We start from the raw sequence: 230,686 nt of genomic DNA on the forward strand, positions 1-230,686 counted from the left end.
TTATTTGGTATCAGCATGAAAGCCAGTCAACACAGTTTTTGGGGGATGAAAACTTTGTTGTGGGTATGTTTGATTTCGCTGATTACAAGCAAGACTCAATTACTCTCGGACCTAATGACGAGATATGGCTTTATACCGACGGTATTACCGAAGCCAGATATGAAGATGATTTTTATACCGAAGAAAGGTTGAAACTGTTAATTGATAACAGTCGCGATCTTGAATTAGAAGATAAACCAGACGCTGTCGTTTCAGCGGTCAGGAAGTGGCAGCATAATGATGAGTTTGACGATGATATCAGTATGTTGGTCTGCAAATGGACACCGAACCAATAGGAAGACGATATGAAGTATGAAGTAAAGAACAACGACCTATTTACCGTTGTTGAAGTTCAAGAAGCGAGATTCGATGCGAAGCTGGCACCAATGTTTCGTCAATCGATCGAAGACATTCAAGTTGATATTAAGCCTAACCTGCTTCTCGACTTATCGTCGGTAACCTTTATGGATAGTAGCGGTCTGGGAGCGGTAATGGCGGTTTATAAACTGCTACGAGATCGTCAAATAGCGATTGTCGGTGCACGCCAACCAGTAAGAGAGTTGCTCAAACTGACTCGAATGGACCGTTTGGTTAAAACCTTCGATACGGTTGAAGATGCGATGACAGCGTCAGCTTAACAAACAAGAAAGGCTAGGGAGGACAGCTATGAAGGGAATGATATTAGCAGCAGGTAAAGGGACACGAGTTCGTCCAATTACACAGCAAATACCCAAACCTATGATTCCAATACTAGGTAAGCCGGTAATGGAGTCCATGATTGAGCTGTTCGCCCAACACAACATCACTAAGATTGTGATAAATACTAGTCATTTATCTGAGGTGATTGAGGACTACTTTGGCGATGGCCATCATTTTGATGTCCAGTTGTCTTACTCTTGTGAAGGCGAGTTAAAAGATGGCAAGTTTGAAAGCCAAGCACTTGGTTCTGCTGGTGGGATGAAAAAGATACAGGAGTTCTCAGGCTTCTTTGATGAAACGTTCGTTGTCGTTTGCGGAGATGCTTGGATTGACCTCGACCTCAAGGAGGCAGTGCGTAAGCACAAAAAAAATGGCGGTATAGCCACCATTATTACTAAGCAGGTACTGGATGATGAGGTTGAGAAGTATGGCGTTGTGGTCACTGGCGACAAAGGCATAGTTCGTAGCTTCCAAGAAAAGCCCTCCAAGGAAGAAGCCCTATCGAATCAGGCGAATACGGGTATTTATATCTTTGAACCTGCGATCTTCGACTATATCCCAGTTGACCAAGAGTTTGATATCGGTAGTGAACTATTCCCTAAGTTGGTGGAGCAGCACGTTCCTTTTTACGCTGTGGAAATGAACTTCCAATGGCTCGATGTCGGTAACATTAAGGATATCTGGGGGGTAACGGAGGACGTTTTAAACGGCAAGGTACCTGGTTATCGAGTCCCTGGAACACAGATCAAAGCGGGTGTTTGGCTTGGGATCAATACCAGTATCGATTTGAAAAACTGCATGATTGTTCCACCCGTTGTCATCGGTAGTGGCTGCCACATAGAGGATGGTGCAACCATAATTGGTCCTGCGCTCATTGGCGCGAACTGCCAAGTTGAGTCGGGTGCAACCGTTAAGCACTCACTTATCTTCGATTACACTAAGATCCTCAAAGATGTTGAAGTCTCCGAGCAAACCATTTTTGGCGATTTTAGTATCGGTCACGATGGTAATACCGAATCTTCCGCAACGTGGACAAACCTGAAACCGCATCCTGCGCTTAACCGTTTATCCGATGCGATTAACAAAATGTGAGGACTGTGATTTTATGACTACGGATAACCACACATTTTCAAATACTTACATGAGCTCAATAGCCACATCTCGAGATGTGGCTGACGACCTGAAACGATTTTGGTCTGCTTGGGATATTCAGGGTAGTACGATCGATGAGCTAGAACTGTGTGTGGTTGAGTTAGTAAACAACGCTTATGAACATGCCTATAACGAGGCTGAGGGAAAGCCGATTGAAATAGTAAGTCACTGCCAGAATTCAAAAATCATTGTTGATATTGCCAATTTTGGTGAAGGTATGTCGCAAGATGAATTCGCTTCGGCGCTTGAAGCTGACTTTATTGAGCCTGATGCAGATGACCCCGATACATGGACGACCTCTGGAAGAGGGTTCATTATTTTAGCAGCACTGGTTGATAGCGTTGAGCTAGAGCATGAGGGGGAAAAGAATACCTTTCGACTCATCAAATCTTGTAAGTCTAGTGCGTAGGCGATGAGTTATGAGAGCTTTTGCGTCGCTCAGTTTCGTTCTGATTCTCACTGCCTGTGTCAGTGAGCCCAATCCTGCCTATCTCCTAGAAAGGTATTCACTCAACGGTCAATGGAACGTTGAGTTTTTAGATTCTGAAAAACCGATGGAGGCTTCAATCAAGGTTCCATCTAACTGGTATTCGCAGGGTGTTGAATATTCAGGTAGAGCGCTATATCAGAAATCCTTCACTCTAGATGCCGCTCCAGAAAAACGATACTGGCTCAATTTCGATGCGGTGGACTATCAAGCGGATGTTGCTTTAAATAACGTGCCTTTAGGAAGTCACACAGGGTACTTCGGCGCGTTTGAGTTCGAGGTAACCTCTCACTTGCTGTCAGGTGCTAATCAGTTAGCCGTAATAGTGACCAGCGAAGATGATCCAAAAGTAAAAGACTGGTCCCTGAACAAAAAAGAGCTCAAGGGAGTGCTTAACCATCACGACACTCGCCCTGGTGGCGCCTGGTCTGATCGTGGCCAAGATGCTAACTCAGGCGGTATTTGGGGCGATGTTTTTATTGAATCCACGGGTTCGATAGCGATAAAGCAAGCGCACTTTTTACCAGAGTTAAGGGAGGACAATCAAACGAGTGCGCGTTTGGAGCTCCAACTAGACAGTGCAGTTAATGAAAGTGCAACGATCAATATTTCGTTGGCTACCGCTACAAATGATGTCAGTGATGTTAGAGAGTCTTATACGATCAGCACGGATTTAACTGCCGGTGCTAACACTATTCAGTGGTCGCTTCCAACGATGAAAAGAGCTCTGTGGTGGCCTTACGATTGGGGAACACCGACGCTCTACGATCTCTCTATCGAGGTGAGGACGCCAGATGGAGAATTGTCACATCAAACTAGCCAACAAGTCGGATTTCGCAGCTTTAAGTACTCTGAAAGTGAAAAACAGTTCTACGTCAATCATCAAAAATATTTTGTACGAGGCACCAACTATATTGCAAGTCAGTGGCTTGGTGAGGTGTCAGAGCAAGACTATCGCCAAGATCTCGAACTGATGATATCGGCAAATATTAATAGCGTACGCGTTCACGCTCATGTCGCAGGCAAGTCTTTCTATCAAATGGCAGACCAGCTTGGCGTGATCGTTTGGCAAGATTTCCCTTTGCAGTGGGGATACGATAATTCGGTATCGACGGCCGCAGAAGCAGGTAAGCAGGCCAAAGAGATGACGAATCAATTATTTAATCATCCATCTATTGCATTTTGGAGTGGGCATAATGAACCGCCATGGGATGCCACTTGGATGCAATACAAGTATCCGTCCTACGACAAAAATCACAATCAATTGCTCACACAAACAGTTTTTGAAGCGCTAAATGAAGCTGAAGATGGACGAGTTGTGAGAGAGGCATCTTACACGTATGAACACCCTTGGTTTGGCTGGTACTCGGGGCACTATAAAGACTATCGAAACATTCAGGGTCCGCCTATCATCAGCGAATTTGGTGCACAGGCCTTCCCTGAATTAGCTCTTAGTGAGGAAATATTGGGTGGTGAAACTCAGTGGCCACCCAATCAAGAGCAACTATCTGCACTCGCTTACAGAAACTACCAACATCATGAGACCCAAAACCTCGCTAAAGTGAATTTAGGTGCATCTCTTACTGAGTATATTGACAATACTCAGCAATATCAGAGAAGAGTAAATAAATACGCGGCAGAGCAGTTAAGACTTAAGAAAAATAAAGGTATCGCTGTTATTTACCAATTTATGTTTGTTGATAGCTGGCCTTCAATCACTTGGTCGGTTTTGGATGATTCGCGAAACCCGAAACCGGCTTACTTCGCACTAAAGGAGTCTTTTCAGCCAATTTTAGGTATTGCGAGTGTAAATCCAGATTCTTCGTCTAAGCTTATAAATGTCAGTGTAATCAATGACTCAAGAGATGAATTGTCAAACGTGACCCTTGCTGTCAAATGTGCGGATAGGGCTGAGAACATATCTACGTGCTGGCGACAAGAAGGAATAAACCTGGCAGCAAACAATGTATCGTTCGTTGCCAATATCGAACAAAACCGTTTAGGTAAAAAATTCACGATTGAGTTAATCGATGAGTCGGGAAAAATCATTTCTAGTAATCACTATCAACCAGGAGATTACTAGAGGGCTAGTGAGTTAGGCTTTATTTTCTACTAGCCATTTACGAGCGAATAAAAGCTTTTCAATAGGGAAGTTGGGTAAATGGACAATTATTTTCAAAAGTATGAGCACAGAGTGCCACCCGAGCCAGTGCCACATAGCATACCGCGTGAGTTGCTATATCAGTATCTAGCAACATGTAATCTCACCCTCGGTATCTGGTATTTGTGGTGGCGATGGACCTATGCCCTCAATATGGATGCGCTGTGGTTTTCGTTACCGCTGGCTTTCGCGGAGTCATGCGCGTTCATTGGTTCGATTCTATTTACCATCAACCTGTGGAAAACCAAGGACGAACCTCGCCGCGAGCCACCTTCGAACATTAACCAATGTGTTAATCAGACCGACGAAGACAGACCTTTGTCGGTTGATGTGTTTTTCCCCAGCTACGATGAAGAACCAGAACTGGTTCGACTCAGTATTGAAGATGCGCAGAAGATAACTTATCCGCACGAAATCGACATGAAGATATTCATACTCGATGATGGTAAGCGTGATTCAATGAAAGCGTTAGCCGAAGAAATGGGGGTTGGCTATATCACTCGTGAGGGTAATGTTGGCTTCAAGGCAGGTAACCTTCGAAATGCAATGGAGCAGACATACGGTGATTTCGTCGTTATTTGTGATGCTGATACTCGTCCATTCCCATCGATTCTGGAAAATACATTAGGCTACTTCCGTGACCCAAATGTGGCATGGGTTCAAACGCCGCAGTGGTTCTTTGATCTTCCAGAAGGAGTAAGGCTACCGGAATGGTTGAAGCGAAAGTTTGGTAATACAGCTGCGAGACTAGGGAAGGGTATTGAAAAATTCTACGGACCCGTTACCTTCGGTCAAGACCCGTTTGTAAACGATCCACAGATGTTCTATGACGTGATTCAGCGTAGAAGAAATTGGGTAAATGCGTCTTTCTGCTGTGGAGCTGGCTCTATTCATAGACGTGAAGCGGTAATGGAAGCGGCGCTTCGAGCGTATGCGGAGCAAATTACCAAAGAGCAGCAAGACGTTGAGAAACAGATTCGCAAGCTGACAAAAGAGAAAACGGTTGATCAATCTATTTCTGACAACCTTAGAAATGAAATCCTGTTTGACACCGAGTTTACACCCTACAAATTCCACGTGTCGGAAGACCTTTACACGTCCATTGTGCTGCATTCCGACTCAGAGCGTAATTGGCGCTCGGTAATGCATCCCAAAGTCGAAAGCAAAATGCTGTCACCGCAAGACTTGCAGACCTGGACCGTTCAGAGATTTAAGTATTCAGGTGGTTCGATTGACATCTTTATGAATGATAATCCTATCTTTCGTAAGGGTCTGAAGTTAAAGCAGAAGCTCATGTATGGTGCAAGCTTTTGGTCTAACCTTTCTGCTGTTTGGAATATTATCTTCTTGGCGTGTCCAATCATTTACTTCCTCACCGCTATTGCGCCTGTTAGTGCTTACGATGTGACCTTCTATCTGCACTTTCTTCCTTACATTCTAACCGCAGAGTTGGCCATGATGGTGGGTACATGGGGCGTGGCCGGCTACAAAGGAAAAACGAACTTCTTGTCTTTCTTCCCCGTCAACCTCAAGGCGTTATGGACGGTGTTAAGAGGTCAAAGAATCAGTTTCCCAACAACACCGAAAGAGCGGCAGACAGGTAACTTTGCCAAGTTGGTTTGGCCTCAAATTGCAGTGTTTGTTCTGAGCCTTTTCTCCATTCTCTACGCGTGGACGGGTTACTACACAGGTAACTGGGGTGAGTATTCAGGTGGTGGTTTAGTGTTTAACACATTTTGGATTCTAAACAATATGTTAGCTATGTGGGGAATGATTGCTGCAGCATTCTGGGAACCTCCAAAAGAAGAGCAATTGAAAGAAGAAGTGACCGGTACGGAGGATTTGAAATATGAAGTTTAAAGATGCGCTGCTAGCAGCCAGACACCATGTTGTATTCATTTTGGGTCTTCTGACCGCACTTGTAATTGCTTTCAATATTGAAACGCGAGACTACGGGCGCGTGCTCGGCAATATCACCTTTGAAGCGCATGAGGAGATTCCTCTAAAAGAGAAACGTGTTTTGTCTCAAGAAGAGTTTACGTGGGCGAACACGGCGTGGCGCTATTTTGAAAATAACTATCAAGAGAATACCGGTTTAGTTAACTCGGTAGATGGTTATCCTTCTACGACCATGTGGGATACAGCTTCTTACTTAATGGGGCTGATTGCTGCGGAGAAAATCAATGTCATTCCAGATGACACCTTTAAGATTCGTATGCAAAAAGCGCTTCGTTCTTTGGCAAGACTGCCTCTTGTAGAAGGCAAACTTCCTAATAAGGCATACAACACTCAAACGCTTGCTATGGTGGATTATCAAAATAATCCAGTACCGGATGGCATCGGTTGGTCTGCCATTGATATTGGAAGGATCTTGGTGCCGCTCAACATTCTGATTTGGCAGTACCCTGAGTTCAACGCTGACGTGAACAACATTCTGAATCATTGGAAGATTAATGAAATGCTGATTGACGGCTACCTCTATGGTTCTCGCCCTAACACTGAGGGTGGGTTTGAACTTGTACAAGAGGGACGTATTGGTTACGAAGAATATGCGTCTAAGTCTTTGTTCTTGATGGGGCGAGACGTCTTTAACTCCATGAAGTACATCGATTATCTTGAGCTAATTGACATTTACGGTATCGAGATCCCAACCGATAAGCGTGACCCTGCAAAATTCCATGCGCATAACTATGTGGTGAGTGAATCTTACATCCTGGATGGCATTGAGTTTGGTTCAGACAGTGTGTCGCGTATTTTTGCTCATCGAGTCTTTAGTGCACAAGAAAGACGCTATGAAGATACGGGTACTGTGACGGCGGTGAGTGAGGATAACGTCGATGAAGCGCCTTACTTTGTCTATAACACTGTTTTCTCAGACGGCAAAGAGTGGAATGCCATCTCAGATGATGGCACCGATCAGTCGCATCTGAAGACCCTCTCAACCAAGGCTGCGTTCGGATGGTACGCATTGTATGAAAATGATTATACCGACTTGCTGATCAACGAAGTATCACCGTTGTTCTCGGAGACCAAAGGCTGGTATTCAGGTAGATACGAAGACGATGGCCGACCAAACCGCGCTATCACGGCCAACACTAACGGAATTGTGTTGGAATCACTGGCATATATAGAAAACGGACCACTGCTTCGAGTAGGTGCAGAGTAATAGACCGAGCTGTTTTAGGGAGAAGAACATGCGCTTATTGACAACTTTATGCGTCGCTTTAGCAGTGGCTGGCTGTGGAAACAAATACAACCAGTTTTCAGATGATATCGTTGAGCGAAAAAATCATTGGAGTATACCTCAAGCAAGACAAGGCGAGTTGACCGAGAAAGAAATGGATATGGCTCGCATTGCTTGGAAGTATTTTGAAAATAACTACCAAGAATCTACAGGTTTAGTTAATGCGGTAAATAACTATCCATCGGTGACTTGGTGGGATGCTGCTTCTTACCTTGCAGGTATGACTAGTGCCTACGAGCTAGGTATTATCGAAAAAGAAGAGATGGATAAAAGACTGATTGCTTTTATCGGAACGTTAAACCGTCTTGATCTTTTCCGCGGTGAACTACCCAATAAAGCCTATAACACACAGTCAGCGGCAAAAGTAGATTATGGTAACCAGCCCGGCGAGATTGGTTACTCAGCACTTGATCTAGGGCGTTTGCTGATTTGGCTTTATATTGTGAAACATCGTTATCCAGAATATGCGACGGGAATTGACCAAGCGGTTTTACGTTGGAATTTCTGTAATGTTGTGGACGAAAATGGAACCATGTTTGGTGCCCTGCTTGAGAAAGACAAGCCGGTTCAGTACCTACAAGAAGGGCGCCTAGGTTATGAAGAGTATGCTGCGAAGGGTTTCCAACTGTGGGGCTTTGATACCAGTCAGGCTTCAGATCCTGAACCTTACGCCACTATCAATCTCTATGGATATGACATTCCTTACGATACCCGTGACCCTCGTAAATTGAAGGCTCACAGTTATGTTGTAACCGAGAGCTACGTTCTCGATGGAATTGAGCTGGGTTGGGATCTTACTGAGGATAGAACAGGGCACGATTATAAGTATTCAAATGAATGGATGGCAGAGTTCGCTTTGCAAATCTATCGAGTACAAGAAGAACGCTATAAGCAAACGGGTATCATCACGGCAAGAACTGAGCACCAGTTAGCCGGCCCTCCTTATTTCGTTTATGACACCATTTATACCGACGGCTTTGCTTGGAATACAATCTCAGAAAATGGTGAGTATCTGCCACAATTTTCAGCTGTTGCCGTGAAAGGTGCGATGGGGATGTGGGTGTTGTGGGATACCGAGTACACCGATCTGTTGTTTGATCATATCTCACACCTCTATGACCGTGATAAAGGATTCTATGAAGGGATCTTTGAAAACGGTACAGGGAAAATTAATACGTTCACTTCAAACAACAACGGTATCACGCTCGAGATTTTACTTTATAAACAACAAGGCAAGCTACTTCGATATCACGATGATGTAGCCCCAAGTCTTTGGGAGAAAGCTCTGGAAACACCGTTTGGCTACGAGGGGCAATGCTTACCACGCGAAAACTTTAAAAAGAAAAAAGACGAAGCGTAGGAGCTGACTGAATGCAAAGGCTAGTAGTTTTGCTTTTAGCAATGCCGCTTCTATTTTCTTGTGGCACTATCGTACAGGGCGTGGGCTCTGGGGTAGATGCTATCAACTCGTCACAGACCTTTAGGCAGGGCCGATATGGTGAGCTGACTGAGCAGGAAATGGCGTGGGCGAGTACGGCGTGGAAGTACGTGGAGAATAATACTCAGCTTCAAACGGGTCTTGTCAACGGAATTGATAATTATCCGTCGACTAATATGTCTGGTATTGCCGATTATCTATTTGCCCTTTTGGCAGCGAAGGAATTCGAGTTCATTTCGAATAAGCAATACGATGAACGTTTGACGCTCGTACTTGCATTTCTTAACGACATGAACCTCAGTATGGGGCAAATACCCCACAAGGTGTATCACACACAAACTGGGCAAATGACCGACTATGGTCTTCAGCCTAGAGACATCGGCTGGTCGTCGCTTGATACAGGGCGGTTACTCATCGCCCTCGCCATCGTCAAACAGTACTCTCCAGAATTTACTGAATACATAGACAAAGCCGTACTTCGCTGGAACTTCTGTGAGCTCATAAACGAGGAAGGAGAACTGTTTGGCGGCGCTATCTTCGATGGTAACGTTACGCGTTATAAAGAAGGTCGTTTAGGTGTTGAAGAGTACACCTCTTATGGCTATCTAGATTGGCAGGTCGTCCCATATAAAGCGATGCGAATCGATCCCTATGATGTAGCGACTATTTACAACATAGATTTACTCTTTGATGGCAGAGACCCACGAGACTTCGATGTGCTTAGACCGGTTTACAGCACACCTTATCTATGGATGGGGTTAGAGTTCAACTGGGATAAAGTGAGTGATTCGAGCTCTAGCGACGCTAACCACACCGATCCCGTTATGTCAGCCATGGCCGACTCCCTTTATTTAGTGCAACAAGCTAGATGGGATGTGGACCGAATTTATACCGCTCGCGGTGATCATGTCGTGGCAGGAGAGCCATACTTTGTGTATGACGCGGTCTATGCGTTGGGAACGCCTTGGATAACGCTAGCTGAGGATGGCAGTTCACACGATCATTTAGCCTTAGTGTCAACGCGAGTTGCGTTTCAGATGTGGGCACTGTGGAAAACCGACTATACAGACAGACTCATGGTACTTGTCAAAGAGCTTTATGATCCCCAACGCGGTTGGTACGAAGGGCGTTATGAAAGAAACAGTAAATACGAAAAGAGTATTACGCTAAAAACCAATGCGGGTGTACTAGAAGCGTTGCTGTATAAGACCAAAGGAAAACTGTACCAGCCTTCAGGCTCGAGAGAGTACCGTGATGTTCAGTTTGATTCTCGTTTTTATCATCCAGGTAAATGCCTAATTAAGACGTTTGATGCCTATGATTAGACTATTGATTCTAATGCTAGTGGTAGCATTTGCACCTGCATCACTAGCCAATGTTCAAAATGTTGAGCTTAGATTGTTCTCCCAACCAACCTTGTTGGCGGGTAATGGTCGCTACAAGCAAGCAGCAGAGCAATACCATAGATTAAGTATTCAGATATTGGCATCAGAGTCTAAGTTGGGTACGGACAAGATGTGGCAGTATGCAGGGCTTGCAGAAGCGCTCGCGACAGTTTGTGCAAACCTAGATAATGACGCAAAAGCCTATGAGTATTGGGCTAACAGTGTGCGGTATTTACTCACGGGCGGTACTGACTGGAGCCAGATGAGGCAACACTTGCATCAGCGAAATGAGCAGGCGAATACTCAACTACTTACGCAGATGCAAACATTTGATGTAGCTGGGGGTTATGACCAATCTTGGGAAAATGACGCAGCTGTGTTACAAGTCTGGCAAGAGAAGTTGAATTTGTTTACGTTCAACGGACCGCGAACAGGAATGAGATCATCAGTTCCCAGTGTTAATACGATCCCTGAGCCGGTAGTGCCTGTCGCAGTTCCATCTGTAGGCGCTGGCGTTCCCGGACAAAAAAAACTTAAAGGGATTGAGTCTAACTTTTCACAGGCTCCTTCTTTTGCTCCAGTACCGGAATCGACAACACCTAAAGCAAGTGAAAGGGCAAGTGAACCCCCTTCACAGACCACTCCCAATGTCCCGAAAACTAATCGCCACCTCATTCAGACTCAGTCTGAGTCCACAGCGACAGGGGGCGTCGTAGCAACCCCTATTGAAGAGTTTGACTATGAATCGATGGAGCGAGACTCAGTCACTGAGTTTTTAGAAACTAGTGACACAAGTGCTCCCAGTGAAACTCAGATAGAAAGATCTGTCCCAAGGGCTAATATTGATGCCGAAAGTACCTCTGGTGTCGAAGCAGTTCAAAGGCGTTCGTTTGCTCCCGTGCCCGCTCAAGAAGATTAGCCAAAATGGTTCTTACCAAAGGTTCCATCAAATAGAGCCGTAAACGCCAATTTCTGTGCTGCTATATGTTTTTATTTTGTAATAAAATTGAAGTTTTTCTGTTAATTCCTAGTTTGCTTATACCTACAGCAAAAAGGAATATGTCTTATGGCAAGAGAAACGGATTTGCTCAAAGCGTACGAACTATCTCAGCAAGCAAATGAGCACTTTGATCTAACCGATAATAAACAGCAAAGAACGTTGTTACAGCTCGCCGAGCAGCTAGATGCTCTCGACGCATTATCGGTTGGTGATCTAAAACAGCTGGCGATTGAAGAGCAAGCTCCTCTTGAGTTTCGTTTGGCTGTGAAACTTGTCGATTCAAAACGGTTTGTGAGAACCATAGAGCAACCGATTAAAGTTGGTGTCGTGTTTGCGATGTGGGGTGAGCATAACCGGCTAAATCCAAAGCAAGCACAAAACCCTAATGGTGAGGACTCGTTGAGAGTTAAAGCTGACCAGCTAGCTTGGATTACTAAAGACAGTCAAGTGAGTTGGCAACTCTATCCCGTTGATGACGGATGTCCTCATGATAGTGCGGGCATCGCTTCTGGTATCGTTAAAACGCTCGAACACCCCGAACGGGTTTCTGTGGTTCGTTTAGAAGACTATGTACATACGACTGAAGGTCCCTTAGCCAATTTAACGAGTGTCGATGACTCTCGCAAAGGGGGCGCGATAGTATTGGGTTGCCAAAAAGCCCTGGAAGACGATGCGGAAGTCGTGGTGTATACCGACGCAGATAACTCAGTACACTTAGGTCAACTTGGATTGCTTCTTAAGCCTTACCTGACTGAAAACAAGCAAGTTGCTCTAGGCAATCGCAAACATCCAGAATCGATTCTCGTGAAGCAAGAAGAGAGATGGGGTGTAGGTATTAAGACCCTGCGTCACATGCAGCGCATGATTGGTGAGCAAATCTTTACTCAGGGCATTAAAGACACTCAAGCTGCGTTTAAACTTTACTCGCGCGATGCCCTAGAGGTCATCTTAAGAAATCCGACTGTCTATGACTTTTCATTTGATACAGACTGGATTTTAGCCGCGATGGAGTACAACAAGAGTATTACTACGGTCCCGTTCGCCTTTATTGACTCAGCTGCAGAGTCAGCTTCTATCGTACAAGGCCCAATGACGACGTGGTACACGTTATTAGAAGGGCTGGTCAAAGCGGTTAGGGCGAGACATGCCTCATACAGTCGTGATATGGCCAGAGTCTTCGACGAAGAAATTCACTCACACAAAGATTTGGAGCTTCTCATCGATAAACTGCCTACCGAGTTAGCGAATGTCGATGATAAGTCGCTAGGTGATCCTTCTATTATGTCGCCTAATCAGATGAAAGCTTGGATCAAGCAAGCGCGACTGGATGCGGTTCAGAGCTAAATCTATTTTGAGTTATTGGAGTGAATAAAAATCGGCGATGGTCGTTACCATCGCCGATTCAATATCTGATAGGGTATGTCCGAGCGACTAGTTCACGACTTTCACACCTTCGAGGAGTTTTCCACTTGCGAGCATGACAATAGCGGTATCCTGGGGATGTTCTTGTAGTTTTTGGTCGTGATGCTCGACTTCAACCACTTCGCTGCCTAGTACAATGTGACCATTTCTATAGACACTTGAGTGTCCATTCGCGTTGAGTTTAACGTAATAGTTTGAGCTATCCATAGAGACTCCTTTTCCATGCCCTTGAATATAATTTAGTCGTAATAAAGACGAAATCAAACCTTCATTTTAACCAGCATCGACTTATGTGAAGGCGAAGGGAAGGTCATTTAAAATGACAGGACTTGAAGCGATTCTTCGTTTTCGATTGTTATTTTATACACTTTGGTTAAAATGACCGCTTGCTCTGGATGAGGCATCCGTATTTGCTTCAAAAAGAACAGTTAATGATATTACATCGCGGCAATTTGTTTTCTATAAAGTTGCCAGACATTAATGCATGTCTTGCTTGGTGTGCAAGACCACTGTAAATAGGACTATACATGCCTGTAATTACTCTTCCTGACGGTAGCCAACGTCAATTTGATAACCCAGTATCCACTATGGATGTCGCTCTATCTATCGGCCCTGGTCTTGCGAAAGCAACCATCGCTGGTCGTGTAGATGGTGAGCGCGTTGATGCGTGTGATCTGATTGAAAACGACGCAAGCCTAGAAATCATCACGGCGAAAGACGATGACGGTCTTGAGATTGTTCGCCACTCTTGCGCTCACTTGCTTGGTCATGCGATTAAGCAGCTTTACCCAGACGTTAAAATGGCTATCGGTCCAACGATCGACAGCGGTTTCTATTATGACGTTGATTTAGACCACTCTTTGACAATGGAAGACGTGGAAAAAATCGAAAAGCGCATGAAAGAGCTAGCGAAAACCAAGTATCAAGTTATCAAGAAAAAGGTTAGCTGGCAGGAAGCTCGCGACACATTTGAAAGTCGCGGCGAAACGTACAAGATGGAAATCCTAGACGAGAACGTATCTAAAGACGATCGTCCAGGTCTTTACCATCACGAAGAATACATCGATATGTGTCGTGGCCCTCACGTGCCAAACATGAGCTTCTGTCAGCACTTTAAACTGCTGAACGTAGCGGGCGCATATTGGCGTGGTAACAGTGACAACAAGATGCTTCAACGTATCTACGGTACTGCATTCCACGATAAGAAAGCTCTTAAGGCGCACCTAACTCGCCTAGAAGAAGCGGCAAAGCGTGACCACCGTAAAATTGGTAAGCAGCTGGATCTATTCCACATGCAGCAAGAAGCACCGGGTATGGTGTTCTGGCACCACAACGGTTGGTCAGTATTCCGTGACCTAGAAGTATTCATCCGTGAAAAACTGACTGAATACGGTTACCAAGAAGTAAAAGGTCCACTAATGATGGACCGCGTTCTATGGGAACGTTCTGGTCACTGGGACAAATACGCAGATGCGATGTTCACGACGTCTTCAGAGAACCGTGAGTACGCTATCAAGCCAATGAACTGTCCAGGTCACGTTCAGATCTTTAACCAAGGTCTTAAGTCTTACCGTGATCTACCACTACGTATGGCAGAGTTCGGTTCTTGTCACCGTAACGAGCCATCAGGTGCACTTCACGGCATTATGCGTGTTCGTGGCTTTACTCAAGATGACGCTCACGTGTTCTGTACTGAGAGCCAAATTCAAGACGAAGTAACGTCTTGCATCAAGATGGTTTACGATACGTACAACACGTTCGGATTTGATAACATCGTAGTGAAACTATCGACTCGTCCAGAAAAGCGTGTTGGTAGTGATGAAATTTGGGATCGCTCTGAAGAAGCACTAAAACAATCTCTTGAAGCAATGGGCATCGCTTATGAAATTCAAGAAGGTGAGGGTGCGTTCTACGGTCCTAAGATCGAATTCACACTATATGACTGCCTAGATCGTGCATGGCAATGTGGTACAGTTCAGCTAGACTTCAACCTACCGGGTCGTCTAGGTGCAACTTACGTGGATGAAAACAACGAACGTCAAGTTCCTGTTATGATTCACCGTGCAATCCTAGGTTCTCTTGAGCGTTTCATCGGTATTCTTATCGAAGAATACGCTGGCTTCTTCCCAACGTGGTTGTCGCCAGAACAGGCTGTTATCATGAATATCACTGACAAACAGTCGGATTATGTCCAAGAAGTAACACAAAAACTGCAAAAAAGTGGAATTAGAGCCAAAGCGGACTTGAGAAATGAGAAGATTGGCTTTAAAATCCGCGAACATACTTTGAAGCGTATCCCGTACATGCTTGTTTGTGGCGACCAAGAAATGGAAGCTGGCGAAATCGCAGTACGTACACGCAAAGGTAAAGACCTCGGCAAATTTAAAGTGGATGACCTCATTTCATACATCCAAGACGAGGTTTCAAGCCGTAAGCTCAATCTGGAGGAATAAGCTATTAAAGGCGGAAGACGTGGCCAACAACCGGCCAAACAAAACCAGCATCGTTTAAACGGTGAAATTCGTGGCGTTCGTGAAGTTCGTCTAACAGGTGCAGATGGTGAATCTGTTGGTGTTGTTTCTATTCAAGAAGCACTAGATGCAGCTGCAGAAGCTGGTATGGATCTCGTAGAGATCAGCCCTAACGCCGAGCCACCAGTTTGTCGTGTGATGGACTATGGCAAGTTCCTCTTCGAGAAGAGCAAAGCTGCGAAAGAGCAGAAGAAGAAGCAAAAGCAGATCCAGATTAAGGAAGTAAAATTCCGTCCTGGAACTGATATTGGAGACTATCAGGTAAAACTACGCAACCTGACTCGTTTCCTAGAAGACGGCAACAAAGTGAAGGTAACAATTCGCTTCCGTGGCCGTGAAATGGCTCACCAAGACATTGGTGTCGACGTTCTTAACCGTCTGAAAGAAGATACTGTAGATTTAGCTGTAGTAGAATCTTTCCCGACTAAGATCGAAGGCCGCCAAATGATCATGGTATTGGCCCCTAAGAAGAAGTAATTAACGGCTTTACAAGTAAGAAAACCTAGCCGTTCTCGAATGGCTAGGTTTTGTTCGCCCTAATTACTATTGTTTAACAACTCAACAATGCGGAGTTATTCATCATGCCTAAGATGAAAACCAACAAAGGTGCTGCTAAGCGTTTTAAGAAAACTGCTGGTGGTATTAAATTTAAGCACGCTACAAAACGTCACATTCTGACTAAGCGTACTACTAAGAACAAGCGTCAGCTTCGTCCAAATGCAATCCTTCCTAAGTGTGAAGTGGCTGCAGTTGTTCGTATGATGCCATACGCTTAATTCTTTTTAGTTTATCAATCGTTTAGTTTAGGAGAGACATAATGCCTCGCGTAAAACGTGGTGTACAAGCTCGTGCACGTCATAAGAAAGTTCTAAAACAAGCTAAAGGTTACTACGGTGCACGTTCACGTGTTTACCGCGTAGCTTTCCAAGCAGTTACTAAAGCTGGTCAATACGCTTACCGTGACCGTCGCAACAAGAAACGTCAATTCCGTCAACTGTGGATTGCACGTATCAACGCGGCATCTCGTCAAAATGGTCTATCTTACAGCCGTTTCATCAACGGTCTTAAGAAAGCATCTATCGAGATCGATCGTAAGATCCTTGCTGATATCGCGGTATTCGACAAAGCTGCATTCGCAGTTCTAGTTGAAAAAGCGAAAGCTGCTCTTTAATTAGCAGTTTAGGTCTATGTAAAAGGGGAGCGTAAGCTCTCCTTTTTTGTATCTAAAGAATGTTCGACAACGGGCTTTTTACGCCACTTGCACCTCGATTAATGAGGACAGCAACTCTCTTCCTACACCATCCCCCAGTTCTTATTGCCTTTCGCTCTCCAAATTCTTAGAGCACCATAATCAAAGTCGATATCGTGATAACGAAGCCGTAAGCATTCCATCAACCGTAAGCCAGACCCATACATCAGCTGAGCAGGTAACAGGAAATGCGGCAGCATATTGGAAAGCAAATTTGTTACCTCCTTGACGGTGAGTACTGTTGGCAACTTTTTGTTCTTGTTTGACTTCTTAAAGCGCATGTTTACATCGATAGGTTTGTGTATCACGTGCTTGTACGGAAACACCAGCGCATTAAGCGCTTGGTTTTGAGAGCGCATAGCCAGGTTTCGATCAGTCACTAAATGTGAGAGAAACTCTTCTACTTCTCTAGTACCCATCTCACTGGGATGGCGCTTATTGTGATAAACAATGTATTGAAGTATCCAAGATAGGTACGCCTCAATAGTTTTCTTAGCGTAATGCCTAGTCTGCATAAACTCACGAATGTAGCTCAAAAATGGCGATTTCATACCTAACCTTAATGCTGTTTTTATGTACAGTGTCTAAAGCCTAACGACAGAACTCCAACTTATACGGAATAAATCCGCTTTTTGTGATATGCAACAAATTTAAACGTTACTAAATGTATGATTTTCATCATGTAATCATCTAACATGGTTGGATTCTATAGATTTAGAAGGCGGTAGCGTGGAAGGAAGTACGGAAAAAGTCCGTCTATAAAGCGTTATGTGTTAGGAGATAGAATGAGTGTATCGCTAAATGATATTTCAGATGTTGCGACGACTACTGCTGCAGTAATTGCAGCGATCAGTCTTGGGGTCAGTGCATTCCAGACTCGACTCTCGCGTCGAATAGCAGAAACAGCTTTTGAAGATAGTATTGATCAACAATATAGAGACTTGGCAAAAGAAATCCCCGTTGATGTCTTAATTGATAAATGTACAGATTTGAGCAATGACACAAGGGAAGTGATTTTTAACTATTTGGATCTTTGCAATCAGCAAATATACCTACGCGCTAAAGGCAGAGTTAGTGAAGAACGCTGGATAGATTGGCGCGATGGAATACAAGAGAATTTAAGCAAGCACGGCTTCAATTTGATTTGGACTGAAGTCAAAGGCAAAGCTTCATTTTCATATTTAGAACGACTTGAAAACGAGACATTTACAAGCGATCCAATGCGCTGGAAATAAACACATAACAAACTGTTTAAGAGTGATTCGCAACGCGTGGCATTTTTACTATGCGTTGCGCTTAGTGATTAAGGTGTTATGCGGGAGCTTCGGTATTGCGTTGCTCACACCTTAACAGGGCGTTATGTGCTACGAGGAATAAATGAAAGAAAATTCTGTTAATGAAATGGCTGCAACCTTGTTAAATAAGCCAGCGTGGTCTGATTTAGAATATTATGTAGTTGTCATATTGCTAGTGCTGATACTAGGCTCTCTCTTAGCTTTCTTTAAAGCATTGTACTCAGAGAAGGCTAAATTTTCAGCAATTAAATCTAGCTTGGATACCATTAAATTACAGACTGAGTTAACAGCCAACGTAACTGAAACGATAAAGAATGACTTGGAATATAAGTCATGGAATCGAAAAGAAATACTACAAGTTCGAAGGACTAAACTGGAAGAGTATTTTCTTCTCATGTCTGCACTGAATAATGCATTAAATAGCGAACTGCTACACAAGTTATTTGGTGCGGAAGCTAATTATGACCCGCAATGTTATGATAAAGCTAATATGATTCAAGCTTTGTATCTGCCTGAGTTGGCTAGTGAGCATCATGAGGTGTCTAAAGCTGTTCATGATTTTACATCTTGGATAGCTGAGGGGTTATTTATTAAAGCAGAACTAGCATCTAAAGGGGTTCAGAATCCAATGCCAACGAAAGAGTATATGGAAAAGCAGCCAGAGTTAATTGCAGCTCTAGTCAAGCCTATTGCAAACGTTTTGCTTAAGTCTCGGGAGTTAGCGAAAGAGTTAAACACATAACAAAAACATCAAGTTGACGCGTTTTGCTCGGCGTTTTTGGTTTGAAGTGCGGTGCGCTTGGTGAGTTAATCATGGCGCAACTTATGTTGGCGTTAGTTGCACTTAGAAATTTACTGGTCACATCACTATCTCGTTAGCTACGCAGCGATAAGCCCCACTGCTTAACTTTCTTTCCGGTGGCAGCGTGAAAGCGTAATTCGCTTTGGCAATCGAGGTTTCGCGGCACTGCTTTTTGTGTCCGTCCGTGAGCAACAGAAGTGACATCTTCCTTAACCTGTTTTTCAGTGACTTCGGTGGTTTCTTTTTTGCGCCAACTCGCATTAATCGAAATATGTCAGTTCTGTCAGCTATCAAGCACGGCATGGTGATAGTAATTTAGATTGCGGTAAGCAATGAGTATCTTGGCGTAAGTAAGGGAATAGGGGCGTAGGCAACTAACAAATTACTCAAACGGACGCTATACGTGTGTCGCTTTTGGTTTGAAGTTTAGAGTGTTTGGTAAGGTTAGTCGTACGCGCTGTTTAGCAAAGCGTTATATTTACAATCAAGGTCAGGTGAAATATGGTCAAAGAGAAAGATGGCGTATTCGTATATGCCGATGAATCTGGTCACTCAGGTAAAGACATTTTCAACGAAGGATCACCCCTTTACTATCAAGGGTCTGTGATCTCTGTTGGTGATATTGAACCTATAGTATCTCCAATAGTCGCAAAGTATTGCGATGAGAACGGTTTAGAACGATTACATGGTTTTGAGCTTGGTGAGCAAAAGGTTAATGCTCTATGTATAGAATTGCTTGATGCATTAAAAGAAATAGATTGGCAGCTCCATTATACCTTAATAGAAAAACGCTACATTGCTCCGACAAAGTTCGTAGATACTATTTTTGACTCATACGACAATCCAGCTGTACATCCGTTGTGGTATTTAACAGATCTGTTTAGGCATACGCTGTGCGTATTGATCGACGACATGATGGAAGAAGGTGAGCTTAATAAAAAGTTTTGGAGTTGTTACTTAGCTGATGATATCGATGGTTTAATCGAAATATCTAAGGTTCTTTTGGAGCGAGCTCCGTTTATCTTCGATGCTCGAGCTTGTGAAGTGGTCACGGATGGTTTGACTTATGCGATTGATAATCCGGAAATATTCACATTAACAGCAGCCAAAGGAAAAAGCGCATACAAAAAAGAAACGCCAAACATTGTTGCTTTTTCAAGCCTTCTTACTGCTATTCACCGTTTTTGCAAACCAAGAGGTTTAAGTGTCTCTGCTTTGGTTCACGACCAAAGTGATGAATTTAAAGGAACAATGCGTGAGTACCACAAAATATTCTTCGGTGTAGACTATGAGGAAGATAAGTTTGGAGGTGTCCCGCAATTTGAAAGAGTTGAATATGGTCTAGGTGAGTTCAAGTTAGAGTCATCTAAAAACTCTTCAGGTTTGCAAGTTGTAGATTTATTCTTGTGGCTGATTCAAAGGGATATTAAAGACCAAAACTTGTTGCTAACGAAGAGTCAAATTCTTGAAAAAGCTGAAGACTTCCGTATATCACGAGGAATGTCCTTAGCTATAATCAAAGCTCGACAATTTCAGCTTATGCAACAAGAACTGTCGCCTGAACAATTAGAAGCTGGAAAAAGACTGAATAAAAAAATTCTAGCTAATCAGTCAGCTAAGATGAAAAAGTAAATATAACAATCTGTTTAAGAGTGATTCGCAACGCTTGGCATTTTTGCTATGCGTTGCGTTTAGTGTTTAAGGTGGTATGCGGGAGATTCGGTATAGCGTTGCTCATCACCTTAACACGGCGTTATGTAGTAAAGCGTACAACATATACTGATAGAGTAGATTATGACTGAATCAACAACAACATTCTTAAAGATAGTATCGTCACTTGTATCGCCCAAAACTTCCATTAAGTTTATTTCAATCGCTGCCGTACTAATTTTATCGTGGAATAATTTATCGTTGGTAGTTGAAGGCTCTAAGATTCCAGAAGAACATAAGAGCTTAATGGTCTTATTTTTGTCACTTGGTCTTGGTTCACTAATGGGTGATGCTGTCTATTCAATATATCGTCATATATATAATGTTACTATAAAAAGATACACCTCGACATATGAAGAAAAGCAATCAAGAAAAAGAAGTGAAGAAGCATTAAAAGAAAGAGTTAACTCATTTAAACATATGTATCCTTATTTGTCTTATGAGACCAAGCAATTAATTTGGGATTTGTCTGAAAAGCCAAAGTCTATTTATGACTGGGGAGATTCTGATGTTCAGTTTGAGGCTATATTAAATAATGGGTATGCATATAAAATATCTAGCTTAACCGACACCACTGGATTGTATGGATTGTCTCCAGAAATATCAGATTATATATCTTCTATTTTAAGCGAAGAAGTTGAAAGTTTAATTAGAAGTATTGAGAGCGACAAAAGATTGGGTTATCAAGAAGTATGGAAAACTATTACGAGTAAAGATTTTGTACCTACAATAAAATTCGAGGATTTAAAGTCAATACTAAATGATTGTTATCCTGTTCTTTCTGTGCAGTATCAATATGAAAATGATGACTGTTTTTCTAAAATTATAGGTATTGATATTTCATTTGGTAAGCGGTTTGAGGAGATACTTTATAAGATGACGCATGGTTCATTGTACAAACGGTCGTTTTCGGTAAAAAATAGTGAAATACTACATAACAAAGCGTTTAAGGCCGATTCTCAACGCTTGGCATTTTCAGTTCAAGATTGAGTTTAGTGTTTACGGTGGCAAGATTAAGTTTCGTGATAGCGTTGCTCACTACTTAACGCGGCGTTAGATGCCTTATTGATTTCGGAGAATAAATGGAAGTAATCATCGAACAAGAAATTGCGTTGCACCAATTCGAAGTCAGACAAAATATAGTAGAAATTGAGCGACTTATCCATCCTGACTTTAGAGAAGTTGGTAGATCAGGTAATAGCTACGACTTCAAATCAATTGTTCGAATGATGGAAGCGGAGAAACCATCAAACGTGCAGGTACACTCCCAGAACTATGAATGTGTCGCATTAGAACCAACGGTTCAACTGTTGACCTATGAAACCGCGTTAATCGATGATAGTGGTCAAGTCAGCAACTTTACAAAGCGCAGCTCCATTTGGGTTCTTGTCGGAGAGCTTTGGCAGCTTAAATATCATCAAGGTACACCATGTGACATATTTGAAATAAAGGTATCGCGCAAGGGCACCTAACAAGTTACTCAAGTGGACGCGTAACGTTCGGCGGTTTTGGTTTGAAGTTACGGGAACTTGGTAAAGTAAGTCGTATGCGCCACTTAGTAAGGCGTTATGTCTAAGTTCTGAATCTTGCGTACATAATCTACAAGAATGGTTGCTAATTTCATGGAGGCTTTATGGGTGAACTGTTCCAAAAGTTACTAGACCTAGTATTACCGAAAGTTAAAGGTGTTATTGAAACGACTTTTAATCTGTGGATTTCCCCAGTTTCAACTTTGAGCGAAAAGTTGAGAGAGGGACAACAAATTAGTTTTAGTCTCTTGTTTTTCCTCGTAATGAGCACGCTAGCATACTCTATATTGCTGTTCGGCCTTCTATCTGGAAAAATAGAACTAGATCCATATAAGCTTGGCTTTGGGTTCGTACTAAGCCAATTCATAATGCTTGTTTTCTATTCGCTGGCTGCGTTACTTGCCTTAAAGATTTCTCGTGTAAAAGCAACATGGAGAAAAGTCTTGATGTCGACGGCGTATCTGTATGGTCAAGTGACTATAGCTGCAGCCACATTATGTTCGATTGTTATCTATGCGGTACTCAATGGAGTGTGTGATGTACAGTCTGGTATATGGTTATCTTTGATAGTTGGCTTTTTTCTATTATGTTTTGGTTGGCGTTTAATGTGTAAGGTACTTGACGCTACTCGTACTCAAACGGTCGTGTCTTTTGTCATAGTCTCTATTTTAATAATTCCAATCGCCCCCGCTTTAGGAGTGATTAGTAGACCTCTGGTGCATTTTTAGACATAACAAACTGCTCAAGAGGGATTCGCAACGCGTGGCATTTTTACTATGCGTTGAATTTAGTGATTAAGGTGGTTTGCGGCGGCTTCGGTATTGCGTTGCTCACCCCTTAGCAAGGCGTTATGTTTTAAGGAGAACACTTGGTATCTTCAATTAGTATCAGTTTGCCTCAAGCTCCAGTATTCAAAGAGGATATTGCTGCAAATATCCATCAACACCTTGTCGCTATAGAAGCGTCTGCATCGCTTGGTGCAGATTTGGTAGTGTTTCCCGAATTGTCATTGACGGGCTACGAGTTAAAATCTCTAGCAAAGTTAGCTCAAGGAAAAAACCTTCGAATTTCTCACAACTATCTCAAGCTGCGATTAAACATAACATTTCGGTTATCGTAGGTTGTCCGCTTGATTCTGGTCACACCCTAAAACCATCTATTGGCGCTGTGATTTGCCATCCTGATGGACACGTCGAATTTTACGAAAAACAGTATCTACATGACGGTGAACATGAGTATTGCTCATCGGGCTCTGAAGATTATTTTCTCACCATCAAAGGGTATAAAATTGCGTTGGCAATTTGTGCTGATTTCTCTTGCCCTGAACATGTTACAAGAGCTAAACAGTCGGGTGCTGACGTTTATCTAGCGAGTGCATTGATTTCGAACGCAGGCTATTCTACAGATGCTAGGTTGCTCGCCGATATTGCTGCTAGTAATGGTATGCCTGTTCTGCTAAGTAATCACATTTCACCAACGGGTGGTTGGTTAGTTTGTGGCAATAACTCTATATGGGATAGTGAAGGCAAATTGGTTACGAGTTCAGAGTCCGTAGAGGAGTGCTTTGTATTTTGTACTATCATGGGTAGTACGGTGGGCGCTTCCAAACATAACAAATTGCTTAAGAGTGACGGCTAACTTTTGGCATTTTTGGTTCTATTGGGTTTAGTTATTACATTGGCTTTGCTTGGGTTTCGTGGTTTTACCCGCATCTTAGCAAGGCATTAAGTTATTTAGGAGTTCTATTCGTAAATGGAAGTAAATTGTTCAAGCTGTAAAGCAAAAATAAATTCTGAAAATATAAATATTTCAAGAGATATAGCATACTGTGTAAGTTGCGAGAGTCTTACATCTCTGTCTTCATTATTAGAATCTATACCGAGTAGTAACTTTGATGCCACTCAATCTATTAAAGGAGTTCGAGTTTCAGACAATGGCTACAAATGGTCTATTGAAGCTTCAAATCGAAGTTTAATGGCTCTTTTTCTAGTTCCTTTTACGCTTGTTTGGGCTGGAGGTTCGCTGTCTGGTATTTATGGTACTCAATTGGAAAATGGAGAATTTGACCCGAGTTTATCTCTCTGGGGGCTACCTTTCCTTATCGGTAGCATCGTTTTAATAAGTATTACGCTAATGAGCCTTTTTGGTAGAACATATGTTTCTAATGAAAATGGAAAGGCTCTTATTTTTATTGGAATAGGTTCTGCTGGCTGGTATAGAAGGTTTGACTGGGAAAATATAGATAGAGTAAAAGAGAGCGAATCAAGACAACACACACTTGTATCATTGGAAGGCAATAAGAGGCTAAGTTTAGGCTGGGGATTAAGTAGTGAAAAGCTCTACTATATGTCTAACTTCTTAAAAACCAAGTTGAAAAATTAACTCACAAAATTGCTCAAGTCGACAGCTAACGCTCGGCACTTTTGGTTTGGTTGAGTTCGGTGATTAAGGGGCTTAGCTTGAGTGTTGCGTTCGTTAGCTGCAACTTAACAAAGCGTTAGTCGCAAAGAGGAAAGCATGGATTTCGAGTTAGATTTAGCTCCTTCAGATGAGAGCATTAATGATATTAGAAATGGATTGGTTGAGCACAACACTCCTTATTTGGGTGAAGTAAGTCATCATAGCGTAGCCTTCTTTGTAAAACAGGATGGAAAGAAAGTTGGTGGTATCACGGCAGAAATTCTTGGTGATTGGCTCCTCATTAAATATTTATGGGTTGATAAATCGCTTCGAAGTGTGGGTGTAGGTAGCAAGCTATTAAATAAGCTGGAAGTGCACGCCAAGGAGCAAGGTTGTCATTCGTCGATGGTTGATACATTTAGCTTTCAAGCTAAATCATTTTATGAAAAGCGGGGCTATGTATGTCACATGACGCTAGAAAATTACCCTGTTGAGCATGCACGGCACTTTTTCACAAAGAAGTTGAGTTGAGCGGCTAATAAACCGTTCAAGAGTGATTTGCTACGCTTAGCACTTTTACTATGCGTTGGGGCTCGTGTTCAAGGTAGTGTGCGGCGACTTCAGTATTGCGTTGCCCACACCTCAACAGAGCGTTCTGCGACCTAAAGGAAATTGAGATTTATGGATAAATTTTCAATGCTTCAGAAAATGGGTGCAGGAGACTTTCAGCACCTAAACGGTTCATTGGAGGCGCACCTAAAAGGCACTGAACAAGTTTTAATTGATTGGGGTAGTAGCGAGTTACTTCAAATCGCTGGTCTTTTCCATGCTGCTTATGGAACCGCGGGGTTCGATGAAAGTATGGTGTCGCTGAGCCAGCGTCAAGAGATAGCAAGAATTATTGGCACTGATGAAGAAGCATTGGTTTACTTGTATTGCTCATGTGACAGAGACTATGTGTTCCCTCAATTTGGCAAAGTGCTAGAAATCCAATTTAAAGACAGATTTACTGGCTCAACATTCAAACTCGACGGTGTAACTGTGAAGTTGTTTTGCGAATTAACTGTCGCCAATGAGCTAGAGCTTGTTTATGGCAGTGAAGAGTTCAAGCTCAAATATGGTGCAGAGCTATTTGAGCTGTTCCAAGGTATGGACAGCTATTTAAGTACCGAGGCTAGGAAGGCGTACAAATCAGCATTGTCGAATTTCGCATAATAAATTGCTAAGGCTGACAGCTAACACTCTGCACTTGAGAGTAGGTAGAGTTTGTTGATTAAGCTGGCTTCGCTTGAGTTCCGTGGTCGTTAGCGGCTTTTTAACAAGACGTTATGCACTAGGAGGTAAAATTGTTCGATTTGCTTAAGAAAGTGGTTCTTATTAATCTCTCAGCGGCTCTTGTGGTTATAGTTCTAGCCCAGTTTGTTCCATTCTTTGCTACAACTCAGTTGGTCGACTTTCTTTTCTTTGTTGTCATTGTTATATGGGGTTTGGCGAAGCTTATGTGGGAAGGTGGTATCCATAGTAAGACGACTCGGTTAGATGACCCCAGAACAGACAAGGTCTACAAAATGGTAGAAGGGCATGATTTCGAAAAAGATGATCGCAAGCACTATCGAATGAACTATCAAACAGGTTTAGTCTTCTTTATAGCAGGGCTGCCAGCGTTTATTGCTTGTTTAGTCCTTCAATTTCTTTGAATACGAGTAGAATAATTAACCTAAGTAGATTCTCAACGTTTGGCGTTATGAACCAATACATCATGGAGATATAAATGCTAGATCAGGTAAGGGATATACTGGTACTTAACGATATTCCATTTGATGATCACAAAGACGTAGTTTACTGCAAGTTTCGTCGCGCTGGTTCAAAGGTGAAAATCTCTTACGACAGTTCAAGTAGCAGCTATATGGTATCTGCTAACGAACTTATTCAAACTATCAACACAGCCTTTTCTTTTGCTTTCGCTTTTGCCGTTCCGCATATTTTTGTTGGTCTTGAGTGGAACTGGGTAATCTCTGTGCTATCAATCTTTACGGGTACAATTGCTTTCACGCAGTTAATTTTCACTCAGTTCAAACTGTTGGATTTAAAACAGCAACTGAGACAGTCTGGCGTTTACTTGCGCTAGGGTCATAACAGTGTGTTGTTTACTTTTAGAGAAAATCAGAAGCTTATGGATGATAATTCTGAAATTTGGCGCCAGTACTACGCAAAAGCACTTTCTCGTCCGCATTCAAAACGTACTGCGTTTGCCGTCCAACTCAATGAATCAAAGCTCAAAGTAGCCACTGACTGCGGTTGTGGAACAGGTAGTGATATCGAGTATCTAGAGCAGCAAGGCTTTAACGTTCATGGCTTCGATATCAACCCTGACTCGGTCGCTATTTGTAGAGACAGGTTTGGGTCAAAGTCATTAGTGGATATTACTGAGTCTTCGTTTGAGACATTCGACTACCCAAAATCTGGAGTAGTAATCGCAAACTCAAGTTTGTTCTTTGCAGACCCAAAACAATTTGAAGCGACATGGAACAAGATTAAATCTTCAATCGAAATCGGCGGAGTGTTTGCTGGCGACTTCATGGGTTTCAAAGACAGTTGGGCTAACAACTATCTCAGCCCGATAACACCTTTATCTGAGTCAGAGGTAAAGGCTTTGTTTTCAGATTTTGAAATTGTCAGGTTCTTTGAACGTGATGAGGAAGCGAAAACTTCATTGGGGAGAATGAAGCATTGGCATACATTTTCCGTGGTCGCGGTGAAGCGGACATAGTAAGCAGTTCAAGTTTGGTGGCTAGTTCTCTACTCATGCATTAGACAATAGCTTTATGGTTCTCATAGGCTTCTTGACAAAGTAAGCTAACAAGACGTTACAAAGATGCTTCTCTTGCTCGACTATTTTCATTCAAAATAGGCTCAGTGTTTAGGGTACAAGTGAACTTGTAGTGGTTTGAAGTTGACGCTAGGTAGAGAGAATAGTTTTTGCCTATCGGCAGTGTGCTATGTGCTTGCAAGGAAATGGGAATGGAAATTACAACGGGAAAGTCTATTGAACTCATCGAAAAAGCTCAGGCTATTCGTTATCAGGTATTCACGGTGGAGCAAAACATTCCGAATGAATTGGACTTTGATGGCTTAGATTGTGTTGCGGAACATGTTCTTGTTACAGAAACGAATCAAGCTGTGGCGACAGCTCGTCTAGTTATCAATGCTGATGGCTCTTCAGTTATGGCTAGAGTCGCTGTCCTTGAAGCTTATCGAGGTCGTGGCATTGCCTCCATTGTTGTTAACAAGTTAATTGAGTATGCCAAAGAGCAAGGAGTGAGCTCTATAGAAATTCATGCCCACAGCTATTTGCGTGATTACTATGAAATATTTGGATTTGAGTTTATCCAAGAAGTAGAGATAGTTGGAGAGCATCAACTCATCGAAATGCGCTATCAATTAGCACTCACGTAAACGGCAGTACAGGGTTGGAGAGTCCAATGCACCTAAAGTACAAAATTACCGACCCCGGATGTAAAGAGTTTTCAGCGCTGGTGCAAGAGCTAAATGCCACTCTAAAAGCGATCACGACCGACACTGGTGAAAGTTCATTTGTTCGTGACGAGTTCTGTCCAAGTACGGATGGATGTATAGTGATTTATGACCAAGATATAGCGGTAGCTTGTGGGCTATTCAGGAAACATCAAAATGGCTCATGTGAACTAAAGCGTATGTTTTCCAAAGAAAAAGGCGCAGGTAGTTATCTGATTTCACAGCTTGAATCCTATGCTCTCCAAAAAGGTTATGAGCGTGCGGTGCTATCGACACGGAGAGTAAATAAGCTAGCAATCAACTTCTACAAACGACATGGTTACAGTGAGATCGAGGCATATGGAAAGTATGTGCATACAGATAGATCGATCTGTTTAGGCAAGGCCTTATGTAACTAGGAGACAATATGGATATAGCGGTTGTAACATTTGATGGATTTAATGAATTAGATTCTTTTATTGCATCGGCAATTTTAAATCGCATGAAAGACCAAGGCTGGAATGTTCAGATAACCTGCCCGACAAAGTCGGTGACGTCAATGAATGGTCTTGAGATTGTTGCTCAGCAACCATTAGAGTTTGCTAACAAAGCTGACGCAGTACTTTTTGGTAGTGGAATGCTAACAAGACAAATAGCTCGGGATGAAGCTATTTTATCGCGATTTTCCTTAGATTCGTCAAAGCAGGTGATAGGGGCGCAGTGTTCAGGAACTCTACTCTTATCTGCGTTAGGTCTGCTAAACGATGTTCCCGCTTGCACCGACTTAACGACGAAACCTTGGGTGCAGGAGTTAGGGATCGACGTTCTTGACCAACCATTGTATGCCAGCGGGAATATCGCGACATCGGGTGGTTGTTTATCGTCAACGTACTTAGCTGCGTGGATTATCTGTAAGTTGGCCAGCAAAGAAGATGCAATGGCAGCCATGCACTATGTTGCACCGGTAGGTGAAAAAGAAGCGTCACTCGATCATTGTATGTCTGTGATATCAGCTTACATTTAGAACACCGTCTAGCACAGCACTATATGCATTCAGAGTTTTACCAACGGAAGGGAATCGATGAAGTTAGCACAATTAAACATAGCATTGTCCAAATACCCATTGGACGCGCCGGAAATCAGAGATTTTGTTGATAATTTAGATTTGGTCAATGGCATAGCGGAAGAAAGTGAAGGCTTTATTTGGCGCTTAAAAGATGAAAGTGGCGATGCGACCAGTATCCAGCTATTCGATGACCCAAATATGATTGTCAACATGTCCGTTTGGGAGTCCGTCGATACGTTGAAAAACTTTATGTTTAGAACGCATCATAGAGACTTTATGCGACGCAAGAGCGAATGGTTCTATCGTCTTGATGAAGACAGTTACGTTCTTTGGTGGGTCAGTGATAACCATATTCCTACCACTGAAGAGGCTCTAGAGCGATTAGAGCATCTGCGTAAGAATGGTGATAGCCCTTATGCTTTTACTTTTAAAAGTAACTACACACCTGATGATGTATAAGTGAGCTTTCTATGGTACGAATTCGCATATGCAATACAACTTGGATTAAAAGCTAATGGAAGAGGCGATATCATCAATTTTTAGAGTTCTGGGTTCTGCTTTGAGGTCCATCGTTCAGTCAATCATTGTTGAGCGTATTGGCTACAGTATAGGTTGGATGGTCTCTAAGATTTCTACATTTGGACGTTTTCCTTCTGATAAACCTTCGAACTCAGAGCGCTCCAAAGTCAGTTATATTGGTCTCATAAGTATCGTGCTGATTCTGTTAGCCATTGCCTGTTTTAATGGTGGCTAGTCAGGTTAATAGACTAGGGCAGGCTGTTAGTGCTCATATCTTTATATGTGCCCTTATGAGTCTGGAGTGTGTATTGCTATTCATTCCGTGCATTAGACAATGTGAACAGACTCGCATCGTGATTGAGTGACAGATTTCAATTTTAGCCTTCTGTAGAACAATAAAACAGGAGGTTCTATGAAGCGTAAAATTGAGTTCGTGAAGCATCCCCACGCACTAGATGCCTGTAAGTCTTCAGTGATTGTGGGAATAGCAGTACTACTAGCATTGCAGTTTGTTTTTTCTTTGGAGCAAAGTGCGTTCACTTATGGTGGTGTGATCGTCGGCGCTGTATTTCAATACATAGCCATTATGCGCAAAAGTGAAAGTAACCTTACTGTCGATACGACCGATGTGTATTTGTTTAGTATTCCTGCGGCATTAAGATGTCAAAAGTCGATTCTTGGTAAACCGTATATCCGTGTTACCTCTTTAACGCGTTATGGCTACCATAGAGTAAAGGTTTACGAGGACTGGGTAACTGAGTGTGACTGGCAGTTTATGTTGACTAAGTGCTCATAAGATGGCGATGAAGCATAGAGTATTAATGGTTCAGTACATTTATGTGTAATTCGGATGACAAGTTTGGTGAAATCTATGATTAGCTGTGAACAATATGATTACATTGAAATAGTTTGCTTATATCACTATCCAATAGAATTAACGATGAAATCTGGAGAGCGAATTAACGGTGTTGCCTTGGATACTAAGCGCAACGACCAAAAGCAAGAGTGTATCGAGATGAAGATCGACGAAACTAAGCAGTTAGTTATTCTAGAGGACATCTCTAAACTTACAGTTAGTGTGAAAAATCCACATTTTAGTGAGGTTACGTTTCAGTAGCGCTAACACGTAGCGCCTTGCCGGGAAGGGTTTAAGAGGACTATGATAGTCGATAAAACCACCACAAAGGATTTAAATAGTATTGTTTCTTTAGTGAAACAAGTGGCAAGCTGTGATGTTTTGCCATTGTTAAGCATACAAGGACAAACTGAGTTTACTACAAGAGTACTTAGCGATATTGAGACCACGTTGTATACGACAGCTTTCTGTACACTCAAAGTTGTCATTGATAAGGAAATTGTCGGTTACGGAGCGCTTCGTAACGGTAACTATCTTACTCACCTTTTCATATCTAAACATTGCCAAGGTAAAGGTATAGGCAAAGCCTTGCTTACTCGTCTTCTAGAGACTTCAACAGAGTCTGAAATTGATCTGCGCTCTTCAATCAATGCAGCAAGCTTCTACGAAAACTATGGTTTTATCCGAATAGGCGAAGAGACTGAGTTTAATGGTATTCGATTTGTGCCAATGCGTTTGGTTCGATTTTAGACACCTCACCAGTCATAGAGGATGACATGACATTTAGCGAGATAAAAGCTGGAGACACACAGCTTCAAAAAGAACTGCTTCTTACTGCATTATGGACACCAGACGACGAAGCAGACCATAGTCCAGAGGTATTAGAGCTTCCGCATATCAAAGCATATTATGAAAACTGGGGTAGGGAGGGTGATATTGGTTTCTTTGCAATGTCTCCAGACTCAGCGCCAATGGGCATCGTGCAGGCACGCTACAAGTCCAGTCAAACGAAAGCCTACTCTGATTACCCGGAAGTCGCGATAGCGGTTCATCCGAACTATCGAGGACGAGGGATTGCGTCTGCGTTAATGGAGCAACTTATCAAATCTGTTCCGTCGGGTCTGAGACTCGGTGTTCACCCAAAAAATACGTCTGCAATCAAGTTGTATGAGAAATATGGTTTTAGAACGTATGAAATTGCCGAAAATGGCTATGCACAGATGGTTCGTGAAATTTAATATCTTAGTGCAGACTTACTGGCGTTGACGCAGTTACTCTGCGCGAAATAGAGACAAGTTATCGAATGTAATGAGAAGGGAAAGACGATGCCTATGACTATCAAAGGTAGATGCTTATGTGGCTCTGTTGAGTTTGAATTAGAAGATAGATTCGAGAACTTCTATTTTTGCTACTGCGAGCAATGTAGAAAAGTGACGGGGTCGTCTCTTGCCTCCAACGCGATTACGGATAAGCATAACTTAACTTGGTTAAAGGGAGACGATTTAGTTGTACGTTTCGACCACCCAGAAGGAAGTTTTTCCAAGGCGTTCTGTTCTCGTTGTGGTTCAGGTTTACCCCATGAATCTCAGAATGGTACCGATCTTGTGGTGCCAGTGGGGAGCCTTGATAGCGCACCCTCATTATCGCCAACTGCCCAAATCTTTAGTGCAGAGAAGACTAAGTGGTTCAAAGAAGGTATTTCAGCCCCGGAGTATAAAGGGTTTAAGGTTTCCAATTAGGACAGTGCGTAGGTAGCTTGTTCTCTTAAAAGCATAGTTTGCGACGCAGGTAATAGAGCGTCTTATTTAGTCAGCTCAATGCCATTCAAGAATGAGATTTAAGAATACAAAGGAATGTCGATGAATCTAAATCAAGTGACTTTAGCGGTACACGATATCGATGCTGCTGTAGAGTTTTATAGTAAGTTAGGATTAAAGCAGATTGTCGCAGACTCACATTACGCGCGTTTCTCCTTTCCAGATGGTGATGCGACGTTTTCTATCTACCTTGATAGAGATAAGCAGGGGTTAGAATGTCGAGGAGTGGTTTATTTTGAGCATGAAGAGTTAGACGATTTGGTTGGCAATATAAAAGATAAAGGCATAGCGTTTATCAAGGAGCCGACTATGCAGCCGTATCTGTGGAGAGAAGCAATGCTACAGGACCCCTCAGGAAATTTGATCAAACTGTACTGGGCTGGTGAGAATCGATTGAATCCACCTTGGAAGCTGAATGACACCGAATCAAAGTAGTTTGGGTGTGAACCAGTGAATCGATTGATACAACTAATTGGAAATGATAGCGCCAGGCTAGAAGCTATCCATCAGGTCTATCTTCTTGCGCTACCACAGTGTTATTTAGCGGCGGGGTTTGTTCGAAATCTGGTTTGGGACCATCTGCATAACAAGAAAGTCTCAACACCATTGAATGACATCGATGTTGTGTATTTTGATCCAAATGAAACCGATGATTCCACATATCTTGTTTACGAAAACATGCTGAGCAAGGTAATGCCTCAGTATCATTGGCAAGTTCGAAATCAAGCCATTATGCATTACCGAAATGGAGATATGCCTTATACAAGCACGTTAGACGCTATGAGTTACTGGCCAGAGAAAGAAACAGCGGTGGGGATCCGTCAAGTCGCTTTTGGACAGTTTGAATGTATATCTGCATTTGGTTTCGATTCGTTGTTCCAAGCTAAGCTATCACCCAATCCGAAAAGACCATTGAGTGTTTTCCATAAGCGAGTAGAGTCAAAGCAGTGGTTGCGACAGTGGCCTTTACTGACTGTTGTAGAGCCAAGCTAAAAGTAGTCACTATATGCCCATCCACTATAAACATTTAAAAGTGAAATGAATTTTCTGTTGACCTCAACTTAACATGAGGTTTTAAGCTTACTCTGAGCAGTCAACGGAGGATAAGCTATGCAGAATAATTATGAACCTTTGCTATGGAAGAAAACGTTTCAAGAGGAAGTGGCGAGAGAGGTGGTACAAGCACAAAGGCGAGGGTTGCATTGGCCGAGCTTTTCTTTTGGCGTGGTGTTCGCCGTGTTAATGACGAATCTGATGTGGTGACCCTTTTTGGAACTTGACCACACCAGATTCTAGGTATCACGAGTCTCGGTTATAGTGCAGCTAGAATGGCTTCTGCAGTACTGACCTCAAATTGACTTGGCGCTTCTACATTGAGCTGAGTAACCACGCCATTATCGATAATCATGGCGTAGCGTTGAGAGCGCACGCCACCAAAAGATGCGGTGTCCATATCCAGTCCGATCGCTTTGGTAAACGCCGCATCGCCGTCACCTAACATGAGCAGTTCGCTGGCGTTGTGTACCTCACCCCAAGCTTTCATTACGAACGCATCGTTCACTGACACGCAGCAAATAAGGTCTACACCTTTTGCCTTGATCGTATCAGCATTGACGACAAACCCTGGTAGGTGAGCCTCTGAGCATGTCGGTGTGAATGCGCCGGGAACCGCAAATAACACTACTTTTTTATCAGCAAAAAGTTCAGCCACATTGTGATTTACCATGCCGTCTGCAGTGAGTTGGCTAAGGGTTACATTAGGTAGAGCTTGCCCTTGTTGAATCATGTTTCTTCCTTATTAATTAGCTAATTGACTTACCTACTCAAAGATAGACTATCTGATCGAAGCTTGGCACTAAGGTCGACAGATTTCACGCTTTGGTGCAAAATAGCCCTCAATATTAATAGAAAATTGATGAAGTTATGTCACTCCCTCCTTGCCCAAATTGTCAATCTGAATACGTTTATCAAGACCAGTCTCAATTAATCTGCCCAGAGTGTGCCTATGAATGGAATCCTGTTGAGGCGGAAGAAAATAGTACGCCGAACATCAAGGATGCCAATGGGACTCGCCTTGAAGAAGGCGATCGTATTACATTGGCAAAAGACCTTAAAGTTAAGGGCAGCTCAATGGTTATGAAGATCGGGACCAAAGCAGTGATCAGAAGAATAGTTGATGGAAAGGACCATCAACTAGACTGCAAGGTCGATGGCGCCGGTGAAATGATGATCACCGCAAAGTTCGTTAAAAAAGCGAACGTATAAATCTTGTCAGGCAAGGGGAGAAGTATGAAGTTAGAAAGCCTTGCCCCTTGTCATTTCGACATGCTGTTCGAGTTTGAACGCGATAACAAAGCTTGGTTCGAACAGTATGTTCCTGCTAGACCCGCGAGTTACTCCCAAAACGCGTCTTTTGTCACCGCTCAACACGCTTTGCTCGAAGAGCAGTGTTGTGAAACTAGCCTTTTTTTCGTTCTAATCGATGAAAATCGTATTGCCGCACGTGTTAACTTCACCAACATTGAAGAAGCTGAATGTGAGTTGGGGTATAGAGTCGGGCATGCTTACGTGAATAGCGGAATTGCGACTCAAGCCGTTCATGATTCGTTATTACTCGCACAGCAAAAGCTCGATCTTCGTTTAGTCTACGCAAAAGCCGCTACTAATAATCCAGCATCGATTCGTGTTCTTGAAAAATCGGGATTTTCCCGCGCTAAGCAGCGACCTGAATTGATGCGCCTCAATGAGGATGTATTAAAACTGGCCCATTTTGAACTTTCCCTTAAGTGATAATCAACTATGCCTGCATCTAGCCACTCTTACTTGTTCTCTCTTTACTCTGTCCTCAAAAGCTCCCGTTATGAAGAACAGCTGGTGGCTTTGTTTCAACAAGAATGGTCCGATTTCACTCATGAGTCACTCAATATGGCGAATACTCCTGAAGCGATTGTTGTGGAGCGTAACAATGAGGTCGTGGCAGGTATTGCTTTTACTCGTTATCCAGCACCCGATGACCCGAATGTACAGGCACTATGGTTAAACGCGGTGTATGTAAAGTCAAAATACAGAGGATTGGGGCTGGCAAGGCGGCTAGTGTTGGCAGCTATACAAGAAGCGTACAAAATCAGTGAGCCTGCTTTGTATGCTTATACCAACGTGGGCGGCATGTATGAAAGGTTGAGTTGGGAAAAAGTCGCAAAGGAAGAGGAAAATGAAGTAGGGCACAGCGTTTATCGTTATAAGCTCGACGCTATGCCCAGTTCTGTGCCCTAAGTTCTAAACTGTGTGTTATTTACTCGCCGATTGCGACACCTTCACGGCGAGGGTCAGCGGCACCTTCTAAGCCACTTTCCGTAAAACGAATAGCATGCAGCCCTGAGTTCAACTCACGGCTGTTAACTTTATAGCCCATCTTCTCGAACTGCTGTGCATAGCCTTCCAATGGCGTATCTACCTCAATATCCATCTCCCCAAAACGGTTGATCATACGTGGTTGATCGATGGCTTCTTGAATGTTCATTCCCCAATCTAGATGAGCGACGAGCGTTTGTGCGACGTAGCCGATAATACGACTACCACCTGGCGAGCCAATTGCCATATAAGGCTTGTCTTCTTTCATCACAATCGTTGGTGACATAGAGGAACGAGGACGTTTGTTTGCTTCTATACGGTTGGCAACAAGTTTATCTCCTTGCTTGGGAACGAATGAGAAGTCAGTAAGCTCATTATTGAGGAGGAATCCGCTTGCCATTACGCGTGAACCAAACACGTTTTCAATAGAGGATGTCATGGAGATGACATTGCCTTTGCCATCGACAACGTTGAAATGCGTCGTTGAAGGAAGCTCAATGGCTTGATCTTTCGCGAGGCGAGCGCTGTTACTTGAAGGAGGACTACCTGCTGACACTTCAGTTAACGCTTTGTTAGGTGTGATGAGTTGGCTACGCTCACGCATATAACTAGAGTCGAGTAGACCATCCGTCGGGACGTTATAGAAATCGCTGTCTGCCATGTAGAGCCCACGGTCGGCAAAGGCTAATCTTGATGCGTCCGCTAACACTTGCCAACTAACAGGGTTGTCCTTACCAAGTTTATCGAGCTCAAAGGGTTCAGAAAGCATCATGATCTGACCGAGAGTCAGAGCACCACTGCTCGGTGGACCCATTCCGCATACCTCATACTGCTTGTATGGGGCGCAAACCGCCTCTCGCTCAACGACTTGATAGCGAGTGAGATCCTCTAGTGACAGCTTACCTGGGTTAGTCTTGGATTCATTACGTACCGCATCGACAATAGATTGAGCCACTGCACCTTTATAGAAGCCATCGCTGCCTTTTTCTGCCATCAGCCTCAGTGTTGCTGCGTACTCTGGGTTTTTCAGCAGTGTTCCTTGTGTTTTGGGTGAGCCATCTGCTTGCAGCAAATAGCTTGCGGTGGTTGGGTGCTTTGCTAGAAATTTAGTGTCGTTGGCAATCAGTTTGGCAAGGCGCGCGCTTATCACAAATCCAGATTCGGCTTTCGCTGCTATCGGCTCAACGATCTTAGCCCAATCAAGCTGTCCGTATTTTTGGTGGACATCCCAAAGCAGCTTGACTGTTCCCGGTGTGCCAACAGAACGACCGCCGACGACTGCGTCATAAAACTTCATAGCCTTGCCGTCTTTACCAATAAAGAGATTTTCATCGGCTGCAGAAGGTGCCGTTTCACGCCCGTCAAAGGTGGTCAGTTTTTTGGTTTCATTGTCCCAATAAACTAGGAAGGAGCCGCCTCCAATGCCGCTTGATTGCGGTTCTACCAAGCCAAGCATTAATTGCACAGCGACCATGGCGTCGACGGCGTTACCACCTTGTTTAAGAACATCTGCGCCTGCTTGAGTGGCGGTTGGGTTGGCGGCGGTAACCATCCAGTTTTCCGCTGTGACTAGCGGTTTTGAGGTAAAGCCTGTGGCAATTTCGGGCGCAAAAGCGTCGGTGGCTTGTTGATTCGCTAAGACCGGTACTGAACTGATTAGGGAGATAAGTGGGATAAGCCGAAGCAACGGTGTTGTCATGGGGGTTCCTTATTATTTTTCTGCTTTTTTAATATGAGAGGCTAGGCTGATTATCTATACATGGACATCTATTTGCCAACTAAATGCAACACATATGTAACATATCATCCTCATTATTAGGAGCGAAATATGACAAGCAATGTGTCAATTGCGAAGTTTAGTATAAAAGGAAGTCAAGGTGAGCAATTTCAATAATACCGATGATCAGCGTCCACTTGATCACGAACCAGAGTTCAACAAATTTGTCGACGCAGCGATGTCACGTCGTCGTTTCCTGAAAGGTACGGGAGCGGCAGCGACCGTTGGCTTCTTTGCTGCGACGCCGGTCAGTCAAGCGGTAGCCAACGTAAAGGCGGCGAAATCTGACTTGATGGGCTTCAATGCGATACCTATTTCAACGGCAGATACTGTTCAAGTTCCAGATGGCTATCAGGCGGACGTGCTTATTTCTTGGGGCGACGCAATCAAAAAAGGCGCGCCTGCGTTTAGTCAAAGTAACGATTCTAAAGCGCAAGAGATGCAGTTTGGCGATAACAACGACGGCATGACTTTCTTCTTGATTGAAGATGATCGCGCTGTCTTAGTGGTGAACAACGAATACACTAACAACGAATACCTGTACACGCACCAAGGCAAAAACATATCAGCAGATGACGTTCGTAAAGCACAAGCAGCGCATGGCGTATCTGTGGTTGAACTGAAAAAGAACTTTGGGCAATGGCAGGTAAATCTAGATGGGCGTCTCAATCGACGCGTTACGGCTTTTACTGAGATGGAAATGACGGGTGTTGCTGCTGGGCATGATTTGCTAAAAACAGCGGCTGACAAGTCTGGTAGTAAGATCCTCGGTACCTTTAACAACTGTGCAAATGGTCAGACACCCTGGGGTACATATCTTACTTGTGAAGAGAACTTTAACGGCTACTTTGCCGATACCTCTGGTTCAGAACTGCCAGAAAGTTACGCACGTTATGGTCTAAATAAAAAGGACCGCGGATACGACTGGTACAAGCACGATGCTCGTTTTGATATGGCGAAAGATCCGAACGAACCACATCGTCACGGTTGGGTTGTTGAAATCGATCCGATGAACCCTAACTCGACCCCGAAAAAACGCAGTGCGCTTGGACGCTTCAAGCACGAAAATGCAGCACTCACTATCAATGGTGATGGTCATGTCGTGGTGTATCTTGGTGATGATGAGCGTGGCGAGCACCTCTACAAATTTGTGTCTAAGAACAAGTATGTCGAGGGTGCAGACTCTAACCGAGATCTCCTAGAAGAGGGCACGCTTTACGTTGCCAAATTCGATGGGGTACAGGGTGAGCTAAAAGGCAAAGGTGAATGGCTTGAGCTCACTTGGGGCAAGAATGGACTGACACCAGAAAATGGCTTCCCTGATGCGGCATCAGTGATGATTTTTGCTCGTATGGCGGCAACTCAAGTCGGTGCGACCACCATGGACCGTCCTGAGTGGGTTGCAGTGCATCCAGACAACAAATCGGTATTCTGCACGCTAACAAACAACAAGTATCGTGGTGTCAGAGAGAATCAGCCAATCAACGCGGTCAATCCACGTGAGAAAAACCCTTATGGGCATATCGTTCGTTGGAATCCAGCAGGTGGTAACCACACATCAGACACTTTCGAATGGGATATCTTTGTTATCGCAGGTAACCCTGAAGTGCATGAATCTGGTTTGATGGCGGGTACTGAGAACATCAATAAAGATAATATGTTCAACAGCCCAGATGGCATCGGCTTTGATATCGCAGGTCGCTTGTGGATTCAAACCGATGGTAAATACTCAAACAAAGGCGATTTTGCCGGTATGGGTAATAACCAAATGCTGTGTAGTGACCCAGAGACTGGAGAGATACGTCGATTCCTCACCGGTCCTATCGCATGTGAAATCACTGGCCTTACATTCTCGCCAGACCAAAAGACAATGTTTGTCGGCGTTCAGCACCCAGGTGAAGACCTTGCACCTTCCCACTTCCCTGAAGGTGGTGATGCGGTGCCTCGCTCATCGGTTATCATGATCAGTCGTAAAGATGGCGGTGTGATCGGCGCTTAGTGGCTGAATCACCAAAACTGAAAAGGGAGACCGCTTGGTCTCCCTTTTGTCATCTGAGCATCGAGTGATTACGCGTTTTGAAAACGAGCATCGAGCTTTTCCATCAAGATATCACGCTTGAAAGGTTTAGGTAGGTAGTCATCCATACCACTGTCATAACATTTCTTAATATCGTCATCGAGTACAGACGCTGTTAGAGCAATGATATGGGTCTGCTTTATTTCCTGCGACTTTTCAAACTCACGGATTGCTTTGGTCGCCTCAAATCCATCAAGAACCGGCATCATGCAGTCCATAAGCACCAATCCAATGGAGTTATGTTGCTGCTGATAGATGTCGACGGCTTCTTGTCCATTGTTGGCTATGACAAAGTCGATGGAGAGCTTTTTCAAGTTTAAGCTCACAATCTGCTGGTTTACTTTATTGTCCTCGACTACGAGGATTTTAAAGTGCTTACGATCAGCGTTATCTTCCACTTTGATATCAGCAGTTTGCTCGCTCTGCTCAACGTTGCTTTGTTTCAGGGTATTGATGAGTCGATTACCAAACAGTGGACTGGTAATAAAAGCGGAAACATCGATATTGCTGCAATCGAGTGCTGCTTTGTTGTCTCGCAGTAACACGTGAGGTAAATGGTTAGCACATCGTCTTAGTGATGGCAGTATGCTTGCGTCATCGAAAACCACAATCGTATTTTCGTTGAACTCGTTAAAGCTCTCATCGACATCATGTCGAGTGAATACCTCTAATTTGTATCGCTTGAACTCATCCATTAGAAGCGGGTTAGGGGAGTGAGTGACGTAGCAGATAGATTTATTGATTTCTTTTTTAACCGAATGGCTATCGCGCTCAAAAGTGAGTTCAAAGCTAAATGTCGATCCTTTCCCTTTAGCAGAAGTCAGCGCTATTTTGCCGCCCATCATTTCTACCATCTTAGAACAGATAGCAAGTCCCAGGCCAGTGCCTCCATAATCCTTGGAGGTATCGGAATTCTCTTGTTTAAACTCCTCAAATACGCGCTTTTGTTTTTCTTGGTCAATGCCGATACCAGTATCAGCTACTATAAAACCGAGAGTGACTGTATCTTGGTTTGTATTACTGGCTTTCAGTTTAAAGGCAATATGACCTACCTCAGTGAACTTAATGGCGTTAGACGCCAAGTTCATAAGTGTCTGGCGCACCTTCTGCTCATCGGCTTGCACGTAATCAGGCACATCGGGGTCAATTTCAATCAGAATATCTAATGACTTTTGTTGAGCTTTTGGCGCGATTAACGCTGCGGTATCGTAGATAGTCTCTTTAATAGCAGTCGTATGTGGGCAAATCTCAAGGTGACCCGATTCTATTTTTGATAGGTCGAGAATGTCATTAATGAGCATCAACAAAGTCTGGGAAGAGGCATTAATCGTTGCAAGGTGGTCCTTTTGACTCGCAGTTAGACGCGTGTCGCCGAGGATCTCTGTCATGCCCAAGATGCCGTTAAGCGGTGTGCGGATTTCGTGGGACATATTCGCAAGGAATGCACTTTTCGCTCTATTGGCTTGGATTTCGTGTTCTCTTGCGTTGATAAGCTGTTTCTCAAGCGCAGATATCTGACGAATGATGTATAGCAGAACGAGCAACACGGCAGCGACGAACGCAATGGTTGCTAAAACGCGATTGTTCTCAACGTCACTCAATTTCTGGGCGATGAGAGGCGGCAGTTCATTGAATAGAGTGTTTAGTGCACCTTCAAGTTGATGAATGGTTGCTCGAAGTTCACCAAGCTCCCCTTGGTTGTGGGAGTAACCAAACTCTTCATAAGCGCCTTGAAGTCCATAAAACGCCAAGCGAAACTCTTGAAAACGACTAAACATCTCAAAGCTGAGTTGTTGGTCCGTAATCTCTTGTTCTAGCTGAGATAGATTACGTTCGATTCTTGGTAGGATTTCTGGGTCGAAGGTTGAGAAGAACTGGTACATAAGATCTTTTGTCGATAATGCGACAAAATCCATGCTTCTTGAGTTGGCGTCGATAAGCGCGCGCTCAAAAGCCAGTGCTTTGTTTTTGAAGTGTTCAATCAAGCCTTCTTGCTGGTTATCACCATGAATTAATAGCACCAGTTCAGAGAGTTTAAAAAAGCGCTGTGTGTAGTCGTCTACGCGAGAGAGGGCTGTTTGACCGTCGTAATCAATTTCAATGCCCGATGTTGCGACGCCAATATTAATCTGACCTATTTGGGACAATATGCTCAGGTATTCGTCTTCCATTCTTTCTAGATATTTGGTGTCGACACGAGCAATAAAGTCTTTCTCATGACGTCGCATCATTAGCATGGTGTTTGCCGACGCCAATATGTCTTTTTGCAACCCAATCAGTTGTTCTTTGGTGTTATCTACGGCTCGCTCGGTATAGAAGAATACGGCGAGCAAGCCTAGTATCGTGCATGCACCTATTAAGAGTATCTTTCGAATGGTGCGAGAGTGATTTGATTGGGTCGAAGGCATAGCTCAACATCCTGTTTTTACGGCTAATGGTGTCAAGTTTAACGCATAAAGCTCTGTAACCAAAATGAAACATTATTGTAATGTGGGGATAGGGGAACTGTAGGAAAGTAGGGGGTGTTTTAGGGTCTGGGTGGTTATTTTTAGATCGAGCCTTTACCCCCTCTAGCTCCCCCTATATAGGGGGAGAACTACGGGCTAGCTCCTATCGTCGCATCGCATTGTAGAATAGGCTACGCGAGAGCGAGCCTGAGGCTCCTCCCCTTACTAAGGGGAGGCTGGGAGGGGTCAGCCGCAGTCAACAAAAGCACCATCACTTTCAAGCTTTCACTAAACTACCAACTCAAACCCACCATCAACCACACGAACTACTGCACCCATCGGCGCATCCACATACCCATCCGCCTTAGGCAGTTCTTCTTTCTTAGCATGACTTAGCACCGCAACCGTCATACAGCCGGCTGCTATCCCCGAGTTCAAACCAGCGACAGCATCTTCAAAACAAACACACTCTTTGGCTTCTAAACCAAGCTCTTTGGCTCCGCGAAGGTAAGGCTCAGGATGTGGCTTACCTTGGGAGAGAGCTTCAGGTGTGATCAGCACTTTTGGCTTAGGTAAATTTGCAGCTTTGATACGCGCCGTGGCAACTGGCAAAGTGCCTGATGTTACGATCGCCCAAGGAATATTCAGCTCATCCAGTCCATTTAGAAGCTCGACAGCGCCTGCAAGCGCGACAGTGCCCTCAGTGTTGGTTGCTTCATAGTGTTCGAGATAATCGAACTCCGCTTTGACTACGTCGGAGGTTATCGGGGCGTTCATGAGCTCAGCAATAGAGTCAATAGCAGGTCTGCCATGAATGCGAGACATCACGTAGTCGGGGTCGAGTCCTTTAGATTCTGCCCATTTTGACCATGCGCGAGTAACACAGGGAATAGAGTCGACTAAGGTACCATCAAGGTCGAAGAGTAATCCTTTAAAAGAAAGCGTAGTCACAATGAGTGTTCCTATTTTAAATACTGAGAAAGTACATCCACGATTAGCTGGTGGTCCTCGTGTTGAGGCAGACCTGAAACAGTAATCGTACCAATCATACCGGTGTTGATGACACGAATCGGGAATGAGCCGCCGAAAGGGCTGTAATCCTTGGCATCGACGAAAGAGGCTTGGTCAATGGTTTTCCCTTTCATCTCTAGGTAATGTTTCATGTACCAAGAGCTGCGCTGAAATCGCTGAACCACATTGGATTTACGTCGAACCCACTCTTGATTATCCAAAGTCGCGCCATCTAACACAGTGTAAAATAGACATTGGTTACCGACTGTGATGTCGATAGCGACTTTAGCTTGCTTATCTACCGCGAGAGCGCGAAGTGCAGTACCAATCTGCCAAGCGGTCTCTTTGTTAAAGTGGGGGAACTGCAGCTTCTCTTCTTGAGAAATTAATGAGGCTAAAAGATCTTGAAGTTCAGATGAGGTAGAGGTTGTCATTATCCGGTCCTTATAGACGAAAAAGGGCGAAGTAACACTGGACACGAATGAAGGTTACTTCGCCAAAACTTGGAACCGAACTAGAGCATCAGTCCAAGCCCGAGGTGAGAAGGTTTTAGTTCCTTCCTACTTCCATTTAGAGTGATGGACTAGAGTTCTAACTCTGCCATCAGTTTTTGTTCAATCTCACTGCTGGATTTGGCATTGAAGAGCGCATCACGGAAGTCGGCATGCATGATTTTGCGTGCGAGCTTCGAGAAAATCTTCATATGCTGGTCGCCGGCAGCGTGCTTATTTAACGTCAGCATGATGACGAATTGTGCTTCTTCATCGCCCCATTGAATCGGCTTAGCGAGACGACACACGCTCACCGCTGACTGCTCGATGTGTTCACTCTTGGTATGTGGAATCGCAAAACCAAACCCAAGCCCAGTAGAGAACACATCTTCGCGCGCCCACAAATCATCCGCCAGTTTATTCGGATAACGGCAACGACCTGTAAGGAAGAGGTTATCTGACAGTGTTTTAATCACTTCTTCTTTGCTGCGAAGGTCTAAGTCGAGCTTGATGCAATCCTCTGAAATAAGCGGCGCTTCAGTTTGGGCCATTCGGAACTGCGCAAGCAGATGCTCTACTTCAAGAGGTGTGCGGCATTGCATCGCTTTATTGAGTAGCTGACGGCATTCGCGACTATCTAGGTTTGAGATACGCTCTTTAGTCGCAGCAATGCTTGGCGCACTCATGCTGATTTCATCCAGACCAAGACCGACCAACAGTGGTAGCACTGAGCCTTTCGCACCTAGCTCGCCACACAGACCAACCCACTTACCATGACGATGTACTTCGCTCACTACGTGATCCAGTGTTCTTAGGAACGCCGGATTTAAGCTGTTGTAGTGTTTGGTGACTTTGGCATTGTCACGGTCAACCGCCATCAGATACTGGGTTAGGTCATTAGAGCCAATAGAGAAGAAGTCGACTTCTTCACAGCATTGATCGATGATGAACGCGACAGAAGGGACTTCCATCATGATGCCGAGTGGGATCTTCTCATCAAACGGCACTTGCTCTTTGCGAAGGTCTTGGCGAACTTCTGCGAGTATGTCTTTAACCCATAGGATCTCTTCCATTGATGAAATCATCGGGATCATGATTTTTAATGGACCATGCGCCGAGGCTCTTAGAATCGCTCTCAGCTGTGTTTTGAACAGTTCAATAAATTCTTCGTAGATTCGAACCGCGCGGTAGCCAAGGAATGGGTTGTTCTCTTTCGGAATGTTGAGGTAATCAACGGGCTTGTCGCCACCGATATCAATAGTGCGGACGATGATAGCTCGGCCCGCCGCAGCATCGAGAGCTTGGCAGAAGATGTTGTATAGCTCATCTTCTTTAGGTGCACTCTTACGATCCATATACAGCATTTCTGTACGGAATAAGCCAATGGCTTCAGCACCAGATTCAAAGGCAGATTTGGCTTCTACTGAGTGAGCGATGTTGGCTGCCACTTCAAGCTTTTTGCCATCTTCTGTCATGCCTTGCGTGTCTTTAAATGCTGCTTGTCGCTCTCGAACCGTGTTAATAACACGCTGCTCTTGCTCGTAATAGCGAACGACGGGCTCACTTAAGTCTGTCACAATGGCGCCAAGGTTAGCGTCTAGGTAGACCTCACTGCCAATGTTGGCATCCAATGACCCGTCTTTAACGCCGACGACCGTAGGAATGCCGAACGAGCGAGCGAGAATAACGGTATGAGAGGTGCTGCCGCCATGGGTCAAAACAAGACCTTTTAGAAGCGCTTTGTCTAGCTCAAGAAACTGGCTAGGGGTGAGGTCTTCAGCCATGCAAATCGAGGCTTCAGTCAGTGCAAGTTGGCTGGTGTAGTGCTCATCACCATAGATAGTTTGTAGCAGTTGGAAACATACGTCGCGGATGTCGAGTTCGCGCTCGCGCAGATATTGGCTTGATGATTTTTGCAATTGTTCCGCGTAGTGTTTAGCAGTGGCAATTACAGACTGAGCGCTGCTTCGACCTTCAACTAGGTTAGTGTTTAGCTGCTTGGAAAATTCTTCATCGTTTAGAATAGAAAGGTGCGCCGCGAGGACTTCACTTTCGGTATCGACCGAGGTTTTCGCTTGTACCTCGATTGACTTCGCCAAGTGGGCAACGCCTGATTTCAATGCTGATTGCTCTTGCGCTAGTGGCTTTGCTTCCGGCATGTAAGGGAGCTGATCAAAATTAATTGCGCCAACTTTTACCACCACACCGCGTCCGACACCAGAACTGACGGAAGTCGCTCTAACCACACCTGAGGTTAGGTTTGCCAGGTTACGAGGCAGTGGTTGCTGTTCTTCATCGGCCTGCGTTTGTTCTAGAGGCGCATCGCAGTGCGGGAACTCATTAGCAATAAAGCTTTGTAGTGCCTCTAATGCTGTTTCTTCGTCCTCACCCTCAATAGTGATCACACATTTGTCGCCAAGCAACGTGTCGGTACCGATAAGAGATAAAACGCTTTTCGCATTTCCAGAAAGCCCGGTACGCTCGTTCTGCCATTCAATGCTCGATTGATATTGATTACAAAGGGTTTCTACATGACCCGCTGGTCTCGCGTGAACACCATTCGGCAGTTCACAAGAAAACGTAAAACTTCTCATAGGGGCTCATTCCTTAGGTTCGAAATTGTTATTGGTTGTTTATGACTACAACTTTAACAGTTCCAAAAATCGGGGCTATTGGATAAAAGTGCTAAAAACTGGATATTTGTTAGATGCTGGATTAACTGTGATAGCGCTCAAAAATACAGTTAATCTTGTGACTTCTGTCATGTTGATCGTTGTGTTAATAGTGGTTGATATTACGACAAATCATTCTAAAACAATGTCTTATAAATAAGTTGCGTCCTCTCTATCTTGCTGTTACTCAAAGTGTGCTCAAGATCAACATTCATCTCACGCCTAACAAATATCCAGTAAAAAGCAGTTTTGTCCTCTAACTGGATAGCACAAATGCTCACTATTATAACCCTGTGCGATAGAGATGGAGTTTCTCTGAAGCTTAATCAAAAACGTGAGCCAATAAATATAAAAGAAGTACTTCCTTTAATAAAAAATTTTAATACTTATGTACTCTAAGGAGAGGTCAATGAATGACTTAATCTCAATTCTTAAAAACACAAGACAACATCTAATGACGGGTGTGTCTCATATGATTCCTTTCGTGGTTGCGGGCGGTATCTTACTTGCGGCTTCGGTCATGCTTTATGGTGAGGGTGCAGTACCAGAAGAGGGAACCTGGCTGCATGATCTGTTCTTCATCGGTGTTGCTGGCTTCCAACTTATGGTTCCCATTCTTGCTGCTTACATCGGTTACTCCATTGCGGACCGTTCGGCGCTCGCTCCTTCTGCTATTGCAGCTTTCATCGGCGCTAATATGTACAACACGGGCTTCTTTGGCGCGATTTTCGCGGGTCTCCTAGGTGGTATCGTTGTCTTCTACCTCAAAAAGATCAAAGTACCAGCATTTGCTCGCTCTATCATGCCAATCTTTGTCATTCCTATCATAGGTACGTTTATCACTGCAGGCGCCATTGTATGGGGTATCGGTGAGCCAATTGGCGCGGCAACTGAAGGTCTAACTAGCTTCCTTAAAGGCATGCAAGACTCAAGCATTGTGGTACTCGCTATCATCATGGGTCTAATGATTGCCTTCGATATGGGTGGTCCGGTCAACAAAGTGGCTTATGCATTCGTCATTCTTTGTGTCGGCGAAGGTATCTACAACGTTGCCGGTATCAGTGCAGTAGCGGTTGCTACGCCATCAGTAGGCATGGGTCTTGCGACTTTCCTAAACAAAAAACTATACGGCTCTGACGAACAAGAAGCAGGCCGCGCATCAATCCTAATGGGCACCATGGGTATCACTGAGGGTGCGATTCCTTTCGCAGCTGCAGACCCACTTCGTGTTCTACCGTCAATCATGATTGGTACGGCAACAGGCGCCGCAACGGCAGCTGTCTTGGGTGTTGAGTGTTTCGCAGCATGGGGTGGCTTGATTGTACTGCCAGTGGTTGAGGGACGATTTGGCTTCCTGATTGCACTCGCTGTGGGAGCTCTTGTTACCGCACTAATGGTTAACTTCTTGAAAGCGCGTCGCAAGGTAGAAGAGCCAAAGAAAGAAGAATCCGATGATTTAGACCTAGATATCACTATCGGTTAGTTAGAGATTTCACGGTTAGTTCGAGATATCACGGTTAACTCTTAAAATTTGAAAGATATATCCAATAAAAACAGAACGTTAAAAATAAAAGGTGAGAATTATGACTAGTATCGTAGCAGTAACAGCATGCCCATCTGGCGTAGCACATACCTACATGGCAGCAGAAGCGGTTGAAGCAGCAGCAAAAGCAAAAGGCTGGAACTGTAAAGTTGAAACCCAAGGCTCTATCGGTATCGAGAATGAGCTGAGTGCAGAAGACATTGCCGGCGCTGACATCGTTATCTTAACCAAGGACATTGGTATTAAGAATGAAGATCGATTCCAAGGTAAGACGATTGTTCGTATCGGTGTCAGTGACGCAGTTAAGCGCTCTGAAGCAGTAATGGACAAGATTGCCGCGCATCTAGAGAAAGCGACGGCATAAATAATGACGGCATAAATATGGCTCCTTCATTCGGAGGAGCCTTCATACCACAGTCACTTGTTCTGCCAGGTTAGCAAAGGTGACTCTGATATGAACTCAATCAGTACCCACATATAAAAATAATGGAGCCTATTGTGAGCACCGAAAGAATAACTCGATTAAAGTCTGCCCTGTTTGAAGCCCAACGAGAAATTTCCCTAGAGCGCGCTCTTCTGTATACCGAGAGTCATCAGCAAACGGAAGGCGAGCACACCTTGATCCGCCGTGCTAAGGCCACCGCTCATGTTATGGACAATGTTGCGATATCTATTCGTGATGATGAGCTCATTGCAGGTAACCGAACCGTGAAACCTCGCGCTGGTATTGTGTCCCCAGAAATGGACCCGTACTGGATTGAGAAAGAGCTCGATATTTTCGAGTCACGTCCGCAGGATAAATTCTTTATCTCTGAGGATGATAAGGCGGTCTACAAGGAGACGTTATTACCTTATTGGTCTGAACGTTCGATGAAAGATTTCATCAATGGGCAGATCCCTGACAAAGTCAAAGAGGCTGTTGCTGAGAAAGTCTTTAGTGTTAACCAGACTGATAAAGGCCAAGGGCACATCATCATAGATTTTGACCGATTGCTAGAAAAAGGTCTTGGTGCGTTAACCGATGAAATGTCGACACTGGCAACGGTCAATGCTGATAACGAGTTTTATCAATCGGTTCTGATCCTTTTAGAGGCGTCCACACGTCACATTCGCCGATATGAGACCCTTGCTAATCAAATGGCAGCAGAGTGTGAGTGCCCAGTACGTGCCGCTGAACTAACCCGTATTGCCAGCATTTCGGCAAACATCGCGACCCAAAAGCCGCAAGGCTTCTATGAAGCGTGCCAGCTGTTCTGGTACATGAACATTATTTTGCAATATGAATCTAATGCGAGCTCGCTTTCACTGGGGCGCTTTGATCAATACATGATGCCGTTCTACCAAGCGTCTATTGAACAAGGTGAATCACCTACATTTTTACAAGAACTACTTGAGAGCTTGTGGGTTAAGACCAATGACATCGTTCTGCTGCGCTCATCTAGCAGTGCTAAGTTCTTTGCGGGCTTCCCAACGGGATACACCATTTTGCTTGGCGGCTTGACCGAGAATGGACGCAGCGCTGTAAACACCTTGTCTTCCCTCTGTCTGGATGCATATCAAAGCGTTCAACTGCCGCAGCCTAACCTTGGTGTGCGCGTGAATGAGTTTATCGATAGAGCGTTCTTGAATAAAACTGCAGAGACGATTCGCCTCGGAATGGGTATTCCACAGATCTTCAACGATGAAGTCGTGGTGCCGGCGTTTCTAAACCGTGGCGTGTCGTTAGAAGATGCTCGTGATTACTCCGTTGTCGGCTGCGTCGAATTGTCTATTCCAGGCAAAACCTATGGATTGCACGATATTGCGATGTTTAACCTGCTCAAAGTGATGGAGCTGGTTCTAAAACGCAATAAAGACAATCAAGAAGTCTCTTTTGACGCTTTAATGTCTGAGATCCGCAGTGATATCTGTGACTACGTTAAGTTAATGGTCGAAGGCTCGAATATTTGCGATGTGGGTCATCGTGATTGGGCTCCGGTACCGCTTCTATCTTCGTTCATCAATGATTGCATCGAGAATGGCAAAGACATCACTTACGGTGGTGGACGCTATAACTTCTCTGGTGTGCAAGGCATTGGTATTGCCAACCTGTCTGACTCTCTTATGGCGCTCAAACGTTTCGTGTTTGAAGAGAAGCGCATGAGCTTTGCCGAGTTTATAGAGGTGTTGGAATCTAACTTCGAAGGCAAAGAAGGTGAGCGCGTTAGAGCTCGCTTGATGAACAGATACGAGAAGTATGGCAACGATATCGATGAGGTCGATGCTATGGGGGCAGACTTACTTCGTTTGTTCTGCAAAGAAGTCGAGACTTACGAAAACCCTCGCGGTGGCTACTTTACACCAGGATCTTACACAGTGTCAGCACACGTGCCACTCGGAGCGGTTGTTGGTGCAACGCCTGATGGTCGTCTGGCAGGTGAGCAGTTGGCTGATGGTGGTCTATCGCCGATGTTAGGTAAAGATCAACAGGGCCCAACCGCCGTGCTTAAGTCAGTCAGCAAATTGGATAATTACTTGCTTTCGAATGGCAGCTTGTTGAATGTGAAGTTTACCCCTTCAACGCTTGAGGGCGAACAAGGCATTACTAAACTGGGCGACTTTTTGCGTGCTTTTATGAAGCTCAAACTGCAGCACATCCAGTTCAACGTGCTTAATGCAGAAACCCTTCGCAAAGCACAGGAAAAACCAGAGGACTATGCTGGGTTGGTAGTTCGAGTAGCGGGTTACAGTGCGTTTTTCGTCGAGCTGTCTAAAGAGATTCAAGACGACATCATTCGAAGAACTGCCCATGAGCTGTGAGTGCAACACTAGCGGTTCACGCTGCGGAGAACATAAAGGAGAGCTGGGCTCTCCTTCACCAACCGCTCGAGTGTTCAATATTCAACGCTACTCGCTCAATGATGGTGAGGGGATACGTACTGTCGTGTTTTTTAAAGGGTGTCCATTGAAGTGCCCGTGGTGTGCTAACCCCGAATCTCGCTCTATTGAACAAGTCAACATTCGTAGGGAGTCAAAATGTCTTCACTGTGATGTGTGTGAACAGGATGTTGACGAATGTCCTAGCGGAGCTTTTGAACAAGTCGGTTATGACGTCACGGTAGAAGAGCTAATTGCAGAAATCGCCAAGGATGATGTGTTTTATCAAACCTCTGGAGGCGGGGTGACATTATCCGGTGGCGAGGTTTTGGTTCACGGTAAGTTCTGTATTGAACTCCTTAAACAACTCAAAAAGCTTGGTTACAAAACGGCGATCGAGACCTCTGGGCATGGGAACAGCAACCACCTTGTTGAGATGGCGAAATACTGTGACGAGATTTTATTTGATTTCAAAATGATGAACAGAGAGCAAGCCAAAGACGTCATTGGTATTAACTTGGATAAAGTACTTAAGAGTTTTGATGCTCTAAAGTTGGCATCTTGTAAGTTGATCCCAAGGTTGCCGCTGATTCCAGGCTACACACTCGACCTGATCAATGTCGATAAGGTGCTTCATTTTTTAGCACCTTATTCGTTAGAAGAATTACACCTGCTGCCGTTCCATCAATTTGGTTCCAGCAAATACGAAACACTAGGGATGACGTATTCGATGAAGGATACCCCGGTACCTACAAAACAAGAAGTTGATGCTATTCAGCGCCATGTCGAAGCACATGGATACAAAGTAGTCATAGGAGGCTAGACATGAGCAAGAAGCGAATTTTAATTACTGGTGCGGGTGGTTTCTTCGGAACGCGATTTATTAACCGCTATCAAGGTGAGTTCGAGGTTCGAGGCACTGACGTTGCCCAATTAGACATCACAGACGCTGATGCAGTGAACCGCATCTTAGGTGAGTTCAAGCCTGATTTTGTCATCCATGCCGCTGCTATCGCCGTCACTGATTTTTGCAACAAGCATCCAGATGTGGCGCATAAAGTGAACGTTCAAGGAGCGATTAATGTCGCTAAAGCTTGTAAAGATGTAGGGGCGAAGCTGGTGTTTATATCCACTGAGCAAGTGTTCAATGGCAATCCAGAAGCAGGACCATACACAGAAGAATCAACACCAGTGCCGGATACGGTCTACGGTCAAAATAAACTGGAGGCCGAGCGTGAGCTAGCGACGATTTTGCCTGAGATGTGGGTGCTGAGATTCACCTGGTTGTTTGGTCTTCCTGAGCGCAATACAACGATCAATCCGAATGTGGTTTGGAATGCGGCTCAAGCGTTATTTAACGGTGAGACCATGCACGAACGAGGCAATGAGTTCCGTGGTTTAACGTATGTTCATGAGCTTATTGAGCAGTTTCCAAAGATATTCGAAATTCCTTATGGAACTTATCACACTGGCGCGCACAACGACGCAAGTCGCTATGAGATAGCACAACATATTTTAACTGAGCTTAAGCTCGGAGAACGCACCCAAGAGGTTCTGGTGCAAAGTGACGCACCAAAGATACGTGATGTGAGACTTGATACCAGCAAGCTTGCTGCTCAGGGCATTCAGTTTACTGAGAGCAAACAAGCGATTACTAAGTGTTTGAAAGAATTCGGCTACTAAACATTTGTCTTTAAAAAACCGGCCACACAGTAGCGACCCATATTACCATTGGAGATGTACCCATGATTTATATGCTTGATACCGCCAACCTAGATGCAATTAAAAAAGCGGTAGACTTGTACCCAATAGTCGGTGTCACAACCAACCCGACCATCATAGCTAAAGAGAATCGTCCTTTACGCGATATCATTTTAGATATCCGTGAGATTATTGGTCCAGATCGCATGTTACATGCACAAGTCGTTAGCGATAACGCGGATGTCATGTTGGAAGAAGCGAAAGCGTTGCGTAAGCTTGATTCAGAAATCATCGTTAAGGTACCCGTGACACCTCAAGGTATTAAAGCTATGAAACTCATTAGTGCCGAAGGTATCCGAATTACGGCGACTGCGATTTTAACGCCACAACAAGCCTTGATGGCTGCGATGGCAGGAGCTGAGTTTTTGGCACCGTATGTAAACCGACTGGATAACATCTGTGGTGATGGTACTCAAGTGGCTGCGGAGATGGCACATCTTATCGATGTCTATCAGCTGGATGCGAAAGTACTCGCCGCGTCGTTTAAGAACGTCCAACAAGTCCATGAAGTTGCTAAAGCAGGGGTACAGTCGGTCACAATCGCACCGGATGTATTTGACCAATTGTTGGTTCATCCGCTGACTGATTCCGGTGTCGCGGGCTTTATGAGCGATTGGAATCAAGCGTATGGCGAGGGCAAAACGGTTCTTGATTTGCTATGATCATGATTAGGAACAAGTTTACATAGAATAGACAAAGACAGGGATGCCTAGTGAGATTATACTCACTAGGCTTTTTGCTATAGAAAGATCTTAGGATAAGAATGAAGTTAGTTGGAGTTACGGCGTGTATTAGCGGTGTTGCGCACACCTATATGGCCGCAGAATTATTAGAGAAGTCTGCTAAGAAAGCTGGCTATAAGATTCAGGTTGAGACTCAAGGTGCTCTGGGGTCAGAGAACGCTATTGATCAAGCATCCATAGACGAAGCGGACGTTGCCTTCATTATTGCGGATATCAACATTGAGGGTGTGGAGCGGTTCGCGCAATCGCGGCTAATTAAAATGTCGATTTCAGACTTTTTGCGTAATCCAGAACTGGCGATGAGTGCAATCGAGCGCGCGAAACGCGCTCCAGCAGGAACCGTTATCAACGTATAAATCTATTCTACCGTTCCGCTTTGGTAGTGCGCTCGATACTGTGAAGGGGAACGGTCTGTTTGCTGTTTGAACACACGGCAAAAGTAATTACTATCATTGAATCCGCAGCGATGTGCGACTTCTTTAACTTTCGTATCGTATTGTTTTAACAGATACTTTGCTCTCTCCAATCGAATCCTAGTCAGATACTCATTAAACTTAACGTTGCCTTCTTTATGAAAAAGCTGCGATAAGTAATTCGGTGAAACATAAAAGTGTTTAGCGACCGATTCGCGAGTTAGTGGCTCGTGGTAGTTCTGCTCTAAGTAATCCCTAACCGCATCGAACAAGGCTTTACTCTTAGATGGTGTTTCTGGTGGGTTATGAATCAGGTCATGGATATGACTAAACAAGCTACTCGCGAGTAATCTCAGCGTATTTTGATCTTGTGAGTGCCATGCTAGCTCTTCGATCGCTTGCAAAATAAATGAGCCAGTTCTCGGTCCACGTCTGGCGACATTTTCTTTGATGGCGGAATCAAACTTTTCTCCATCCCAACTGAGCAAGCTCATGCCAAAGCTTTGTTTGCCAACCAATATGGTCATAGTGACAACGGGTTTATCCCAATTAGGTTTGTTCCAGCTCTCCGCGGGTAGGTAAAGAACATCTCCTTGCTTTAATACGACACCAGTATCCGTTCCTATGTTATTACCTACGTCCATTTCCAACTCTCCAATAAGTACCATTTCAATGCGTGGGAAATGAACCTGGTAGGCAAGGGGAGGTGGACTTGGCAGGTTGCCCGCGAACTGCAGGGAATGTATTTCTGCGGTTTGCGTAGCATAGTGGTGAAGCGCTTCAATAAGGTATGTTCTGTCTAACATGCTTTTATAACATTCTTCTAGAAAATAGTGATGTATTGATTCGAGTTGGCATTATACGTCACTTGATATTTCAAGCGGTTTGAGGTGGTTCACATTTAGATAACGATCTAACAAATGTCCAGTTTATCGTAGATTTTCCCTACAGGATTTAGACGAAAAGAGCAGTAAATTGAGAGGTGAAAAGTCAGCCAATAAGGATAATAAAATGAGTCACGAAACAACACTGACAGGGCTCTACTCCCTCGATGGATTAACGCCGCGCCAATACGATGAATTAGACACTCACGGTTTTACGATTATCCCAGATGTCATTGACCCAGAGTGGTTGCAAGAGCTTAGAGATAAGTTCGACCAGCTCGTTAAAAAAGAGGGTGACCAGCTCGCGATTGAGCATCACCAAGAAGAGACAGTGACACGTATCGCGAACCTGATTAATAAAGGTACGGTATGGGAGAAAGTGTGGTCTCATCCATTGGTACTCGATGCGTGCCAACATATTTTCAAAGGCGAGTTTAAGGTCTCGAGCCTAAATGGCAGAGAGGCTCATCCAGGCGGTGGTATGCAGCCACTCCACGGAGACTGGAAAAAACCAAGACCTGATTTTCCAAAAGTCCATTTGGTAAACTCGATTTGGGCACTGGATGATCTGTGTAAAGAGAATGGTGCACCTAGAATCATTCCTGGCACGCACCTAAGACCTGAGTTGCCAGAGGATGTGTTAGAAGACACCGAGGCAACACATCCCCAAGAAGTGTATTTAGAATGCCCAGCCGGTAGCATTATGATATTCAATGCCCACACATGGCATGGAGGTACCATCAATTACATCGGCTCTCGCCGACGTGTTCTGCATGGCTTGTATGTATCAGCGGATGGTGTACAACAACAAGATCAGAAAAAGTGGTTACGCCCAGAAACAGCACTTAGATTAAATCAAGCTCAGAGAAAGTTGCTTGGGGTATAGTTTTAACCGAAAACTGTACCATATTGAAAATTGCGACTATTCTCAAAAGTTTTCCCTTCGCATCACCTTGCCTTTTGTAGGTGAATCTGCTCACGTTATTCTGCAAATCCCTATGATGAGTCGTGCCTTGACTCATTATAGGGAGGTTGTTTTATTTGTGTTAATTGTTGTTATTATTGTGTTAAGTAATAGATATCTTGCACTATTTTAATATTGAGTAAATTCAGCAAGTTAATACGATATATATATCATTTAGTTCTGGACATATGTGTAATTGTAACCCCTTATTTCCTATTGTGTTGCACCTAAATAGTGCGCGTAAATAAGTGTTAAATTAATAACAAATCTATTATTTAACGGATTAATATAAAATATTCAGTTAGTTACAGGCTTGTTGTAGAGGATTTTTGCAAAAATAAGTCAATAAACATGATTACATACCACTTTGTGATAGTGATCAACATTATAACGCCTTCCTGAAATATTCGATGGTCAAATATTAAGATTCCTTTAAATTTGTATTTAAAACTTAAAGCGTAACAAAAGCTGTGTAATTTCAATAATAAGAGTCAGCTACGGATAGAAGCGTACTAGGTCGTCAAGTTTTAATTTTAATAAAATAGCTAATAAAGCTAGTTGCTAGGAATGGAGTCACCAATGAAAAAGCTCGCAATAATCACAGGATCGAAAGGCGGAATTGGATCTGCTATCTCTTCTAAACTCGTTGAGGAAAACTATCGTCTAATTGCTACGTACAGCACAGGTAATTACGAGTGTGCTAAACGTTGGTTTGATGAAAAGGGCTTCACCGAAGATCAGGTTCGTCTATTTGAACTCGATGTTACGGATACTGAAGAGTGCAGAGAAAAGCTAGGTTTATTACAGCAAGAGGAAGGTACGTTTGACCTAGTGGTAAACAATGCCGGAATTACTCGAGACGGCCAATTTAAGAAAATGTCATCGAACAACTGGTTCGATGTTATTAATACCAACCTAAATAGTGTGTTCAACGTGACGCAACCTCTCTTCGCGGCAATGTGTGAAAAAGGCAATGGCCGCGTCATCAATATCTCATCAGTCAATGGCCAGAAAGGTCAGTTTGGTCAAACCAACTACGCTGCAGCAAAAGCAGGCATGATTGGATTCACTAAAGCGTTGGCAGCAGAAGGCGCGCGAGCTGGGGTTACGGCTAACGTAGTTGCTCCTGGCTATACAGGTACGCCAATGGTTGAAGCAATGCGTGAAGATGTATTGGACTCAATCAAAAGCACAATTCCACTGAAACGTTTAGCTAAACCAGAAGAGATTGCATCGTCGGTTGCTTTCTTAGCGAGTGAAGAGGCGGGATATATTACAGGCGAAACGATCGCTATTAACGGCGGCTTATACATGGCTTAACAGCTTAAAGGGATAACGATGGAAAAAGTATTTATTGTTGCAGCGAAGCGAACTGCAATTGGTAGTTTTGGTGGTACCCTTAAAAATATTTCGGCAGGTGACTTAGCTGCCACAGCAATTAAAGGCGCGTTAGATTCAACACCTATTTCAGTTGAAGATATTGATGAAGTTATTGTTGGTAATGTTGTCAGTGCAAATCAAGGCATGGGCATCGGTCGTCAAGCATCAATTAAAGCGGGTATCCCAGCAGAAGTCCCAGCCTATACACTAAATATGGTGTGTGGTAGTGGTATGAAAACATTAATGGATGCCGCGTCACATATTAAGGCGGGCGAAGCGGAAATAGTTGTTGCTGCGGGTGTTGAAGTCATGTCGCAAATTCCATTCGCAATGCCAGCTACAGCACGTAGTGGACATAAAATGGGTGACATGACCGCGAAAGACTTATTAGTCGCTGATGGTTTGACCGATGTATTTAATGCTTACCATATGGGTGTGACCGCAGAGAATATTGCTAAACAAGTAGATATCTCTCGCGATGACCAGGATGCTTATGCCTTGAGCAGCCAACAGAAAGCAGTTGCTGCGATTGAAGCAGGTAAGTTCAAAGAAGAAATCGTTCCTGTAGAAGTCAAGGTTCGTCGTAATGTTGTTGAGTTTGCGACTGATGAGTATCCAAAAGTGGATGCGACAATGGAAGGTTTAGCGAAGCTGCGCCCAGCATTTGACCGAGAAGGTAGTGTGACCGCTGGTAATGCATCTGGGATCAATGATGGTGCAAGTGCTTTGATTGTTGCATCTGAATCAGCCGTTACTCGACTCGGCTTGACGCCACTTTGTGAGTTGGTGGCGAGTGCTCAGACTGGTCTTGATCCTCAAATCATGGGGCTTGGTCCTGTTCAAGCTGTCACTAATGCTTTATCTAAAGCTGAAGTCGCGATTTCTGATGTGAATGTATTTGAGTTAAACGAAGCGTTTGCTGCGCAAGCCCTTGGTGTAATTCGTAATTTAGCCTCTGAGCATGGCGTATCTGCAGAGTCAATTCTGCAAAAAGCCAACCCTAATGGTGGTGCTATTGCTCTGGGTCACCCTCTAGGTGCATCAGGTAACCGAATCATCGTTACCCTGATTCACGAAATGCTTCGAGAGAAGAAAGACCTAGGTGTCGCCTCACTGTGTGTCGGTGGTGGCATGGGAACTGCAGTCGTTGTTAAGCGCTGTTAATTGAGTTGTCGGAAGCCCAAATAACTGGGATAGATTTTAGTTAGAAACTGGAATGTTTATTTCTTAGGAGAAATGATTATGTACACGGATATTTTCAAAGTGATCAACGAGCAGTCTGAAAAAACGTTTGAACCATACACTAAGTTCAACAAACTGATGACGAAGAACGTAGAGACGTTGACGGATCTTCAACTTAACGCAATGCGCGCATACAGCGAGCTTGGTGTAAATCAAATGAAAGCGGCAACAGAGATTAAAGATGTTTCTTCTCTAGCTGTTTTCAATAGCCAACAGTTGAACACGCTATCTCGTCTGTCTCAACAGATGATGGATGATAGCAATAAGCTTCAGCAAGTAGCGAAAGAGTTCAAAGAAGACCTAGAAGCGATCACTACTGAAGCTGTTAAAGCAAGTACACCTGCTTAACTTCGGCAATACTTTATATATAGAGGGTTGCGGGGGCACTCGTTCCCGCAACCTTTTTTTGTTTCCAAGAAAAGGGTTTTAGCTATGTTCCAAAACTTCTTTTCGGACTACCTTGTGAAACTGCAGGAGAGCAACCAGCAATGGTGGAAAGACTTCGAGCAAGGCAAGGCAGCCGTAAATAGCCCACTGACAAAAGCAATGCAGGAACTCAATGCTGAGGATACTGCAGAGTTTATGGACAAGGCATCCAAGCAACCCGCCGCTATGTTAGATATGCAAACTAAGTGGTGGATGCAACAACTAGAAATCTGGCAACGTGTTGCTCTGCAAGCGAGTAATGAACAAGTTGTCGACGTTGAAAAAGGCGACCGTCGCTTTGAAGACGATGCATGGAAAGAAGAAGCGTTTTACAACTTTATTAAGCAGTCGTATGTGCTGTTCAGTAAAACCTATCTAGACACGATCAATTCCGTTGAGGGTGTCGATGAAAAAATCAAAGAACGATTGACCTTCTTTTCTCGCCAGACGCTAAATGCGCTATCTCCAACCAACTTCATTGCGACCAACCCTGAGCTGCTAAAGCTGACACTAGAGCAAAATGGTGAAAACTTGCTTGCCGGATTGCAGCAGTTCCAAGAAGACATGGAAGCAAGTGCGGATGTATTAAAAATCCGTATGACCAATACCGAAGCGTTCCAAATTGGTGAGCATGTCGCTAACACTCCTGGCGATGTTGTGTTTAAGAATGAGTTATTCGAGCTGATTCAATATCGACCTGTGACAGAAAAGGTCAACGCTACACCATTACTTATCGTCCCGCCATTTATCAATAAGTATTACATCCTTGACCTGAGAGAGAAAAACTCAATGGTTAAGTGGCTGCTTGAGCAGGGACACTCAGTGTTCATGATGTCTTGGCGCAACCCAGGGCCATCTCAAGCTAAAGTAGAGTTTGGCGACTATGTTACCGAAGGCGTTGTTAAAGCGGTTGCGGCGATCGAGTCTATTACTGGCAAAGATCAGATTAACGCAGCAGGCTATTGTATTGGTGGTACGGTACTCGCCTCAACAGTTGCGTATTATGCGGCGAAGCGAATGAAGAAGCGTATCGTTTCTGCTTCCTTCTTTACTACACTGCTCGATTTTAGTCAGCCGGGTGAGGTAGGGGCGTATATTAATGACACTATTATCCGAGCTATCGAGGTTCAGAACAACTCGCTAGGTTATATGGATGGTCGCTCACTCAGCGTAACATTCAGCCTACTACGTGAGAACAGCCTGTACTGGAACTACTACATCGATAACTACCTCAAAGGTAATAGCCCAGTAGACTTCGATTTACTCTACTGGAACAGTGACAGCACCAACGTTGCAGCAGCGACACACAACTTCTTACTGCGTCAACTGTATCTAGAGAACAAGCTAGTTCAGGATAAGGGCGTTAAGATTGGTGGTGTTTGGATTGATCTCGATAAGATTCGTATTCCAAGCTACTTTATCTCTACTAAAGAAGATCATATTGCACTTTGGCAAGGCACTTACCGTGGCGCGTTGAAGATGGGCGGTAATAAGACCTTCGTTCTTGGTGAATCGGGTCACATTGCAGGTATCGTTAATCATCCTGCTAAAGAGAAATATGGTTTCTGGACTAACTCTACGCTCGATGAATCAGCTGAAGAGTGGATTAACAATGCAGACCACAACAAAGGTTCGTGGTGGCTGCATTGGAACGAGTGGTTGCATCAGTATATTGCAGACGAACAGGTAGATCCGTTCCCAGTTGGAAATGAGGATTACCCTGTACTGTCTCAAGCACCAGGGGAGTTTGTGTTGCAGACCCTGCCGGTCATAGAACCGATAGACGTCGCACCTCAACCAGAGTCTGAATCCAAAGAATCAGCGTAAATATTCTTAAGGGCCATTCATTGGCCCTTTTTATCAACCATCCACACTTTTAGCCGAAGTATCAACGCACTTCGAGTATCCGTAACATACTTTTTTTTTCTCTAATGATACGTATGATGAATCCATAGCTAGAATCCAAGAGGTTGTTATGGAAATTGAAACACTAGAACAAAAAGTCAGCTACATCTACGGGCGAGAAATCGCTAAAGAGTTGGCACAAAAGTCATTTCCAAAAATGAACATCAAGATTATTCAAGAGGCGATCATGGAAGCGTTTATGCAAAAACCATGGCCCTTTGATCCAAGTGAAGCTGAAGAACTTAAGAAAGAGATGGAAGAGCAGCGCAAGCGAGCCCAAGCAGAGCATTTAGAACAGAAACAACAGTACGAAGCGACATTTTTTGAGCGTAACGGCGCTCGAGAGGAAGTGAATATTCATAGCTCTGGTATCCAATATGAGATTATTCATGCCGGAGAGGGCGAGAGCGAATCGGATGCCAATAGCCAGTTTGTTGTGCGTCATAAAACATGGCTGTTGAATGGTCAGCAAGTGGATGGTTCGGCCCACTTACCTGAACCGATGCGAGTAACTTTGCACCAAGCTCCTGTCTCATGGATAGTCGCGCTTAAAGAAATGCCAATCGGAGCAACGTGGCGTTTATACGTCCCTGCACATCTTGCTTACAAAGAAGACGCTCACCCTACCGTTCCAGCAGAAACTGCGGTGATCTTTGACCTCAAGCTTGAGGGTGTTGAATCCAAGTAGTCGTAAATACTTAATATGCCAAAAAGACCAGCATTTAATGCTGGTCTTTTTGGTTTGGGTGATATCGTATTTGGATGTTGAGAACAGCTATTAATAAAACTTATCTGAAGCTTAAAAGAATATAATGCTCAAATAATCACCTAAAGTTTATATTTGTGCTTTTATGTGTCGTTTATGTGGCTGATTTGTTTTTATGAACAGTGTTTTAATAACATTTAGGGTGATCTCTGTCACGCCACGGGATCGGGAAACAAATTTATGATTCTAATCAACTAGTTTGTGCTGCTAATCTGCTCCGGCTTTTGATGACTCCATCAAGAAGCGTTATAAAAATAAGGAGTAATTATGACTAACGCCAAGAAACCAATGTCACTGACATCTCGAGTGATCATCGGTATGGTTGCAGGTATTTTGACAGGCTTCGCTATTCGAGGTCTATTTGCTGAGAACGGATTTGTAGACGCATACATTGTAAACGGTCTTTTCGAGGTTGGTGGTCAAGTCTTTATCGCCAGCTTGAAAATGCTCGTTGTCCCACTGGTATTTGTATCACTAGTTTGCGGTACCAGCTCTCTTAAAGACGTCACCACGCTCGGTCGTTTAGGTGGTAAAACCGTTCTATTCTATGTCGCGACAACTGCAGTCGCTATCACACTAGCCCTAACTATGGGTACTGTGTTCCAACCAGGTGCAGGTGCTGACCTAACTGCGGCAAGTTCATTCGCAGCTGCTGAAGCCCCATCTCTGGGACAAGTTATTATCGATATGTTCCCAACCAACCCGATCAGTGCGATGGCAGAAGGTAAAACCCTTCAGGTAATCGTGTTCGCGGTTCTGTTTGGTATCGCTATCAGTGCAGCCGGTGAGCCTGGCGAGCGCATCGCATCAGTTTTCCGTGACCTCAACGAAGTGATCATGAAACTGGTCGCTTTGCTGATGAACATCGCGCCTTATGGTGTGTTCTTCCTAATGGCGAAGCTATTCACAGGTCTTGGTCTAAGTGCCATCTTTAACCTAGCAGAGTACTTCTTAGTACTTACAGCAACGCTGCTTCTACACGGTCTAGTGACATACAGCGTGATGCTTAAGTCGTTCACAGGTCTGAGCCCAATTACGTTCCTGAAGAAGATGGAAGATGCAGTAATGTTTGCTTTCTCAACGGCTTCTTCAAACGCGACAATTCCAGTGACGATGGAAACGGCTCAAAACCGTCTTGGTGTTGATAACAAGGTTTCTTCGTTCACTATCCCACTAGGTGCGACCATCAACATGGATGGTACGGCTATCATGCAGGGTGTCGCGACGGCGTTTATTGCTCAGGCATTTAACATCGACCTCACTATGGGTGATTACCTGACGGTTATCTTGACCGCTACGTTGGCGTCTATCGGTACAGCGGGTGTTCCTGGTGTTGGTCTCATCATGCTGGCGATGGTGCTAAACCAAGTAGGTCTGCCACTAGAAGGTATCGCTCTTATCATGGGTGTTGACCGTCTACTAGATATGATCCGTACTGCGGTTAACATCACTGGTGATAGCGCGGTAACGTGTATCGTAGCTAAGTCTGAGGGTTCTCTAGATGTAGAGAAGTTCAACGACCCAGCAGCTGGTGAGAAAGAAGAAAAAGTTGAGCTAGTGCATAGCTAATTTAGACTTCTACTTAGCAGATAACAAATCAGCAGATAAAGAAAGGGCCAGTGGATATCCACTGGCCCTTTTGTTTATGTTATCAATTGTTGTCGATAACTCATTGAAGATGCTATCAATCTACTGCACTGTACCGGTATTTCTTGAAGCACCAAGCTGCAAGCGCTCCCCAAACAACCGTAAGCATCCAAAGCTGCGTCCAATCACTTCGAATCTGAGTCCAATCTGCTCCCATTTGATTTAGCTTCAAGAACCCGCTGATAGCCGCTTGAGTAGGGAAGGCTGCTGCGAACCATTGCATTGGTGCTGGAAGCATTTCAGTGGGCCAGATAAAGCCTGCAGAAAAGATTAAAGGCATAGAGCTAATCAACACAACGACAGTCACCAATTCTCTGCGAGGCGTTAGCGCTCCTAGGAAAATCCCAATAAAGCATGACGTTAAAAAGAACGGTAGCATTAAAGTGAGAATTTCGAATGGATTGGCGAGCGTGCTAATCCCATACATACTAAAGCTGGCACCAAAATAGAACATACCCAGCAGATAGTAGATGGCGGTGAGTACAAAGCTTCTAACTGCGATAACAGACATTACAGACTGTGAGCTCCAATAGCCTTTGCCTTGACGTTGCGTCCCACCAACCAGTCCAGATGCCATGGCCAGCGTCTGTTGCAGTATCAACACAAATACCGCAGGGACGACATAATCTACATACCCCATTCGAGGGTTAAATGTGGGTTTTGCATTAAGTCGAGTTGCTGAGTATTGCTGACTCGCTAACTCAAGCGGTACACCATCAATCAAAAGCTTTGAAACCTTGGCCTTGGCCGCTAATGTTCCGCCCGCTTGCGCTAACCCTTCGACCACAGTGCCGTAAACCAAGAACAACGATGCATCGCCTGCGTAAGCTAATACCGGACTCTTACCCAACATAAGATCTTTGTAGAAATGCTCAGGGATAACCAGAAATCCTGTGATTTCACCGTTGATGAAAGCTTGCTTTGCTTGTTCGATGGTGTGATCGCGCTGTACCACTTGGACATTCGGAGTGGCGTCGACCATGCGCTCGAGTTGGAAACTCGTTTGGCTTTGGTCGAGATTGACGACTGAAATTGGTTGCTCTCTTGGTGTCTGCTGACTGTAAGGAAGAGGGTAGAGAAACGAATAGAATATGACTCCGCCAAATACCGTCAAAACAACCACGGGATTGGTGAGAACTGCTTTGAGTTCAAGTTTAATGTGTTCTAACAAGGTCATGCTGATAACTCCTTAGCTAGATGCTTTTTAATCAGCATAACGGTGAGCGCGAGTGGAATAATGTAGCCAATCAAAGGCATTAGATGAGCCAGCGACTGCGCCGCATGAACACCGTAACTTGCTTGACTCACCTGAACCTCAATGTAGTGACTAATGGGCAACAGTTCCCGCCAAAAAACAGCGAGCGGACCCATATCAGTAGCAGGGAAGGTGATGCCCATAAACGCGAAACTAGGTGCAGTGAAGGCGCCAGCGAAGCTCATGGCCCTAGCAGCATCGCAAGTTAGGAAAAAGAACAGTGCTCCCATGATCATACAAGCTACGGTCGTGACCAGCTGAGCAAAAATCAATACTGTCCAGCTTCCTTCCATTGGCCAGCCAATCAAGTCGTAAAACCAGATAAGAAACGCTAACCCAAGTAATGCAAACCAAACAAAGTAGGGAAATAAAGTATTGCCAAGGTTTCTAACAATGCTCCCTTTACCTAACCAGGGAGCAATGCCTGCCACTCGATAATTGGCACTTAACGCGAGCACGGTAAATGACACGATGGCTATCTGCCAAATGGCAGGGACAATCGCGGTCACCAGAAACTGAGCGTAGTTAGTACCCTTGTTAAACAGGGGCGTTATCTGTGTTCTAACGGAAACGGCTTTGCCGACGGCAGCCGCGCCCGTCGTGTTGCCTTTTGAGAGTGCTTTCACAACTTCTACTTGGGCATTAAATGTCCCTTGGGCTTGCAATGCTGCAGAGTTAATTAGTCGTCCGACAAGTATGTACTGACTGTTGTAGAAAAGAGTGACCTGAGGCGATACGGATCTCACTATCGCCTTATCGAAACCCGGTGGCACGTACAAAATGGCATAGTTGTCACCTTCGACTAAAGCCTGCCTTGCCTGACCAATATCTTCATATTGGTGGTCAACACTGAGCATTGATGTCGCATCATAATTTCGAATGAGCTTTTGCGACAAGGTGCTTTTGCTTTGATCGACAACACCAATCGGAAGGTTGCTTGCTATCCCTTGAGAGAAGATCCAGTAAATAGACAAGCAGAGCAAAATGGGCACCCATGTAAGACATGACAATAACCATTTGTCATGTCTGAGTAGGTGCCATTGGCTACGAAAGTGACTCTTTACTAGCTTTCTACGAGAAGCAATAGAGAGAGTAGGTGAAGTTTGAGACATAACCGAGCCTTACAGTTCTACGACCAAACTCATACCCATACGAAGCTTCACGTCATCTAACGGTCGAGCTTCAACCTCAAATGTACGCAGATCAAAGCCTTGCGTTGCATCAGTAGAACGCCAAGTTGCAAAATCACCCATTACCGCAACGTGTGTGACTTTGAACGTAACTGACTCATCGAGTGCTGGGACGTACGCTTCAAACTCGCTGCCTTTCTCGAAGCGGTTTAATGCGTCTTCACGAACATTCAGCACGGCCCAGGTATCTTTCGTATCAATAACAGTCACCACAGGGAATCCTTGTGGTGCTAGTTCACCGCTGTGAAGTAGTACTTGAGATACTTCACCATCAAACCAAGAATGGATTTGGGTATCGGCAGCATACGCTTCTACTTCTGCCACGGCACCCGCGGCCATACGTGCTTTTTCTGCGGCTGCTAACTTAGTTTCGTCACGTGCGCCTTCTTTCGTCATCTGGAACATTTGATATGCTGCGCTTTCGGTATATTTTGCGGCTTGCCACTGCGTTAGTGCTTCGTCACGCTTTTGCTCAGCAACTACGCCGTCTTTATAGAGGTTATTGACGCGCAGATAAGTTTTTTCCATCAATGCCGCAGCCGCTTTCGCTTTGCGCCATTGATCTTCTGCCGCTTGAATCTGCTGTTGTCTTGCGCCAATTTCTGCTTCTTTGGCTAATGCACCTGCCGCTTTTTGTCCGGCAACCGCCTGCTCAAGCTTGGCTTCAATCTCTGGGCTGTGAATCGTAAAGATGAGCTGTCCTTCAGACACATTATCGCCTTTACGTACCATCACCTCATCGATACGACCCGGTACCTTAGATGAGATGCTGTACTGCTGTGATTCTATTTGACCTTGAATACGAAGAGGTGGTGTTTGGTAAGCATCAAAGAACTTGTAGCCAACCCAGCCAATTATAGCTACAGCGCCTAATGTCACTAGTGCCGGTTTTACCTTGTTCATGATGCGTCCTCAGTTCTTAGTTGTGCAGGGGTAACTGCGTTATGTTTGTACGTAGCAAAGTTGTTCATCTCACTAGAAAGTGCGAGAAGTTTGTTGAGTGATAATAGGTATTGGAAGCTTGCTGCATCCTGCTGAGTTTTTATACTGGCGAGATACAACTCGGCATCAACTACGTCGAGCGAGCGGCCTAGGCCTTGTGAGAAGGCCTTTTGACGCAGTTTTAGGTTTTCCTGCGCCAGTTGGATGCTTGAGTTTAACCCCTGAACTTCGTCTAAGGCTTGCTGCGCTTCTAGGTAGGTTTTCTCAACGAGCACGCTAAGATCCTGACGTGCTTGTTTACGCAAAAACTGAACTTGAGAAACCGCGCTGTTTGCCGCTTTCATTTGTTCGCTGCGACCCGTGTTTTCAAGCAGAGGAACGCTAACGCCAATACCTACAAGCCAATCGGGTTTAAGCTGACTGGTTAGGGAGTCTCCGTGATATAGACTGTAGTCACCGTAGGCATAGACTTCAGGATAGTATTTGCCTTTCTCTGCCTTCATCAAGCTGCTCGCTTGTTTCTCTTTTGCATCCAGAATGGCAAGGCCAGGGTAGGTGTCTAGAGTTTGATCGACGAATGCATCAAGCGGTGGCAAATTTCGATTGATAAATAGCTCATCACGGGGTTCAACGGTTTCGGTCTGACCCAAAACTTGTGTAAGCGCAGCCTGTGCGATGTTGAGGCTGTGTTCAGCTTTTTTACGCTCGACTACCGCTTTATCAAGGGAGGCCTCGGCTTGTAAACGTTCGACACGTGCGATTTGACCTTGCTCTTCAAGCTTGATGGCGAAATCACGGTGTTTAGTCAATCCATTTTCCACTGCCATACGAGTATCGACGACGTTTTTTGCCAAGATGACACTGAAGTAGTATTTGCTGAGATCTTCATAGCGCGCTTGTACTTCCATCGCGAGTTGGCTTTGCGCCTCTTCTTTTTTACCTTCAGCCGCGGTCTGAGCTGCAGTAATACGACCACCGGTGAAGATAGGCCAAACAGCACGAATAGATGAGCTGAAAATGTCTTTGTGCTCTAGTGTAGAAGTCACGCCACCAAGCAAGTTACCAAGAGCTTGTCCTAAACCAGGAATATTGGGTACACCACTCAAACTATCTGCAAACTGCTGACCATTTAGTGTGACGTCTTGATCGAGGCGAGTATAGTTTGCCCCTACCGTTACTTTAGGTAGGTTGAGACTGCTTGAAGCGTCTTTTAAGTGGCCATATCGCTCTACGTTCGCGCGCTGCGCTGCTAGTGAATTGTTGTTCTGTTGAAGTAGTTGCCATGCTTCATCAAAAGAGACTTCAGCAGCTAAACTGCTAAATGAAAGCGTTCCTAGCAAAGCGCCCAAAGCCAATGGCAGGGACTTGATCTTCATGAATGCTCCAAACCGATGTTAAAAAATTATCTAGAGTATATGCTCTAATAAAATAGTGTGCAATAACCTAAATATAGTTGGTATTTCACTAATAGCGTGTGTATGTCTCTGTTTTTTCGAATTTATTGAAGGAGAAAATTAGAACGAAAAAAAGCAAAGCCGGGAGAGACTTTGCTTTTTGCTAGCGAATTAAACAATTAATCGTGGGAGGGGCAGACATAACCCGCCCGCCACAATAAGTGTTTTGATTTGAGAAGTGCTTTTAACACTTCGCTACCCGACATTTGAGGAGAAGCGAACGAGACTTGAACGTCTTGATCTAATTCGTCCTCAGCCGAGTTGGTGGTTTGGTAAGCCCTCACATGCGTAAAGGTTGCACGTCGATTGCGCGACAGCAAAGCTCTATCTAGGCAAATTCCAAAACAGTCACGTTCCATAATCTATTCCCTTATCATAGTTCTAGTAATTATTGGTTACGGTTATTACTGCTTCATTGCTATTTTATTTTTATTGTCTGACTCGATGGCCTACGACTAGTTACATCTTTTTAACGTGTCTTGAGTCTCAGTATTCGGGGAAGCCGAGATTCAACCTAGTCAACTGACACTTCATACTATACGAAAGTGGTAGGTGAGAGTTCTAAAATTAATCTAAAAATGATGTGATCTTGATCAGGTTAAAGAGTGAACAGCGATGCAACGATTTGAGTGTGTAACCTGATGTTAACGTACGTTGATAATCGTTAATCATTCGAAAATAGCCTAGGAGTTCACAGAACCACATTCACAGAGATGCCGTCATGTTACAGCACTGTTACAGTGTTTGCCTTAGGGAGAGTGAACATGAAATGGAACCAGATAAGTTTTCGATACCGAATGCTGATTATCATGACAGTGTCGGGATTGCTGCAGTTGCTTGTCTTGACGTTAGCGGGATTTAGTTACATTAAACAATCTCAAGAAGAGGAAATGGGGCTTAAGGCTAAAGGCGTTGCCACATTTCTCGCCCAATCCTCTTCCGTAATCCACATGATTCAGTACGATACATCGTCCCTCATGCAAGCACGCTATAGAGGCCTCACCGAGATGATTGGTGCAGCCTTTATCGTGATTGGTGACAAAGATGGTATTCGTCTGATTCACCCTGTTGATGAGCGAATTGGTCTACCGATGAAAGGGGGGGATAATGATCTCGCGCTTATCCACGGAAAGTCTTACGTCTCGTTCGCAGAAGGCTCCCTTGGTAAATCCGTTCGAGGCAAAGCCGCCGTCTTCGACGAAGATGGCAATGTTATCGGTGTTGTCTCTGTTGGTTATTTGCTCGACCGATTACAAGATCGAATCGAGCCTTATCTATTGTTTTTGATAGGCATGGCAATACTCGTTTTGATTGCCAACGCCATCATCTCTTATTTCATCTCACGACGTTTCCAAAAAGCTATTCTTGGTTTTGAACCAGAGGAGATTGGTCGTCTCTATGGTGAGCTTGATGTCACCATGAGCACCATTAAAGAGGGTGTGATCAGTATCGATACCCATGGTGTGCTTCGTTCTATTAATACCAGTGCTTGTGAGATTTTAGGACTCACAAAAGAAAAGGTGATGAATCAGCCTTTAACCCGCGTTCTACCGAACTCAGACCTTCAATCTTTGATCGACAGTCAAGAAACTGACCACGATATTGAGTTGTACCTAAATCAACAGCGAATTGTTGCGAACCGCAGTCCGATTCTTGTTGACGGTAAAGTAATTGGAGCCGTGTCGAGCTTCCGACTAAGAGATGAGATTAGCGAACTAACCGACCAGCTCTCTCAGACTAAAGCCTATGCAGAGATGCTTCGTTCACAAACGCACGAACATCGCAATAAGCTCAATACCATTAGTGGGCTGGTACAAATGGGTGAAGTCGAAGCGGTTCAAAGCTTGATAGGTCAAGAAACTGAACACTATCAACAGCTTATTGAGTTTTTGAGAGAAACAGTAAAAGACCCGCTTATTGCAGGTATGTTGCTGGGTAAAACAGAGCGGGCTCGAGAGATTGGCTTGTCATTGCTTGTTGACGAAGAATCTAGGCTAGAGCCTTTACCAGAAAATATTAATGCTGATGACCTCGTCACTATTTTGGGTAACTTGATCGACAATGCGTTCGACGCCACACAATCGGCAATAAAAGCCGCGCCTAATGAGCGTTTTGAGCGCGCCCAAATAGAGATATCGATCAGTGATTTTGGCAACGAGATTATATTAGAAGTATCAGACAAGGGATGCGGCTTACCCAAACACCTTGATGTTGATGCATTGACGACGCGGGGTGTATCGAGTAAATCGGCACACAACCGTGGTGTAGGGCTGTTCTTGGTTAAACAACTCACAGAACGATACCAAGGGCAGCTAGAAATGATAGAAAACGACACCATGGGCACGCGCGTGACCATTTATATTCCGAAGGATGGATTAGCATGAGTGACTTAACTCGAGTCATGATAATAGAAGACGATCTTAAGATCGCTGAACTGCATCGCCGTTATCTAGAGCAGATGGGTGGTTTTGAAGTGGTTGGTATTGCGACCTCGAAAGCCGACGCCGAAATGCAGTTGGAAGTTTTGGAACCTGAACTTGTGATGCTAGACGTCTATTTACCAGATGGTACAGGCATTGAGATTTTGACGCATATCCGAGCGCTGAACCAAGAGTGCGATGTGATACTGATTACTGCTGCACGCGATGTCGAGACACTGCAGCATGCTATGCGTGGTGGTGTGATTGATTATCTACTGAAACCAGTGATGTTCCCACGGTTAGAAGCCGCTCTTAAAAAATACCAGAAGAGGACGGCAAAGCTGCATGACGCTGACGGCCTTAACCAGTCTTTAGTCGATGAGATGATGCAAGCGAATAGCTCTGAGTCGAGCTCCGATCAGCGTTTACCAAAAGGGATCGACGGCGTTACCCTGGAGAAAATACGAGCACTTTTCAAAGAAGACAGCCTGTATACAGCCGATGAAGCAGGGGAGTGTATCGGTGCCAGCCGTACTACCGCAAGGCGTTACCTGGAGTTCTTAATTGGTACTGGGGAGCTTGAAGCTGACGTAAACTACGGGTCGGTAGGTAGACCGGAGCGTTGTTATCGGAGGCAGCATTAACAAGAGCTTGCTGTTTATCACTCAACAAAAATAGGCGATGCGACGTTAGGAGCTAGCCTTTAGTTCTCCCCCTTAATAAGGGGGAGTTAGAGGGGGTAAAGCGGACCTACAATTAGCGCCTGTAACTCGGTTTGGCGTCCGCGTTCCCACCCCTCCCAGCCTCCCAGCCTCCCAGCTACGCGCCCCGCTTGCAAGGGGAGGAGCTAATGCTCGCTGTCGCGTAGCTAACTAAAAAGGCGATGTGACGATAGGAGCTAGCCTATGGTTCTCCCCCGTGATAAGGGGGAGCTAGAGGGGGTAAAGCGGACTTACAACTTGCGCCTGCAGCTCGATTTAGCCTTCGTGTTTCCTCTCCACCTAGTCTCCCCTTAGTTAGGGAAGGAGCAAACAGTAACCACTTCTCTATGACTCAACCTTCTTCGGCTGATTGAACCACTTCTTAACCACAGACAGCAGCGCTGGACCCACAAGTACCAATACCGCAAGTACCGTAAACGTCATCGTGATAGGACGTTCCCACAAGAAGCTAAGCTCACCATCACTAATCATTAGCGCACGTCGAAGGTTCTCTTCCATCAAACCACCGAGAATAAAGCCGAGCAGCAGCGGGGCAAGTGGGAAGTTTGCGAGTCGTAATGCTATTGCGCCCATTGCAATCAACAGCATGATAAACACATCCATAGTGTTGAATGAAACTAGGTAAACACCGGTGATCGAGAAGAACAAAATCATTGGTAGCAGAACAGTTCTCGGAACCGCCAACAGTTTAGAGATATAAGGAATCAGCGGTAGATTCAAAATCACTAGGACAATGTTACCAAAGTACATCGAAATGATGACCGACCAAAAGACATCAGGGTGTTCGACAAACAGGCGTGGACCAGGCTGGATGCCGTAGGCGATCAAAGCACCCAACATGATTGCTGTAGTACCAGAACCTGGAATACCCAGTGTTAGCAGTGGTACGAATGAGCCACTTGATGCGGCATTATTAGCTGATTCTGGGGCAACTAAGCCTCGAATACTACCTTTACCAAACTCTTCACGCTTATCTTTTGGTGCGAGGTTGCGCTCCATACCATAAGAGAGGAAAGCGGCAATCGTCGCACCTGCGCCAGGGAGTACGCCAGTAAAGAAACCAAGAATAGAAGAGCGAATAGAAACAGGCGCCACTTCTTTGACTTCTTCTTTGGTTACTTTCATGCTGCCGATGTCACTCAGCTTTTTCTGTTCATCTTGGCGAGTATCTTGTTGTGGCTTGAGTATGCCCATTAAGGTTTCACCCAGAGCGAAGGTAGCCATCGCTAGTAGTAGGAAGCTAAATCCATCCATTAGGTCAGTAAGACCAAAGGTGAATCGCTCAACGCCAACCCCTTTATCAATACCAACGGTAGAGAGCATGAGTCCTAGAACTACCATCATCCATGCTTTCAGCACCTGACCTTTACCTGCAAAAGCGGCGACCGCAGATAGACCAAGAAGCATCAGTGCAAAGTAGTCTGAAGATTGGAAGCTAAGCGACACTTTTGCCAGTGCTGGAGCTGCAAACAACAGCATGATCGCTGACAACGTACCACCGGTAAACGATGAGTAAGCTGCGAGGGCGAGGGCTTTACCCGCTTGACCTTTCTGAGCCATAGGGTAGCCATCAAAAGCGGTAACTACTGTTGAAGAACAGCCCGGAGCATTAATTAGAATTGATGAGGTCGAGCCTCCAAAAACGGCACCATAATACACACCTGCCATCAAGATAAGGCCTGATGAAGGATCTAGCCCATAGGTAATAGGGATCATGAGTGCAATAGCTGAAATAGGACCAAGCCCTGGAAGCATGCCGATAAATGTACCTACAAAGCAACCAACGATGACCATCATGATGTTCATCGGCATGACCGCCGTCGAGAGACCTTGTAAAATTCCGTCTAACATAATGGTGTCCTACCAAATCGTGAAGATGAGCCCAGGTTCTAGATAGATATCCAGACCTTGAGTGAGTAATAGATAAAAACCGATGACAAATGGGAACGATGCGCCAAACAAGATGGGTTTTCTGCGCTCACCCAATAAATAGAATCCCGCCAATAGGAAAAAGCTGGTTGCCAATACAAAGCCAAGGTAGGTGAGACCTAATCCATAACCCGCCATTAGAACCAAGAAACCAATGAGTAGTTTCCAGTTAAAAGAGGCTTCGACCGCACTTTTCTGATCAGGCTGACCAGTAATCAATAACAAAACAGACAGACCGATACCAACAAAGGTTAATATGGTTGGTAGGGTTCGAGCAGTAAAGGGTTCGTACTCATCCCCAGGAAACATGGGAATTAACGATGTTTGGTATCCATAGCACAAGCATAGAATCAAAAATATCATCGCACCTACACGATCACGAGACAGCAGGTTCTCTTTCGTGAACAGCTTTGAGGTGAAATCAGACATAACTCACTCCAAATAGTGAATAGAGAAAAGGCCGTATATAAGGGGTCGTTGAGTGGCGACCAAGCGGATAAACAAACTCAGGACAAAGTGGGTCTACCCAGATAAACCTATCCCCAGGAGATTAAGGGGGCAGTACTGCAAGTGTGGACAATTGTGAACTGAAGGATTCAAAACTGCCTCTTATATACGGCAAAATTGGTAATAGGAGGAGCGATGCTCCTCCACTAAGCTTAAGTACGTAAGCGGTTTACTTGTTTAAGAAGCCAAGCTCAGTCATCAATGCACCCATCTGTTTCTCTTGGTCTTCGAGGAACTTATAGAAATCTTGATCAGGCTTGTAGTTGTCGATCCAGCCATTGCGGTCACGAACAACAGCCCATTCATCAGTGGTGTACATTTTCGACAGTGCGGCAGTCCACTCTTTCACTTTCTCTTCGCTAGCGTTAGGCGCTGCGAAGAAACCACGCCAGTTGGCAAATACGGTTTCATTGCCGTATTCCGTTAACGTTGGAATATCTGGAGCAGCCTCTAGGCGTTTAGGAGCGGTAACCGCAAGAACTTTAACTTGCCCAGATTTCGACATCTCAAGAACTTCACCCAGACCTGTCGACAGTAGTTGTGTCTCGCCAGATAGTAGAGCAGCCATCGCTTTGCCGCCCGCATCATAGGCAATGTAGCGAACTTTTTTAGCGTCAAACCCTTCGCCTTTAAAGGCTGCTGCAACGACAAGGTGGTCCATACTACCTCGTGCTGAGCCACCAGCAATCTTCACTTTACGTGGGTTCTCTTTGAAATCTGCAACCACATCTTCCCATGTGTTATATGGGGAATCTGCAGATGCAACGATCGCACCATAGTCCGCAATAGTAGCGGCTACTGGAGTTAGATCTCGGAACGACTGTGGAAATACACCCGTTAGAGAGCGAACGACGATAGGAGTAGAGTTGACCATTAGCGTGTCTTCTTGACGCTCGGCCGTTTCAATCAGGTGAGCAATGGCTTTACCGCCGCCGCCACCAGATAGATTTTGGAAAGAGACATTGTCGACAATATCTGCTTTCACCAAAACGTCACCAGTACCGCGTGCAGTCATATCCCAACCACCACCAGCACCACCCGGAATCAAGAAGTGAATCTTCTCAAGATCAGCGGCATAGCTGCCAAATGAAAGGGTAGCTGCAACGAATGACGCTGCAAGGGTAGGTTTTAGTGCCTTAAACATGTTCACGTTCCTTATGTTGACTTTGTTGTCCGCCAGTATGAGGGAGCTGGCGTGACCTCTATGGGTTAGTCAAAGGTTATGCAAATGTTAACGCTGCCTCAATAAAGTGCAGATATTGAGGATAAAGCGCATTAGCTGAATATTGTTCATAAAGTTCACAGGTTGACGTTAACGTTAGACATTAGTCTATATTGTCGACAATGTGGTTGAATTGTGAACTCATGGCTGCTTAAATAGTCATCAGTTAGTAATTATTGTCAACAATGTTGTTGGCGGCGTAGGTAAGAGTCGAAATGAGCGTTGAACTAGCAATGAATGATGAACTCCCGTTAAAAGAGGGGACGAAGTCAGAAAATTTAACAGAACGATTGATTGAAGAGATCGTAGAAGGGCGCATTGAGTCAGGCAGCAAAATCTCTGAACCCGAGCTTGCAAAGCGATTTGAGGTAAGTCGTGGTCCTTTGCGCGAAGCAATCATGAGATTAGAAGGGCTCGGGCTAATAGAGCGAATCCCACATGTTGGAGCTCGAGTGATTACCTTATCGCAGCAAAAGTTGGTTGAGCTTTACTCTGTACGCGAGGCCCTTGAGGGAATGGCGGCAAGATTGGCTGCGACACATATCAGTGACGAAGAAGTCGCCGAGCTAGAAAAGCTTCTTGGTAGACACTCTGAACATATTGATGAAGTGTCAGGCGCTTCTTATTTTCATCAACACGGCGATTTTGACTTTCATTATCGAATTATTAAAGCCAGTCAAAATAGCCAGTTGGTTCATTTGTTGTGCAATGAGCTCTATCACTTGCTTCGAATGTATCGCTATCAATCACCCAGAACTCAATCGAGACCAGAGGCCGCTTTAAAAGAGCACTTATTCATCTTGGACGCGATAAAAAACCGTGACCAAGAGTTGGCAGAGCTGCTAATGAGAAGACATATCTCACGCAGCAAAGCCTTGATAGAACAAAACCTTAATTAGATAACGTGAATGTCGGCGTATGTGAAATGAATGCCGACAACAAAAAGGACAAGGAGACAAGCATGTCAGCTTCACCAGGTCAATTATTTCGTGACGCCGTCACTAATGGAAGCCCTTTACAAGTCGTGGGTACAGTTAATCCGTACTGCGCCATGATGGCCAAAAACGTCGGTCATCAAGCCATTTACCTCTCTGGGGGTGGTATCGCCAATGCTTCTTACGGTTTGCCAGATCTAGGTATAACAACACTCAACGACGTACTGGTAGATGTAGAGCGAATTACTAATGCTTGCGATCTACCACTACTCGTTGATATCGACACCGGATTTGGTGGTGCTTTTAACATTGCACGCACGATCAAAGCGATGGAGAAAGCAGGGGCGGCAGCTGTCCATATTGAGGACCAAGTCGCTCAGAAACGATGTGGTCATCGGCCCAATAAAGCCATCGTGTCGCAGCAGGAAATGGTCGACCGTGTAAAAGCAGCGGTCGATGCGAAAAGCGATCAGAGTTTTGTGATCATGGCGCGTACTGATGCCCTTGCCGTCGAAGGGATGGATAAAGCGATTGAGCGTGCTATTGCCTGCGTTGAAGCGGGGGCAGATATGATTTTCCCAGAAGCGATGACCTCACTCGATCATTACAAGCAGTTCAAATCGGCATTGTCACAGGCGACGGGAAAAGACGTTCCTATTCTCGCCAACATCACTGAGTTTGGTCAGACGCCGCTATTTGGCTGTGAAGAATTAGCAAGTGTTGGTGTTGATATGGTGCTCTATCCATTGTCAGCGTTCAGAGCAATGAACAAAGCGGCGGAAAATGTGTATCAACATTTGTTATCTGTGGGTAATCAAGAGGCGTTGACGTCACAAATGCAGACGCGAGCTGAGCTTTATGAACATCTCAACTATCACAGCTACGAGGATAAATTGGATCAGCTCTTTGCTGATAACAAGTCCTAATTAGCTGATTTCAAAAATGAGCAACAAGTCGGAAGTCCAAGAAAAATAATCTAAACCTACTTTTTAATCCAATAACGAAACACCGCATTAAAAGACCCAAGAAGGGCAAACGCGGGAAAAGGAGTTCAACATGCCTAATTCAGCCATCGGTGGAGCAGGTCTACGAGGTCAAAGTGCAGGTACGACATCACTGTGTACTGTGGGTAAATCTGGAACGGGGTTAACCTATCGTGGTTACGACATTACCGATCTAGCCAACAACGCGCAGTTTGAAGAGGTTGCACACTTGCTATTGCGCGGACATCTCCCCAACCAAAAAGAACTGGACGATTACAAGACGATTCTAGTCGGATTGCGTGGCTTACCTGAGCCGCTTAAACAAGCACTGGAGTTAATTCCTGCTGACGCGCATCCGATGGATGTTATGCGAACAGGTTGTTCCGTGTTGGGTAATCTAGAGCAGGAGCTTGATTTCTCAGACCAAGAGAAAGCAACTGAGCGCATGTTGGCGCTGTTTCCTGCCATTATCTGTTATTGGTATCGTTTTAGTCATGACGGTGTGCGTATTGATACCGCTGACCAAAGTGAAGATTGTATCGGCGGTTATTTCCTAAAAATGCTCACTGACAAAGCGCCTTCAGAAACGCACAAGAAGGTGATGCACTGCTCACTGATCTTGTATGCGGAGCATGAGTTTAATGCCTCTACATTCGCGGCACGCGTTTGTGCATCAACCTTGTCTGACATTCACTCCTGTATCACTGCCGCTATTGGCACTTTGCGTGGTCCTCTGCATGGAGGAGCAAACGAAGCGGCTATGGATATGATTCAAGATTGGCGAAGCGCGGATGAAGCAGAAGCGAACATCATGCAGATGCTTGCTAACAAGGACAAAATCATGGGATTCGGACACGCGATCTACCGTGAGAGCGATCCCCGAAATGCTCTGATTAAGCGTTGGTCAAAAGCACTATCCCAAGAAGTCGGCGATACCTATCTGTATGACGTTTCTGTGCGCGTAGAAGCCGTGATGAAACGTGAAAAAGGACTGTTTTGTAACGCGGATTTCTTCCATGCTTCTGCTTATCACTTCATGGATATCCCAACTAAGTTGTTTACGCCGATTTTCGTGATGAGTCGACTCACAGGTTGGGCTGCACATGTTTACGAGCAGCGTGCGAACAATCGAATCATTCGCCCGAGTGCAGACTATGATGGTCCAGAAGCAAGAGAGTGGACACCAATCGAGGCGCGTGACTAGCACGGTGTGAGGATGTGAGCATGTCGAAAAACACTATAAATTACCAATATCGAAAACCGCTACCTGGTACGCAACTCGATTACTTTGATGCCCAGGCTGCCGTTAATGATATAGAAGCAGGCGCCTATGAACGCCTGCCTTACACGGCGAAAGTCCTTGCTGAAAACTTGGTTCATCGCTGTGAACCGTCTGAGCTTGAGGCATGCTTGTCTCAGCTCATCTATAGGAAAAGAGACAAGGATTTTCCTTGGTATCCTGCGCGAGTCGTTTGTCACGATATTTTAGGACAAACCGCACTGGTTGATTTAGCTGGCCTGCGCGATGCCATTGCAAGTCAAGGAGGCGATCCAGCTGCCGTCAACCCAGTGGTTGAAACACAGCTAATCGTAGACCATTCGCTAGCGGTCGAGCACGCGGGTTTTGACCCCGATGCGTTTGAGAAAAACCGAGCGGTTGAAGAGCGCCGAAACGAAGATCGATTCCACTTTATTGAGTGGTGTAAAACGGCGTTTGAAAACGTGAGTGTCGTTCCTGCGGGCAACGGCATCATGCACCAGATTAATTTAGAAAAGCTCTCTCCAGTGGTTCAGGTCAAAAATGGGGTCGCATACCCAGATACGTGTGTCGGCACCGACAGCCATACGCCTCACGTAGACGCGCTTGGCGTTATCGCAATTGGGGTTGGCGGGCTAGAGGCTGAAACCGTGATGTTGGGCAGACCTTCAATGATGCGCTTGCCTGATATTGTCGGGGTAAAACTCACCGGCGAACGTCAACCGGGTATCACGGCGACCGATATCGTTTTGGCCCTGACAGAGTTTTTGAGATCCCAGAAAGTCGTCTCCAGTTACTTAGAGTTCTTTGGAGAAGGCACTAAGCAGCTCACGATTGGCGACCGAGCAACAATTTCTAACATGACGCCTGAGTATGGCGCGTCAGCGGGTATGTTCTATATCGACGAGCAAACTATTAACTATCTGAAGTTAACGGGTAGAGATGACGAACAAGTTAAACTTGTCGAGCAATACGCAAAGCAAACTGGGTTGTGGGCTGATGAGTTAGAAAACGCTGAGTATGAGCGAGTCCTAGAGTTTGATTTGTCTAAGGTAGAGCGCACGTTAGCTGGTCCGTCTAATCCTCATCGACGATTGCCAACCGCTCAGCTCAATCAACAAGGCATCGCGGGCGAGTGGCAGCAACAAGATGATAAGATGCCAGACGGCGCGGTAATTATCGCAGCCATTACGTCTTGCACGAATACCAGTAATCCCCGCAACGTTGTCGCTGCCGGATTGATTGCGAAGAAGGCAAATCAGCTCGGCTTGTTACGCAAACCTTGGGTTAAATCGTCCTTTGCTCCGGGCTCTAAGGTGGCAAAACTTTACTTACAAGAGTCTGGCTTGTTGCCTGAATTGGAGAAGCTAGGCTTCGGGATAGTCGCTTACGCCTGTACGACTTGTAATGGTATGAGCGGTGCGTTGGACCCGAAAATTCAGCAAGAAATCATAGATAACGACCTATATACGACGGCAGTCCTCTCTGGCAACCGTAACTTTGACGGACGCATTCACCCTTACGCAAAACAAGCGTTTTTAGCGTCGCCACCTTTGGTTGTGGCCTATGCCATTGCGGGCACCATCCGCTTTGACATCGAACGCGATGCACTAGGTCTTGATGCATCTGGCAAGCCGATATACCTCAATGACATTTGGCCAAGCGATGAAGAGATTGACGCTGTTGTGAATACTCACGTTAAGCCTGAGCAGTTTAACCAAGTCTACTTACAGATGTTTAAGGTTAATGATGAGCAAACCAACTCAAACCCACTTTACGACTGGCGTGAAAAGAGCACCTATATTCGCCGCCCACCATACTGGGAAGGGGCACTTGCCAAGCCTAGAACGTTAAGTGGCATGAGACCGCTGGCCATTCTTGGAGATAACATTACCACTGACCATTTGTCGCCATCTAACGCTATCTTAGCGTCCAGTGCAGCGGGTGAATACCTCACAAGTATGGGGGTGCCTGAGGAAGACTATAACTCTTATGCTACTCACCGAGGTGATCACTTGACCGCGCAGCGAGCAACGTTCGCTAACCCGAAACTGTTTAATGAAATGGTGCGTGAGAATGGTGAGACCGTCCAAGGCTCTTTAGCTCGTGTTGAACCTGAGGGTAAAGTGACGCGGATGTGGGAAGCGATAGAAACCTATATGACTCGCAAGCAACCACTCATCATTGTTGCGGGCGCAGACTACGGTCAGGGCTCCTCAAGAGATTGGGCTGCCAAAGGTGTACGGCTGGCTGGCGTAGAAGCGATAGTCGCCGAAGGCTTTGAACGTATCCATCGCACCAATCTAGTCGGCATGGGTGTGCTCCCTCTGCAATTTAAAGAGGGTACGGATCGCAACACCCTAGGGTTAGACGGAACTGAAACCTACGATGTGGTTGGTGATATCGCCCCTGGCTGCGATTTAGCGCTGGTGGTTACAAGATCTAACGGTGAGAAGTTAGACATCGCCGTCACTTGTCGCCTTGATACAGCAGATGAAGTCGCGGTGTATTCATCTGGCGGCGTACTGCAGCGTTTCGCGCAAGACTTTCTCGCGAAATAGGAGGGACTTAATGATGACTAAACAAATCAGAGTTCCTGCAACTTACATGCGAGGTGGCACCAGCAAAGGGGTATTCTTCAATCTATCGGACTTACCTGAAGAGGCGCAAGTATCCGGAGAGGCGAGAGACCAGCTACTCATGCGCGTCATTGGTAGTCCGGATCCTTATGCAAAACAGATTGATGGCATGGGCGGCGCGACCTCCAGTACTAGCAAAACTGTGATTGTCTCAAAAAGCAGTAAAGAGGGTCACGATATTGACTATCTATTTGGGCAGGTTGCAATAGACAAAGCCTTTGTTGATTGGAGCGGTAACTGCGGCAATCTATCCGCCGCAGTAGGCCCTTTTGCGATACACAGCGGTCTTATTAGTAAAGACAAGCTCCCGGAAAACGGTTTAGCCGAAGTGAGAATCTGGCAGGCGAACATCGAGAAGACCATAGTCGCGAAAGTCCCTATGGTTGATGGTGAGGTGCAAGAACTTGGTGATTTCTTGCTAGATGGTGTGACATTTCCTGCAGCAGAAATTGCCGTTGAGTTTGTCGACCCTAGTAGCAGTGAAGGTTCCATGTTCCCGACGGGTAATTTAATCGATGACCTAGATGTGCCAGATCTTGGGACGTTTAATGCCACCATGATAAGTGCAGGTATCCCAACTATTTTCATTGATGCATCTGAGTTGGGTCTTAAAGGCACAGAGCTACAAGAAGATATCAATGGTTCGGATGATTGGCTTAAAAAGTTTGAAACCATCCGTGCTCATGGAGCGTTGAAAATGGGGCTAATCGATTCACTGGAGGAGGCGGCAACAAGGCAACATACACCAAAAATTGCGTTTGTGTCTAAGCCGAAAAATTACACATCCTCAAGTAATAAACCTATCCAAGTAGACGACGTCGACCTATTAGTAAGAGCCATGTCGATGGGTAAATTACACCATGCCATGATGGGTACCGCGGCGGTTGCCATTGCCTGTGCTGCTGCTGTCGAGGGTACGGTGGTTAATATCGCCGCTGGTGGCGGTGTACGTGATGGTGTCACGTTTGGGCATCCCTCAGGGACACTTAAGGTAGGTGCTGTGGCATCGAAGTCTAATGACAGTTGGTCAGTAGACAGAGCAATCATGAGCAGAAGTGCAAGGATCCTTATGGAAGGTTGGGTTCGTGTACCGTCAGATACGTTTTGAGTGAAAAGACGTTTACTAATTTAGAGACATACTGGAGGACGCATTATGTCTGCATACCAAAAAGAGTATCAATGGGCAGAGCAGCAACCTGAGTCATTTTGGGAGCACCAAGCAAGCAAAATTGATTGGTTTGAAGCGCCAAAAACGATCTTAGCGAAAGATGATAACGGTATCGAGCGTTGGTATCCCGATGGCGTTATGAATACGTCTTGGCTAGCACTTGACTATCACTGTGAGCAGGGGCGAGGTGATAACACTGCACTCATTTATGATTCACCGGTCACAGGGACGAAACAGAGCTATAGCTACCAAGAAATGCGCGATAAGGTCGCCAAAATAGCGGGTATGCTTGCTGCTCAAGGTGTGGTGAAAGGTGACCGCGTTATTATATACATGCCTATGATTCCAGAAGCGGCGATGGCGATGCTGGCATGTGCACGCCTGGGGGCTATCCACTCTGTTGTGTTTGGAGGCTTTGCTCCGAACGAACTCGCGGTGCGAATCGAAGATGCGGAGCCGAAGGTCATCATGACGGCGTCTTGTGGTATCGAAATTAATAAGGTGCTGCCGTACAAGCCACTTGTCGACCAAGCCATTATGGATAGTCGATGGAAGCCAGAAAAAGTGTTTGTCTTGCAAAGACCTCAATGTGTTGCTGAGCTAAATCAGGAGCGCGATCTTGATTGGGGAGACAAATACCAAAAGGCACTTCCACACGATTGTGTACCCGTGTTGGCCACCGATCCACTTTACATACTCTACACTTCTGGCACCACAGGTAAGCCGAAAGGTGTGGTGCGTGATAACGGTGGCCACGCTGTTGCTATGAAGTACTCCATGAGTGCTATTTACAATATGCCGACTGATGGTGTGTTTTGGGCAGCGTCGGATGTCGGTTGGGTAGTAGGGCACTCATACATTGTTTACGCCCCCTTGATTCATGGTTGTACTTCAATTCTGTTTGAAGGTAAGCCGGTTCGAACGCCGGATCCCGGCGCTTTTTGGCGAGTGTGTGAAGAATACAAGGTTAAGGTACTTTTCTCAGCACCAACGGCATTTCGAGCCATCAAGAAAGAGGACCCTGAAGGTGCTGAGTTAGATAAATACGATCTAAGCACTCTAGAAAGTATCTTTATGGCGGGGGAAAGGCTCGACCCTCCAACGCTTGAATGGGTTCAGCATCACACCCAAAAACCGGTTATTGACCATTGGTGGCAAACGGAAACAGGCTGGGCCATTTCTTCTAATCCTGTTGGTATTGAATCGATGCCAATAAAAGCAGGTTCTTCAACGAAACCGAGTCCGGGCTTTAAAGTGGAGATCTTGAACGAGTTAGGGGAGCCAGTTGGACCGAACCAACAGGGCTTTGTCTCGCTTAAGCGACCATTGCCACCGAGCTGTTTAACTACGGTGTGGCGCAACCACGATCGATTTGAATCCGGATATCTTAGCCAATTTGAAGGCTACTACGTTTCGGGTGATGGTGGTTACCTCGATGATCAAGGTTATTTGTTTATTATGGGGCGCGTTGACGACGTCATTAACGTGGCTGGGCATCGCCTATCGACTGGTGAAATGGAAGAAATTGTCGGTGGGCACCCTGCAATTGCCGAGTGTGCGGTGGTGGGTGTGCACGACGACCTCAAAGGGCAACTTCCGCTTGGTTTAGTGGTGCTTAAAGATGGTGTGAAAGTAGATAGTGATGACCTCGAGAATGAACTGGTTGGTAAAGTTCGTTCTGAAATCGGTGCCGTTGCTTGCTTTAAACATGCTCTAGTGGTGGATAGGTTACCGAAAACACGTTCAGGTAAGATATTGCGCCGCGTAATCAGGCAGATTGCCGATGGTGAAAGCTACACCGTACCGTCGACAATCGATGATCCAGCGAGTCTATCTGAAATAGAAAAAGCGCTACATACCAACTAGCGTTGGTCCATCTCAACCGAACTCATGTGCCACATTTTGAGCACATGGTTCGGTTCCTCGCAGGTACCAAACAACATCTGATATTTCGGAATGAATGGTTCACCGATATAAGTGGTACGACTAAACTTACCTGTCTTCAGATCGACTTGTGTTACGACTCTGCCTTTGAAGTTTTGAAAAATGACAAACTGACTGCTTTTAAACACCAATTGCTCTTGGTAGAACCAAAACTGGTCGGCAGTAGTATTCAGTTGGCATTTTAGCGGGAGTTCAGCATGAACACTACCACTTCCGAATGTTGCGACGAAAATCAATAAAGACAAAGGCATAAAGCGCAGAAACTTCATAACAATCCCCTATAATTTTCTTTAAGTATAGTGATATTTTCCCCAAGGTTTTTTTCAGACGATATCCTTAGGTTTTTTTATTTGCACATCCCTGACAAAACCCTCACACTATGCGCACATTTGTGACTGGCATATTAATCAAGTTAACTCGAGCGTGTGGCTATGGATTCCAACAGCATTACTCTTCGATCTGCGACGGAAAAAGACCTTTATACGCTCAATGATCTGATGTTCGAATTACACGACCATCACCATAAAGCAGTCCCTGATGACTTTAAGTCTGCCAATGAAGTCCAAGAAGAAAAGAGTGTTGCTCGTTACCTAGATTCACCGGAGTGCTTGGTGCTGGTAGCGACGATTACCTCCGATAATAATCAAATCATTGTCGGCTTTGTCACGGCTCAATTTTGTGAATTAACATCTCCAATTAGCAAGCCGAGTCTAGTGGGGAATGTTGATGAGTTATATGTCGTGCCCAAGTGGCGTCAACATGGTGTCGCAGCTGCCTTGCTAACAGAAGCCGAAACAAGGTTACAGCAGCTCGGAGCAACCCAGATTATGGTAGAAGTTTGGGACTTTAACCAATCAGCGCTGAATCTGTATAAGAAGCAGGGATTTTTCCCTCATATTCACTGTCTTAGAAAAAAAATATAAATTAGGAATGTTTGTGACTCAGTTTTTGAGCCATTGGTTTTATTTGTGCTTGCTTGCGCTTTTTACTGCAAACCTAAGTTTTGCATCACAACCTAAGGTTAATTCAAATACCTCACAAGAGGTGGCGTCGAAAGATCTTGCCGCCTCTATACAAAATCAGAGTGACACGGCACTCAAACCACTCGATCCTTCAATTCGAGGGTCGCTATGTGTTGTACGCAGCGATAATCGAATCTTACTGGTTCATGAAATTATTACGGGTAAATGGTCACTTCCTGGCGGCACAATCGAAAACAACGAAGACCCGAGACTCACTGCGCAGCGCGAGACGTGGGAAGAAGCTGGACTTGTAGTCGATGTGGGACAAGAGCTTGGCAGAACAGACAAAGCGGTCTTTTTCGAGTGTCATGTTGAGTCGGCGATTATTGCCTACGAGGCGAGCAGCTACACTAATGGCCTCGAACTTCCTATATACTTTGCACCACATTTTGGCGTAGAAGTACGAAGTGCCTCTCTTGTGCAGCCTAAAGCGGTTCCGATTAGCGAATATCGTTATCCTAGTCAGTGGCCATTAGTGCAAGAGATGTATAGCCATGCATCCAATCAACCGCTGCAGTTTGTCGATAATCTCATTGATGCCGCACCACAGATTCACCAAATAGAACTAGGCTGGTTAGCAAGTGCTCAAGATATGATGGCTCAAGCATCCGACAGTGTTCGAGACGTCGTTATCTTTGGCGGAAGAATACTGTATGTACTTGTTCAGCCGCTATTCTTGATTGCATTTTTACCCCTGTTTATTTGGTTGTGGGGACGCCATTTTACCGCTCAGTTAATGTTCGCGGTTACGGCAACTTCTCTGTTCATTCTGGTAGCCAAACAAGGCTTTGGGTTCCCAGTACCTCATGCGTATCTTCCGTCAATCAATTATACCGAGCGAAGTGGTTATAGCTTCCCAGATCTACTTATCGCAAACTGGGTGTCGATTTCTGCAATTGTGATCAGCCAAATTCAAGCGCGTTATCGAGCAGCTTTTATTACTGTATTCGTCGTAATTAGCTTCATTTTGGTGTTCTACCAGTTTATCAGTGGCGGAGCGTTTCTATCCGACATGTTGGCTGGCGCATTCCTTGGCTCACTCGTGGGCTGGCACTTTATTCGTCATGCACTGAGCCTTGCTGTGAGCGAAGACTATACATTTACGCGCACTAGGGTATGGTTCATTTTGACGGTGGTAGCAGTGGCTCTTGTGTTTATTTGGCCTTTCCCGTCATTTTTAAGCTGGTTAGCTCTGTGTCTCGGCATGCTGCTGTTTGCTTTGGCGAGCAGTGTCTGTTCACCTCGCTCAAAGATGTGTTTGCGAGAATTACTAACGTCATTGTTTATTATTCTCGGCGTGTTGTTGGTCTATTTTCAGTTAGAATCGGCGGTATCACACAGTGGGATCGGATCTCTGCTTTTGCACGTTCTCGTTATCCCAGTACTGATTATTGTGCCTGCGGTCGTGATGATTTTGTTTAGAAAAAGAGAAAGCGTTTCTGGCGTAAAAAGGTAACTAGTAGAGCGAGTTGAGGCTTAACATAGTAGCGTCCAACTAACGGAGTTCATTATGATTATTGCGATGATCGCAGCGTGTTCTGCTTTTCTTTCTAGTTTAGGCATGCAGCTCAATGGTGCTGTCGATGCAGCGATGGATACCATCGCCGATATTATGTTTATCTAGCCCACAATCGAGATACGAAAAAGGTCTGCAGATGCAGACCTTTTTCGTTTAATGGAGAGGTATTAAGCGTTACGCTGCGGTAGCGACACTAGATGTGTTCGACTTCGCTGCGAAGTAAAGCTTAGTCTCTTCAATGACGACTCCGCGCAACAGCACAAGACCAATCAGGTTTGGTACTGCCATGAGACCATTAACGATATCGGCAATTAGCCAAATCATATCTAGGTGTAAGAAAGCGCCTGATGCGACAAGACCGACGAAGATGATCTTGTACGGTAGTACTGCTTTGGTACCCATTAGGAATACTACACAGCGCTCGCCATAGTAGTTCCAGCCCAAGATAGTGGTGAATGCGAAAAAGATAAGCCCAATCGATACCAACATAGGACCGAAGTACTCTGCGTTAAGACCTGTCGCAAATGCATGTGTAGTCATGGCTGCACCAGCAAACTCACTCTGCCACGCACCTGTGAGGATCAACGCGAGACCTGTCATCGTACAGATAATGATGGTATCGATAAATGTACCTGTCATCGAGATCAGGCCTTGACGTACACAGCTATCCGTTTTCGCTGCAGCTGCAGCCATTGGAGCGCTACCAAGACCGCTCTCGTTTGAGAATACGCCGCGTGCAATACCAGATTGAATCGCGAGCATAATGCTTGCGCCAACAAAGCCACCTGTTGCTGCTGTGCTCGTAAAGGCAGAAACGACAACAAGCTGAACCGCGTCTGCAAGTTTATCCGCGTTCATGATAATGACGCTTAAACACGCCAGCACATAGAACACCGCCATAGTCGGTACTACTTTGCCCGCGACTTTAGCAATGGATTTGATGCCTCCTAGTGTTACAAAAGCAACAAGCAGAGTTAGAACGGCAGCGGAAAGTTCGCGTGAAACACCAAATGAAATTTCACTCGCATCAAGGATGGCATTGACCTGTGGGAAAGTACCGATACCGAAGCAAGCGACACCTAGGGCGAAGACTGCAAACATAGTTGCAAGGAACTTAGAGCCAACACCATCACGCAAGTAATACATTGGACCGCCAAGCATCTGACCTTTGTCGTCAACTTTACGGTATTTCACCGCTAACAAGCACTCTGCGTATTTGGTCGCCATTCCAAACAAAGCGGCAAGCCACATCCAGAATAAAGCACCTGGACCACCAAGTTTGATTGCTGTGGCGACACCTACGATATTACCTGTACCTATGGTCGCAGATAGTGCAGTACATAAGGCTGCAAAGCTAGAAACGTCTCCATGCCCTGATTTGTCTTTGGTAAAAACAAGCTTTAGTGCAGTTGGAAGATGGCGGAACTGCAAAAGTCCAAGCTTAAAAGTAAAGTAAACACCCGTACCGACGAGCAAAATGAGCAGCGGTGGACCCCAAACAAATGAGTCGATGGTTTGCAGTAAAGATTGAAGATTGTTCATGATTTCCCCTTAATAAAACAAAACTTAAGGAGAAGAGAGAAAGGGCAGTTTGTCACAAACGCATTCTCAATGCGCTAATGACGGTAACTAATCCGTGTCGCTAAACCTAGCAAAAAGCTAGATACTGAATTTAATGTTTTCAATGTTGCTATTCTCTCCTCTGTCCTTTTGCCTGAGAGTTTCACTCATCATTAGAAATGAGCTTGCTCCTTCGGCGACCGCTATCTACAAAAGTAGTGCGATTCTCTCCAGAGGTTCCTCCAACTACAGTCCTCACTTTATCCTTATCAATTGATAAGCTCTGATTTCTCAGAATAAAGCACCTGAAAGATTTACTTCTTCGGCGGGTAGTTTTAACCAAACGTTAAATTTTGGTTAATTACCACTCTCCTGCAGTCTTCATCGGAACAAATATCTAGATACTAGATAATCTGTGACGGCAATCCTAGCGTAATTAATTGGCGATGTCATGAATAATTTTACAATTTTATTTGAGTAAATAGGGTAGCAAAGTCAACCATTTGGTATATTTGAAGTGTTTCTGACTTTAAACCTGTCGTTATGGGGTAGAGTAGTGATTTGTACAGTGCATTTTTGGAACACGTACCTTCCTACCTACTGGATTACCCTTAGTGCAAGGAGGTATCTATGACTCGATTACTAGCAATCGCTTTTCTTGTGGTATTGGCGTTTATGCTATTTCGTTATCGAACTAACGAGAAAGTACAGAAAGGTGTCGTCATCACCGTCGTGTCAGCGTTTCTGATATACACAGCAACGCTCGTTGTTTCCGAATTGATTCGATAAAAAGATTTCGCTCCCAGGAGTATAAGTGGATAAGCAATCAGAAAACCAACAGGTTGATAACGAAGAAGTAGTCGTGATCGAGCAAAAAGATAATAAAGCTCGTCTGTACATAGGGATCGCCGCGGTACTTGGTATTGCAACTGGCGGGCTTATTGGTGCATCGATTACGCAGAATGATTGGCAAAAGCGCTACACCGAGCTTGAAACGCGCTATCAGCAAACCCTAACACAGACTCAAAACCATGAGGCAACGCTTTCAGAGCAGCTATCGATGGCGGAGTCTGAATCTCAGCTTAAGCTTCGAAAAGCTGTAGAAGAGAAGGTGGCTGAACATCAAGAGCAAGTCGAAGAGTTAAACTCACAAATTGCTCAGCTAGAGCAGGACAAAACAGATCTTGCAAACCAACTCTCGAGTCAAAAGAAGCAATTGGTGAAAGAAGAGAAAAAGAATACTCAGCTCGCTCGTAAGAATGATATTCAAAGCTCTATGTTTGAGCAGTCCCAAGAGCTGTTCAAACGTGAAGCTGAATTAAAGGCAGAGGTCGCGAAGCTAGAACAAGAGCGCGCCCAGATTACTCCTAACCTTGATAGACTTAAAAAAGACTGCGACTTATACCTTGAAGGGACGTCTTGGGACGCTAAGTCTGACTCTTGCGAACGATACGACTCTGCAACGGCATCATTAAGTCAAATCGAACAAATGCTTAAGGTTCACAATATGGATCTTAACCATATCGCAACGCTTAAAACAGAGCTTGGTATTCAATAAGCATTGTCCCTTACACTCCTCTTTTTGCTAAGTCTATCAATAGGTTGATAGACTGGATTTAAAGAGGAGTTGTTTGACATAACCTCGATTTACATCAAATCTAGATGTAACTGATACGTCACTCTGTGGATCTTCTTCTCTCCTAACTCGAAGATCTCATCTCAATATCTACTTCTCTAAATCTCTCGATCTAGACTGGTCATAACCGTGAAGAGAGAGGGGATAACCGTGTCTATAACACTTAACCGGGTATCGACCATTATTGCGCTCATGGCAATATCCGCCACCGCAAACGCAGAGGGTCATGAATATCTACCGAAGCCGCCAAGTGTGACTAACGCTCTGGAGTACGATCAAGACGTTGATTTAGAAAACTACTACGTCAGTGAGAAGTTAGACGGAGTGCGAGCAATCTGGACGGGAAAAGAGCTGGTAACGCGTTCAGGGCGAGTATTGAACGCGCCCAGCTGGTTTATTCAAGCTTTACCAAACATATCGGTAGAGGGAGAACTTTGGGCTGGGAGAGGGGCCTTTAGTCAAGTTCAAAAGACGGTGCTGGATAAAACACCAAGCGATAAGCAGTGGCAAGGCATTACGTTTATGTTGTTCGATGTGCCGGGTCACTTGGGTACCTTTGAACAGCGTTATGAATATCTCACAACTTACTGTAATTCATTACCATACACACACATCCAATGTGTCGAGCAAAAGCGTATCGCCACACATAAAGAGTTGGCATCGCTCCTTGTGGAGGTCACTAAGTATGAAGCTGAAGGTCTGATGTTAAAGGCGCGGCATGAGATCTACCATCCTGGAAGAAATAGTTCGTTAATAAAAGTCAAAACGGTTCAAGATACCGAAGGCGTTGTTGTCGGATATAGGCCGGGGAAGGGGAAATTTAGTGGCGTAATGGGTGCACTGCTTATTGAGATAAAGGGTGGCGTTCGATTATACGTAGGAACAGGGTTCACCGATGAAGAGAGAAAGCAGCCTCCAGAGATTGGTAAAATCGTTACTATCAAACACAATGGATGGACTGATAATGGCGTGCCGAGGTTTGCCAGATTTCATCGCATTAGAGAGCAAGAGTAGTAGGAGTTAGTTATTTCGAATGGATGACAGAGAGCGCCCGCAGCGTTCAAACAACCCTTTCCAATATTTAACGTGCTCTCTACTGGTCTCCTTAAATTCAAGGTGTCGCTGGTGAAGGCTATAGACATTAGCATCGCTTTGAGAGAGCAAGGCGGAAACGAACTGTGTTTCCTGAGCGATAGCTTGATACTCAGAGTCAACATAGGATAAATACGGCTGTACTTCTTCGACAAACACATTGTTGAAAACATTAACAAGGTACTTAAATCGAGATGTATCTCTGTTCTTACCACAAATAATCTTGTCATCATATGTGTTGAGCTGTTTGGTAATGGTGCGCATCCAATGTGCGCTCGCTTCTAACGAAAAGGCGAGACGACCGATGACATTACTCTTCTCTAATTGTTCTTGGTAAGGTGTGAGCAACGGAGGCCGCTCAATGGTTGCCCGGTCGCTTGTCGTAATGAACTGAGCCACTTGATTAAACGCTGTTAAAGACTCGCGCACTTGGAGCGCCGTACTCCCTTTATTGGCTACTAACCAATCATGCCCGTTGAGTTGTGATCGCATAGCATCACTTGTATAAACGAGGTTGAAGAAATAGTCCGGCAGGTACTGATACTTAACGCTCAAAATATCTTGTAAGCTCGTTTTGAGCTCTAATTCGATTTGGTTCGAGGTTAGGCATCGTTCTAATCCATCAATGAGCTTTAATTGATAGTCAAAATTCCGAAACTGGTCCTGCACCTTACCTAATACGGAGTTTCGCTCCGCAATAAGTCCGAACAGCTGACATTTACGAAGCTGGTAGCTATCAACAAGCCCAAGCGTTGTCCTAGGTATCTCTTTAGTGAGCTCTCTTTTCGATGGGAGTTCGACAAGAGTCAACTCGGGAGGAGGGAGTAAGTCACTCTCTTGAACATTCGCTATTCTCTCTTGATAGTCAACAAACTTAGCTGATGGGCTATCGGTGAAACAACCAGCGAGCATAACCGGTGCAAACAAAAGGCTTGCGCGCGTCATAATGTTAGCTGAAAGAGAGTCGCGTTCAGGTTTCATAATGGTTTTTAATTGAACTCCAGCAGTTGCATGTTTTTACAAGGATTTGTACGTAAGGATAGAGCATTTATGGTCATAGCAGGTGTGGAATAACTCAGTTGTAGCATTGGGCAAACTGCATTGCCTCTCACAACCCCAAGAATGAATATCCGCTACTATGATAAACAGAATGAAGAAATGAGGAGCCGTGATGAGCGATCAAGTAAAACTAGACTATGTAGAGTTTGCAGCCCAAGACCTAATAAAGACAAAGCAGTTTTTCACCGATGCGTTTGGATGGGACTTTCAAGATTATGGCGATGAATACAGCGCGTTTTCTAATCAGGGGCTTAATGGCGGTTTTTACAAAGCAGACATGTGCTCTGAAGCAAGCAAAGGCGGCGCGCTATTGGTCTTTTACAGCCCTTCGATTGAAACAACCTACGATAAGGTCGTAAAGAGCGGCGGTGTGATTGTTAGAGAGATCTTTGACTTTCCAGGTGGGTGCCGCTTCCACTTTAGTGAGCCAAGCGGTAATGAATTCGCCGTTTGGTCGGAGTCTCGATAAATAAAAAGGCTCTGGAGATAATCCAGAGCCTTGCCATTTTGAGTGTTTAGAAGGTTAGTAAACGACTTTTACCTTCTTTGCACACTCTACCGCTTCGTCGATAGCGGTCTCTAAAGATTTACGTTTTGTCAAAATGACACCTAGGCGACGTCGACCATCAATATCTGGCTTACCAAACAGACGAATCTGTGTTTGTGGCAGCGATACTGCGTCTTCAATGCCTTCAAAGCGAATGTTGTTTGAAGTCCCTTGGCCCAAGATAACTGCTGATGCAGCTGGACCATATTGAGTGATACCATTTACCGGTAAACCAGTAAACGCACGTACGTGAAGCGCAAACTCAGACATATCTTGAGAAATCAGTGTGACCAAGCCCGTGTCGTGTGGGCGAGGAGACACTTCATTGAAGATAACTTTATCGCCCTTAACGAACAGTTCAACACCGAAGATACCGTAACCACCAAGCGCGTTTACGACTTGCTCAGCTGTGTATTCTGCCGCTTTTCGAGCGTTCTCAGACATGACTTGTGGCTGCCATGACTCGCGGTAGTCGCCGTCTTCTTGACGATGCCCTACCGGTGCACAGAAATGAACGCCATCAACCGCTCGAACGGTAAGCAAGGTGATTTCGTAGTCGAAGTCGATAAAGCCTTCAACGATGACGCGTCCTGCGCCTGTACGACCACCTTCTTGAGCATAAGTCCATGCAGACTCAATGTCCGCCTCTGTCTTGATGACACTTTGACCCTTGCCAGAAGAACTCATTACAGGTTTCACAACACAAGGTACGCCAACGTGAGCAACTGCCGCTTTAAAGTCGTCATAGTTGTCAGCGAACTGGTAAGGTGATGTATTAAGGCCCAGCTCTTCTGCTGCTAGGCGACGGATACCTTCTCGGTTCATCGTCAGCTTGGTTGCATTAGCCGTTGGTACGACATTCAGGCCTTTTTTCTCAAGCTCAACTAGCTTGTCAGTCGCGATGGCTTCGATTTCTGGTACGACGTACGCAGGCTGCTCTTTTTCGATGATAGCTTCGAGTGCTTCCCCGTCGAGCATATCCAGTACATAGCTGCGGTGAGCAACTTGCATCGCAGGGGCATCTGCATAGCGGTCACAAGCAATGACTTCGAGACCGAGGCGCTGACATTCGATGGCAACTTCTTTACCAAGTTCACCTGAGCCCAACAGTAATACACGCGTAGCATTTTCACGAGTAGCAGTACCAAACATATAATATCCTTGATCGTTCATGAGGAAGAATTGCGGTGGATCATACTGGAATTAACCAGGAAAGCAATCGTTTGCGCGGGAAATTACCATTCCTTTTCAATAGACTTAAAAAAACAGCCCCGCAACTAAGCGGGGCTGATAAAAAGGTTCGAATTCATATCATTACAACGAGATGTACTCGAGTGGAATGTCTGGATCAATGGCCTCAAGAGTTGCTTGAGTGTCTGCAAGGTGGCTAATTTTCCCAGATGCCATCTCAGCAAGTGCGACTAAACGAATAGATTCGAATGATTCACCATCAAGTAATAGCTGCATAAATGCCACTTGAAGTGGAGGAAGGCTCGGGTTGAACGCCGCGTTTTCAGCATAAGCACCCTGGTATACCTTTCCGCTTTCAGTCGCAATAGCAACGCCACTTAAGTTTTGTGTGTAAGGAGAGTGACTTCTATTGAGGGCATCAACTGCCGACAAGATCAATGCGTCTGTCTCTTCAGTCGATAAACCGTGCTGTTTTGGGCTCATCAGCGCATCAGTAATGCCAAGATCTTTAGGACCAAAAGACTCAGGTAGATACTCTTGAAGTGTCATCGCGTCACGTTGAGGCAATTGAACAACTAAGGTATCTGCTGTCGTAAGTTCATTCATAAACTGACGACAGTGACCACATGGACTGTAGTTAATGGTGATGTCTTTAAGACCAGTTTCACCCTTCATCCAGGCGTGGCTAATCGCAGACTGTTCAGCGTGAACAGTCTGACCCAATTGCGCGCCGATGATTTCCATGTTGGCACCGAAATATAATCGACCTGATAAACCACGGACGATGGCACCGACATAAAACTCAGAGATTGGCGCGTAGGAATAAGCGGCAGCAAACGGTAGTAGGGCAACACGAAGTTCATCGTCTTCGAGTCCTGAGATTGCTAATAACTCTTCAAATTGCGACTTAGAAATCGTAGCGTCGAAGTCAGACGCAGTAATAATAGGCTTTAGAAAATTTGCAATCTGTTCTGGGATTTCGGCCAACGCAGAATCAAAACGATCAGTCATGCGGTTTCCTATGTTATTGGACGTTTTCTTACATTCTAAGCAAGTTTTGCAGAGATAAAGGTGATTGCGATCACAATTAAAAATGTAATGAATGCAATAACCTCACAATAAGAGTGAAGTCACACAATTTATGGATTGGTGAGGTCCACCAATCCATAAGCGTGCTTAGGCAAGTCTAGGTTAAGAGATAAGGTGGGTAAGCCAAATTGAAAACGCGAACATTGACGGTGCTAAGATAGAGGTGATTACACCACAAATAACCAATGCCAATGAACTAAAAGCGGCGTCTCGCGGATCTTTTTCCGCACTTGTCGCTGTCCCTAGGGCGTGCGATACCGTCCCCATTGTTAAGCCTTTGGCGATTGGGTGGGTGACACCAAAGAGGTTGTAAATTGGATAGGCCATTATGGCGCCAAATAAGCCGACCAGAAGAACAAGGATAGCCGCAATGGATGGCTCTCCCCCTAAGTGACTGGAGACTTCCATAGCAATTGGGGTGGTGACAGATTTACCAAGTAAACTCGCAATTAGGTCCATATCTGCACCTAGCAACACTGCGATGATTGATGCTGTAAACATTGAGGCAATACTACCTACACCGCAGGCAAGCGCTATGATTCGCCAGTTCTGACGAATCTGTGGAAGTTGTTCATAAAGTGGGTAAGCTAATGCAACGACGGCAGGTTGCAGTAAATAACTGATCCATTCATTGTCCGCGTAGTAGGTATCAAAGGATACGTCGAACCAGACTAGAACGGGGATCAAAATCGCGATACTGATGAGTAGCGGGTTGAAGAGCGGGTTTTTCACTTTCATTGCAACGAAGCGGGCGAAGAAAAATACCGCAACGGTAATAGGAAGCCACATATTATTTGTCTCCCTTTTTTAAGAAGCGATCGAGAAATACCGAAAGCGCGATCAATACGATAAAAGACCCACCAACGGCACTTGCCAAAATAGGTAGGGCATTCTCTACTAACATTTCAAAATGGTTCATTAATCCCACGCTGATGGGCACAAACAGCAGGATCATATAACGAATAAACACGTGAGCACCTGGCTGCACGATGGACACAGGCATGGCACCAGTAGCAAGTGCAGTGAATAGAATGAGCATTCCGAAAACACTGCCAGGGATGGAAACATCTAACAAGCTTTGAATCGCATTGCCTAGCCACAGAGAAATGAAAATGACAGCAAAAGACAGTAAATAGCGAAGCACGGTTTTGAGCATGGCTTCCTCTTAGTGATGAATAGTATTGCAACATATGTCGCAGCCACACAAGTGAAAAGTAGGTGGCTGCTTTTTAACTACGAGGATGGAGAAGTTAAGAAACGAGACGCTCCACGTAGCGGTAGACGGATTTTAGTATGGCGAGCTTCTTCTCGTCAGACTCATGTTCGTGAACTAAGTTTTCCATATTTAGCATGTAGTCTTCAATACGACTTTCGAAAAATTCACGACAATGATTTGCCCACTTCTGCTGCTCAGTCTCATCAAGGGTCCACGCGAAATGGCGAGCTCGGTATCTAAATAACAGAGGTTCGACGCGAGAGTCACTAAAACTAATGTCTAATGCCGATAGATTGTTTGGATCGGTATCTCGAATGATATCCATCGCACTGCGATCTGCTGGTGTAAAGAAACCACTGTAGAGCTGAGTATCAACGTCGTCATCGTTTTCAAACTCTCTTTCAATGCTATATAACCCAATTAGCTTTTCTCGTATTTCAGGGTTCTGCTTGATGAGAGCAAGATTCTTCAAACATTGTTCTCTATCGATACCGATCACACCTGCATTTTCTGCGGTTAGCGTTTTAGCTGGAGCAAGAATAGGGCATTTGTTTAGATGAATAAGTTTAAGTGGAACAGGCAGTTCACCTTCTGCTAGATCATCGTGTCTGGTGTAGAGCCTTTTGTGAAGTGCTTCGACATCTAAATCTAGTAACGGCTGAGGATCTTTGGCGAGATCGGCAACAATCACTGCATTTTGGTTTGTTGGGTGCCATGCAATTGGTACGACCCAGCTAGTGTATTGGCACTCTTTACCGAGCATTCCAGATACGTGCATAAGCGGCGTCATATTGACGATATCTACCAGCTCATTGAGTTTGCGTTTGGTTCGCATTGAGTAGAAGTAGTCGAACAACTTAGGCTGTGCTGCTTTAACTTTTTTAGCAAGCTCAATGGTTGCAATGACGTCAGCCATCGCATCGTGTGCGTTTTCGTGCTCAATACCGTTCGCGACAGAAAGGTGCTCTAGCTTGAAACTGGTAAAGCCTTCCTCGTTTTCAGGCCACTCAATACCCTCAGGACGGAGAGCATGGCAGGCTCTCATTACATCGAGCAAGTCCCAGCGTGAATTGCCATTTTGCCAGCTCCATGCATATGGGTCGATGAAGTTGCGATAGCAGGTATATCGAGTGACTTCATCGTCGAAGCGAATACTGTTATAGCCGAGGCTTGTGGTATTTGGCGTCGCTAATTGCTCATGGATCTTCGCGATAAATTCAGGCTCTGGAAGCCCTTTTTCCTGACAAAGTTGAGGCGTGATTCCGGTAATCAGCGCAGCTTCTGGCGAAGGCAGATAATCAGCAGGTGGCTGGCAATAAATAACTAAAGGTTCGCCAATGATATTGAAGTCAGCATCTGTCCTAACGCCCGCAAATTGACAAGGTCTGTCTTTCGCTGGGCTAACACCCCAAGTCTCGTAATCAAAGAAGAAAAAAGTGGGTTGGTGTTGGGACATTCGAAGTGCTTCCTTAAGTCGTAAAGTCGGCCGTGTAATCAAGGCTTTCCAATAATTTCTTATTAGACCATTGCTGCTATTACAAGGCAATGAACAATGAAAAATACCCCGATACACGCTGCTTTAATCGCCAAACCAACGTTAAATTCGAACAAAGATACAATACAGCAATTTGTTTACTATATTAAAAAGAAAACCCTGAGGTAGACAGTGTGGTAAGAGTACCGTTTATCATCGCTTGCATCAGTATTCTTTGGGGATGCGGCGACAAGGAAGTCAAATCAGAAAATCCAGAAGACATACTGGTTGTCACAGGAGTTCAGCCAGGGGTGGGGCTGTTGCATTTAGCGAAAGAAGCAAAGGAGTTTGACCTTCAAAAGTTACAAGTTTCTATTCACTCCAAACCCAGCGGAAAGTTAGCGATAAAATCGGTAATCAATGAAGATGTTGATGCTGATGTTATTCTCACCGCTGATATCGCATATCTTGCTCACCAACATTTGCTGCCAGACTATCGAGTTGTCGCAACGGTGTTTGATTCTGACAATGTAAATGGCATCGCCAGCCTAGAGCCATTTTTAAGCATTGCCAATATCGAAAATAAAGTCCTTTGTACCCAATACCTATCAGCACTGCATTTTTTTGGCCAATCACTTGTCGAACGAAGTGGCGCCAAAAATGTCCGTTTTGAATTTGTGAATGTTTCAGATCTCAACCAAAAACTTCTGGATGGGGATTGCGACTTTATAACTACGCGAGAACCTTTGATCACTGACCTAGCATCAAAGCGAGGTGGAACGGCATATGTGAAGCACTTCCCAGGTACTTATCTTCAATACGAACTTGTGCTGGTACACAATCGCATTCCAGACGAAGTCGTAACAAGGTTTTTACGAGCGTTAATTAAAGCGGAGTCTGTCATAGAGGAGCGTTCAGAATACGCACAGACAGTCCTTGTTGAAAACTTGAAAACCGACCCACATCAGCTCAACAAGCTATTAAACGAGAGTGTTCTGTCGGTTTCTCTATATCAGCCATTAGTGACACTTTTTAATCGCGAGCTTGTTTGGCTCAAATCTCACGGTTTGTATGAAGAAGCCATTGTAAATACAAGGGATATGTTGCGTCCAGAGCCGTTACGCGATGCCGCCCCATTGAGACAGACGATTATAGACTATGAAAATTAGCATCAAGAAAATACTGACTCTATTTGTCGTCATTGTGGCCGTTTTTATGGTGGTCATGTTCTACCTCTCCGAAAAACAAGATGATGTGAAAGATGCGGTACTAAAACTCGATGAGGAAGCATTTGAAATCGGACAGCAGGCCTCGCAATTGAATGTTATTGTTGCTGATTACAACTTATACCGATCACCAAACTCACTTTCCCAGTGGTCTACAACCTTAGACAAGATAGAGCGACAATCGGTGCACTTGCTCAACGTCACTCACTTAGAAGAGAAAGTACTGGCGAAAAGATTGGACACCGATATCAGTCGTATCAGAATGCAGTTCGACTTGTTGCGCGAAGCGACAATTGATACGGATATTCAGTGGATTACCATTAACCTGAATACATACAGTCAAAACTTAATCACTCATCTACATAATCTGAGTCATGAGGCACGACAAATTGCTTCGGAAGACTTACAAAAGCTTTCTCACTACCAATATATCGTTGTCGTTGTAACGGCAATATTCTCAATTATCCTGTTGGTCATTCTATACAGTGCTTTAATTGTTCCACTAAAGGCCGTCAAGACAGAGCTTAAGAGGATTGGCGAGGACTATGGGCATTACGACAATCAATCCTTTCAGAAATCGAGAATACAAGAGTGGGATGAACTGACTCACGACCTAGAGGAAATGTATCAGCAACTAAAATCGACAACAGTAAGTAAAAAAGCATTGGTCGCTGAAGTGGAAATGAGAAAAGAGGCAGAAAACAGTGCTAACTGCCAAGCGCGGACCGACTTTTTGACGGGGCTACCCAATCGACGAAGCTTTTTTGAACATTTCGAAACCTTATTGGAGAGAGGCAGTACGAGAGCATTCCTACTGTTCTTAGACATCGATAACTTCAAATCTTACAACGACAACTTAGGTCATATTGCGGGAGATGCGATTCTCAATAAGGTAAGTCTAGCGATATTAGAAGTCATTAACGCACCAGACAAAGTAGCCAGGCTTGGCGGTGATGAATTCGCTATTTTGCATTTCGCGAACACAGGCCAAAGTGCGCATGATTTCGCTCACGCGCTGCAGTCAAAGATTCGAATGCCAATTGATTTTGAATCAACACAACTGCGTATCGATTGTTCGATAGGTATCGCATGTTTTCCCGATGACAGTATCGAGTTAAAGCAGCTTCTATCCTGCGCTGACACTGCTATGTATTTTGCAAAACGAAACCCTGTTACAACTTCCGGTATTCAGAGCTTTACGCCTGAGATTGGTGATGAAAGTAAAACTAACTTTAATTTGTACCATCAATTAAGAAAATCCGTGGAGCAAAAAGACTTTGAAGTCTGGTTCCAGCCTCAGATTGACATGACCACTTTGTCGGTAAGCGGTTTTGAAGCCTTGCTTCGTTGGAAAAAGGCTGACGGCACTTATGTGAGTCCTAGTGAGTTTGTGCCCATGCTAGAGAGGACCGTAGACATAGTGAAAGTTGGCGAGTTGGTTTTTGAAAAGAGTATAGAGTTTCAGAAAAAGCTGGTCGAGCGTGGTATGGAGCACTATGTTTCAGTGAATATCTCAGCGGTCCAGTTGGAGCGCGCTGATTTTGTTGATTACCTACACGCGCTCATCGTAAATCAAGGTTTGGAAGCGAGTAAGTTTCCACTTGAACTTACCGAAACCGCGATATTTCAAAATAAAAATGCGACGTTGAACTCTCTCAAAAAACTCAATGAGCTTGGCTTTTCGTTACAGCTAGACGATTTTGGTACGGGAAATGCCTCTTTGGATCTGTTGAAGAACTTTCCATTCTCAATCATTAAAATAGACAAATTATTTACGCAAGAAGCACTGAACAAGCCGGAGACTCGAGCAGTCGTAAAAGCCATCACGGTATTATCAAAAGACCTGAACTTCGATGTAATTATTGAAGGTGTTGAGACAGCGAAGCAGCAAGCATTGGCGAGACAGTTCGGGATAAAGTTTGCTCAAGGCTATTTCTATGCGCAGGCCATGCCAATGGATGAGGCGATCGAATGGCGTGAAAATTATCAGCAGTATTCGGCAGCCCTATAACATCATTCTTCTCCAGCGTGGACATTTAGACGTCTAGACATTGACAAGTCTAGACGATCTCTTTAGTCTGCACGCCTTCCTGTTATCCACACTGCTGTTCAAATGTTAGAAAACAATAAAAACCATCAATCTGTTTCACCATCTATAGTCGCACTGTTGCCTTTGGCACTGTTCCTACTCCTATTTATTGGAGTAGGTAGTTACCTTACGTATCAAGGTGTCGATTTTGCGTTTTATCAACTGCCAGCTCCAATCGCAGCTTTGCCTGCTGTTGTGCTAGCTGTTTTATTAAGTAAAGAGAAACTGAATAAAGCCATCGAACAGTTCTTGCGGGGTGTGGGTCATCAAGACATCGTTGCCATGTGCATGATCTACTTACTTGCGGGTGCATTTGCTGCAGTCGCGAAAGCCTCTGGTGGCGTTGACGCGACGGTCAACTTAGGGCTTTCTGCAATCCCAACCAGTATGATTCTTCCTGGCATCTTTTTGATTTCGGCGTTCATTGCTACGGCAATGGGCACATCAATGGGAACAATTGCTGCTGTCGCGCCTGTCGCTTTGGGCATTGCCCAATCTGCAGGAATGAGCATTCCACTCACCGCAGGTGTTGTGCTTAGTGGCGCAATGTTTGGTGATAACCTATCGATCATTTCAGATACCACTATTGCTGCAACTCGCTCTCAAGGTTGTGAGATGAAAGACAAGTTAAAAGAGAATGTAAGAATTGCGATTCCTGCTGCACTGGTTGCTATTGTGATTTTTGCATTCAACAGCTCGGCGACACAGTTGCCAGAAACCGGTGCTATCGAATGGTTTAAAGTCATGCCTTATATCGCCATTCTAGTATTGGCTGTTTCAGGTTTAAACGTGTTTGTCGTGTTGACAGTCGGAATTTTGCTAGCAGGTTTAGTTAGCCTCACATCAGTCGCAGATTATGAATTAACTAACTTTGGGCAGGATATATACGCGGGTTTCAGAAACATGCAGGAAATCTTTTTGCTCTCGATGCTCATCGGTGGTTTGAGCGAGCTCATGCGTCAGCAGGGTGGTTTGGCTTACTTAACCAAGTTAGTGAGTAAGATGATTCGTACCTTTGGTTCTAAGCATGATAACACATCGAGTCGTCGAGCGAGTCAATTTGGTATTGCTGGTCTGGTTTCAATGGTAAACCTATGTACTGCTAACAACACGGTCGCGATTATCGTCTCAGGTAGTGTGGCAAAAGAGGTCGCAGATGAATATCAGGTAGCGCCACGTCGTTCCGCCAGCCTTCTTGATATTTACTCTTGTGTAATTCAGGGCATCTTACCTTATGGTGCTCAAGTATTGTTGCTTGGCTCAGTATTTGAGTTGTCACCTTTGGAGATTGTTGGCCACTCTTATTACTGTTTTGCACTGGCCATATCAGCAGTATTGGCAATTTTGATTCAGCAGCATGGTAGTCGTCAAAAAGTACTTATGAAACAGTAATTACAAAGTCATAAATAGTCTATACGGGGATGGTAATAGCGTTATTGCTATACCATCCTTTTTTATACCGATAAACATGCAATCCTCTAATTGAGTAAGTTAATAATTGATTTGATCCTATTTAAAGTGCTTGAGAGTTACTGATAATAAATGCTCAAATTGCAGAATTTATTTTTGACTGAATCTCTTGAGAGATTCTGGTGAGGCAGGGCATCACTTGTTCAGATATGTTTTTGGATACGGAGATATAGCTATAAAGAGTAGTAGAAACCCTTTGATCTAATGTGGCTCTAGATTGACATACGATCTCATAGGAATCAGCAAAGCTCGCTGTTTTTCTGGCATGAACATCGATGGAGTGGAACTCAATAGTCATAGGTCGATGTGACTCTAGCGTCATTATGAGATGGTGATAGAGAGGGCTTTGGGTATGCTGCTTCAAAGATCCAACAAATGGTTTTACGTAGCTATGGTAAGTAAACGCATTTTGTTGCTGCTTGCTTGATAATAAGATTTTTGACGCATAGTAAACTTCATCTTTGAATGAGAACTCAATTGGGGGGAGATCTGAAAAAGCGAATGACATTGATAATGGAAATGCTGACAATGCAAGCTTCATTAACGTTCCTTATGTTGTGCTCCAGTCCTTGGAAGCGTTTAATTGTATAACAATTAAAATCGAATGTTTATTACTAATTAGTTAAAGTAGCTAATTCTTCGCTTTGTTTTATAGAGTGTATATTCTAATCTTATCACTAGTTATCGTTGTTATATAAAATTTGTTCAATTATTATTCGTCACCCTGAAATATGACTAATGATTTTACATCTAATATCATGCTTAGTTGGGGTAGGGTTTATTGATTGATTTAATAACAAGTGCCTATCTTGTGATAGACACTGTAATCGCAAGTGAGTTTTGTAGTCTTTTATTTCTCTGTGCTAGGATTCTGTGTGGTTCACTACTTGTGAGCTTATGTGTTCATCAGATTCTAGAAGGAGATTATATTGGTTCTAAAGGTGGTCGGGCAATTGACTTGGTGAATGCTGTTTTGGTTTTTGATTTGTTGAAGTTAGTGATATGTTTTTGTATCGGCATCTGGCTGATCGCTCTCAGTTGAATTTTTAATCAGCCGAGAAGGGGGTGTTCGTTTTCCATTGACAACAATGTTAACTACTGACTAAATGAGTTTAATGTACTTAAATTGGGTGACAGTACGTAAGAACGGATTGTGTCCATTTGTTTGCAATGAGGAAGTAGTATGTCAGAACTGAAAATCATAAAAGCGGATTACTCAGCAGTACCAGAACTGTGCGCGATGTTTCTAGATGCTTATGCCGATAACGAGGCTATGCAAGCCGCATTAAGACAAGATGAAGTTGCAGACTTTGCCCACGATTGCTACTGGCGTTGGGCAGTAGGCGAGTGGGGTTTGGGCGGCGGTGAAGTATATACTACGCCAGAAAGAGATGGTTGCGTTATTATGCGCGCACCTGGTCAGCACCAGCCAGATGTGATGCAAAAAATGGAAATTCTATCTATTGTGACTCGAATGATGGGCTCTAATCGAATCGAGATTGCTAAAGAAGTCTGTGAACAGATGCTCGCGGTTCCACCATTGCAAGACTGCTACTGGTTGTGGGGCTTAGGTGTATCACCAAAAGCCGGCGGGAAAGGTCTAGCGAGTGCGCTTATTAAGACGGTGACTGACCAAGCTGATGCCGCAGGTAAGCCGACTTATGTAGTTGCTTCCAGTGAAAAAGTCGTGAAGACGTTCGAGCGTCGTGGCTTTGAAGTGCTTTCAAAGAGTGAGAATTTCCCTTACTGGTTTATGCTGCGCCCTGCGCAAGGTTAATCCTATCATCGAAAAAACGCGCTAGAGTACACTCTAGCGCGTTTTTTTATAGCTCGTTTTCGATGTTGATTGCTCGATACAATTTATCAAAAACTTTGCTTGCCCCACCATAGTTTGGCTCTTTGTTTTTCAGCTGGTTCCCTCGACGCCACTCTAGTTTGCCATCTTCATTTCTATCTACTTTCCAATACAAACTTTTGTCTCCAAGCAGATAGTGTTGCAATTGCTGAGCAAACGCTTCACTTTCGATCATAATGCCAAACTCGAGATTCAAGAAGTCTGAGCGTGGGTCAAAGTTAGATGAACCGATATAGCTCAGCTTACCATCTAGAATAAACGCCTTGTTATGGTAGTGCCCCTTACGGGTGTGCACATTTTTCAAGTGTATCGCGTGAGTATCGTACTCATAGATGCTTACGCCTTTTTCAAGAAGTTCATCTCTGTGTTTATCATAGTAAGCAGGGACAAAACCCGAATCATTTGATGCCATCGAGTTAGTCACTAGCGTTATGTCTGCTCCGTGGTTTGCAAAGTCCGTGACAACTTTAAAACCGTCCTCATTTGGCAGCATGTAAGGTGTCGAAATCACCAGCTCCTTTTTCTCGCTCGGGTAGCGGTATACGAAATGCTCGATACGATGACGAAAGTAGGGCATTGAGTCATGGAGCTTTTCCGCTGAGTCAAAAACCGGTGTTAGTTTGGCTGCAATATAGTTTGGCTCTTGCAATGCTCTGACTCTACTTTCAATATCTGCGAGTACGTCCTGCTTACTCTTAGTTACCTTTTCAAAGGTGCGATGAAACGACTGCAATGGCTTTTTATCTTTAAACTCGATAAGAAACTCAATATCTGAGGTGTAGTAAGCGATCCAATGTTCTTCGAAGTTTCTTTCGAAGTCCTCAGTAACCTCGCCTTGAACCAGTATGTCTAGGTCGAAAAAGTTGTTTTTAGGCTTATAACTGAAGTAATCGTCACCAATATTTCGTCCACCAAGCACCAGTGTTTCACCATCGATGTTCATGTATTTTTCGTGCAAGCGATGGTCGAGGTCTTTTTGATGTTTTTGAAAATCGAAGGCACGCGTCAACCAACCCGCTTTTCGCGAGTTAAACGGATTAAAGATCTGGATGTCTAAGTTCTCGTGCGTTGCGGCTGAAGCTAACCACTTTTCATTGAAAACGAGCAAATCGTCTAGAATGATTCTGACCTTTACGCCACGATCGGCGGCTAATATCAGTTCGTTTAAAAATAGAAGACCCGTCGTGTCTTTATTCCAAGAGAAATATTCGATGTCGATACTGGTTTTCGCGTTACGGACCAGTTTTATGCGTCTAGCGATAGCTTCTGGCGCACTTTCAACCAAAGCGACTTTGCCTTTGACGGTCTTAAATTCCCAATCATTTTGGAACTGCTCAGATACTTCAGGCTGGGGGGCCGCACAGCCCGCTAGGGCGAGTAATGTGAGGGTAATAAACGCGAGTTTCGATTTGAAAAGTGGCATGGTTCAATACCTATATTAAGGTTGAATCCATTCAACGTTCGATGAATTATTGGATGTCAGTCCACTTTCTAGGGACCTTCAGTGATGGTTTCTTGACCTGTTTAGGTGGCTCTATGTCACCAACCGCTTCTTTCGCACAAGGCTCTGCGCTGCGCTGAACTACGTAGAATCGAGTGTCCCCGCTTTGATATGTGCAGTACCTAAGCTTGTCTTTGATATACCAATCTTTTAAAGGTGCATGGATACGCCAGGCGGCATCGCTGCCAGCGTAGACCGACAAAGGAAATCCAATCGCCAAAATAATGAAGAGTTTTGTATAAAATTGAGTATTCATTTTGGGTCGGATAACCCCGCCTTAGCGGGGCTATAGCTATATATCGATTATTTGTACTCGATAACTTTTGCTACATACTCAACCATGTCTGAGTTACCAACCATATTCTGGTAAAAATCAACAGAGAAGTATTTTGGTGCATCGCGCTCAATGTGTTTCGCGATGTTTTTTGATAGCTGGTTAGGATTCATTGCGCTATATACGTGAAACTTTTTAGTTTGCTCAAGGCCCATTTCTTTTGCTTCTTCACGGGTGATATAAACTTCTTTGAAGTCTTGTGCTAGCGTGCCTGTGTATGTCACATATTCAAAATTTGGTGTTTCATCAGTAACGACATACATATCTACAGTGCTGTCAATTTGTTGAAGTTGACTCATTTGGTGGTTGATAATATCTAGGTTAGTTTCGTGAGATTGGTGTGGCTGAGCAAATGCAGTTGCAGAAACGGCAGCGATCATTGCAGGGATTAGTAGTTTTTTCATGTTGTCCTCTCGAAGGGGTGTGTTGTTTCGTTGGAGAGGATATTAACGGTAGGGATTTGAAACGTTTAATCGCGTTTGAAGGATGGAACCCTCTAATGAGGGTTCTTATATAACAAGAAAAAAAAGCTAGTTGGAGACACCGTATTTTTCGAGTGCTTCTCTGTTGACTCTCTCGGTATATGAAACTAATGTGCTCACAATTTCTGAATGTAGAGCTCTTAAGTGTTTAGAATGCGCCGAGCAAACTGCCATTGGAACTCTAAATTTTTCTTTCATTACCGAGAGTTCAACCTCAACAAGTTCGTCTGCATTAAAATCGGTGTAGGTGACTAACCTAGGTAATAAGCCCCAACCTACGTTGTCTCGAATTAACTCTAGCGCTAACGTCAATTGATCCACGACTTCAAAGTCTGACGAAGAAATAGTTTTCTTTTCCATATTGTCTTCAATCATCCCTTTGATGACGATTTGTTTTTGCGATTTGAGCGCAGCCCAACGTTGATCTTCGGGAAGATTAAGTACTTCATGATCTTTTGATACGAATACGCCAAAGGTAATGTTGTTGACCAGAGTAGAGTCTATGCTACTCATAAGAGAGCGGTCATCTATATTTACCAGACCGAACTGTATCGAGTCTTCTTTTATCCCCTCCAATATTTCCCTCCGATTGCGAATGATAAAGTTAACCTTCATATTGGGGTGCAATTCGAGGAGCTTCCTTCGCACGTGACTTATGGCTCGCGGCGGAAGAAAGCTATTGTAAGCAACTGTTATTGATTCTAATTCACCATAGGACAGGCTAAGTGCTAGCATATCAAATGATTTTGCTTGCTCTATTACCTGCTTTGCATACCTATATAGGAGAGTCGCATCTTCTGTGGGTTGTGCAGTTCTTCCCACTCTTTCAAAGAGTTCGACGGCTAACTCATCCTCTAAATTACTGATTACTTGTCCAATCGTCGTTCTGTGCTTGTCGAGCTCTTGAGCAGCTTTGCTGAACGATCCTTGTTCGTACACCGCAACAAAACTCTGTAGCTGTTCAATACTGAAATTCATAAACATCTCAAATTCGTTGTTGTACTTGCGAAGCCTAGCATCTGAATCATCGGAATAGAGCTATTACTCACGAAATACTTTGTAATAGGTTGTTTCAGTATAGGTGTGAGGATTCGGTCCTTCAAACGCGATTAATTGTATTTTCAAATCTGGTTAATAATTCTCCGCGTTGAGACAGCAACCCCAGAAAACTTAGCACGCATTTTAGATATCTTTTTGTGCCTCTGGTATTAAGCCGCTCAGCCGTTCCCGTGAAAACAAGGAGTTACACACGCAATCTGAATACTGGCGACGGTTTATAGACTTGGACCCGCCGAACTAGGTTATTCACAATGCTAAAGCTTAAAACACTTTCTCGCGCTACTGCGATGTTATTACTGCCTCTTGCTATTACAACGAATGCCTTTGCCGCAGAGCAAGCTTCAACAGTAGATAATAGTGAAGTCGATATTCTAGAGCAGTATGGCGTACCAAAATATCTACCAAAGCTTGCGATTAGTTCAATGCTTCAAGGCGACCATGTTGTTGAGCATGCTCGTAAAACCGAAGTATTAGACGGTGTTCGTGTTGATAATGAAGTCTATTTGGTACAGACAACAGATACCAAAGGCAACATCGACCTGCGTATTAAATATGACCCTTCTAAGGTTGATGAGAATACGGATCTTATCGAGAATATTGAGAACATCACTAAGGCTGAGTATAAGTTACGTCAGTATGCGGAGATGTATGATAAAAACTCTGTGGTTGTTACTGAATTAGATAATGGCGATCTTGAGATCGAGTTTAATTACTCAAAATATACTTTGCCTCAAGATATTGCGTACTTTCGTTTCATGCGAGGCAAACTACTACTTTCTGATGGTCAGCCTGTATCGTTAATTGTCACCAACAATTCGCCTTTTAATCAGGGTGACAATGCGATTGAAACCTACAAGCAGATGACATTTTTCGACAATCTTCCGAATGGTCGAGTAGTGGTAAACAAAAAGATCATTACTGCTGAAGGTAAGAAAAAGAAGAAAGACCTCAGCCTAGAGATCGAGCTAACACCGGTTGTTTATTACGATGAAGACCTTGGTGCAGTCGTTCAAGACCAGCCTCTGCTTTCAGAAGTGTCAGATCCGCGAATGCGTGAAGAGTACGTGAAGCTGGATAGAACGTTTCCACTAATGGCGGATATGGTTCGCCGTCAAGGTATTGATGTGCCACTTCCGTTTGGTATTTCTGCGTCATATCGACGTCAGGATATGGACTTCAACTTTAATAGTTTCTCTTTCCCTGATGATAAATGGGCGGACGAACTAGCAAATCGACTGATTGACCCTGAAGCAACGATCGCGCATGTGACTGCGGAATCTTATACGGTACGCGGTGACGTTAACATATTGCCGTTCTGGAACGTGTTTGGTTACGTGGGTCAGATTAACGTAGATGCAATTGTAGATGCTTCCATAAAGGAAGGAGTCCCATTAATTGGAGGCGAAGGCTTTACTGTGCCAATTCACCTTCAGTACGACCTAATTGGTGTCGGTACGACGTTGTCTATGGGTTATAAACAGTTCTTTGCATCTGTTACCGGTACATATTCAAAGACTCGTCTCAAAGGTTCAAATGCTGATTGGGGTGATGGCATTGTGACTGCACAGCCTATGTTGGGCTATCAGTTTGCAGACTGGCGTGCACAGTTCTTTATTGGTGCGGAATACCAAGCTCTAAAGCCAAATATGGATGGTGATTTAGGTCCAGCTCTTGGTAGTGATGAACAACACCGTTATGACGTAGGTGTAAACCTAAACAAATGGGCATACATGGTCGGCTTCAACAAGCAGATCGGAAAACACTACAACATGACTTTCCTTTACAACAAAGGTGAGACCCGTGACTCATTCACAGTTAACCTCGGTTACCGTTTCTAATCGAGCTTAGACCAACGTTTATTTAAGAGATATCGCAATGACAACTAAAAAATATTCGATTGTGCTTCTAGCACTGGTTTTGAGCGCCTGCTCTTCACAGCATGCTTTAGAAGACCGAGTAACAAAAGAGAATTACACCGAAGTTAACCTCCAGCACTCAGAGCAATTTAGAGGTGAAGAACCTTACCGATTTTGGGGTAACGAAGGACCAGAGTTTTTATTGGAGAGCCAATACCACCCATCATCAATTACCGTTAGCGGAGAGCGAATGAATATTCTCGCGCTATCAGGCGGTGGTGCTAATGGAGCGTTTGGTGCTGGTGTAATTAATGGCCTTTATGATGCGGGTAAGCTTCCGGATTATTCGATTGTCACCGGCGTTAGTGCTGGTGCGCTTATTGCGCCGTTTGTTTTCACTGGCGGTGAAGATATTCATAAACTTCGTGACGTGATGCTAAGCCTCGATGATCGAGAAGTTTTGGGCAAAAAGAACTTTCTGAATACGATTTTTAAAGATGCATTTACTAACGGCAAAAGCTTGTTCGAGCTGATGGAAACGACCTACGGCAACGACATGATTGCAAAGATCGCCGAGCAGCATCGTTTGGGTAAGCGCCTATTTATTGGCACGACTCATTTCGACTCAGGCAAGCAGATTACTTGGAACCTAGGTGAAATTGCTGCAAGTGATTTACCGAACAAAACGGAGTTAATTCACCAAATCTTGGCCGCTAGTGCTTCGATACCAGGAGTGTTTCCTCCACAGTTCATTAATGTGGAGTACGAAGGCGAAACGCTCGAGGAGTTGCATGTTGATGGTGGTCTAACGTTCCAAATGTTCTTTGATCCATCAAACTTTGACTACGGCCAGTTGAGTGAGGCTATGGGTTTAGAACAGCCACCTCAAGTTCACGTAATTCGAAACGGAACGCTTGAGCCAGGTTACAAGCAAGTAAAAGACAAAGGCATGGATCTGTTGTCGCGCAGTATTAGCAACCTGACGCTTCAACAAACGCGTGGAGACATGTATCGCATGCTTTATATGAGTGAGCGCAATGATTATGACATCGCGTTTACCTATGTGGATACATCGTTTAAAGCTCATAAAAAAGGTAAGAAGATGTTCGATGCCGAATACATGAACAACCTTTACAACTATGGCTATCGCAAAGCGCAAGGTGAAACCTTGTGGGTGACTGAAGCACCTTAACGAACACAAAACAATAACAACACTCCACCTTTGGCTCGATTAATACCAGACGGGAACAGTTTGAGCGGTATTAATCGGGTCTTTTTTATTTGGCGATATTCCCATGATTAAAATCAATACACCTTCTTCGACAGCAGCACTATTTGCATTTTCCATTTTTGCTAGTCCTTTCAGTAGTGCAATGATTGATCCGCAAGACGGATATCTGGATATGGGCGATTACCTGGCGAACAATGCCTATGGTTTTTTGCCTGTTCCCATTGTGATTACGGAACCTGCAATTGGTGTGGGTGGCGGTATGCTTGGTATGTTCCTTCACGAGTCAGACGAAGAGCGCGAAAAGCGCAAGCAGCATGCATTGACATCACTCGATGGGGGGGCACAACTACTGGCTCCTGCGATTACCGTGGCTGGTGGTGCGTATACTGATAATGGTACCTGGATGGCACTCATTGGCCACCGACATACCTGGAATGAAGACAGTATTCGTTATATCGGTGGAGCAGGGTATGGCCATGCCAACATCGATGTTTATAAGCGATTTGAGGGCAATGGTTTCCCGGGCCTTATTGACCCTTATGCTGGCACCCTAGGTATAGGTACCGAAAGTGAAGGCTTTTTGATGAAACAGCGAGTTTCGTTTCGAATCCCAAACAGTGACCTGTTTTTGGGGGTGTCGCAAACCTATTCGAGCTTCAGCACTACCATCGATTCTCTCTCACTGGATATCAATGATCGTAACCTAGAGATGTCCAATCTTGGAGCAAAATTTGATAGTTCACTATCTGCTCTAGGGTTAGTAGCTGAGTACGATACGAGAAACAATCTGTTTTTCCCGACTAAGGGCTCGTCCGTGGTTGCAGAATATCTGGTATACGATTCTGCTTTGGGCAGCGATTTTGATTACGCGACATTTGAGGTCGATGCCTATCAATATGTGCCAGTAAATAAACATTTAACCTTGGCATTTGCCGGTTCATACAGCTCGCTAAACACTGATGAAAGTTACCTACCACCTTTGGCAAAACCTTATATCAATATGCGTGGTGTAGCCGCTTATAAATATCAAGGTGACGAAGTGAGTACATTACAAGCTCAGGCGATGTGGCATTTGAACCATCGCTGGACCATCAACGCCTTTTATGGCGTTGGTTCAACAGCAGAAGAACACAATGAACTGTTTGAAGACACGGTAGATGCTTATGGTGTCGGTTTTCGCTACCAGATCGCAAGGCGTTACGGTATCCATGTGGGTGTCGACGTGGCATTTAGTGAAGACCAAGGCACGGCTTACTTTCAAGTTGGCACGGGGTTCTAAACCATGGATATGAATAGCTTCTTAATGACAGCCGCGTTGGCATTTTTGATTATTGGTTGCTGCGTAGCACTTTCTGTAAGGCTCAACATTGGCTCTGTAGTAGGTTTTATCATTGCGGGTGTGATTTTAGGGCCGAACACACCGGGGCTTGTTGCGTCGAATAATGTCGAAACACTGCAATCCATTGCCGATTTTGGTGTTGTGCTATTCCTGTTTACCTTGGGGCTTGAGATGCGCCCAAAACAACTCTGGAGTATGCGTAAGACGCTGTTGCTTCAGGGTATGGGCCAAGTCGCACTCACGGGGGCATGCTTTACCATTGTTGCAGTTCTTTTTGACGTACCTTGGGAAGTAGGTCTGGTACTAGGCTTGATCCTCGCTCAGTCATCGACCGCGGTAGTGGTGAGTATGCTTGCCGACAAACGCGAATTGGGCACTTCGCATGGGAAGAATATCTTTGCCAACTTAATGGGGCAAGATATGAGTATTGTGGTGGTTATGGGGGTAATTCCCATTCTTGCCCACAGTAAAGTCGAAGCTCAGGTGGGGCTTCTCGAAAAAAGCTTAGTGTTTGTAGGCGTCATAACCTTGATAGTGTTGTTGGCAAGATTTGTGTTGCCCAAGTTACTCGTATGGAGTGCAAAACTGCGAAGTAAAGAAGCTTTTGTACTCATGTTAGCAAGTGCCATCCTTCTGACAGTTTTGTGTTCACAACAAGCGGGGCTATCTGAAACCTTGGGCGTCTTCTTACTGGGTATGCTGCTCTCTGATTCGGAGTTTAAACACATACTTGAGGAGGTCGTTGCGCCGATAAAAGGCATTTTAATGTCTCTGTTCTTCTTGGCGGTAGGCATGTCGATTGACCCAAATATCATCGCCGGACATCCCATTCTGATCTTGGGACTGCTGGTCGCAACCATCCTAATTAAGTTCTCAATGTTCTTTGGACTCGCACTCCTGGATCGCAAAGGCAAATTAGTAGCAACCAAAACCGCTTTCGCCCTTGCTCAAGTTGGTGAGTTTGCGTTTGTATTGTTTGGCGTCGCGCAAGCGTTTGAGCTTCTGTCTCCACAAACGGTCTCAATTGGTTTTGTTGTGATTAGTTTAAGTATGATAGCGACACCTTGGTTGTACGAGTTTGGGAAGAAAATCTGTGACGCGCTAATAACCAAGCAAGAGCGACAGAATGCAGATGGTTCACCCAATTGTGAACTTGTTGTCGTCGGTTTAGATGAGGTAGGTAGGCTCGTTTGTATGATGGCTGAAAAAGCGGGTATCAGTTATGTGGGTTATGATTTGGACTATGACCGTGTCAGCCGCGCTAAGGCACTGAATCTCAATGCGCACTTCGGTGATATTTTATCAACCAAGACGCAGCAACTCGCTGGACTGACTTTAGCAAAAGGGGCGTTTATTTCAGTTACTGAGTCATCTAGGTTAAGAAAGATAGCTAAAGTGTTGTGCAAGTATAAAAATGTCGAAGTCTACGCGAGAACAAATTCAAGGTTAGATGAGGTGTTTTTGAGAGATCTTGGTGTTAATCATGCAAGTTCCGTCTATATAGAAAGCACCCTCAGCAAAGGACGAGAATTGTTGAATGATTTTGGTGTAGAGGAACACAGGGTGACGGAAATTGCGAACGAGCTGCGCACCGAGCTAGTCCATTAATCTCTAATGTGTTCGTCGCCAATGATATATTTTCCTGACTAACGTCAAAACTCCTGTAGATAGAAGGAGTTTACCTCCAAAGTACACTAAAAACTGAGAAATCTTATTCTACACTGCTATTAATTTCTTTATTACTAATAGGGATATTATGGAAGTGTTCAGTCGATGGTTTGACGATATATCAATAAAGAAAAAAGTGCTGGTGAGTTTTTCAATACCAGTGCTCTTGATGCTCTTAGTGTCGGTTTCTGTGTACAAAAATACTCAGTCTATGGTTGAAGATGCCAGCTGGGTAGAGCACACCCATAGAGCGATCGCTAGGGCGCAAGAGCTTTTGACCATGGTCGTTGATATGGAAACGGGTAAACGCGGATTCTTGATCACCGGTGATGAGGTGTTTTTGGAGCCATTTAACTGGTCTCTGCCAATATGGGACGAAAAAATTAGCACTCTTGCACAGCAAGTCAGTGATAACCCACCGCAGGTAGAACTTCTCTGGGAAATTGACGCGCTACACAAGCTTTGGTTACAAGAAGCAGCAACGAAAGAGATTGAACAGAGAAGGCTTGTCAGAGATGGACAAGCAGATATGAGCGTCATAATACAGCTCGTCCAGAAGCAGACGGGCAAGTCGATCATTGACGAGATTAGAAAGAAGGTTGATACCTTTATAAAAGTCGAAGAAGCTTTGATAAGTATCAGAACCGTTAAGTCAGCGGATTCGGCTAGTCAAACGAGCTTGGTATTGATACTTGGTACAGTCGTATCAGCAATTATTTCTGTATTTGTCGCATTTTGGAGTTCGGCGCGTGTTAAACGGCGCCTTGATACTTTGCTGCGTGCTACTCACGATGTTGGTTTGGGTAAGCTGAGCTTAGGTTTAGAAAAACTGAGTGCGAGTAAGAACCTTCACGGCAAAGATGAGTTTTCAAAGTTAACGCTCAGCTTCAAAGAGATGACCTCAAGCCTTGTTGAAAATGATGAAAAGATGCGTCATTACAACCAAAAGCTTAAACAAGAAACTGAAAGGTCTGAGGCTGCGGCAAAGGCGAAAGGTGATTTTTTATCGACTATGAGCCATGAAATTCGAACGCCAATGAATGGCGTCATCGGTATGACTAACCTGTTGCTTGATACCCGGTTAGATGAACAACAAAGGAAGATGGCCGAGACCACAAAAAATAGTGCGGAATCGCTTCTGTCTATCATCAATGACATCTTAGACTTTTCGAAAATAGAAGCAGGTAAGATCGACCTTGAAGTGATTGATTTTGATCTCGGTGAGGTGGTCGAAGAAGTCGGCGCAATGCTCTATTTTGCCGCCGAGCAAAAAGGCATTCAATTAATATGTCCGGCAACCCCAGTCATGGACCTCTGTTACAAGGGGGACCCAGGGCGTATACGTCAGATTTTAAATAACTTAGTAAACAACGCGATTAAGTTTACCGACAAAGGTGAGGTTGCGGTTTATGTCTCTGTATTAGAAAAGAGACTTACGGACAGTGTTATTAAGTTTGAGATAAAAGACACTGGGATAGGAATCAATGACGAGCAACAGAAAAAACTGTTTGCTCGATTTGCTCAAGCAGACAGCTCTACTACTCGTAAGTATGGTGGGACAGGGTTGGGTTTATCAATCAGTAAGCGTCTTTCTGAGATTATGGGTGGTAACATTGGCGTCTCGAGTGTTGAGGGAGAGGGTTCGAACTTTTGGTTTACTATCGTCTTAGAAAACTCGACACAACAATCCATTGTCTATTTGCCAACAGGTGATTTGAAGCAGCAACGCGTACTTGTTGTTGATGACATCAAAACAAATAGAAATCTGATGATCCAAATATTTGAGCGCTGGGATTTGGAGCATGAGGTTGTCGACAGCGGTGAACAGGCTTTACAAGTGCTGACTAAAGCAAGTAAAGAGGGTAAGCCGTTTACAATCGCCATTATCGATTATCAAATGCCAAATATGGATGGTGTTCAACTCGCTAAAGAAATCCAACGCGATGACTCGATTAAAGATACCAAGCTGATCATGTTCTCGTCTGTAGTCCAGAGAGGGGATGCCAAACTCATGCAGCAAGTTGGCTTTACCGGTTACTTGACCAAACCTATGCAACAGTCAGATTTGCTTAGTGTTCTCGAAAAAGTGTCGGGTCTCAACTCAGAAAGCCCTAAAGATAGCTTTGTAACGAGACATACACCTGCCAAGAAAACGCAATATGATGCCCGAGCGTTAATTGTCGATGATGTGACAACGAACCTAGTTGTTTTGCAATCTCTTCTTAGTAAGTATGGGATTAAAGTCGATAAGGCTAAAAATGGGCTAGAAGCATTAGCATCACTCCGAGCGCACACTGGTTTTGACCTAGTGTTTATGGATTGCCAAATGCCAGAAATGGATGGCTACGAGGCAACCAAAGAGATTCGGAACACAAACAATGCGAATATTAATCACGACATTCCCGTTATCGCTATGACAGCTAACGCGATTCAAGGAGATAGAGAGAAATGCTTGCAAGCTGGGATGGATGACTATGTGTCCAAACCTGTTAGTGCAAAAGCATTAGGAGACGTCCTTGCGAAGTGGTTACCCCACAAGGAAAAGCAAGATACCGCCTCTGATGAAGAATCCCAGAATCGAGCATAAAACGGACATCTCGCCATCATTCACCTAGGTGATGATGGCGTCCTTCAAACGCGATTAACGACAAATCCCACCTGCTTATAAAATGACCGCACTTAACTGAGGGATGGAACAAACAGTCCCTCCGTCGAATGATTCTCAGAATAATATTAAGTAAGGTCAACCATGCGTAAGTCTGTTCGTACTGTTCTATCTCTAGCGATTCCTTTAGCGCTTGCTGCTTGTGGCGGCAGCAATAATTCTACAACCAAACCGAGCGAGCCAAAGCCTGTAGAACCAGGTGTAAGCTACCCAGTTGAAACTGAAATTGGCGATGTCACTTTGATCGGCACTAGCGAGTCTGTTGTTGTACGCGACACCGCGGGCACACAACAAAAGGTTCGAATTGAGAGCTTTAAGGGTATCCCTTATGCAGAAGCGACTCGTTTTAATCACAGTGATACAGTTGCTCTAGAAGATGGTTATGCGACAGAGTTTGGCGCCGTATGTCCGCAAACAGCGTTAACCGAAATTCGCCAAGCAGAGGATTGCCTAAATCTAAATATTTGGCGCCCAAGTAACCTAGTGGCCGATCAAGTTTTACCTGTATACGTGTTCATTCATGGTGGTAACTTTGAAAACGGCTCTGGTTCGGATCCTCACATTCACGGTGACAACGTTGTCGCTCAAGGACAACTCGACGGAAAGCCTTTTATCGCAGTCACATTTAACTACCGTCTGGGTTTACTTGGCTCGACTTACAAAGATGACAGCAAAGGCGGAAACTTTGGTATTGGTGACCAAAAACGCGCATTAGAGTGGGTTAACAACAATATTGATAAGTTTGGTGGTGATGCTGGTAACGTGACAGTTATGGGGCAGGGCGCGGGCGCTATGTCGATCGGTATCCTACAGCAAGATAGCAGCGACGAGTTTATTGCTGGTGAATATTTCCAGCGCGCGATCATGCAAAGTAATCCATATGGCTTTGAATACAAAAGCAGCAGCAATGCAGAATCCTTCGCGTCTGTCTCTGAAATGGAAAACATGTCGCTGAAAGAAATTATGGACAAGCAACAATCAATGTCTAAGGCAACGTCTAAGATTGTGGACTGGGTAGTCACTAGCGCTGCAACAATAAACCCAATTAGCTCAAACGCGACACCAATAGCGACGCTGATGCCATTTGCGCCTTACATTGAGTACCGTAAAAAACTCATTGGATCAGATAAAGGTTATCACCTGAAATCTCAACCTTTTGATACTGAACTTACGGTTCCAACGGTTGCTGGTTATAACGCTGCGGATGAGCGAGCGTTTGGTTCACTGGCGGACATTACCTTCTTGATTCCTATGGTAGTGGATTTGATCATGAACAATGACCCAGATCTTTTGACTGAAGAAAATGCGGCACAAGCACCTGAAGTCATTGCTACTTGGTTGACAGAAGATGATAATGTTGAGCTGCTGCGAGCTGAGCTAGAGAGCATTGACGGCAATGATGTAAATATCCAGCTAGAGTTGGGTGACATCATCAACCTTCTACCAGAGACCGCTTACGAAGCTGTAAATACACTGTTCTATGGTCTAGGTAATACTGATCAAACAAGCACCTTACTTGGCTTTGAGGATTATGCGGCTAACTCGGAAAAAGAGCTTAGCGGTGCGTTTGATAACATGAAGCAGTTTAACCAAATGACCAGCGATATGATGTTTGCGGGCCCTATTCGAGCTAAAGTCGCGTCAGCTGATGATTCTCAAATTCAAGCGACTATGTATGAGTTTAACTATCGAGGTAGCTTTAACTCAGTACCAAAAGGGAACTTATTTAGTGAGAAAGAAACCGATCTCATTCAAGTAGTGAAATCGCTGAGCTGCAGCTTCGGAACGCCATGTTTTGGCTCAGAGCTTCCTTTTGTTTTCAACAAAGCCGTGCGCTCTGATGGAACAACGTTTAGTGTGTCTAGTCAAGATGAAGCTATGATGAGCAAGATGTCGCGTGTTTGGTTTAGCGATGAGTTGTTCGAAAAAGAACAGTACCAGAAAGGTTCAGATAGCGTTTGGGTTATCGATGGCAATGAGACAGACGGTCCAACTTATGATTGGGACCGAATGACGAAAACTGGCAAAGATGAATTACTCCAAGACGGTCGTCTACAAGGTCTTGAAACACAGAATCTTATTGGTTACTACTTAGCTGATTAATTCGATATACTAAACACTTATCTCATAGGAAAAGGATGTCCTGATGACCACTCTAATCTGGTGTCTACTCGTCGCCACGATTCTCCCTTACATTGCTAAGATTCCCGTGGCCATCGCGATGAATAAAGCTGGTGGCTACGACAACCGTCACCCAAGAACTCAGCAAGCAGGTCTAACCGGTTTTGGGGCGAGGGCATTAGCTGCACATCAAAATGCGTTTGAATCGCTTATTGTATTTGCACCGGCAGTTCTTGTCGCTCTGGTGACTGAGTCCACATCTGAAACGATACAATATCTCGCTTTAACTCACATTGGGGCGCGAGTTGTCTATCATGTTTTGTATTTGCTGGATGCCGATAAATTGCGTTCTTTGTCCTGGACAGTTGCTATAGGTTGTTCATTTGCCATTATATGGCACTCTATGCCAATGTAATCTATGAGTTTTGAGTATTAGTAAATGCCGATGTTTTCCTGTGAAGATTATGAAGAAGCAATGATCAATTTTATTGCTCAAGAAATGAATCAAGATCTAGCCCACGACATGAATCATGTCTTTCGAGTAGTAAAGACGGCCAAACAGTTGTGCAGGGCGGAGGGGGCGATGCTAGAGGTTGTGTTACCTGCTGCGTATCTTCATGATTGTTTCTCATTTCCTAAAAATCATCCAGAGCGTTCTAAAAGTTCGGCTATAGCGGCGGACAAAGCACTGAGCTTTCTTGAGGGGCTGGGCTATCCGTCAGAATATTTCGATGCAATACACCACAGTATCCTAGCGCATAGTTATAGCGCTAATATTACCCCCAAAACACTCGAAGCTAAGGTAGTACAAGATGCCGACAGGCTTGATGCTCTTGGTGCGATCGGTATAGCAAGGTGTCTACAGGTAAGCACCCAATTAGGCGTAACTCTATATAGCGCTGAAGACCCATTTTGTGAAAAGCGCCACCCAGAAGATCAGAAGTACTCAATAGACCATTACCATACTAAGCTCTTCCGACTGCCTGGCATGATGCAAACGGCTTCTGCAAGAGAAGAAGCTGAGAGGAGAGTAGAGTATATGCGTTCGTTTCTGGCTCAATTGAGACATGAAATAAGCATTTAAAATTCGGTTAACAAGCTGAATTGAACTTTAGTTATCTTCTCTGCGTAGTACAGGTTCTGTATTTTGGTGGAAGTCTAATTATGGAAGTAACACAAGAGATGGAGTCGAGAATTATAGAGATGGCTTGGGAGGACAGAACGCCTTTTGAAGCCATTCGATCACAGTTTGGCTTGAGCGAGTCTGAGGTCATACGTTTTATGCGTGTTCGACTAAAAAGGGGCAGTTTCAAGCTATGGCGAGCAAGAGTTTCGGGTAGAGCAACAAAACATGCAAGGCTTCGTCGTGGTGACGTTAGCCGAGGGTACTGCCCGACTCAATATAAACATAAGTAGCCCTTCAGTTTAACGAAACCAGTGCTCTAGATAGACGAACTCGACTTTCTGCGCTGTTGTTAACTTCTTTTTCTGCGTGTAGGCTTACCCCACACTTATGCCATCTTTCACAAGTATTGTTATGATCAATTGGCCCTGCCTCCTTAAACTTGAAGGTGATGATGAACTGCTTTACATCGCGTCGGAAGTCTCGTTAACTGACGAACTCAATTCACTTATTCACAGTGATGAAGACATCTTGGTTGACTCTTACGGACAGGTGTATGGGGTAACGACAGATTCTAGAGGCATAGTGGTACTGGAATATAAACATGAGACTCTCAGTCTTGAAGATGTCACTTTACTTGTTCAAGCTCATGAATTTTCATTGGCACAAGTATGCCTTACTAAAATTCAGTTCAACTCGATAGCTGAAGCGATTCACGCTTTGCATTCTGCTCAATAAAAGGACTAGATAGGAAACGGTTTTGGTCGATGTAAAAGTTGTTGGTCTGTTTATGGCGACCGCTGTGGCAGAGATTTTAGGCTGCTATTTGCCTTATTTGTGGCTTAGAGAAGGAAAGTCGATCTGGCTGTTAGTCCCAGCTGCGTTCTTTCTTGGTTTATTCGCGTGGTTACTTTCTTTACACCCTACGGCAGCAGGCAGAGTTTATGCGGCTTACGGCGGGGTATACATATTTGTCGCCATCATTTGGCTCTGGCTAGTTGATGGTATCAAACCAACTACGTGGGATATTGTTGGTACATTAGTTGCGTTGCTCGGCATGGCTATAATTATGTTTGCCCCCAGAGGCGCCTGACGGAGCAATTAACCAGAGGTCGATGGATGCTTAATCTGGTACACTGCGCGCGTTGAACAAATTTTAGGTATAAGACATGAGTCAAGAGCAACCAAACAATCCACTACACGGTCTGACACTAGAAAAAATCCTAGTACGCCTTCAAGAGCACTATGGTTGGGAAGGCTTAGATGCGGAAATTCAGATTAATTGCTTTTACAACAACCCCTCTATCAAATCTTCTCTTAAATTCTTGCGTCGCACTCAGTGGGCGAGAGACAAGGTAGAGGCTCTCTATATCGATACCTTCTGTCGATAATTCAATCATTGCTCAGCCAAAGCGGTACGAGTAGACTGTCTAAAAATCAATGTGTTAATGGAGTGCGTGTTGAAAGTATATCTATCAGGTGAAATACATACCGATTGGCGAGAGCAGATCATCGAGGGCTGCAAAGCCAAGGATCTTGATATCAGTTTTACGTCTGCCAACACAGATCATGAATCAAGTGATGCTGCAGGCGATGGTTTAGGCGCCGAGTCGCAACAGTTTTGGCGCGACCACAAATCCGCAAAAGTAAACGCGATTAGAATTCAAACGGCTATCAAAGCATGTGACGTAGCGATCATTCGTTTTGGCGACAAATATAAGCAGTGGAATGCAGCTTTTGATGCTGGTTACTGTGCTGCACTCGGCAAACCGTACATTACTCTCCACGATGAAAACCTAGTACATGCGCTAAAAGAGGTTGATGGCGCTGCACAGGCGTGGGCAACGACGCCACAACAGGTTGTTGATCTATTGGCTTACACAGTTTCTTAGAAAGAAACAGAGCTTCTTTTGCCATAAAACAAGAACCTAGAGGTAGTGGTAATGAGTGATGAGTATAACGATCAAGTTTCTAAGCACTACGCGGCGTACCGTCCGCCTATTCACGGGCTGATACTGAAACAGGCAATAGAATCTATTAAGCCTTCGTTTGAAAAAGGTCTGGATATAGGTTGTGGGACAGGCCTCTCGTCCAATGCTTTGGCTGCGTTTTGCTGCGAGGTTGTGGGCATAGACCCAAGTGCCGAGATGCTGGCTAACGCGAGCTTATCACATGGTGTTTCTTTTGTTCAAGGGACGGGCGATAACTTACCGCTTACCGATAGTTCGGTTGATATTGTCACCTTTGCAGGTTCACTTTCTTACGCCAAGTCCGATAAGTTAGTTGACGAAATACTGCGTGTCGGCAATGAAGATGTCACGGTAGTTGCCTACGACTTCGAAGTATTGCTCGATGATGTGCTGACGAGCCTTGGTATCACACTACCGCCAAGTACTTCTAGCTATAACCATGCAGAGAACTTCTCGGAGTTTGAAGTGCTGACAGAGATCGCTGTTCATCAAAGCAGGTTGGTGATTCCGGTTTCGTCAGAACAACTAGCTCATGTACTATTTTCGTCTTCAAAACGTTTTGCACTATTGGTTGAGCGATTCGGAAGCGACAATACATTCGATAGAGTAGTCAAAGCATTAAGCGAAGACCGTCATCAGGAGATCAGTGTCGATACCTATTATTCGACGTACAGACCGAATTGATGTCGTGATGGTAATTCTAAAATAAAGGACAAATATGCAATACAAAGTAGTAAAGGAATACACAGATACTCCCAAACACCCGATTGTTGTCGTGCAAGGTGAGCAACTGACTGTTATGGAAGAGTCAGACGCTCAGGGTGATTGGCCAAATTGGGTTCTTTGTCGCGGTGAAGATAAGAAGGGGTGGGTACCTAAACAGATACTCACGATAGATGCTGAGATCGCGATCGTCAAAAGTGACTACCGTGCTGTTGAGCACAGATTAGCGGTGGGTGAAAGACTGACTGCTGAGTTTGAACTGAATGGTTGGATTTGGTGCGAAAAAACAGGTGACAAAGGTGTTATGGGTTGGTCTCCTTTAAACCACCTTGCGCGAGTTTGATTAACCGTTTCTAGCAACTTAAGGAACAACTCATGTTTCGTGAAATGACAAGACAGGATTTCGATGCTTTTTGGCCTACGTTTTCTAAGGTAATACGGGCTCAGGAAACCTATGCTTTTGATCCAAACATGACATTAGAGCAGTCGTTTGATGTTTGGTGTAAAGCGCCACTTAAAACATTCGTTTATATAAATGACGGAGAGATACTAGGCTCGTTTTACATCAAAGCAAATGCGGCAGGACCAAGCCGCCATATTTGCAATTGCGGATACATGGTTTCTGAGAGTGCCAGAGGGAAGGGGATTGCACGTTCAATGTGCGAGTACTCCCAACAGATTGCGATAGAACTGGGATTTGTAGCGATGCAGTTTAATAGCGTGGTATCGACAAATACTATCGCAGTAGAGCTTTGGAAAAGTCTTGGCTTTGATATCGTCGGGACGATTCCTAGAGCCTATAAACACAGCCGCCTGGGTTATGTTGATAGTTTCGTGATGTATAAAGGGTTAGTAGAAGAGTAGAAAAAAATTGGGAATCCCTTCCCAAAGCTGGGTTTCCCCATACGCCATGTTAATCCTTTTGAGTTCAATTACAGTACCAAGGAGCATTACGCCTTGACGAAGAGATAATATCTTTTTGAGCTGAATATCCACAATCGCGTTTGAAGGATCTAATCCTACAAGAACCGATTCAGTTTAGTACGTAATAGCCACGGCCTTGCATGCAGTGACGGACAACTTGGTCTTTCTGCACCTGGTATTCTTCTGCTTGATGTCTCTTTTCCGCGCCGTGTTTGAGTGCGCCACCAATCAAGCCAATTCCGGCTCCGACTTGAGCACCTTTAGTACCACTTCCGCCAGAAATTGCACCGCCAGCGGCACCCAACGCCGCACCTTTAGCGGTTGAACCCAGCATATCGGAGCCTAGAGAGTTAGATTGCCCACTCTGCACGTTCTCACTATATTGCTGGCACTCATACATATCAGCATGGTACTGCTCTTGATCTACATTTTTCGTATCAATGATGATATTGGCGCTAGCGGCGCTGCTTAAGCAAAGTAATGCCGCTGTAATAATTGCTTTCTTCATGAGTTTTTCCTTACGCTAGTTGAGTTGCACAGAAGCGATCTTTTGGATCGACAAGGCTTTGTTGCGCCGCTACAGTTTGAAGTTCCCACTCGTCACGTCGGTGGGTCTCACGAAGTACGCCATAACAAGCGTTGTTTGCATGCTCAAACGCTTTAACCGGCGACAGTTCGCTGAGAAGGCCAGCCGTAAATAGTGCGGAAATTAAATCGCCAACACCAACGGGCTCTCGCTCAAAATCTAGGAAAGGACGCTGAACCATATAGCAATGGCCCTCAGTCGCTAGCATCATTGTGAAGATGTTGTTTGATATACCGTGCAAGTGTTTCACCAATACCACCTTCGGCCCCATGGAGAGTGCTTTTTTACAGGCTGCAACCGCGTCTCCGAGCGAGGTTATCTCGATCCCGGTGAATTGAGTGAGCTCAAATTGATTTGGAATAATCACATCTGCTGCAGGCATAAGATGCGTAACTAGCTCGTCAGTAATTTCCGGATCTAAGATGCAGCCTTTTTCTGAATCACCCATGACTGGATCGCAAACGTAGAGTGCATTTGGATTTTCTTTCTTTACTTTGTTAACAAGCTTTAATACTTCGTGCGCCTGCGCTGCGCTGCCCATGTACCCAGACAAAATCGCTTCACAGTCTTTTAGAGCACCAATCTTATTTAGGCCAAGCGTAAGCTCCCCGATGATGCTCGGGTGAAATGCGTATCCAGTCCAACCTTGTTGGTATTGTGTATGGTTTGAGAACTGAACCGTGTGAATTGGCCATACTTCAAAGCCAAGTCTTTGTAGTGGGAATACAGCTGAGCTGTTTCCAGCACGTCCATAAACGACGTGTGATTGAATAGAAATAATACCTTTCATAGCGTACTTCTTCTTTTAATCGAAAAGCCAACGGAGTGCTTTTCATGTAAAGGGAAAAATTAAGCCTCGCAGAGCGAGGCTTAAGGCTGTTTATTGAGCCATGAACTCTTGAAAGTACTCATCAAGTACGCGGCGAGTTTCGCGGCCAATCAACTCATACTCGTGATGAGTTAGGTTAGCGAGTGACACACGTACCGATGCGTGTACTACATCGAAGCCTTTACCAGGAAGCAAGATAACACCGGTTTCGTGAGCAAGGCGGAACAAGAAGTCTTTACCCTTGTTGCTTGCTTTGAACCACTCCACGAACTCGTCGCCGTACAGCTTGCCACCTAGGGTGTCTAGCTCTAGTAGTGTGTAGTAATCCACACGGTCTTTGTCTTCTTCGACAGTAATGCCCATGTTTTCGTAAAGCGTGTTGAAGCGCTCACGGATGATGCGTTTACAAGCATCTTTGTATTTGTCCTCTAGGTCCATTAGGCAGTTTAGAGAGAACATCGCCATTTGAACTTGTTGTGGTAGCGATAGACCCGCAGTGTGGTTTAGTGCTACTGCACGGCTGTCTGCAACGATGCGGTCGATGAACTTAATGTCGCGCGGTGTTGGAGTCAGTGTTTTGTAACGGTCATCAAGCTGAAGCTGCTGTGCTTCTGGTAGTGCACGCATCGCATCGTCAAACACGTTGTTGTCTTGAATCGCGATAGTGCCTAGACGCCAGCCTGTTGCACCGAAGTATTTTGAGAATGAGTACACACAAAGTGTGTTGTATGGCAGTTTTGCAAATAGCGATACAAAGTTATCTGCGAATGTGCCGTACACGTCATCAGTAATGATGAATAGGTCTTTACGCTTCTCTTCAACAAATGAAGTTAGGCGGTCTAGCGTGTCGTCAGAGAACTTCACAGACGCTGGGTTTGCAGGGTTTACCACACAAAGCAATTTGATTTGCTCGTCAGCTAGCTTTTCAATCTCAGATTGAGGAAGCTGCCATGTTTTCTCGTCTAGACGGATTTCTACGATTTCCAGTTCGTACTCAGAAAGCTCTGGGATTTCTAGGTACGGAGTGAAGATAGGTGTAGTCAGTGCAACCTTGTCACCTTTTTTCAACAGACCATTGTGGAACATGGTTTGGAAAGTGTAGGTCATTGACGCCGTGCCGCCTTCAGTCGCGAATAGGTCAAAGTTAGTCGTGGTTGGCATAGGGCCGTACATCTCTTCTGCGATGTATTGCTTAACCACTTTTTCGATGTTCACAAGCATGCGTGGAGGAACAGGGTAGTTACAGCCAAGGAATGCTAGAACGAGTTCATTTAGGAACTCTTGTTTGTCGATACCTAGACGGTCTTTCGCGTAGCTGAGTGCTTTTTCTAGGAAACGAACGCCTTCAGAGTCACCCGCTTTACCTACGAACGTATCGAAACGTTCAACGATGCCTTTGCCATCTGGGATGCCACCGAAGCCCGCATCTAGGTAAGCGTAGTTACGCTCAGCTTCTTGCATTGCGAAGTCACCTAAGCGAAGGAAAGCGTGACGAGGTAGCGTAGCTAGGAAGTTAGGGTTACCACGGCCAGCATCCATTAGCATGCGGTCTGGAGTCGTTTTTGCCACTTCGATAAGTTTGTCTTTAAGTTCAAATGGGCTTAGGTTTTCGAATTGTGAGAAGTCGATATTAGACATAATAAATTACCTTAAATTTTTCGATTCATTAGCAAACGAACAGGTTCGTTTGACTGAAATTTGTTTGAAAAGGCGGGAGAGAACTTTCCCGCTCATTTCGATTAATGCGTTACATTGGGACGTTGGTAGTAATGATGCCAACGATGATTGGTCCCCATAGTGTGAGCAGTACGTTAGCTACTGCGTAAGTCACGGTGAAGGCGAATACTGGAGATGAGTTACCTGCTTTCTCTAGTAGCGCAGCAAATGCTGGGTTTGCGCTTCGACCACCACTTACGGCTGCTAGGCCTTCAATTGGGTTGCGAATTTTCAGTACGTAGTAAGACACGAAGAAACCGATGAACTGAGGAATCAATGTCACACCAAATCCTAGGAATAGAAGTGACAAGCCGTGTTCTTGGATTGTGCTTACTGCTTGTGGACCTGCTTCTAGACCTACGATGCCGACGAAGATAGCCAGACCGAAGTCACGAAGGAAGTTAGATGCACCAACAGGGAACGAAGCCACACTTGGTTTTTTGCTTCGTAGCCAGCCCATCATTAGACCAGAGATCAAACAGCCAGCACCTGAGCCGATAGTGACCGGAATGCCTGCAATCTTGAAGCTGATCATGCCGATAAGAACACCTAGTGCCATACCAAGTCCGAACATGACGTAGTCAGTCACAACACTTGAGCCAAGGCGTTTACCAATGTTGCTTTCAACTTTGTTGATGTCTGTTGGTTTACCTGTCAACTGAATGATGTCGTTTTTCTGAACAACAAGGTTTTCAGTCACGTCAATAGAGTTGCCGCCACGGATGTAGTCTGTAACGTAAACACCGCGAAGAGCGTCTGCATTTGACTCTTGTTTAACCTGTTTAAGCGTTTTACCAATAAGCTTTTTGTCTGTTGCAATTAGCTGACGGTTTTCTTCGATAAGCGTGAATTTTTCATCTAGGTCGACAACTTCTTGGCCTAGGTGTTTCGCGAATTTGTTCACTGCTTTGCGACGGCCAGTGACAACAATAACGTCACCTTCATTGATAGCTGTGAATTTCTCCAGCTCAATCTCTTTGCCGTCACGTTCGATAACTTCAATGGCAACGTCTACAAGCTTTTCGTTTACCTGAGCGATGGTTTTGCCATATACGCTGCAAGAGTTAGTCACTTGGAATGCGCGAGACTCTAGTTGTGAAATCGCGTTAAACTCACCTGGGTTGAGCTCAGGTTTGCCGCCAGACATTTTCTCAGCAAGCTTGATAGCTTCGCCGCGGATGTCCCATTTCATCATTGTTGGGATAATCCAAGTCACCATTAGGATTGGACCTAGGGAACCGAAGATGTATGTTACCGCGTAACCTACTGCAACGTTGGTTTGCATGATGTGCTTCGCTTCTTCAGTCACACCAGCTAACTTGCTGATTGCGTCACCAGCGGTACCGATGATTGCTGACTGAGTTAGACCACCCGCTGCAAGACCTGCTGCTGTACCACGGTCAAGGTCGAAGAACCACGCTGCCGCCAGAACACATAGAAGGCCTGAGACCGTCATTACAACAGCCGACATCAAAATGTTGATGGTTCTGAAGTTCAGTGCGCTAAAGAATTGCGGACCGCCTTGGAAACCTACGGCATAAATAAATAGTGCGAAGAAAATACTCTTAACACCTGGGTCGATATGAACACCAAATTGACCAATTAATACGCCCATTAATAGTGTGCCTGCGACACCACCAAGAACAAAGCGACCAATTGTTATTTTACCCACCAAATAACCTAGTGATAGGGTAATGAATAATGCAATAAATGGTGAGCTTTGAATTAAAGTATGAACAAAGTCCATAATATAGCTCCAGTTGAGTTTACATAATTAATTAAGAGTCTTCCGTGAAAGCTGAGTTGCAATCTTTGCTAATCAAGCATCATTGTTGTCTTGATGCGGTAATAATAAGTTGATTCGTCATATTTAATAAATCACGTTTGTAGGATGAAGTCATCGTCAGTAGAGTTATAGTGGTTTTTTAATGATCGATTTTGCCTAAATAGTTGATTTTGTGTTGTTAAATTGACCGCCTGGCAGTGGGGTTGATTCTTGATAAATATAAATTTTATTTAAAAATCTAGTACGTGTTGTTTGTGTAGGGAATAATCCAAGTGTATGTGTGCTAGCTGGAAGTGAGTTGGTGTTATATTATTAATGCGCTAGATATAAAAACGCCTCGCTAAATAGCGAGGCGTTGTCTGTGGGGTAAAATTAGCTAGCGATGAACTCTGCATAGTACTCATCAAGTACGCGGCGAGTTTCACGACCAATCAACTCATACTCGTGGTGAGTTAGGTTAGCGAGTGATACACGTACTGATGCGTGTACCACATCGAAGCCTTTACCTGGAAGCAAGATAACACCAGTTTCGTGAGCAAGGCGGAACAAGAAGTCTTTACCCTTGTTGCTTGCTTTGAACCACTCCACGAACTCGTCGCCGTACAGCTTGCCACCTAGGGTGTCTAGCTCTAGTAGTGTGTAGTAATCCACACGGTCTTTGTCTTCTTCAACAGTGATGCCCATGTTTTCGTAAAGCGTGTTGAAGCGCTCACGGATGATGCGTTTACAAGCGTCTTTGTACTTGTCTTCTAGGTCCATTAGGCAGTTTAGAGAGAACATTGCCATTTGAACTTGTTGTGGTAGCGATAGACCAGCAGTGTGGTTTAGTGCTACTGCACGGCTGTCTGCAACGATACGGTCGATGAACTTAATGTCGCGCGGTGTTGGAGTCAGTGTTTTGTAACGGTCATCAAGCTGAAGCTGCTGTGCTTCTGGTAGTGCACGCATCGCATCGTCAAACACGTTGTTGTCTTGAATCGCGATAGTGCCTAGACGCCAGCCTGTTGCACCGAAGTATTTTGAGAATGAGTACACACAAAGTGTGTTGTATGGCAGTTTTGCAAACAGCGATACAAAGTTATCTGCGAATGTGCCGTACACGTCATCGGTAATGATGAATAGGTCTTTACGCTTCTCTTCAACAAATGAAGTTAGGCGGTCTAGCGTGTCGTCAGAGAACTTCACAGACGCTGGGTTAGCAGGGTTTACCACACACAGTAGTTTGATTTGCTCGTCAGCTAGCTTTTCAATCTCAGATTGAGGAAGCTGCCATGTTTTCTCGTCTAGACGGATTTCTACGATTTCCAGTTCGTACTCAGAAAGCTCTGGGATTTCTAGGTACGGAGTGAAGATAGGTGTAGTCAGTGCAACCTTGTCACCTTTCTTCAACAGACCATTGTGGAACATGGTTTGGAAGGTGTAGGTCATTGACGCCGTGCCGCCTTCAGTCGCGAATAGGTCAAAGTTAGTCGTAGTTGGCATAGGGCCGTACATCTCTTCTGCGATGTATTGCTTAACCACTTTTTCGATGTTCACAAGCATGCGAGGAGGAACAGGGTAGTTACAGCCAAGGAATGCTAGTATTAGCTCGTTTAGGAACTCTTGCTTGTCGATACCTAGACGGTCTTTCGCGTAGCTAAGTGCTTTTTCTAGGAAACGAACGCCTTCAGAGTCACCCGCTTTACCTACGAACGTATCGAAACGCTCAACGATGCCTTTACCATCTGGGATGCCGCCGAAGCCCGCATCTAGGTAAGCGTAGTTGCGCTCAGCTTCTTGCATTGCGAAGTCACCTAAGCGAAGGAAAGCGTGACGAGGTAGCGTAGCTAGAAAGTTAGGGTTACCACGGCCAGCATCCATCAGCATGCGGTCTGGAGTCGTTTTAGCCACTTCGATAAGTTTGTCTTTAAGTTCAAATGGGCTTAGGTTTTCGAATTGTGAGAAGTCGATATTAGACATAGTTAATAACCTATAATTCAGTGTGTACGTAGATAGTTAATCTTGAGATGGTGGCAATAGTTCATTCACCATTCTTTGTTACATTCCAATGCGGGTAACGAGTACCTTGTCCTGATGAGAAAATATTAAGGTAAGAGTGAGAAATGAATAAATCGCTTTTGTAGGGTGAGTCCATCGGGTACGTGAAAATGCAAAAAAAAAGCTGCCATGTGGCAGCTTCTCAATATTAATCGATATGTATTAGGTCTATATAAAACTTAGCGAGTGCTAAAGATAGAAAAACAAAAATCACCATGATGAGCGGTGTTTGTATATCGAAGCTAGGCGTTAAATGCAGTGGTCCGTTGGTAAGAACAACAAGCATCTGTGGTCCTATCATTTTTTGCAGAGGTTGTTTAAAAAAGTCACAACCAATCGACATAACCATCAAGTTAGCAAAATAGAAAATGGCTATCTGCCATGCTTCCGTGAGTGAAGGTAGAATCAACACAAACTGAAGCAAGACGAAAGTTGCAAAAATAATGAATCCTAAAATGACATTATTAATATAGGCTTTCGGCATCGAGGTCATCGCATTAGCCATGACACAGGCAAGCATCGGGAAGATAGTTCCCCCGGGAATTGCCAAATATATCCAAAGCAGAAACGCCGAGATGATCACGCAAACATTTTGAGCGACGACCACTAACCTTTGCTGATAGTTAGTGAATAACGTTAGACTGCGTTTAGTCTCTTTATAAAGAGTTTCGTCATCCCATGTAGAGTCTAGCACTAAAGTGTGCAAATCGTCGCGACTTAGTTCATCAATACTGTTTTTGTTGACAGTATTACCCAGCTCAGCGCATCGATGGCTGTGCCAATCTAAGTCAAACAATTCTGGTTGTTCTAATCTATCTGCCGACTCGATAAAAGACGCTAATACGATGCGATATTTATCGATGTTGCTTTTCAGGTCGTAACTTCCGTGTAGTGGCAGCGCAAGCAGCGATTTTGCTCGTTCAATGTCCGCTCTAAGAGAATTGAGTTCGAGTTTCTTACCGTGGTCAAATCGATAGTCGACGATAATTTTTCGGTATTGTTTTACCAAAGTGGCAAACTGCTCGAAAATTAAGTCTTCCGTTTTTTCTGGCCATAGAAAGCTATAGACAAAGGTGAACACCAACACCCCGAGAATCGTTTCTTGTACTCGGGTAATTGCCATATTGAATGTCGTGACATTGTCAAAGTTGCCGACAAAAGCAATCAGAGTACATACGACGAATGCCATTTTGAATAGGTAACCGTGATGCAGACAACCACCTAAATAGATAAGGATCGCGGCGACGGTTACGAAGGCTGTCACAAAGAGGGCTGGGTCTTGAGGAAACAAAGACACCAATATGAACGCTAGAATGGCACCAATACCAGCCCCTAGAATACGTTCTCGCCCCGTTTTCAAAGAATGACCAAAGGACTCGTGGGTAGAGAGAATGATAACGGTGGTCGCGGCCCAGTAGGGCTTTTCCCAACCAAACGATAACGCTAGCAAGAGTGCTAGCGGTACCGAAATAGCCAATTTTAGAGCATTATGCATATCAATCTTCATGTTCTACTCTGCTTGTTGATGTTTACTCACTAAAACAGATGCCGTAGCACCGACGATAAGTTGGATGTCTTCTGGTGGCTTATCTAGTTTGATTTGCACCGGGATACGCTGCGCTAGACGGATCCATTGGAAGTTAGGGTTAACGTTCGGTAGTAAAAATGAACCGGTGCTGCCATCGGCTTTGGAAATACCATACCCCATGCTTCTAACATGACCCGCCAACGGGCGATCAGGGTGAGACATAAGCGTGACTTGAGCGAGCGAGCCAGTGCGAATGTGGCGAAGATCGGTCTCTTCAAAAAAGCCTTCAACCCAAAAACTGTCATCATCAATTAACGCGACAACCGGTTGGTTGGCTACCACCTGAGAACCTTCTTGAAGGTTTAAGTTAGTGATGTAACCGTCAGTTGGGGCAGTCACCGTTGTGAACTCAAGATTCAATGACGCTGACTCGTATCCAGCTTCAGCAGCTTTTACATTTGCGCGAGAAGTCTGCACGTCGTTGGCGAGGTTGTTGAGAGTCAAAACAGGGACTGCGCCAGGTTTGCGACGTTCAAGTTCTGCAGAACGCTTCTCTTCGTTAATAGCACGTTCAAGAAGTGCTTTAGCTTGAAGTAGGTTCGCGTACGCTTGATCTTTTGCTGCCTCAAAGGTGCTTGGGTCGATTTTAAACAGCACGTCACCTTTTTTGACGTGACTGTTGTCTTCAACATTGAGCTCGATTACTGGGCCGGTAACGCGAGGTGTGATCTGAATAATATCAGCGCGAACCTGACCATCCCGTGTCCATGGGTTCTCGATGTAACTTGCGTAGTTGTCATAGGTGAAATAACCAGCAATGGCCAAAACAGCAATAGTAGTGATGAGTTTCTTTAACACGGGAAAACCTTTCTTTGAATTACGACCAAACGATATATTTGTTGAGAAGAACCACGTAAACGGCTGCAATAGCAATCTCGACCAACGCATAACCAGCGAAGTATCGGTGCCATTTTCTGCGCACGATGAACTTACTTGTTATTAGGGCTAGTAAATAACCGCATGCGCAGGTGAGCAGAAGAGGGGGGAAATAAATCCCGGCAAACTCAAGCTCGTGGGGCATGCTGAACGACAGTTCATTCATAGTGTGATTCGCCTTTTTCAAATAGTAATTTCGTATCAGAAAAGGAAACGGAGAAGGAGCTGATACGTTGATGAAGTAAAGGTTAAATGGGAAGTGTCTTTTCAATAAATCGGTTATGTAGGATCGTACCCTCTGTTTTAGCTAACACTCTGTTCAACAAAGGATAGTTTGAGACGAATAAGTTGAAATTTTCGCGGGAACTGAATAGTGTTGATAACAGGGTATTAACAAAGGACGGTTGAGATGAACATTGGAATTTATATCTACAAAGACGTCGAGGTATTGGATTTCGCAGGTCCGTTCGAGGTGTTTTCTACGGCAAATCGATTTTTGCCTGATGAAGACAAGTGGAATGTGAGTTTACTGTCTAGCAGTCATGGTGAAGTAAGTGCCCGTGGAGGTTTTAATGTTCAGTCGGATTACTCAATCCTCAGCCACCCAAAGTTGGATGTGGTAGTCATCCCCGGCGGTATACATGAGCCAGAGATGACCAATGTGAAATCTATGGACTGGATCGCGAAAGTTTCCAAAGAGGCCGATCTAGTCTCTTCAGTGTGTACAGGCGCCTTTTTGCTAGCTCAAGCGGGGGTTATTACCGATCAAACTGTCACCACCCATTGGGAGGATCAAGGTGATTTGAAAGCAAAATTTCCTAACTTAACGGTTAAACCCGACGTTCGTTGGGTTGATCTCGGTCGTTTAGTAACATCTGGCGGAATATCAGCCGGTATAGATATGAGCTTGAGGCTCGTGGAAAAACTAAAAGGTAGGGAAATAGCACTAAAAACGGCAAAACAGATGGAGTTTGAATGGAATGAGGACGGGGTTGTTTTATGACTTTAGTTATCAGAAAAGTTGAGATTCCCGTTACCGAGGAGTTAGTTAACCTCTATGTTGACGAAAGCCAACTCCCTTTTGTCGGTATTACTTCAGAAATTGTCCACGCGAGCTTATCTAAACCCTTAGAGACACAATGGGTCATCTATTCCAATGAAATAGCTGTAGGTTTCTTTTTACTCGACCAAGATTATGCCAACACGATGAAGGATGCGCCCGCTGGTGCGGTCGGCTTACGTGCATACTTTATAGACCAACGCTATCAGGGTCTTGGCCTTGCGAAGTCGTCACTGAGTTTAATTACTGAGGAGTTCGATTCTTGGCTTAGCATAGCCCCGTGTGACCTGTATTTAACAGTAAATTGCAAGAACACGATTGCCTATCAGCTGTACCAAAAGGTAGGTTTTGTGGACACAGGAGAACTGTATTTAGGCGGTGCGGCTGGTCCGCAGCACATTATGTGCTTCAAATCAAAGAAACCACGCTAGATAGGACTATGATGCACGCTTCGTCTTTGACGGTGTGAACTATTTTGTCGTCGTTAACCTGCTTTTTTGTCGTGAGGTACTCACTTGATTTCTAAATTGCCACGTTGGATTGAGTCAGGAGCTTTCATTCTTGCGCTACTTGCAGGGACGGTAAACGCGGTAGGATTGATGGGATTTCAACATCAAGCGATCTCTCATCTATCGGGGACGGCGACACTGCTAGGTACGCAGCTTTTTAATGATTGGTCGGCGGCAGGGTATTTGTTTGCGATCGTCTTAAGCTTTTTAGCTGGTTCCGCTATCTCCGGGCTTTTCATCTCTAATGTATCGCTAAAGCTTGGCCGTCAATACGAATGGCTACTTTGTATCGAGAGCTTGTTTTTATTTATTGCTGCCTATTTTCTCTTCCAAGGTTCGCACATGGGAACCTATTTCGCTTCGGCTGCATGTGGACTACAAAATGCACTTGCGACAACTTTCAGCGGCGCAGTTGTCAGGACGACCCATGTAACTGGGATCGTGACTGACTTGGGCATCATGATTGGTTCTTCACTGCGTGGTGAACCCTTCGATAAACGAAAAGCGAAATTGTTTGTGACCATCGTTTTTGGTTTTGTTTTAGGGGGTATCGCAGGGGCTATGTTGTTCTATAAGCTGGCTTTTCTTTCACTTGCCGTACCTGCAACGGCTTGTATACTACTGGCTATCGTGTACCGAATTTACCGTAAGCGCATTGCTTACACGAACAGAGCGAATTAAGGAAAGAGAATGGCGCTTGAACAATGGATTGTCGATGCTTTTACCGATACACCTTTTCGAGGTAACAGTGCTGCTGTCGTGATTGTAGACAACTACGATGACGTGCAGTGGATGCAAAACGTCGCGATTGAAAATAATCTCTCAGAGACCGCATTTCTAAGAAAGTGTGCTGACAATCATTACTTTATTCGCTGGTTTTCGCCGATAACCGAAATTGATTTTTGTGGTCATGCAACCTTGGCTTCGTCTCATGTTTTGTTCGAGCAACTTGGACTAACTGGCGAGATCAAATTCTCGACACAATCGGTAGGGGATTTACTGGTATCCAAAGATGAAAGTGGAAGGGTAGAAATGAGCTTCCCTATTCGTAAACCACTTAATGTTACTGATATCCCCCAGCAGTTACTCAATGGATTATCGATCACACCGAAACAGGTTTTGCGTAGCGAACAAGCCTATTTTGCCATTTATGACGATGCAAAAGATGTTACTGAATTGGTCACAAACAATGCGGCGCTAAAAGAACTTGCCCCTTATGATGTGGTTGCTACGGCGGCAAGCAATGTTGAGGAGTATGACTTTGTCTCTCGTTATTTTTGGCCAGCGAATGGTGGAGATGAAGACCCCGTTACGGGTTCAATTCATGCTGGACTCATGCCTTTTTGGTCAGAACGACTTGGTAAACTCAATTTGACGGCCTTTCAGGCGTCAAAGCGCACAGGTGTTTTGTACGGTTTACTAAAAAATGACAGAGTTTTGATATCAGGTGACGCCGTATTATTTGCTAAGTCACTACTATTTGTTTAGTGTGGCGACCAAAACATAGTCAGGACAATAACAGCGCGTTAGAACCTGTATAGACGAATAGAAGAGTCATTAAATGAAGCTTTCAAAACGAGAGAGTCGTGTAGTCAATAATGCCATTGATACGTGGCTGGAAGAGGGGGTCATCGATCAAGAAGACCACAATAAGCTCAAAGGCAGCTATGATGTCGCGACGATAGATTGGTCGCTCATTGCGAAATACTCTTTTTGGGTAGCAGTACTGTGTATTGTGCTCAGTGTGCTGTCAGTACTTCTTGATAAATGGCTGATCGAACTCATCCAAAACATTTTCAGCGCTCCAGACATCGCCAAAAGTGTCTTTTTTGCCATTGTGTCTGCAGCGTTTTACCTTTTTGGAGTGAGAAGAAAAAAACAATCACCGGACAAAACCTTTAGTAACGAGGCGTTTTTTGTACTCGGAATTGTCAGCACGGCTATATCGATCTATTTCATTGGACAAGTCATTGAAACAGACAGTCTCTCCAAGCTTATTCTGCTTGCGTCCATTGTTTATGGGTTGTTGGGGCTCTGGATTCCATCGCTCTTAGTTTGGGTTTGCTCGCTGTTTAGCTTGGGAACCTGGTTTGGTTTCGAAACCTATCAATGGAGTGACAACGGCTATTTTCTCGCGATGAGCATGCCTTTACGATTTGTCGTATTTAGCGCTTTCCTTATTGCTTTGGGAATGTTCGCACAGACCCGATTCAAGTCGAAAGAAGAATTTGCTCTAACCACTCGAGCGTTTGGCTTGATCCTATTTTTCTTGTCGCTTTGGGTTGTTTCCATCTTCGGCAATTATGCAGACTTTGCAGATTGGGGAGATGTAAGCCAGTTCTCATTGATACATTGGTCGCTGTTGTTACTAATAGCCTCAATCGCTGCTCTGTATCATGGAATCAAGTTTGATGATGAGTTGAATCGAGGGTTCGGTCTTATTTTTATCTTCGTCAATTTGTACACACGTTTTATTGAGTACTTTTGGGAAGGGACGCATAAAGCTTTGTTCTTTGCAGTTTTGGCCGCCAGTTTCTGGCTCTTTGGCACCAGAGCAGAGCAAATCTATCGTTTAGGTCAAAAATCACGAATAGAAGAAGGCCCAACAGAATAGTAGGCTTGTTCCAACTCCATAACCTCATCCCAGTCAGAGGTTATGGAGACCTGTGGTTACTGTTAAGGCTGAGGATCGTGCGTTGATAGAGTTTGGGGGTTAGACCGCTGATTCGTTTAAAAGATCTAGAGAAATGAGATATATCAGAAAAGCCAAGTTGGCTTGCAATATGAGTGAGCGATAGGTCTTCTCCCATCAACTCTACAGCGACAGTAAACACAAGATTGTCTTTTATGTGCCGGAAGTTAGTGCGTTCCTCGTTTAAACGTCTTTGCAAAGTCCTAGGCGACATCTTGAGTAGTTTAGCTGCATTGTCTAATGTGAGATTATGCTCCCTGACATAGGGCATAAGGGCTGTAAACACTTGGTCGGTAAAGTTAGCATGCCAAGTAACTAGAGGGGCTTTTGGAGCGGTGTCTTTCGACGATATCATTGGTCGCTGTTCTAGAATCTCATCCTCGATTAGCCACTCAATTCGCTCGTTACTCACGAAGTATTGAGTAGAATTACCGATTATTGCCTTATATAGCTCGATTTCATCATGCTGGACCTTGAGTTGTTTTGGTGTCCAGTTGGTTTTCGTTAATGCCCTAATCATTTCTATCGCATAAACTACCGCCCATACCTCCGACCAAACGAAAGGCTGCGAGGCATCATAATCTCGCTTGCACCAATACCATGTTCGACCGTGCGTAGTTTCTAGGCCGACGCGAACATTTGTTGAGTCGAAGGCGAAAACATCACGCGAGCATTCTAGTGCTTCTCTAACTGTCTCACACTCCGCAAATTCACCAAGAAGTCTTGGCAAGGCCTTCTGTTTGATGGCTGTTCTGATGAGTTCACCAAAGTTATTCATCCCCAGCTGATTGCCAAGTAGATACAACAAACGCTTCACGGGTTCTTGAGGCAAAAACTCTTGGTCGAGCTCAAATAAGTCAGGGGGCAAGCCTGAGTCACGAATCGCTTGGTGCGGGTCTTCGTTATATTCGCGAAATAGCTCGAGTAATATTCGAGCGTAACCTGACTTAATCAGGCTCGTCATGGGTTCTGGATTGCTTGGCATGGTTTGGCTTTATCAGTGGTTGTTATCTTAGATTAGTATTTTGGCGTGAAATGGCAACTTTCGGCGAACGACTAATATACCCTTATCACCGGATGAGAAGTGTTCATCTAATTATGGCTCCCGTCGCTAATCTACTAATTTTTAAAGCAATTAATTTTAAATTACTAGCGATATAGTCTATACCTAAAAGGGTCTAAGTCTCAGAATTGTAAACAAGGGCTGTGTAATGAGCGACAAAACAGAATTAGAACAAAAATCAGACGAGAGTACAGAGCAAGCCGAAACGGAAAGGCAGCAAGCTGATGCAAAACAAAACAAGGTAAAAAAGGTCACAAATGGATTAATAGTGCTAATCCTCGCCAGCCTTGGTTTAAGTATTGCCTCTGATCGTATCATACCGTCAACCGACAATGCTCGTGTTCAAGGTTATGTGGTTCCGGTAAAACCTCAGGTATCGGGTCAGGTTATTGATATACAGGTTCAACCAAACCAACTTGTTTCTGAAGGCGATGTACTTGTTAGTCTCAACCCCGTTGATTACCAAATAGCGGTAAAAAAAGCAGAGCAAGATCTTGAGATTGCCGGACAAAACGTGGGTGCACAAACGGCAAGTATAGCTTCTGCTCAAGCGAGGTTGACGAGTGCGACCGTTGAACGAGATAACGTCGAGCTTCAAACAAGGCGCGTTTTAGGTCTTGCAGAGAAGGGCGTAGTGTCAGTATCTGAGGCAGATAAAGCGCGTGCTAGCCTTGCCACTGCTCGTGCAAACGTAGCAAACGCACAAGCCGACCTAGATCGCGCGAACAAACAGCTTGGTGCGGAAGGTGAAGAGAATAGCCAGATCAAAGCGGCACTGCTGGCTTTAGAAAAAGCGCAACTGGATCTCGAGCGTACCGTTGTTCGCGCGCCAACCAATGGTGGTGTCTCAAACTTCAGTCTGTCAGAAGGCTTTTACGCGAGTGCGGGTCAGCCCATCATGACATTTGTCTCGACTGACAGTATTTGGATTGAGGCATATTTTCGAGAAAACAGCTTGGGTAACATTCAGCCAGGTAATGAAGTTGAGATCGCTCTGGATTTTGCTCCCGGTAAAGTGGTGAAGGGGACGATATCCAGTGTTGACTGGGGCGTTGACTGGGGCCAGAGCAACCAGGCGGGCAAGCTAGCTCAAGCTAATAATCAAACAGGTTGGTTACGACAAACGCAGATGCTGCCGGTTAGTATTGAGTTTGATACAGCGGATACCACCGGGCTATTAAGAATTGGCGGGCAAGCAGATGTCGTCGTATATACAGATGACAGCACAGTGTTCAATTTGTTAGGAAAACTTTGGATTCGAGTTGTAAGTTGGATGTCGTATGTCAGGTAAAATACTGAGCGGCCAAGCAACGAAGGTATTGCCAGCAGCGGTTCAAACGCGGATATTGCGTTTCACACTCGGTGTTGCACTCGCTACATTTCTGGCTGCTTGGATAGATTGGCCACTTGCTTTTGTAGCGCCGATTTTCACGGCGAAGTTCTTGTTTGAAAAACGGGTACTTCATGTCGATATCGTTTATGAGTTGCTACTAGCAATGATCGTCACTGTGGCGATTGGCGTGGCACTAAGTCTTGGTTTTGCGCAGTATCCAGTGCCTATGTTAGCGAGTGTCGCCGGTTTGATGATGATCGGTTACTTCTTGTTCTTAGATCCAAAGTGGAACTTGTTCGCAACCATCCTTTTGATGTCTACTTTAATGCTGCCATTTATGGCTATTCAAAGTACTGGGACAACCATCTTTCTCGCCATAGGACTGAGCTTGTCTGGGGCTATTTCCGTCGGCATCTTTGCTTTACTCCACATTTATTTACCTGAGAGAGAAGAGCAGCACGCCAGTTATCAAGCGGTGTCACTATCGGATGAATTTCGTTGGTTCTCTGCACTGCGCGCTTTGATTATCGCGTTTCCAGTAGTTAGTGTATTTTTTGTTTTTCAAATCTCCGAAGCCCTGTTATCGATGATTTTTATCGCGCTGCTTTCCCTTATGATCACAGGTGAAAAGTCGGTAAAACTGAGTGCTTTTCTTCTTATCAGTAACGCGATTGGTGGCGTGATTGCGATTGTCGTATTTGGAGTTCTAGCCTTAGTGCCTAATATTGCGTTCTATACATTATTCATCGCCTTACTAGCGATCACTTTGGGCACCAAAATGTACACAGAGTCAGCAAAAGCGCCGATTTACGCAACAGCACTCAATACGGCTCTTGTACTGATTGGTACCACGCTAATGAGCTCTGGCGTCATCGATGAAAAAATGTGGATACGTTTGGGTTTGCTCGCACTCGTCGCTGTTTACATGGTCGTTGCTGCCTTCTTTATCGAAACAAGGCAGTGGAAAATACTGGAATTTAAAGGTCAGATGACCAAGACCTAGCTGTTGTCTTCTGGCTATAGATAGAAAATTTAGGTCATATTCGACCTTCTAAAATCAAACTCAGGATAAAGATATGTGGAAAGGGATTTCAGTCGCAATTTCATTATTCATCATTGGAGGGTGTGCCTCCAATGCGCACCCGCCCGTTACTTCAAATGACGCATGGACATCAGAGCTTATGGAATCTCGACGTTGGCGTGATTCTGATGAGCTGGACCAGGACTATCTGAAGCTTGCGTCCGAAAGTCTATTACCCGTGCAACCCGCCAAAGTTAAAGTGTTAGGTACTGAGCAAAAGGATGCTATACAGAGCTTAGCAACGAAAATCTATCTGATTGAAAATGCTAAACACACTATTGATATGACGTATTACATTTTTGCTGACGATTTAGCGGGTAAGGCGACGCTTGGTGCATTGTGTAAAGCGGTTGAGCGTGGCGTAGATGTTCGAATCATGGTGGATAGTTTAGGCTCATACAGCCTGAACAATGGTAACTTAAAAGGCTTGATGCAATGTGAAGAGAACGCGGGCTATATTCTAGATAGAGAAGGGGTGAAGACAAACCAGAAAGCCCGAGTACAGGCGGTTATATTTAACGCATTAACTGAAGGTGATTCTCGTTGGAACCATCGTTCACATGACAAGCTTTTTATCGTTGATGGGTTTTATAACGAAGATGCTTATGTGATTACCGGTGGCCGCAACATGTCACTGCATTACTATGGAATCAATAGCGATGGCGAGAAGGATCTCTCAGCATTCCGCGATATCGAAATTATGCTCAGGCCTTTATCGGATGCCAAAGTCAACGAAAGTCCAAGTCGCTTGAGTGAATACTACTTCACGGTTTTGTTTACTAAACCAGGCAATAAGAAGCTCGATACTTGGTCATCTTACAACCGAGATCGTGAACTATTGCTACAAGCCTATGCACAATTGAAATCCAACTCGGAGTTCAACCAAGCCTACAGCTCGGTGTCTAGCTTTGTCCAAGAAGGGTATCGAACATCAGATACGAAGTTTGCTCATGAACTGGATAACCTAAACGCGGATGATGTTGTTGAGCGCTACAGCACGAATAAAAGCGCTAATGCGAACTCTATTAGTGGAATATTGGCAAAAGTCGCTTATACCGACACCAGTTTAAAAACGATTAAAGTGGTGTCGCCGTATCTCTTTTTGCAGTCAGAGCTTTTAAAAGATGAAGGTGTCATTGGCAAAGATCTCAATACGGCACTCCGGTGGTTGGAGCAAGATCCTGAACGAAACATTGAAATCATCACCAACTCGGTACTGACAAGCGACAATTTCTTCACTCAAGCAGTGATAGACATGCACACCGTCCCAACGCTTATCATGTATGACGATGAGCTTAAGAAAACATGGCTTGAAGATGATTTAGCGAATAACGAACTAAATGAATCATTCTTGAATTCAGAGGCGTGGCAAAAGGCGATTAATCATCCAAGGATAAAGTTCTATCAACTGGGTAAGCCAGACTCTGTATTACTCGGTGGTGACCAATTTTATGGAAAGCTTCACGCTAAATTTCTTATCATTGACGACAGTGCATTCGTAGGAACGACTAACCTCGACTTTCGCTCTCTGCTGTACAACAACGAAGTGGGTTTTTTCTTGACTGGCGATGAGATTATCAATGATCTCAATCAGCAGTTTGAGCTTCTTAAGAAAGACTCTCTTCGATGGGGAAGCGAAGAATGGATTTCAATGCGAAATAAACTGCGCGAGGTAGGTGGGACAAAAGGGCGAACATCGGAAAGTCAACGAGAAATCTATGAGCTGTTAGAGTCTACAGGGCTTAAATATCAGTTCTAAATTCGTTGCTGTTTAATTTATTTCACTACTTATCCATCGTTGTGGCGTGTTTTGGCAAACAGAGACCTATCAGAACCTGTATGTTCAAAAACCACACAACGATGGAGATAAACATGATTGTCCACTTTAGAGTCCAAGATATCGAAACGCTCTGGCTACATATTGATTTGGCCACGCATTTACAAACTAGACTGAGATATGTACGGTTTTAAAAACTAAACGCCCAACCGACCATCGGGCCCTGCTGAGTGACATCCACTTGTGTAGTGCCCGAATCGTTTTGAATGTTTAAATACCGATATCCAAACCAAATATTATTCAACTCACTTAAACGGTACATACCAGCAAGGTTTATACCTCGGTTCACGTCGTTGTCACCCGCAATACTACTGTCTACTGTCAGGCTTAGGCCCCAGGCTTGATTAAACCAATGCGCGTATTTGAGACCGACCAACCAATCAAACTGATGACCAGAGGACTTTATGGGGTCAATGGGTGTACCATTGATATTGACACCAACGTTAAAACGACTGTAGGTGTGTCTAACGCCAGTTAAGAGCACTAAGCCGCCAGCCACTTCATACCCTCCAAACAAATCATTTAGTGACATGGTCGCGTCTACATCGATGTTAGCGGTGATATCAGGGAGCAGTGGAGAGTTAGGGCTATAGGTAGAGGAGGTATCGCTCTTGATGTGAAGATAATTGGTTCGAAAACCGAACAGCCATTTGTTTTTTTGGGCGTAGAAGTCTCCCATGATGCCAAAATTCAAGTTTTTGACGATATTTGAAAATGGGATATCGATATCGGCTCGACCATCAGCGTCACCCGCGGTGCCAGAGATACTGGGAGTCCAAATCATTGGGAATACCAAAAGAAACTCCCATTCATCGTCACTACTTGCCCTATCGTTAGCAGACAAGGGAGGGCAGATAACACTAGATAGTAGGATAGGGTATAGATACTTGGCCTTCATCGTAATTCCTTTACTCAAGCAAGTTTCGATATCGAAAAGTTCACTGAATCAGCAGGTTAACTTAAAGGATAGACTATCCATTAAAGAGTAGGAATTGGTGGAGGCATAAAAAAACGAGCTCAGAGCTCGTTTTTCTTTCCATTAAATATGTAACTGTAAACCCTAACCGGCCAACCGTATTCTGTGTATTCTTTCGCTAGGACTTCGGCAACTTCTGGGGTCACCTCAACTCGTATCCAATCGCCAATACCAAGAGGTTGGAACTCTATAACTCTGCTCTTCATTGGCTTCTCCGCGCAATTTATAAATAGTATTTCGTGAGAAATCTAACTGCTATTTAAGAAATTAGCTCGGAATAAAGGTTATTACTTACCTTAAAATGCCAACTAACGAAGCAAAGCTATAGAATCGATTAATCCTTCAACAAATGTAACCCAGCAGGCAAGGCATCACCGAATAGCTTTTTCGAGTCGGATTCTGAAAGCTCTTTCACCTCGGATACTAGTTCGAGCCAGTTAGTAGGTGCCTTTGAGGTCTTCAACTTGTCCATAACTTGTGTCCGATAATCATCAGAAACGTCTAACGAACGGTCACCAGTCTTACGGCACATAAGAACACAAGCAAACGCCGCCATTGGCTCTTTAATCCAGTTTTGCTCAAGAAGTTTTGGTAGCCATTGCTCGACTTGCTCTCTAGCTATCACGTTATGCTGGCTACCATAAAGCGGTGTTCGTGATGCAAGACGGCCAAGAGCCCACCAGTGTGCTTGTTCGAACTGAGACTGATTAATTGCTTTGCTTAAGTACCAAGTCGCTAGCAGAACTTTGTCGTCAACGTAGAGGTTTTCTAAGCTTGCTGACAGCCTCACCATTGCCTCGTAACCCTTATCCTTGGCACCTTGGAACGTCTTAGCATTCTTCATCGCTCCTGGATGAAGGTACTTAGCAATGTCACCTAGGATAACCTCTTGCTGTTCTTCGTTCAGACCTCCAGACACGCGACGCCAAAATGTCCACCAGTCACTCCAGCCTTGAGAATTTTGGAATTGGATGCCTTGCTGATACAAACCCCATATTTGTTCCATTCTCCAAGAGTCAGTTGCGTCCCCAAACCCCGGACGCATACAGAAACCAGTAAGTCGAAGCCAGTTCTTTTCATGCTGCTCCGAGCGACGGCGACGTTTGCGGCCTAATGAAAAGCTGTCGACGAGTGAGCGAAGGGTGTGAAAATCCCACTCATCTTTTTTGCCTAAGCTCTTTTCTAGCGATTTCGCGAGAATCTTAATCTCTTTACTGTCGGCACTATTCTTATTACCACTGTATAATCGTGAGATAAGCGCTTTACTGAGCTCTAGACCAGGATGAGCTTGAATGGTTTCTTCTTGGGCTTGTTGATTCCTAACCTCAAACTCTAACTCCCATCGCTGCTGCTCATCCTCGACGCTTACACATTCGATCTTTAGTGTTCCGACTTCCGTTAACTGACACGCGAGTTGCACCTCAACACGCTCTTTTTGGTTAGCGTTGAGTTGTTTTTCGTTACCTTGTAACGTACTGATGTAAGGTGGTAGCGGTTTGAACTGATCCGGATCGATATGGGTCATCAAGCCATTCTGAACCTTTTGATGCTCGCCAAAGTAATCATGCGTCGAAGTCAGTAGATTGAATCGAACAGGTTCACCTAGAGTCAGTGCGAAGCGACGGCCTGTAAGTCGAATCTCTTGTCCTTCTTCCGTACCTTTTGATAACAAACATAATGCTTGGCCAAGCTTGTTCTTTTCTTGCAGATGAAGGAAGTAAGAGCGCGCACTACCACCACCAATCTTTAATTGAGCGCCACGGCGTGCTTTGGCAAAGGCCACGGCTCCAAGGGCCACTGACCAATCCGGATGTGGGTTGGAGAGCAGTGAAATAGGGGAGCCTTTCCAGTTTTCTACGATATCAACGATACGGCGTGTGACGAGTTCGCTATTGAAAACGCCGCCGTTAAGCAACAGACCCACAGGGATCGCGGGCTCTGCACCATCGTTTAATGCTTCTTTAGAAACCTCTTGATGTAAATGCAAGAACTCTGAGACATGTTTGCTAACGGCTGGATCGGAGACGTACGGCAACCCAAACTCAACGACTGCGCTGCGCTTCTTATCTGGCAACTCTCCGAATTCAGTTTGAGGGAAGAAACCTTCGAGCGCAATCTGGTGAACTTCGGATTTACTGAGCGCTATACTTTTGGTGCCGCCAATCAGTCGCGAACCACTACCAAGCATTGTAATTTTCATTTCTGATGGTGCATCTTCAGACAACAGTGCTTCTTTTGCTTTTCTGGTTTGCTGAATGAGTTTAGTGAGACTTGCAGCGTTCAGTTTCTTCGACTCATTGAATCGTTGCTCAGCCATATGGGCGAGTGCCAAATCAAGGTTGTCACCACCTAGCATTAAGTGCTCACCCACGCCGATACGATTCAGCATTAGCTCTTCGTCGTCGTGTTTTGCTTCGATTAAACTGAGGTCTGTGGTACCACCACCTACATCACAGACCAGAATCAATGGCACTTGCGAAAGCTCTTGCGACGCCGTTTCTTTGTGTCGAGCATACCAGTCGTAGCAAACAGCTTGAGGCTCTTCCAGTAAATGAACTTTTGGAAGGCCGGCGAGCTTTGCCGCTTGAAGTGTGAGTTTACGAGCCGTTTCATCAAATGAAGCAGGTACTGTGATCACGACGTCTTGGTCTTCAAGCTTGTTGTAATGGTGTCTATGGTTCCACGCCTGACGGATATGATTGAGATAACTTGCACTTGCGATAACTGGAGAGACTTTTTCAACATCTTGAGCACCTGCCCAAGGAAGGATATCGTCTTCACGATCAACCGCGGTGTGTGACAACCAACTCTTTGCACTAGAGACCTGACGACCTTCTACTTTTGCTCCAAGCTCTCGCGCCCATTCACCAATGATTAGGTTTTGGATGTCCCCTTTAACTGGTTCGTTTTCCCACGGGAGTGTCAGATCGGAATCCGAAACTTGTTGCTGCGCAGCATGATAGCGGAAGGACGGCAAGAGCGGTTTCCTTACTACTTCGCCCGGACCAACAAGTTGGTCTATTTCAAAGAGTTCAACAGGGGAGTTAGAAAGGTCGTCTTGAATTTCACAGAATGCAACAACCGTGTTGGTTGTCCCTAAATCGATGCCGACCAAATATTGTGCGGATGCCATGACACGCTCCAGTTAGGGTTTTGAAAAGGGAGAGAGTGGGGATAAAAAACGGCACATAGCGTGCCGTTTCATCATAGTTATTATTATGCGTCTTCGCGAACGTCGAACTCAACGTGCCATTTTTGACCGTTGTCTGAAGCGATTGCCTCAAGATAGAGAGTACCAAGCTCAGTTACACGTGATGATAGCGTCACTGGAACAACGTCTCCAATGTTGCGCCCTTCTGATACTGGCAGAGTCACTTGAATCTCTGGCAGTTCTTCAAGTTCTTCTGGTCTCCAGTAATCTAGGTGGACACCTGCTTCGTCTTCGCGGCGAGTTGTCGAACCAAAGAATTGGAAGTGAACAGGCTGACCGATGACCAAACCAAATTCTTGGCTCGGTACCTGCACGCTGCTGCCTTCTTCCATGCCAAAAGGAGCCACGCATAGAGCTTCCATTGGAGGAGCCATGCCTGGGATCGCAGGCATAGCGCTCTCGATACCGATATAGTAGCTAGACGCGATACCACCGCGAATACGAACGCCTTGGCCGCGACGTACGCTGCCGTAATAGGCTGCACCGCTCGCGACCGCAAGGTCAAGATCGAGACCTGACAGCATTTTCGCTTTTTCTGCATTGGCTGATTCTAACCAGCTGTTAATCGTATTGAACAGGCGATCAGAGAGCAGCTTAGACTTAAGTACACCGCCGTTAAATAGCAGTGCCGTTGGTTTAACAAACTCGGGTGCAGCTTCCATTCCTGGAATACCTGCAAATGCGTTCTCGGTCGCGTTACTTTGACGGCTTAAAAACGCGGCAATGTGACGAGTAATCGCGGCATCTTGAGCGTAGGGTAGACCCATTTGAGTCAGTGCACCGCGAGCACGTTGTACAGGATGCTCTTGAACGCCAACCTGAGGGAAGAAACCGTCAACCAGCGTTTGCTGTACTTCTTGTTGAGTCAACTCCGTTTTTAATGTCGCGCCGAGTAGCTTAGATCCACGGCTTGGAACAACAATTGGTACAGCTTGAAGCTCAGCATCATTGAGCAGCGCTTCTTTTGCGTCACGACAAGCGTGTGTCATCGCCTGTACTTGCCATGGTTGAAGTTCTTTACCATCTTGCGCGAGCTTCATCTTAAGACGATACGCAAGCGCAAGGTCCATGTTGTCGCCACCAAGAAGAATATGCTCACCAACCGCTACTCGTTCTAAGTTTAAGTTACCGTCTTCTTCGGTAACGGCAACAAGAGACAAGTCGGTAGTACCACCACCTACATCGACAACCAAAACAACATCACCGACGTTGACTTCATCACGCCATTTATCGTTACTGTTATCAATCCAGCTATAAAGTGCAGCTTGTGGCTCTTCTAAGAGAGTAAGGTGCGCAAGACCAACATTGCGTGCCGCTTCTGCTGTTAGATCGCGAGCTGCAGGGTCAAATGATGCTGGTACCGTGATGGTCACGTCTTGTTGTTCCAGAGCATTGTCTGGATGCATGTGATTCCATGCATCTTTCAGGTGCTCTAGATAGAGTTCTGTCGCACGAAGAGGTGATACTTTGCTCACTTCTTCAGGGCTGCCTTGTGGCAGAAAACTATCACGACGGTTCACACCACCGTGACATAACCAAGATTTAGCACTTGCCACCAAGCGAATCGGTGTTTTTGAGCCAAGGTTACGTGCCACCGCACCAACCAAAGCTTTCGGCTCGCTCGTCCAAGGCAGCGTGCGAGAACCTTGACCCATTTCGTGTTCATGTGGTTGATACAAGAACGAGCCAAGCTGTTTATATGACTCAACTGTCCCTGGGGCAGTTAGCTGAGGAATGGCGACGACTTCAACTTGAGCGTCTTCGTTTTGAGTGTCGATAAACGACATAACACAGTGTGTCGTACCAAGGTCGATACCTACACTGTATTTTGCAATAGTTTGGTCTTGAGTTTGCACTGAAGGTTCCATTATAGCTCCACCTCTGCAGGTGCGATGATTGATGCGTTGTAGTTCTCAGAAAGCTTAGGCAGAGTGACTTTATCTGCCTTCCAGCCTTTATGGACAAGCGTACCATTGAATGGTGCATTGCCCGTGACATTGCCGGTCAGACGCACAGACTGAGGGTCGAAGCCTTCTTCAATTGAAATGCGAGTCTCTTCTTCTTCATTGCGAATCGGAGATAGCTCGAAGTACTCAGTGATAACCTTTTTACCACCAGAGTGAACTACACGTGCCGCAGCGCCAACTTCTTCATCTGAGAATGATGTTAGGTCTTCTTGAAGGAAGTCGACCATACGTGCTTCTTGTTGCATCAGCGAAAGTAACTGCATCGCAGAATCGGTTGAAGCGGTTGCAAGTTTGGATTCTACTTCCACAACTTTCTCTACCACTTTTTCGACTTCTACGACTTTTTCAATTTCTACGATTTTTTCTACTGGCTTTTCAACCTCGACAATCTTCTCTACTGGCTTTTCTACCACTTTCTCGACAACTTTGCTCTTACGAGACACAGCAATAGCGAGTAGTAGGACGCTTGAAGCGGCTAGGCCAGCGTGCAGCATGTCGAAAGTCGTTGGGATAACATTTAGGTCGAAGTTCATAGGGGTTTCTCTATGTGTCAGTCATTAGTAGTTAATTTTGGGGCGAAGTCTAGCATAATCAAGGCTCTTAGCGCGATGCTTTCGCAGCTTTGTCATTACAAAGTGAGTTTTTCGGTGGATAAATCAGCAGATGATGGTGTTTTGCTAATTTAAAGTGATCTGTGTTTCATTAATTGAAACTGTAACTTCTTGATAATTTGAGTGTGTGTAGAATCGATTTTGCTACCATTAAAAATTAAAATTATCAATGCAAATAATACGTTAGTTATATATCAGTTTCACAAATGAGAAAGCTGGCACTTTAGTAGTCAGTCAGGACAAAAAATGGTTACAGGCTTAAATCAAAAGGATCGTGGTGTTAAGCGATATGCCGTTTTGGTATTCGTATTTGGCGTTGTGCTTACCGCATTTATTACACATATCGTCTATGGAGGACAAAAACAGCTAGCCGACTCAAATTTTGAATTTTTAACAGAGAATCAAACCGAAAATATAAAAGAGCTCGTCATGCTCGATGTAAGCTTTATAGGAGCAGGAGCTAGCTTCTATCATGCGACCCAACCCAGTGCGTGGGATAATTTCTCGAGTTTCGCGGAGCCTTTGGTAGACAGTTCAAAAAGTCTCATTGCTATGCAATGGATGAAAAAGGTCTATCCAGAGCAGCTAGACACTCATATCAAACGAGTGCGAGAGCGCTTTCCTAGTTATCAAGTGTATACCGTTCCCAAAGATCAACCACGTATTGAAGGTTACATATTAGAAAATGATGAACCTATCTATGTGGCGAGTGATGTCTATCCAGTCAACGAGTCGAACCTTAGAGCCTTAGGTTATTACTCTTCTCGAGAGCGCGTTCGTCGCGTTATAAGAAACACTATGGAAACGGGAGAGCCAAGTCTTTCGGACAAGATTCGACTACTCCAGGATGGATTCGATCGCTCTTTGCCCAAAGAGGGGATGCTAGTTTATGTACCGGTATTTGATGCCGGCACACGATCACTGCGTGGTGTCGTGATTGGGGTAATCAGAATCACAGTATATTTTGAGCAGATTGTTAGTCGTACAGCAATAGGTAAAGAGGTAGGGATTCGCGTTGTGGATCTTGGGTTTGATGCAGAGGATGACCCGATACTCTATCAAAACAACCTTTGGGATACGTTGGATGAACCTTCAAAAGATGTCATCATCGACCTTTACGATCGTCAGTGGCGTATTCAGTTTAAACACGATGCTGGAATTTCAAAGAACGATAAGTTAATTCTTTTCTTCGTGATGACGGGTGGTTTGTTGATTTCACTGTTGCTCGCTTACGTTGTGTATCTGATGCTTAGAGAGCAGCGTAGACTTGCCGTGATTGTGAACCGCCGTACAAGAGATCTTCAATACCTCGTAGAGCGAGACCCGTTAACAGAGGTCTATAACCGACGCGCATTCAATCGCTTGACCGACTACCACGTCTCTTGCAACAAGCCGTTCTCACTGGTGATTATCGATGTCGATCAGTTTAAAGGAATCAATGACAAGTATGGTCATGTAGCGGGTGACGAGATACTAATGCAGGTTGCAGCGTATATCAAAGATAAGCTGTATCCGGATGACATGTTATTCCGTTTAGGCGGCGATGAGTTTGCTGTTATCAGTCGATGCATCGATTATATGACTCTACAAAGCTATATTGCAGATATCTGCGTCGAAGCTTCTCAGCTCTCGTGGCCATCAATAGATTCATCTTTTACTTGTACGTTAAGTATTGGAGCTGCCGTCTATCGTGGTGAAACTATCGAACAGTTGCTCAATAGGGCAGACGAGCAGCTGTACATTAGTAAGGCGAATGGTAGAAATCGAGCCAATGTTGCTTGAATAAAGAGCGATCGGTAATGTGCCTGTCGAGCTTTTGTTTTGAATACGCTACAATTTCGCGGTGTTAATTACTGTTTACTAAGTCGCTATGAATTATAACCGAGTCGTTTGTTTTGATCTTGAAATGTGTTGCTGGAACGTCGACGGCGTTGGTACAACAGGTGAAATCATCGAAGTTGGCTTGGCTGAGATCGATTTGGTGAAGCAAGAAGTCGTAAAGCGTGCTCAGTACTATGTAAAACCCGAGAAAGATGAAGTGTCGTTGTTCTGCACAGAGCTGACAGGCATTACCCCGAGAAAAGTTGAGAAACAAGGGCGACCACTTGAGTCAGTGATACAGTCAATGGTTAAGAACTTTGGTGGTCCCAATAAGATATATGCTTCTTGGGGCCGCGATGATGATATTTTGCGCCTTGAGTGCGAAGCTAAAGGCATTGAAATGCCTTTCAAAGAGTTTGTTAACTTAGCCACGCTGTACCGCATTCAAAACCGACTAAAAGACAAGCGTATAGGTCATAAGGCCGCTCAAGAGCAGAAAGGAATTGAGTGGGAAGGGCGTCAGCATTCAGGATACGTCGATGCCTATAATCTCGCCAAGCTTGCTCTGACGATGCTTTAATTTTGTTAGCCTCTTCCTAGCTTTATAGAAGAGGCTAATCATTAAAATCTTAGTCTTTATCGACAACCTGTATTTTGGCGCGTATGAACTCGCTATGGTCAACATAAAGCAGCTCCGCAACTTTTCTGATGACAGAATCCTCCAACGGATCAATCACACCGTCTGCATTAGCCACTTCCCACATCGCTTTAATTAATTCAAAACGTCGTTCTTGGCTAAGCTCTCTTAAGCTAGAGGTAAAATCATAAAGTGACGCTGAGTTTTGGGCTTGCTCTTGAGCTTGGTCGAGCAGGGTGACGGCTTCGGCATCCGTCAAGCCGAGCATACGCACTACCAACTGACGCTTCGCTTTTTCTTCCTCTGCATCTACTTGATAGTCAGCCTTAGAGACTTCGCACAGCAAGGAAGCGATAGCGAGGTTGGGGCTGACCCCCTGAGCTTTGGACAGATCATCCCCTTCAATAAGCTGTTTAAATAAAGAAGTAATTGAGTTGAACATTGGCGTACCTACTTTTAACGGTGTTACTTAACTACATAGTGCTATGTGCGCGAGATCACAAGTAGTTAGAGTCTAATCTTCTGAATTAGTTTCAGGAAATACCGTTTCAGAGCCATCCCCATGAAGTACGGCGACGTAAGCAGGTTTGCCGAAAGGGTCAAGCTTCACCAAGCCAACACCAGACTTATTGACTAATCGATTGTGGTCACTTGGCTCTGGCTTACGCTTAAATATCTTTAAGCGTTTACGTTTAGTAAACCAGTTGAGCGGAGAGCGTGGCGTATATAGCCATTTATCTAGGGTGTCACAGATTGTCAGTAGGGGTTCTGGGAACTCGCTCTTGATACCACTGCATGTAATCTGATAGATGTGAGAATCAGTTTGTTTGAATCTGAGCTTTACGTCATAGACGAATGAATAGTGCACATCGCCAGACAGAATGACAAAATTCTCGGGCGTTTTACTGTGAGTAAAAATCGACAGCAAGGTGTTGGCACTTCCTGGATGCGCCATCCAGTTCTCAGCATCAATGATCAGTGGATTGCCAAGCTTGGTCGCCATAGCTTGTAGCGTCTCAATAAATTTCACACCAAACATTGGGGCTGGAGAAACGACAACGACAGAGTCAAACCCAATCAACTCTTGTTGAAACTCAACCATCGCCTCCCAATCCATAAGCCCTGACGGTTTGTTCATCTTTGACTCGGAACGCCAGCGCCGAGTTCGGGTGTCAAGAACGATCACTTTAGGGTGGCTTTCTAAGGTGTAGTGCCATTTTTCGTATCTCAGAAGCTGCTGAATCAATTCATCATGCTGATCGTTATCTAGCATTGTCTCGCTAACCGGATTGTTTGGGAACAAGGTGGCTAATTCTTGTTTCCAGTCGGAATGCATCTGTTCTGGATGATTTCCCCAAGCTTGGAAAATCAGATAGCTCACTAAAGCATTACCTATGATTCGCTTCGAGAAAGCATTGTCATACGCGGCTTTTTCCCAGCCAACCGTTAGGTTCCAATCATCTGTGACGTCATGGTCGTCGAAAATCATGTAAGTAGGAATATGAGCAAGTAGTCGTCGAACCTTTGATAAATCGGCGACGAACCCTTCTAGTGCTTGTTGCTCTGATAGCCACTGTTCGCGATGCGAGGGGCTGATGTCATTGGCGCTTAACTTTTCGAAACCAACGAGATGCCATAACTCTGGGGACCAAGTAAGAAGGTACATCGCGATGAACTCAGACAGAGTAACCAAATGGTTATCACATTCTCGTGAACTGAAAATGGCGGTTTGTTGTGAGTTTAATAAGTTCTTGAGTCGACTACTGGTATCCTGATACTTAGGTAAGAGTTTATCTCTTTCATAAAGTCCAACTTCGCCACTGTGAAGCAACGAACTGTCTGTAAGCGAGCTTCGGAGAAATTCTTCGTTAGGTAATTCCAGAAGCTTAATGACTTTATGAATACACTGAAGAGTCGGCCCGGCGATGTGGTCAGCGTATATTTGATCACCAGTGAGTAGCAGGATATCGGGACGATCAGTCAATTGACCGTCTTTTACCTTAATTTCAATGCGCTCGTCTAACTTTGCAAGACTATCTGGACTTGGGTGGTGTGGGTTTCTACAGGAGCCATGAATGATATAGTCTGCGGTGTCCGTGAGTTGAACATCGACGCGTTCGTTATCGGCATAAAACATATTCTTATGAAGAACGGAACGATTTGATGCCAAGTCGACGATGTCGTAGTGAAGCTTATCGTGCGCTTCAAAAGAGTGTTGTAAATAGAACTGGACTATCCAAAGCTTAGGACTCAGCTGCAATATCTGAGACTCAGGTATCGAGTAGGAATGCTTGCCGAACTCACCAGATACAGAAACGGACAAAGACAGAGGTGAAACTGACGTCGCAAACCAAAGTGTCAGCTCACGTTTGTTTGTTCGGCGAAGAACTGGTCCTGCAAGAAGATGGGGTAGTGTCGTCATGACTATCCTTGTTACCTTTTGTTTTCTATTTGCGGCTATGCACTTTTGTCGAGTACAGCTTCCTCATTTTCCATTTGCTCTAGTAATTCTATAAAGTCAGAGCTACTTGCCTCATGCCCAATCACAAAGAAACCTGTCAGTGCGTCTAGTAGTTGAGACGTGTTACTACTTTGTTCAACGATTTCTTCCAATCTGCGGCGAAGCAGTTCAACCTCATGCTCAACAAAACCACGCGCTTCTTCATCAGAAGATGCTTCATCAGGAGCGTTGTCAAACTCTAGAAATAACAGTTCGTTATCGAGTTCTGTATTGACTAATCGTTCAGGAAGCCACTTTTCACCAGTAACGACATGAATATCACTGTCAACAGGCAGACTATTAAGGATGTTTTTTAATTTTTCTACTTTCACGATTGGTCTAAATAGTGGAAACTATGCCATTGATAACTGTTGGTTATTTATTGAGCTGTATCGGATAATCACAGTTAGGTGACATAATAAGTGTAATAACAACATAATATAACAACTCTTCTCTTAAGAGATAGCGTTGTAAGCGAAATTGGCATTAGCCTTACAAGTTAGGCTATTTACCATCCCAAACACGTGCTCTCGACCCTTTTTTTACTGATTGATAACATTTCCAGTTGGAGAAACTGCAAGACATGATTAAGAAAAATCTCGCGCTAGCGATTACGGCAACCATGATGGCAACGTCCGTTGCACAAGCCGAAGAGTCTGCGCAAGAAGCGGAGTGGGGTATTGCAGCAGTTTGGCGCACAGCCAACATCCCTTTTGATACAAAAGGCGGTGATGCTACTGTAAGTACTTTCATTCCCATGATGTTCTTTAAGAACGACTATGTCTTTCTTGACGGTACCATGGCAGGTGCCCACCTCTATAAAACGGATGATAAACAATTAGAGTTCAACGCGATAACGCGTATGCGATTCATCGATATCCCTGAAGATGAACAAAATGCCGTTGGTGGTGATACCGCTGATTACGGTCTGCAAATGCGTTATAACTTTGACCCTGTGTGGCATTATGACGCGGAGTTGATGACGGATGGTGACAATCGTTTCCATGCTAACTTCCGCCTACAAGGTTTGTTGGACTACGGCGACCTCGAAGTTCGTCCTAATGTCACTTTGCGTTTCAAAGATGCTGACTTTAATACTCAGTACTACGGCACTTACCGTGATACGGTCGACAACCTATCTGGTGGTGTCGATTACGCGATGGGAGTTGATGCGCGTTACCACGTCACATCAAATTTGTACCTATTAGGTGCGACAAATATTCGCATGCTGGATAATGCGGCGTATCACTCTTCAGTGGTCAAAGAGCGTTTTGAAGGCGAAGTCTATGTCGGTTTCGGTTTCTTTAACGAGAAGAAAAAGAGCACATCTAAAGCCAAGCAAGTAAGCCGTGACATCAGCACTAAGCCTTATGTGAGAGTGGCACACGGTTGGGCTTCACCGTCTGACATGGGTGACATTCTTACTTTTAAAGGCAAACGCGACCCATATAACAACCAAGTGACGTCGGTGTTCTATGGACACCCACTCACTGATGAACTGTTTGGTTTACCTCTTGATATTTACTTGAGTCCGGGTATTGCCCATCACTGGAACTCGGAAGTACAAGACTCAGGTACCGAATTTGTAACGCTTATCAAAGCCTACTACACCATTAACTGGCCAGTGAAGATGCGCTTGGGTGTAGGTAATGGTTTATCGTATATCGATAATATTACGTATATCGAACAGTCAGAGATGGATAAGAAAGAGAAGCGTGCAAGTCATCTAATGAACTACATCGATATCTCCTACGATCTTAGCATTGGTTCTCTGATTCGTAAGCCAGAACTCGAAGACTTGTGGCTTGGTTACTCTTTGCACCACCGCAGCGCTATCTTTGAAGCGTCTTCGCAGTTTGGTCGTATCAAGGGCGGCAGTAACTACAGTACGGTTTACCTGCAGTACCACTTTTAAAATTATTGAACAAAAGCTCCGCGAAATGCGGAGCTTTTTGTATCCGCTCGAGTTAACCCACATCCACTACCTGTGCTACAATCGCGCCAGTTTTAATAAGAAAAAATACTAGGGAATGTTTTGACTTCCTCTCATGATTCTAATCAGCCAGCACAAGCGAAAGCCAACAATGCACAGTCTCTAAAACGAGCACTAAAAGACTGCATGATCCGCGATCGTTTTCGTTTAAGTAAGCGCATTGCTGGCGCATCAAAAATTAAGAAACCAGAAGCACAAGCCGCCGTATTCGATGAGATCGCGGTGGACATTGCTAAGTCGATGATGGACGCAGAGCAGCGTGCCGCGCAATCACGACATATCGAATACCCTGAATTACTTCCAGTCAGCCAGAAAAAGGACGATATCGCAAAAGCGATTGAAGAAAATCAGGTTGTTATCGTAGCGGGTGAGACGGGTTCAGGTAAAACCACCCAGTTACCGAAAATTTGTTCAGAACTTGGTCGTGGTAAATTCGGGCTTATCGGTCATACACAGCCACGACGACTTGCTGCACGTTCAGTTGCCAACCGTATCGCGGAAGAGATGGAAACTTCGCTAGGCGAGTTTGTGGGTTATAAAGTTCGATTTAACGACCAGATCTCAGACAACACACAAATTAAACTGATGACGGACGGTATTCTGCTGGCCGAAGTTCAGCACGACCGTTTTCTCAATCAATATGACACCATCATTATCGATGAGGCGCACGAACGCAGTCTAAACATCGATTTTATACTTGGTTATTTACGCGAGCTGTTGCCTAAGCGTCCCGATCTTAAAGTCATCATTACCTCGGCAACAATTGACCCAGAACGATTCTCAAAACACTTCAACGATGCACCAATTATTGAAGTGTCCGGTCGTACTTATCCCGTTGAAACTCGCTATCGTCCACTTCGCGGCGATGATGACAATGACCGAGATCAGTTAGAAGGCATCTTTGAAGCAGTCGACGAGCTGTGTGACGAAGGGCTAGGCGATATCTTGATCTTCATGAATGGTGAACGAGAGATTCGCGATACCGCCGATGCGTTAGGTAAGCGCAACCTTCGAGATACAGAAATCGTGCCGCTCTACGCGCGATTGTCTGCTGGCGAGCAGAATAAGATCTTCCAACCTCATGCGGGTCGCCGAATTGTCCTTGCGACAAACGTGGCTGAAACCTCGTTAACGGTGCCTGGGATTAAATATGTGATTGACCCTGGTACTGCACGCATAAGTCGTTATAGCTACCGTACTAAGGTACAACGTCTTCCAATCGAGCCTGTATCGCAAGCGAGCGCAAATCAGCGTAAAGGTCGTTGTGGTCGTGTGGAAGAGGGTATCTGTATTCGCTTGTACTCAGAAGAAGATTTTGAGTCTCGCCCAGAATTTACCGACCCAGAAATTCTACGTACTAACTTAGCCTCTGTTATTTTGCAGATGACGGCACTTGGATTAGGCGACATCGAGGCGTTTCCTTTTGTAGAAGCACCTGACAAGCGTAACATCCAAGACGGTGTTCGCTTGCTTGAAGAGCTCGGCGCGATTAACGATAAAGCCAAAGATCCTAAAAAGCGTCTCACGCAGATTGGTCGCAAGCTAGCTCGCCTGCCTATTGATCCTCGTCTGGCGCGAATGGTCATTGAAGCACCGCGTTTGGGTTGTTTGAAAGAAGTCATGGTAATCGCGTCGGCTCTGTCGATTCAGGACCCGCGTGAGCGTCCGAGTGACAAACAGCAGTCTTCTGATGATAAACATCGTCGTTTCTTCGACAAAGAATCGGATTTCCTAACGTTTGTAAATCTATGGGACTACATCCAGAAGCAGCAAAAAGCGTTATCTGGCAATCAGTTCCGTAAGCAGTGCAAACAAGACTATCTGAACTATTTGCGAGTACGTGAATGGCAGGATGTCTATTTCCAAATTCACCAAGCGATGCGCGAGATGGATGCCAAGCTAAACCAAGAGCCGGGCAGCTACCAAGCAGTACATAGCGCATTATTGGTTGGCTTGTTATCGCATATTGGTGTTAAAGACCAAGAGAAGAATGAGTATCAAGGCGCTCGTAACGCACGTTTTCATATCTTCCCTGCCTCTGGTTTGTTTAAAAAGCAGCCGAAGTGGATTATGTCTGCAGAGTTGGTGGAGACCTCTAAGCTTTGGGGTCGAATTATCGCCAAGATCCAACCTGAGTGGATTGAGCCTCTAGCAAAACACTTAATTAAGCGAAGCTACAGCGAACCTCATTGGTCCAAAAAACGCGCTGCAGTAATGGCTCACGAAAAAGTGATGCTCTATGGCGTGCCAATTGTGCCGAAACGCCTAGTCAGCTATGGCGCGATTGATCCTGTTATCAGTCGAGAGCTGTTTGTACGCAGTGCTCTAGTAGAAGGTGACTGGGAAACAAAACACGCATTCTTCAAACAAAACCGAAAACTTCTTCAAGAAGTTGAAGAGCTAGAGCATAAGTCGCGCCGTCGCGATATTTTGGTCGATGACGACGAGCTATTTGATTTTTACGATCAGCGTGTTGGAACCGAAGTGGTATCCGGGCGACACTTTGATACTTGGTGGAAGAAAGCGAGCCAAGCTAATGAAGAGCTGCTTAATTTCGAGAAAGAGATGCTGTTTAAAGGTGACGCTAGCCATGTTACCGATCTCGACTATCCAAACTTCTGGCATCAAGCTGGTTTCAAACTCAAGCTGAGTTATCAGTTTGAGCCTGGAGAAGATAACGATGGTGTTACTGTTCACATACCATTGCCGATTTTGAATCAGATCGACCAAGACGGATTTGACTGGCAGATACCGGGCCTACGCCATGAGTTGGTGGTCAGTCTTATCAAAGCGCTACCGAAGACACTTCGTAAGAACTTCGTTCCAGCACCAAACTACGCCGACGCGTTTTTGGCAAGAGCGAAGCCAATGGAAGCGCCACTGCTTGACTCTCTAGAGAAAGAGCTTCGTCGAATGACGGGTGTTGAAGTGTTACGCGATGACTGGAATCTAGACCAGTTACCTGAACACTTGCGCATTACGTTCAGAGCGGTCGATCACCGTAACCGCAAGCTTAAGGAAAATCGCGATCTTTACGAGCTCAAAGAGAGTTTGAAAGACAAGGTTCAAGCGACGCTTTCTAAAGTTGCTGATGACGATATCGAACAACAAGGTCTGCACACATGGAGCTTTGGTGAACTGCCGAAAGTCTATTCTCAAAAGCGTGGTGGGTTTGATGTCAAAGCTTATCCCGCGCTTGTAGATAATAAAGACAGTGTTGAGATCAAGCTGTTTGAAACAGAAGCAGAGCAAGAGCAGGTGATGAAAGAAGGGCAACGTAGGCTGTTGCTTCTGAACGTGCCATCACCGATCAAATACCTGCACACCAACTTACCGAATAAGTCGAAACTTGGTCTGTACTTTAACCCTTACGGCAAAGTGCTCGACCTGATTGATGACTGCATAGCTTGCGGTATTGATAAGCTTATAGAAGGTCAGGGCGGACTTGTTTGGGATTCAGATAAGTTTGAAGCACTAAAAGAGCATGTAAGAGGTGAGTTAGGTGATACGGTGGTTGATATTGCTCAGCAAGTTGAAACCATTCTTACTACCGCATTCAACATAAATAAAAAGCTGAAAGGTCGTGTGGACTTCTCGATGGCGTTTGCACTGTCTGACATTAAGGCGCAAATAGAAGGCTTGATCTTCAAAGGCTTTGCGACTGAATGTGGTTGGAAACGACTTCCAGACATCTTGCGTTACCTGAAAGCGATTGAAAAACGCATGGAAAAACTGCCGATCGACCCGAATCGAGATCGCATGCACATGCTTAAAGTTGAATCGGTAACACAAGATTACAAAGAATTGCTGAACAAGATCCCTAAAGGTATGAAAATACCAGAGAACGTCAAAGAGATTCGCTGGATGCTCGAAGAGTTGCGTGTCAGTTATTTCGCTCAACAACTCGGTACCCCGTACCCGGTATCAGACAAGCGTGTACTAAATGCGATAGACGCGTGTTAAGCCGGAATTGTTGAGTTTACTCAAAATTTTTGATCTATGTCTCTGAGAAACATGAAGGTTTTACCAAAAATTAAAACTTATCGGTTTCTCACGAGATATAGTGTGTGATATATAAGGCTCCGCGGTGGCTTTGATTGGATTCGCCGCATTCTATTAAACAAGAAGGTTACAAATGAAAAAGACACTTTTAGCGCTTGCGCTTGTTGGTGCCTCAACATCTGCGTTCGCTGATGCTTGGTTGTACGGTGGTGTTTCAGCTGGTCGTGCTGAATACAATGGTAATAGCGATACGCCAATGGGTTTCCACGTTGGTACTGGTATCCTACCAATCATCGGTATTGAAGGTGGTTACTGGAAGCACGGTAATTACGATATGACAGCTAACAACGGTGCGACTGGTTACGCTGAACTGGGTTCTTGGTACGCAGCGCTTAAGCCAAGTATCGATATTGGTCCAATCCAGCTTTATGCGAAAGGTGGTCTTCACTACTACAACGCAGACTACAAAGGCAGCTTGAACGGCAGCGATAGCGGTACTGACATCATGTACGGTGTGGGTGCTGAGTACTTTGTAACTGACATGCTTTCTATCGGTGCAAGCTGGCAGCGTTTTAACGGCGTTAAAACGACGTTCTCTGGCGACAAAGATCTAGATAGCTTTACTATTAACGCGACTCTTCACATCTTCTAATCGTTGTCAGATGAGTTATTGAAAGCGACCTTTTAGGTCGCTTTTTTCGTTTTGGAGCAATTATTTGCTTGTGTTAGTTGGAATCATGAGTGGCACCAAATAAGCCACTACAGATAGCGCGAACGCAGATGCGCCTCGAAGAATTTGGCGTCCAAGACGTCTCCGGTCGCTTGTTTGACCAATGCGTCGGTTGATAACAAGCTCGCTTTACTCCAGATGTTTTCAGACAACCAAGTAAATATCGGTGCGAGATCTCCGGATTGAATTGCGTCATCAACATTCACAGTTTGCTTCATCGCTGCCATAAATTGAGCAGCATACATCGCACCCAGTGTGTATGACGGGAAGTAACCGAACGCGCCATCTGTCCAGTGGATATCTTGCATGCAGCCATCTTTGTAATTGTCTTCAGTAGAAAGACCAAGATATTGCTGCATCTTTTGATCCCATAGCTCTGGAATATCTTTGAAGGAAATCTTGCCGTTCATAAGGTCACGCTCGATTTCATAACGAAGTATAACGTGAGCAGGGTAGGTCAATTCATCCGCATCTACACGAATGTAGCCCGGTTGTACGCGTGTGTAGACCTTTTGAAGGTTTTCTGGTTGAAATACCTGCGCATCATTCGACGTAAAGTGTTTTTGTGCGAGTGGAGAAAGGTGAGCAATGAAGCCCTCACTACGACCTAACTGCATTTCAAAAAATAGCGATTGAGATTCATGAATACCCATCGAGCGTGCTTCACCTGCAGGTAATCCAGAAAGCTCGGCTGGTAGCCCTTGCTCATAACGCGCGTGACCGGTTTCGTGTACGATTCCCATTAGTGATTGAACGAAATCAGATTCATCGTACCTCGTTGTAATCCTGACGTCTTGAGGGACACCTCCGCAGAATGGGTGTGAGCTAATATCGAGGCGACCATGGTCGAAATCGAAGTTAAGTAACTTCATTACATCCAAACCGAGCGCGTTCTGTTCTGCCGTCGCGTAGCGCTCGTTTGGCAAATAGACAGACTCAGATTGTTGTTTCTCAATGACTTCTTGGGTAAGGCTAGGCAGCCATGATATCAAGTCACCAAACAAGGCATCGAGCTGTTTAGAATTGACTCCGGGTTCATAAATATCAAGCATTGCATCATAAGGCGTTAATCCAGATTGCTCAGCGCGAATCTGCGCTTCTTGCTGAGATAGATTGACGACTTCTTCAAAGTTCTTACAAAAACCTATCCAATCGTTCTCACCACGCTGCGTCCGCCATGCATGCTCGCATTTCGAGCCAGCGAGCGACTTAGCTTTCACTAGATCTTCCGGGACAACTGTTTTTAAGCGCCACTGACGTTTCATCTCTGCCAAGCTTGCCTGCTGCTTGACATCTAAGTTGTCTGATTCTGCTTTATCAAACCATTCGCCTAATTGAGGAGCCGTCGATAATTGATGGATATGAAGAGAAAGTTGCGCCATCGCTTCTGAACGTGCCTGGTTGCCACCTGATGGCATCATCGCGGCAGCGTCCCAGCCGCAGATAGCCGAAAGATGACCAAAATTGGCAATGGTTTTAAAGTGCTCAACGAGTTTATTGTAGTTTTCCATGTCTGTGACCTGTCGTTAGAACTATGGCTATACGTTAACATTAACAATAGGTTGCGAAAAGAATAATGCTATCAAGTTGTAAAATGTTGATGGCTTTTTAATACGCATTGGAGCAGAATCAGACTATTGTTCTACGTTTGCCCTTATCCATATGCATATTCTCAATTTCGAAGCCTTTTTAATCGCGATCACTATTCTTACTCTCACCCCCGGTCTTGATACGGCATTGGTGATCAGAAATACCACAAGAGGTGGTTTTCATGATGGTGCGGTGACGAGCTTAGGGATTTGTCTCGGTCTATTTGTCCACGCAAGCTTTTCGGCGCTCGGAATCTCGGTGATTCTGACTCAGTCTGCGGAGTTATTCACCTTGGTGAAAAGTGTAGGGGCGGCATACTTAATTTGGTTGGGTATTTCGAGTCTTCGATCGTTAAAAAATGCCTCTGCAATGTCAATCAGCGAAGGGCGTGAGCAACGAGTTCAAGGAAAGCGTTCTTTGAGAGAGGGTTTTCTTTCTAATGTTTTGAACCCGAAAACAGCCGTGTTCTACTTAGCGTTCTTGCCGCAGTTCATTAACCCAGAGTACTCACCGCTTGTACAATCAATGGTTATGGCGAGTATTCATTTTATCATCGCGATGGCATGGCAGTGTGGTCTGTCAGGAATGCTTAATTCAGCTAAATCGTTATTGAAAAGCTCTAAATTCATCCGTTGGATGGAAGCAACGACGGGCTTGGTTTTGGTTGGACTAGGGGTAAAACTGTTGTTGGAAGAGCCGACTATTTAACGTCTAAACAGTCGGCTAGGAAGCTTAGCTTGAGCGAGTATCGATAGCCTGCTCAAGTGACCGCTTAGTGCGCAAAAATTGATGCATGGTGACAGAAGAGCCTTTTAACAGGTATCTATCGAAACATTGATAGTAGTGGTCGCCATCTTCCATTTGCTTACAGAAGTTTCTCGCTTCTGTGTTGTGATGGTGTAGGTCTTTTTCAGATGCAAACTGATTATGAGACGCGCAGCCTGCCAAGATAAGTAACATCGCTAGTGAACAAGTGATTCGAAACATTTTAATCCAGTAGAAGTTAAACGCTTGTTGTATTGTAAGAATCCAATGATTGTTTAGTTACCATTTCACGACACAAGTTCCATTAAGCCTCAACTTTTTTTAGCCAATGGAGCAAATATTGTGCTAATTCTGTGGGCGAGTCCGCTGGAAGATCATGCGCGTCACTATCAAAGGGTATATAGGCGACTTTCCAAGCTTCAGCGATACGTTTTCCGGCTAAACTATTCACTAATTTATCGTCATTGCTTGTGATAACTTGAGTAGGGCATGACGGAGAGTTTTCTGGTCCCGCAAACCGAGCTGCGGCGAAAAGCTGTCTGAGCGCGTTAGAGAATTTAACGGGATGCTTTTCATTTAAAGCCAGGTGATACGAAAGTATGCTCGGATTGAGAACGTGGTTTGGATAGGTGAGATTTAGTATGGTTTTTTCAAATGCCTGAGAACCGCGAAGCTTTGAAATTAAGAGTCTAGGCATCTCTTTTAGATTAAAGCGTTCGTTAATTGGACTGAATCGAGCAAAACTTGGATTGATGAGAGTTAAGCTAGCTACCTTGTGAGGTACTTGGTGTGCCCAGTATGAACCCAGCATTGAGCCCATTGAAATGGCAATGATATGGTAACTGCCTATATCAGGTGGCAATTGCTCTATGACAGCGTCCAACATTTGCTCTATTTGTAGAGGGCTTATTTCCTTATACAGGTCTCCGTTACCGGGTACGTTAGGTGTGTAAATGTGCAAATCCGGCTCAAGCTCCTTTAATGCTCCAACCAAAAAATGCCAGTGTCCTGCTTCCCTGAGCAAGCCTCTAACTAAGACGATGGGTACCATAAATTCGTCGCTTTCCTTGTCAATTTCTCTTGCTGCTGATCTGTAATATTGAGCAAAAGGTCGTTGCTGAGCACCTGCATCAAGTAGCTAAGCAAGGTACTGTGTCGCCTCTCGACACGTTTTATTCTGTGTGGTTTGGTGGGGTGAAATAACTGACTAAAGCTCAGTAATTGCATAGGGTTCTTCTTAACCCAAAGCCATGACCCTAGCTCTAGCGTCAGAGGCACAAAGGGAGAGGTGGAGTCTTTGTAATGCTCTAAATGCATCCAATCCCAAAAATCTCCGTGCGTGGTGTATTGATGCCACTGAGGCTCAAATTGATAGAGTTTGTAATGTGGGTAGCTCTTTCTGAACACTGAATAGAGCAGATAAAACTCATGGAGGTTGTTAGGTGGCTGTTTGTGATGCGCAAAAGGAAACCATAAGCGATCTCTGGTACCAAAACCGCTGTGTAGGTCTAGTACGATGGTCGCTGACGACTTTTTTGCAAGGTTGAGTATGCATGTTGATACGGCAGTGAGTTCCCGTTCCATCTCTATTGGATTGCCTCGATACCAAGGAAGCTTAGAGCTTATTGATTGCCCCGCATACAACTGATAGCGCGGATTTGTTGAATGAACAGGTGCATTTCGCATCAAGTCAACGCCTCTATGGTTTGAGCGATTTTTCAATGCAACGCCCCATGGGTTGACTACCGGGATAGAGATGATTTTTATATTGTTTAATGTTTCCTTTAGTTGCTGATCCCACTCTACACGCCTTAACAAGCTTTTCAGAAAAGACAGGATGATTTGGCTTCCAATTCTCTCGACGCCATGAATAGCACCAGTTAAAACAAGGCAAGGTGCAGAGGGCTTGTCTGTGCCCAATGAAAGCATTTGTACTGGAAACTCATGTTGACCATGCTTGATGTACGTGAGTGTTGTCAGCGACAGTTCATCGTAGCGCTCAGCGTACGTTTCAATGTGCTCTAGTTCTTTAGGCGTTGCGACAAACATAAATAAACTCAGTGTTTTAAGTTAAGTTTAGAGAGTTTTGTTGCTACTAATGTGAACAATTCATGTCAATCGTGTATCGTCGTAATCATCCAATAAAAAAACACCGAGCATCATGCTCGGTGTTTTTTTATCAATGTTTTTACATTGGCTTTTTACCAACGCCAAAATTCTCTTTTGGTTTAAGCGTGATCTTACCAAAACCAAGCTTTTTGAAGTGATTGTCGCGATAGTTGCGAACAGCCTTGGTGTCAGAAATGGCTTCGATTTGCTGTTCCATTTTAAGGAACTCTGTCAGGTCGATACCTTCTGCTTCTGCTACCGCCTCATGGATATTACGGTGCTGCTGATAAGAAAACGTTAGTGTCTTCTCTTCGTTTTTGTATTCGTAGATGATGGTACGCGCCATGGTGTTACCTATTGTATTTGATGCCTGACAAATCTAAGCGCTAGATTCTGCCTTGAAGCGGGATGATTGTCACGCTTTCACCGGGTTTTACTGTATCGATGTGTGGAGCTATCTCTATCAGACAGTTTGCTTCGCTCATCGAACGCAAGATGCCTGAGCCTTGTTTGCCTGTCGTTTTAACCGAAAGTTGCCCGCTCTCTTGGTCCACTTCGTACACCCCACGACTGAACTCAGTTCGCCCTTGGCGAGAACGCAATGATTCTGTCGCAATGGCTTGAACTTTAAGTGGAGCGAAGTTTTGTACACCTTGCATCTTCTTAATTGCAGGTTCAACAAAGTTAATAAATGAAACCATTACCGCAACAGGGTTACCTGGAAGTCCAAAGAACGGAACACCATTAATATCACCAAACGCAAGAGGACGGCCCGGGCGCATATTGATTCGCCAAAAATCTACGCTGCCGCGCTTCTCTAATACGTTTTTAATAAAGTCCGCGTCACCAACCGACACGCCACCAGAAGTAATCACTAAATCAGCGGTCTCACTGGCTTCGACAATAGCACGCTCCATCACACTCTCGTCATCCTCTAAAATGCCGAGATCAACGATATCGCAGCCTAGCTTTTTAAGCATAGCCATGATGGTGAATCGGTTCGAGTCGTAGATAGAGTTTGCCTGTAACGGTGTACCTGGTGCTTGAACTTCATCTCCAGTAGAAAAAACAGCGACACGAAGCGCTCGTTTAACCGTCACCGAATCCATACCCAAAGAGGCTATCATGCCTAATTCAGGTGCTTGAAGTAAGGTTCCGGAGGTAAACACAGCTTGTCCAACGGCTAAGTCTTCACCAGCTTGTCTCACGTTCTGACCTGCTTTGATCGCTGCATCGCCAAAGCCGACTGAATTACCATCTACCAGTGCTTGTTCTCTCATCACGACCGTGTCTGCGCCAACTGGCATAGGAGCCCCGGTCATGATCTGCACTGCTTGACCTGGCTCTAATGCTTTGTCATATCCGTGTCCTGCCATCACACTTGCTACAACATCGTACTGGGTACGATGGTTGTCAGCGCCAATAATCGCATAGCCATCCATCGCCGAGTTGGTATAAGCCGGTACATTGATTGGTGAGCTAATGTCATCGAGCAAGACTCGTCCGTATGCCTCTGTGATTGCCACTGTTTCTGACGCACTAATCGCTTCGACTGCATTTAGGATTTTCTCTTGCCCTTGTACAACGGAAAGAAACGCTGGAGATAAAGTATCGCAACATGCGGCAGCATTTGCTTTTGGTGTTTCTTGCTTTTGCACATAACCCAGAATGAAGGTCTTAATCGCATTGAGATCATTGATACTCATGGTTGGAAGTTCAACATCGAGTTCACTGTCTGATGCAATAGCAATAATGTTGTCGTCACTAGGGTGAAGCCAAGGTTTACCCACTTCTTGTCGGTTTAATTCAATCTTTGGAAACGCGATGTTTTTGCATCCTTCCACTAGGATCAAATCGAGCGCCGTATGGTCAAATCGAGATAATAAGTATTCGAAGCCAGCTTCCGAATCTGGTGTTTCCGTCATAAGAGCATGGCGATAGCGTGAAGAGATCAACATTTGGCTCGCGCCCGCTTTGCGAAGGCGGTAGCTGTCTTTACCCGGTTTATCCACGTCAAAGTTGTGATGAGCATGTTTTAGTACGCCAATACGTAATCCTGTTTCAGTTAACATGGGCAGCAACGCTTCGAGTAAGGTCGTTTTTCCGGTACCACTGTATGCAGCAAAGCCGAGTAGGGGGACGTTGTTGATGGACTTGATAGTCATAAATAGGCTCTTTACTGTTGATCGTTGGCAATCGCTAATTTAGCGAGTTCTTCTGGCGTATTCAGGTTTACAAAGCATTCTGGATTATCAGAGAAATCGACGTACTCTGTATGACATTCTTTATAGAGCAGAATGATCTTACGATCTCCTCGCTCGAGAAACGCTTCCAGCTTTGGTAACACCCGCTTGTGGAACATAGTAAACACTGGTTGATGGAAGTCTCCATCGTGAGCGACCAGTATGTCACTGTCTTGTTTGACCGCTTGGCAGAATCTTTCAACCACAGACTCGTCTACGAAAGGGCTATCGCAAGGGACAAATCCGACCCAGTCTGTTTTTGCTGAGGCAAGACCCGCATGGATACCACCAAGTGGACCCGGAAAATCCGGGTAAGTATCACTGATCACAGGGACATAGTGCCCATATTTATCTTGATTGCGGTTGGCATTGATGGTGATGGATTGAGTTTGTGTAGCCAATCGCTCTAACACATGTTCAATGAGTGGCTTACCATTAAACTCGATAAGACCTTTATCATTGCCACCCATACGAGAGGCTTGCCCTCCAGCAAGAATGACCCAACTAGTCTGAGTTGGATGCAACATAGTTATTCTCTTTATCTTTATGTTTTTTATCGATGATTTGTAGCAATGGTGATTCTATCAAGGTGCAGTCTTTAATCCACCATTGTTTTCGACACAACCGAGTTAACGCGTTGGTTTGGTGGCTTGTAATGACGATACTTGAGCCATGCTCTAGTAAATCTTGAGCCATAAAGACAAGACGCTCGATAGACTCTTGGTCGAGAGAGGCGCTTGGTTCGTCCATTAGTAAAATCGAAGGTTTTAGCACCCATGCTCGCGCCATCGCAACGCGCTGCTTTTCACCACCAGACAGTACAGAGACGTGCTCGTCAGCGAGCGTTTCAAGCCCGACAAGGCGTAAGGCTGAGATCACCTCAGCACGTTTGTCATGCAGATCTAAATTCTTGTGTTTAATGCCATACACAACATTCTGAAATACTGATCCATCGAACAGATAAGGCGATTGGTGCAAATAAATAACGTCTTTGCGTCCTGGCCCGCGAAACAACCCAGTAAACAGCGATTGATGGCGAGGCAGTACATCGCCTGATGTCGGCTTGAGCAGCCCGGCAAGTATTTTCAGTAATGTTGTCTTACCAACGCCATTGTCTCCCTTCAGATAAACGGCTTCATTTGGACCAATTGTAAGGCTGGGGATATGAAAAAGGACGCGATCCTTGAATCGCATTGAAACCTGCTTTGCTTGTAGCTGTATTGTCATTGTTGTCCCTTAAGCAGAGTCTTGGATTAATTATAGTGGTTAGTATCAAAAACAGTGGAGCTATATCAGGTTCTCAGTACACCCTTACCGCGCATTGATGAAAGAAGGAAGTTGAGCACGAGTGCTAACACAAGTAGAACGATTCCAAGGGCGACACCTTGAGCGAATGCGCCTTTATGGCTCTCCATTGCGATAGCGGTTGGGATATTTCGAGTTAATCCCATAATGTTACCGCCGACCATCATTGAACAGCCAACCTCTGTCACGATTCTAGAGAAGCCAGCGACGACAGCGGCCATAAGAGGAAAGCGAGACTCCCAAATCAATGTCATTAGAGTTCGAAAACGTGATACACCGAGGGTGACAGACGTTTCCAGTGCACGTCTATCGGTACTTTGCAGTGCGCCATGCATCATTGAAACAAGCACAGGAAAGCAGATCAGTATTTGACCTACAATCATCGCGCGTTGCGTGAATAGCATCTCCCAATTACCAAGTGGTCCCGAGCGAGAAAGCAGCATATAAAGCAACAAACCAATGACGACCGTCGGAATAGCTTGCATCGTGTTAACCAACGACAGCAAAAACCACTTTCCGGGAAAGTTCGTGTAGGCGAGAAGATATGAGACGATGATTGCGGGCAGCACAACCAGTGAGACAGCAGATATCGAAACGCTGAAGGAAACCGCCACAATGCGCCACAGATCTTTGTCTAAGCTAAATAGGAGGCCTAGGGCCTCCATTGTCGTTTCGGTGATACTCATTAACTGTTGTTTTTCTCTGCATCCGCAACAAATAACTGCTCACCCATTTTACGGTAGCTGTTAATCATCGATTGACCTTTCTCCGATACAAGCCAGTCACTAAGGGCACGGGCGCCTTTAGTATTAAGAGTAGGGTAACGCTGTGGATTCACCACGATAACTTGGTATGGGTTGAACAGCTGCTTGTCACCCTCAAATAACACTTTGAGGTCAAGCTTCGCTTGGTAAGCGAGCCAAGTACCACGGTCAGTCATCGTGTAACCTTGCATCTCTGATGCCATATTCAGTGTCGGCCCCATACCTTGACCTACTGAGCGGTAGCCACCGAAATCAGGCTCAATCTTGGTTTGTTTCCAGATCTGCAGCTCTTTCTTGTGTGTTCCCGAGTCATCTCCGCGCGAAATGAAGATAGCGTTTGTCTTTGCAATATGATCAAAAACTTGTTCGATGCTTTTTTGATCGTGGATGTGAGCAGGATCTTTGTCTGGGCCAACAATCACAAAATCGTTGTACATCACGCTGCGAGGTTCGATGCCGTAGCCTGCTTCAACGAAGCTAGCTTCGGCTTTCGGCGCGTGCGTCATAACTACGTCCACATCGCCATTTTCACCCATTTTTAGCGATTTACCGGTACCTGCTGCGATGATATCAACTTGATAACCAGTTTCTTGGGTAAATTCTGGGAGAAGGTAATCGAGTAAGCCTGAATGGTACGTGCTAGTAGTCGTTGCAAGTCTGACGCGCGGTTGCTCCGTGCTGTCTGCATAAGCCGAAACAGATAGCGTAGCTAGGGATACCGCCGTCACCATTAATCGAGGGAATGTCATAGTGTTTTCCATTTTTGTTTTTATCTTAAAACCATGTGCTCTTTGCGAGCTCTATCCTTAAGCAAAGACAATGCCATAATTTCCTTAGGAAAAAAGAGGCAAAGTGCGACATTTTGCTAAAAAATTCAGAGAGTAAACTACAATTAATTTGAGCTGGGACAAAATGTCGCAATATTACCCATGATGTTTCGCCACAGATTGGTACACTCTGTCTCAAATAGGAACAATAACAATTATTTATGACTTTCTTCCAAACATCTGATATCCCAAATCAACAGTCTTCTCCCTATCTTGCGTTTTCTGTGCTTGTCGTCGATGACGAAGTCGGAATGCAAACCGTTCTGAAAAAAGCGCTTAGCAAAGGCTTCGGTCATGTTGATACCGCAAGCAGTGTCGAGCAGGCGGAAGAGATGCGTCTAGCCAACCATTACGATCTGATTATTCTCGATATCAACCTTCCTGGTCGCTCAGGTATCGAATGGGAGGAAGCGTTTAATGATCAAGAGCGAAAAGCCGACATTATCTTCATGACGGGCTACGCCGACCTAGAAGTCGCAATCAGTGCGTTAAAACTGGGAGCATCAGACTTTATCCTTAAGCCTTTTAACCTTGAGCAAATGCTACAAGCCGTTAAGCGCTGTATGGATAAACGCCTCGCTGAACGAATGAATCTCGCGCTAAGTCACGATATCAGCCGCAGGGTAAGTAAAGATCTCATCGGCAACTCTGAAAAAACAAAGCAGTTAAAACAACTCATTGCTCAGTTCGCACCGTCACGAGCGTCTGTTCTTATCGAAGGCGAGTCAGGGACAGGTAAAGAGCTGGTGGCTAGAGGTATTCATGCGGCGAGCAAAAGGCAGGGACCTTTTGTCGCAGTGAACTGCGGAGCACTAGCACCTGAACTGTTAGAAAGTGAGTTGTTTGGCCATTCAGCAGGCGCTTTTACTGGAGCTAAGAAAAACCGAGAAGGGCTGTTTCGAGTGGCGAGCGGCGGAACACTATTTTTAGATGAGATAGGCGAAATGCCCCTGGCGATGCAAGCGTCACTGCTTCGAGTTCTTGAGCAACGTACTGTTCGTCCCGTAGGCACAGAAAAAGAGATCAGTATCGATGTAAGAGTCGTTGCAGCCACGAATCGAAATTTACGAGACCAAGTATACAAAGGAGAGTTTCGAGAGGATTTGTTCTATCGGCTGAACGTGCTAAAAATTGATGTGCCCGCACTACGAGAGCGATTGGCGGATCTTTCTGACCTAGTCCCGTTTTTCACGCGTTATCTTTCGAAAGAACTCGGTGTACCAGAGCCTAAATGGGCGCACGAAGATATGCACATGATGCAAGACTATGACTGGCCAGGCAACGTTCGTGAGCTTAAGAACATGCTGGAGCGCTGTATCTTGCTCAATAAACCACCAGCACACCATTTCGTTGAGATGAAAGGTGGTGCAGTCAATACAGCGATAACTATGTCGGTCAATGATCTTACTATCATGCCAAGTACCACAACGCCGATTGAAGCAGAGTTTGGCTATCCAAACTCCTGGTCGTTAAAAGATGTAGAAAAGTCTCATATTCAACAGGTGGTTGACTATCACTCAGGTAACAAGTCTGCTGCATCACGAGACCTTGGTGTCGCCCGTAAAACCCTAGAACGCAAGTACAAAGAGTGGGACGAGAACGGGTCTGATGAATAAGGAAAATCGTTTTATTAGCAAATGGCGGTATCGAATGTCATCGATGGTTCGCTATCGCCTGCTGTTTCTCACGTCCGCGCCAATTGTACTTACGTTAATTGCCTTGTTTGGCATTACGGCCTATTGGTCAATACATTACACGTGGCAAAGCGCGCTGGTAGATGTGTCTGAACGCCTAAATATCGTCGAAGATAAGATCCACCGCCTTCAGGAGCGGCAGTACGAACATCTGGAAGCATTCTCTTCGTCTTATGAGTTCCGAACACGTCTTGATCATCTTCAGACCCATGACGAGTTTGACACTTGGATAAGCTCACAGAGAGCGAGATACGGCTTAGATTTTCTACGTTGGAACCCAAAATCTCAAATAGCGGATTTGGGTCGTTATCAAGAAATGGCGGGCGCTCGAAGCTTTTTTGACGTGTTAACCAGTTCAGAAGCGACCGACATCGAACCTACGCTTACTGATCACTCAGAAGTATGGCATCAAGACAGACAAATCGTAGAGACTCGCTCATTAGTCAGCCGTTCAGTCATCCCAGTTTTCGATCGTGAAAGTCATCTACTTGGTTATCTCGACGGAGGGGTACTGATGAACAATAACCTTCAACTTGTCGATGAAATCAAAAGCACGATTTACCCTAGCGGCACCCACCAACGTACAGTGTCGGGAACCGTCACTCTGTTTTTGGATGATTTACGTATCGCCACTAATGTACCTATGGATGACTCCTACGAAGGTCGACGTGCTATCGGAACGGTAGTTTCAGACGAAGTGAAGCAGGCGGTTCTCGTTAAGGGAGAAAGCTGGATAGACAAGGCCTTTGTCTATGATTCCTGGTATATCGCTGGCTACAATCCCATCGTCGACCTTCATGGCAAGACAGTGGGTATTACTTATACCGGTTACTTAATTTGGCCACTTATCAAAACCTATATCACTAACCTCGGTGAAGTAACGGCTATCATACTGACGCTGTTACTTATCTCCGGACTAATCGTTTATCGTGGCGCTCGAGATCTGTTTCGCCCAGTTGAGCAGATTCACCGCGTCGTAAAAATGGTGCAACTAGGTAAAGACGAAGAGCGTATAGGTGGACTTGGGCTGAATGCCAATCATGAACTAAGTCAGCTGGCCACTCAGTTCGATAACATGCTAAACCAACTTCAATACCGCAACGAGCAAATTCAAGAAGCGGCGCATGAGCTAGAAGCAAAGGTTCATTCCCGAACGGCAAGCTTAAAAGAAAAAACCGAGCAGCTTGAGTTACACATTCAGCTCTTAAACCAAACTCGCGATAAACTCGTCACCAATGAAAAGCTCGCCGCTCTCGGTGAGTTAACGGCCGGTATTGCTCATGAGATTAACAACCCAACAGCAGTAATACTCGGAAACGTCGAACTGATCAAATTTGAGCTCGGCTCAGATATGACGCGTGTAGAGGAAGAAGTCGATACCATACTTGCTCAAATCGATCGTATTCGAAACATCACACGAAGCCTACTTCAATACAGTCGCCAGGGTGGAGTACAAGATGAGATAACGTGGCAGCATGTTAATCCGATTGTGGACGAGAGCGTCACCTTAGTTAGAACAGGTTCTAAGAAACGTGATATTGAATTTATCGTCGACTTACATGCTAAAACACCGGTCGAGGTTAATCGCCATCAGCTATTACAGATCCTTGTGAACCTGCAAATGAATGCCATTCATGCCATGAGCGGTAAGGGCAGGTTAACCGTACTGACCGAAGATTGGATTGAGGGCAAAGAGAGCATCGGTGCTCTGGTGCATGTTATCGATGAAGGGTGTGGTATCTCTGAACTCAATCTGAAACGTATCTTTGACCCGTTTTTTACGACAAAGCGTGATGGAACCGGACTCGGTCTATCAGTCTCACAGAGTATTCTCAGCCAAACTGGTGGCGAGATTAAGGTTCAATCTACGGTAGGTAAAGGGAGCCAATTTACGTTGTATCTTCCTAATAAAGCTGATCATCATTTACTCGTAAGTGCATAAAAACGTTAAGAAGAGTTTGTCCCAAACTTGCATCTAATGAAGTAAGGCTGTCATTTCACATAACAAACGCTTCGTGTTGACTAAGATTAAGTTAGATTAATTTGGTCATAAAAAAAGAGGGAAGTAGGATGAAATCAATGACATGTAAACAGCTCGGAGGGGCTTGTGACTTTGAATTTCAGGCAGATACGTTCGAAGAGATTGCTGAGCTCAGTAAACAACACGGTATGGAGATGTACCAACAGCAAGAGCCTGCTCATCTCGATGCTATGGCGAAGATGCAAGAGTTGATGAAAGATCCTGCTGCAATGCAGGTTTGGTACAACAATAAAAAGCGCGAATTTGACGAAAGTTAAACTCGCGCTACTCATCACAGGCAGGCGTCACGCCATGCAGATGTAGATAGTACCTAGGACCATGACAGAAATAAGACCGTACCAAATCTTTTGGGAGCGAGTATCGGCGACATTCACGCGGATGTAGTTCATCTCCTCGTTAGCCATCACCTCAAAATCGGCAAAACTTAGTGTAAATTCTTTACTTGCTGCAGAGATGTCTTTTTGCAGTTTATTGAAGGTCGCTTCTACGAACTGCTTAGCTTCTCCAAGTGGCGCGCTTGCGAGAGATATCGCATCCCAGATTGCCATTCTTGATTCAAATTCACGGTCAGTTACGCGGTTGAGCATTAGCAAATCATGCTCACGTTTCAAACGTTCTTTGCCCAATTTATTGGAATTCATATCAGAGAACTTATTCAAGTTTACTACTCCAGAGTTTTCATAGTTACGCCGCCTCAGGGGAATGAGAGCGGCGTTATGTGCCGAAGATAGTAGGTAGGGCTCGAACGCCCTTCAACTTGATGTTTTTGTTTGAACGACAAATTTTTTTGGTTAGTAAAACCAATAATAGTGTGCCGTGGATTACTGTTGCGATCTTTCTAGGCTAGGGTAGCCCCCTAATTGAGTGCATTTGGTAATCAGCATGTTGCCCTCGTAATTGCCATCCACCCAACAAGGAACGGTGGGTGTTCCCCCCGTATTTCCTCCGGCAAAAGCGAGGCTACTTACGCCGAGCGCTAAAATACATAACAATTTCATAGGAACCTCCAAAAATAGACTATGTATTTAAAAGGACTGAAAGATTCTACTTAGATGTCCTGTCTACTATTGCTGTTACGTATCCAAAACAAGGAGAGACCATGAAACTATTTAGATTAGCGCTACCCGTATTTTTATGGCTCGCATTGACGGCAACTGCACATGCAGTAGAGCCTGTCTACAGTGATTTCTTTGGAAAGGCTATTCGAGGCTACGATCCCGTCGCTTATTTTACAGAGGGAAAACCAGTAAAAGGCGATAGCGACTATACCTATAGCTGGAACGATGCTGAGTGGTACTTTTCATCGCAAGAAAATCTCTCTTTGTTTACCGCAAACCCAGAAAAGTACGCACCCCAGTATGGAGGATACTGTGCATGGGCCGTGAGCAAGGGCTATACCGCGAAAATCGATCCCAATGCATGGTACGTACATAACGACAAACTGTACCTTAATTATAGTCGTTCTGTTCAAAGTACATGGCAGCAGGACATTCCCGGCAACATAGCAAGCGCCGACAAAAACTGGCCGCAACTATTAAATAATTGATTACGACAAAGACATTACTCTTAACTTGAGTGCACAGCGATTTGCGGTGGATTAATACCGTGTTTCTTGAACTCACTCATAACACGAAGGGTAATATCAGTCTCAAACAGTTTTTCATAAGCGGTGTCCACCACATATGCTTTGCACGTTAATTGAATCGCCAAGTAGTTATCGGTGATGGTTTGCTTAACCAAAACGGTAACGGGTTTCGGTAGGTGAATATAACGGCTCGATGACGCTGCTTCTTGTATAAGATTACGAGCTAAAACAATATCTTCGTTCATTCCTACATAGAAAGGGATAACGACCTGCATATCGAGAGCCCCATAGTTACCACTAACCGTTACCTCGTTTAGAAACTTGTTATTAGGAATGGTGATAATGTCATCGTTTAGGGTGCGCATACGAACTGAGCGTAAACCTATGGTCAGTATGTCACCATAGTTACCTTCAAACGTGACACGGTCACCCACCTGAAACGGTCTATCAATCATTACGGTAAGACCAGCGATAAACGAAGCAGCGAGATCTTTCATCGCAAAACCGACAGAGACGGCGAGGGTACCGCCAATTAAAGCCAGAATATGGTCGTTGATTCGAAAGCTGAGCATGAATACCACAATACCAGCGGTCATATAGATGAAGAACTGCAAGAATGACTGAAGCTTTTGAAGCAGCATTCGATACTGAACAAACTGACCGCCAATACTCTCGACCATCGAGTTCATAAATTTTATGAGCAGCCAAGTACCCATCATGATAAAGATACTGAGCAGCACACCTGACCAACGAATCAGTGTTGCAAACTGAGTGATGCTATCGACGTTGGCAATCTCCTCGCTTGCCAATGAACAGAGAGGGAACAACAAAAGCAGAGTGAAAGCGAAAAACTTTGTCATTTCGGCTCCTTACTTAACGAGTAAATGTTGGCGATCTAGAACGTTGGTGATGTGCCTAAACCAGTGGTCCGAAATACGAGCTTTATCTTCATTCCAATCAATATAACCGCGACTTTGGAAGTATCTTAGCGTGCCGATCACTTCTGAAATGGTCAACTGAGTGCAATCAGACACATCCTCTGGAGAGGCTGACTCAAGCTGAACGATGGAACGAAGTATAGCGAGCATGGGCTTAGGCATCTTGTCTAGCTCTTCAGACTCTGGCGCATGGAACAACCTTACAACGACATTGTCTGTCTCTTTGTTACGCTTGAGAGAGAATCGAAAGAATCGCAGCGCAACCGTTGGGTTACCATCTGAATAGTGCCAAAGGATTCGATAAAAGCCTTGCTTGGCACGATCTTCTTCCGATTCACTGTCATTATCCCACTGCTTAGGTACGGTGAGCCCTTCAAAGCTGACAGTGTAGTTTTCATCCTGATTAATTCTGCTATCCAGCAGCCCCGCGATTTGCTCTTCACTCCATCTAGGGAGAAATGCGACCCAATCGAATAGCAGACGTTCTCCTCGCGCTCTGTCTACAAAGCGCCAACTGGCTTTTTCGATAGAGAATACCGCACGATGGCTTTGTTTCGATCGGCGCAATAGGTTGGTAAAGCGAATAAGGTCATTCAGTCCGCCTACTTTAGGTTTCACCAACCTCTGACAGTTATCGATGGCAATTAAATAGTGGGTGTCACTTTTTCTGAGATGGTTAAGAATTTTGACCTCACTTGTTTCTTCCTCAAGGCCTAAGCTGACAGCGAGGTGAACAAGGAGTTCTTGATATCCCGCAATTGGACAGTTTATATAAATAGGCTCAGCGTTTTTCGCTTTGTGAAGTATTTGCGTGAGCAACCTCGTCGCACCAACACCACGCTCACCAGTGACGACGCAAATTGCGGGGCTGTTGGTAAGAAGATATTTTGAAAGCTGCTGCATTTCATCTTTGGCGTATGAAATCAGGGGGCTTGAATCGTCACCTGGCTGAACATAATCAAACGCGGCATCGCCTTTTACTCTCACGAGGTTGTCATCGGCATTACTACCCGTTTGTTTAGCAACCTCAATCTTAAACAAGTAAGTAAGGGCCTGATTAAAGAAGGTATAATGGGATAGCAGCCCAATCAGGCGATTCTTAAGATGATGGAATGCGATCCACATCGTTGCGATCGCGGTCGCGATAAGACCAACAATAAAGACATCTTTTTTGGTCGAAGCCCAATGGATGAGCATAGGCTTGTCTGAGATCTTATCGAGCGATTCAAACACCACCTTTTTCCACATGATAATCACGCTGAGCGTAATGAGCGCAAACCAAAGGGAGAATAAGGTGGTTATCCAGTAGTAAATGGTGCCTTTTCCTAGTGTTTGAGAGGCGATTTGCAGCACTAACCCAACAACAATAAAACTCCAGACGTAGCGACGCACCGTAGAGAGTCTTAGGGCTGCTACCGTTTTGTTGGTCGCTAAACTGTTACGCTGGACGAACTCGAGGATGAAAGAGATGGCAATCGAACCGCCCAGTATCCACCACGTAAACAGCTCGATGTAATAGAGCTGAGAAAGGGCGTCAATGCTGCTTAACACCCGTAACGAGACGGTAATTGCAACTAACCACGCAATCGCCTTGCTCGCGCGCCCTATATACCAAATTAATCGAACCCAAATAGGTGGTTTTGTCATTGCAGCGGCGACGTGCGCTTTGAACTGTTCAAACAGCCTTTTTTCATTCGCTAACCACCACATTAGAATGGAGTAGATAAAGAAGACTTGCACACCAACCCAGATAACGGGAACAGGGGAGATAAAGATCTCCTTGATTAAGGTTTTTAAGCTTCTTAGCTGGAAGAACACAAAGTATTCAGCGTTAAGCCGTGTTATTTCGAATTCTTGTTTAAATTGGGTAACGCCGTCGGGGCCAAATCCGGTCAATTGCTCGAAGGTTTTATCCGATGCAAGCTCCAACAGCCTCTGTTTGCTAAGGCTGAGACTATTCAAGGTCAGGTACTGAGTTTGAACATCAAACCAATGCTGTTCATCTGCCTCATCACGATAGACCGCCAATGCTTCGTTAAAGGCTATGATTTCTCGGTCTTGCTGATCCAAGGTATAAGCGAGCAACCGACGAACCTTGTTGGAATCTGATGGTGTCATAAACAGCTTGGATGGAAGTCGACTAATCTCTGACTCCAGAGATAGAGCATCTTCAGATGGAGTTGGCAGGTCGTCATCTTGATAGTCCCAACGAGCGGATGCCGGGAAACTAAGAATGAGAGTTACCACCACTAACCAGAAAGTGTGTCTAATCATTGTTGTCATACTGTCCGTAACTGGTTGAGTCTATTTGATTTCTTATTTAGTGTAGTTGCACTCTTGACACCCTGCCGCCATCAAACGAAAAAAGCCCACTTTGGCAAACCAAAATGGGCTAGGGCGTCATAGTATACGGAGCTATGAACAGGGCGTTAATGGGCTTGGCAAGCCATTAACTATTTTCAGCTATTGGAGTAGCTTAAAAACTGTAAACAAAACCAACTTTAACTTCGTTTTCTGGATTAAGTTTAACGCTGTTAATCTTATACTCTGGCTTATATGTGTATTGAGCGTAAGGCGCGACAGCACCAAAGTCTGTCAGTGTCGTTTTAAATTCAAATTCATTAGGCGTGTAGTCTATTATGCCTACAGAGCCCAGACCACTTAAAACGACTTCTTCGTTGGTCGATTTACGAACCCAATTGACACTCAAGTCAACCGCGTCCATTGCATACCCAAACTTAAAATCTGTGCGATGTACTTTTACATTGTGATCACCTGACTCTTTGCGATTACCAGCAATGTCATCAAACTTGGCACTAACATTTGTCGTTTCATAGCGATAACGACCTGCTAAATAGAATCCACTCTCGAATTCATAACCCGTTTCTAGTCCAAGTTTATAAGTAGGGTTGATCGTCGTGTTAAAACTGAAATCTTTTGGCTGGTGAATGGATACTGTTTCTCCATGATCAAACTTAACTTCTGCTTGTGGCTTTACATACCAGCCATCTGTGATAGAAACAGCCCAAGCACCAGAAAGGGTTGTCTCTTTAGACTTGCTTAAGCCTTTTTTACGTACGTGTTCTAGGCTTGTCGAAATTCCATTTTCAAAAGCGTAGCCAACTTTCGCACTAGTGTCGCCGTTTGATTTCTGGCTCAGATCGGTATAAACACCTGCGTGTGCTCCAAACGTTGCTACTATTGCCAATGCTACTAACTTTTTCATTGTTTACTCTACTCCAATAGTTATAAATGATTCGTCAACAACCTAAGGTTGGTTAGCAGTTAAGACCGCCTTTGTTGACGGTGCGGATTATTCAATTGGGTGCGAAATACGGTCAATTTCAACGGAAGTAGAAATCAATAGAAACTAAAGAGAATTGCTTTTAGAAAGTGGTTCTTGCTTGCATCTCAGACCAAGAGACTGTAGGGTTGCGCAGTTTTGTTAATTCACATAGGTAACGCTCGTGCTATCGACCGCAAATATCACTCAACAGTTTGGTGCTAAACCACTGTTTGAAAACATCTCTATTAAGTTTGGCGAAGGCAACCGTTATGGTCTTATTGGCGCAAACGGCTGTGGTAAATCGACATTCATGAAAATTTTGAGCGGTGAGTTAGAACCTACGAGCGGTAACGTTTCTTACGATCCGAACGAGCGCGTTGCAAAACTGAACCAGGACCAGTTCGCTTATGAAGAGTTTACGGTAGTAGACACTGTTATCATGGGCCACAAAGAGCTATGGGCTATCAAGCAAGAGCGTGACCGTATTTACTCACTGCCAGAAATGAGTGAAGAAGATGGCATGAAAGTAGCGGATCTTGAAGTTCAGTTCGCAGAACTTGATGGTTACATGGCGGAAGCGAAAGCAGGTGAATTACTGCTTGCGGTAGGCATCCCAGAAGAGCAGCACTTTGGCTTGATGAGTGAAGTCGCTCCAGGTTGGAAGCTGCGTGTGCTATTGGCTCAGGTTCTTTTCGCTGACCCGCACATCATGCTACTCGACGAACCAACCAACAACTTGGACATGGACACCATTCGTTGGCTAGAAGAAACGTTGAACCAGCGTAACTGCACCATGATTATCATCTCGCACGACCGTCACTTCCTAAACTCAGTGTGTACCCACATGGCTGACCTCGATTACGGTGAGCTTCGTTTATTCCCTGGTAACTATGATGAGTACATGGTTGCGGCAACTCAGGCGCGCGAACGTCTACTAGCAGACAACGCTAAGAAGAAAGCTCAGATTGCTGAGCTAAACACCTTCGTAGCGCGATTCTCTGCAAACGCATCTAAAGCGAAGCAAGCAACATCTCGTGCTAAGCAAATCGATAAGATTCAGCTAGAAGAAGTGAAGCCTTCAAGCCGTCAAAACCCATTTATCCGTTTTGACCAAGAAAAAGAACTCTTCCGTAACGCGCTTAACGTAGAAAACCTAAGCCAAGGTTTCGAAGATGATTTGTTCTCAGGCTTTAACGCAATTTTCGAAGTCGGTGAGCGTGTTGCTATCATCGGTGAAAACGGTGTGGGTAAAACAACACTGCTTAACACGCTTGCTGGTGTGCTAGAGCCTCGTACTGGGGAATACAAGTGGTCTGAAAATAGTAACATTGGCTACTATGCACAGGACCATGCTCATGACTTCGAAGAAGACATGAATCTTATGGACTGGATGGGTCAATGGCGCCAAGAAGGTGATGACGAGCAAGTTATCCGTAGCTTCCTAGGTCGCATGCTATTTGGTCAGGACGACATTAAGAAGTCAGTAAAAGTCCTGTCTGGTGGTGAGCAAGGTCGTATGCTGCTAGGCAAGATCATGATGCACAAGCCAAACATGCTATTGATGGACGAACCGACGAACCACATGGACATGGAATCTATCGAGTCATTGAACAGCGCGCTAGAACAGTACAAAGGTACATTGTTCTTCGTGTCTCATGACCGCGTGTTCGTAGATTCTCTTGCGACTCGAATTCTAGAGATCAAAGACGGCAAGATTAATGACTTCCGTGGTACATACGCTGAGTTCTTGAGATCGAAAGGGATTGATGGATAATCGGTTAGATACCTGAATGAAGCCTCGCGAAAGCGGGGCTTTTTTGTATGTGAGAGAAAACTAGTGTTTAAAAGTGGGCGATGCGACGTTAGGAGCTAGCCTGCAGTTCTCCCCATTTATAACGGGGCACGCAGCTGGGGGATTTAGAGGGCGTAAATGCGGTGAAATCGCAATATGTGCAGAGTCGAAACATACCTCGTTTTTTCTAAGTCAATCTTGTTGTTTTGAGCTTTCTTTGAGTCCAACGCATTCACCCCTCCCAGCCTCCCCTTGGTAAGGGGAGGAGCATTAATGTAAGCGATGCGACGTTAGGAGCTAGCCTGTAATTCTCCCCCTTGCTAAGGGGGAGCTAGAGGGGGTAAGCTCTTGATCTTTAGAATTAAACCACAACCACATTCCGCACCCAAACCATCAACAACAAATACGCAAACATCACCCAAACCAACACGGCCGACAGTAGCGTACCCATTACAGACAAATGATAACTAAAATAATAAACAGCTATCAAATAAGCGGCATAAGGCATTAACGAATACAGCCCAAACAGTGCGGTCATGCGAAGCGCCTCCATGTTTCGTTCAGTTGCCACAATATAGTGTGCAATCAGCGCAAAGCTCGGGAACAGTGGAACAAGACCGGCGATAAAAAAGTTCTTACTCTTGGATAGAATCGCAATCAACATCACGGCTGCTGCGCCAATCAAACACTTGAGAAAAAGAGTGACCATCTCAACCGCTACGCCAAGTTGAACAGCAGTTCGTCGTCCGTCATGTATTTATGTTTGCTACCCAGATTGCGAACATGCATAAACATAAAACTCGGAAACGCAGGGGCTAAAAGGTTGTTGGGTTCCCACATCTCACCACCGACAAACACATAACGACCTTGTTTTTCGTCATCATGATAAGGGTTATTGATCTCAGTCGACAGCTCAGCTCGGACACCTTCTATTACGCAAACAATCTGACCTTTGGCGACCCCAACAACACGTGTAACAAGGTTTGCCTTCATTCCACATTTCCAGGCTTGACGTGTTGCCCATTCAAACCCGAGTTTGCGAACGCCTTTGTGCACATTAACAATAAGATTCATGGTGACTCTGCAGTGGTTAGGTATTAACCGAGAGAGTAGTTGGTAAGACAGAGTGACACGAGCAATCAATAACGATGAATTCTTACTAGATGAAAAAACAATGAAAAAAGCCTCCCATTAATAGAGAGGCTTAAGAACTCATTCAGAGGAGGCAAAGGCTAGCTGTTACCTTTGACATCGAAGTCGACTTTCTCACCGCCAGTAAAGACTTGGAAACGAAGCCCCTTAGCTCGCGCAATAGTAGTGATTCCAAACTGTTTCGCTAAGTCTAAGCCCATTTGAGTCACCCCGGAGCGTGATAACAGTACGGGGATACCCATCTGGGCAACTTTGATCACCATTTCTGACGTTAATCGTCCAGTGGTGTAGAAGATCTTGTCATCACCTGTTTCCTCGTTGATCCACATTTCACCTGCGAGCGTGTCGACCGCATTGTGGCGACCGACATCTTCCACGAACGATAATACCTCATCGCCTTTACAGATAGCGCAACCATGGACTGCACCGGCTTTTTTGTAGGTATCGTTATAGTGAGTTAATGCCTCAAGTGTTGCATAAATCTGAGATTGTTTAAGTGGCGTTTGTGGGACCTGATAGCCTTCTAACTGCTTCATCACATTGCCATACATGGTGCCTTGGCCGCAGCCAGATGTGACAGTTTTCTTTTTTAACGCCTCTTCAAGGAAATCAGTGTTTTCTTTAGTGATAACCGCAGCAGAATGTGTCTCCCAATCGATAATTAGTGACTCGATGGCAGCAGGGTCTGAGAGAAACCCTTGGTTTTTTAGATAGCCCAAGACTAAAGAGTCGGGTCTGGAGCCTAATGTCATCAGAGTAACGATTTCTTTCCAGTTGAGCATCACCGTTAAAGGTCGCTCGCAAGCAATTTGTTTAGTTAGTTTTTCACCGTACTCGTCATAGACGTCAACTTCGATAGTTTGAAGGGGATTTTCGCTTGTTCTAATAATGTTGGGTTTAACCACGCGTATATCCTTTTGGTCGGGCAGTAGCACTGGGCTATTGGCTTGATAATTGCTTAGTTTTCACTAATGCTTAAACGATTATTACCAATAAAGTTTTGGCACGCAAATAACTTACGCTAATTTAGGGATATGAAATGCAGTCAGAAACTCCTGAATCCATTCCTACTCAAACTTCTAATTTTGATGTCCTCCAAGTTGAGAAAAACGAACATCAATGGCCAATTCAAATCGACTTGTCTATTGTCGACAAGCAGGTAGGGCGCTGGACGAGCACTCAGCGCGAGCTTGAAGGCTTTGAATTAGAAGTGACTGATCAGAGCAAACCCCATGCCATCTTAGAGCTTTATAGAGATGAGCGTACCGACTATAGATTCAACCTAAGTTCGCAAAACCCTATGCTGTTCGTTGTGTTAGATAACCACGACGAGCTCAGCTTAAAACCAATAATGGTGACAGCGTCACAGGCTGTTGCTGGTTCTTTTATGGATGGAGATTACCTCGTGCTCTCAAAGCCTATTCCGCTACCTATTCAAGCATGGATGGAGGCTTTTATAGGTCGACATGGTGAACTTCTTGAAGTAAGGCGTAAGAAACGTAAAGGGGCGGGACGATCGAGTGGCAAATAATTTTTTATCTCGCTGGTCACAGCGAAAATTAGAGGAGCAATCTCTAGACAAAACGGAACAGGAAAGTGCTTCGCTAGAGAAAGTGCAGGAAGAAGAACACTCTCTCGACGAAAGCGTTGCTGAACTAGAAGGTGAGCAAGAGGACACGGCTTCTGAATCAGAACACGAGGTTGAGGGTGAAGAACTTTCTATATCTCAGCTGCTTGCAAATACAGAAGTCGATAAGGCGGTAAAAAAAGCAGCACTACGAAAGCTTTTTATGCAACCCGAGTTTAATGTTGTCGATGGTCTAAATGATTACGACCACGACTACTCAGCCGTCAAGCCACTTGCTACAGAGGTAGCGGAAACACTCAGAGGTTGGGTCAAAGACGTCGAAGAACATCTTGAAGAATCCGAGGGTTCTGACGAATCGGCTCTAGCAGCTTCGATTCCAGACGAAACTGAGGTTGAAGAAGAGCAAACAGATAACATTGAAACGCTCAGTGGCGATGAAGAGTCTGACTCAAAATTATCGTAATAGATTGATATAGGGACAAAATTTACCACATAGAAAGTAGGTACATTTTGTCCCAAGTTCTTTTCTCAACCAATGAGACAAAATGTCTCACGAGACAAATAGCCCCAAATAACTGAGGGTAATTTGTGATAACTATCTAATAGTTAAACTTTTTTTCAGTATTTATAGTTGGAACAATTATTGCAAAACGTGTGTAAATGGTTCAAACGAAACCAAAAACGGAGCGTGAAGACTCCAACACTGGAAATAGGCGATGATAAAACAACTATTACAACAAGCGACATCTCAAAATGGACGTGCACGCTCATACGCGTTTGAAAATACCGTTGAGTTATCCAACTTAATACCGCCAACTGTAAGCTACGAAAGTCATGGCGACACCCTAATAGTCGGCCCTACCGCGATTATCACCAGTACTGCCGAGCAATTTACAAGCATGCATTCTGTTACTTTGCTGTCCACCGATGGTGAACCTTCTGAGCATGACAACCTTTATTACGCTGATAGTATTGAAATCACTGGTTTCTTGGGGACCTTCAGTGTCCATATCAATAATAAGAATACCCACAGCAATCTAGCTGAAGTCTCAGTGGGTAGGGACTGTTTCGATATTGTTCTCGACCATTCTCTTAATGGTTGTATGTCTGAGGAAGTACCCGTCCCTGGTTATTATCCTGTTGGTCGTGGCTATCCTACGCTTGCCGATGCGCTAGAAGAAATACCCGGTTTAATGGGTACCTTCGATAAACCTAAATTCTTTCGTCTAGACAATGATATGTGTGCTCACAGTTCGCGTGGTGTTAAAGGGTGCGAGCGCTGTGTGGATGCATGTCCTGCAGGTGCACTGAGTAGCCAAGGCAATGACAAAATCGGACACAAAATCGAGATAAATCCATACCTTTGTCAGGGTGTGGGCACTTGTGCGACCGCTTGTCCGACAGAGGCTATTCACTATGCATTGCCGACACCACAAGAAACGCAAAAGTTTATTGAGCGTACGCTTGCGAATTATCATCAACAAGGTGGCGAAAATGCCATCATTTTGATCTGTAGCTCGCGTCACGAGAGTTATAACGCCATGGCACTTAATGCTCTCCCAGAAAACGTCATTCCTGTCGTGGTTGAAGAGCTTCCTTCAGTGGGGATCGATACTTGGTTCGCAGCCTTAGTCAACGGCGCAACTCAAGTTTTGTTTGCTGCCAGTCGTCATATGCCTGAGACCATCCAAACGGTTCTTAATAGTGAAGTCGGTATGGCACAGCAGCTTTTAGAGAATCTCGGTCTAGCTCGTGAAACGATAGATATTTTGTACCTAGAGTCGCTTCGCGAAGGCTTACCAACGTTAGTTGAAAAAGACCTTGAACTTCGTATTGGCGACGTAGAGGGAAGCAAGCGTGAGCGCCTTTTCCATTCATTAGACGTGCTGTCTGCCAAGCACGGTGTCACTGACACAATCCAGCCACTACCAACGACGGCGCCATACGGCACAGTTACTTGTGATACTGATAAATGCACATTGTGCATGGGTTGTGTTGCGGTGTGTCCAACAAAAGCGCTTTATAACAAAGGTGACAGACCCGCGCTAGATTTTGTTGAGCAAGACTGTGTGCAATGTGGCATGTGTGAAAAAGCGTGCCCCGAATCTGCACTGTCTCTCACTCAACAAATCAACTGGGACAAAGAATCTCGAACTCAAGTCATTGCGCTTCATGAAGAGAAAGCTGCGGAGTGTCTAAGCTGTGGCAAGCCTTTCGCACCCCAATCTATGATCACTATGCTGCAAGATAAGTTACGCGGTCACTCTCATTTTGACAACGAAGCGGCACTGCGTCGTATCGCGATGTGTGAAGACTGCCGTGTCGTCGATATGTTTGAAAACATGGCAGAAAACCCAGAACAGCAACTCAAGTATTAGGAACGTATGTCAATGGAAAACGAGAACAACGAACTACGAAGTGACATCTACCTGCTTATTTCAACTCTGTGCCGTGGAGCCCCTGAACGAGAGCTTCTCGATTTTCTATCTTCTCTCGAGATCGAGTCCGGCATTAATCAAATGACAAGTGCATGGCAGGATCTTGCTGCAGCTGCAAACGTTGCTGAGGTCAGCGCTCTAGAAGACGAGTACCAAGATTTGTTTATAGGTATTGGCAAAGGGGAAGTGATTCCGTTTGCATCTTGGCACTTAACAGGATCACTAATGGATAAACCGCTCGCTGCACTTCGACATGACCTAGGCCACTTGGGTCTAGAGCGCGAGGAGTCAGTGAAAGAACCTGAAGATCATATTTCCGCAGTGTGTGAAGTTCTCGCGCACTTAATAGATCAGCAAAAGGAGAGCGAAGCGAAAGCTTTCTTTAATCAGCACCTCTCTCCTTGGTACTCAGATTTGTGTCGTCAGATTGAAACCGCACCAAGTGCGCAGTTTTATCCTGCTGTCGCGGCACTGATGCAAGCATTTTTCGATGTGGAGCAGGTGAGCTATGCGCAAAACCCAGGCTCTACGCAGACGAAAATGAAAATAGACGTAAAAAACATAACCACTAAGTAATGTCAGCTAACTAGAGATGCCACCAAAAGGATAGGTATCCACTCAGGGAGCAAACTATGAGTAAACAAACCAAACGTGACGATAAAAGTGAATTTAACGAGAATCGTCGAAACCTACTAAAGGGCTTGACCACCGCAGCTGTTGCCGGAGCGGTTATTTCAGGTACCGCGCATGCTGCTACTAACACCGAATTAGTTGATGTGAAACCCGATGACGAGAAGAAAACAGGTTATCGCGAAACCCAGCATGTTAAAGACTATTACGACACACTCTAGGAGCAAAGCATGAAACTAACTAAACGCTCCGACAATGTGAGCAAAAACGAAAACAAGCTAGGACTCAGCCGCCGTGCATTTATGCGCAACTCTTCTATTGCAGCGGGTGGTCTGGCAGCAGGTGCGTATACGTTCGCGCCCGGAATGATCAAAAAGGCACAGGCAGAATCTTTACCGGTTGATGCCAAAACTGAAGTAAAACGTACCATCTGTTCTCACTGTTCAGTGGGTTGCGGTATTTATGCTGAAGTACAGAACGGCGTATGGACGGGGCAAGAGCCTGCGTTCGACCATCCTTTTAATGCTGGTGGACACTGCGCGAAAGGTGCCGCTTTGCGCGAGCATGGTCATGGTGAACGTCGTCTTAAATATCCAATGAAGCTCGAAGGTGGTAAGTGGAAGAAACTAAGTTGGGAAGATGCGATTGAAGAGATCGGCAACAAAGTTTTAGAGATCCGCAAAGAGTCAGGTCCAGATTCTGTTTACTGGTTGGGTAGTGCGAAGCACAGTAACGAACAGGCGTACATGTTCCGTAAGATGGCGTCGCTTTGGGGCACCAACAACGTTGACCACCAAGCACGTATTTGTCACTCAACCACGGTTTCTGGTGTAGCGAACACTTGGGGCTATGGTGCGATGACAAACTCTTTCAATGACATGCACAACTGTAAGTCGATGCTGTTCATCGGCTCTAACCCCGCTGAAGCGCACCCAGTTGCGATGCAGCACATCTTGATTGCCAAAGAAAAGAACCGCTGCCAAATTGTTGTGGCGGATCCTCGTCGTACTCGTACAGCAGCAAAAGCAAACCACTACTGTTCTTTGCGTCCTGGTACTGATGTTGCCTTTATCTGGGGTCTCTTATGGCACATCTTTGCAAATAAATGGGAAGATCAAGAGTTCATTCGTCAACGTGTCTACGGTATGGATGAGATCCGTGCTGAAGTTGCCAAATGGAATCCAGAGGAAGTGGAGCGCGTAACTGGCGTTAGTGAAGCTGATGTATACAAAGCGGCGAAGATCCTATCTGAGAATCGTCCAGGCAGTATCATTTGGTGTATGGGTGGTACGCAACACACCACTGGTAACAACAATACTCGTGCATACTGTGTACTTGAACTTGCATTGGGTAACATCGGTAAGTCGGGCGGTGGTGCAAACATCTTCCGTGGACACGACAACGTACAGGGCGCAACTGACCTTGGCGTACTATCTCACACATTACCTGGTTACTATGGTCTGGCAGACGGCTCATGGAAGCACTGGGCAAAAGTGTGGGATGTCGACTATGAGTGGATCAAAGAGCGATTTGACCAAAACGAGTATCGTGGCAAGAAGCCAATGAACAACATGGGTATTCCTGTCTCACGTTGGATTGATGGTGTTCTAGAAAACAAAGACAACATCGAGCAGAACGATAACATTCGTGCCATGTTCTACTGGGGTCACGCGGTTAACTCGCAAACGCGTGGCGTTGAAATGCAAAAAGCGATGCAGAAACTGGACATGATGGTCATCGTCGATCCATATCCAACCCACGCTGCGGTAATGAACAACCGTACTGATGGCGTGTATCTACTGCCAGCAACCACGCAATTCGAAACCTACGGTTCGGTAACAGCTTCGAATCGCTCTCTTCAATGGCGAGACAAAGTCGTTGAACCATTGTTCGATTCAAAACCTGACCACGAGATCATGTATCTTCTTACTAAGAAGCTTGGTTTTGAGAAAGAGTTGTTTAAGAACATTAAAGTTGAGAACAACGAGCCAAATATCGAAGACATTACTCGCGAGTTCAACAAGGGCATGTGGACGATTGGTTACACTGGTCAAAGCCCAGAGCGTATCAAAGCGCACCAACAGAACTGGCATACCTTCCACAAGACCTCTTTGGTTGCCGAAGGCGGCCCAATCAATGGTGAAACCTACGGTCTACCTTGGCCATGTTGGGGCACACCTGAGATGAAACATCCAGGCACACACATTCTCTACGATACATCAAAAACCGTTGCTGATGGTGGTGGTAACTTCCGTGCTCGCTTTGGTGTTGAGTTTGAAGGTGACAACATTCTCGCTGAAGACAGTTACTCATTGGGCTGTGAACTGGAAGACGGTTACCCAGAGTTCACCGACAAGCTTTTGAAACAGCTTGGATGGTGGGACGACCTCACTGCAGAAGAAAAAGCGGCTGCCGAAGGTAAAAACTGGAAGACCGATCTATCGGGTGGTATCCAGCGTGTGGCAATCAAGCACGGCTGTATCCCATTTGGTAATGCGAAAGCACGCGCCATCGTTTGGACATTCCCGGACAGAGTACCGCTACACCGCGAGCCACTCTACACGCCGAGACGTGATCTCGTCGCAGACTATCCAACATGGGATGACAGCGAGTCAATTTATCGTCTGCCAACTATGTACAAGTCTATTCAGGATAAAGACGTTTCTGGCGAGTACCCAATCGTTCTTACTTCAGGTCGATTAGTGGAGTACGAGGGTGGTGGTGAAGAGACCCGTTCCAACCCTTGGCTTGCTGAACTGCAACGTGAAATGTTCGTTGAAGTTAACCCGAAAGACGCCAATGACATCGGCTTTAAAGACGGCGACATGGTCTGGGTTGAGGGTGCAGAGAAAGGGCGCATCAAGGTGAAGGCTATGGTGACACCTCGTGTGAAACCGGGTCTAGCGTTTATCCCATTCCACTTTGGCGGAAAGTTCCAAGGTGAGGACCTCACCAACAAGTATCCGGAGGGCACAGTGCCTTACGTTATTGGTGAAGCGGCGAACACTGCGACCACTTATGGTTATGACCCAGTGACCCAGATGCAAGAAACCAAAGTCACTCTCTGTAACATTAAGAAAGCGTAAGGAGTCACCTAATGGCTAATATGAAATTCCTATGTGACACCAAGCGTTGTATTGAATGTAACGGCTGTGTGACCGCATGTAAAAATGAAAATGACGACGCGCTGCAATGGGGTATCCAGAGACGTCGCGTTGTGACACTCAATGATGGTCTTCCAGGTGAAAACTCGATCTCTGTAGCTTGTATGCACTGTACCGATGCGCCATGTATGGCAGTATGTCCAGCAGACTGTTTCGAGCGCACAGAAGATGGCATTGTGCTTCACAACAAAGATCTTTGTATCGGTTGTGGCTACTGCTTATTTGCGTGTCCGTTTGGTGCTCCTCAGTTCCCTAAACAGGCAGCATTTGGTGAGCGCGGTAAAATGGACAAATGTACTTTCTGTGCCGGTGGTCCTGAAACTGAAGACAATTCAGAAGAAGAGCGTGCTAAATACGGTGCGAACCGTATTGCAGAAGGTAAATTGCCGATGTGTGCCGAGCTTTGCTCAACCAAGGCTCTTCTAGCAGGTGACGCAGCGAAAGTGTCGGACATATTCCGCCAACGTGTTGTGGAACGTGGTGCTAAAGATGCTGGCTGGACAGACGGTAATGACCTAGCGTATGACGCAACGAAAAGCTAATGGAGAGAGCAATGGCTATTTTGTCTAAACAACAAGGTTTGCTTGGCTCTATCTTCCAACTACTGCTGCCGCTATTGGCAGCAGTGGTTCTAGTGATGTCGTTTGGTGTTCACGCTGAAGAAAGCAAGAGCAATAAAGTTGTTCAAGGTGAGATGACACAGCTCGCTGGAGCGGACTATTGGCGCATGGTAAAGGAAGGAGTAGAGGGTACAACGACCTCCGCTTCTCCTGAACACGGTGTGTTGATTAGTACTCCGGGTGAGACGTGGTACATCTTAAAAGAGAAGTGGATGTCGCCTGCGGGAGCAGTTGCCATTTTTGGTAGCATCACCCTCGTTATGCTGGCGTATTTCATCGGTGGCCCGATGAAACTGTCAGGTGCTAGAACGGGACGTAAACTGCAAAGATGGAGTCGAATGGACCGAGCGCTTCACTGGAGTATGGCGTTTGTATTTCTAACGCTTGCATTCAGTGGTCTTATGCTGGTTTATGGTAAGCACTTTATGAAACCTTACGTCCCAACTGACCTGTGGGGCTGGACCGTATACCTAGCGAAACAATACCACAACTACATGGGACCTATGTTCCTCGTACTGCTAGTTGCACTGCTAATCAAATGGTGGAGTAAATCTATTTTCACCAAAGTGGATGTACAGTGGTTTATGAAGCTTGGTGGTATGGCTGGGAAACACAAAGGCAGTCACCCGTCTGCGGGCTTCTCCAATGCCGGGGAAAAAGTACTGTTCTGGATGTTGATCATTGTTGGCGCTGTTGTTGCAGCAAGTGGGTTGATTCTTGATTTCCCTATCTTTGGTCAGACCCGTCGAGATATGGAATGGTCAAACCTAATCCACATGCTCGCAGCGCTGATCCTTATTTGTGGCTTTATCTTCCACATTTATATCGGTCTATTCGGTATGGAAGGGGCGCTTGAAGGTATGGTAACGGGTGAGGTTGATGAGACTTGGGCTAAAGAGCATCATGACTTATGGTATGAGGAAGTCAAACACGAGTTAGACAACCCTAAGCCTAAGGAAGAGAAAGCCCAACTCAGTGTTGACGCCAAAACACGTAGCGACCTGACTTAAGGAGAGTACTAGGATATGCAAGAACAACACAAAGGTATTTGGATAGCATATATTCTCAGCCTCTTTACGCCTTTCACTCTACTGATTTCAGGCGTGATTGCTATCGTCTATGCGGGCTATCGCCTTGATAAAGGCGAAGATAGTGACGTAGTCAATTCGCACTACTACGGGTTGATTAGGACCTTCTTCCTGAATCTAACTTTCTTTGTCGTTTTAATCGTAACAGTAGCGACTTCTAACGGACTGCTAAAAGGCGTAACACACTACTGGTATCAGGCGACTTGGATAGATCAGATTGCTAACTTTATCCCGTACGTGGGGATGTTGTTCGCATCAGTAGCGATTGTAGTCTGGATCATTCGAATGTTTGCCGGTATGAGTAAGCTTAAGCAAGACATCCCGATGACATTTGGTAAAGACGCGAAGCCAATTCAACAGCTTCCTTAATCCGTTTCAAGATCGACCAAAAGGGTTTGCAGTGTTTCTGCAAACCCTTTTTTATTGGTTTAATTACAAATGGTTACATTCTTGCAACATAGTGGTGCACGCCAATTTGGTGCGAATTCACTTATATGGTGCATTTCTGGGTTGGCTTGACTTTAATTACAAATAGCGACTTACAATAAAAGCATTATTAATCAATGCTATAGACTAATTCTTATCTCAATAAATAAGTTGGAACGTTCTTTGCTCTATCAGTCGTTCAGATAAAAACGCATTCACCAAAATGGTGTATCGCAAAATGATGTAGCACGATTTTGGTGCGCACATTCAATCATCGATAAAGGAGTGATCGACACATGACCCCCTCGGTAGAGCACGTACACGGTGCCGTACAAACACTAACTCAAAGCTCAGATACGCTTTTCTTATTGCTGGGCGCCATTATGGTGTTCTTAATGCACGCTGGTTTTGCATTTCTTGAAGTGGGGACAGTCAGGCATAAAAACCAAGTAAACGCTTTGGTCAAAATATTAGCTGATTTTGGTGTGTCCGCTATCGCCTATTTCTTTATCGGATATTGGGTTGCTTACGGAGGCACCTTCTTCGCAGACGCAGAAACGCTTTCTCAAGGAAATGGCTACGAACTCGTTAAGTTCTTCTTCTTGCTTACCTTTGCAGCGGCTATACCAGCTATTGTCTCAGGTGGTATTGCAGAACGCGCTCGATTTTATCCCATTCTTCTTGCGACGTTTTTCACCGTTGGATTAGTTTATCCATTATTTGAGGGCATGATTTGGAACGGTAACTTCGGGTTCCAAGGTTGGTTAGAATCGACATTTGGTGCGGGCTTCCACGACTTTGCCGGCTCAATCGTTGTTCACGGTGTGGGTGGCTGGATTGCATTAGTAGCGGTTGTCTTTCTTGGTATGAGAAAAGGGCGCATTCGTGCCGGTAAACACACTAACTTTGCTCCTTCGAATATTCCTTTCTTAGCTCTAGGTGCGTGGATTCTGAGTGTAGGTTGGTTTGGTTTTAATGTCATGTCAGCCCAAACGTTAGAAGGTATTAGTGGTTTAGTTGCCATGAACTCGCTGATGGCGATGGTAGGCGGTATTCTTGCTTCTCTCGTCGTTGGTCGTAATGACCCAGGGTTTATTCACAATGGACCATTGGCTGGCCTAGTTGCCGTATGTGCGGGCTCTGATCTTATGCATCCAATTGGGGCTCTAATTACTGGCGGTGTTGCAGGTGCATTGTTTGTTTGGGTATTTACCTATCTTCAAAACAAAACCAAGATTGATGACGTGTTAGGTGTTTGGCCTTTACATGGTTTGTGTGGTGCTTGGGGTGGTATTGCCGCAGGTATCTTTGGTCAACAGGCATTGGGCGGTTTAGGTGGTGTTAGCCTTATGTCTCAAATTGTGGGCACAATTGCGGGCATCTCAGTAGCGGTTATTGGTGCAGGTCTTGTATACGGCATTCTCGATAAGCTAACAGGGTTGCGCCTATCAGAAGAAGATGAGTTCAAAGGTGCTGATTTAGCAATTCATAAAATCTCTTCAACAAACGAAGACTGATTGATTACAAGAGCTAGCGATGAATTCGCTAGCTCTTGTTCCTTAATACCTATTAACCTATTGAAGAACCGAAACTTCCTCCCAATTAGACTATCGTCTAATCCCCAAAACTATTGATGTTATTCGTTACGTGTTAATCTTGTGATAACAATAATAAGTTAGCACAAGGAAGGTCTATGAAGTTTCCCTACAAAAATGTCGTTGTTTTGACTGGTGCTGGTATCTCTGCGGAATCAGGCATTCAAACATTCCGCGCTCAGGATGGTCTTTGGGAAAACCACAGGATTGAAGATGTCGCTACGCCAGAGGGTTTTGTTCGTGATCCTGATCTGGTGCAACACTTTTACAATCAACGTCGCCGAAAACTGCAGCAAGAAAACATCTTGCCCAATGCTGCACATATCGCCCTAGGTCAATTGGAGAAAGAGCTAGAGGGGAGTGTCACTGTTATCACTCAAAATATCGATAACTTGCATGAGAGAGGTGGTAGTGAAAATATCATCCACATGCACGGTGAACTGCTTAAAGCACGCTGTGAAGAGTCTGGGCAGGTTGTAGAAATGAAAGACGACATTATGACGGGTGATCTTTGCCATTGTTGCCAAATTCCTTCGCAAATGCGCCCGCATATTGTTTGGTTCGGTGAAATGCCTTTACGCATGGGCGATATCTACGCTGCCATTGAGCAAGCAGATCTGTTTATTTCTATCGGTACGTCGGGCGTTGTATATCCAGCAGCCGGATTTGTTCATGATGCCAAAATGCATGGTGCTCATACCATAGAAATTAACCTAGAACCGAGTGCAGTAGAAAGTGAATTTGAAGAAAAACGATATGGCAAAGCGAGTCTTGAAGTGCCAAAGCTAGTTAAGGAAATACTCGCTTTGCAAACACAAGACCACGCGGTATAACCTGTAAATTTCATCGATTGACAAAAAAATAAGCCCTCCAGTGGAGGGCTTATTTGTGTATGAAACAGGAGATGGATTAGTTATCTACTTTTAGCTTTTGGAAGTACTCTTCGTAAAGCGTACCAGCTTCGCCAACTTCATCTTGCCATGTGCCAGAATCCATGACTTCTTGAGGAGGGAAGACGTTAGGATCTTCAGCAAACTCTTTCGGTAGTAATGGATATGCGGATTTAACAGGAGTTGGGTAACCAATCTCTAATGCAATCTTTGCAGCATTTTCTGGGCGAAGTAGGAAGTCGATCATCTTGTGTGCCGCTTCAATGTTCTTAGCACCAGAAGGAATCGCTAGGCTGTCCATCCAGAAGATCGCACCTTTCTCAGGCCATACGATATCAATTGAAGCGCCTTCCTGGCGAGCCATGTACGCAGAGCCATTCCAAAGCATACCAAGTGACACTTCACCTGCGAGGTAAGGGTTAGCAGGGAAATCTGAGTTAAATACTAGAACGTTAGGTACTAGTTTTCTCAGCTCTTCATAAGCGGCTTTGATTTCTTCTGGGTTAGTCGTGTTTGGAGAGTAACCCAGCTTCGTCAATGCGATATGGAATACTTCACGAGAGTCGTCCATCATCATCAACTGACCTTCCCATTGCGGGTCCCAGAGGTCGCCCCAAGAGCTAACTGCTGAACGGTCGAGCATGTCAGTATTAATACCGATGCCCGTCGCACCCCAGATGTATGGGATTGAATATTTATTGTCTGGATCAAAAGGTTTATCTAAATAGTTAGGATCCAAATCTTGATAGTGTGATAGCTTCTCTTTGTCAATTTCTTGAAGCATACCTTCTTTACGCATTTTAGAGACAAAGTACGTAGAAGGTACCACTAAGTCGTAACCAGAGCCTTGCGTCTTAAGTTTCGCATACATGCTCTCGTTAGATTCGTAAGTGGAGTAGATGACTTTAATACCAGTTTCTTTGGTAAAGTCTTCTAGTACTTCGTTAGGAATGTATTCAGACCAGTTGTAGAAGTAAAGTTCTTCGTTGGCTGCAAACGCCGGGGTAGTGAAGAGAGTCGCCGCACAAAGTGCGCCTGCATACAATTTGCTTTTCATTACTTTTCCGTTTGTATTGGTAAACAAAGAGTCTCTTAGAGACATGACAATATGAGAACGTAGGGTTTCTCACACTACTTTGCACGCCACCATTATTTGATGTGCATCACAACATTATATCAGTCATTGATTAAATACTCTATGTAGGAATTTACAAAAATTAAACGTTTAGAATGATATAGGGTGGCAGCCATAAAAAAAGGTGGCAATTGCCACCTTTAAAAATATCAATAAAACGAGTTACTGACCGGCTTTTAGCTTCAAGAAATAATCTTCGTAGATAACTGTACTATCGCCTACAGCATCTTGCCACTCCACGCGGTCTAGATCTTCTTGTGACGGGAACAAAGCTGGGCTGTCTTTAAACTTCTCATTCGATTCTTTAACCGCAGTTAAATAACCCGTGTCACGAGAAATTTGTTCAGCAATTTCGGGGCGCAGTAAGAAATCAATCATCTTGTGCGCCGCATCAACGTTTTTTGCACCAGAGCTAATAGCAAAGTTGTCTACCCAACCAATGCCACCTTCTTTAGGGAAGACAAGTTTAATTGGCAAACCCTCGTTTTGCGCTGCTGCAGCTGAGCCGTTCCAAAGCATACCTAGACCAACTTCACCAGACATATAAGGTGCACCTGGGTTGTCAGAATTGAAAACTAACACGTTTGGCATAAGTTTTTGAAGCTCGGCGTAAGCTTCATCAATTTGAGCTTTGTCCGTTGTATTACCAGAGTAGCCAAGTTTGCGAAGTGCGATATGGAAGACTTCTCGAGTATCGTCCATCATCATCAATTGACCTTCTAGCTCAGGCTTCCATAGATCAGCCCAGCTTGTGAACTCGTCCGGGTCATACATATCGGTATTGACAGCGAGACCTGTAATAGCAACAACGTGTGGAATAGAGTAGTCATTGTTTGGATCGTAAGGCTTATCCAAGTAGTTTGGGTCTAGATTGCTGAAGTTTGATAGTTTTGATTTATCAATTTTCTGAAGCATGCCTTCATCACGCATCTTTGCGACAAAGTAAGTTGACGGCACAACAAGGTCATAACCTTTATTGTGAGTCTTTAGCTTTGCATACAAGGTTTCGTTCGACTCATAAGTAGAGTAGATAACCTTGATACCGGTCTCTTTGGTGAACTGCTCAAGGAGATTACTGTTGATGTAAGGTCCCCAGTTCATGAACACGAGTTCTTTATCTTCTTCTGCACTAACTGCTCCAGAGAGAAGAGAAAGTGCACATGCACTACCAGCTAAAAAAGTAGCCCATTTTTTCATTGACGTTAGCTCCAAAACAAACGCTGCCGTTATGGCATAGATATAAAAAGAGCAGAATGACAACGCCATTCTGCTCCAGTCGGTAAAATAGCGGATTATTTCACTTTTTCTCTGGCAAGTAGTTGCGATGCAACAACAAGTACCAAAGATACAATCAACATAAGTGTAGCCAATGCATTCACTTCTGGCGAAATGCCGACCTTAACCATCGAATAAATCTTCAATGGAAGAATTTCATAAGTAGGCCCGGTTACGAAAGAGCTCACAATGACATCGTCTAGAGATAGCGTAAACGAAAGCAACCAACCTGCTGCTACAGCGGGTTTTGCTAGTGGCAGGATAATCTGTTTCAAGATCGTCCATTCACCTGCGCCCAAGTCTTTCGCAGCCTCAAGCATCTTCACATCAAAGCCTTTTAAGCGGCTATATACTGTGACTACCACGAAAGGTAGACAGAAAGTGATGTGAGCAATTAGCAAACTAAAGAAGCCAAGCTGAGCGCCAAGTACCAAGAAAATCGCAAGCAGTGAAATTGCCATCACGATATCTGGTGACATCATCACAATGAACAGCAAACCACTGACCGCTCCTTTGCCTTTAAACTGATAGCGGAATAGGGCAACTGCCGTCAAGCTACCAATAATTGTCGCCGCGGTAGCAGAGAAAACCGCTACGTTGAGAGAGTGCCATGCAGCTTGCATCAAACTGTCGTTGTTAACGAGTGCGTCGTACCACTTGGTTGTAAATCCGCCCCATTTCATACCAAATTTGTTGGCATTAAAGGAGTTAGCAATCAAAACAATGATTGGTAGATACAAGAACGCGTACACTACCGTCATAAAACTAAATCTTACAGCGCGACCCATTATTCGAGCTCCACTTTACGGTTTAAGAGCTTGCCTGCTCGGTAGTAGGCGTACAACATGACAGCCATCGCTGCCGTAAGCGCGATACTTGTCGCAGCACCGAACGGCCAATCTCGAGCATTGAGTATTTGACTCTTAATCACGTTACCAATGAGAAGGTTCTTCGCGCCGCCCAATAGGTCGGCAATATAGAACATTCCAAGTGCTGGTAGTAGCACCAACAAACACCCACCGATGATTCCCGGCATGGTCAATGGAAGAATGACTCGAGTCAATGTTTGCCATTTGTTGGCACCTAGATCTCTAGCAGCTTCGATATACGTACCATCAAGTTTCTCAATCGCTGAATAAAGCGGAAGAATCATAAATGGCAACAGAATATAGACCAAACCGATCATTACCGCTGTTTCTGTGTACATGATACGCAGTGGCTTATCGATAATATCGAGTGCCAGTAAGCTCTTATTTAAGATGCCTTGTGTACCCAGTACAATCTTTAATCCGTAGGTGCGGATTAGAGAGTTGGTCCAAAATGGCACAATAACCAAGAACAGCATAAATGGTCGCCACTTTTCAGGCATTTTCGCCACGATATACGCAAATGGGTAACCAACAACCAAGCAGATAAGCGTCGCCACAATCGCCATATAGAACGAGTGGAACAACACTTTCGCATAAAGAGGATCGAGTAAACGCGCATAGTTCTCGAGTGTAAACGTCATCTCAATTAAGTTAGCTTCATCTCGAGTTAGGAAGCTAGTACCGATGATCATCACGTTCGGAATTAGCACAAATAATACTAACCAACCAACAATCAGCGTAATGATGGCGTTTTGTAGATTAAATTTCTTGCTCATCTTTTAACACCACTTCCCAGCTTTCAACCCAAGTTACGGCTACTTTTTGACCTAGCGAGTGGTCTACATCTGGGTCATCTTCATTGAAGAATTCGCTGACCATGACACGCATGCCAGACTCAAGTTCCACAACAGAATCCAAAGTCATACCTTTGTAAGTACGCTCTGCCACGTGACCAACGATACCCTTATTTTCAGACTCTTTGATCTCTTCGATACGCAAGTCTTCTGGGCGAAGTAAAACTTGTAGTTTCTCGCCAGACTCAAAGGCTTTATCGTAGTAAACAATACTCTTCTGACCTTCGATTTCTGCATTGATACGTTTGTCATCGATACGGTCGATGGCGGTCGCGTTGAACACGTTAATTTCGCCAATGAAGCGAGCAACAAACAAATTTTTAGGTTCTTCGTAGATTTCACGAGGAGAACCATCTTGCTCAATAACACCATCACGCATCACGATAATACGGTCAGACATGGACAAAGCTTCTTCTTGGTCGTGCGTTACGAAGATAAAAGTGATACCTAGCTGTCTTTGTAACTGCTTGAGCTCGATCTGCATCTGCTTGCGGAGTTTGTAGTCCAGTGCAGACAGTGATTCGTCCAAAAGCAGAACCTTTGGTTTATTAACAACTGCACGAGCGATAGCGATACGTTGTTGCTGACCGCCCGAAAGTTGGTGCGGTTTACGTTGTGCCATTTTCTCTAGGCGAACCATCTTCAACGCTTCTAGAACACGAGGTTCTATTTCTGCATTTGGTACTTTTTGCATACGCAAACCAAATGCCACGTTTTCGAAAACGGTCATATGAGGGAATAGGGCATAGCTCTGGAAAACTGTGTTGACGTGTCTCTGTTCAGCAGGGACTTCCGTTACATCTTGACCGTCGAGGTTGAGTCTTCCACTGTCGACGGTTTCGAAACCGGCGATCATTCTAAGTACTGTGGTTTTTCCGCAACCTGAAGGACCCAATATAGTGAGGAACTCACCATGATTAACGTTTAAGTTAAGATTTGCGATGATTTCCTTACCATCGAAACTTTTACTCACACCAGCTAGCTGTACGACCGGTGTTCCTTCTGAATGTTTAGCGTTCAACGTCTGTTTTTCTCCACCTTGGCCAAAAATATAGCGGCCAGTTGCTATACACATTTAAGGCGCGCATCATAATCACCAATTGGGTGAAATCAAAGCATTTTCTTATCTCGAAACAGAAAAAATTTTGCAGGTAAAACTAAACATTATTTACCATACTAGGTTTATAGTGTAACGAGTTGAATGTTTTGCCTTATCAATTGGTTAATTATCACCCAAAAAGACTAGAAAGCAAGGTGATAACAGTGATAAAACAATCTCGTTACCGCTATAATGTCGCAGCCTTTTCAACGAAGAACACACGTTAGCAAAACGTGTAACTTGGAAAACTTATGAATAAAGACTTTGAAAGAGACTTCAATTTAGGTGGGACAATAGAGCGCGCCATTTCAGGGAAATACGAACTCAAAGCTGGTGCTGTGTTTCATGAAGCATGGCAACAAACGATGAAGCATTTTTTATCTTTCTCACCTGCGATTGTAGCTCTGATTGTTGTGCAGCTTGGTATCTTCTATATCGCTCTCAAGCTGCAACTGGGTGACCCTTCCGTAATATTGCAAGGGTTCCAAGACCCAAGCTTGCTTAACGAGGGGATTTTTCAAGCTATTTTCGTCGCGAACTTCAGCTATGAAGTTGTCAGCGCTCCGGTTTATGCCGGGATCTCTTTAATGGCGATGAGCCATGCCGCTGGCCTTACGACCAAACCAAGACATATCGCGAAAGGGCTTCAGTATACGGTTCCCGTGATCATCGCGACTTTATTTAGCCTTATGCTGCAAGGCATCGTGAGTATGATTTTTCCATTCTTGTCGATGTACCTTTCTTTGGCGTTCAGTCAGTCTATTCTACTCATCTGTGAGAAGAAAGTGCCACCGCTGCAATCTTTGTTGCTATCGCTTCGTGCAGTAAATAAGAAGATTTTCGTGCTTTCGGGTATTTATCTACTCCTCGTACTCATGTTTATCGTCGGTGCTATGTTTTACGGAATCGGTTTGATTTTCGTTTTACCATTCTTCTTCCACGTCAAAGGGATCCTATATCGTGAAATGTTTGGCATTACGTTGAAAATCGTTGCTACCGAAGACAATGGCTCTAGCGACCAAGATGGGGATGATAACGACCCAACGCCACCAAGTAATGACGACAAGCCAAACAAAAACCCAGAGGTATTTGATGCGTAAGTCGCATAAGTTTCTGTCACTAGCCGCTCTCCTTACGGGGAGCGCTTTTTTATTCTTCTACGAAAAACAATCTAAAGATGCTGATGACGAGGTGATATCGCTACCCGCGATCACCGAAGATAAACCCGATATCGCAAGCATCACAGACGTGAACGTGAAAAAAGAGACCTTCTTTAATTATCTACGTCCTGGCATTGCCATTGAAAATGCTCGAATTGAAAAAGAAAGAAGACGATTGCTTGCCATTAAAAACGCTCTGGATGAACAAGCTTTGACGAGCGAACAAGAGGCGACAGCGAAGCGACTAGGTAAGCTATATAATCTAGAACCTACAAACGTTGATTATGAGTGGCTAGACGCAATGCTAGCGCGCGTTGATGTTCTTCCTGAAGCACTTGTGTTGACTCAAGCAGCTAACGAGTCTGCATGGGGAACATCGCGATTCGCGAAAGAAGCAAATAACTACTTTGGTCAGTGGTGTTACACCAAAGGGTGCGGACTGGTACCACTTCAACGTACAGAAGGCATGACACACGAAGTTGCCAAGTTTAGCTCTCCACAAGGGTCTATTCACGGCTATTTTATGAATGTTAATCGTAATAGAGCGTATGAAGAACTTAGAGACATACGCGCATCTATTCGCGAACAAGGTGCTGATCCCACCTCGGAGCAAGCTGCGTTAGAGTTAACAAATGGATTGCTTCGATATTCAGAGCGAGGTGAGGCATACGTCAAAGACCTACAAGCGATGATTCGACATAATGAGCCATTCTGGACAACACAATAATAATCAAAGCATAAGCACAATATGAAAGTAGTAAAATTAGCCCTTTTAGGACTGGCCGCATCAACCTTTGCGGTTCCGACTCTAGCTCAAGAGTATATGTTCACCTATTCAAAGTTGTATTCTCAAATGAAGAACAACGCCAAAGAAGGCCATGAAGATGTCAAAGTGGCCTTCTTCTTCGTTGACGCCGACTCAAAAAACCTTTGTCCTATTGAAAAAGCATGGATGGAGAAAGAGGAGCATTATGAAGAATTGCCACCAAGTCCAATCAACGAGCTTGTCGTACCGTTAGATAACAACCTTAAGTCTGCGAATCCGTTAGTGTTTGTTCATACTCCTGAAGACCAGCGCTGTGATTTTTCAATGGTAGTCATGACCACCGAACCTATGTCTGGCGAGGTGTCGTATGGCGAAGTTGAAACACTGTTACCTCAAATGCAAGTTATGCTAGAAGACTTAGGTGGCATGTTCGCTAGCTGGTTCACTCCGGATGTCGAAGGTATTACTTTAGAGTTTGCGCCTAATATAGAGGGTAAGGTTTCGTTTTCAAATGGTGGCTCTGTAGCATTACAAAATGGTAAAGCTCAAGTTCGCCTTAGCGACATAGGAGAGGGCGGCTATATGACCCTACCAGGAGAAACGATTCGAATCCTTCCTTATCTACCTGGCGCTGAGTAAACCATACGCCCATCTCACCACACACCTGTCTCATATTGTTTGACTCCCAATCTAAAGGGGGTCAAACAACCATTTAATCTTTCTCAAAAAGCTCGTATAATCCACGCCCCAGATAATTCCCAGTAGGAAATCCTATCGTCGACTTTGTCGGCAATGTGAGAGCACGTGATGAATCAGACAGATACAAGAAAAGAAACCCTAGAGTTCAACAAGCTTCAGAAGCGTCTTAGAAGAAATGTTGGCAACGCAATTATCGACTACAACATGATTGAAGAAAATGATGTGGTGATGGCGTGTATCAGTGGTGGTAAAGATTCGTTCGCGATGCTCGATATCCTATTGAACCTTCAAAAAGCAGCACCGATCAAGTTTGATGTGGTTGCGGTAAACCTTGACCAAAAACAACCAGGTTTCCCAGAGCACATTCTGCCAGACTATTTCGAAACTCTGAACATTCCTTACTACATCGTAGACAAGGACACCTACTCAGTGGTTAAAGAGAAAATTCCAGAAGGTAAAACGACATGTGGCCTGTGTTCGCGACTTCGTCGTGGTACGCTCTATTCTTTTGCTGAGAAGATTGGCGCTACAAAAATTGCCCTTGGTCATCACCTAGATGATATTGTCGAAACCATGTTCCTAAACATGTTCCACGGCTCTCGCCTAAAAGCGATGCCACCGAAACTTCGTTCAGATGATGGACGTAACGTGGTCATTCGCCCGCTTACGTACTGCCGTGAAAAAGATCTGATTAAATACGCAGAGCACAAAGAATTCCCAATCATTCCATGTAACCTATGTGGTTCTCAAGAGAACCTGCAGCGTCAGTCAATTAAAGCGATGCTGATCGATTGGGATAAGAAGACGCCTGGGCGTGTTGAAGCTATCTTTAAATCTATTCAAAACGTGAGCCCAAGCCAATTGGCTGACCGTGAACTGTTCGATTTCGTGAACCTACCACTGGATCGTGAAGGCTCACGTGAAGAATATGAGTTTAGTGAGGCGACGGTTTCGTCGACAAACATCGATGAGTCCATGTTTATTGATGTGACTAATGTTTAGTGCACAGCTAGTTTGACGAAAACGCCCCTCATTGAGGGGCGATTTTTTATGTAGGTAACACAGCACTTAAGCTTAGTTTACCTTGGCTTGCCGGATTCTCGTGTCATTCCTGCGCAGGTAGGAATCTACTTGAGGCTTGGTGCGTGCGTTAAGTAGATCCCTGCGGCCAGTGGGGTGACGGAGATATGGAGCTCAGCGAATCCTATTAGGCTTCGCTTGGGTCGAGCGGGCTAATATAACCGTCAGGCTTAAGTGCCATTACATCACAGTTAATTTTATCGATCACATGCTCCGCTGTATTACCAATGAATACGGCGGATAAGCCAGTTCGTCCAGTCGTCCCAAGGATCACCATACCCGCATCGAGTTGTCGTGCGACATCTGGGATGATGTCTTCAGGTAGACCCTGTTCGACAATGGTTTGCTCTTCTGAATAACCGTGTTTTTGACGCAGTGCTTTCATCGCCGTTAAATGGTGTCCTCTAACAGCGTCTGTATAGGTTGCTGGGTCAAATTCAGGAAGTTCAATAGTGATGTTTGCAGGGGTAACAGGGTAGGCATTGACCAAATAGCCAGTCGCCCCCAAACGCTCGGTTAAACTATCAAGCTGTTTGACCATGCAGTCATTGAGATCAATGTGAGTGGGGTTTTCTGAACCGACATGTACAGAGGCAACGATATTTGCTTTCTCTGGCCAGTCTGCATTTTTAACGAGAAGAACAGGCACCGGACATTTACGAAGTAAGTGCCAGTCCGTTGGGGTGAAGATAACAGACTCCAAAATATCGTGCTTACGTGTCGCTTTAATAACGATATCTTTTTGACCTTCAAACACTTCTTCAACAATCGCCACATAAGGGCGGTTGTGCCAAACAACTTTGACATCAAGATCAAAACTGTCATCGAGGAATGGCTTTGCCACGTTCCTCATCCACTCTTCCCGCTGGTGAATTACGCCACGTCTCATTGCGTCACGTTCTTCGTGAGACAACATAGAGGTCATGTCATAGGAAAAGTCGTAAATAGATAAGAAGAAAGAAATGTGGCTCCTAGATTTACTCTTCTTAGCAAGTTGAACCGCACGAGCAAGGGCAGGTTGCTCATCGCTATTAAGGTTCGCAACGACGAGGATTTTACTGTAGATGCTCATAGATACTCCCTACCTATATGGGCTATTACCTATAATAACTTTAGCGCAAATCTATGAATCTTTTTAGAAAAATTCGAAAACAGGGAGGGAGAAATTTGAAGTGGCTCATTATAGAGCCACTTAGGAAAGGATTATGAGTTTGAAATGAATAACGTATCTATTCTTTAGAAACGCCAGCCATTTCCATCAAAGCATCATGATCAATGATAGTGATGTATTTACCTTTTACGCTGAGCACTTCTGACTTTTGGAAGCGACCCAGTAGGCGGCTGATAGTTTCAACCGTTAAACCTAGGTAGTTACCGATATCACCACGTGTCATCGTCAAGCGGAACTCTCTTGGGCTGAAACCGCGTTGAGAGAAACGCGTTGAAAGGTTGTATAGGAATGCCGCTAAACGTTCTTCTGCATTCTTCTTAGAAAGAAGCAGAATCATTTCTTGGTCACCCTTAATCTCATTCGACATCAGACGCATGATCTGTTGGCGAAGCTTTGGCATTTTTCCAGATAGGTCGTCTAAAATCTCGTAAGGGATTTCACACACCATCGATGTCTCAAGCGCTTGAGCGAAACTAGGGTGCTCATCACCAGTAATTGCGTCGAAGCCCACTAAATCACCTGCTAGGTGGAATGCAGTAATCTGCTCATCACCTTGCTCTGTGATTGTGTAACTCTTAATTGTCCCTGAGCGAATGGCGTACAAAGATTTTAGTTCATCACCAGCTTTAAATAGCTCCTGACCTTTTTGAATTGGTTTCTTACGCTCAATGATCTGATCGAGCTGATCAAGTTCAGATTCGTTGAGAGTAAAGGGGATGCAAAGCTGACTGATACTACAATCTTGGCAATGAATGGCACAGCCACCAGACTGAATACGTTTTGCTACAGGCTTTTCAGAAATCATAACAACCTTTCACTATTTGATGTACATCAAGATTTTATCATTCATTACCCCCAAAGGGTAGCTAAAAAATCAATGATAAAACAATCATCTATTAGTTTGCGCTAAAAATCATCACTGATTCGTAACCTGTATATATGCCATAAACAAGTATCGAAACAGCAGCGATGTTGCGGAAAATGAGTGAATTTTGCAGGGATTTTAATTTTGTAGCGCTAGTGCCAACAAGTAGCATAGCGGGTAGGGTACCCAAGCCAAACGCCAGCATTGTGGCCGCTCCACCGAACGCGCTTCCCGACACTGCGGCCCAAGTTAAAACGGAGTATACAAGGCCGCAAGGCAGCCAGCCCCATAGAAAACCAAAGGGTATCGCATAGGCGCTATGTTTTAGAGGAAGTAGTTTGTTCGCAATAGGTGAGACTCGCTTCCATAGCGACTGTCCCAATTTTTCAACCATGAGCAAACCGTTCCACCATCGCCCGACATAAAATGCGAGCAGCACCATAAAGAATGCGGCGATGATACGAACAAATGCAAGTGCATGATTAAACTGAGAAAGCGATGCAATCCCTGCAATCGTTCCACCTACCACACTACCTATGAATGCATAACTTAGCAAACGGCCAAGGTTGTAATTAACAATAAGTGCAGCAGGGGTTTTATTCGATTGTCCTATGGAAAGTAGCGAAGCTATTCCTCCACACATCCCCATACAATGACCAGCACCTAGAAGGCCGACAGTAAAGGCACCGAGGAGGTCAAGATTCACTCTCGTTTCCTTCTTTGGTCTTCTCTTTCTTACGCTGTTGATGCGTAGCCTCAGTCTCTTCATCAAACAAGATGTTGTGACCCTGGCGTTCTAAATCTTCAAACTGCTCGCTTTTCACTGCCCACAAGAAGATCGCGACCGCTACGCACACTAGTACAATAGCAATGGGGATGAGGATATAGATACTTTCCACGTTACTTACCTTCTTCTTTTAGCAAGCGTAGCGAGTTTGACACCACGATAATTGAACTACCAGACATGCCGACTACAGCAATGTAAGGTGCAACCAGGCCGGCAACCGCGAGCGGTAGAATGAGAAGATTATACCCTAGAGACCACGCAAGGTTCTCTCGAATAATCTTGCGAGTTCTTAAAGCAAGTTCGCGGGCTGTCAAAATCTTATCGAGTCGGTCGCCTAGCAGTACCAAATCGGCAGACGCTTTTGCTACGTCCGTACCACCCCCCATCGCAATAGAGAGGTGAGCCCCGGCTAAAGTAGGCGCATCGTTAATGCCATCACCAATCATCATTGTTACGTCTGAGCTATCCAAAGACTTCAAATAATCAAGCTTGTCGCTCGGAGAAGCACTAGCAACTACATTGTCAATACCAACACTATCAGCTACAGGCTTGGCATTTGCCAACGTGTCACCGGTTAATAGCGTTGTCTTAACGCCAGCTGCACGCATTTTGTTGATAAAGTCTGCCGCTTCTTTACGAATGGGATCGCGATACTCGAAGGTTGCAACGTGTGTGTTATTTATTGACATATAAACACTGTTTCGAGCGTCATCTTCTCTGCCTAATACAAAAAGCGCATTACCTATCTTCACAGAGTCAGAATCCACCATTCCTTTAAGACCGGAGCCGATAACATTCTCGACGTCGCTGACTTCTATATTTCGGTCTAGATAAGGTTTGAATGCACGCGCAATAGGGTGGTTTGCATGGCTCTCAATGGAGGCGGCAATTTTCAGCAACTGACTTTCTTCAAACTCACCCAGAACAGTCGTTTTAGCAATCTCAATATCACCATGCGTCAATGTACCGGTTTTATCGACCACCAAATGATTTACCTTACACAGCGTTTCGAAGACATGACCGCGTCGCGATAAGATTCCAAGGGTGCCCATTCTCGAGCTCGAACACGTAATTGCGGTAGGGGTCGCAAGAGATAAGGCACAAGGGCACGTCGCGACCAATACAGATAGCATTATCCAGAATGCATCATCTGGTTTGCTTTGATGCCAGAAGAACCAGGTGCCGGCCGCTATGATTAGGATAATGGCAACGAAGTAGCGGGCAACAATGTCCGCGATCTCAGCGATTTTAGGCTTACTAAGCTGAGCTTCATCTTGCAAGCGAACGATGCTGGAGATCATCGAATCTGCTTTAGTTGAACGCACCTCTAAATCAAATGCTTCGTCTCCATTGAGCGTACCTGCATAAACAAAGTCGTCTTTGTTTTTTACGACAGGTAGCGACTCACCCGTAAGCATAGATTCATCGATATGAATACGACCATTAAGCACAACGCCGTCTGCTGGAATATGTTCTCCGGGTAGGACTTTAATCTGATCACCAATCTGTAGAGATTTTACCGGAACTTGGTCGCCATTAAGTTTATTGGCGATAGCGGGAATAAGCTTTAGTAAGTTCCCACTTGCCGCCGCAGCTTTACGGCGAGCACGCATTTCCAAATAACGTCCAACCAATAAGAAAAAGGTGAACATAGAAATCGATTCAAAGAACACTTCGCCTTTTTCTGCCACCGTCGCAACAAGGCTAGCGACGTAAGCGAGGATCAACGCAATGGAGACGGGGACATCCATCCCAAGCGTACGACCTTTAATACTGCGCCATGCATTGATGTAGAAGGGTAGCGCAGAATACAAAAGAACCGGCGTAGCAAAGATCAAACTAACCCAACGGAAGTAGTTTTTGAATTCAGGTTCTAAATCACCGAACACTTCAAGATACAGGGCAACGGCAAGCATCATGACCTGCATGGTTGCAAGGCCCGCAATACCTAATCGATATAGATATTGCTTCATGGTCGCATGGTAAGCCGCTTCTTGCTTATCTGCCTCGAAAGGTGCGGCTTTATAGCCAAGGGCGTGAATAGAAGAGAGGAGTTGGCTAAGTTGCGTCTTGGTTTTATCCCACTGAAGCAAAGCCCGATTAGTCGTGGTGTTTACGCGTATAGAGACAACACCCGGCTCTACTGTCATTCGTTTTTCAATCAACCAAGCACAGGCGGCACAGGAAACACCTTCTAGTGACAGCGTCACTTCTTTTGTGTCCTCGTGGTTCCTCACAAACTCGGCTTGTACGTCCTCGTTGTCGTAATGAATTAATGACCGCAATTGTTCTGGAACGAGATCTGCTTTCTCGGCAGGTGCCGTTCGATATTGATAGTAGGACACAAGGCCGCTATCAACGATGGTTTGAGCCACGCTTTCGCAGCCAGGACAACACATGTCCCGCTGCTCTCCTAAGATATCTACGCTGAAGTTCGTGTTGGCTGGTACATCTTCACCGCAGTGATAACACGTCTTACACATAATCTAATCTAACAACACTACATCGGTTTCAGTTGGGAAAGTGACTCGTCCTTGCACCATCCATGCTTGGTCATGTGGCTGAAGCTCTACAAACCATGGCCCTTGCACTTCATGATCAAGCACAAGACGATACGTACCTCGAGCATCGGCAGTAAGCAGTTTTTCGAAGTCTCTATCTGGTAATGTGCGGTGTGTAAAGGTAGCAGTTAGAGCAGGAAAGTGGGGTAGCTGACCTTTTTGAAGGGTAATAAGAATCGTGTCGCCCGATGATGAAACGGTCGCATTTAACCCCATTTCTTTAGCGACATTAATCTTGGTTAGGTCGACGTTAATTCCCTTACCTTTTTTATAATAATCCTCAGCAACAAGGTTAACTTTGTTGTCCATCAACAGGGAAATCCTGTAGAAGGTAGCAATCACAACGACTAGCGGCAACGCGATCAGGAACCACGGCCAAAATTGTTTATACCAAGGCTTTATCATAAAAAAGTTCTCAACAACTGACTAAGAAAGAAATTATAATTTTTCTAGAAAAGACAGCCCCTTACAAGGGGCTGTTATTGAAATGTTACTTATTTGTCGGAATTACTTAGGCTCCAAACGTACGCTGATACTAGCTGTACTTTTTCTTCACCTAAAATGTCTTTCCATGCTGGCATTACACCAGAACGACCGTTCATTACAGTCTCTGTAACGGCGGCACGAGAATCGCCAAACAACCAAACTTGGTCAGTAAGGTCAGGGGCACCAACAGCAGGGTTACCCTTACCATCAGTACCGTGACACGCAGCACAAACTACAAAGCGTGCTTTACCCGCTTCAGCTTCACGCGCGTTCACTTTACGACCAGATAGGCTAAGTGTGTAGCTAACTACTTCACGAACACCATCTTCACCTAGCGCTTCTTTCCACGCAGGCATCTGACCAATGCGACCTTGCATAACCGTAGTGACGATAGCTTCAGGCTCACCGCCGTACAACCAAGCGTCATCCGTTAGGTTAGGGAAGCCAGTTTGACCACGAGCATCAGAACCGTGACATTGTGAACAGTTTTGTAGGAACAGACGTTGTCCTACTTTAATTGCTTCACTGTCAGCTGCAATTTCAGGGATAGGGCGCAGTGCTCCATCCGATGTCTTCGCTAGACGGTTAAATGCTTCGCCAAAGTACGCTTCTGCATCATCAAGCTCTTTCGCATACTGGACAAGCGTTTTGTTTTGCTGCGCAGCGGCGATTGAGGCTTTTGACTCTTCAATTGAACGTACTGTTTGGTCAGAACTTTGCCAACCTAGTAAGCCTTTATAGTTGCCCAGTCCAGGGTACATTGCAAGGTATATAGCTGCGAAGATAAATGTACCAACGAACAAATAAGTCCACCACTTAGGCAGTGGGTTGTTCAGTTCACGAATACCATCGTACTCGTGCCCCATATCTTCACCTTCTTCGACACCCATTTTGTCGCGAACACACCAATATAGGATGGCTGCACAACCAAGCAACGTACCGACTGTGATGACAATAATCCATAGACTCCAGAATGTAGTCATTACTTAGTCACTCCTTTTTCTTCGGAGGTAGGTTCCTTCTGCTCGTCTGCAAACACTAAGTTTGCATCTTCTTCAAATCGTGCTTTGCGGCTTTTGCCAAAGGCCCACCACACAACACCAAAAAAGCTAACGAACAAAACTATGGTCCAAATACTGTGAATAGTACCGATATCCATAAGCCCCTCCTTATTTCATCGCATGGCCTAAAGATTGAAGATAAGCAATGATGGCATCCATCTCTGTCTTACCTTCTACGTCTTTAGATGCGTTTGCGATTTGCTCATCCGTGTATGGAACACCAAACTGGTTACGGAAGATCTCTAGTTTCTTCTGTGTCAATTTGCCATCCAGTACGTTTTCCTCTAGCCAAGGGAAACCTGGCATGTTTGATTCAGGAACCAACTCGCGAGGATCGATTAGGTGAACACGATGCCACTCATCAGAGTAACGTCCACCTACACGGGCGAGGTCTGGACCAGTACGCTTAGAACCCCATAGGAACGGGTGTTCCCAAACGCTTTCACCAGCCACAGAGTAGTGACCGTAACGCTCAGTTTCTGAACGGAAAGGACGGATCATTTGGCTGTGACATACGTTACAACCTTCACGAATGTAGATATCGCGACCTTCCATTTCCAGTGCGCTGTACGCACGTAGGTTTTTCACAGGTTCAGTGGTTTGCTTTTGGAAAATCAACGGTGTGATTTCAACAAGTGCACCCAAGCTGATTGCAAATACGATTAAGATAGCCAGTAAGCCAACGTTACGTTCAACGACTTCATGGCGATTGTTAGAGTTTGAGCTCATCTTTAATCTCCTTAAGCCGGTTGAGGGATAGCTTTCAAGCTACCTTTGGTTGCTGTTACTGTCTTATACGTGTTGTATGCCATTAAGAACATACCCGCTAAGAAGATGAAGCCACCAACAAAACGAACGAAGTAGAACGGGTACGACGCTTGTACAGATTCAACGAAGCTGTAAGTTAGCGTACCGTCCGAGTTAACTGCACGCCACATTAGACCTTGCATTACACCAGAGATCCACATCGCAACGATGTACAGAACGGTACCGATAGTTGCTAGCCAGAAGTGGGTATTGATAAGGCCGACAGAGTACATACGCTCTTGACCGAATAGACGAGGTACTAGGTGGTAAACAGAACCGATAGATACCATCGCAACCCAACCTAGAGCACCCGAGTGTACGTGACCGATTGTCCAGTCTGTGTAGTGAGATAGTGCGTTAACTGTCTTAATAGACATCATCGGACCTTCGAACGTTGACATACCGTAGAACGATAGAGAAACGATCAAGAAACGAAGAATTGGGTCGTAACGCAGCTTATGCCAAGCACCAGACAGCGTCATGATACCGTTGATCATACCACCCCAAGAAGGTGCGAATAGGACCAAAGACATCACCATACCTAGAGACTGAGTCCAGTCTGGTAGAGCTGTATAGTGTAGGTGGTGAGGACCAGCCCAGATATACAGAGAGACAAGCGCCCAGAAGTGAACGATCGATAGACGGTAAGAGTAAACAGGACGTTCAGCTTGCTTCGGTACGAAGTAGTACATCATACCCAAGAAACCGGCTGTAAGAAGGAAACCTACCGCGTTATGGCCATACCACCATTGAACCATCGCGTCGACAGCGCCTGAATAGACGGAGTAAGATTTACCCATCGATACAGGAATTGCCATGCTGTTCACAATGTGAAGAACAGCGACGGTGATGATGAACGCACCAAAGAACCAGTTCGCTACATAGATATGTGACGTTTTACGCTTGATGAGCGTTCCGAAGAACACAATAGCGTAAGACACCCATACCACTGCAATAGCGATATCGATTGGCCATTCTAATTCTGCATACTCTTTACCAGAGGTAAAACCTAACGGCAGAGTAATTGCAGCGGCTAAAATAATTGCTTGCCATCCCCAAAAGGTGAATGCGACAAGAGGGCCTCCAAATAATCTCGTTTGACAGGTACGCTGCACAACATAATAAGACGTTGCAAACAGAGCACTGGTACCAAACGCAAAGATTACCGCATTAGTATGCAAAGGACGTAAACGACTGTACGTCAACCACGGCGTATCAAAGTTGAGCTGTGGCCAAACTAATTGAGCGGCAATCAAAACACCTACTGCCATACCAACAATACCCCAAAGAATCGTCACTAATGTGAACTGGCGTACGACGGTATAGTTGTAGACTTGTTCAAGCTGCTTTTCTTGGCTCATTAACATGCTTCCAATTTTCTAATTAACTACACTTTACTTCCAACACGACACATGTCGTAATGCTACCCAACCCATCAAAAGAACTAACGCTTAATCAAAACGTTACTTCTCTTGCCGGATTTAACAAAAAGTAGCATTTTCAAGCGACAATAATACTTCAATTAACAAATCAAGAACAGGGTAGTAACCTTACCCTTGGTTGGGTTTTTGACCATTTATTTCAAAACTTTGAAGTTTGTTACACGGAGAACTCGTAACAATGGCAGCTCAGAAGCTAACAAAAGCAAGGCTTGTACAAATAATCGTCATGATGACGGTGTTAATTGCGGCATTTAGCTACCGCACCATGACCCACTCTGATGGGAAAGTAGTCAACTGTGAGGCAAATAAGCCTTGCGCGGTAAGTGTTGGGGAAAAAACCATCACATTTTTGTATCAAGGTGATTCAAAAGTGCTAAGCGTCACAAAATCAAAAGATTTAACAATTGACGTCCAAAATATTGAGACTGTGTTAAATGAATCGTCTAAAGAATCGACAATTAAAGGGTTGAATCTTCCAGCAGAGATCAAAGTTACCGACAGAAATGGTGAATCTGTCCTAGTTCAATATCATTAACCAGGTCGGATATCTATTGCAATCTTTAGCCCATGGTAGCCATGACTTTGTCCGGGAGGCCAAAGTATTTTTGGTTACCATCTGGTTCAAGTAGCAGACAATGAGTAGAGCTTGTGATCAACGCTGGATCCATTGTTGTATAAACCACCGTCTTGTCCTTGAGTGCACCACTAAATAGCCTATTCAGATAACTCGCATGTTCATTCTCTACACCGACAAAAGGCTCATCGATAATGAACAAGTTCTGAGACATATCTCCTAGTCCTATCGCAATTCTCAGGCGCTGAATAACGCCGCTCGGCATATTCTTTAGTACTTCGGTATTGAGGTTGCTATCTAGTCCATCTGGGAACCATTTATGAAGTTCTAATAATTTAAAGGTGTAGAGCATCTGGTCAGTAGAGACGACGCCGTTATGCAGCACATAATTAGAGCGAATTGACCCCTCGAACAAATGCATATCAAATGGGATGAAGTTGATGGCTTTTCGATATCGAAAGTTGTTGAACTGCTTGATGTTGTAGCCATCGATATAGACAGCGCCTTGATAACGCTCTTCTAATCCTGCGATAACCATAAGTAAGGTGGTTTTTCCGCTACCGGCAGGACCCGAGATGGCAGTTTTGCTGCCAGGGGCAAGCTTGAAACCAAGATTCGTCAAACCTGTTTGGGCACCTTGATAACGATGGGTAATCCCGCTGCCAACCACCTCACCATAAAATTTGCGAATAGGTGGGCTTTTTTCTAGAGAAGTCTTGTCGTCGTTTAGTGACATCAACGCATTGATCTGTGCTGCCGAGGATTTTATTGTTTGGAACTTGGTGATTGAGTTGTATATACCCATGATAGGTCCCAGCGCCTTCCAAACCAGTATGACTGTCGCCAGCATAGCACCAGCATCTGAGTTCCCATCCATCACTGTGATAACGGCAGTCACGATAGAGGCGGTACCGATTGCTTGAATAAGCCCTCCACCAATAGCTTGAATCTTACTGTTGGTCATCGCGACGTGAGCGGCGTCATTTGAGCTTTGCTCGTGCGACGCGTTAAAGCGCGACTGGATAACTCTCAGAAGCGGGAGGCCTTGAATTGTATTGATGCCTCTTAGCAACTCATTCCACTGATAAGAGACCATCGCATTGGCTCGAGAACTATTCGCGGTTGCTTGAGAGTAGATGTAACGTGAATAGATACAGAAAACAATCATTAGCAATATGCCTGCGAGCACTGTCAGCGCGGCATATCCTGAAAGGATCGTTACTGCCAATATAAATATAACGATAAACGGCATATCAAAGTAACTTAACGTTGCTTCAGCAGTGACCAATTTTCTGAACTGGTCAATATCCTTAAGACGCGCTAACTGGGACGATACGCCAGCAGACGAGGTCATAGAGTAGGGAAGCCATAATAGTTTAGAAATAACGTTACGTGATATGTGTACTGCTAAGTCTTGACCTGAAGTGGCAAGGATATTCATGCGTACCTTCTTAACGGCATATTCAGCAAAACCGAGAAACACGGCAAATAAGGTTAGCCAATAAAGCGTTGGCTCAGAGCTAGACGCTAGAGCGAAATTGTATACGCTCATAATAAAGAAGGGCTGCAACGCACCAAATATATTGATCACCAAGGAGAGAAAGACAAGACTCTTAAACTCATCGTTGTAGCGATAGAAAGCGTACTTTATCCAGTTCGACTTATCTTGAGACTCAGGCGGTGGTTCACGGAACAGCTTCGAATACTCGGAGATCACTGTTGTAGAGAACGCTTTTCCTTCTAGAGGGATGGTCACACTATTATTGTTTTTATAATCGAAAAGGGTGCCTTGACCATTTTCAACAGACATCAACACAGCTTCAAGTTTATCTAGCTCTATAAAGCAAGGCAGATGAAGGGAGCCGATATCCTCCAACGTCGCTTTATCTTGCTTTGTGGTCCTGCATTGGTAACCCAATCTAGTTAGTGTCGACTCAAAGCCCTCTACATCCTTCTCTCCTGGTATAAACGCATCAGATAACAGCTCGGGCGTGCCTTCCCATTCCATCGCGATCAGGGTGTAGGCCAAACCTCTTAATAGAGGGGAATGACTGTATCGTTCCTGAAATTGAGCAGACTCAAAATCATGTAAACGCTCAGAGATGTTGTTAAAGTCGACAAGTATACTCATGCAGCCACCATCTCGTTGGTCAGGCGAATCGATTTGAGACCGTATTTCTTACTGTCTAACTTATTACTCACAATCAGTAGAAATTGCTGATTCGCTTTTGGTACTAGGCTTGATATCACTCGCTCACCAAATGCTGAGTCGAACACGGTATCAATATCATCAAGAATCAAGACTTGCTTTTGGCTCAGCATGGCGCGAACAATCAGTAAAGCGTATTGAACCTGACGAGAGACTGGCGCATTCTTATGACCCGTTAACTGGGTATAGAAACCGTCGGTCAATGCATCAATTTCACTCTTGATACCAAGATTTTTACACAAGGTGAACGCTGCGCTATTTAGGATAGGTCGAAAGCAAGTGAGGTTATCTATGATGGTTCCCTCAACAAAAGTACTGTGCGAATCGACACGATGTACTGCCTCTCGCCATAGGTGATAGTGAAGGCTTTCCAGTGGTCTGCCACTCACCAATATTTGCGAAGAGTCGCAAACAATATCACGCGTCAGGCATCGAGTAATATGACTCTTGCCTGTTCCAGAGTTACCTTTAATGACCGTTGGTTTTCCCAACTCGAACAGCATCCGCTGCCCAGAGGCAAGCTTGACCTCGATATTATCCCCAACGCCTTGGATAGGCATGAGTTTAAAATCTGATTCAGTGGGGGTGTTCACATCTCTTTGCTGTTTGTACTCTAGCTCTAAAAGCTCAGTAACATTCTCGATGTGGAGTTTATTGAGCTTCCAACGGCCTATGGTTCTCATTACTTGCTGATAGGGAGCAAAGTATCGGTTTGTCAGCATAATGATGGCGGCCATCACACCTTGACTGGCCTCGAGGTTTATCACGGAAACCGCGAGCAGGACAACAACACAGGCTATAGAAAGCTGCTGGATAAGCGCGAGTACTAGGTTGAACTCGGACTCTAGGTTTTCATACTCGATGTTTTTCTTCTCTCGAACCCGAACCATTTCTGTCATCAGGCTTTCTAGGCGGTATTCCATGGTTCGACTTTTGTTGTCCAATGGACTAGAGACAATCTCAATAATCTTTGAGTTGGTGAGCCCTTCTATTTCTGACTTTTCTTCCAAAGTCTGTATCTTTTTGTCTGAGATTCGACGTGCAGCGTAGTAGAGCACAAGAGATGCCACTATAAGAGTTAAACCGGCTCCTAAGTTAATGAGTCCAATGATGATGATTGTGATAACACTGACAACCGCATTAATAGCAGCTCGTACAGTTTCGCCACCAAAGAAACTTTTGATTTCAGGGATCGTAGAAATACGCTCAAGATACTGACCTGGCTCTAAACGATTAAACTTACTAATTTCGGCTAAACAGACAGATTTAAACACCCGATTCGTTAAATCACTTTCAAAGTCTTTCATTAAGGTTGAGGTAATCACTTCCTCTTGTTTTTTGAGCAAGTAATCAAGAAATATCGCAACGAGTATTATCGCGAATAGCAGGGATAGGGTGTCCTTGGCTTGATTGGGAAGCACTCGGTCGAAAATAATCAAGATTGAGAAAGGCAGCACTAATGCAAACAGCGTCGACATTACTGTCGAAAACGTCAGATACAAGGTATCTGCTGCTGTGATTCTTTGTGTGAAGTGTTCGTTTCTCATGCTAGTCCTTTCCTAAATCAGTTCTTTAGGTGCTCGGGTATTACGTCGCTCTCACGAATTGTCGAGGCATTCACCATAAGATCCATGATTTTCTCAATACTCAATGGAGATAGATTCCCGACGGTCTTATCCAACCGGATTGACTCAATAACATAGTCGTACTTTGCACTCTCATAATCCCTAATGGCGTTAAATAGCTTGCTCTCTGCCGCTAGTAGATCGGTTAGGGTACGAGTCCCCAATTCGTAAGCTCTCTTGATCCCATTGTAGGAAGAATAATTAGCTCGAATAATATTTTCGAAGGTGAAGATGGATTGAGAAAAGTCGTTGATGTTAAGAACGGATGTTTCTAGATCGTTCTTAACTGTATTTCTGGTATCTAACAGAAGTAACTCATTCCGCTCTATCGTCTTTTCGTTCTTTTTATAGGCATAGTAATCCGAACCGCCTGTAGTAATCGGTACCGTAAGCGTCAAACCGAGTGATTTAGAATCACTGATACCCGTAGCGCCTGGCGTAGTGATCGGATCGAAGTTGTTGGTATCGTCATGTCGGTAACTGGCATTGGCTGCTACGCTAGGGGCGAAATTAGAACCTGTTTCTTTTAAGGTTCTGAAACTACGCTCCAGCGTTTTTTCTGACACAATGATGTCGTTGTTGTATTGCATCGCTTGAGTGAGCAGGTCATTTCGCTTATCGAGCGTAATCTCTGCCAACAATAGACTGCGCTGCAGATCTTGTGTAGGGATGACGGGATACTGAGTTAATAACTCTAGAGTATTCAATATCACATCTTTATCTTTGCCGAGAGTTCTAAGTCGGTTGGCAATCCCTTCCTTTTGTGCAACGACTTCATATAACTCGCTCGCGGCTACATTTCCTAACTCAACGTTTCGTTGCATTTGCTTGAGTCTCGCAAGAGAGGAGTCTAGCTCTGCTTTGGTAGCACGCGTTTGGGCACCGTTTTTTAAAAACTCGAAATACTGAATGGCGATCTCTTGGATGATTTCTTGCGTTTTGGCTTCGTTTTTTATCTCTTCGATATTAAAGTCGAGCTTCGCTGTACCGTACTTATAGATGTCGGCGAGATTGAAGAGACTTTGGCTAAGCGAGACACTATAGCCGTGATCGTTATAACTGTTCGTCGTGTCATCAGTGCCACTCAATACGGTACGATTCCCACTCCAAGTGCTTGTCGCATTCGCAGAGATTGTAGGAAGAAACTTCGAACGACTGACATCAATGTTGTATGCGTTCTCTTCAACGCCTTTTCGACTAGCGATAAGAGACACATTATTATTGAGGCCAATCTGAACGGCCTCCAAAAGGGTTAGCGCATATCCATTAAAGGGTAAGAGACTAACCAGAGCGATATTAACTGATCTTCTGATAGGCCACATACTTCTTGATCACCTTCAATATTTCATCACTTTTATATGGCTTACTGATAACGTAATCCATACCTGCTTCAATACACGCCTTGTGTTCTGCCACACTGGTTAATGCAGTCGCACCGATAATGGTAGAAGGCGTTGATACGTCGGTTTCTTTTTCATGTTCACGAATAAGTTTGGTCGCTTGAATGCCCCCCATACCAGGCATGATACAGTCCATAAAGATGATATCGGCACGCTGGCTTTTAACCCATTCCACCGCTTCTGAGCCATCACCGACTGTGTCCGCGTTGTACTCCTGCTTCATCAAGATACGTTTCAACAAGAACTGTTGAACCTTGTCATCCTCAACGATCAAGAATGAGCTGTTCTCTAAGGTCTCCTCCACGGACTCTGCTTCAAGGGCTTCACGGAGGTTAGGGATAAATTCATGAGGCAGGATCGGACTAAAGAAGACCTTGTCGACAAACTCATGTGTGCTCTGAGCAAGCTCAGAGGTACTCGATAGCAAAAATAGTTTTGTGCCAGTCGCTTTAAGGCGAGAGCTCAGTGTTTTGCTGAATGGCGCTATTTGGATACCTTCGATTGCATCGGTGATAATAATCCCATCGACTTTGCTTTCTTTTGGATTGAGTCTAAATAAATCATTCGGGTCTTCACTGATTTCAAATGTTGCGCCAGCAGTGGTTAAGGTCGTTGAAAGAATATCCAGCGATAGGGCACCAGAACTACAAATCACCAAGTGTTTACCCTCTAATGTACTTGAATTAGGGGCGTAGTAGCTCTGTGCTTCTAAATCAATATCAACTTGAAACAGACGCTGTTTACCCGACTCAAACCATTTAGAAGTAAAGTGACCGACATTTCCAAGAATAGACTTGGTCCACTCATCATTGCTCCCCACAGAATCCGCACGCTCTGTCCAATGAAGGGAGTCAACCTTTATCATTTTTACATTAGTAGTAGTCAGAAAGAAGAGTGACAACGTAACCCTAGATTTATCAACATCTTCAGAATTTCCCGTCTCGATTTTCAAAAGAACGTTGCGCCCACTTTGAACTTGAATCGCATTTGAGAGTTTTAGGAACAACATCCAAAACAGACTCGTTTGGTGACCAAGAACTAAGTTTGGGATACTGCCAATAAAGGCACATTCCAAAGAGAGGTCCTCGCGCTGCAGTTTAGATTTAACATGAATCGTTAACTCAGACACAACATCAAGAAAGGAGAAAGCGCTACTGCTCTTGTCACGCCCCTGAGACAGCAATCTATTGTAGTTTTCAGCTAACTCGGAAAGCGTATTGGCAGCAGAAGTGATATCTTGCGCAAGCACTGCTGTATTCTCATCTGCATCTTGCACTAAGTAATGAATACCGCCTTTGATGGTATTGGTAATGCCGCGAATCTCATAACCGATGAGACCGTAGAGCTGCTGATTTAGGTCGGCATCTTGTTGCTGTTTGTCCACTTTCTCATGCAAAACACGCAGTTTCGAATAGATGCTTCTTTCGACAGGATCGATATCAGTGGTATTTAGTATTTGGTCAATTTTAGGCGAGTCTAACTCGTCAAGCCTGTCGGCTAACGACTCAAAACTGTCATTCACAGACTTACGGGCTCGCACCGTCTTCTTGAGTCGATTCCACCCACCAAGGACGACTGAGATCGCGATAACAGAGAGCAGAGGGAAAATAGCGATGATCACGTTGACTGACGTTTTCATTGTGTCCAAAACGTGCTGATGTTCCACAAAAAATAGATCATCGAAGCGGTTACGAATTTCCACATAATTCGTATTTAGAGCTTGCTTTAGTTGTCTATACTCGAGCTCACCAACATCCAATTTAGAGAAGAAACGATTAATCGCCACTTGCAAATTACTATACTCAACAGCGCCCACAAGGCTCACTTGCTTTTTATCTAGCGCTGCTATCGCTTTGAATGAATTCAGTTCCAACAGGACATCATTTAGGTTTGCGCGTACCTCTTCACATTGCTGAGTATCAAGGCAAGAATCTAATATCAAAATAGTACGCTCTAGCTGCAAATTAAGCTGTTCGGTCTGACGAATGAGCGGAGTTGAAAAAATGGATTCGTTGTTCGAGGCAGTCAAGTATTGAAAAGAAAACCATGCCCCAATGGCAGAAAGGCATAGTAGAAATACTATGCCGAGTTTAATGATTGGGAAAGTATAAACTTTATATGGTTTCTTCATGCATCACCGCTCATCGAATGCATCCTCAATCGCTGACATTACTGGTTTAGCTGCGTATTCAATGACTCGTCGGTCGCCAGTTTTAATGTCGGCTGTAAACTCCATAAAGGGCGACAGGCTATATTTGGTCCCTGAACGCTCTAAGAAATCATGCTCAATGGTAATTTTTGCTAGATAGTATTCTGTTTCCTCCTCCTCATAGGACGATCGACTAATCGAAGTAATCGTACCTGGCATAAAGCCATACTTAGCAAAGTTGTAAGTATCAAACTTAAGCTTCACCTCTTGTCCGACTTCAACAAACCCCATTTCCTTTCTAGGTATTTTCGCTTCACCATGCAGACGATTATTGAGTGGGGCGATGTCAGCGATACTCTCACCAGGAGGGACTACCGCCGAGCGGAAGTTAAAATGCACCTTATCTACGACGCCGTCTACTGGAGAGTAAACAATCAAACGATCAACTTTGTCTGAGTGCTGAGGTTGTTGGATTCTTTTAATTTCTAGGTCTTTGTTCGCCTGAATGATCTGAGACTGGTACTCGGAGTTTCGATTGACGATAAGGTCAGTGAGTTGCTTACTTAGTCGAGCGAGTTGAAAGTCTTCATTCATTAAAGATTCATCTAAGTTCTCAATCTCACGAACCATATTAGATTCTTGAACTTTCATATTCAGCACATCAACATATGACGCCATTTCTTCTTTATAGAGCGTTTCTTTGATATCTAGCTGCTTTCTGATGAGCTTCAGTTGATTGAGAGAGCTTACGCGCCGCTTTTTCATTGACGCTATTAACGTCTCCTTGTGCTCAATGTCATGCTGAATCAACACTTCAGCGGATACGTTCTTATCATTTTCATGTCGCCACGTGGTTTGGTTTACGCGTACCAAGTCAGGAAAATTACTGTACTCACTAAAGTCAGGTTCTGTTTGCGATATAAGATGCTGATATCGTAAACGGTCCATCTCAAGTTGGGCTATTTCAGTATTGGCAGTTGTTAATTGAGAGTTACGCTCGATAGCTCGGAGTCGAGCAATAGGCTGACCTTCATAAACGATATCTCCTGGTTTAACGAGCATAGAGTCTAAAATCCCCCCCTCAAGGTGCTGCACCTTCTCAATATCGGACTCAAGAAGCAGTTCCCCTCTCGAAGAAACGACGATGTCGATCCTAGCCTGAGATGCGATGATAAGTAACACGAGAACGATGACGAATGTGAGCAGTAAGGTCTTATGCACCGTCGTCATTGCACTTTTGATTTCAACAGCTTCAACGTAATCTGACTCAGACTTTTCGCTGTTTTTTATCAGCGCGTTCTTAATGTGATGCTCGATGTTACTTTTACTCACGATCGCCCCCCGCTGATAGAAAACTAAACTTTCCTACTAGAATATACGCTGCATCAGTTGGTTAGATTAGTTTTGTGTACAAATATTGTTCATCAATAGCTAAGTATATAAATGGTCACTTTTCAAAAAAATTTCCTTGTTTATCTGTAGTTTGTGGGGCCATCCCAAAAGCCTTAAAGAAGCTTAAATATGAGGTTCGTGATCAACGTCTAAACTTTTCTCTAATTTTTACCTCAGAAATTCTTGTCTTTTGTTTCTCATTTCCTTTACTGCCTAACATGAAAGTGTCTGATTTATAAGCTCGCGTGGCAATGGAGGCAACATGGCTGACAATAACGAAAACAACCCTCTCAATGATGCAGTCGAACAGGTCGAAACAGGTAATGATGGAACAGAGCAGCAGCAGGCTCAGCAAAACCAACAAAACACCATTGCAACAACAATCGCGACAGGGGCAGATGCAGCTGATGCTGCCGACGATGCGAATCAGGCCATGGAAGATAACCCGAGCGGAGCTGGGTCATCAGACGATCCCGATGCCACCGGGGGAGCTCAGTCAGCACAGCCAGTAGATAGTGAAGCAGCTTCTTCCGAAGGGGCTCAATCAGGTGTTGTCGATAGCCAAATGGCAGACTCCGGAGTAGGTGCTGATTCTGGAGCTGGCGGCGGCGCGGCCTCTGGAGCCGGAGCACAAAGCGTTGGCGGGCAACAATCTGAGGGGTCTGATGGTGGTGCTGATGCAGAGGGACAAACACAACAGGCAGGATCCGCACCGCAAGCAGCTGCCGCGTCTCCTGCTGCTGGTGGCGCTGCAGATGATGGATTTGACACCCAAACAGACAGCGAAACATTTGAAGTCAATGTCCTAGATGACGCTGAACAAGCAAACCTAGCTCAAGAACGTCAAGATGATGACTTCGACTCAGAAACAGTTTCTCAAACCTTCGAAATCCAAGTAGAAGACGTTAATGATGATGCAGAAGTCGAAGACGTTGCTTATACGATTCAAGAAGATGGCTCATTAACCTTTACTGATGAACAACTGTTAGCTGGCGCCAGTGATATCGATGGCGATGATCTTTCTGTTGCAGACGTTAGTTACTCGGGCACAGATGGTGTATTTACCGACAATGGCGATGGCACCTACACATTTTCACCAAACGAGAACTTCAATGGCGAAGTCGACATTAGTTTTTCCGTAAGCGATGGGACTTCGACAACCGAAGCCAATATTGATGTTACAGTCGAAGAAGTTAACGACATTCCTGTAGCGGGTTCAACCACTTACTCAGTAAACGAAGATGGCATCATCACCATCTCTGATGACCAATTGCTTGCTAACTCAAGTGACGTGGAAGGCGAGGTAAGTGTAAACGATGTGTCTTACTCAGGCACAGACGGTATCTTCACTGATAATGGTGATGGTACTTACAGCTTTGCTCCAAATGAAAACTTCAACGGTGATGTCGCTCTAGATGTGACAGTCGTTGATGAAGATGGCGCGACAGCAGAAACGACTGCCGGCATTGATGTCATCGCAGTTAACGATGCACCAGTCTCTGGTGACTTAGCTTACTCAGTTGACGAAGACGGTTCGATTACACTGTCTCAAGACCAGTTGTTGTCTCAAGCTTCTGATGTGGACGGTGATGACTTAACCGCTGCCAACTTGTCTGCAGGCGATAACGCGACGGTGACGGCTAATGAGGATGGCTCATTCACCATCACGCCAGATGCCGACTTCAATGGTGATATCGACCTAAGCTTCGACATCTCAGATGGCACCGACACTATCGTCGCGAACGCTGACCTCACTGTGAACCCAGTGAATGACGCAGCGGTTGTGGAAGATGTGGGCTATACCATCCAAGAAGACGGTTCATTGACCTTCACTGATGAGCAGCTTCTTGCGGGAGCGTCTGATATCGATGGGGATGATCTATCTGTTGCTGATGTCAGCTACTCAGGTACAGAAGGTGTGTTCACCGACAACGGTGACGGCACTTATACCTTTGCGCCAAACGAGAACTTCAATGGTGAAGTCGACTTAAGCTTTTCAGTAAACGATGGCACAACCACAACAGAAGCCAACATTGACGTGACCGTTGAGTCGGTCAACGATATTCCGGTTGCCGGTTCAACGACTTATTCAGTGCAAGAAGACAACTCGATTACCATTACTGACGATCAGTTATTAGCTAACAGTTCAGATGTTGAAGGTGACGTTTCCGTTCAGGATGTCTCTTACTCAGGTACTGATGGTGTCTTTGCTGACAACGGTGATGGTACGTATACCTTCTCGCCAAACGATAACTTCAATGGTGAAGTCAGCTTTGATGTAGTTGTAGCCGACGAAGACGGTGCCACAGTCGAAACAACGGCTGGCCTAACCGTTATAGATGTAAACGACCCACCAGTTGCAGGACCAACGTCTTACACTATTGATGAAGACAGCGTGCTGACATTCAGTGAATCTCAAGTACTTGCCAATGCTTCTGATATTGAAGGTGATGTTTCGTTAGTGGGTATCAGCTACGATGGTCCGCACGGTATCTTCTCCGTCAATGGTGATGGTACTTGTAGCTTTGCGCCAAATGAAAACTTCAATGGCGAAGTTCAATTGAACGTCACCATCCAAGATGAAGATGGCGCCACCGTCGATACAGTGATTAACGTGGACGTCCTTCCAATCAACGACGCCCCGGTGTCAGGCGACCTGGCTTACAGTGTTGATGAAGATGGAAGTGTGACATTGTCACAAGAACAGCTTCTTGCTCAGGCTTCAGATATCGAAGGCGACGACCTGACTGCTGCCAACTTATCAGCAGGCGATAACGCTACGGTGACGGCTAACGAAGATGGCTCATTTACTATCACGCCAGATGCCGACTTCAATGGTGATATCGACCTCAGCTTCGACATCTCCGATGGCACCGACACCATCGTGGCTAATGCAGACCTCACTGTGAACCCAGTGAATGATGCAGCGGTTGTGGAAGATGTGGGTTACACCATCCAAGAAGACGGCTCGTTGACCTTCACTGATGAACAGCTTCTTGCGGGTGCGTCTGATATCGATGGGGATGATCTATCTGTTGCTGATGTCAGCTACTCAGGTACAGAAGGTGTGTTCACCGACAACGGTGACGGCACTTATACCTTTGCGCCAAACGAGAACTTCAATGGTGAAGTAGACCTAAGCTTCTCAGTGAGCGATGGCACGACTACCACAGAAGCCAATATTGATGTGACGGTTGAGTCGGTCAACGATATTCCGGTTGCCGGTTCAACGACTTATTCAGTGCAAGAAGACAACTCGATTACCATTACTGACGATCAGTTATTAGCTAACAGTTCAGATGTTGAAGGTGACGTTTCCGTTCAGGATGTCTCTTACTCAGGTACTGATGGTGTCTTTGCTGACAACGGTGATGGTACGTATACCTTCTCGCCAAACGATAACTTCAATGGTGAAGTCAGCTTTGATGTAGTTGTAGCCGACGAAGACGGTGCCACAGTCGAAACAACGGCTGGCCTAACCGTTATAGAGGTAAACGACCCACCAGTTGCAGGACCAACGTCTTACACTATTGATGAAGACAGCGTGCTGACATTCAGTGAATCTCAAGTACTTGCCAATGCTTCTGATATTGAAGGTGATGTTTCGTTAGTGGGTATCAGCTACGATGGTCCGCACGGTATCTTCTCCGTCAATGGTGATGGTACTTGTAGCTTTGCGCCAAATGAAAACTTCAATGGCGAAGTTCAATTGAACGTCACCATCCAAGATGAAGATGGCGCCACCGTCGATACAGTGATTAACGTGGACGTCCTTCCAATCAACGACGCCCCGGTGTCAGGCGACCTGGCTTACAGTGTTGATGAAGATGGAAGTGTGACATTGTCACAAGAACAGCTTCTTGCTCAGGTTTCAGATATCGAAGGTGACGACCTGACTGCTGCCAACTTATCAGCAGGCGATAACGCTACGGTGACGGCTAACGAAGATGGCTCATTTACTATCACGCCAGATGCCGACTTCAATGGTGATATCGACCTCAGCTTCGACATCTCCGATGGCACCGACACCATCGTGGCTAATGCTGACCTCACTGTGAACCCAGTGAATGATGCAGCGGTTGTGGAAGATGTGGGTTACACCATCCAGGAAGATGGCTCGTTGACCTTTACTGATGAGCAGCTTCTAGCCGGTGCATCCGATATTGATGGCGATGACCTTTCAGTAGCGGATGTCAGCTACTCAGGCACCGAAGGTGTGTTCACCGACAACGGCGATGGTACTTATACCTTCGCTCCAAACGAGAACTTCAACGGTGAAGTAGACCTAAGCTTCTCAGTGAGCGATGGCACGACTACCACAGAAGCCAATATTGATGTGACGGTTGAGTCGGTCAACGACATTCCAGTTGCAGGTTCAACCACGTACTCAGTCGATGAAGATGGCATCATCACCATTTCGGATGACCAACTACTTGCCAACTCAAGTGACGTAGAAGGCGAGGTGAATGTTAGTGATGTGTCGTACTCCGGCACGGACGGTATCTTTACTGATAACGGCGATGGCACCTACAGCTTCGCACCAAATGAAAACTTCAACGGCAATGTATCGCTTGATGTGACGGTTGTTGATGACGACGGTGCAACGGCAGAGGCCACGGCAGGCATTGACGTTATTGCAGTCAATGACGCTCCAGTCTCAGGTGATCTAGCATACTCCGTTGACGAAGACGGTTCGATTACTCTGACTCAAGAGCAGTTGCTGTCTCATGCTAACGATGTAGATGGCGATGATCTGACAGCTGGTAACCTAAGCGCAGGTGACAATGCTACGGTAACGGCCAACGAAGACGGTTCATTCACTATTACTCCAGATGCAGACTTCAATGGTGACATTGACCTCAGCTTCGACATCTCAGATGGCACCGACACTATCGTCGCAAATGCAGACCTCACTGTTAACCCTGTAAATGACGCTGCAGTAGTGGAAGATGTCGGTTACACCATCCAAGAAGATGGATCGTTAACCTTCACTGATGAGCAGCTCCTAGCGGGTGCGTCAGATATTGATGGGGATGATCTATCTGTTGCCGATGTCAGCTACTCTGGTACAGAAGGTGTGTTTACCGACAATGGCGATGGAACCTATACCTTCTCACCAAACGAAAACTTCAATGGCGAAGTGGACTTGAGCTTCTCAGTAAGCGACGGTACGACTACGACTGAAGCTAACATTGATGTGACCGTTGAGTCAGTCAATGACATTCCAGTTGCAGGCTCTACCACTTACTCAGTGAACGAAGACGGCATTATCACAATTAGCGATGACCAGCTTCTTGTTAACAGTTCGGATGTTGAGGGCGAGGTGAGCGTCAGTGATGTGTCTTACTCAGGAACTGACGGCATTTTCACTGATAACGGTGACGGTACTTATAGCTTTGCACCAAATGAAGACTTTAATGGCAATGTATCGCTGGATGTGACCGTTGTTGATGAAAATGGTGCGACCGCAGAAACCACCGCGGGCATTGATGTCATTGCCGTCAACGATGCTCCAGTCTCTGGCGATTTAGCTTACTCAGTTGACGAAGATGGCTCAATCACGCTGTCTCAAGACCAGTTATTGTCTCAAGCGTCTGATGTAGATGGTGATGACCTAACAGCTGCCAACTTATCAGCAGGCGATAACGCTACTGTCACGGCTAATGAAGATGGCTCATTCACTATCACGCCAGATGCCGACTTCAATGGTGCGATTGATTTATCCTTTGACATCTCAGATGGCACTGAAACCGTCGCAGCCAATGTTGACTTAACGGTTGACCCAGTTAATGACGTGGCCGTTGTGGAAGATGTGGGTTACACCATCCAAGAAGACGGTTCATTGACCTTTACTGACGAGCAGCTACTTGCGGGCGCCTCTGATATCGATGGCGATGATCTATCTGTTGCTGACGTCAGCTACTCTGGAACAGACGGTGTGTTCACCGACAATGGTGACGGCACGTATGCCTTCTCACCAAATGAGAACTTCAACGGTGAAGTAGATTTAAGCTTCTCGGTAAGCGACGGCACGACCACCACAGAAGCTAACATCGATGTCACCGTTGAGTCGGTCAATGACATTCCAGTCGCGGGTTCTACCACTTACTCTGTAAACGAAGATGGCATCATCACTATCTCTGACGACCAATTGCTTGCTAACTCAAGTGATGTCGAAGGCGAGGTGAGCGTCAACGATGTGTCTTACTCAGGCACTGACGGTATCTTCACCGATAATGGTGATGGTACCTATAACTTCGCACCAAATGAAAACTTCAACGGCGACGTCTCTCTAGATGTGACAGTTGTTGATGAAGACGGTGCTACAGCAGACACGACAGCAGGCATCGAAGTGATTGCCGTTAACGACGCGCCAATTGCTGGCTTCACCTCATACTCCATGGATGCCAATGGCACCATTACGATTACAGAAGAGCAGCTTCTTGCGAACAGTTCTGATATAGAGGGCGATGTTTCTCTAGAAAGTGTCAATTATACAGGCAGCTTTGGTGAATTAACGGCTAACGATGATGGAACCTACACGTTTGAGCCTGCAGAGGACTTTGCAGGTAACTTACTACTCGATGTAACCGTTGTCGATGAAGATGGGGCGACAGCAGACACCAAAGCAGGAATTGAAATATTCCCTGCAGCACCAGGTCCAGTCGATCCAGGAGAGCCTGAAGGGCCAGAGAGTCCTGGAGGCGGCGGTGGTGAGGAAACCACAGAGGCGCATCCACCTGAGGAGCCAGAAAACCAGGCGCCAGAAGCCGACGTTGTCAACTACACCATGAATGAAGATGGCACGCTAACGTTTAGCGAGGCTGACTTGCTACAACATGCTACGGATGCCGACGGTGATGACTTGACGCTTATGGTAGACAACTACTATGGCAACGATGGCATCTTTACCCACAATGATGATGGCACATTTACCTTCGCTCCAAATGAGAACTTCAATGGTGACCTAAGCATTAACTATGCTGTTACCGATGGTGAAGCTATCTCCGAAGCTCAAATCAACATTACTGTTGAGGAAGTTAATGATCCTCCAGTAGTTGGTAGCACCGCTTATAGTGTGAATGAAGACGGTGAAATCACGATAAGCCAAGAGCAACTCCTTGCAAACGCGACTGATGTAGAAGGCGATGACCTTACTGCAAGTAACCTGTCCGTATCAGGAAATGCAGATGTGGTAGAAAATGATGATGGTTCGTTCACCATTATCCCGGATGCTGATTTCAATGGTGATATTGATATCTCGTTTGATGTGACTGATGGCACTGACACTGTCCAAGCAACAGCCGATCTCACCGTCAATCCAGTGAATGACTTACCTCAGCCACAAGACCAATCCTTCACTATTCAAGAGGATGGTTTTCTCACATTCACAGACAGCGATCTACTTGAAAATGCAGTCGATATCGATGGTGACGACTTAACGGTAGAGGATGTCACGTACACAGGCACCGACGGTATTTTGACCGACAACGGAGATGGTACCTACAGCTTTGCACCAAATGAAAACTTCAATGGCGACGTAAATTTCTCATTCGATGTGAGCGACGGTACTGAAACGGTATCAGCAAATGTCGTTGTGGAAGTCACACCTGTTGATGATGCACCAACGGTTGAAGGCAACCTTGCTTACACCATCGACGAAGATGGTGAAATCACGCTTAGCCAAGAACAGCTTCTTTCGCATGCGAGTGATATCGAAGGCGATGAGCTCACAGCGACCAACCTTAGCGTTGATGGTAATGCTACAGTCACGGCCAATGATGATGGCACATTTACCATTACGCCTGATGCAGATTGGAATGGTGATATCGATATAAGCTTTGATATCACTGATGGCAACAACGTTATTCAATCCACTGCAGACCTTACGGTCAACCCAATAAATGACGCACCAGACGCTGGTGACGAAATCTATGTTCAAGCAGAGGAAGACCAAACCGTTGGTGTCACCCTTAGAGATGAACCGACCATACGTCTCGACCAGGCACCTGAGAATGGATTTATTGAGGCGAACCTAAATGACGAATGGGTCGCATTGGATGTCGGTGTTGAGATCCCTGCAGATACTGAAGTTCGCTTTGTGGCCGACGACGATGCTATTGCTGCAGGTACTCATACCTCTCAGATTGGTACATTTGATGATAATGCGAGTGTCGATGATTGGGGCACTGAAGTTGACCCATATACACGTGAGTTTATTGATGGTGACTTGACTGTTACAGTCCAAAGTAACGATGATCCACTAGGTGCCTGGAACGGCAACACCCACATTGGTCACGGTATTGGTGACACGGACCGCCAGGGTCTAAGTGGCGATGAAAAGCTTACAGTCACAGTTGAAGGTCAGGATATCAACGAAATCAGCTTCCACCTTGATGGGCTGGGTGGCTGGTTTATGGAGGACTCGAAGCACTTCACCGAAGTCGAAATCAAAGCGTTCAATGAAAATGGTGATTTGATTGACTCGATGACTTACCACAAAGAGGATCGAGGTTCGTACGAGACAGATTACACGCTAACCGTCGACCAACCTGTATCTTACTTTGAGCTAGGTACCATCCAAGGTAACGGTACTTATGTTGTCCAAAACATGACAGTGTCACAAACTGTCCATGATGAAGCAGTGTTCACATCACTTAGCGTCGATGGCACTGAAATCACAGAAACGGTCTCGCTTAACCTAAGACAAGGTGATAGTGAGATAGACCTAACCGCGGATTTACCAAACCTAGCTATTGACTCAGAGGGAGCGACACAATTTGCTTCTGTCGTTATCACTGAAGAGCAATTGCTAGCACAAGCGAGCGATATCGACAGTGAAAACCTAGACATCCAAAACCTAGAACTCGTTGGGGAGAATGCCGACAACGCAACGCTCGTCGACAATGGTGATGGCACGTGGACAGTGACACCAGATGAAAACTTCAACGGGGAAATAGAGGTAGGTTA

The 230,686-nt window shown here is 44.9% G+C and carries 214 protein-coding genes and 1 riboswitch (2 of these 215 running past the window's edge); of the genes, 130 read left to right on the forward strand and 84 right to left on the reverse strand.

What is annotated here, in order from left to right:
• From LY387_RS07105 to LY387_RS07155, 11 genes are all read left to right on the forward strand, one after another.
• A protein-coding gene (locus LY387_RS07105) for a fused response regulator/phosphatase (RefSeq protein ID WP_234495859.1) crosses the window boundary here: on the forward strand, nucleotides 1-335 show its 3' end. Its footprint begins 892 nt before the window's first position; only the last 335 of its 1,227 coding nucleotides appear in the window; its start codon lies off the left edge, out of view; the stop codon is at nucleotides 333-335.
• A gap of 9 nt (nucleotides 336-344) precedes the next feature.
• Entirely contained in the window at nucleotides 345-677 is a 333-nt protein-coding gene (locus LY387_RS07110; RefSeq protein ID WP_234495860.1) for an STAS domain-containing protein, read from the forward strand.
• A 28-nt stretch (nucleotides 678-705) separates the two neighbouring features.
• On the forward strand, nucleotides 706-1,830 hold the full coding sequence (locus LY387_RS07115) for a sugar phosphate nucleotidyltransferase (protein ID WP_234495861.1): 1,125 nt from the start codon (nucleotides 706-708) through the stop codon (nucleotides 1,828-1,830).
• A 13-nt stretch (nucleotides 1,831-1,843) separates the two neighbouring features.
• The gene (locus tag LY387_RS07120; protein WP_234495862.1) at nucleotides 1,844-2,299 is read left to right on the forward strand and encodes an ATP-binding protein; all 456 of its coding nucleotides are present in this window, start codon (nucleotides 1,844-1,846) and stop codon (nucleotides 2,297-2,299) included.
• Nucleotides 2,300-2,309: 10 nt separating this feature from the next.
• Complete coding sequence (locus tag LY387_RS07125; RefSeq protein WP_234495863.1) at nucleotides 2,310-4,460, forward strand: glycoside hydrolase family 2 protein; 2,151 nt, start codon at nucleotides 2,310-2,312, stop codon at nucleotides 4,458-4,460.
• Nucleotides 4,461-4,538: 78 nt separating this feature from the next.
• On the forward strand, nucleotides 4,539-6,398 hold the full coding sequence (locus LY387_RS07130; RefSeq protein WP_234495864.1) for a glycosyltransferase: 1,860 nt from the start codon (nucleotides 4,539-4,541) through the stop codon (nucleotides 6,396-6,398).
• Complete coding sequence (locus LY387_RS07135) at nucleotides 6,388-7,704, forward strand: DUF3131 domain-containing protein (RefSeq protein ID WP_234495865.1); 1,317 nt, start codon at nucleotides 6,388-6,390, stop codon at nucleotides 7,702-7,704. Before LY387_RS07130 ends, LY387_RS07135 begins: the two co-directional genes overlap by 11 nt.
• Before the next feature lie 28 nt (nucleotides 7,705-7,732).
• Nucleotides 7,733-9,142, forward strand: coding sequence for a DUF3131 domain-containing protein (locus LY387_RS07140; protein ID WP_128650004.1), 1,410 nt, complete (start codon nucleotides 7,733-7,735; stop codon nucleotides 9,140-9,142).
• Between the two features lie 11 nt (nucleotides 9,143-9,153).
• Nucleotides 9,154-10,545: a DUF3131 domain-containing protein gene (locus tag LY387_RS07145; RefSeq protein ID WP_234495866.1), complete on the forward strand. Its 1,392-nt coding sequence runs from the start codon at nucleotides 9,154-9,156 to the stop codon at nucleotides 10,543-10,545.
• Nucleotides 10,532-11,524: a hypothetical protein gene (locus LY387_RS07150; protein WP_234495867.1), complete on the forward strand. Its 993-nt coding sequence runs from the start codon at nucleotides 10,532-10,534 to the stop codon at nucleotides 11,522-11,524. Before LY387_RS07145 ends, LY387_RS07150 begins: the two co-directional genes overlap by 14 nt.
• Nucleotides 11,525-11,671: 147 nt before the next feature.
• Nucleotides 11,672-12,949 carry a glycosyltransferase gene (locus tag LY387_RS07155; RefSeq protein WP_234495868.1) on the forward strand — a complete coding sequence of 426 codons (1,278 nt, stop codon included), beginning with the start codon at nucleotides 11,672-11,674 and terminating at the stop codon, nucleotides 12,947-12,949.
• An 87-nt stretch (nucleotides 12,950-13,036) separates the two neighbouring features.
• Here LY387_RS07155 and LY387_RS07160 read toward each other — a convergent pair whose 3' ends face one another.
• Nucleotides 13,037-13,234: a hypothetical protein gene (locus LY387_RS07160; RefSeq protein WP_128650001.1), complete on the reverse strand. Its 198-nt coding sequence runs from the start codon at nucleotides 13,232-13,234 to the stop codon at nucleotides 13,037-13,039.
• 320 nt (nucleotides 13,235-13,554) lie between these two features.
• On the opposite strand from LY387_RS07160, the gene thrS reads away from it, so the two are divergent.
• The 4 genes from thrS (at nucleotide 13,555) to rplT (ending at nucleotide 16,729) form a co-directional block, all read left to right on the forward strand.
• Nucleotides 13,555-15,480 carry a threonine--tRNA ligase gene (thrS, locus tag LY387_RS07165; RefSeq protein ID WP_234495869.1) on the forward strand — a complete coding sequence of 642 codons (1,926 nt, stop codon included), beginning with the start codon at nucleotides 13,555-13,557 and terminating at the stop codon, nucleotides 15,478-15,480.
• 66 nt (nucleotides 15,481-15,546) lie between these two features.
• Nucleotides 15,547-16,035, forward strand: a complete 489-nt coding sequence (gene infC, locus LY387_RS07170; RefSeq protein ID WP_326492003.1) for a translation initiation factor IF-3 — start codon at nucleotides 15,547-15,549, stop codon at nucleotides 16,033-16,035.
• Nucleotides 16,036-16,139: 104 nt separating this feature from the next.
• Nucleotides 16,140-16,334, forward strand: coding sequence for a 50S ribosomal protein L35 (gene rpmI / locus LY387_RS07175; RefSeq protein WP_019275792.1), 195 nt, complete (start codon nucleotides 16,140-16,142; stop codon nucleotides 16,332-16,334).
• Between the two features lie 41 nt (nucleotides 16,335-16,375).
• Nucleotides 16,376-16,729, forward strand: coding sequence for a 50S ribosomal protein L20 (gene rplT, locus LY387_RS07180; protein ID WP_004401084.1), 354 nt, complete (start codon nucleotides 16,376-16,378; stop codon nucleotides 16,727-16,729).
• 122 nt (nucleotides 16,730-16,851) lie between these two features.
• Here the strand turns inward: rplT and LY387_RS07185 are convergent, their stop codons facing one another.
• Complete coding sequence (locus tag LY387_RS07185; RefSeq protein ID WP_234495870.1) at nucleotides 16,852-17,358, reverse strand: phage integrase N-terminal SAM-like domain-containing protein; 507 nt, start codon at nucleotides 17,356-17,358, stop codon at nucleotides 16,852-16,854.
• Between the two features lie 234 nt (nucleotides 17,359-17,592).
• Between LY387_RS07185 and LY387_RS07190 the strand changes: the two genes are divergently transcribed.
• From LY387_RS07190 to LY387_RS07335, 27 genes are all read left to right on the forward strand, one after another.
• Complete coding sequence (locus tag LY387_RS07190; protein ID WP_234495871.1) at nucleotides 17,593-18,042, forward strand: hypothetical protein; 450 nt, start codon at nucleotides 17,593-17,595, stop codon at nucleotides 18,040-18,042.
• A 142-nt stretch (nucleotides 18,043-18,184) separates the two neighbouring features.
• Nucleotides 18,185-18,844, forward strand: coding sequence for a hypothetical protein (locus tag LY387_RS07200; protein ID WP_234495873.1), 660 nt, complete (start codon nucleotides 18,185-18,187; stop codon nucleotides 18,842-18,844).
• A gap of 561 nt (nucleotides 18,845-19,405) precedes the next feature.
• The gene (locus tag LY387_RS07205; protein ID WP_234495874.1) at nucleotides 19,406-20,536 is read left to right on the forward strand and encodes a DUF3800 domain-containing protein; all 1,131 of its coding nucleotides are present in this window, start codon (nucleotides 19,406-19,408) and stop codon (nucleotides 20,534-20,536) included.
• A 162-nt stretch (nucleotides 20,537-20,698) separates the two neighbouring features.
• Complete coding sequence (locus LY387_RS07215; protein ID WP_234495875.1) at nucleotides 20,699-21,604, forward strand: hypothetical protein; 906 nt, start codon at nucleotides 20,699-20,701, stop codon at nucleotides 21,602-21,604.
• A 92-nt stretch (nucleotides 21,605-21,696) separates the two neighbouring features.
• A complete protein-coding gene (locus LY387_RS07220) occupies nucleotides 21,697-22,086 on the forward strand; it encodes a DUF4440 domain-containing protein (protein ID WP_234495876.1) in 390 nt (129 codons plus the stop codon).
• A 161-nt stretch (nucleotides 22,087-22,247) separates the two neighbouring features.
• Nucleotides 22,248-22,871 carry a hypothetical protein gene (locus tag LY387_RS07225; protein ID WP_234495877.1) on the forward strand — a complete coding sequence of 208 codons (624 nt, stop codon included), beginning with the start codon at nucleotides 22,248-22,250 and terminating at the stop codon, nucleotides 22,869-22,871.
• A 140-nt stretch (nucleotides 22,872-23,011) separates the two neighbouring features.
• Nucleotides 23,012-23,263, forward strand: a complete 252-nt coding sequence (locus LY387_RS27180) for a nitrilase-related carbon-nitrogen hydrolase (protein WP_267967702.1) — start codon at nucleotides 23,012-23,014, stop codon at nucleotides 23,261-23,263.
• Nucleotides 23,257-23,781: a carbon-nitrogen hydrolase family protein gene (locus LY387_RS07235; protein WP_267967704.1), complete on the forward strand. Its 525-nt coding sequence runs from the start codon at nucleotides 23,257-23,259 to the stop codon at nucleotides 23,779-23,781. The genes LY387_RS27180 and LY387_RS07235 overlap by 7 nt, the downstream gene beginning before the upstream one ends.
• 114 nt (nucleotides 23,782-23,895) lie before the next feature.
• Nucleotides 23,896-24,525 carry a hypothetical protein gene (locus LY387_RS07240; RefSeq protein WP_234495878.1) on the forward strand — a complete coding sequence of 210 codons (630 nt, stop codon included), beginning with the start codon at nucleotides 23,896-23,898 and terminating at the stop codon, nucleotides 24,523-24,525.
• A gap of 135 nt (nucleotides 24,526-24,660) precedes the next feature.
• Entirely contained in the window at nucleotides 24,661-25,074 is a 414-nt protein-coding gene (locus tag LY387_RS07245; protein ID WP_234495879.1) for a GNAT family N-acetyltransferase, read from the forward strand.
• A gap of 150 nt (nucleotides 25,075-25,224) precedes the next feature.
• Complete coding sequence (locus LY387_RS07255; protein ID WP_234495880.1) at nucleotides 25,225-25,758, forward strand: DUF6817 domain-containing protein; 534 nt, start codon at nucleotides 25,225-25,227, stop codon at nucleotides 25,756-25,758.
• A 131-nt stretch (nucleotides 25,759-25,889) separates the two neighbouring features.
• Nucleotides 25,890-26,240, forward strand: coding sequence for a hypothetical protein (locus LY387_RS07260; RefSeq protein ID WP_234495881.1), 351 nt, complete (start codon nucleotides 25,890-25,892; stop codon nucleotides 26,238-26,240).
• 74 nt (nucleotides 26,241-26,314) lie between these two features.
• On the forward strand, nucleotides 26,315-26,671 hold the full coding sequence (locus tag LY387_RS07265) for a hypothetical protein (protein WP_234495882.1): 357 nt from the start codon (nucleotides 26,315-26,317) through the stop codon (nucleotides 26,669-26,671).
• 45 nt (nucleotides 26,672-26,716) lie between these two features.
• Complete coding sequence (locus tag LY387_RS07270; protein WP_234495883.1) at nucleotides 26,717-27,313, forward strand: class I SAM-dependent methyltransferase; 597 nt, start codon at nucleotides 26,717-26,719, stop codon at nucleotides 27,311-27,313.
• A gap of 251 nt (nucleotides 27,314-27,564) precedes the next feature.
• Nucleotides 27,565-27,999: a GNAT family N-acetyltransferase gene (locus LY387_RS07275; protein ID WP_234495884.1), complete on the forward strand. Its 435-nt coding sequence runs from the start codon at nucleotides 27,565-27,567 to the stop codon at nucleotides 27,997-27,999.
• Nucleotides 28,000-28,025: 26 nt separating this feature from the next.
• Entirely contained in the window at nucleotides 28,026-28,475 is a 450-nt protein-coding gene (locus LY387_RS07280) for a GNAT family N-acetyltransferase (RefSeq protein ID WP_234495885.1), read from the forward strand.
• 8 nt (nucleotides 28,476-28,483) lie between these two features.
• The gene (locus LY387_RS07285; RefSeq protein WP_234495886.1) at nucleotides 28,484-29,080 is read left to right on the forward strand and encodes a DJ-1/PfpI family protein; all 597 of its coding nucleotides are present in this window, start codon (nucleotides 28,484-28,486) and stop codon (nucleotides 29,078-29,080) included.
• Nucleotides 29,081-29,137: 57 nt separating this feature from the next.
• Nucleotides 29,138-29,581 carry a DUF3291 domain-containing protein gene (locus LY387_RS07290; protein WP_234495887.1) on the forward strand — a complete coding sequence of 148 codons (444 nt, stop codon included), beginning with the start codon at nucleotides 29,138-29,140 and terminating at the stop codon, nucleotides 29,579-29,581.
• 55 nt (nucleotides 29,582-29,636) lie between these two features.
• The gene (locus tag LY387_RS07295) at nucleotides 29,637-29,876 is read left to right on the forward strand and encodes a hypothetical protein (RefSeq protein WP_234495888.1); all 240 of its coding nucleotides are present in this window, start codon (nucleotides 29,637-29,639) and stop codon (nucleotides 29,874-29,876) included.
• A gap of 177 nt (nucleotides 29,877-30,053) precedes the next feature.
• Nucleotides 30,054-30,437: a hypothetical protein gene (locus LY387_RS07300; RefSeq protein WP_234495889.1), complete on the forward strand. Its 384-nt coding sequence runs from the start codon at nucleotides 30,054-30,056 to the stop codon at nucleotides 30,435-30,437.
• Between the two features lie 75 nt (nucleotides 30,438-30,512).
• Nucleotides 30,513-30,758, forward strand: coding sequence for a Rho-binding antiterminator (locus tag LY387_RS07305; protein ID WP_234495890.1), 246 nt, complete (start codon nucleotides 30,513-30,515; stop codon nucleotides 30,756-30,758).
• A gap of 42 nt (nucleotides 30,759-30,800) precedes the next feature.
• Complete coding sequence (locus tag LY387_RS07310) at nucleotides 30,801-31,247, forward strand: GNAT family N-acetyltransferase (RefSeq protein ID WP_234495891.1); 447 nt, start codon at nucleotides 30,801-30,803, stop codon at nucleotides 31,245-31,247.
• Nucleotides 31,248-31,273: 26 nt separating this feature from the next.
• On the forward strand, nucleotides 31,274-31,735 hold the full coding sequence (locus LY387_RS07315; protein WP_234495892.1) for a GNAT family N-acetyltransferase: 462 nt from the start codon (nucleotides 31,274-31,276) through the stop codon (nucleotides 31,733-31,735).
• Between the two features lie 87 nt (nucleotides 31,736-31,822).
• Nucleotides 31,823-32,236: a GFA family protein gene (locus LY387_RS07320; protein ID WP_234495893.1), complete on the forward strand. Its 414-nt coding sequence runs from the start codon at nucleotides 31,823-31,825 to the stop codon at nucleotides 32,234-32,236.
• A 120-nt stretch (nucleotides 32,237-32,356) separates the two neighbouring features.
• Nucleotides 32,357-32,749 (forward strand): VOC family protein, encoded by a 393-nt coding sequence (locus LY387_RS07325; RefSeq protein ID WP_234495894.1) that lies wholly within the window; start codon nucleotides 32,357-32,359, stop codon nucleotides 32,747-32,749.
• Nucleotides 32,750-32,764: 15 nt separating this feature from the next.
• The gene (locus LY387_RS07330; RefSeq protein ID WP_234495895.1) at nucleotides 32,765-33,307 is read left to right on the forward strand and encodes a nucleotidyltransferase family protein; all 543 of its coding nucleotides are present in this window, start codon (nucleotides 32,765-32,767) and stop codon (nucleotides 33,305-33,307) included.
• Nucleotides 33,308-33,424: 117 nt separating this feature from the next.
• Nucleotides 33,425-33,577 carry a hypothetical protein gene (locus tag LY387_RS07335; protein WP_197058721.1) on the forward strand — a complete coding sequence of 51 codons (153 nt, stop codon included), beginning with the start codon at nucleotides 33,425-33,427 and terminating at the stop codon, nucleotides 33,575-33,577.
• 49 nt (nucleotides 33,578-33,626) lie between these two features.
• Here the strand turns inward: LY387_RS07335 and LY387_RS07340 are convergent, their stop codons facing one another.
• Nucleotides 33,627-34,100, reverse strand: coding sequence for a peroxiredoxin (locus LY387_RS07340; protein ID WP_234495896.1), 474 nt, complete (start codon nucleotides 34,098-34,100; stop codon nucleotides 33,627-33,629).
• Nucleotides 34,101-34,237: 137 nt separating this feature from the next.
• Here LY387_RS07340 and LY387_RS07345 point away from each other — a divergent pair, with 137 nt between their 5' ends.
• The 3 genes from LY387_RS07345 to LY387_RS07355 all read left to right on the forward strand — a co-directional run bounded on the left by LY387_RS07345 (nucleotide 34,238) and on the right by LY387_RS07355 (nucleotide 35,587).
• Nucleotides 34,238-34,579 (forward strand): zinc ribbon domain-containing protein YjdM, encoded by a 342-nt coding sequence (locus tag LY387_RS07345; RefSeq protein WP_234495897.1) that lies wholly within the window; start codon nucleotides 34,238-34,240, stop codon nucleotides 34,577-34,579.
• Nucleotides 34,580-34,603: 24 nt separating this feature from the next.
• A complete protein-coding gene (locus LY387_RS07350) occupies nucleotides 34,604-35,104 on the forward strand; it encodes a GNAT family N-acetyltransferase (protein ID WP_234495898.1) in 501 nt (166 codons plus the stop codon).
• Between the two features lie 84 nt (nucleotides 35,105-35,188).
• Nucleotides 35,189-35,587 carry a GNAT family N-acetyltransferase gene (locus tag LY387_RS07355; RefSeq protein ID WP_234495899.1) on the forward strand — a complete coding sequence of 133 codons (399 nt, stop codon included), beginning with the start codon at nucleotides 35,189-35,191 and terminating at the stop codon, nucleotides 35,585-35,587.
• A gap of 19 nt (nucleotides 35,588-35,606) precedes the next feature.
• Here LY387_RS07355 and ggt read toward each other — a convergent pair whose 3' ends face one another.
• On the reverse strand, nucleotides 35,607-37,364 hold the full coding sequence (gene ggt, locus LY387_RS07360) for a gamma-glutamyltransferase (RefSeq protein ID WP_234495900.1): 1,758 nt from the start codon (nucleotides 37,362-37,364) through the stop codon (nucleotides 35,607-35,609).
• A gap of 256 nt (nucleotides 37,365-37,620) precedes the next feature.
• Here ggt and LY387_RS07365 point away from each other — a divergent pair, with 256 nt between their 5' ends.
• The gene (locus LY387_RS07365; RefSeq protein ID WP_234496072.1) at nucleotides 37,621-39,441 is read left to right on the forward strand and encodes a PhoX family protein; all 1,821 of its coding nucleotides are present in this window, start codon (nucleotides 37,621-37,623) and stop codon (nucleotides 39,439-39,441) included.
• Between the two features lie 68 nt (nucleotides 39,442-39,509).
• On the opposite strand, the gene LY387_RS07370 is transcribed toward LY387_RS07365, so the two are convergent.
• The 4 genes from LY387_RS07370 to ptsP all read right to left on the reverse strand — a co-directional run bounded on the left by LY387_RS07370 (nucleotide 39,510) and on the right by ptsP (nucleotide 46,062).
• A complete protein-coding gene (locus LY387_RS07370; RefSeq protein ID WP_234495901.1) occupies nucleotides 39,510-41,927 on the reverse strand; it encodes a hybrid sensor histidine kinase/response regulator in 2,418 nt (805 codons plus the stop codon).
• Between the two features lie 327 nt (nucleotides 41,928-42,254).
• Nucleotides 42,255-42,917 carry an HAD-IA family hydrolase gene (locus LY387_RS07375; RefSeq protein WP_234495902.1) on the reverse strand — a complete coding sequence of 221 codons (663 nt, stop codon included), beginning with the start codon at nucleotides 42,915-42,917 and terminating at the stop codon, nucleotides 42,255-42,257.
• Nucleotides 42,918-42,928: 11 nt separating this feature from the next.
• Nucleotides 42,929-43,411, reverse strand: coding sequence for a heme-degrading domain-containing protein (locus LY387_RS07380; RefSeq protein ID WP_234495903.1), 483 nt, complete (start codon nucleotides 43,409-43,411; stop codon nucleotides 42,929-42,931).
• 149 nt (nucleotides 43,412-43,560) lie between these two features.
• Nucleotides 43,561-46,062 (reverse strand): phosphoenolpyruvate--protein phosphotransferase, encoded by a 2,502-nt coding sequence (gene ptsP / locus LY387_RS07385; protein ID WP_234495904.1) that lies wholly within the window; start codon nucleotides 46,060-46,062, stop codon nucleotides 43,561-43,563.
• A gap of 487 nt (nucleotides 46,063-46,549) precedes the next feature.
• On the opposite strand from ptsP, the gene LY387_RS07390 reads away from it, so the two are divergent.
• The 7 genes from LY387_RS07390 (at nucleotide 46,550) to LY387_RS07420 (ending at nucleotide 53,399) form a co-directional block, all read left to right on the forward strand.
• A complete protein-coding gene (locus LY387_RS07390; RefSeq protein WP_234495905.1) occupies nucleotides 46,550-47,623 on the forward strand; it encodes a PTS fructose transporter subunit EIIC in 1,074 nt (357 codons plus the stop codon).
• 100 nt (nucleotides 47,624-47,723) lie between these two features.
• Nucleotides 47,724-48,047, forward strand: a complete 324-nt coding sequence (locus tag LY387_RS07395) for a PTS fructose-like transporter subunit IIB (RefSeq protein WP_128649923.1) — start codon at nucleotides 47,724-47,726, stop codon at nucleotides 48,045-48,047.
• A gap of 134 nt (nucleotides 48,048-48,181) precedes the next feature.
• Nucleotides 48,182-50,482 (forward strand): formate C-acetyltransferase, encoded by a 2,301-nt coding sequence (locus LY387_RS07400; protein ID WP_267967703.1) that lies wholly within the window; start codon nucleotides 48,182-48,184, stop codon nucleotides 50,480-50,482.
• Nucleotides 50,472-51,362 carry a [formate-C-acetyltransferase]-activating enzyme gene (locus tag LY387_RS07405; protein ID WP_234495907.1) on the forward strand — a complete coding sequence of 297 codons (891 nt, stop codon included), beginning with the start codon at nucleotides 50,472-50,474 and terminating at the stop codon, nucleotides 51,360-51,362. The genes LY387_RS07400 and LY387_RS07405 overlap by 11 nt, the downstream gene beginning before the upstream one ends.
• Nucleotides 51,363-51,364: 2 nt before the next feature.
• Entirely contained in the window at nucleotides 51,365-52,222 is an 858-nt protein-coding gene (locus LY387_RS07410; RefSeq protein ID WP_234495908.1) for an SDR family oxidoreductase, read from the forward strand.
• 62 nt (nucleotides 52,223-52,284) lie between these two features.
• A complete protein-coding gene (locus tag LY387_RS07415) occupies nucleotides 52,285-52,962 on the forward strand; it encodes a fructose-6-phosphate aldolase (protein ID WP_234495909.1) in 678 nt (225 codons plus the stop codon).
• A 101-nt stretch (nucleotides 52,963-53,063) separates the two neighbouring features.
• The gene (locus LY387_RS07420) at nucleotides 53,064-53,399 is read left to right on the forward strand and encodes a PTS fructose transporter subunit IIB (RefSeq protein ID WP_234495910.1); all 336 of its coding nucleotides are present in this window, start codon (nucleotides 53,064-53,066) and stop codon (nucleotides 53,397-53,399) included.
• A 2-nt stretch (nucleotides 53,400-53,401) separates the two neighbouring features.
• Here the strand turns inward: LY387_RS07420 and LY387_RS07425 are convergent, their stop codons facing one another.
• Nucleotides 53,402-54,262: a helix-turn-helix domain-containing protein gene (locus tag LY387_RS07425; protein ID WP_234495911.1), complete on the reverse strand. Its 861-nt coding sequence runs from the start codon at nucleotides 54,260-54,262 to the stop codon at nucleotides 53,402-53,404.
• A 205-nt stretch (nucleotides 54,263-54,467) separates the two neighbouring features.
• Here LY387_RS07425 and LY387_RS07430 point away from each other — a divergent pair, with 205 nt between their 5' ends.
• From LY387_RS07430 to LY387_RS07460, 7 genes are all read left to right on the forward strand, one after another.
• On the forward strand, nucleotides 54,468-55,226 hold the full coding sequence (locus LY387_RS07430; protein WP_234495912.1) for a phytanoyl-CoA dioxygenase family protein: 759 nt from the start codon (nucleotides 54,468-54,470) through the stop codon (nucleotides 55,224-55,226).
• 657 nt (nucleotides 55,227-55,883) lie between these two features.
• The gene (locus tag LY387_RS07435; protein WP_234495913.1) at nucleotides 55,884-56,624 is read left to right on the forward strand and encodes an SDR family oxidoreductase; all 741 of its coding nucleotides are present in this window, start codon (nucleotides 55,884-55,886) and stop codon (nucleotides 56,622-56,624) included.
• An 18-nt stretch (nucleotides 56,625-56,642) separates the two neighbouring features.
• Nucleotides 56,643-57,848 carry an acetyl-CoA C-acetyltransferase gene (locus LY387_RS07440; RefSeq protein WP_234495914.1) on the forward strand — a complete coding sequence of 402 codons (1,206 nt, stop codon included), beginning with the start codon at nucleotides 56,643-56,645 and terminating at the stop codon, nucleotides 57,846-57,848.
• A 78-nt stretch (nucleotides 57,849-57,926) separates the two neighbouring features.
• Complete coding sequence (locus LY387_RS07445) at nucleotides 57,927-58,274, forward strand: phasin family protein (RefSeq protein ID WP_042472759.1); 348 nt, start codon at nucleotides 57,927-57,929, stop codon at nucleotides 58,272-58,274.
• A gap of 84 nt (nucleotides 58,275-58,358) precedes the next feature.
• Nucleotides 58,359-60,179 (forward strand): class I poly(R)-hydroxyalkanoic acid synthase, encoded by a 1,821-nt coding sequence (gene phaC / locus LY387_RS07450; RefSeq protein WP_234495915.1) that lies wholly within the window; start codon nucleotides 58,359-58,361, stop codon nucleotides 60,177-60,179.
• Between the two features lie 148 nt (nucleotides 60,180-60,327).
• Nucleotides 60,328-60,945, forward strand: coding sequence for an FKBP-type peptidyl-prolyl cis-trans isomerase N-terminal domain-containing protein (locus LY387_RS07455; RefSeq protein ID WP_234495916.1), 618 nt, complete (start codon nucleotides 60,328-60,330; stop codon nucleotides 60,943-60,945).
• A 345-nt stretch (nucleotides 60,946-61,290) separates the two neighbouring features.
• Nucleotides 61,291-62,592, forward strand: a complete 1,302-nt coding sequence (locus LY387_RS07460; RefSeq protein WP_042472764.1) for a dicarboxylate/amino acid:cation symporter — start codon at nucleotides 61,291-61,293, stop codon at nucleotides 62,590-62,592.
• Between the two features lie 115 nt (nucleotides 62,593-62,707).
• Here the strand turns inward: LY387_RS07460 and LY387_RS07465 are convergent, their stop codons facing one another.
• The 5 genes from LY387_RS07465 to LY387_RS07485 all read right to left on the reverse strand — a co-directional run bounded on the left by LY387_RS07465 (nucleotide 62,708) and on the right by LY387_RS07485 (nucleotide 67,870).
• Nucleotides 62,708-63,847, reverse strand: a complete 1,140-nt coding sequence (locus LY387_RS07465) for an ABC transporter permease (RefSeq protein ID WP_234495917.1) — start codon at nucleotides 63,845-63,847, stop codon at nucleotides 62,708-62,710.
• Nucleotides 63,844-65,037: an ABC transporter permease gene (locus LY387_RS07470; protein WP_234495918.1), complete on the reverse strand. Its 1,194-nt coding sequence runs from the start codon at nucleotides 65,035-65,037 to the stop codon at nucleotides 63,844-63,846. Before LY387_RS07470 ends, LY387_RS07465 begins: the two co-directional genes overlap by 4 nt.
• Before the next feature lie 9 nt (nucleotides 65,038-65,046).
• Complete coding sequence (locus LY387_RS07475) at nucleotides 65,047-66,018, reverse strand: HlyD family secretion protein (RefSeq protein ID WP_234495919.1); 972 nt, start codon at nucleotides 66,016-66,018, stop codon at nucleotides 65,047-65,049.
• Complete coding sequence (locus tag LY387_RS07480; RefSeq protein ID WP_234495920.1) at nucleotides 66,015-67,433, reverse strand: TolC family protein; 1,419 nt, start codon at nucleotides 67,431-67,433, stop codon at nucleotides 66,015-66,017. Before LY387_RS07480 ends, LY387_RS07475 begins: the two co-directional genes overlap by 4 nt.
• A 197-nt stretch (nucleotides 67,434-67,630) precedes the next feature.
• Complete coding sequence (locus tag LY387_RS07485; RefSeq protein ID WP_234495921.1) at nucleotides 67,631-67,870, reverse strand: cation transporter; 240 nt, start codon at nucleotides 67,868-67,870, stop codon at nucleotides 67,631-67,633.
• Nucleotides 67,871-68,275: 405 nt separating this feature from the next.
• Here LY387_RS07485 and LY387_RS07490 point away from each other — a divergent pair, with 405 nt between their 5' ends.
• Together LY387_RS07490 and LY387_RS07495 are read left to right on the forward strand one after the other, a co-directional pair.
• Nucleotides 68,276-69,895: an ATP-binding protein gene (locus LY387_RS07490; protein WP_234495922.1), complete on the forward strand. Its 1,620-nt coding sequence runs from the start codon at nucleotides 68,276-68,278 to the stop codon at nucleotides 69,893-69,895.
• The gene (locus LY387_RS07495) at nucleotides 69,892-70,575 is read left to right on the forward strand and encodes a response regulator (RefSeq protein ID WP_234495923.1); all 684 of its coding nucleotides are present in this window, start codon (nucleotides 69,892-69,894) and stop codon (nucleotides 70,573-70,575) included. Before LY387_RS07490 ends, LY387_RS07495 begins: the two co-directional genes overlap by 4 nt.
• A gap of 402 nt (nucleotides 70,576-70,977) precedes the next feature.
• On the opposite strand, the gene LY387_RS07500 is transcribed toward LY387_RS07495, so the two are convergent.
• The 3 genes from LY387_RS07500 to LY387_RS07510 all read right to left on the reverse strand — a co-directional run bounded on the left by LY387_RS07500 (nucleotide 70,978) and on the right by LY387_RS07510 (nucleotide 74,233).
• Nucleotides 70,978-72,504 carry a tripartite tricarboxylate transporter permease gene (locus tag LY387_RS07500; protein WP_042472783.1) on the reverse strand — a complete coding sequence of 509 codons (1,527 nt, stop codon included), beginning with the start codon at nucleotides 72,502-72,504 and terminating at the stop codon, nucleotides 70,978-70,980.
• A gap of 9 nt (nucleotides 72,505-72,513) precedes the next feature.
• On the reverse strand, nucleotides 72,514-73,011 hold the full coding sequence (locus LY387_RS07505; RefSeq protein ID WP_234495924.1) for a tripartite tricarboxylate transporter TctB family protein: 498 nt from the start codon (nucleotides 73,009-73,011) through the stop codon (nucleotides 72,514-72,516).
• Nucleotides 73,012-73,258: 247 nt separating this feature from the next.
• Entirely contained in the window at nucleotides 73,259-74,233 is a 975-nt protein-coding gene (locus LY387_RS07510) for a tripartite tricarboxylate transporter substrate binding protein (RefSeq protein WP_234495925.1), read from the reverse strand.
• A gap of 293 nt (nucleotides 74,234-74,526) precedes the next feature.
• On the opposite strand from LY387_RS07510, the gene LY387_RS07515 reads away from it, so the two are divergent.
• The 6 genes from LY387_RS07515 to LY387_RS07540 all read left to right on the forward strand — a co-directional run bounded on the left by LY387_RS07515 (nucleotide 74,527) and on the right by LY387_RS07540 (nucleotide 83,160).
• The gene (locus tag LY387_RS07515) at nucleotides 74,527-75,210 is read left to right on the forward strand and encodes a GntR family transcriptional regulator (RefSeq protein ID WP_234495926.1); all 684 of its coding nucleotides are present in this window, start codon (nucleotides 74,527-74,529) and stop codon (nucleotides 75,208-75,210) included.
• A gap of 62 nt (nucleotides 75,211-75,272) precedes the next feature.
• Nucleotides 75,273-76,172 (forward strand): methylisocitrate lyase, encoded by a 900-nt coding sequence (gene prpB / locus LY387_RS07520; RefSeq protein WP_234495927.1) that lies wholly within the window; start codon nucleotides 75,273-75,275, stop codon nucleotides 76,170-76,172.
• A 130-nt stretch (nucleotides 76,173-76,302) separates the two neighbouring features.
• Nucleotides 76,303-77,433 carry a bifunctional 2-methylcitrate synthase/citrate synthase gene (gene prpC / locus LY387_RS07525; RefSeq protein WP_234495928.1) on the forward strand — a complete coding sequence of 377 codons (1,131 nt, stop codon included), beginning with the start codon at nucleotides 76,303-76,305 and terminating at the stop codon, nucleotides 77,431-77,433.
• A 20-nt stretch (nucleotides 77,434-77,453) separates the two neighbouring features.
• Nucleotides 77,454-80,048, forward strand: coding sequence for a Fe/S-dependent 2-methylisocitrate dehydratase AcnD (acnD, locus tag LY387_RS07530; protein WP_234495929.1), 2,595 nt, complete (start codon nucleotides 77,454-77,456; stop codon nucleotides 80,046-80,048).
• Nucleotides 80,049-80,061: 13 nt separating this feature from the next.
• On the forward strand, nucleotides 80,062-81,234 hold the full coding sequence (prpF, locus tag LY387_RS07535; RefSeq protein ID WP_419153444.1) for a 2-methylaconitate cis-trans isomerase PrpF: 1,173 nt from the start codon (nucleotides 80,062-80,064) through the stop codon (nucleotides 81,232-81,234).
• Nucleotides 81,235-81,279: 45 nt separating this feature from the next.
• Nucleotides 81,280-83,160, forward strand: coding sequence for a propionyl-CoA synthetase (locus LY387_RS07540; protein WP_234495931.1), 1,881 nt, complete (start codon nucleotides 81,280-81,282; stop codon nucleotides 83,158-83,160).
• Here LY387_RS07540 and LY387_RS07545 read toward each other — a convergent pair.
• Nucleotides 83,157-83,507 carry a hypothetical protein gene (locus tag LY387_RS07545; RefSeq protein WP_234495932.1) on the reverse strand — a complete coding sequence of 117 codons (351 nt, stop codon included), beginning with the start codon at nucleotides 83,505-83,507 and terminating at the stop codon, nucleotides 83,157-83,159. The two genes, LY387_RS07540 and LY387_RS07545, sit on opposite strands and share 4 nt — an antisense overlap.
• Before the next feature lie 162 nt (nucleotides 83,508-83,669).
• On the opposite strand from LY387_RS07545, the gene LY387_RS07550 reads away from it, so the two are divergent.
• Together LY387_RS07550 and LY387_RS07555 are read left to right on the forward strand one after the other, a co-directional pair.
• A complete protein-coding gene (locus LY387_RS07550; protein WP_234495933.1) occupies nucleotides 83,670-84,161 on the forward strand; it encodes a GNAT family N-acetyltransferase in 492 nt (163 codons plus the stop codon).
• Between the two features lie 13 nt (nucleotides 84,162-84,174).
• Nucleotides 84,175-85,716: a bifunctional NUDIX hydrolase/phosphatase PAP2 family protein gene (locus LY387_RS07555; RefSeq protein ID WP_234495934.1), complete on the forward strand. Its 1,542-nt coding sequence runs from the start codon at nucleotides 84,175-84,177 to the stop codon at nucleotides 85,714-85,716.
• A gap of 237 nt (nucleotides 85,717-85,953) precedes the next feature.
• On the opposite strand, the gene LY387_RS07560 is transcribed toward LY387_RS07555, so the two are convergent.
• Entirely contained in the window at nucleotides 85,954-87,321 is a 1,368-nt protein-coding gene (locus tag LY387_RS07560) for an alanine/glycine:cation symporter family protein (protein WP_128649702.1), read from the reverse strand.
• 150 nt (nucleotides 87,322-87,471) lie between these two features.
• Nucleotides 87,472-87,583, reverse strand: a riboswitch (glycine riboswitch).
• A 386-nt stretch (nucleotides 87,584-87,969) separates the two neighbouring features.
• Between LY387_RS07560 and LY387_RS07565 the strand changes: the two genes are divergently transcribed.
• From LY387_RS07565 to LY387_RS07575, 3 genes are all read left to right on the forward strand, one after another.
• A complete protein-coding gene (locus LY387_RS07565; protein WP_042472795.1) occupies nucleotides 87,970-88,128 on the forward strand; it encodes a hypothetical protein in 159 nt (52 codons plus the stop codon).
• 25 nt (nucleotides 88,129-88,153) lie between these two features.
• Nucleotides 88,154-88,897: a chromosome partitioning protein ParA gene (locus LY387_RS07570; RefSeq protein WP_042472798.1), complete on the forward strand. Its 744-nt coding sequence runs from the start codon at nucleotides 88,154-88,156 to the stop codon at nucleotides 88,895-88,897.
• A gap of 228 nt (nucleotides 88,898-89,125) precedes the next feature.
• Complete coding sequence (locus LY387_RS07575; protein ID WP_234495935.1) at nucleotides 89,126-89,989, forward strand: DNA ligase; 864 nt, start codon at nucleotides 89,126-89,128, stop codon at nucleotides 89,987-89,989.
• A 6-nt stretch (nucleotides 89,990-89,995) separates the two neighbouring features.
• Here the strand turns inward: LY387_RS07575 and LY387_RS07580 are convergent, their stop codons facing one another.
• Complete coding sequence (locus tag LY387_RS07580; RefSeq protein WP_234495936.1) at nucleotides 89,996-91,048, reverse strand: DUF3080 family protein; 1,053 nt, start codon at nucleotides 91,046-91,048, stop codon at nucleotides 89,996-89,998.
• Nucleotides 91,049-91,238: 190 nt separating this feature from the next.
• Between LY387_RS07580 and LY387_RS07585 the strand changes: the two genes are divergently transcribed.
• Nucleotides 91,239-91,595: a VOC family protein gene (locus tag LY387_RS07585; protein WP_234495937.1), complete on the forward strand. Its 357-nt coding sequence runs from the start codon at nucleotides 91,239-91,241 to the stop codon at nucleotides 91,593-91,595.
• A 54-nt stretch (nucleotides 91,596-91,649) separates the two neighbouring features.
• On the opposite strand, the gene purT is transcribed toward LY387_RS07585, so the two are convergent.
• The 5 genes from purT to sbcB form a co-directional block, all read right to left on the reverse strand.
• Nucleotides 91,650-92,825 (reverse strand): formate-dependent phosphoribosylglycinamide formyltransferase, encoded by a 1,176-nt coding sequence (purT, locus tag LY387_RS07590; RefSeq protein ID WP_234495938.1) that lies wholly within the window; start codon nucleotides 92,823-92,825, stop codon nucleotides 91,650-91,652.
• Nucleotides 92,826-92,987: 162 nt separating this feature from the next.
• Nucleotides 92,988-93,875, reverse strand: a complete 888-nt coding sequence (gene cdd / locus LY387_RS07595) for a cytidine deaminase (RefSeq protein ID WP_234495939.1) — start codon at nucleotides 93,873-93,875, stop codon at nucleotides 92,988-92,990.
• A gap of 180 nt (nucleotides 93,876-94,055) precedes the next feature.
• A complete protein-coding gene (locus tag LY387_RS07600; protein WP_234495940.1) occupies nucleotides 94,056-94,742 on the reverse strand; it encodes a CidB/LrgB family autolysis modulator in 687 nt (228 codons plus the stop codon).
• Nucleotide 94,743: 1 nt separating this feature from the next.
• Entirely contained in the window at nucleotides 94,744-95,109 is a 366-nt protein-coding gene (locus LY387_RS07605) for a CidA/LrgA family protein (protein ID WP_234495941.1), read from the reverse strand.
• 94 nt (nucleotides 95,110-95,203) lie between these two features.
• Nucleotides 95,204-96,625: an exodeoxyribonuclease I gene (gene sbcB, locus LY387_RS07610; RefSeq protein ID WP_234495942.1), complete on the reverse strand. Its 1,422-nt coding sequence runs from the start codon at nucleotides 96,623-96,625 to the stop codon at nucleotides 95,204-95,206.
• A gap of 212 nt (nucleotides 96,626-96,837) precedes the next feature.
• Between sbcB and LY387_RS07615 the strand changes: the two genes are divergently transcribed.
• From LY387_RS07615 to LY387_RS07625, 3 genes are all read left to right on the forward strand, one after another.
• Complete coding sequence (locus tag LY387_RS07615) at nucleotides 96,838-97,812, forward strand: ABC transporter substrate-binding protein (RefSeq protein WP_234495943.1); 975 nt, start codon at nucleotides 96,838-96,840, stop codon at nucleotides 97,810-97,812.
• On the forward strand, nucleotides 97,802-99,880 hold the full coding sequence (locus LY387_RS07620) for a putative bifunctional diguanylate cyclase/phosphodiesterase (protein WP_234495944.1): 2,079 nt from the start codon (nucleotides 97,802-97,804) through the stop codon (nucleotides 99,878-99,880). The genes LY387_RS07615 and LY387_RS07620 overlap by 11 nt, the downstream gene beginning before the upstream one ends.
• Before the next feature lie 102 nt (nucleotides 99,881-99,982).
• Nucleotides 99,983-101,350, forward strand: a complete 1,368-nt coding sequence (locus LY387_RS07625) for a Na+/H+ antiporter NhaC family protein (protein WP_234495945.1) — start codon at nucleotides 99,983-99,985, stop codon at nucleotides 101,348-101,350.
• Nucleotides 101,351-101,504: 154 nt separating this feature from the next.
• Here LY387_RS07625 and LY387_RS07630 read toward each other — a convergent pair whose 3' ends face one another.
• Nucleotides 101,505-101,969, reverse strand: a complete 465-nt coding sequence (locus LY387_RS07630) for a hypothetical protein (RefSeq protein WP_128649712.1) — start codon at nucleotides 101,967-101,969, stop codon at nucleotides 101,505-101,507.
• Between the two features lie 642 nt (nucleotides 101,970-102,611).
• On the opposite strand from LY387_RS07630, the gene LY387_RS07635 reads away from it, so the two are divergent.
• Nucleotides 102,612-103,205: a GNAT family N-acetyltransferase gene (locus tag LY387_RS07635; RefSeq protein ID WP_042472819.1), complete on the forward strand. Its 594-nt coding sequence runs from the start codon at nucleotides 102,612-102,614 to the stop codon at nucleotides 103,203-103,205.
• 46 nt (nucleotides 103,206-103,251) lie between these two features.
• Here the strand turns inward: LY387_RS07635 and LY387_RS07640 are convergent, their stop codons facing one another.
• The 4 genes from LY387_RS07640 to LY387_RS07655 all read right to left on the reverse strand — a co-directional run bounded on the left by LY387_RS07640 (nucleotide 103,252) and on the right by LY387_RS07655 (nucleotide 106,584).
• Nucleotides 103,252-104,706, reverse strand: coding sequence for a phospholipase D-like domain-containing protein (locus LY387_RS07640; protein WP_234495946.1), 1,455 nt, complete (start codon nucleotides 104,704-104,706; stop codon nucleotides 103,252-103,254).
• A 46-nt stretch (nucleotides 104,707-104,752) separates the two neighbouring features.
• Nucleotides 104,753-105,040, reverse strand: a complete 288-nt coding sequence (locus tag LY387_RS07645) for a hypothetical protein (protein WP_234495947.1) — start codon at nucleotides 105,038-105,040, stop codon at nucleotides 104,753-104,755.
• A gap of 47 nt (nucleotides 105,041-105,087) precedes the next feature.
• Nucleotides 105,088-105,522 (reverse strand): hypothetical protein, encoded by a 435-nt coding sequence (locus LY387_RS07650; RefSeq protein ID WP_128649714.1) that lies wholly within the window; start codon nucleotides 105,520-105,522, stop codon nucleotides 105,088-105,090.
• Between the two features lie 126 nt (nucleotides 105,523-105,648).
• Nucleotides 105,649-106,584 (reverse strand): LysR family transcriptional regulator, encoded by a 936-nt coding sequence (locus LY387_RS07655; RefSeq protein ID WP_234495948.1) that lies wholly within the window; start codon nucleotides 106,582-106,584, stop codon nucleotides 105,649-105,651.
• Nucleotides 106,585-106,910: 326 nt separating this feature from the next.
• On the opposite strand from LY387_RS07655, the gene LY387_RS07660 reads away from it, so the two are divergent.
• From LY387_RS07660 to LY387_RS07735, 16 genes are all read left to right on the forward strand, one after another.
• The gene (locus LY387_RS07660) at nucleotides 106,911-108,497 is read left to right on the forward strand and encodes a hypothetical protein (protein ID WP_234495949.1); all 1,587 of its coding nucleotides are present in this window, start codon (nucleotides 106,911-106,913) and stop codon (nucleotides 108,495-108,497) included.
• A gap of 37 nt (nucleotides 108,498-108,534) precedes the next feature.
• Nucleotides 108,535-109,707 (forward strand): patatin-like phospholipase family protein, encoded by a 1,173-nt coding sequence (locus tag LY387_RS07665; RefSeq protein ID WP_234495950.1) that lies wholly within the window; start codon nucleotides 108,535-108,537, stop codon nucleotides 109,705-109,707.
• Between the two features lie 103 nt (nucleotides 109,708-109,810).
• Nucleotides 109,811-111,025 (forward strand): BamA/TamA family outer membrane protein, encoded by a 1,215-nt coding sequence (locus LY387_RS07670; RefSeq protein ID WP_234495951.1) that lies wholly within the window; start codon nucleotides 109,811-109,813, stop codon nucleotides 111,023-111,025.
• 3 nt (nucleotides 111,026-111,028) lie between these two features.
• Entirely contained in the window at nucleotides 111,029-112,693 is a 1,665-nt protein-coding gene (locus tag LY387_RS07675) for a cation:proton antiporter (protein WP_234495952.1), read from the forward strand.
• Nucleotides 112,694-112,841: 148 nt separating this feature from the next.
• The gene (locus LY387_RS07680; RefSeq protein WP_234495953.1) at nucleotides 112,842-115,340 is read left to right on the forward strand and encodes a response regulator; all 2,499 of its coding nucleotides are present in this window, start codon (nucleotides 112,842-112,844) and stop codon (nucleotides 115,338-115,340) included.
• A 162-nt stretch (nucleotides 115,341-115,502) separates the two neighbouring features.
• Nucleotides 115,503-117,521, forward strand: a complete 2,019-nt coding sequence (locus LY387_RS07685) for a carboxylesterase family protein (protein WP_234495954.1) — start codon at nucleotides 115,503-115,505, stop codon at nucleotides 117,519-117,521.
• A gap of 43 nt (nucleotides 117,522-117,564) precedes the next feature.
• Entirely contained in the window at nucleotides 117,565-117,954 is a 390-nt protein-coding gene (locus LY387_RS07690) for an MAPEG family protein (protein ID WP_234495955.1), read from the forward strand.
• A 24-nt stretch (nucleotides 117,955-117,978) separates the two neighbouring features.
• Complete coding sequence (locus LY387_RS07695) at nucleotides 117,979-118,623, forward strand: HD domain-containing protein (RefSeq protein ID WP_419153427.1); 645 nt, start codon at nucleotides 117,979-117,981, stop codon at nucleotides 118,621-118,623.
• An 80-nt stretch (nucleotides 118,624-118,703) separates the two neighbouring features.
• Nucleotides 118,704-118,955 (forward strand): TIGR03643 family protein, encoded by a 252-nt coding sequence (locus LY387_RS07700; protein ID WP_234495956.1) that lies wholly within the window; start codon nucleotides 118,704-118,706, stop codon nucleotides 118,953-118,955.
• A gap of 121 nt (nucleotides 118,956-119,076) precedes the next feature.
• Nucleotides 119,077-119,400: a DUF4144 domain-containing protein gene (locus LY387_RS07705; RefSeq protein WP_234495957.1), complete on the forward strand. Its 324-nt coding sequence runs from the start codon at nucleotides 119,077-119,079 to the stop codon at nucleotides 119,398-119,400.
• Nucleotides 119,401-119,452: 52 nt separating this feature from the next.
• A complete protein-coding gene (locus LY387_RS07710) occupies nucleotides 119,453-119,755 on the forward strand; it encodes a YnfA family protein (RefSeq protein WP_419153445.1) in 303 nt (100 codons plus the stop codon).
• A 76-nt stretch (nucleotides 119,756-119,831) separates the two neighbouring features.
• On the forward strand, nucleotides 119,832-120,053 hold the full coding sequence (locus tag LY387_RS07715) for a VF530 family DNA-binding protein (protein WP_042472852.1): 222 nt from the start codon (nucleotides 119,832-119,834) through the stop codon (nucleotides 120,051-120,053).
• Between the two features lie 57 nt (nucleotides 120,054-120,110).
• On the forward strand, nucleotides 120,111-120,554 hold the full coding sequence (locus tag LY387_RS07720) for a YtoQ family protein (protein WP_234496074.1): 444 nt from the start codon (nucleotides 120,111-120,113) through the stop codon (nucleotides 120,552-120,554).
• Between the two features lie 51 nt (nucleotides 120,555-120,605).
• Nucleotides 120,606-121,316 (forward strand): class I SAM-dependent methyltransferase, encoded by a 711-nt coding sequence (locus LY387_RS07725; RefSeq protein ID WP_234495959.1) that lies wholly within the window; start codon nucleotides 120,606-120,608, stop codon nucleotides 121,314-121,316.
• A gap of 34 nt (nucleotides 121,317-121,350) precedes the next feature.
• Nucleotides 121,351-121,698 (forward strand): SH3 domain-containing protein, encoded by a 348-nt coding sequence (locus LY387_RS07730; RefSeq protein ID WP_234495960.1) that lies wholly within the window; start codon nucleotides 121,351-121,353, stop codon nucleotides 121,696-121,698.
• A 32-nt stretch (nucleotides 121,699-121,730) separates the two neighbouring features.
• Nucleotides 121,731-122,219: a GNAT family N-acetyltransferase gene (locus LY387_RS07735; protein WP_234495961.1), complete on the forward strand. Its 489-nt coding sequence runs from the start codon at nucleotides 121,731-121,733 to the stop codon at nucleotides 122,217-122,219.
• A gap of 169 nt (nucleotides 122,220-122,388) precedes the next feature.
• On the opposite strand, the gene LY387_RS07740 is transcribed toward LY387_RS07735, so the two are convergent.
• The 8 genes from LY387_RS07740 to LY387_RS07775 all read right to left on the reverse strand — a co-directional run bounded on the left by LY387_RS07740 (nucleotide 122,389) and on the right by LY387_RS07775 (nucleotide 131,863).
• Nucleotides 122,389-122,787, reverse strand: coding sequence for a glycine zipper family protein (locus LY387_RS07740; RefSeq protein WP_234495962.1), 399 nt, complete (start codon nucleotides 122,785-122,787; stop codon nucleotides 122,389-122,391).
• A 10-nt stretch (nucleotides 122,788-122,797) separates the two neighbouring features.
• A complete protein-coding gene (gene pdxY, locus LY387_RS07745) occupies nucleotides 122,798-123,655 on the reverse strand; it encodes a pyridoxal kinase PdxY (RefSeq protein WP_234495963.1) in 858 nt (285 codons plus the stop codon).
• A 90-nt stretch (nucleotides 123,656-123,745) separates the two neighbouring features.
• Nucleotides 123,746-125,332: a bifunctional aspartate transaminase/aspartate 4-decarboxylase gene (locus LY387_RS07750; protein ID WP_234495964.1), complete on the reverse strand. Its 1,587-nt coding sequence runs from the start codon at nucleotides 125,330-125,332 to the stop codon at nucleotides 123,746-123,748.
• Nucleotides 125,333-125,441: 109 nt separating this feature from the next.
• Nucleotides 125,442-127,157, reverse strand: coding sequence for an aspartate-alanine antiporter (gene aspT / locus LY387_RS07755; protein WP_112478327.1), 1,716 nt, complete (start codon nucleotides 127,155-127,157; stop codon nucleotides 125,442-125,444).
• Between the two features lie 411 nt (nucleotides 127,158-127,568).
• On the reverse strand, nucleotides 127,569-129,155 hold the full coding sequence (locus tag LY387_RS07760) for a bifunctional aspartate transaminase/aspartate 4-decarboxylase (protein ID WP_234495965.1): 1,587 nt from the start codon (nucleotides 129,153-129,155) through the stop codon (nucleotides 127,569-127,571).
• Nucleotides 129,156-129,381: 226 nt separating this feature from the next.
• Nucleotides 129,382-130,740 carry an FUSC family protein gene (locus LY387_RS07765; protein WP_234495966.1) on the reverse strand — a complete coding sequence of 453 codons (1,359 nt, stop codon included), beginning with the start codon at nucleotides 130,738-130,740 and terminating at the stop codon, nucleotides 129,382-129,384.
• Between the two features lie 3 nt (nucleotides 130,741-130,743).
• Nucleotides 130,744-131,619 carry an HlyD family secretion protein gene (locus LY387_RS07770; protein WP_234495967.1) on the reverse strand — a complete coding sequence of 292 codons (876 nt, stop codon included), beginning with the start codon at nucleotides 131,617-131,619 and terminating at the stop codon, nucleotides 130,744-130,746.
• 19 nt (nucleotides 131,620-131,638) lie between these two features.
• A complete protein-coding gene (locus LY387_RS07775) occupies nucleotides 131,639-131,863 on the reverse strand; it encodes a DUF1656 domain-containing protein (protein WP_042472885.1) in 225 nt (74 codons plus the stop codon).
• 243 nt (nucleotides 131,864-132,106) lie between these two features.
• Here LY387_RS07775 and LY387_RS07780 point away from each other — a divergent pair, with 243 nt between their 5' ends.
• The 5 genes from LY387_RS07780 to LY387_RS07800 all read left to right on the forward strand — a co-directional run bounded on the left by LY387_RS07780 (nucleotide 132,107) and on the right by LY387_RS07800 (nucleotide 135,880).
• Nucleotides 132,107-132,700: a DJ-1/PfpI family protein gene (locus LY387_RS07780; RefSeq protein WP_234495968.1), complete on the forward strand. Its 594-nt coding sequence runs from the start codon at nucleotides 132,107-132,109 to the stop codon at nucleotides 132,698-132,700.
• Nucleotides 132,697-133,188 carry a GNAT family N-acetyltransferase gene (locus LY387_RS07785; RefSeq protein WP_234495969.1) on the forward strand — a complete coding sequence of 164 codons (492 nt, stop codon included), beginning with the start codon at nucleotides 132,697-132,699 and terminating at the stop codon, nucleotides 133,186-133,188. Before LY387_RS07780 ends, LY387_RS07785 begins: the two co-directional genes overlap by 4 nt.
• Nucleotides 133,189-133,272: 84 nt before the next feature.
• A complete protein-coding gene (locus tag LY387_RS07790; RefSeq protein WP_234495970.1) occupies nucleotides 133,273-133,947 on the forward strand; it encodes a YoaK family protein in 675 nt (224 codons plus the stop codon).
• A gap of 9 nt (nucleotides 133,948-133,956) precedes the next feature.
• Nucleotides 133,957-134,754 (forward strand): PhzF family phenazine biosynthesis protein, encoded by a 798-nt coding sequence (locus tag LY387_RS07795; protein WP_234495971.1) that lies wholly within the window; start codon nucleotides 133,957-133,959, stop codon nucleotides 134,752-134,754.
• A gap of 73 nt (nucleotides 134,755-134,827) precedes the next feature.
• The gene (locus LY387_RS07800; RefSeq protein ID WP_234495972.1) at nucleotides 134,828-135,880 is read left to right on the forward strand and encodes a hypothetical protein; all 1,053 of its coding nucleotides are present in this window, start codon (nucleotides 134,828-134,830) and stop codon (nucleotides 135,878-135,880) included.
• A 40-nt stretch (nucleotides 135,881-135,920) separates the two neighbouring features.
• On the opposite strand, the gene LY387_RS07805 is transcribed toward LY387_RS07800, so the two are convergent.
• A complete protein-coding gene (locus LY387_RS07805) occupies nucleotides 135,921-136,943 on the reverse strand; it encodes a helix-turn-helix domain-containing protein (protein WP_234495973.1) in 1,023 nt (340 codons plus the stop codon).
• A 226-nt stretch (nucleotides 136,944-137,169) separates the two neighbouring features.
• Between LY387_RS07805 and LY387_RS07810 the strand changes: the two genes are divergently transcribed.
• The 3 genes from LY387_RS07810 (at nucleotide 137,170) to LY387_RS07820 (ending at nucleotide 141,194) form a co-directional block, all read left to right on the forward strand.
• Nucleotides 137,170-138,312: an HlyD family secretion protein gene (locus tag LY387_RS07810; RefSeq protein ID WP_234495974.1), complete on the forward strand. Its 1,143-nt coding sequence runs from the start codon at nucleotides 137,170-137,172 to the stop codon at nucleotides 138,310-138,312.
• Nucleotides 138,302-139,357 (forward strand): DUF2955 domain-containing protein, encoded by a 1,056-nt coding sequence (locus LY387_RS07815; RefSeq protein ID WP_234495975.1) that lies wholly within the window; start codon nucleotides 138,302-138,304, stop codon nucleotides 139,355-139,357. Before LY387_RS07810 ends, LY387_RS07815 begins: the two co-directional genes overlap by 11 nt.
• Nucleotides 139,358-139,430: 73 nt before the next feature.
• Nucleotides 139,431-141,194 carry a phospholipase D family protein gene (locus tag LY387_RS07820; RefSeq protein ID WP_234495976.1) on the forward strand — a complete coding sequence of 588 codons (1,764 nt, stop codon included), beginning with the start codon at nucleotides 139,431-139,433 and terminating at the stop codon, nucleotides 141,192-141,194.
• 208 nt (nucleotides 141,195-141,402) lie between these two features.
• On the opposite strand, the gene LY387_RS07825 is transcribed toward LY387_RS07820, so the two are convergent.
• From LY387_RS07825 to LY387_RS07845, 5 genes are all read right to left on the reverse strand, one after another.
• Nucleotides 141,403-142,170, reverse strand: a complete 768-nt coding sequence (locus LY387_RS07825) for a hypothetical protein (RefSeq protein WP_234495977.1) — start codon at nucleotides 142,168-142,170, stop codon at nucleotides 141,403-141,405.
• Nucleotides 142,171-142,289: 119 nt separating this feature from the next.
• Nucleotides 142,290-142,454: a hypothetical protein gene (locus LY387_RS07830; protein WP_234495978.1), complete on the reverse strand. Its 165-nt coding sequence runs from the start codon at nucleotides 142,452-142,454 to the stop codon at nucleotides 142,290-142,292.
• A gap of 128 nt (nucleotides 142,455-142,582) precedes the next feature.
• Complete coding sequence (locus LY387_RS07835) at nucleotides 142,583-145,381, reverse strand: Hsp70 family protein (protein ID WP_234495979.1); 2,799 nt, start codon at nucleotides 145,379-145,381, stop codon at nucleotides 142,583-142,585.
• A gap of 83 nt (nucleotides 145,382-145,464) precedes the next feature.
• On the reverse strand, nucleotides 145,465-147,327 hold the full coding sequence (locus tag LY387_RS07840) for an Hsp70 family protein (protein WP_419153428.1): 1,863 nt from the start codon (nucleotides 147,325-147,327) through the stop codon (nucleotides 145,465-145,467).
• Nucleotides 147,327-147,959 (reverse strand): DUF2760 domain-containing protein, encoded by a 633-nt coding sequence (locus tag LY387_RS07845; protein WP_042472908.1) that lies wholly within the window; start codon nucleotides 147,957-147,959, stop codon nucleotides 147,327-147,329. Before LY387_RS07845 ends, LY387_RS07840 begins: the two co-directional genes overlap by 1 nt.
• Before the next feature lie 324 nt (nucleotides 147,960-148,283).
• Between LY387_RS07845 and LY387_RS07850 the strand changes: the two genes are divergently transcribed.
• Both LY387_RS07850 and LY387_RS07855 read left to right on the forward strand, forming a co-directional pair.
• Nucleotides 148,284-149,819: a sensor domain-containing diguanylate cyclase gene (locus LY387_RS07850; RefSeq protein ID WP_234495980.1), complete on the forward strand. Its 1,536-nt coding sequence runs from the start codon at nucleotides 148,284-148,286 to the stop codon at nucleotides 149,817-149,819.
• Nucleotides 149,820-149,907: 88 nt separating this feature from the next.
• On the forward strand, nucleotides 149,908-150,438 hold the full coding sequence (locus LY387_RS07855; protein WP_234495981.1) for a 3'-5' exonuclease: 531 nt from the start codon (nucleotides 149,908-149,910) through the stop codon (nucleotides 150,436-150,438).
• A 49-nt stretch (nucleotides 150,439-150,487) separates the two neighbouring features.
• Here the strand turns inward: LY387_RS07855 and LY387_RS07860 are convergent, their stop codons facing one another.
• The 3 genes from LY387_RS07860 to LY387_RS07870 form a co-directional block, all read right to left on the reverse strand.
• Nucleotides 150,488-150,937, reverse strand: a complete 450-nt coding sequence (locus LY387_RS07860; RefSeq protein ID WP_042472910.1) for a TerB family tellurite resistance protein — start codon at nucleotides 150,935-150,937, stop codon at nucleotides 150,488-150,490.
• A gap of 72 nt (nucleotides 150,938-151,009) precedes the next feature.
• Nucleotides 151,010-152,917 carry an alkaline phosphatase D family protein gene (locus tag LY387_RS07865; RefSeq protein ID WP_234495982.1) on the reverse strand — a complete coding sequence of 636 codons (1,908 nt, stop codon included), beginning with the start codon at nucleotides 152,915-152,917 and terminating at the stop codon, nucleotides 151,010-151,012.
• 35 nt (nucleotides 152,918-152,952) lie between these two features.
• Entirely contained in the window at nucleotides 152,953-153,327 is a 375-nt protein-coding gene (locus LY387_RS07870; RefSeq protein WP_234495983.1) for a hypothetical protein, read from the reverse strand.
• Between the two features lie 251 nt (nucleotides 153,328-153,578).
• Between LY387_RS07870 and LY387_RS07875 the strand changes: the two genes are divergently transcribed.
• The 3 genes from LY387_RS07875 to LY387_RS07885 all read left to right on the forward strand — a co-directional run bounded on the left by LY387_RS07875 (nucleotide 153,579) and on the right by LY387_RS07885 (nucleotide 159,642).
• The gene (locus LY387_RS07875) at nucleotides 153,579-154,910 is read left to right on the forward strand and encodes a MipA/OmpV family protein (protein WP_234495984.1); all 1,332 of its coding nucleotides are present in this window, start codon (nucleotides 153,579-153,581) and stop codon (nucleotides 154,908-154,910) included.
• A 204-nt stretch (nucleotides 154,911-155,114) separates the two neighbouring features.
• Entirely contained in the window at nucleotides 155,115-158,951 is a 3,837-nt protein-coding gene (gene hrpA, locus LY387_RS07880) for an ATP-dependent RNA helicase HrpA (protein ID WP_234496075.1), read from the forward strand.
• Between the two features lie 172 nt (nucleotides 158,952-159,123).
• Complete coding sequence (locus tag LY387_RS07885; RefSeq protein WP_234495985.1) at nucleotides 159,124-159,642, forward strand: outer membrane beta-barrel protein; 519 nt, start codon at nucleotides 159,124-159,126, stop codon at nucleotides 159,640-159,642.
• A 107-nt stretch (nucleotides 159,643-159,749) separates the two neighbouring features.
• Here LY387_RS07885 and LY387_RS07890 read toward each other — a convergent pair whose 3' ends face one another.
• Nucleotides 159,750-161,231 carry a carboxypeptidase M32 gene (locus LY387_RS07890; RefSeq protein WP_234495986.1) on the reverse strand — a complete coding sequence of 494 codons (1,482 nt, stop codon included), beginning with the start codon at nucleotides 161,229-161,231 and terminating at the stop codon, nucleotides 159,750-159,752.
• A 151-nt stretch (nucleotides 161,232-161,382) separates the two neighbouring features.
• Here LY387_RS07890 and LY387_RS07895 point away from each other — a divergent pair, with 151 nt between their 5' ends.
• Nucleotides 161,383-162,018 carry a LysE family translocator gene (locus LY387_RS07895; protein WP_234495987.1) on the forward strand — a complete coding sequence of 212 codons (636 nt, stop codon included), beginning with the start codon at nucleotides 161,383-161,385 and terminating at the stop codon, nucleotides 162,016-162,018.
• A 24-nt stretch (nucleotides 162,019-162,042) separates the two neighbouring features.
• Here LY387_RS07895 and LY387_RS07900 read toward each other — a convergent pair whose 3' ends face one another.
• The 9 genes from LY387_RS07900 to LY387_RS07940 form a co-directional block, all read right to left on the reverse strand.
• On the reverse strand, nucleotides 162,043-162,297 hold the full coding sequence (locus LY387_RS07900) for a hypothetical protein (protein ID WP_234495988.1): 255 nt from the start codon (nucleotides 162,295-162,297) through the stop codon (nucleotides 162,043-162,045).
• An 82-nt stretch (nucleotides 162,298-162,379) separates the two neighbouring features.
• Nucleotides 162,380-163,126, reverse strand: coding sequence for an alpha/beta fold hydrolase (locus LY387_RS07905; protein WP_234495989.1), 747 nt, complete (start codon nucleotides 163,124-163,126; stop codon nucleotides 162,380-162,382).
• Entirely contained in the window at nucleotides 163,108-164,124 is a 1,017-nt protein-coding gene (locus tag LY387_RS07910; protein ID WP_234495990.1) for a DUF2817 domain-containing protein, read from the reverse strand. Before LY387_RS07910 ends, LY387_RS07905 begins: the two co-directional genes overlap by 19 nt.
• Nucleotides 164,125-164,263: 139 nt before the next feature.
• Nucleotides 164,264-164,530 (reverse strand): DUF2960 domain-containing protein, encoded by a 267-nt coding sequence (locus LY387_RS07915; RefSeq protein WP_042501483.1) that lies wholly within the window; start codon nucleotides 164,528-164,530, stop codon nucleotides 164,264-164,266.
• A 40-nt stretch (nucleotides 164,531-164,570) separates the two neighbouring features.
• Nucleotides 164,571-166,349 carry a bifunctional molybdopterin-guanine dinucleotide biosynthesis adaptor protein MobB/molybdopterin molybdotransferase MoeA gene (locus tag LY387_RS07920; RefSeq protein ID WP_419153429.1) on the reverse strand — a complete coding sequence of 593 codons (1,779 nt, stop codon included), beginning with the start codon at nucleotides 166,347-166,349 and terminating at the stop codon, nucleotides 164,571-164,573.
• A gap of 11 nt (nucleotides 166,350-166,360) precedes the next feature.
• Entirely contained in the window at nucleotides 166,361-166,954 is a 594-nt protein-coding gene (gene mobA / locus LY387_RS07925) for a molybdenum cofactor guanylyltransferase MobA (protein ID WP_234495991.1), read from the reverse strand.
• Nucleotides 166,932-167,654, reverse strand: a complete 723-nt coding sequence (locus LY387_RS07930; RefSeq protein WP_128648495.1) for an energy-coupling factor ABC transporter ATP-binding protein — start codon at nucleotides 167,652-167,654, stop codon at nucleotides 166,932-166,934. Before LY387_RS07930 ends, mobA begins: the two co-directional genes overlap by 23 nt.
• Before the next feature lie 65 nt (nucleotides 167,655-167,719).
• Entirely contained in the window at nucleotides 167,720-168,418 is a 699-nt protein-coding gene (locus LY387_RS07935) for an ABC transporter permease (RefSeq protein WP_042472944.1), read from the reverse strand.
• Entirely contained in the window at nucleotides 168,418-169,245 is an 828-nt protein-coding gene (locus LY387_RS07940; protein WP_234495992.1) for a substrate-binding domain-containing protein, read from the reverse strand. The genes LY387_RS07935 and LY387_RS07940 overlap by 1 nt, the downstream gene beginning before the upstream one ends.
• 239 nt (nucleotides 169,246-169,484) lie before the next feature.
• Here LY387_RS07940 and LY387_RS07945 point away from each other — a divergent pair, with 239 nt between their 5' ends.
• The 3 genes from LY387_RS07945 to LY387_RS07955 all read left to right on the forward strand — a co-directional run bounded on the left by LY387_RS07945 (nucleotide 169,485) and on the right by LY387_RS07955 (nucleotide 173,315).
• Nucleotides 169,485-170,939: a sigma-54-dependent transcriptional regulator gene (locus LY387_RS07945; RefSeq protein ID WP_234495993.1), complete on the forward strand. Its 1,455-nt coding sequence runs from the start codon at nucleotides 169,485-169,487 to the stop codon at nucleotides 170,937-170,939.
• Complete coding sequence (locus LY387_RS07950) at nucleotides 170,932-172,959, forward strand: sensor histidine kinase (RefSeq protein ID WP_234495994.1); 2,028 nt, start codon at nucleotides 170,932-170,934, stop codon at nucleotides 172,957-172,959. Before LY387_RS07945 ends, LY387_RS07950 begins: the two co-directional genes overlap by 8 nt.
• A 128-nt stretch (nucleotides 172,960-173,087) precedes the next feature.
• Nucleotides 173,088-173,315, forward strand: coding sequence for a DUF1059 domain-containing protein (locus tag LY387_RS07955; RefSeq protein WP_042472951.1), 228 nt, complete (start codon nucleotides 173,088-173,090; stop codon nucleotides 173,313-173,315).
• Between the two features lie 27 nt (nucleotides 173,316-173,342).
• Here LY387_RS07955 and LY387_RS07960 read toward each other — a convergent pair whose 3' ends face one another.
• Nucleotides 173,343-173,699 (reverse strand): thiamine-phosphate diphosphorylase, encoded by a 357-nt coding sequence (locus LY387_RS07960; RefSeq protein ID WP_234495995.1) that lies wholly within the window; start codon nucleotides 173,697-173,699, stop codon nucleotides 173,343-173,345.
• Nucleotides 173,700-174,157: 458 nt separating this feature from the next.
• On the opposite strand from LY387_RS07960, the gene LY387_RS07965 reads away from it, so the two are divergent.
• Nucleotides 174,158-174,604: a YHS domain-containing (seleno)protein gene (locus tag LY387_RS07965; protein ID WP_234495996.1), complete on the forward strand. Its 447-nt coding sequence runs from the start codon at nucleotides 174,158-174,160 to the stop codon at nucleotides 174,602-174,604.
• A gap of 20 nt (nucleotides 174,605-174,624) precedes the next feature.
• On the opposite strand, the gene LY387_RS07970 is transcribed toward LY387_RS07965, so the two are convergent.
• The 3 genes from LY387_RS07970 to LY387_RS07980 form a co-directional block, all read right to left on the reverse strand.
• The gene (locus LY387_RS07970) at nucleotides 174,625-175,503 is read right to left on the reverse strand and encodes a mechanosensitive ion channel family protein (RefSeq protein WP_234495997.1); all 879 of its coding nucleotides are present in this window, start codon (nucleotides 175,501-175,503) and stop codon (nucleotides 174,625-174,627) included.
• Between the two features lie 9 nt (nucleotides 175,504-175,512).
• Nucleotides 175,513-177,855, reverse strand: a complete 2,343-nt coding sequence (locus tag LY387_RS07975) for an ATP-binding protein (RefSeq protein ID WP_419153430.1) — start codon at nucleotides 177,853-177,855, stop codon at nucleotides 175,513-175,515.
• Between the two features lie 202 nt (nucleotides 177,856-178,057).
• On the reverse strand, nucleotides 178,058-178,807 hold the full coding sequence (locus tag LY387_RS07980; RefSeq protein ID WP_234495999.1) for an oligogalacturonate-specific porin KdgM family protein: 750 nt from the start codon (nucleotides 178,805-178,807) through the stop codon (nucleotides 178,058-178,060).
• A gap of 241 nt (nucleotides 178,808-179,048) precedes the next feature.
• Between LY387_RS07980 and LY387_RS07985 the strand changes: the two genes are divergently transcribed.
• Entirely contained in the window at nucleotides 179,049-180,641 is a 1,593-nt protein-coding gene (locus LY387_RS07985) for an ABC-F family ATPase (RefSeq protein WP_042472957.1), read from the forward strand.
• 379 nt (nucleotides 180,642-181,020) lie between these two features.
• On the opposite strand, the gene LY387_RS07990 is transcribed toward LY387_RS07985, so the two are convergent.
• The 3 genes from LY387_RS07990 to LY387_RS08000 form a co-directional block, all read right to left on the reverse strand.
• A complete protein-coding gene (locus tag LY387_RS07990) occupies nucleotides 181,021-181,368 on the reverse strand; it encodes a GlpM family protein (protein WP_234496000.1) in 348 nt (115 codons plus the stop codon).
• Nucleotides 181,369-181,376: 8 nt separating this feature from the next.
• Nucleotides 181,377-181,733, reverse strand: coding sequence for a hypothetical protein (locus LY387_RS07995; RefSeq protein WP_042472963.1), 357 nt, complete (start codon nucleotides 181,731-181,733; stop codon nucleotides 181,377-181,379).
• A gap of 158 nt (nucleotides 181,734-181,891) precedes the next feature.
• Nucleotides 181,892-182,716: a formate dehydrogenase accessory sulfurtransferase FdhD gene (locus LY387_RS08000; protein WP_112480080.1), complete on the reverse strand. Its 825-nt coding sequence runs from the start codon at nucleotides 182,714-182,716 to the stop codon at nucleotides 181,892-181,894.
• Nucleotides 182,717-182,850: 134 nt separating this feature from the next.
• Here LY387_RS08000 and LY387_RS08005 point away from each other — a divergent pair, with 134 nt between their 5' ends.
• The 11 genes from LY387_RS08005 (at nucleotide 182,851) to cobB (ending at nucleotide 194,193) form a co-directional block, all read left to right on the forward strand.
• Nucleotides 182,851-183,342 carry a DUF3305 domain-containing protein gene (locus LY387_RS08005; RefSeq protein ID WP_042472966.1) on the forward strand — a complete coding sequence of 164 codons (492 nt, stop codon included), beginning with the start codon at nucleotides 182,851-182,853 and terminating at the stop codon, nucleotides 183,340-183,342.
• A complete protein-coding gene (locus tag LY387_RS08010) occupies nucleotides 183,332-183,862 on the forward strand; it encodes a DUF3306 domain-containing protein (RefSeq protein ID WP_234496001.1) in 531 nt (176 codons plus the stop codon). Before LY387_RS08005 ends, LY387_RS08010 begins: the two co-directional genes overlap by 11 nt.
• 253 nt (nucleotides 183,863-184,115) lie before the next feature.
• Nucleotides 184,116-185,777: a 4Fe-4S dicluster domain-containing protein gene (locus LY387_RS08015; RefSeq protein WP_234496002.1), complete on the forward strand. Its 1,662-nt coding sequence runs from the start codon at nucleotides 184,116-184,118 to the stop codon at nucleotides 185,775-185,777.
• Nucleotides 185,778-185,789: 12 nt separating this feature from the next.
• Complete coding sequence (locus LY387_RS08020; RefSeq protein WP_234496003.1) at nucleotides 185,790-186,413, forward strand: TorD/DmsD family molecular chaperone; 624 nt, start codon at nucleotides 185,790-185,792, stop codon at nucleotides 186,411-186,413.
• 56 nt (nucleotides 186,414-186,469) lie between these two features.
• On the forward strand, nucleotides 186,470-186,688 hold the full coding sequence (locus LY387_RS08025; RefSeq protein WP_042472969.1) for a twin-arginine translocation signal domain-containing protein: 219 nt from the start codon (nucleotides 186,470-186,472) through the stop codon (nucleotides 186,686-186,688).
• Nucleotides 186,689-186,697: 9 nt separating this feature from the next.
• Nucleotides 186,698-189,553, forward strand: a complete 2,856-nt coding sequence (locus LY387_RS08030; RefSeq protein ID WP_234496004.1) for a formate dehydrogenase subunit alpha — start codon at nucleotides 186,698-186,700, stop codon at nucleotides 189,551-189,553.
• A gap of 11 nt (nucleotides 189,554-189,564) precedes the next feature.
• Nucleotides 189,565-190,173: a formate dehydrogenase FDH3 subunit beta gene (gene fdh3B, locus LY387_RS08035; RefSeq protein WP_042501521.1), complete on the forward strand. Its 609-nt coding sequence runs from the start codon at nucleotides 189,565-189,567 to the stop codon at nucleotides 190,171-190,173.
• A gap of 11 nt (nucleotides 190,174-190,184) precedes the next feature.
• The gene (locus LY387_RS08040) at nucleotides 190,185-191,261 is read left to right on the forward strand and encodes a formate dehydrogenase subunit gamma (RefSeq protein ID WP_234496005.1); all 1,077 of its coding nucleotides are present in this window, start codon (nucleotides 190,185-190,187) and stop codon (nucleotides 191,259-191,261) included.
• Between the two features lie 15 nt (nucleotides 191,262-191,276).
• Complete coding sequence (locus tag LY387_RS08045) at nucleotides 191,277-191,708, forward strand: hypothetical protein (protein ID WP_234496006.1); 432 nt, start codon at nucleotides 191,277-191,279, stop codon at nucleotides 191,706-191,708.
• 353 nt (nucleotides 191,709-192,061) lie between these two features.
• The gene (locus LY387_RS08050; protein WP_234496007.1) at nucleotides 192,062-193,282 is read left to right on the forward strand and encodes an ammonium transporter; all 1,221 of its coding nucleotides are present in this window, start codon (nucleotides 192,062-192,064) and stop codon (nucleotides 193,280-193,282) included.
• A 176-nt stretch (nucleotides 193,283-193,458) separates the two neighbouring features.
• A complete protein-coding gene (cobB, locus tag LY387_RS08055) occupies nucleotides 193,459-194,193 on the forward strand; it encodes a Sir2 family NAD+-dependent deacetylase (RefSeq protein ID WP_234496008.1) in 735 nt (244 codons plus the stop codon).
• A 76-nt stretch (nucleotides 194,194-194,269) separates the two neighbouring features.
• Here the strand turns inward: cobB and LY387_RS08060 are convergent, their stop codons facing one another.
• The 5 genes from LY387_RS08060 to potA all read right to left on the reverse strand — a co-directional run bounded on the left by LY387_RS08060 (nucleotide 194,270) and on the right by potA (nucleotide 199,458).
• Nucleotides 194,270-195,307: an extracellular solute-binding protein gene (locus LY387_RS08060; protein ID WP_234496009.1), complete on the reverse strand. Its 1,038-nt coding sequence runs from the start codon at nucleotides 195,305-195,307 to the stop codon at nucleotides 194,270-194,272.
• A gap of 240 nt (nucleotides 195,308-195,547) precedes the next feature.
• Nucleotides 195,548-196,582, reverse strand: a complete 1,035-nt coding sequence (locus LY387_RS08065) for an extracellular solute-binding protein (protein WP_234496010.1) — start codon at nucleotides 196,580-196,582, stop codon at nucleotides 195,548-195,550.
• 95 nt (nucleotides 196,583-196,677) lie between these two features.
• Nucleotides 196,678-197,448, reverse strand: a complete 771-nt coding sequence (potC, locus tag LY387_RS08070; protein ID WP_042472982.1) for a spermidine/putrescine ABC transporter permease PotC — start codon at nucleotides 197,446-197,448, stop codon at nucleotides 196,678-196,680.
• Entirely contained in the window at nucleotides 197,448-198,305 is an 858-nt protein-coding gene (gene potB / locus LY387_RS08075) for a spermidine/putrescine ABC transporter permease PotB (protein ID WP_042472986.1), read from the reverse strand. The genes potC and potB overlap by 1 nt, the downstream gene beginning before the upstream one ends.
• Nucleotides 198,289-199,458, reverse strand: coding sequence for a spermidine/putrescine ABC transporter ATP-binding protein PotA (potA, locus tag LY387_RS08080; protein ID WP_234496011.1), 1,170 nt, complete (start codon nucleotides 199,456-199,458; stop codon nucleotides 198,289-198,291). The genes potB and potA overlap by 17 nt, the downstream gene beginning before the upstream one ends.
• Nucleotides 199,459-199,733: 275 nt before the next feature.
• On the opposite strand from potA, the gene LY387_RS08085 reads away from it, so the two are divergent.
• The 4 genes from LY387_RS08085 (at nucleotide 199,734) to ttcA (ending at nucleotide 203,109) form a co-directional block, all read left to right on the forward strand.
• Nucleotides 199,734-200,582 carry a hypothetical protein gene (locus LY387_RS08085; RefSeq protein ID WP_234496012.1) on the forward strand — a complete coding sequence of 283 codons (849 nt, stop codon included), beginning with the start codon at nucleotides 199,734-199,736 and terminating at the stop codon, nucleotides 200,580-200,582.
• Nucleotides 200,575-201,369, forward strand: a complete 795-nt coding sequence (locus LY387_RS08090) for a glucosaminidase domain-containing protein (protein ID WP_234496013.1) — start codon at nucleotides 200,575-200,577, stop codon at nucleotides 201,367-201,369. Before LY387_RS08085 ends, LY387_RS08090 begins: the two co-directional genes overlap by 8 nt.
• 21 nt (nucleotides 201,370-201,390) lie before the next feature.
• Nucleotides 201,391-202,047 (forward strand): DUF2987 domain-containing protein, encoded by a 657-nt coding sequence (locus LY387_RS08095; RefSeq protein WP_234496014.1) that lies wholly within the window; start codon nucleotides 201,391-201,393, stop codon nucleotides 202,045-202,047.
• Between the two features lie 168 nt (nucleotides 202,048-202,215).
• On the forward strand, nucleotides 202,216-203,109 hold the full coding sequence (ttcA, locus tag LY387_RS08100; RefSeq protein WP_128648504.1) for a tRNA 2-thiocytidine(32) synthetase TtcA: 894 nt from the start codon (nucleotides 202,216-202,218) through the stop codon (nucleotides 203,107-203,109).
• A gap of 205 nt (nucleotides 203,110-203,314) precedes the next feature.
• Here the strand turns inward: ttcA and uspE are convergent, their stop codons facing one another.
• The 10 genes from uspE to ccoN all read right to left on the reverse strand — a co-directional run bounded on the left by uspE (nucleotide 203,315) and on the right by ccoN (nucleotide 212,286).
• On the reverse strand, nucleotides 203,315-204,259 hold the full coding sequence (uspE, locus tag LY387_RS08105; protein ID WP_042472992.1) for a universal stress protein UspE: 945 nt from the start codon (nucleotides 204,257-204,259) through the stop codon (nucleotides 203,315-203,317).
• A 157-nt stretch (nucleotides 204,260-204,416) separates the two neighbouring features.
• Nucleotides 204,417-205,163: an FNR family transcription factor gene (locus tag LY387_RS08110; protein WP_042472995.1), complete on the reverse strand. Its 747-nt coding sequence runs from the start codon at nucleotides 205,161-205,163 to the stop codon at nucleotides 204,417-204,419.
• A 91-nt stretch (nucleotides 205,164-205,254) separates the two neighbouring features.
• Nucleotides 205,255-205,929, reverse strand: coding sequence for a sulfite exporter TauE/SafE family protein (locus LY387_RS08115; RefSeq protein ID WP_234496015.1), 675 nt, complete (start codon nucleotides 205,927-205,929; stop codon nucleotides 205,255-205,257).
• Nucleotides 205,919-206,122, reverse strand: coding sequence for a cbb3-type cytochrome oxidase assembly protein CcoS (gene ccoS, locus LY387_RS08120; protein ID WP_234496016.1), 204 nt, complete (start codon nucleotides 206,120-206,122; stop codon nucleotides 205,919-205,921). The genes LY387_RS08115 and ccoS overlap by 11 nt, the downstream gene beginning before the upstream one ends.
• A gap of 1 nt (nucleotide 206,123) precedes the next feature.
• Nucleotides 206,124-208,493, reverse strand: coding sequence for a heavy metal translocating P-type ATPase (locus LY387_RS08125; protein WP_234496017.1), 2,370 nt, complete (start codon nucleotides 208,491-208,493; stop codon nucleotides 206,124-206,126).
• A gap of 3 nt (nucleotides 208,494-208,496) precedes the next feature.
• Nucleotides 208,497-208,976 (reverse strand): FixH family protein, encoded by a 480-nt coding sequence (locus tag LY387_RS08130; protein WP_042473006.1) that lies wholly within the window; start codon nucleotides 208,974-208,976, stop codon nucleotides 208,497-208,499.
• Between the two features lie 89 nt (nucleotides 208,977-209,065).
• Nucleotides 209,066-210,040, reverse strand: coding sequence for a cytochrome-c oxidase, cbb3-type subunit III (ccoP, locus tag LY387_RS08135; protein WP_128648507.1), 975 nt, complete (start codon nucleotides 210,038-210,040; stop codon nucleotides 209,066-209,068).
• The gene (locus tag LY387_RS08140) at nucleotides 210,040-210,216 is read right to left on the reverse strand and encodes a cbb3-type cytochrome oxidase subunit 3 (RefSeq protein WP_128648508.1); all 177 of its coding nucleotides are present in this window, start codon (nucleotides 210,214-210,216) and stop codon (nucleotides 210,040-210,042) included. Before LY387_RS08140 ends, ccoP begins: the two co-directional genes overlap by 1 nt.
• 10 nt (nucleotides 210,217-210,226) lie before the next feature.
• The gene (gene ccoO, locus LY387_RS08145; protein WP_006074497.1) at nucleotides 210,227-210,847 is read right to left on the reverse strand and encodes a cytochrome-c oxidase, cbb3-type subunit II; all 621 of its coding nucleotides are present in this window, start codon (nucleotides 210,845-210,847) and stop codon (nucleotides 210,227-210,229) included.
• An 11-nt stretch (nucleotides 210,848-210,858) separates the two neighbouring features.
• Nucleotides 210,859-212,286 (reverse strand): cytochrome-c oxidase, cbb3-type subunit I, encoded by a 1,428-nt coding sequence (ccoN, locus tag LY387_RS08150; RefSeq protein ID WP_042473011.1) that lies wholly within the window; start codon nucleotides 212,284-212,286, stop codon nucleotides 210,859-210,861.
• Between the two features lie 259 nt (nucleotides 212,287-212,545).
• On the opposite strand from ccoN, the gene LY387_RS08155 reads away from it, so the two are divergent.
• Nucleotides 212,546-212,902: a hypothetical protein gene (locus LY387_RS08155; protein ID WP_234496148.1), complete on the forward strand. Its 357-nt coding sequence runs from the start codon at nucleotides 212,546-212,548 to the stop codon at nucleotides 212,900-212,902.
• Between the two features lie 25 nt (nucleotides 212,903-212,927).
• On the opposite strand, the gene LY387_RS08160 is transcribed toward LY387_RS08155, so the two are convergent.
• From LY387_RS08160 to LY387_RS08180, 5 genes are read right to left on the reverse strand one after another with little or no spacing between them, the layout of a single operon-like run.
• On the reverse strand, nucleotides 212,928-215,072 hold the full coding sequence (locus LY387_RS08160; protein ID WP_234496018.1) for an ATP-binding cassette domain-containing protein: 2,145 nt from the start codon (nucleotides 215,070-215,072) through the stop codon (nucleotides 212,928-212,930).
• On the reverse strand, nucleotides 215,069-216,697 hold the full coding sequence (locus LY387_RS08165; protein ID WP_234496019.1) for an ABC transporter transmembrane domain-containing protein: 1,629 nt from the start codon (nucleotides 216,695-216,697) through the stop codon (nucleotides 215,069-215,071). Before LY387_RS08165 ends, LY387_RS08160 begins: the two co-directional genes overlap by 4 nt.
• A 17-nt stretch (nucleotides 216,698-216,714) precedes the next feature.
• A complete protein-coding gene (locus LY387_RS08170) occupies nucleotides 216,715-218,097 on the reverse strand; it encodes a TolC family protein (protein ID WP_234496020.1) in 1,383 nt (460 codons plus the stop codon).
• Nucleotides 218,072-220,306, reverse strand: coding sequence for a response regulator (locus LY387_RS08175; protein ID WP_234496021.1), 2,235 nt, complete (start codon nucleotides 220,304-220,306; stop codon nucleotides 218,072-218,074). The genes LY387_RS08170 and LY387_RS08175 overlap by 26 nt, the downstream gene beginning before the upstream one ends.
• 3 nt (nucleotides 220,307-220,309) lie before the next feature.
• Entirely contained in the window at nucleotides 220,310-221,656 is a 1,347-nt protein-coding gene (locus LY387_RS08180; protein WP_234496022.1) for an HlyD family type I secretion periplasmic adaptor subunit, read from the reverse strand.
• A 322-nt stretch (nucleotides 221,657-221,978) separates the two neighbouring features.
• Between LY387_RS08180 and LY387_RS08185 the strand changes: the two genes are divergently transcribed.
• A protein-coding gene (locus LY387_RS08185) for a tandem-95 repeat protein (RefSeq protein WP_234496023.1) crosses the window boundary here: on the forward strand, nucleotides 221,979-230,686 show its 5' portion. Its footprint extends 20,374 nt past the window's final position; only the first 8,708 of its 29,082 coding nucleotides appear in the window; the start codon lies at nucleotides 221,979-221,981; its stop codon lies off the right edge, out of view.

The sequence above is a fragment of the Vibrio maritimus genome (assembly GCF_021441885.1).
Taxonomy (GTDB): Bacteria; Pseudomonadota; Gammaproteobacteria; order Enterobacterales; family Vibrionaceae; genus Vibrio; species Vibrio maritimus_B.

Excerpts from the sequence above, each read along its gene's own strand:
- LY387_RS07955 (WP_042472951.1), top strand. The coding sequence starts at position 173,088 with ATGAAATCAATGACATGTAAACAGCTCGGAGGGGCTTGTGACTTTGAA.
- LY387_RS07130 (WP_234495864.1), top strand. The coding sequence starts at position 4,539 with ATGGACAATTATTTTCAAAAGTATGAGCACAGAGTGCCACCCGAGCCA.
- LY387_RS07720 (WP_234496074.1), top strand. The coding sequence starts at position 120,111 with ATGGAGTGCGTGTTGAAAGTATATCTATCAGGTGAAATACATACCGAT.
- LY387_RS08175 (WP_234496021.1), bottom strand. The coding sequence starts at position 220,306 with ATGAAGAAACCATATAAAGTTTATACTTTCCCAATCATTAAACTCGGC.
- LY387_RS08060 (WP_234496009.1), bottom strand. The coding sequence starts at position 195,307 with ATGAAAAGCAAATTGTATGCAGGCGCACTTTGTGCGGCGACTCTCTTC.
- prpC (WP_234495928.1), top strand. The coding sequence starts at position 76,303 with ATGCCTAATTCAGCCATCGGTGGAGCAGGTCTACGAGGTCAAAGTGCA.
- LY387_RS07920 (WP_419153429.1), bottom strand. The coding sequence starts at position 166,349 with ATGACTATCAAGTCCATCAACAACGTCCCCCTACTCGGCTTTGCTGCA.
- LY387_RS07695 (WP_419153427.1), top strand. The coding sequence starts at position 117,979 with ATGCCGATGTTTTCCTGTGAAGATTATGAAGAAGCAATGATCAATTTT.
- sbcB (WP_234495942.1), bottom strand. The coding sequence starts at position 96,625 with ATGTCCCAACACCAACCCACTTTTTTCTTCTTTGATTACGAGACTTGG.
- LY387_RS07980 (WP_234495999.1), bottom strand. The coding sequence starts at position 178,807 with ATGAAAAAGTTAGTAGCATTGGCAATAGTAGCAACGTTTGGAGCACAC.
- LY387_RS07895 (WP_234495987.1), top strand. The coding sequence starts at position 161,383 with ATGCATATTCTCAATTTCGAAGCCTTTTTAATCGCGATCACTATTCTT.
- ccoN (WP_042473011.1), bottom strand. The coding sequence starts at position 212,286 with ATGAGCCAAGAAAAGCAGCTTGAACAAGTCTACAACTATACCGTCGTA.
- LY387_RS07485 (WP_234495921.1), bottom strand. The coding sequence starts at position 67,870 with ATGGAACGTGACTGTTTTGGAATTTGCCTAGATAGAGCTTTGCTGTCG.
- cobB (WP_234496008.1), top strand. The coding sequence starts at position 193,459 with ATGAAGTTTCCCTACAAAAATGTCGTTGTTTTGACTGGTGCTGGTATC.
- LY387_RS07540 (WP_234495931.1), top strand. The coding sequence starts at position 81,280 with ATGTCTGCATACCAAAAAGAGTATCAATGGGCAGAGCAGCAACCTGAG.
- LY387_RS07140 (WP_128650004.1), top strand. The coding sequence starts at position 7,733 with ATGCGCTTATTGACAACTTTATGCGTCGCTTTAGCAGTGGCTGGCTGT.
- LY387_RS07855 (WP_234495981.1), top strand. The coding sequence starts at position 149,908 with ATGAATTATAACCGAGTCGTTTGTTTTGATCTTGAAATGTGTTGCTGG.
- LY387_RS07310 (WP_234495891.1), top strand. The coding sequence starts at position 30,801 with ATGATAGTCGATAAAACCACCACAAAGGATTTAAATAGTATTGTTTCT.
- LY387_RS07500 (WP_042472783.1), bottom strand. The coding sequence starts at position 72,504 with ATGTTAGACGGAATTTTACAAGGTCTCTCGACGGCGGTCATGCCGATG.
- LY387_RS07685 (WP_234495954.1), top strand. The coding sequence starts at position 115,503 with ATGCGTAAGTCTGTTCGTACTGTTCTATCTCTAGCGATTCCTTTAGCG.
- LY387_RS07965 (WP_234495996.1), top strand. The coding sequence starts at position 174,158 with ATGAAACTATTTAGATTAGCGCTACCCGTATTTTTATGGCTCGCATTG.
- LY387_RS08125 (WP_234496017.1), bottom strand. The coding sequence starts at position 208,493 with ATGTGTAAGACGTGTTATCACTGCGGTGAAGATGTACCAGCCAACACG.
- LY387_RS07635 (WP_042472819.1), top strand. The coding sequence starts at position 102,612 with ATGTCAGAACTGAAAATCATAAAAGCGGATTACTCAGCAGTACCAGAA.
- prpF (WP_419153444.1), top strand. The coding sequence starts at position 80,062 with ATGACTAAACAAATCAGAGTTCCTGCAACTTACATGCGAGGTGGCACC.
- LY387_RS07960 (WP_234495995.1), bottom strand. The coding sequence starts at position 173,699 with ATGAATTCCAATAAATTGGGCAAAGAACGTTTGAAACGTGAGCATGAT.
- LY387_RS07285 (WP_234495886.1), top strand. The coding sequence starts at position 28,484 with ATGGATATAGCGGTTGTAACATTTGATGGATTTAATGAATTAGATTCT.
- potB (WP_042472986.1), bottom strand. The coding sequence starts at position 198,305 with ATGAGCAAGAAATTTAATCTACAAAACGCCATCATTACGCTGATTGTT.
- LY387_RS07490 (WP_234495922.1), top strand. The coding sequence starts at position 68,276 with ATGAAATGGAACCAGATAAGTTTTCGATACCGAATGCTGATTATCATG.
- potC (WP_042472982.1), bottom strand. The coding sequence starts at position 197,448 with ATGGGTCGCGCTGTAAGATTTAGTTTTATGACGGTAGTGTACGCGTTC.
- LY387_RS07425 (WP_234495911.1), bottom strand. The coding sequence starts at position 54,262 with ATGTTAGACAGAACATACCTTATTGAAGCGCTTCACCACTATGCTACG.
- LY387_RS07785 (WP_234495969.1), top strand. The coding sequence starts at position 132,697 with ATGACTTTAGTTATCAGAAAAGTTGAGATTCCCGTTACCGAGGAGTTA.
- phaC (WP_234495915.1), top strand. The coding sequence starts at position 58,359 with ATGTTCCAAAACTTCTTTTCGGACTACCTTGTGAAACTGCAGGAGAGC.
- ggt (WP_234495900.1), bottom strand. The coding sequence starts at position 37,364 with ATGACAACACCGTTGCTTCGGCTTATCCCACTTATCTCCCTAATCAGT.
- LY387_RS07115 (WP_234495861.1), top strand. The coding sequence starts at position 706 with ATGAAGGGAATGATATTAGCAGCAGGTAAAGGGACACGAGTTCGTCCA.
- LY387_RS07185 (WP_234495870.1), bottom strand. The coding sequence starts at position 17,358 with ATGAAATCGCCATTTTTGAGCTACATTCGTGAGTTTATGCAGACTAGG.
- LY387_RS07665 (WP_234495950.1), top strand. The coding sequence starts at position 108,535 with ATGACAACTAAAAAATATTCGATTGTGCTTCTAGCACTGGTTTTGAGC.
- LY387_RS07775 (WP_042472885.1), bottom strand. The coding sequence starts at position 131,863 with ATGAATGAACTGTCGTTCAGCATGCCCCACGAGCTTGAGTTTGCCGGG.
- LY387_RS07630 (WP_128649712.1), bottom strand. The coding sequence starts at position 101,969 with ATGAAGCTTGCATTGTCAGCATTTCCATTATCAATGTCATTCGCTTTT.
- LY387_RS07295 (WP_234495888.1), top strand. The coding sequence starts at position 29,637 with ATGGAAGAGGCGATATCATCAATTTTTAGAGTTCTGGGTTCTGCTTTG.
- LY387_RS07915 (WP_042501483.1), bottom strand. The coding sequence starts at position 164,530 with ATGGCGCGTACCATCATCTACGAATACAAAAACGAAGAGAAGACACTA.
- LY387_RS07410 (WP_234495908.1), top strand. The coding sequence starts at position 51,365 with ATGAGCAAGAAGCGAATTTTAATTACTGGTGCGGGTGGTTTCTTCGGA.
- mobA (WP_234495991.1), bottom strand. The coding sequence starts at position 166,954 with ATGTTGCATCCAACTCAGACTAGTTGGGTCATTCTTGCTGGAGGGCAA.
- LY387_RS07935 (WP_042472944.1), bottom strand. The coding sequence starts at position 168,418 with ATGAGTATCACCGAAACGACAATGGAGGCCCTAGGCCTCCTATTTAGC.
- cdd (WP_234495939.1), bottom strand. The coding sequence starts at position 93,875 with ATGACTGATCGTTTTGATTCTGCGTTGGCCGAAATCCCAGAACAGATT.
- LY387_RS07190 (WP_234495871.1), top strand. The coding sequence starts at position 17,593 with ATGAGTGTATCGCTAAATGATATTTCAGATGTTGCGACGACTACTGCT.
- LY387_RS07725 (WP_234495959.1), top strand. The coding sequence starts at position 120,606 with ATGAGTGATGAGTATAACGATCAAGTTTCTAAGCACTACGCGGCGTAC.
- LY387_RS08045 (WP_234496006.1), top strand. The coding sequence starts at position 191,277 with ATGCAAGAACAACACAAAGGTATTTGGATAGCATATATTCTCAGCCTC.
- LY387_RS07215 (WP_234495875.1), top strand. The coding sequence starts at position 20,699 with ATGACTGAATCAACAACAACATTCTTAAAGATAGTATCGTCACTTGTA.
- uspE (WP_042472992.1), bottom strand. The coding sequence starts at position 204,259 with ATGAGCATCTACAGTAAAATCCTCGTCGTTGCGAACCTTAATAGCGAT.
- LY387_RS07995 (WP_042472963.1), bottom strand. The coding sequence starts at position 181,733 with ATGAATCTTATTGTTAATGTGCACAAAGGCGTTCGCAAACTCGGGTTT.
- LY387_RS07760 (WP_234495965.1), bottom strand. The coding sequence starts at position 129,155 with ATGTCTAATATCGACTTCTCACAATTCGAAAACCTAAGCCCATTTGAA.
- LY387_RS07655 (WP_234495948.1), bottom strand. The coding sequence starts at position 106,584 with ATGTTTATGAATTTCAGTATTGAACAGCTACAGAGTTTTGTTGCGGTG.
- LY387_RS07735 (WP_234495961.1), top strand. The coding sequence starts at position 121,731 with ATGTTTCGTGAAATGACAAGACAGGATTTCGATGCTTTTTGGCCTACG.
- LY387_RS07415 (WP_234495909.1), top strand. The coding sequence starts at position 52,285 with ATGATTTATATGCTTGATACCGCCAACCTAGATGCAATTAAAAAAGCG.
- LY387_RS07830 (WP_234495978.1), bottom strand. The coding sequence starts at position 142,454 with ATGAAGAGCAGAGTTATAGAGTTCCAACCTCTTGGTATTGGCGATTGG.
- LY387_RS07270 (WP_234495883.1), top strand. The coding sequence starts at position 26,717 with ATGGATGATAATTCTGAAATTTGGCGCCAGTACTACGCAAAAGCACTT.
- LY387_RS07675 (WP_234495952.1), top strand. The coding sequence starts at position 111,029 with ATGGATATGAATAGCTTCTTAATGACAGCCGCGTTGGCATTTTTGATT.
- LY387_RS07475 (WP_234495919.1), bottom strand. The coding sequence starts at position 66,018 with ATGAACAAGGTAAAACCGGCACTAGTGACATTAGGCGCTGTAGCTATA.
- LY387_RS07930 (WP_128648495.1), bottom strand. The coding sequence starts at position 167,654 with ATGACAATACAGCTACAAGCAAAGCAGGTTTCAATGCGATTCAAGGAT.
- LY387_RS07145 (WP_234495866.1), top strand. The coding sequence starts at position 9,154 with ATGCAAAGGCTAGTAGTTTTGCTTTTAGCAATGCCGCTTCTATTTTCT.
- ccoP (WP_128648507.1), bottom strand. The coding sequence starts at position 210,040 with ATGACTACATTCTGGAGTCTATGGATTATTGTCATCACAGTCGGTACG.
- LY387_RS07470 (WP_234495918.1), bottom strand. The coding sequence starts at position 65,037 with ATGTCTCAAACTTCACCTACTCTCTCTATTGCTTCTCGTAGAAAGCTA.
- LY387_RS07805 (WP_234495973.1), bottom strand. The coding sequence starts at position 136,943 with ATGCCAAGCAATCCAGAACCCATGACGAGCCTGATTAAGTCAGGTTAC.
- LY387_RS07940 (WP_234495992.1), bottom strand. The coding sequence starts at position 169,245 with ATGACATTCCCTCGATTAATGGTGACGGCGGTATCCCTAGCTACGCTA.
- LY387_RS07705 (WP_234495957.1), top strand. The coding sequence starts at position 119,077 with ATGATCAATTGGCCCTGCCTCCTTAAACTTGAAGGTGATGATGAACTG.
- LY387_RS07155 (WP_234495868.1), top strand. The coding sequence starts at position 11,672 with ATGGCAAGAGAAACGGATTTGCTCAAAGCGTACGAACTATCTCAGCAA.
- LY387_RS07430 (WP_234495912.1), top strand. The coding sequence starts at position 54,468 with ATGAGTCACGAAACAACACTGACAGGGCTCTACTCCCTCGATGGATTA.
- LY387_RS07460 (WP_042472764.1), top strand. The coding sequence starts at position 61,291 with ATGACTAACGCCAAGAAACCAATGTCACTGACATCTCGAGTGATCATC.
- LY387_RS07345 (WP_234495897.1), top strand. The coding sequence starts at position 34,238 with ATGTCACTCCCTCCTTGCCCAAATTGTCAATCTGAATACGTTTATCAA.
- LY387_RS07465 (WP_234495917.1), bottom strand. The coding sequence starts at position 63,847 with ATGACCTTGTTAGAACACATTAAACTTGAACTCAAAGCAGTTCTCACC.
- LY387_RS07365 (WP_234496072.1), top strand. The coding sequence starts at position 37,621 with ATGTCACGTCGTCGTTTCCTGAAAGGTACGGGAGCGGCAGCGACCGTT.
- LY387_RS07225 (WP_234495877.1), top strand. The coding sequence starts at position 22,248 with ATGGGTGAACTGTTCCAAAAGTTACTAGACCTAGTATTACCGAAAGTT.
- LY387_RS07800 (WP_234495972.1), top strand. The coding sequence starts at position 134,828 with ATGAAGCTTTCAAAACGAGAGAGTCGTGTAGTCAATAATGCCATTGAT.
- LY387_RS07335 (WP_197058721.1), top strand. The coding sequence starts at position 33,425 with ATGCAGAATAATTATGAACCTTTGCTATGGAAGAAAACGTTTCAAGAG.
- LY387_RS07255 (WP_234495880.1), top strand. The coding sequence starts at position 25,225 with ATGGATAAATTTTCAATGCTTCAGAAAATGGGTGCAGGAGACTTTCAG.
- LY387_RS07970 (WP_234495997.1), bottom strand. The coding sequence starts at position 175,503 with ATGACAAAGTTTTTCGCTTTCACTCTGCTTTTGTTGTTCCCTCTCTGT.
- rpmI (WP_019275792.1), top strand. The coding sequence starts at position 16,140 with ATGCCTAAGATGAAAACCAACAAAGGTGCTGCTAAGCGTTTTAAGAAA.
- LY387_RS07680 (WP_234495953.1), top strand. The coding sequence starts at position 112,842 with ATGGAAGTGTTCAGTCGATGGTTTGACGATATATCAATAAAGAAAAAA.
- LY387_RS08155 (WP_234496148.1), top strand. The coding sequence starts at position 212,546 with ATGGCAGCTCAGAAGCTAACAAAAGCAAGGCTTGTACAAATAATCGTC.
- LY387_RS08040 (WP_234496005.1), top strand. The coding sequence starts at position 190,185 with ATGGCTATTTTGTCTAAACAACAAGGTTTGCTTGGCTCTATCTTCCAA.
- LY387_RS07865 (WP_234495982.1), bottom strand. The coding sequence starts at position 152,917 with ATGACGACACTACCCCATCTTCTTGCAGGACCAGTTCTTCGCCGAACA.
- LY387_RS07280 (WP_234495885.1), top strand. The coding sequence starts at position 28,026 with ATGCACCTAAAGTACAAAATTACCGACCCCGGATGTAAAGAGTTTTCA.
- LY387_RS07585 (WP_234495937.1), top strand. The coding sequence starts at position 91,239 with ATGAGCGATCAAGTAAAACTAGACTATGTAGAGTTTGCAGCCCAAGAC.
- LY387_RS07625 (WP_234495945.1), top strand. The coding sequence starts at position 99,983 with ATGTTAGAAAACAATAAAAACCATCAATCTGTTTCACCATCTATAGTC.
- LY387_RS07890 (WP_234495986.1), bottom strand. The coding sequence starts at position 161,231 with ATGGAAAACTACAATAAACTCGTTGAGCACTTTAAAACCATTGCCAAT.
- LY387_RS07220 (WP_234495876.1), top strand. The coding sequence starts at position 21,697 with ATGGAAGTAATCATCGAACAAGAAATTGCGTTGCACCAATTCGAAGTC.
- LY387_RS07710 (WP_419153445.1), top strand. The coding sequence starts at position 119,453 with ATGGCGACCGCTGTGGCAGAGATTTTAGGCTGCTATTTGCCTTATTTG.
- thrS (WP_234495869.1), top strand. The coding sequence starts at position 13,555 with ATGCCTGTAATTACTCTTCCTGACGGTAGCCAACGTCAATTTGATAAC.
- LY387_RS08170 (WP_234496020.1), bottom strand. The coding sequence starts at position 218,097 with ATGTGGCCTATCAGAAGATCAGTTAATATCGCTCTGGTTAGTCTCTTA.
- LY387_RS08090 (WP_234496013.1), top strand. The coding sequence starts at position 200,575 with ATGCGTAAGTCGCATAAGTTTCTGTCACTAGCCGCTCTCCTTACGGGG.
- LY387_RS07205 (WP_234495874.1), top strand. The coding sequence starts at position 19,406 with ATGGTCAAAGAGAAAGATGGCGTATTCGTATATGCCGATGAATCTGGT.
- LY387_RS07905 (WP_234495989.1), bottom strand. The coding sequence starts at position 163,126 with ATGGTACCCATCGTCTTAGTTAGAGGCTTGCTCAGGGAAGCAGGACAC.
- LY387_RS07810 (WP_234495974.1), top strand. The coding sequence starts at position 137,170 with ATGAGCGACAAAACAGAATTAGAACAAAAATCAGACGAGAGTACAGAG.
- LY387_RS07350 (WP_234495898.1), top strand. The coding sequence starts at position 34,604 with ATGAAGTTAGAAAGCCTTGCCCCTTGTCATTTCGACATGCTGTTCGAG.
- LY387_RS07715 (WP_042472852.1), top strand. The coding sequence starts at position 119,832 with ATGAGTCAAGAGCAACCAAACAATCCACTACACGGTCTGACACTAGAA.
- LY387_RS07315 (WP_234495892.1), top strand. The coding sequence starts at position 31,274 with ATGACATTTAGCGAGATAAAAGCTGGAGACACACAGCTTCAAAAAGAA.
- LY387_RS07495 (WP_234495923.1), top strand. The coding sequence starts at position 69,892 with ATGAGTGACTTAACTCGAGTCATGATAATAGAAGACGATCTTAAGATC.
- LY387_RS07320 (WP_234495893.1), top strand. The coding sequence starts at position 31,823 with ATGCCTATGACTATCAAAGGTAGATGCTTATGTGGCTCTGTTGAGTTT.
- LY387_RS07750 (WP_234495964.1), bottom strand. The coding sequence starts at position 125,332 with ATGTCTAATATCGACTTCTCACAATTCGAAAACCTAAGCCCATTTGAA.
- LY387_RS08005 (WP_042472966.1), top strand. The coding sequence starts at position 182,851 with ATGCAGTCAGAAACTCCTGAATCCATTCCTACTCAAACTTCTAATTTT.
- LY387_RS07120 (WP_234495862.1), top strand. The coding sequence starts at position 1,844 with ATGACTACGGATAACCACACATTTTCAAATACTTACATGAGCTCAATA.
- LY387_RS07340 (WP_234495896.1), bottom strand. The coding sequence starts at position 34,100 with ATGATTCAACAAGGGCAAGCTCTACCTAATGTAACCCTTAGCCAACTC.
- LY387_RS08085 (WP_234496012.1), top strand. The coding sequence starts at position 199,734 with ATGAATAAAGACTTTGAAAGAGACTTCAATTTAGGTGGGACAATAGAG.
- LY387_RS08050 (WP_234496007.1), top strand. The coding sequence starts at position 192,062 with ATGACCCCCTCGGTAGAGCACGTACACGGTGCCGTACAAACACTAACT.
- LY387_RS07405 (WP_234495907.1), top strand. The coding sequence starts at position 50,472 with ATGAGCTGTGAGTGCAACACTAGCGGTTCACGCTGCGGAGAACATAAA.
- LY387_RS08065 (WP_234496010.1), bottom strand. The coding sequence starts at position 196,582 with ATGAAAAAATGGGCTACTTTTTTAGCTGGTAGTGCATGTGCACTTTCT.
- LY387_RS07580 (WP_234495936.1), bottom strand. The coding sequence starts at position 91,048 with ATGAAACCTGAACGCGACTCTCTTTCAGCTAACATTATGACGCGCGCA.
- LY387_RS07795 (WP_234495971.1), top strand. The coding sequence starts at position 133,957 with ATGGCGCTTGAACAATGGATTGTCGATGCTTTTACCGATACACCTTTT.
- LY387_RS07445 (WP_042472759.1), top strand. The coding sequence starts at position 57,927 with ATGTACACGGATATTTTCAAAGTGATCAACGAGCAGTCTGAAAAAACG.
- LY387_RS07780 (WP_234495968.1), top strand. The coding sequence starts at position 132,107 with ATGAACATTGGAATTTATATCTACAAAGACGTCGAGGTATTGGATTTC.
- LY387_RS07395 (WP_128649923.1), top strand. The coding sequence starts at position 47,724 with ATGACTAGTATCGTAGCAGTAACAGCATGCCCATCTGGCGTAGCACAT.
- LY387_RS07660 (WP_234495949.1), top strand. The coding sequence starts at position 106,911 with ATGCTAAAGCTTAAAACACTTTCTCGCGCTACTGCGATGTTATTACTG.
- ccoO (WP_006074497.1), bottom strand. The coding sequence starts at position 210,847 with ATGAGCTCAAACTCTAACAATCGCCATGAAGTCGTTGAACGTAACGTT.
- ptsP (WP_234495904.1), bottom strand. The coding sequence starts at position 46,062 with ATGAGAAGTTTTACGTTTTCTTGTGAACTGCCGAATGGTGTTCACGCG.
- LY387_RS07110 (WP_234495860.1), top strand. The coding sequence starts at position 345 with ATGAAGTATGAAGTAAAGAACAACGACCTATTTACCGTTGTTGAAGTT.
- LY387_RS07290 (WP_234495887.1), top strand. The coding sequence starts at position 29,138 with ATGAAGTTAGCACAATTAAACATAGCATTGTCCAAATACCCATTGGAC.
- LY387_RS07910 (WP_234495990.1), bottom strand. The coding sequence starts at position 164,124 with ATGTTTGTCGCAACGCCTAAAGAACTAGAGCACATTGAAACGTACGCT.
- LY387_RS07820 (WP_234495976.1), top strand. The coding sequence starts at position 139,431 with ATGTGGAAAGGGATTTCAGTCGCAATTTCATTATTCATCATTGGAGGG.
- LY387_RS07885 (WP_234495985.1), top strand. The coding sequence starts at position 159,124 with ATGAAAAAGACACTTTTAGCGCTTGCGCTTGTTGGTGCCTCAACATCT.
- LY387_RS07160 (WP_128650001.1), bottom strand. The coding sequence starts at position 13,234 with ATGGATAGCTCAAACTATTACGTTAAACTCAACGCGAATGGACACTCA.
- LY387_RS07380 (WP_234495903.1), bottom strand. The coding sequence starts at position 43,411 with ATGACAACCTCTACCTCATCTGAACTTCAAGATCTTTTAGCCTCATTA.
- LY387_RS07420 (WP_234495910.1), top strand. The coding sequence starts at position 53,064 with ATGAAGTTAGTTGGAGTTACGGCGTGTATTAGCGGTGTTGCGCACACC.
- LY387_RS07690 (WP_234495955.1), top strand. The coding sequence starts at position 117,565 with ATGACCACTCTAATCTGGTGTCTACTCGTCGCCACGATTCTCCCTTAC.
- LY387_RS07325 (WP_234495894.1), top strand. The coding sequence starts at position 32,357 with ATGAATCTAAATCAAGTGACTTTAGCGGTACACGATATCGATGCTGCT.
- LY387_RS07605 (WP_234495941.1), bottom strand. The coding sequence starts at position 95,109 with ATGCTCAAAACCGTGCTTCGCTATTTACTGTCTTTTGCTGTCATTTTC.
- LY387_RS08160 (WP_234496018.1), bottom strand. The coding sequence starts at position 215,072 with ATGAGTATACTTGTCGACTTTAACAACATCTCTGAGCGTTTACATGAT.
- purT (WP_234495938.1), bottom strand. The coding sequence starts at position 92,825 with ATGTTTGGTACTGCTACTCGTGAAAATGCTACGCGTGTATTACTGTTG.
- LY387_RS08140 (WP_128648508.1), bottom strand. The coding sequence starts at position 210,216 with ATGGATATCGGTACTATTCACAGTATTTGGACCATAGTTTTGTTCGTT.
- LY387_RS07455 (WP_234495916.1), top strand. The coding sequence starts at position 60,328 with ATGGAAATTGAAACACTAGAACAAAAAGTCAGCTACATCTACGGGCGA.
- LY387_RS07600 (WP_234495940.1), bottom strand. The coding sequence starts at position 94,742 with ATGTGGCTTCCTATTACCGTTGCGGTATTTTTCTTCGCCCGCTTCGTT.
- LY387_RS07620 (WP_234495944.1), top strand. The coding sequence starts at position 97,802 with ATGAAAATTAGCATCAAGAAAATACTGACTCTATTTGTCGTCATTGTG.
- aspT (WP_112478327.1), bottom strand. The coding sequence starts at position 127,157 with ATGGACTTTGTTCATACTTTAATTCAAAGCTCACCATTTATTGCATTA.
- LY387_RS07650 (WP_128649714.1), bottom strand. The coding sequence starts at position 105,522 with ATGAAAAAACTACTAATCCCTGCAATGATCGCTGCCGTTTCTGCAACT.
- LY387_RS07480 (WP_234495920.1), bottom strand. The coding sequence starts at position 67,433 with ATGAAGATCAAGTCCCTGCCATTGGCTTTGGGCGCTTTGCTAGGAACG.
- LY387_RS07505 (WP_234495924.1), bottom strand. The coding sequence starts at position 73,011 with ATGTCTGATTTCACCTCAAAGCTGTTCACGAAAGAGAACCTGCTGTCT.
- LY387_RS07240 (WP_234495878.1), top strand. The coding sequence starts at position 23,896 with ATGGAAGTAAATTGTTCAAGCTGTAAAGCAAAAATAAATTCTGAAAAT.
- LY387_RS08130 (WP_042473006.1), bottom strand. The coding sequence starts at position 208,976 with ATGATAAAGCCTTGGTATAAACAATTTTGGCCGTGGTTCCTGATCGCG.
- LY387_RS07990 (WP_234496000.1), bottom strand. The coding sequence starts at position 181,368 with ATGGTCACTCTTTTTCTCAAGTGTTTGATTGGCGCAGCAGCCGTGATG.
- LY387_RS08165 (WP_234496019.1), bottom strand. The coding sequence starts at position 216,697 with ATGAGAAACGAACACTTCACACAAAGAATCACAGCAGCAGATACCTTG.
- LY387_RS07550 (WP_234495933.1), top strand. The coding sequence starts at position 83,670 with ATGGATTCCAACAGCATTACTCTTCGATCTGCGACGGAAAAAGACCTT.
- LY387_RS07275 (WP_234495884.1), top strand. The coding sequence starts at position 27,565 with ATGGAAATTACAACGGGAAAGTCTATTGAACTCATCGAAAAAGCTCAG.
- LY387_RS07305 (WP_234495890.1), top strand. The coding sequence starts at position 30,513 with ATGATTAGCTGTGAACAATATGATTACATTGAAATAGTTTGCTTATAT.
- LY387_RS07835 (WP_234495979.1), bottom strand. The coding sequence starts at position 145,381 with ATGGCATCCGCACAATATTTGGTCGGCATCGATTTAGGGACAACCAAC.
- LY387_RS07510 (WP_234495925.1), bottom strand. The coding sequence starts at position 74,233 with ATGTTTAAGGCACTAAAACCTACCCTTGCAGCGTCATTCGTTGCAGCT.
- LY387_RS08025 (WP_042472969.1), top strand. The coding sequence starts at position 186,470 with ATGAGTAAACAAACCAAACGTGACGATAAAAGTGAATTTAACGAGAAT.
- acnD (WP_234495929.1), top strand. The coding sequence starts at position 77,454 with ATGTCGAAAAACACTATAAATTACCAATATCGAAAACCGCTACCTGGT.
- LY387_RS07370 (WP_234495901.1), bottom strand. The coding sequence starts at position 41,927 with ATGCCTTCGACCCAATCAAATCACTCTCGCACCATTCGAAAGATACTC.
- LY387_RS07545 (WP_234495932.1), bottom strand. The coding sequence starts at position 83,507 with ATGAAGTTTCTGCGCTTTATGCCTTTGTCTTTATTGATTTTCGTCGCA.
- LY387_RS07825 (WP_234495977.1), bottom strand. The coding sequence starts at position 142,170 with ATGAAGGCCAAGTATCTATACCCTATCCTACTATCTAGTGTTATCTGC.
- LY387_RS08095 (WP_234496014.1), top strand. The coding sequence starts at position 201,391 with ATGAAAGTAGTAAAATTAGCCCTTTTAGGACTGGCCGCATCAACCTTT.
- LY387_RS07700 (WP_234495956.1), top strand. The coding sequence starts at position 118,704 with ATGGAAGTAACACAAGAGATGGAGTCGAGAATTATAGAGATGGCTTGG.
- pdxY (WP_234495963.1), bottom strand. The coding sequence starts at position 123,655 with ATGAAAGGTATTATTTCTATTCAATCACACGTCGTTTATGGACGTGCT.
- LY387_RS07850 (WP_234495980.1), top strand. The coding sequence starts at position 148,284 with ATGGTTACAGGCTTAAATCAAAAGGATCGTGGTGTTAAGCGATATGCC.
- LY387_RS07730 (WP_234495960.1), top strand. The coding sequence starts at position 121,351 with ATGCAATACAAAGTAGTAAAGGAATACACAGATACTCCCAAACACCCG.
- LY387_RS07440 (WP_234495914.1), top strand. The coding sequence starts at position 56,643 with ATGGAAAAAGTATTTATTGTTGCAGCGAAGCGAACTGCAATTGGTAGT.
- LY387_RS07945 (WP_234495993.1), top strand. The coding sequence starts at position 169,485 with ATGACTTTCTTCCAAACATCTGATATCCCAAATCAACAGTCTTCTCCC.
- LY387_RS07840 (WP_419153428.1), bottom strand. The coding sequence starts at position 147,327 with ATGGAACCTTCAGTGCAAACTCAAGACCAAACTATTGCAAAATACAGT.
- LY387_RS08020 (WP_234496003.1), top strand. The coding sequence starts at position 185,790 with ATGGAAAACGAGAACAACGAACTACGAAGTGACATCTACCTGCTTATT.
- LY387_RS07560 (WP_128649702.1), bottom strand. The coding sequence starts at position 87,321 with ATGAACAATCTTCAATCTTTACTGCAAACCATCGACTCATTTGTTTGG.
- LY387_RS08030 (WP_234496004.1), top strand. The coding sequence starts at position 186,698 with ATGAAACTAACTAAACGCTCCGACAATGTGAGCAAAAACGAAAACAAG.
- LY387_RS07975 (WP_419153430.1), bottom strand. The coding sequence starts at position 177,855 with ATGATTAGACACACTTTCTGGTTAGTGGTGGTAACTCTCATTCTTAGT.
- fdh3B (WP_042501521.1), top strand. The coding sequence starts at position 189,565 with ATGGCTAATATGAAATTCCTATGTGACACCAAGCGTTGTATTGAATGT.
- LY387_RS07845 (WP_042472908.1), bottom strand. The coding sequence starts at position 147,959 with ATGAACTTCGACCTAAATGTTATCCCAACGACTTTCGACATGCTGCAC.
- prpB (WP_234495927.1), top strand. The coding sequence starts at position 75,273 with ATGTCAGCTTCACCAGGTCAATTATTTCGTGACGCCGTCACTAATGGA.
- LY387_RS07900 (WP_234495988.1), bottom strand. The coding sequence starts at position 162,297 with ATGTTTCGAATCACTTGTTCACTAGCGATGTTACTTATCTTGGCAGGC.
- LY387_RS07265 (WP_234495882.1), top strand. The coding sequence starts at position 26,315 with ATGCTAGATCAGGTAAGGGATATACTGGTACTTAACGATATTCCATTT.
- LY387_RS07435 (WP_234495913.1), top strand. The coding sequence starts at position 55,884 with ATGAAAAAGCTCGCAATAATCACAGGATCGAAAGGCGGAATTGGATCT.
- LY387_RS07815 (WP_234495975.1), top strand. The coding sequence starts at position 138,302 with ATGTCAGGTAAAATACTGAGCGGCCAAGCAACGAAGGTATTGCCAGCA.
- hrpA (WP_234496075.1), top strand. The coding sequence starts at position 155,115 with ATGATCCGCGATCGTTTTCGTTTAAGTAAGCGCATTGCTGGCGCATCA.
- rplT (WP_004401084.1), top strand. The coding sequence starts at position 16,376 with ATGCCTCGCGTAAAACGTGGTGTACAAGCTCGTGCACGTCATAAGAAA.
- LY387_RS07640 (WP_234495946.1), bottom strand. The coding sequence starts at position 104,706 with ATGCCACTTTTCAAATCGAAACTCGCGTTTATTACCCTCACATTACTC.
- LY387_RS08015 (WP_234496002.1), top strand. The coding sequence starts at position 184,116 with ATGATAAAACAACTATTACAACAAGCGACATCTCAAAATGGACGTGCA.
- LY387_RS07150 (WP_234495867.1), top strand. The coding sequence starts at position 10,532 with ATGCCTATGATTAGACTATTGATTCTAATGCTAGTGGTAGCATTTGCA.
- LY387_RS07135 (WP_234495865.1), top strand. The coding sequence starts at position 6,388 with ATGAAGTTTAAAGATGCGCTGCTAGCAGCCAGACACCATGTTGTATTC.
- LY387_RS07860 (WP_042472910.1), bottom strand. The coding sequence starts at position 150,937 with ATGTTCAACTCAATTACTTCTTTATTTAAACAGCTTATTGAAGGGGAT.
- LY387_RS07645 (WP_234495947.1), bottom strand. The coding sequence starts at position 105,040 with ATGAATACTCAATTTTATACAAAACTCTTCATTATTTTGGCGATTGGA.
- LY387_RS08110 (WP_042472995.1), bottom strand. The coding sequence starts at position 205,163 with ATGATTTCTGAAAAGCCTGTAGCAAAACGTATTCAGTCTGGTGGCTGT.
- LY387_RS07950 (WP_234495994.1), top strand. The coding sequence starts at position 170,932 with ATGAATAAGGAAAATCGTTTTATTAGCAAATGGCGGTATCGAATGTCA.
- LY387_RS07245 (WP_234495879.1), top strand. The coding sequence starts at position 24,661 with ATGGATTTCGAGTTAGATTTAGCTCCTTCAGATGAGAGCATTAATGAT.
- LY387_RS07765 (WP_234495966.1), bottom strand. The coding sequence starts at position 130,740 with ATGAAGATTGATATGCATAATGCTCTAAAATTGGCTATTTCGGTACCG.
- LY387_RS07515 (WP_234495926.1), top strand. The coding sequence starts at position 74,527 with ATGAGCGTTGAACTAGCAATGAATGATGAACTCCCGTTAAAAGAGGGG.
- LY387_RS07875 (WP_234495984.1), top strand. The coding sequence starts at position 153,579 with ATGATTAAGAAAAATCTCGCGCTAGCGATTACGGCAACCATGATGGCA.
- potA (WP_234496011.1), bottom strand. The coding sequence starts at position 199,458 with ATGTGTATAGCAACTGGCCGCTATATTTTTGGCCAAGGTGGAGAAAAA.
- LY387_RS07125 (WP_234495863.1), top strand. The coding sequence starts at position 2,310 with ATGAGAGCTTTTGCGTCGCTCAGTTTCGTTCTGATTCTCACTGCCTGT.
- ttcA (WP_128648504.1), top strand. The coding sequence starts at position 202,216 with ATGAATCAGACAGATACAAGAAAAGAAACCCTAGAGTTCAACAAGCTT.
- LY387_RS07300 (WP_234495889.1), top strand. The coding sequence starts at position 30,054 with ATGAAGCGTAAAATTGAGTTCGTGAAGCATCCCCACGCACTAGATGCC.
- LY387_RS07740 (WP_234495962.1), bottom strand. The coding sequence starts at position 122,787 with ATGAAGAAAGCAATTATTACAGCGGCATTACTTTGCTTAAGCAGCGCC.
- LY387_RS07565 (WP_042472795.1), top strand. The coding sequence starts at position 87,970 with ATGACTCGATTACTAGCAATCGCTTTTCTTGTGGTATTGGCGTTTATG.
- LY387_RS07670 (WP_234495951.1), top strand. The coding sequence starts at position 109,811 with ATGATTAAAATCAATACACCTTCTTCGACAGCAGCACTATTTGCATTT.
- LY387_RS07390 (WP_234495905.1), top strand. The coding sequence starts at position 46,550 with ATGAATGACTTAATCTCAATTCTTAAAAACACAAGACAACATCTAATG.
- LY387_RS07200 (WP_234495873.1), top strand. The coding sequence starts at position 18,185 with ATGAAAGAAAATTCTGTTAATGAAATGGCTGCAACCTTGTTAAATAAG.